Annotated in this window: 212 protein-coding genes, 3 tRNA genes and 1 pseudogene (1 of these 216 running past the window's edge); 107 read left to right on the forward strand and 109 right to left on the reverse strand. The window is 73.3% G+C overall.

Translation table 11 applies throughout. From position 1 onward, the window contains the following. Positions 1–159: 159 nt before the first annotated feature. Positions 160–1,101 (forward strand): methylmalonyl Co-A mutase-associated GTPase MeaB, encoded by a 942-nt coding sequence (meaB, locus tag WIS52_RS00005; RefSeq protein ID WP_349295937.1) that lies wholly within the window; start codon positions 160–162, stop codon positions 1,099–1,101. Between the two features lie 46 nt (positions 1,102–1,147). Here the strand turns inward: meaB and WIS52_RS00010 are convergent, their stop codons facing one another. Both WIS52_RS00010 and WIS52_RS00015 read right to left on the reverse strand, forming a co-directional pair. After that, positions 1,148–2,005 carry a helix-turn-helix domain-containing protein gene (locus tag WIS52_RS00010; protein ID WP_349295938.1) on the reverse strand — a complete coding sequence of 286 codons (858 nt, stop codon included), beginning with the start codon at positions 2,003–2,005 and terminating at the stop codon, positions 1,148–1,150. Between the two features lie 292 nt (positions 2,006–2,297). Further along, complete coding sequence (locus WIS52_RS00015) at positions 2,298–2,801, reverse strand: MarR family winged helix-turn-helix transcriptional regulator (protein ID WP_349295939.1); 504 nt, start codon at positions 2,799–2,801, stop codon at positions 2,298–2,300. A gap of 81 nt (positions 2,802–2,882) precedes the next feature. Between WIS52_RS00015 and WIS52_RS00020 the strand changes: the two genes are divergently transcribed. Then, positions 2,883–3,194: a thiamine-binding protein gene (locus tag WIS52_RS00020; protein ID WP_349295940.1), complete on the forward strand. Its 312-nt coding sequence runs from the start codon at positions 2,883–2,885 to the stop codon at positions 3,192–3,194. Positions 3,195–3,300: 106 nt separating this feature from the next. Here WIS52_RS00020 and WIS52_RS00025 read toward each other — a convergent pair whose 3' ends face one another. After that, entirely contained in the window at positions 3,301–3,546 is a 246-nt protein-coding gene (locus tag WIS52_RS00025; RefSeq protein ID WP_349295941.1) for a hypothetical protein, read from the reverse strand. Between the two features lie 359 nt (positions 3,547–3,905). Between WIS52_RS00025 and WIS52_RS00030 the strand changes: the two genes are divergently transcribed. The 3 genes from WIS52_RS00030 (at position 3,906) to WIS52_RS00040 (ending at position 7,705) form a co-directional block, all read left to right on the forward strand. After that, positions 3,906–4,871 carry a tetratricopeptide repeat protein gene (locus tag WIS52_RS00030; RefSeq protein WP_349295942.1) on the forward strand — a complete coding sequence of 322 codons (966 nt, stop codon included), beginning with the start codon at positions 3,906–3,908 and terminating at the stop codon, positions 4,869–4,871. A gap of 295 nt (positions 4,872–5,166) precedes the next feature. After that, entirely contained in the window at positions 5,167–6,372 is a 1,206-nt protein-coding gene (locus WIS52_RS00035; RefSeq protein ID WP_349295943.1) for a glycosyltransferase family 87 protein, read from the forward strand. Positions 6,373–6,415: 43 nt separating this feature from the next. Continuing rightward, entirely contained in the window at positions 6,416–7,705 is a 1,290-nt protein-coding gene (locus tag WIS52_RS00040; protein WP_349295944.1) for an MFS transporter, read from the forward strand. A gap of 820 nt (positions 7,706–8,525) precedes the next feature. On the opposite strand, the pseudogene glgB reads toward WIS52_RS00040, so the two are convergent. The 6 genes and pseudogenes from glgB to WIS52_RS00070 all read right to left on the reverse strand — a co-directional run. Further along, positions 8,526–10,751 (reverse strand): annotated as a pseudogene (glgB, locus tag WIS52_RS00045) (1,4-alpha-glucan branching protein GlgB); the annotation flags it as partial. Between the two features lie 104 nt (positions 10,752–10,855). Continuing rightward, a complete protein-coding gene (locus WIS52_RS00050) occupies positions 10,856–11,746 on the reverse strand; it encodes an alpha/beta fold hydrolase (protein ID WP_349295945.1) in 891 nt (296 codons plus the stop codon). Continuing rightward, positions 11,736–12,902 carry a glycosyltransferase gene (locus tag WIS52_RS00055; protein WP_349296764.1) on the reverse strand — a complete coding sequence of 389 codons (1,167 nt, stop codon included), beginning with the start codon at positions 12,900–12,902 and terminating at the stop codon, positions 11,736–11,738. The genes WIS52_RS00050 and WIS52_RS00055 overlap by 11 nt, the downstream gene beginning before the upstream one ends. Positions 12,903–12,904: 2 nt before the next feature. Continuing rightward, entirely contained in the window at positions 12,905–14,161 is a 1,257-nt protein-coding gene (locus WIS52_RS00060) for a glycosyltransferase (protein WP_349295946.1), read from the reverse strand. Continuing rightward, the gene (locus WIS52_RS00065) at positions 14,149–14,823 is read right to left on the reverse strand and encodes a DedA family protein (RefSeq protein ID WP_349295947.1); all 675 of its coding nucleotides are present in this window, start codon (positions 14,821–14,823) and stop codon (positions 14,149–14,151) included. Before WIS52_RS00065 ends, WIS52_RS00060 begins: the two co-directional genes overlap by 13 nt. 114 nt (positions 14,824–14,937) lie before the next feature. Continuing rightward, the gene (locus tag WIS52_RS00070) at positions 14,938–16,353 is read right to left on the reverse strand and encodes a maltokinase N-terminal cap-like domain-containing protein (protein ID WP_349295948.1); all 1,416 of its coding nucleotides are present in this window, start codon (positions 16,351–16,353) and stop codon (positions 14,938–14,940) included. 364 nt (positions 16,354–16,717) lie between these two features. Between WIS52_RS00070 and treS the strand changes: the two genes are divergently transcribed. Genes treS through WIS52_RS00085 form a run of 3 tightly spaced genes read left to right on the forward strand, consistent with a single transcriptional unit; the run spans position 16,718 to position 19,786 of the window. After that, positions 16,718–19,054, forward strand: coding sequence for a maltose alpha-D-glucosyltransferase (treS, locus tag WIS52_RS00075; protein WP_349295949.1), 2,337 nt, complete (start codon positions 16,718–16,720; stop codon positions 19,052–19,054). Positions 19,055–19,106: 52 nt separating this feature from the next. Then, positions 19,107–19,346, forward strand: a complete 240-nt coding sequence (locus WIS52_RS00080) for a hypothetical protein (protein WP_349295950.1) — start codon at positions 19,107–19,109, stop codon at positions 19,344–19,346. Beyond that, positions 19,343–19,786, forward strand: coding sequence for a TA system VapC family ribonuclease toxin (locus WIS52_RS00085; protein WP_349295951.1), 444 nt, complete (start codon positions 19,343–19,345; stop codon positions 19,784–19,786). Before WIS52_RS00080 ends, WIS52_RS00085 begins: the two co-directional genes overlap by 4 nt. Positions 19,787–19,833: 47 nt before the next feature. Here the strand turns inward: WIS52_RS00085 and WIS52_RS00090 are convergent, their stop codons facing one another. Then, entirely contained in the window at positions 19,834–20,301 is a 468-nt protein-coding gene (locus WIS52_RS00090; RefSeq protein ID WP_349295952.1) for an MFS transporter, read from the reverse strand. Between the two features lie 292 nt (positions 20,302–20,593). Then, entirely contained in the window at positions 20,594–22,585 is a 1,992-nt protein-coding gene (locus tag WIS52_RS00095; protein ID WP_349295953.1) for an alpha-1,4-glucan--maltose-1-phosphate maltosyltransferase, read from the reverse strand. Between the two features lie 276 nt (positions 22,586–22,861). Here WIS52_RS00095 and glgP point away from each other — a divergent pair, with 276 nt between their 5' ends. Next, positions 22,862–25,405 carry an alpha-glucan family phosphorylase gene (glgP, locus tag WIS52_RS00100; RefSeq protein WP_349295954.1) on the forward strand — a complete coding sequence of 848 codons (2,544 nt, stop codon included), beginning with the start codon at positions 22,862–22,864 and terminating at the stop codon, positions 25,403–25,405. 99 nt (positions 25,406–25,504) lie between these two features. Here the strand turns inward: glgP and WIS52_RS00105 are convergent, their stop codons facing one another. From WIS52_RS00105 to glgX, 3 genes are all read right to left on the reverse strand, one after another. Continuing rightward, positions 25,505–25,747, reverse strand: coding sequence for an FmdB family zinc ribbon protein (locus WIS52_RS00105; RefSeq protein WP_349295955.1), 243 nt, complete (start codon positions 25,745–25,747; stop codon positions 25,505–25,507). A 184-nt stretch (positions 25,748–25,931) separates the two neighbouring features. After that, the gene (locus WIS52_RS00110) at positions 25,932–26,621 is read right to left on the reverse strand and encodes a hypothetical protein (protein WP_349295956.1); all 690 of its coding nucleotides are present in this window, start codon (positions 26,619–26,621) and stop codon (positions 25,932–25,934) included. 127 nt (positions 26,622–26,748) lie between these two features. Continuing rightward, complete coding sequence (glgX, locus tag WIS52_RS00115) at positions 26,749–28,758, reverse strand: glycogen debranching protein GlgX (protein WP_349295957.1); 2,010 nt, start codon at positions 28,756–28,758, stop codon at positions 26,749–26,751. A 103-nt stretch (positions 28,759–28,861) separates the two neighbouring features. Between glgX and WIS52_RS00120 the strand changes: the two genes are divergently transcribed. Together WIS52_RS00120 and WIS52_RS00125 are read left to right on the forward strand one after the other, a co-directional pair. Continuing rightward, positions 28,862–29,629: an ABC transporter ATP-binding protein gene (locus tag WIS52_RS00120; RefSeq protein WP_349296765.1), complete on the forward strand. Its 768-nt coding sequence runs from the start codon at positions 28,862–28,864 to the stop codon at positions 29,627–29,629. Positions 29,630–29,863: 234 nt separating this feature from the next. Beyond that, positions 29,864–30,643: an enoyl-CoA hydratase/isomerase family protein gene (locus tag WIS52_RS00125; protein WP_349295958.1), complete on the forward strand. Its 780-nt coding sequence runs from the start codon at positions 29,864–29,866 to the stop codon at positions 30,641–30,643. A gap of 7 nt (positions 30,644–30,650) precedes the next feature. On the opposite strand, the gene WIS52_RS00130 is transcribed toward WIS52_RS00125, so the two are convergent. Continuing rightward, positions 30,651–31,232, reverse strand: coding sequence for a Uma2 family endonuclease (locus WIS52_RS00130; protein ID WP_349295959.1), 582 nt, complete (start codon positions 31,230–31,232; stop codon positions 30,651–30,653). A 62-nt stretch (positions 31,233–31,294) separates the two neighbouring features. Here WIS52_RS00130 and WIS52_RS00135 point away from each other — a divergent pair, with 62 nt between their 5' ends. The 5 genes from WIS52_RS00135 to WIS52_RS00155 all read left to right on the forward strand — a co-directional run bounded on the left by WIS52_RS00135 (position 31,295) and on the right by WIS52_RS00155 (position 35,572). Further along, the gene (locus WIS52_RS00135; RefSeq protein WP_349295960.1) at positions 31,295–32,251 is read left to right on the forward strand and encodes a class I SAM-dependent methyltransferase; all 957 of its coding nucleotides are present in this window, start codon (positions 31,295–31,297) and stop codon (positions 32,249–32,251) included. Continuing rightward, positions 32,248–33,432 carry a MacS family sensor histidine kinase gene (gene macS, locus WIS52_RS00140; RefSeq protein WP_349295961.1) on the forward strand — a complete coding sequence of 395 codons (1,185 nt, stop codon included), beginning with the start codon at positions 32,248–32,250 and terminating at the stop codon, positions 33,430–33,432. Before WIS52_RS00135 ends, macS begins: the two co-directional genes overlap by 4 nt. A gap of 44 nt (positions 33,433–33,476) precedes the next feature. Then, positions 33,477–34,118 (forward strand): response regulator transcription factor, encoded by a 642-nt coding sequence (locus tag WIS52_RS00145; RefSeq protein ID WP_349296766.1) that lies wholly within the window; start codon positions 33,477–33,479, stop codon positions 34,116–34,118. A 104-nt stretch (positions 34,119–34,222) separates the two neighbouring features. Beyond that, a complete protein-coding gene (locus WIS52_RS00150; protein ID WP_349295962.1) occupies positions 34,223–34,891 on the forward strand; it encodes a DedA family protein in 669 nt (222 codons plus the stop codon). A 57-nt stretch (positions 34,892–34,948) separates the two neighbouring features. Then, complete coding sequence (locus WIS52_RS00155) at positions 34,949–35,572, forward strand: response regulator transcription factor (protein ID WP_349295963.1); 624 nt, start codon at positions 34,949–34,951, stop codon at positions 35,570–35,572. A 3-nt stretch (positions 35,573–35,575) separates the two neighbouring features. Here WIS52_RS00155 and WIS52_RS00160 read toward each other — a convergent pair whose 3' ends face one another. Then, a complete protein-coding gene (locus tag WIS52_RS00160; protein WP_349295964.1) occupies positions 35,576–36,511 on the reverse strand; it encodes a nucleoside hydrolase in 936 nt (311 codons plus the stop codon). A gap of 11 nt (positions 36,512–36,522) precedes the next feature. After that, positions 36,523–36,726 carry a hypothetical protein gene (locus WIS52_RS00165; protein WP_349295965.1) on the reverse strand — a complete coding sequence of 68 codons (204 nt, stop codon included), beginning with the start codon at positions 36,724–36,726 and terminating at the stop codon, positions 36,523–36,525. 82 nt (positions 36,727–36,808) lie between these two features. Here WIS52_RS00165 and WIS52_RS00170 point away from each other — a divergent pair, with 82 nt between their 5' ends. Beyond that, positions 36,809–37,510, forward strand: coding sequence for an acyltransferase (locus WIS52_RS00170; RefSeq protein WP_349295966.1), 702 nt, complete (start codon positions 36,809–36,811; stop codon positions 37,508–37,510). Here the strand turns inward: WIS52_RS00170 and WIS52_RS00175 are convergent, their stop codons facing one another. The 4 genes from WIS52_RS00175 to WIS52_RS00190 form a co-directional block, all read right to left on the reverse strand. Continuing rightward, positions 37,511–38,764: a glycosyltransferase family 4 protein gene (locus tag WIS52_RS00175; RefSeq protein ID WP_349295967.1), complete on the reverse strand. Its 1,254-nt coding sequence runs from the start codon at positions 38,762–38,764 to the stop codon at positions 37,511–37,513. 83 nt (positions 38,765–38,847) lie between these two features. Next, positions 38,848–40,341, reverse strand: coding sequence for a 1,4-alpha-glucan branching protein domain-containing protein (locus WIS52_RS00180; RefSeq protein ID WP_349295968.1), 1,494 nt, complete (start codon positions 40,339–40,341; stop codon positions 38,848–38,850). Further along, a complete protein-coding gene (locus WIS52_RS00185) occupies positions 40,338–41,093 on the reverse strand; it encodes a class I SAM-dependent methyltransferase (RefSeq protein WP_349295969.1) in 756 nt (251 codons plus the stop codon). Before WIS52_RS00185 ends, WIS52_RS00180 begins: the two co-directional genes overlap by 4 nt. Before the next feature lie 41 nt (positions 41,094–41,134). Next, the gene (locus WIS52_RS00190; protein WP_349295970.1) at positions 41,135–41,419 is read right to left on the reverse strand and encodes a hypothetical protein; all 285 of its coding nucleotides are present in this window, start codon (positions 41,417–41,419) and stop codon (positions 41,135–41,137) included. A 380-nt stretch (positions 41,420–41,799) separates the two neighbouring features. On the opposite strand from WIS52_RS00190, the gene WIS52_RS00195 reads away from it, so the two are divergent. The 10 genes from WIS52_RS00195 (at position 41,800) to WIS52_RS00240 (ending at position 50,519) form a co-directional block, all read left to right on the forward strand. Then, on the forward strand, positions 41,800–42,582 hold the full coding sequence (locus tag WIS52_RS00195; protein WP_349295971.1) for an electron transfer flavoprotein subunit beta/FixA family protein: 783 nt from the start codon (positions 41,800–41,802) through the stop codon (positions 42,580–42,582). A 39-nt stretch (positions 42,583–42,621) separates the two neighbouring features. Continuing rightward, the gene (locus WIS52_RS00200; RefSeq protein WP_349295972.1) at positions 42,622–43,569 is read left to right on the forward strand and encodes an electron transfer flavoprotein subunit alpha/FixB family protein; all 948 of its coding nucleotides are present in this window, start codon (positions 42,622–42,624) and stop codon (positions 43,567–43,569) included. Between the two features lie 201 nt (positions 43,570–43,770). Beyond that, positions 43,771–44,568: a GNAT family N-acetyltransferase gene (locus WIS52_RS00205; RefSeq protein ID WP_349296767.1), complete on the forward strand. Its 798-nt coding sequence runs from the start codon at positions 43,771–43,773 to the stop codon at positions 44,566–44,568. A 170-nt stretch (positions 44,569–44,738) separates the two neighbouring features. Further along, on the forward strand, positions 44,739–45,572 hold the full coding sequence (locus tag WIS52_RS00210) for a lysophospholipid acyltransferase family protein (protein WP_349295973.1): 834 nt from the start codon (positions 44,739–44,741) through the stop codon (positions 45,570–45,572). Beyond that, positions 45,569–45,799 (forward strand): hypothetical protein, encoded by a 231-nt coding sequence (locus WIS52_RS00215; protein ID WP_349295974.1) that lies wholly within the window; start codon positions 45,569–45,571, stop codon positions 45,797–45,799. Before WIS52_RS00210 ends, WIS52_RS00215 begins: the two co-directional genes overlap by 4 nt. 56 nt (positions 45,800–45,855) lie before the next feature. After that, entirely contained in the window at positions 45,856–47,064 is a 1,209-nt protein-coding gene (locus WIS52_RS00220; RefSeq protein WP_349295975.1) for a cysteine desulfurase family protein, read from the forward strand. A gap of 3 nt (positions 47,065–47,067) precedes the next feature. Next, positions 47,068–48,147 carry a tRNA 2-thiouridine(34) synthase MnmA gene (gene mnmA / locus WIS52_RS00225; protein WP_349295976.1) on the forward strand — a complete coding sequence of 360 codons (1,080 nt, stop codon included), beginning with the start codon at positions 47,068–47,070 and terminating at the stop codon, positions 48,145–48,147. Positions 48,148–48,295: 148 nt separating this feature from the next. Continuing rightward, positions 48,296–48,763 (forward strand): nitroreductase family deazaflavin-dependent oxidoreductase, encoded by a 468-nt coding sequence (locus WIS52_RS00230; RefSeq protein WP_349295977.1) that lies wholly within the window; start codon positions 48,296–48,298, stop codon positions 48,761–48,763. 41 nt (positions 48,764–48,804) lie between these two features. Continuing rightward, on the forward strand, positions 48,805–49,263 hold the full coding sequence (locus WIS52_RS00235) for a nitroreductase/quinone reductase family protein (protein ID WP_349295978.1): 459 nt from the start codon (positions 48,805–48,807) through the stop codon (positions 49,261–49,263). Between the two features lie 215 nt (positions 49,264–49,478). Continuing rightward, positions 49,479–50,519, forward strand: a complete 1,041-nt coding sequence (locus WIS52_RS00240; RefSeq protein WP_349296768.1) for a uroporphyrinogen decarboxylase/cobalamine-independent methonine synthase family protein — start codon at positions 49,479–49,481, stop codon at positions 50,517–50,519. 68 nt (positions 50,520–50,587) lie between these two features. On the opposite strand, the gene WIS52_RS00245 is transcribed toward WIS52_RS00240, so the two are convergent. From WIS52_RS00245 to WIS52_RS00255, 3 genes are all read right to left on the reverse strand, one after another. Continuing rightward, positions 50,588–51,448: a 3-hydroxybutyryl-CoA dehydrogenase gene (locus WIS52_RS00245; protein ID WP_349295979.1), complete on the reverse strand. Its 861-nt coding sequence runs from the start codon at positions 51,446–51,448 to the stop codon at positions 50,588–50,590. Positions 51,449–51,559: 111 nt separating this feature from the next. Then, positions 51,560–52,867 (reverse strand): MFS transporter, encoded by a 1,308-nt coding sequence (locus tag WIS52_RS00250; RefSeq protein ID WP_349295980.1) that lies wholly within the window; start codon positions 52,865–52,867, stop codon positions 51,560–51,562. Positions 52,868–52,986: 119 nt separating this feature from the next. After that, positions 52,987–53,679 carry a GntR family transcriptional regulator gene (locus WIS52_RS00255; protein WP_349295981.1) on the reverse strand — a complete coding sequence of 231 codons (693 nt, stop codon included), beginning with the start codon at positions 53,677–53,679 and terminating at the stop codon, positions 52,987–52,989. Positions 53,680–53,795: 116 nt separating this feature from the next. Here WIS52_RS00255 and WIS52_RS00260 point away from each other — a divergent pair, with 116 nt between their 5' ends. From WIS52_RS00260 to WIS52_RS00280, 5 genes are read left to right on the forward strand one after another with little or no spacing between them, the layout of a single operon-like run. Beyond that, on the forward strand, positions 53,796–55,547 hold the full coding sequence (locus WIS52_RS00260; protein ID WP_349295982.1) for a thiamine pyrophosphate-binding protein: 1,752 nt from the start codon (positions 53,796–53,798) through the stop codon (positions 55,545–55,547). Further along, positions 55,544–56,938: a phenylacetate--CoA ligase family protein gene (locus tag WIS52_RS00265; protein WP_349295983.1), complete on the forward strand. Its 1,395-nt coding sequence runs from the start codon at positions 55,544–55,546 to the stop codon at positions 56,936–56,938. Before WIS52_RS00260 ends, WIS52_RS00265 begins: the two co-directional genes overlap by 4 nt. Before the next feature lie 44 nt (positions 56,939–56,982). Further along, the gene (locus tag WIS52_RS00270; protein ID WP_349295984.1) at positions 56,983–58,503 is read left to right on the forward strand and encodes an aldehyde dehydrogenase family protein; all 1,521 of its coding nucleotides are present in this window, start codon (positions 56,983–56,985) and stop codon (positions 58,501–58,503) included. Positions 58,504–58,534: 31 nt separating this feature from the next. Next, a complete protein-coding gene (locus WIS52_RS00275) occupies positions 58,535–59,191 on the forward strand; it encodes a gluconate 2-dehydrogenase subunit 3 family protein (protein ID WP_349295985.1) in 657 nt (218 codons plus the stop codon). 11 nt (positions 59,192–59,202) lie between these two features. Next, complete coding sequence (locus WIS52_RS00280) at positions 59,203–60,855, forward strand: GMC family oxidoreductase (RefSeq protein WP_349295986.1); 1,653 nt, start codon at positions 59,203–59,205, stop codon at positions 60,853–60,855. Positions 60,856–60,924: 69 nt separating this feature from the next. On the opposite strand, the gene WIS52_RS00285 is transcribed toward WIS52_RS00280, so the two are convergent. Further along, positions 60,925–61,704: an isocitrate lyase/PEP mutase family protein gene (locus WIS52_RS00285; RefSeq protein ID WP_349295987.1), complete on the reverse strand. Its 780-nt coding sequence runs from the start codon at positions 61,702–61,704 to the stop codon at positions 60,925–60,927. 250 nt (positions 61,705–61,954) lie between these two features. Between WIS52_RS00285 and WIS52_RS00290 the strand changes: the two genes are divergently transcribed. From WIS52_RS00290 to WIS52_RS00305, 4 genes are read left to right on the forward strand one after another with little or no spacing between them, the layout of a single operon-like run. Continuing rightward, on the forward strand, positions 61,955–62,374 hold the full coding sequence (locus WIS52_RS00290; protein WP_349295988.1) for a lysophospholipid acyltransferase family protein: 420 nt from the start codon (positions 61,955–61,957) through the stop codon (positions 62,372–62,374). A gap of 50 nt (positions 62,375–62,424) precedes the next feature. Next, entirely contained in the window at positions 62,425–63,126 is a 702-nt protein-coding gene (locus WIS52_RS00295; RefSeq protein ID WP_349295989.1) for an SDR family NAD(P)-dependent oxidoreductase, read from the forward strand. A gap of 41 nt (positions 63,127–63,167) precedes the next feature. Then, a complete protein-coding gene (locus WIS52_RS00300) occupies positions 63,168–64,223 on the forward strand; it encodes a catalase family protein (protein WP_349295990.1) in 1,056 nt (351 codons plus the stop codon). A gap of 27 nt (positions 64,224–64,250) precedes the next feature. Next, the gene (locus tag WIS52_RS00305) at positions 64,251–64,646 is read left to right on the forward strand and encodes a VOC family protein (RefSeq protein ID WP_349295991.1); all 396 of its coding nucleotides are present in this window, start codon (positions 64,251–64,253) and stop codon (positions 64,644–64,646) included. A gap of 22 nt (positions 64,647–64,668) precedes the next feature. Here WIS52_RS00305 and WIS52_RS00310 read toward each other — a convergent pair whose 3' ends face one another. The 3 genes from WIS52_RS00310 to WIS52_RS00320 form a co-directional block, all read right to left on the reverse strand. Next, the gene (locus tag WIS52_RS00310) at positions 64,669–66,285 is read right to left on the reverse strand and encodes a peptide chain release factor 3 (protein ID WP_349295992.1); all 1,617 of its coding nucleotides are present in this window, start codon (positions 66,283–66,285) and stop codon (positions 64,669–64,671) included. 48 nt (positions 66,286–66,333) lie between these two features. Continuing rightward, positions 66,334–66,714, reverse strand: a complete 381-nt coding sequence (locus WIS52_RS00315) for a VOC family protein (protein WP_349295993.1) — start codon at positions 66,712–66,714, stop codon at positions 66,334–66,336. A gap of 133 nt (positions 66,715–66,847) precedes the next feature. Beyond that, positions 66,848–67,234: an ankyrin repeat domain-containing protein gene (locus tag WIS52_RS00320; RefSeq protein WP_349295994.1), complete on the reverse strand. Its 387-nt coding sequence runs from the start codon at positions 67,232–67,234 to the stop codon at positions 66,848–66,850. 85 nt (positions 67,235–67,319) lie between these two features. Between WIS52_RS00320 and ligA the strand changes: the two genes are divergently transcribed. Both ligA and WIS52_RS00330 read left to right on the forward strand, forming a co-directional pair. Beyond that, positions 67,320–69,620 carry an NAD-dependent DNA ligase LigA gene (gene ligA / locus WIS52_RS00325; RefSeq protein WP_349295995.1) on the forward strand — a complete coding sequence of 767 codons (2,301 nt, stop codon included), beginning with the start codon at positions 67,320–67,322 and terminating at the stop codon, positions 69,618–69,620. A gap of 201 nt (positions 69,621–69,821) precedes the next feature. Then, positions 69,822–70,574 (forward strand): 3-keto-5-aminohexanoate cleavage protein, encoded by a 753-nt coding sequence (locus WIS52_RS00330; protein WP_349295996.1) that lies wholly within the window; start codon positions 69,822–69,824, stop codon positions 70,572–70,574. 76 nt (positions 70,575–70,650) lie between these two features. Here WIS52_RS00330 and WIS52_RS00335 read toward each other — a convergent pair whose 3' ends face one another. Beyond that, positions 70,651–71,307 (reverse strand): ACT domain-containing protein, encoded by a 657-nt coding sequence (locus WIS52_RS00335; RefSeq protein ID WP_349295997.1) that lies wholly within the window; start codon positions 71,305–71,307, stop codon positions 70,651–70,653. A 481-nt stretch (positions 71,308–71,788) separates the two neighbouring features. Between WIS52_RS00335 and gatC the strand changes: the two genes are divergently transcribed. From gatC to WIS52_RS00355, 4 genes are all read left to right on the forward strand, one after another. Continuing rightward, the gene (gene gatC / locus WIS52_RS00340) at positions 71,789–72,115 is read left to right on the forward strand and encodes an Asp-tRNA(Asn)/Glu-tRNA(Gln) amidotransferase subunit GatC (RefSeq protein WP_349295998.1); all 327 of its coding nucleotides are present in this window, start codon (positions 71,789–71,791) and stop codon (positions 72,113–72,115) included. Continuing rightward, positions 72,112–73,611, forward strand: a complete 1,500-nt coding sequence (gene gatA, locus WIS52_RS00345) for an Asp-tRNA(Asn)/Glu-tRNA(Gln) amidotransferase subunit GatA (protein ID WP_349295999.1) — start codon at positions 72,112–72,114, stop codon at positions 73,609–73,611. Before gatC ends, gatA begins: the two co-directional genes overlap by 4 nt. Next, complete coding sequence (gatB, locus tag WIS52_RS00350) at positions 73,608–75,113, forward strand: Asp-tRNA(Asn)/Glu-tRNA(Gln) amidotransferase subunit GatB (protein ID WP_349296000.1); 1,506 nt, start codon at positions 73,608–73,610, stop codon at positions 75,111–75,113. The genes gatA and gatB overlap by 4 nt, the downstream gene beginning before the upstream one ends. Before the next feature lie 68 nt (positions 75,114–75,181). After that, a complete protein-coding gene (locus WIS52_RS00355; protein ID WP_349296001.1) occupies positions 75,182–76,342 on the forward strand; it encodes an ROK family transcriptional regulator in 1,161 nt (386 codons plus the stop codon). Between the two features lie 62 nt (positions 76,343–76,404). Here WIS52_RS00355 and WIS52_RS00360 read toward each other — a convergent pair whose 3' ends face one another. The 5 genes from WIS52_RS00360 to WIS52_RS00380 form a co-directional block, all read right to left on the reverse strand. Further along, entirely contained in the window at positions 76,405–77,283 is an 879-nt protein-coding gene (locus WIS52_RS00360; RefSeq protein WP_349296002.1) for a carbohydrate ABC transporter permease, read from the reverse strand. After that, the gene (locus WIS52_RS00365) at positions 77,280–78,215 is read right to left on the reverse strand and encodes a carbohydrate ABC transporter permease (protein ID WP_349296003.1); all 936 of its coding nucleotides are present in this window, start codon (positions 78,213–78,215) and stop codon (positions 77,280–77,282) included. Before WIS52_RS00365 ends, WIS52_RS00360 begins: the two co-directional genes overlap by 4 nt. Further along, complete coding sequence (locus tag WIS52_RS00370) at positions 78,212–79,579, reverse strand: extracellular solute-binding protein (RefSeq protein WP_349296004.1); 1,368 nt, start codon at positions 79,577–79,579, stop codon at positions 78,212–78,214. Before WIS52_RS00370 ends, WIS52_RS00365 begins: the two co-directional genes overlap by 4 nt. Positions 79,580–79,661: 82 nt before the next feature. Further along, positions 79,662–82,661 (reverse strand): alpha-mannosidase, encoded by a 3,000-nt coding sequence (locus tag WIS52_RS00375; protein WP_349296005.1) that lies wholly within the window; start codon positions 82,659–82,661, stop codon positions 79,662–79,664. Between the two features lie 241 nt (positions 82,662–82,902). After that, the gene (locus WIS52_RS00380) at positions 82,903–84,018 is read right to left on the reverse strand and encodes a PQQ-dependent sugar dehydrogenase (protein ID WP_349296006.1); all 1,116 of its coding nucleotides are present in this window, start codon (positions 84,016–84,018) and stop codon (positions 82,903–82,905) included. A gap of 55 nt (positions 84,019–84,073) precedes the next feature. Between WIS52_RS00380 and WIS52_RS00385 the strand changes: the two genes are divergently transcribed. Genes WIS52_RS00385 through WIS52_RS00395 form a run of 3 tightly spaced genes read left to right on the forward strand, consistent with a single transcriptional unit; the run spans position 84,074 to position 86,572 of the window. Further along, the gene (locus WIS52_RS00385; protein ID WP_349296007.1) at positions 84,074–85,009 is read left to right on the forward strand and encodes a 2-hydroxyacid dehydrogenase; all 936 of its coding nucleotides are present in this window, start codon (positions 84,074–84,076) and stop codon (positions 85,007–85,009) included. A gap of 58 nt (positions 85,010–85,067) precedes the next feature. Further along, entirely contained in the window at positions 85,068–85,673 is a 606-nt protein-coding gene (locus tag WIS52_RS00390; RefSeq protein ID WP_349296008.1) for a DoxX family protein, read from the forward strand. Beyond that, positions 85,670–86,572, forward strand: a complete 903-nt coding sequence (locus tag WIS52_RS00395) for an aminoglycoside phosphotransferase family protein (RefSeq protein WP_349296009.1) — start codon at positions 85,670–85,672, stop codon at positions 86,570–86,572. The genes WIS52_RS00390 and WIS52_RS00395 overlap by 4 nt, the downstream gene beginning before the upstream one ends. 185 nt (positions 86,573–86,757) lie before the next feature. Here the strand turns inward: WIS52_RS00395 and WIS52_RS00400 are convergent, their stop codons facing one another. The 3 genes from WIS52_RS00400 to WIS52_RS00410 all read right to left on the reverse strand — a co-directional run bounded on the left by WIS52_RS00400 (position 86,758) and on the right by WIS52_RS00410 (position 90,576). Further along, complete coding sequence (locus tag WIS52_RS00400) at positions 86,758–87,747, reverse strand: aldo/keto reductase (RefSeq protein ID WP_349296010.1); 990 nt, start codon at positions 87,745–87,747, stop codon at positions 86,758–86,760. A 146-nt stretch (positions 87,748–87,893) separates the two neighbouring features. Next, complete coding sequence (gene ilvD / locus WIS52_RS00405; RefSeq protein WP_349296011.1) at positions 87,894–89,735, reverse strand: dihydroxy-acid dehydratase; 1,842 nt, start codon at positions 89,733–89,735, stop codon at positions 87,894–87,896. 331 nt (positions 89,736–90,066) lie between these two features. Next, on the reverse strand, positions 90,067–90,576 hold the full coding sequence (locus tag WIS52_RS00410) for a PH domain-containing protein (protein WP_349296012.1): 510 nt from the start codon (positions 90,574–90,576) through the stop codon (positions 90,067–90,069). Positions 90,577–90,854: 278 nt separating this feature from the next. On the opposite strand from WIS52_RS00410, the gene WIS52_RS00415 reads away from it, so the two are divergent. The 3 genes from WIS52_RS00415 to ilvC are packed head-to-tail and all read left to right on the forward strand — an operon-like array spanning position 90,855 to position 94,358. Further along, the gene (locus WIS52_RS00415) at positions 90,855–92,804 is read left to right on the forward strand and encodes an acetolactate synthase large subunit (protein ID WP_349296013.1); all 1,950 of its coding nucleotides are present in this window, start codon (positions 90,855–90,857) and stop codon (positions 92,802–92,804) included. Continuing rightward, a complete protein-coding gene (gene ilvN, locus WIS52_RS00420) occupies positions 92,801–93,310 on the forward strand; it encodes an acetolactate synthase small subunit (protein ID WP_349296014.1) in 510 nt (169 codons plus the stop codon). Before WIS52_RS00415 ends, ilvN begins: the two co-directional genes overlap by 4 nt. A 43-nt stretch (positions 93,311–93,353) precedes the next feature. After that, positions 93,354–94,358, forward strand: coding sequence for a ketol-acid reductoisomerase (gene ilvC / locus WIS52_RS00425; RefSeq protein WP_349296015.1), 1,005 nt, complete (start codon positions 93,354–93,356; stop codon positions 94,356–94,358). 170 nt (positions 94,359–94,528) lie between these two features. Here ilvC and WIS52_RS00430 read toward each other — a convergent pair whose 3' ends face one another. Further along, positions 94,529–95,293 carry an IclR family transcriptional regulator gene (locus tag WIS52_RS00430; protein WP_349296016.1) on the reverse strand — a complete coding sequence of 255 codons (765 nt, stop codon included), beginning with the start codon at positions 95,291–95,293 and terminating at the stop codon, positions 94,529–94,531. A 39-nt stretch (positions 95,294–95,332) separates the two neighbouring features. Here WIS52_RS00430 and WIS52_RS00435 point away from each other — a divergent pair, with 39 nt between their 5' ends. The 5 genes from WIS52_RS00435 to WIS52_RS00455 all read left to right on the forward strand — a co-directional run bounded on the left by WIS52_RS00435 (position 95,333) and on the right by WIS52_RS00455 (position 100,324). After that, positions 95,333–96,139 (forward strand): 2-keto-4-pentenoate hydratase, encoded by an 807-nt coding sequence (locus tag WIS52_RS00435; RefSeq protein WP_349296017.1) that lies wholly within the window; start codon positions 95,333–95,335, stop codon positions 96,137–96,139. Continuing rightward, positions 96,136–97,083, forward strand: a complete 948-nt coding sequence (locus WIS52_RS00440) for an acetaldehyde dehydrogenase (acetylating) (protein ID WP_349296018.1) — start codon at positions 96,136–96,138, stop codon at positions 97,081–97,083. Before WIS52_RS00435 ends, WIS52_RS00440 begins: the two co-directional genes overlap by 4 nt. After that, positions 97,080–98,096, forward strand: a complete 1,017-nt coding sequence (gene dmpG / locus WIS52_RS00445; protein ID WP_349296019.1) for a 4-hydroxy-2-oxovalerate aldolase — start codon at positions 97,080–97,082, stop codon at positions 98,094–98,096. Before WIS52_RS00440 ends, dmpG begins: the two co-directional genes overlap by 4 nt. A gap of 117 nt (positions 98,097–98,213) precedes the next feature. Further along, the gene (serA, locus tag WIS52_RS00450; protein ID WP_349296020.1) at positions 98,214–99,827 is read left to right on the forward strand and encodes a phosphoglycerate dehydrogenase; all 1,614 of its coding nucleotides are present in this window, start codon (positions 98,214–98,216) and stop codon (positions 99,825–99,827) included. Positions 99,828–100,039: 212 nt separating this feature from the next. Beyond that, the gene (locus WIS52_RS00455; RefSeq protein ID WP_349296021.1) at positions 100,040–100,324 is read left to right on the forward strand and encodes a hypothetical protein; all 285 of its coding nucleotides are present in this window, start codon (positions 100,040–100,042) and stop codon (positions 100,322–100,324) included. A gap of 24 nt (positions 100,325–100,348) precedes the next feature. Here WIS52_RS00455 and WIS52_RS00460 read toward each other — a convergent pair whose 3' ends face one another. Genes WIS52_RS00460 through WIS52_RS00470 form a run of 3 tightly spaced genes read right to left on the reverse strand, consistent with a single transcriptional unit; the run spans position 100,349 to position 103,204 of the window. Continuing rightward, entirely contained in the window at positions 100,349–101,359 is a 1,011-nt protein-coding gene (locus tag WIS52_RS00460) for an LLM class flavin-dependent oxidoreductase (protein WP_349296769.1), read from the reverse strand. Positions 101,360–101,375: 16 nt separating this feature from the next. Beyond that, on the reverse strand, positions 101,376–101,984 hold the full coding sequence (locus WIS52_RS00465; RefSeq protein WP_349296022.1) for a response regulator transcription factor: 609 nt from the start codon (positions 101,982–101,984) through the stop codon (positions 101,376–101,378). Further along, complete coding sequence (locus tag WIS52_RS00470) at positions 101,981–103,204, reverse strand: sensor histidine kinase (RefSeq protein ID WP_349296023.1); 1,224 nt, start codon at positions 103,202–103,204, stop codon at positions 101,981–101,983. The genes WIS52_RS00465 and WIS52_RS00470 overlap by 4 nt, the downstream gene beginning before the upstream one ends. A gap of 81 nt (positions 103,205–103,285) precedes the next feature. On the opposite strand from WIS52_RS00470, the gene WIS52_RS00475 reads away from it, so the two are divergent. The 3 genes from WIS52_RS00475 (at position 103,286) to WIS52_RS00485 (ending at position 106,240) form a co-directional block, all read left to right on the forward strand. Continuing rightward, positions 103,286–104,263: an ABC transporter ATP-binding protein gene (locus WIS52_RS00475; RefSeq protein ID WP_349296024.1), complete on the forward strand. Its 978-nt coding sequence runs from the start codon at positions 103,286–103,288 to the stop codon at positions 104,261–104,263. Beyond that, positions 104,260–105,027 carry an ABC transporter permease gene (locus tag WIS52_RS00480; protein WP_349296025.1) on the forward strand — a complete coding sequence of 256 codons (768 nt, stop codon included), beginning with the start codon at positions 104,260–104,262 and terminating at the stop codon, positions 105,025–105,027. Before WIS52_RS00475 ends, WIS52_RS00480 begins: the two co-directional genes overlap by 4 nt. Positions 105,028–105,199: 172 nt before the next feature. Then, positions 105,200–106,240, forward strand: coding sequence for a 3-isopropylmalate dehydrogenase (locus tag WIS52_RS00485; RefSeq protein ID WP_349296026.1), 1,041 nt, complete (start codon positions 105,200–105,202; stop codon positions 106,238–106,240). 108 nt (positions 106,241–106,348) lie between these two features. Here the strand turns inward: WIS52_RS00485 and WIS52_RS00490 are convergent, their stop codons facing one another. Further along, positions 106,349–106,657 (reverse strand): EthD family reductase, encoded by a 309-nt coding sequence (locus tag WIS52_RS00490; protein ID WP_349296027.1) that lies wholly within the window; start codon positions 106,655–106,657, stop codon positions 106,349–106,351. Positions 106,658–106,777: 120 nt separating this feature from the next. Here WIS52_RS00490 and gltX point away from each other — a divergent pair, with 120 nt between their 5' ends. The 4 genes from gltX (at position 106,778) to WIS52_RS00510 (ending at position 108,603) form a co-directional block, all read left to right on the forward strand. Beyond that, positions 106,778–108,262: a glutamate--tRNA ligase gene (gltX, locus tag WIS52_RS00495; RefSeq protein WP_349296028.1), complete on the forward strand. Its 1,485-nt coding sequence runs from the start codon at positions 106,778–106,780 to the stop codon at positions 108,260–108,262. Positions 108,263–108,299: 37 nt separating this feature from the next. Then, a tRNA-Gln gene (locus WIS52_RS00500) sits at positions 108,300–108,371 on the forward strand. A 42-nt stretch (positions 108,372–108,413) separates the two neighbouring features. Then, a tRNA-Glu gene (locus WIS52_RS00505) sits at positions 108,414–108,489 on the forward strand. A 41-nt stretch (positions 108,490–108,530) separates the two neighbouring features. Beyond that, positions 108,531–108,603 (forward strand) — tRNA-Glu (locus WIS52_RS00510). 185 nt (positions 108,604–108,788) lie between these two features. Here the strand turns inward: WIS52_RS00510 and WIS52_RS00515 are convergent. Both WIS52_RS00515 and WIS52_RS00520 read right to left on the reverse strand, forming a co-directional pair. After that, positions 108,789–110,657, reverse strand: coding sequence for an Hsp70 family protein (locus WIS52_RS00515; protein WP_349296029.1), 1,869 nt, complete (start codon positions 110,655–110,657; stop codon positions 108,789–108,791). 114 nt (positions 110,658–110,771) lie between these two features. Then, entirely contained in the window at positions 110,772–111,482 is a 711-nt protein-coding gene (locus tag WIS52_RS00520; RefSeq protein ID WP_349296030.1) for an IclR family transcriptional regulator, read from the reverse strand. 81 nt (positions 111,483–111,563) lie between these two features. Here WIS52_RS00520 and leuC point away from each other — a divergent pair, with 81 nt between their 5' ends. From leuC to WIS52_RS00535, 3 genes are all read left to right on the forward strand, one after another. Then, a complete protein-coding gene (gene leuC, locus WIS52_RS00525) occupies positions 111,564–112,991 on the forward strand; it encodes a 3-isopropylmalate dehydratase large subunit (protein ID WP_349296031.1) in 1,428 nt (475 codons plus the stop codon). Further along, positions 112,992–113,582 carry a 3-isopropylmalate dehydratase small subunit gene (gene leuD / locus WIS52_RS00530; RefSeq protein WP_349296032.1) on the forward strand — a complete coding sequence of 197 codons (591 nt, stop codon included), beginning with the start codon at positions 112,992–112,994 and terminating at the stop codon, positions 113,580–113,582. Positions 113,583–113,709: 127 nt separating this feature from the next. Continuing rightward, the gene (locus WIS52_RS00535) at positions 113,710–114,222 is read left to right on the forward strand and encodes an HU family DNA-binding protein (RefSeq protein WP_349296033.1); all 513 of its coding nucleotides are present in this window, start codon (positions 113,710–113,712) and stop codon (positions 114,220–114,222) included. Between the two features lie 414 nt (positions 114,223–114,636). On the opposite strand, the gene WIS52_RS00540 is transcribed toward WIS52_RS00535, so the two are convergent. The 5 genes from WIS52_RS00540 to WIS52_RS00560 all read right to left on the reverse strand — a co-directional run bounded on the left by WIS52_RS00540 (position 114,637) and on the right by WIS52_RS00560 (position 120,206). Next, positions 114,637–115,059 (reverse strand): hypothetical protein, encoded by a 423-nt coding sequence (locus WIS52_RS00540; protein ID WP_349296034.1) that lies wholly within the window; start codon positions 115,057–115,059, stop codon positions 114,637–114,639. Positions 115,060–115,061: 2 nt separating this feature from the next. After that, positions 115,062–115,610, reverse strand: a complete 549-nt coding sequence (locus tag WIS52_RS00545; RefSeq protein ID WP_349296035.1) for a hypothetical protein — start codon at positions 115,608–115,610, stop codon at positions 115,062–115,064. 381 nt (positions 115,611–115,991) lie between these two features. After that, positions 115,992–116,939: an NUDIX hydrolase gene (locus tag WIS52_RS00550; protein WP_349296036.1), complete on the reverse strand. Its 948-nt coding sequence runs from the start codon at positions 116,937–116,939 to the stop codon at positions 115,992–115,994. Beyond that, entirely contained in the window at positions 116,939–119,218 is a 2,280-nt protein-coding gene (locus WIS52_RS00555) for an RNA degradosome polyphosphate kinase (protein WP_379610953.1), read from the reverse strand. The genes WIS52_RS00550 and WIS52_RS00555 overlap by 1 nt, the downstream gene beginning before the upstream one ends. A gap of 190 nt (positions 119,219–119,408) precedes the next feature. Further along, entirely contained in the window at positions 119,409–120,206 is a 798-nt protein-coding gene (locus WIS52_RS00560; RefSeq protein ID WP_349296038.1) for a CofC family guanylyltransferase, read from the reverse strand. Between the two features lie 118 nt (positions 120,207–120,324). On the opposite strand from WIS52_RS00560, the gene WIS52_RS00565 reads away from it, so the two are divergent. Genes WIS52_RS00565 through WIS52_RS00580 form a run of 4 tightly spaced genes read left to right on the forward strand, consistent with a single transcriptional unit; the run spans position 120,325 to position 124,369 of the window. Continuing rightward, positions 120,325–121,050 carry a lysophospholipid acyltransferase family protein gene (locus tag WIS52_RS00565; protein ID WP_349296039.1) on the forward strand — a complete coding sequence of 242 codons (726 nt, stop codon included), beginning with the start codon at positions 120,325–120,327 and terminating at the stop codon, positions 121,048–121,050. Between the two features lie 53 nt (positions 121,051–121,103). Continuing rightward, positions 121,104–122,102, forward strand: a complete 999-nt coding sequence (locus tag WIS52_RS00570) for an NAD(P)H-dependent glycerol-3-phosphate dehydrogenase (protein ID WP_349296770.1) — start codon at positions 121,104–121,106, stop codon at positions 122,100–122,102. Between the two features lie 21 nt (positions 122,103–122,123). Next, positions 122,124–123,257, forward strand: a complete 1,134-nt coding sequence (locus WIS52_RS00575) for a cystathionine gamma-lyase (RefSeq protein WP_349296040.1) — start codon at positions 122,124–122,126, stop codon at positions 123,255–123,257. Between the two features lie 53 nt (positions 123,258–123,310). Further along, positions 123,311–124,369, forward strand: a complete 1,059-nt coding sequence (locus WIS52_RS00580) for a LacI family DNA-binding transcriptional regulator (RefSeq protein WP_349296041.1) — start codon at positions 123,311–123,313, stop codon at positions 124,367–124,369. Between the two features lie 12 nt (positions 124,370–124,381). On the opposite strand, the gene WIS52_RS00585 is transcribed toward WIS52_RS00580, so the two are convergent. From WIS52_RS00585 to WIS52_RS00635, 11 genes are all read right to left on the reverse strand, one after another. Next, complete coding sequence (locus WIS52_RS00585; protein WP_349296042.1) at positions 124,382–125,161, reverse strand: SDR family NAD(P)-dependent oxidoreductase; 780 nt, start codon at positions 125,159–125,161, stop codon at positions 124,382–124,384. A 37-nt stretch (positions 125,162–125,198) separates the two neighbouring features. Continuing rightward, the gene (locus WIS52_RS00590) at positions 125,199–125,930 is read right to left on the reverse strand and encodes an SDR family NAD(P)-dependent oxidoreductase (protein WP_349296043.1); all 732 of its coding nucleotides are present in this window, start codon (positions 125,928–125,930) and stop codon (positions 125,199–125,201) included. Next, positions 125,924–127,306: an MFS transporter gene (locus WIS52_RS00595; protein ID WP_349296044.1), complete on the reverse strand. Its 1,383-nt coding sequence runs from the start codon at positions 127,304–127,306 to the stop codon at positions 125,924–125,926. Before WIS52_RS00595 ends, WIS52_RS00590 begins: the two co-directional genes overlap by 7 nt. Before the next feature lie 90 nt (positions 127,307–127,396). Beyond that, a complete protein-coding gene (locus WIS52_RS00600; RefSeq protein ID WP_349296045.1) occupies positions 127,397–127,933 on the reverse strand; it encodes a 2,4'-dihydroxyacetophenone dioxygenase family protein in 537 nt (178 codons plus the stop codon). Between the two features lie 249 nt (positions 127,934–128,182). After that, on the reverse strand, positions 128,183–129,403 hold the full coding sequence (locus tag WIS52_RS00605) for a CaiB/BaiF CoA transferase family protein (RefSeq protein WP_349296046.1): 1,221 nt from the start codon (positions 129,401–129,403) through the stop codon (positions 128,183–128,185). Next, entirely contained in the window at positions 129,400–131,010 is a 1,611-nt protein-coding gene (locus tag WIS52_RS00610; RefSeq protein ID WP_349296047.1) for an amidohydrolase, read from the reverse strand. Before WIS52_RS00610 ends, WIS52_RS00605 begins: the two co-directional genes overlap by 4 nt. 52 nt (positions 131,011–131,062) lie before the next feature. Continuing rightward, positions 131,063–131,863: an ABC transporter ATP-binding protein gene (locus WIS52_RS00615; RefSeq protein ID WP_349296048.1), complete on the reverse strand. Its 801-nt coding sequence runs from the start codon at positions 131,861–131,863 to the stop codon at positions 131,063–131,065. Further along, positions 131,860–133,587 carry a dipeptide/oligopeptide/nickel ABC transporter permease/ATP-binding protein gene (locus WIS52_RS00620; protein ID WP_349296049.1) on the reverse strand — a complete coding sequence of 576 codons (1,728 nt, stop codon included), beginning with the start codon at positions 133,585–133,587 and terminating at the stop codon, positions 131,860–131,862. The genes WIS52_RS00615 and WIS52_RS00620 overlap by 4 nt, the downstream gene beginning before the upstream one ends. Then, positions 133,584–134,546, reverse strand: coding sequence for an ABC transporter permease (locus tag WIS52_RS00625; RefSeq protein WP_349296050.1), 963 nt, complete (start codon positions 134,544–134,546; stop codon positions 133,584–133,586). The genes WIS52_RS00620 and WIS52_RS00625 overlap by 4 nt, the downstream gene beginning before the upstream one ends. Before the next feature lie 4 nt (positions 134,547–134,550). Continuing rightward, positions 134,551–136,107: an ABC transporter substrate-binding protein gene (locus WIS52_RS00630; RefSeq protein WP_349296051.1), complete on the reverse strand. Its 1,557-nt coding sequence runs from the start codon at positions 136,105–136,107 to the stop codon at positions 134,551–134,553. A gap of 119 nt (positions 136,108–136,226) precedes the next feature. After that, on the reverse strand, positions 136,227–137,480 hold the full coding sequence (locus WIS52_RS00635) for a PucR family transcriptional regulator (protein WP_349296052.1): 1,254 nt from the start codon (positions 137,478–137,480) through the stop codon (positions 136,227–136,229). 146 nt (positions 137,481–137,626) lie between these two features. Here WIS52_RS00635 and WIS52_RS00640 point away from each other — a divergent pair, with 146 nt between their 5' ends. The 3 genes from WIS52_RS00640 to WIS52_RS00650 all read left to right on the forward strand — a co-directional run bounded on the left by WIS52_RS00640 (position 137,627) and on the right by WIS52_RS00650 (position 140,778). Continuing rightward, positions 137,627–138,601: a dipeptidase gene (locus WIS52_RS00640; protein ID WP_349296053.1), complete on the forward strand. Its 975-nt coding sequence runs from the start codon at positions 137,627–137,629 to the stop codon at positions 138,599–138,601. 154 nt (positions 138,602–138,755) lie between these two features. Beyond that, positions 138,756–139,994, forward strand: a complete 1,239-nt coding sequence (gene solA / locus WIS52_RS00645; protein WP_349296054.1) for an N-methyl-L-tryptophan oxidase — start codon at positions 138,756–138,758, stop codon at positions 139,992–139,994. After that, complete coding sequence (locus WIS52_RS00650; protein ID WP_349296055.1) at positions 139,981–140,778, forward strand: hypothetical protein; 798 nt, start codon at positions 139,981–139,983, stop codon at positions 140,776–140,778. Before solA ends, WIS52_RS00650 begins: the two co-directional genes overlap by 14 nt. A 63-nt stretch (positions 140,779–140,841) precedes the next feature. On the opposite strand, the gene WIS52_RS00655 is transcribed toward WIS52_RS00650, so the two are convergent. From WIS52_RS00655 to WIS52_RS00700, 10 genes are read right to left on the reverse strand one after another with little or no spacing between them, the layout of a single operon-like run. Beyond that, positions 140,842–141,729 (reverse strand): DUF6282 family protein, encoded by an 888-nt coding sequence (locus tag WIS52_RS00655; protein ID WP_349296056.1) that lies wholly within the window; start codon positions 141,727–141,729, stop codon positions 140,842–140,844. 49 nt (positions 141,730–141,778) lie between these two features. Beyond that, positions 141,779–142,405, reverse strand: coding sequence for a 3-oxoacid CoA-transferase subunit B (locus WIS52_RS00660; protein WP_349296057.1), 627 nt, complete (start codon positions 142,403–142,405; stop codon positions 141,779–141,781). Continuing rightward, positions 142,402–143,163: a CoA transferase subunit A gene (locus tag WIS52_RS00665; protein ID WP_349296058.1), complete on the reverse strand. Its 762-nt coding sequence runs from the start codon at positions 143,161–143,163 to the stop codon at positions 142,402–142,404. Before WIS52_RS00665 ends, WIS52_RS00660 begins: the two co-directional genes overlap by 4 nt. Beyond that, positions 143,160–144,149 carry an enoyl-CoA hydratase/isomerase family protein gene (locus WIS52_RS00670; RefSeq protein WP_349296059.1) on the reverse strand — a complete coding sequence of 330 codons (990 nt, stop codon included), beginning with the start codon at positions 144,147–144,149 and terminating at the stop codon, positions 143,160–143,162. Before WIS52_RS00670 ends, WIS52_RS00665 begins: the two co-directional genes overlap by 4 nt. Continuing rightward, entirely contained in the window at positions 144,146–145,636 is a 1,491-nt protein-coding gene (locus WIS52_RS00675) for a CoA-acylating methylmalonate-semialdehyde dehydrogenase (RefSeq protein WP_349296060.1), read from the reverse strand. Before WIS52_RS00675 ends, WIS52_RS00670 begins: the two co-directional genes overlap by 4 nt. Before the next feature lie 23 nt (positions 145,637–145,659). Continuing rightward, positions 145,660–146,835 carry an iron-containing alcohol dehydrogenase gene (locus tag WIS52_RS00680; RefSeq protein ID WP_349296061.1) on the reverse strand — a complete coding sequence of 392 codons (1,176 nt, stop codon included), beginning with the start codon at positions 146,833–146,835 and terminating at the stop codon, positions 145,660–145,662. Next, positions 146,832–147,788 (reverse strand): beta-keto acid cleavage family enzyme, encoded by a 957-nt coding sequence (locus WIS52_RS00685; protein ID WP_349296062.1) that lies wholly within the window; start codon positions 147,786–147,788, stop codon positions 146,832–146,834. Before WIS52_RS00685 ends, WIS52_RS00680 begins: the two co-directional genes overlap by 4 nt. Continuing rightward, positions 147,785–148,540: an HpcH/HpaI aldolase family protein gene (locus tag WIS52_RS00690; protein ID WP_349296063.1), complete on the reverse strand. Its 756-nt coding sequence runs from the start codon at positions 148,538–148,540 to the stop codon at positions 147,785–147,787. The genes WIS52_RS00685 and WIS52_RS00690 overlap by 4 nt, the downstream gene beginning before the upstream one ends. Next, positions 148,537–149,460, reverse strand: a complete 924-nt coding sequence (locus WIS52_RS00695; protein ID WP_349296064.1) for a cupin domain-containing protein — start codon at positions 149,458–149,460, stop codon at positions 148,537–148,539. Before WIS52_RS00695 ends, WIS52_RS00690 begins: the two co-directional genes overlap by 4 nt. A 23-nt stretch (positions 149,461–149,483) precedes the next feature. Further along, positions 149,484–150,377: a DUF6282 family protein gene (locus WIS52_RS00700; protein ID WP_349296065.1), complete on the reverse strand. Its 894-nt coding sequence runs from the start codon at positions 150,375–150,377 to the stop codon at positions 149,484–149,486. 282 nt (positions 150,378–150,659) lie between these two features. On the opposite strand from WIS52_RS00700, the gene WIS52_RS00705 reads away from it, so the two are divergent. From WIS52_RS00705 to WIS52_RS00735, 7 genes are all read left to right on the forward strand, one after another. Next, positions 150,660–151,433, forward strand: coding sequence for an IclR family transcriptional regulator (locus WIS52_RS00705; RefSeq protein WP_349296066.1), 774 nt, complete (start codon positions 150,660–150,662; stop codon positions 151,431–151,433). Positions 151,434–151,486: 53 nt separating this feature from the next. Further along, positions 151,487–152,533 carry an extracellular solute-binding protein gene (locus WIS52_RS00710; RefSeq protein WP_349296067.1) on the forward strand — a complete coding sequence of 349 codons (1,047 nt, stop codon included), beginning with the start codon at positions 151,487–151,489 and terminating at the stop codon, positions 152,531–152,533. A gap of 5 nt (positions 152,534–152,538) precedes the next feature. Continuing rightward, positions 152,539–153,438, forward strand: a complete 900-nt coding sequence (locus WIS52_RS00715; RefSeq protein WP_349296068.1) for an ABC transporter permease — start codon at positions 152,539–152,541, stop codon at positions 153,436–153,438. Then, positions 153,438–154,325, forward strand: a complete 888-nt coding sequence (locus WIS52_RS00720) for an ABC transporter permease (protein WP_349296069.1) — start codon at positions 153,438–153,440, stop codon at positions 154,323–154,325. Before WIS52_RS00715 ends, WIS52_RS00720 begins: the two co-directional genes overlap by 1 nt. Further along, positions 154,322–155,446, forward strand: coding sequence for an ABC transporter ATP-binding protein (locus tag WIS52_RS00725; protein WP_349296070.1), 1,125 nt, complete (start codon positions 154,322–154,324; stop codon positions 155,444–155,446). Before WIS52_RS00720 ends, WIS52_RS00725 begins: the two co-directional genes overlap by 4 nt. Beyond that, positions 155,443–156,495, forward strand: coding sequence for a hypothetical protein (locus WIS52_RS00730; protein ID WP_349296071.1), 1,053 nt, complete (start codon positions 155,443–155,445; stop codon positions 156,493–156,495). Before WIS52_RS00725 ends, WIS52_RS00730 begins: the two co-directional genes overlap by 4 nt. Positions 156,496–156,650: 155 nt before the next feature. Continuing rightward, positions 156,651–157,241, forward strand: a complete 591-nt coding sequence (locus WIS52_RS00735) for a response regulator transcription factor (RefSeq protein ID WP_349296072.1) — start codon at positions 156,651–156,653, stop codon at positions 157,239–157,241. 46 nt (positions 157,242–157,287) lie between these two features. Here the strand turns inward: WIS52_RS00735 and WIS52_RS00740 are convergent, their stop codons facing one another. Continuing rightward, complete coding sequence (locus tag WIS52_RS00740) at positions 157,288–157,500, reverse strand: hypothetical protein (RefSeq protein ID WP_349296073.1); 213 nt, start codon at positions 157,498–157,500, stop codon at positions 157,288–157,290. A 305-nt stretch (positions 157,501–157,805) separates the two neighbouring features. Between WIS52_RS00740 and WIS52_RS00745 the strand changes: the two genes are divergently transcribed. Beyond that, a complete protein-coding gene (locus tag WIS52_RS00745; RefSeq protein WP_379610909.1) occupies positions 157,806–158,417 on the forward strand; it encodes an HNH endonuclease in 612 nt (203 codons plus the stop codon). 8 nt (positions 158,418–158,425) lie between these two features. Here the strand turns inward: WIS52_RS00745 and WIS52_RS00750 are convergent, their stop codons facing one another. Then, entirely contained in the window at positions 158,426–158,695 is a 270-nt protein-coding gene (locus tag WIS52_RS00750; protein WP_349296074.1) for a hypothetical protein, read from the reverse strand. Between the two features lie 280 nt (positions 158,696–158,975). On the opposite strand from WIS52_RS00750, the gene WIS52_RS00755 reads away from it, so the two are divergent. The 4 genes from WIS52_RS00755 to WIS52_RS00770 all read left to right on the forward strand — a co-directional run bounded on the left by WIS52_RS00755 (position 158,976) and on the right by WIS52_RS00770 (position 163,187). After that, entirely contained in the window at positions 158,976–160,043 is a 1,068-nt protein-coding gene (locus tag WIS52_RS00755; RefSeq protein WP_349296075.1) for an LCP family protein, read from the forward strand. A gap of 94 nt (positions 160,044–160,137) precedes the next feature. After that, on the forward strand, positions 160,138–160,743 hold the full coding sequence (locus tag WIS52_RS00760; protein WP_349296076.1) for a dTDP-4-dehydrorhamnose 3,5-epimerase family protein: 606 nt from the start codon (positions 160,138–160,140) through the stop codon (positions 160,741–160,743). After that, positions 160,740–161,843, forward strand: coding sequence for a class I SAM-dependent methyltransferase (locus WIS52_RS00765; protein WP_349296077.1), 1,104 nt, complete (start codon positions 160,740–160,742; stop codon positions 161,841–161,843). Before WIS52_RS00760 ends, WIS52_RS00765 begins: the two co-directional genes overlap by 4 nt. A 72-nt stretch (positions 161,844–161,915) precedes the next feature. Continuing rightward, positions 161,916–163,187, forward strand: coding sequence for a class I SAM-dependent methyltransferase (locus WIS52_RS00770; protein ID WP_349296078.1), 1,272 nt, complete (start codon positions 161,916–161,918; stop codon positions 163,185–163,187). Positions 163,188–163,241: 54 nt separating this feature from the next. Here WIS52_RS00770 and WIS52_RS00775 read toward each other — a convergent pair whose 3' ends face one another. The 21 genes from WIS52_RS00775 to WIS52_RS00875 form a co-directional block, all read right to left on the reverse strand. Beyond that, positions 163,242–164,495, reverse strand: a complete 1,254-nt coding sequence (locus WIS52_RS00775; RefSeq protein ID WP_349296079.1) for a DUF418 domain-containing protein — start codon at positions 164,493–164,495, stop codon at positions 163,242–163,244. After that, positions 164,492–165,130 (reverse strand): TetR/AcrR family transcriptional regulator, encoded by a 639-nt coding sequence (locus WIS52_RS00780; protein WP_349296080.1) that lies wholly within the window; start codon positions 165,128–165,130, stop codon positions 164,492–164,494. The genes WIS52_RS00775 and WIS52_RS00780 overlap by 4 nt, the downstream gene beginning before the upstream one ends. A 137-nt stretch (positions 165,131–165,267) precedes the next feature. After that, on the reverse strand, positions 165,268–166,068 hold the full coding sequence (locus WIS52_RS00785) for a glucose-1-phosphate cytidylyltransferase (RefSeq protein WP_349296081.1): 801 nt from the start codon (positions 166,066–166,068) through the stop codon (positions 165,268–165,270). Positions 166,069–166,325: 257 nt separating this feature from the next. After that, complete coding sequence (locus WIS52_RS00790) at positions 166,326–167,090, reverse strand: sulfite exporter TauE/SafE family protein (protein ID WP_349296082.1); 765 nt, start codon at positions 167,088–167,090, stop codon at positions 166,326–166,328. 91 nt (positions 167,091–167,181) lie between these two features. Then, on the reverse strand, positions 167,182–168,678 hold the full coding sequence (locus WIS52_RS00795) for a gamma-glutamyltransferase (RefSeq protein ID WP_349296083.1): 1,497 nt from the start codon (positions 168,676–168,678) through the stop codon (positions 167,182–167,184). Beyond that, entirely contained in the window at positions 168,675–169,313 is a 639-nt protein-coding gene (locus WIS52_RS00800; protein WP_349296084.1) for a cyclase family protein, read from the reverse strand. The genes WIS52_RS00795 and WIS52_RS00800 overlap by 4 nt, the downstream gene beginning before the upstream one ends. 19 nt (positions 169,314–169,332) lie before the next feature. Beyond that, positions 169,333–170,145, reverse strand: a complete 813-nt coding sequence (locus tag WIS52_RS00805; protein ID WP_349296085.1) for a creatininase family protein — start codon at positions 170,143–170,145, stop codon at positions 169,333–169,335. A gap of 23 nt (positions 170,146–170,168) precedes the next feature. Continuing rightward, complete coding sequence (locus tag WIS52_RS00810) at positions 170,169–170,579, reverse strand: cytidine/deoxycytidylate deaminase family protein (protein WP_349296086.1); 411 nt, start codon at positions 170,577–170,579, stop codon at positions 170,169–170,171. Positions 170,580–170,626: 47 nt separating this feature from the next. Next, entirely contained in the window at positions 170,627–171,391 is a 765-nt protein-coding gene (locus WIS52_RS00815; RefSeq protein WP_349296087.1) for an amidohydrolase family protein, read from the reverse strand. Continuing rightward, the gene (locus WIS52_RS00820) at positions 171,388–172,392 is read right to left on the reverse strand and encodes an ABC transporter ATP-binding protein (protein ID WP_349296088.1); all 1,005 of its coding nucleotides are present in this window, start codon (positions 172,390–172,392) and stop codon (positions 171,388–171,390) included. The genes WIS52_RS00815 and WIS52_RS00820 overlap by 4 nt, the downstream gene beginning before the upstream one ends. Next, positions 172,389–173,396 carry an ABC transporter ATP-binding protein gene (locus tag WIS52_RS00825; RefSeq protein WP_349296089.1) on the reverse strand — a complete coding sequence of 336 codons (1,008 nt, stop codon included), beginning with the start codon at positions 173,394–173,396 and terminating at the stop codon, positions 172,389–172,391. Before WIS52_RS00825 ends, WIS52_RS00820 begins: the two co-directional genes overlap by 4 nt. Beyond that, entirely contained in the window at positions 173,393–174,091 is a 699-nt protein-coding gene (locus WIS52_RS00830; protein WP_349296090.1) for an alpha/beta hydrolase, read from the reverse strand. Before WIS52_RS00830 ends, WIS52_RS00825 begins: the two co-directional genes overlap by 4 nt. Before the next feature lie 7 nt (positions 174,092–174,098). After that, positions 174,099–175,187 (reverse strand): ABC transporter permease, encoded by a 1,089-nt coding sequence (locus tag WIS52_RS00835; protein WP_349296091.1) that lies wholly within the window; start codon positions 175,185–175,187, stop codon positions 174,099–174,101. Next, positions 175,184–176,047 carry an ABC transporter permease gene (locus WIS52_RS00840; RefSeq protein ID WP_349296092.1) on the reverse strand — a complete coding sequence of 288 codons (864 nt, stop codon included), beginning with the start codon at positions 176,045–176,047 and terminating at the stop codon, positions 175,184–175,186. The genes WIS52_RS00835 and WIS52_RS00840 overlap by 4 nt, the downstream gene beginning before the upstream one ends. Then, entirely contained in the window at positions 176,044–177,690 is a 1,647-nt protein-coding gene (locus WIS52_RS00845; RefSeq protein ID WP_349296093.1) for an ABC transporter substrate-binding protein, read from the reverse strand. The genes WIS52_RS00840 and WIS52_RS00845 overlap by 4 nt, the downstream gene beginning before the upstream one ends. A 258-nt stretch (positions 177,691–177,948) precedes the next feature. Further along, positions 177,949–179,541 carry an amidohydrolase gene (locus WIS52_RS00850; RefSeq protein ID WP_349296094.1) on the reverse strand — a complete coding sequence of 531 codons (1,593 nt, stop codon included), beginning with the start codon at positions 179,539–179,541 and terminating at the stop codon, positions 177,949–177,951. Continuing rightward, positions 179,523–180,407: an N-acyl homoserine lactonase family protein gene (locus tag WIS52_RS00855; protein ID WP_349296095.1), complete on the reverse strand. Its 885-nt coding sequence runs from the start codon at positions 180,405–180,407 to the stop codon at positions 179,523–179,525. Before WIS52_RS00855 ends, WIS52_RS00850 begins: the two co-directional genes overlap by 19 nt. Positions 180,408–180,433: 26 nt before the next feature. Then, positions 180,434–181,957, reverse strand: coding sequence for a glutamine synthetase family protein (locus WIS52_RS00860; protein WP_349296096.1), 1,524 nt, complete (start codon positions 181,955–181,957; stop codon positions 180,434–180,436). Further along, positions 181,950–183,329, reverse strand: a complete 1,380-nt coding sequence (locus tag WIS52_RS00865) for a Rieske 2Fe-2S domain-containing protein (RefSeq protein WP_349296097.1) — start codon at positions 183,327–183,329, stop codon at positions 181,950–181,952. Before WIS52_RS00865 ends, WIS52_RS00860 begins: the two co-directional genes overlap by 8 nt. A gap of 157 nt (positions 183,330–183,486) precedes the next feature. Then, the gene (locus WIS52_RS00870; protein WP_349296098.1) at positions 183,487–184,335 is read right to left on the reverse strand and encodes a PDR/VanB family oxidoreductase; all 849 of its coding nucleotides are present in this window, start codon (positions 184,333–184,335) and stop codon (positions 183,487–183,489) included. Continuing rightward, positions 184,335–186,332 carry a primary-amine oxidase gene (locus WIS52_RS00875; protein ID WP_349296099.1) on the reverse strand — a complete coding sequence of 666 codons (1,998 nt, stop codon included), beginning with the start codon at positions 186,330–186,332 and terminating at the stop codon, positions 184,335–184,337. The genes WIS52_RS00870 and WIS52_RS00875 overlap by 1 nt, the downstream gene beginning before the upstream one ends. 263 nt (positions 186,333–186,595) lie before the next feature. On the opposite strand from WIS52_RS00875, the gene WIS52_RS00880 reads away from it, so the two are divergent. After that, complete coding sequence (locus WIS52_RS00880) at positions 186,596–187,339, forward strand: GntR family transcriptional regulator (RefSeq protein ID WP_349296100.1); 744 nt, start codon at positions 186,596–186,598, stop codon at positions 187,337–187,339. Positions 187,340–187,404: 65 nt separating this feature from the next. Here WIS52_RS00880 and WIS52_RS00885 read toward each other — a convergent pair whose 3' ends face one another. From WIS52_RS00885 to WIS52_RS00900, 4 genes are all read right to left on the reverse strand, one after another. Beyond that, on the reverse strand, positions 187,405–188,535 hold the full coding sequence (locus tag WIS52_RS00885; protein ID WP_349296101.1) for an FAD-dependent oxidoreductase: 1,131 nt from the start codon (positions 188,533–188,535) through the stop codon (positions 187,405–187,407). Beyond that, on the reverse strand, positions 188,532–189,797 hold the full coding sequence (locus WIS52_RS00890; protein WP_349296102.1) for an aminotransferase class V-fold PLP-dependent enzyme: 1,266 nt from the start codon (positions 189,795–189,797) through the stop codon (positions 188,532–188,534). Before WIS52_RS00890 ends, WIS52_RS00885 begins: the two co-directional genes overlap by 4 nt. Beyond that, on the reverse strand, positions 189,794–191,248 hold the full coding sequence (locus WIS52_RS00895) for an aldehyde dehydrogenase family protein (protein WP_349296103.1): 1,455 nt from the start codon (positions 191,246–191,248) through the stop codon (positions 189,794–189,796). Before WIS52_RS00895 ends, WIS52_RS00890 begins: the two co-directional genes overlap by 4 nt. Positions 191,249–191,380: 132 nt before the next feature. Next, on the reverse strand, positions 191,381–192,508 hold the full coding sequence (locus WIS52_RS00900; RefSeq protein ID WP_349296104.1) for a M20/M25/M40 family metallo-hydrolase: 1,128 nt from the start codon (positions 192,506–192,508) through the stop codon (positions 191,381–191,383). Between the two features lie 103 nt (positions 192,509–192,611). Here WIS52_RS00900 and WIS52_RS00905 point away from each other — a divergent pair, with 103 nt between their 5' ends. The 16 genes from WIS52_RS00905 (at position 192,612) to WIS52_RS00980 (ending at position 209,309) form a co-directional block, all read left to right on the forward strand. After that, the gene (locus WIS52_RS00905; protein ID WP_349296105.1) at positions 192,612–193,373 is read left to right on the forward strand and encodes a GNAT family N-acetyltransferase; all 762 of its coding nucleotides are present in this window, start codon (positions 192,612–192,614) and stop codon (positions 193,371–193,373) included. After that, positions 193,370–194,074 carry a MurR/RpiR family transcriptional regulator gene (locus WIS52_RS00910; protein ID WP_349296106.1) on the forward strand — a complete coding sequence of 235 codons (705 nt, stop codon included), beginning with the start codon at positions 193,370–193,372 and terminating at the stop codon, positions 194,072–194,074. Before WIS52_RS00905 ends, WIS52_RS00910 begins: the two co-directional genes overlap by 4 nt. Continuing rightward, positions 194,071–195,240, forward strand: a complete 1,170-nt coding sequence (menC, locus tag WIS52_RS00915) for an o-succinylbenzoate synthase (RefSeq protein ID WP_349296107.1) — start codon at positions 194,071–194,073, stop codon at positions 195,238–195,240. Before WIS52_RS00910 ends, menC begins: the two co-directional genes overlap by 4 nt. A 12-nt stretch (positions 195,241–195,252) precedes the next feature. Continuing rightward, a complete protein-coding gene (locus WIS52_RS00920) occupies positions 195,253–196,716 on the forward strand; it encodes a Na+/H+ antiporter NhaC family protein (protein ID WP_349296108.1) in 1,464 nt (487 codons plus the stop codon). Positions 196,717–196,744: 28 nt separating this feature from the next. Then, positions 196,745–198,319, forward strand: a complete 1,575-nt coding sequence (locus WIS52_RS00925; protein WP_349296109.1) for an N-acyl-D-amino-acid deacylase family protein — start codon at positions 196,745–196,747, stop codon at positions 198,317–198,319. 145 nt (positions 198,320–198,464) lie between these two features. Beyond that, positions 198,465–199,457, forward strand: a complete 993-nt coding sequence (locus WIS52_RS00930) for a substrate-binding domain-containing protein (RefSeq protein ID WP_349296110.1) — start codon at positions 198,465–198,467, stop codon at positions 199,455–199,457. 56 nt (positions 199,458–199,513) lie between these two features. Further along, entirely contained in the window at positions 199,514–201,028 is a 1,515-nt protein-coding gene (locus WIS52_RS00935) for a sugar ABC transporter ATP-binding protein (protein ID WP_349296111.1), read from the forward strand. 17 nt (positions 201,029–201,045) lie between these two features. Continuing rightward, positions 201,046–202,050, forward strand: a complete 1,005-nt coding sequence (locus WIS52_RS00940) for an ABC transporter permease (RefSeq protein WP_349296112.1) — start codon at positions 201,046–201,048, stop codon at positions 202,048–202,050. Then, entirely contained in the window at positions 202,050–203,123 is a 1,074-nt protein-coding gene (locus tag WIS52_RS00945; protein ID WP_349296113.1) for a zinc-dependent alcohol dehydrogenase family protein, read from the forward strand. The genes WIS52_RS00940 and WIS52_RS00945 overlap by 1 nt, the downstream gene beginning before the upstream one ends. Then, a complete protein-coding gene (locus tag WIS52_RS00950; RefSeq protein WP_349296114.1) occupies positions 203,120–204,055 on the forward strand; it encodes a DUF4380 domain-containing protein in 936 nt (311 codons plus the stop codon). The genes WIS52_RS00945 and WIS52_RS00950 overlap by 4 nt, the downstream gene beginning before the upstream one ends. Further along, positions 204,052–204,798 (forward strand): SDR family NAD(P)-dependent oxidoreductase, encoded by a 747-nt coding sequence (locus WIS52_RS00955; protein WP_349296115.1) that lies wholly within the window; start codon positions 204,052–204,054, stop codon positions 204,796–204,798. The genes WIS52_RS00950 and WIS52_RS00955 overlap by 4 nt, the downstream gene beginning before the upstream one ends. A gap of 63 nt (positions 204,799–204,861) precedes the next feature. Next, positions 204,862–205,578, forward strand: coding sequence for a FadR/GntR family transcriptional regulator (locus WIS52_RS00960; RefSeq protein WP_349296116.1), 717 nt, complete (start codon positions 204,862–204,864; stop codon positions 205,576–205,578). Further along, on the forward strand, positions 205,575–206,720 hold the full coding sequence (gene dgoD, locus WIS52_RS00965; protein ID WP_349296117.1) for a galactonate dehydratase: 1,146 nt from the start codon (positions 205,575–205,577) through the stop codon (positions 206,718–206,720). The genes WIS52_RS00960 and dgoD overlap by 4 nt, the downstream gene beginning before the upstream one ends. A gap of 53 nt (positions 206,721–206,773) precedes the next feature. Further along, complete coding sequence (locus WIS52_RS00970; RefSeq protein ID WP_349296118.1) at positions 206,774–207,418, forward strand: bifunctional 4-hydroxy-2-oxoglutarate aldolase/2-dehydro-3-deoxy-phosphogluconate aldolase; 645 nt, start codon at positions 206,774–206,776, stop codon at positions 207,416–207,418. After that, positions 207,415–208,347 (forward strand): sugar kinase, encoded by a 933-nt coding sequence (locus WIS52_RS00975; RefSeq protein WP_349296119.1) that lies wholly within the window; start codon positions 207,415–207,417, stop codon positions 208,345–208,347. Before WIS52_RS00970 ends, WIS52_RS00975 begins: the two co-directional genes overlap by 4 nt. Next, entirely contained in the window at positions 208,344–209,309 is a 966-nt protein-coding gene (locus WIS52_RS00980) for an SMP-30/gluconolactonase/LRE family protein (RefSeq protein WP_349296120.1), read from the forward strand. The genes WIS52_RS00975 and WIS52_RS00980 overlap by 4 nt, the downstream gene beginning before the upstream one ends. Here the strand turns inward: WIS52_RS00980 and WIS52_RS00985 are convergent. The 12 genes from WIS52_RS00985 to WIS52_RS01040 form a co-directional block, all read right to left on the reverse strand. Next, on the reverse strand, positions 209,230–210,240 hold the full coding sequence (locus WIS52_RS00985) for a LacI family DNA-binding transcriptional regulator (RefSeq protein ID WP_349296121.1): 1,011 nt from the start codon (positions 210,238–210,240) through the stop codon (positions 209,230–209,232). The two genes, WIS52_RS00980 and WIS52_RS00985, sit on opposite strands and share 80 nt — an antisense overlap. An 84-nt stretch (positions 210,241–210,324) precedes the next feature. Then, entirely contained in the window at positions 210,325–211,104 is a 780-nt protein-coding gene (locus WIS52_RS00990; RefSeq protein ID WP_349296122.1) for an RraA family protein, read from the reverse strand. Between the two features lie 22 nt (positions 211,105–211,126). Then, entirely contained in the window at positions 211,127–212,233 is a 1,107-nt protein-coding gene (locus tag WIS52_RS00995) for an ABC transporter ATP-binding protein (RefSeq protein ID WP_349296123.1), read from the reverse strand. 76 nt (positions 212,234–212,309) lie between these two features. Continuing rightward, positions 212,310–213,092, reverse strand: a complete 783-nt coding sequence (locus WIS52_RS01000) for an RraA family protein (protein ID WP_349296124.1) — start codon at positions 213,090–213,092, stop codon at positions 212,310–212,312. Between the two features lie 56 nt (positions 213,093–213,148). After that, positions 213,149–213,637 (reverse strand): RpiB/LacA/LacB family sugar-phosphate isomerase, encoded by a 489-nt coding sequence (locus WIS52_RS01005; RefSeq protein WP_349296125.1) that lies wholly within the window; start codon positions 213,635–213,637, stop codon positions 213,149–213,151. A gap of 7 nt (positions 213,638–213,644) precedes the next feature. After that, positions 213,645–214,484 (reverse strand): carbohydrate ABC transporter permease, encoded by an 840-nt coding sequence (locus WIS52_RS01010; RefSeq protein ID WP_349296126.1) that lies wholly within the window; start codon positions 214,482–214,484, stop codon positions 213,645–213,647. Next, positions 214,484–215,389, reverse strand: a complete 906-nt coding sequence (locus WIS52_RS01015) for a carbohydrate ABC transporter permease (protein ID WP_349296127.1) — start codon at positions 215,387–215,389, stop codon at positions 214,484–214,486. Before WIS52_RS01015 ends, WIS52_RS01010 begins: the two co-directional genes overlap by 1 nt. 64 nt (positions 215,390–215,453) lie before the next feature. Further along, positions 215,454–216,761, reverse strand: coding sequence for an ABC transporter substrate-binding protein (locus WIS52_RS01020; protein WP_349296128.1), 1,308 nt, complete (start codon positions 216,759–216,761; stop codon positions 215,454–215,456). Further along, positions 216,761–217,717 (reverse strand): ribokinase, encoded by a 957-nt coding sequence (locus WIS52_RS01025; protein WP_349296129.1) that lies wholly within the window; start codon positions 217,715–217,717, stop codon positions 216,761–216,763. Before WIS52_RS01025 ends, WIS52_RS01020 begins: the two co-directional genes overlap by 1 nt. A gap of 69 nt (positions 217,718–217,786) precedes the next feature. Beyond that, a complete protein-coding gene (locus WIS52_RS01030; RefSeq protein WP_349296130.1) occupies positions 217,787–218,764 on the reverse strand; it encodes a LacI family DNA-binding transcriptional regulator in 978 nt (325 codons plus the stop codon). Between the two features lie 88 nt (positions 218,765–218,852). Then, positions 218,853–219,692 (reverse strand): amidohydrolase family protein, encoded by an 840-nt coding sequence (locus WIS52_RS01035; protein ID WP_349296131.1) that lies wholly within the window; start codon positions 219,690–219,692, stop codon positions 218,853–218,855. Between the two features lie 184 nt (positions 219,693–219,876). Beyond that, positions 219,877–220,536, reverse strand: coding sequence for a DsbA family protein (locus tag WIS52_RS01040; RefSeq protein WP_349296132.1), 660 nt, complete (start codon positions 220,534–220,536; stop codon positions 219,877–219,879). Between WIS52_RS01040 and WIS52_RS01045 the strand changes: the two genes are divergently transcribed. The 8 genes from WIS52_RS01045 to WIS52_RS01080 all read left to right on the forward strand — a co-directional run. Further along, a complete protein-coding gene (locus tag WIS52_RS01045; protein WP_349296133.1) occupies positions 220,460–220,921 on the forward strand; it encodes a hypothetical protein in 462 nt (153 codons plus the stop codon). The two genes, WIS52_RS01040 and WIS52_RS01045, sit on opposite strands and share 77 nt — an antisense overlap. A 175-nt stretch (positions 220,922–221,096) precedes the next feature. Then, complete coding sequence (locus WIS52_RS01050; protein ID WP_349296134.1) at positions 221,097–221,810, forward strand: arsenate reductase/protein-tyrosine-phosphatase family protein; 714 nt, start codon at positions 221,097–221,099, stop codon at positions 221,808–221,810. Between the two features lie 97 nt (positions 221,811–221,907). After that, complete coding sequence (locus WIS52_RS01055; RefSeq protein ID WP_349296135.1) at positions 221,908–223,407, forward strand: tyrosine-protein kinase domain-containing protein; 1,500 nt, start codon at positions 221,908–221,910, stop codon at positions 223,405–223,407. 62 nt (positions 223,408–223,469) lie between these two features. Continuing rightward, complete coding sequence (locus tag WIS52_RS01060; protein WP_349296772.1) at positions 223,470–224,591, forward strand: DUF1972 domain-containing protein; 1,122 nt, start codon at positions 223,470–223,472, stop codon at positions 224,589–224,591. A 4-nt stretch (positions 224,592–224,595) separates the two neighbouring features. Beyond that, a complete protein-coding gene (locus WIS52_RS01065) occupies positions 224,596–226,041 on the forward strand; it encodes an O-antigen ligase family protein (RefSeq protein ID WP_349296136.1) in 1,446 nt (481 codons plus the stop codon). After that, on the forward strand, positions 226,038–227,063 hold the full coding sequence (locus WIS52_RS01070; RefSeq protein ID WP_349296137.1) for a glycosyltransferase: 1,026 nt from the start codon (positions 226,038–226,040) through the stop codon (positions 227,061–227,063). The genes WIS52_RS01065 and WIS52_RS01070 overlap by 4 nt, the downstream gene beginning before the upstream one ends. A gap of 6 nt (positions 227,064–227,069) precedes the next feature. Further along, positions 227,070–228,335 carry a glycosyltransferase gene (locus WIS52_RS01075; protein WP_349296138.1) on the forward strand — a complete coding sequence of 422 codons (1,266 nt, stop codon included), beginning with the start codon at positions 227,070–227,072 and terminating at the stop codon, positions 228,333–228,335. A 31-nt stretch (positions 228,336–228,366) separates the two neighbouring features. Then, positions 228,367–229,574 carry the 5' portion of a lipopolysaccharide biosynthesis protein gene (locus WIS52_RS01080; protein ID WP_349296139.1) on the forward strand. 19 nt of this gene lie beyond the right edge of the window, so the window shows 1,208 of its 1,227 coding nt (coding positions 1–1,208); it begins with the start codon at positions 228,367–228,369; its stop codon lies beyond the right edge, outside the window.

Below are 229,574 nucleotides of genomic sequence, written 5' to 3' on the forward strand. Positions count from 1 at the left end.
ACAGAAGCAGCAGGTGGGCAAGTCGCTCGAAAGACACACAGGTCAGTCATGAGTCGGGCCACACCCGCCGCCTCTGTCACCAGCCCATCATCTTTGGACCGGCCCATCCACCCTCACAGTCATGAGTCGAGGCGGGGGGAGGGGAGAGAGCAGCGCAGCGTGACGGACGATCTGGTCGGGCGGGCTCTGGCGGGCGAGCAACTCGCCGTCGCCCGGCTGATCTCGATGGTGGAGAACGCGGGGCCGCGGCTGCGGGAGATCTCCGCCGCGCTCACCCCGCACACCGGGCGGGCGCACGTGGTGGGGCTGACCGGCGCACCCGGGGTCGGCAAGTCGACGTCCACCTCGGCCCTGGTCGGGGAGCTGCGTGCGCGCGGGCGGCGGGTCGGGGTGCTCGCCGTGGACCCGTCGTCGCCGTTCAGCGGGGGAGCGCTGCTGGGCGACCGGGTCCGGATGGGCGACCACGCGTCCGACGACGGCGTGTTCATCCGTTCCATGGCCACCCGCGGCCACCTGGGCGGGCTGTCCTGGGCGACCCCGCAGGCGCTGCGGGTGCTCGACGCGGCCGGCTGCGACGTGATTCTGGTCGAGACCGTCGGCGTCGGGCAGTCCGAGGTCGAGATCGTCGGGCTGGCCGACACGACCGTCGTGCTGCTCGCCCCCGGGATGGGGGACGGGGTGCAGGCGGCCAAGGCCGGGATCCTCGAGATCGGCGACGTGTTCGTGGTCAACAAGGCCGACCGGGACGGTGCCCGGCGGACCGTCCGGGAGCTGCGGAACATGCTGGCGTTGCGCGACGCCGGTCCGGGTGCCTGGGAACCGCCGGTGCTGTCCACGGTGGCCGCGCGGGCCGAGGGCATCGACGCGCTCGCCGACGCCCTCGACGAGCACCGGGTGTCGGCGACGGCGTCGGGTGAATGGGAGCGACGCCGCCGGGAGCGGGTCCGCCGGGAGATCGAGGCGATCGGGATGGAGCAGGTGCGCGCCCGGATGGAGCAGGTCCGCGGTGGGGACGCGCTCGACGAGCTCACCGGCCGGGTGCTCGCCGGTGAGCTCGATCCGTGGGCCGCGGCCGACGAGCTCCTCGACCGGACGGTCTGAGCCCACTGTTCCCGGGGCCCCGGCGGGCGGTCGGGTGGCCGGAGCGTCAGGGCACGCGCCCGTGCGCGCCGTGGCCGATCTCGACGTCCACCTCCGTCGGCGGACCCTGCCGGTCGACCCGCACCGGTGCGTCCCCGGCGCCGTGGGGCGCCCGCCCCTCCGCTCCGGGCGGCGTCGCGTGTGGATCGTCCGCGCCCGCGCCACGGCGGTGCGCGCCGGGGGAGTCCGATCCGTACTCGCGCAGCAGCCGGGCCCGCCGGTCTCGCACCGCCCCCGTCACGTCGTCGCGCCCGGACCGGCGCGCCGCGTCGTCCGCGACGCCGTAGCTCAGCCAGGCCCGGTCCGGCGCGCCCGACTCCCGCTCGCGGTCGCCGGCTCGCAGGGCCGCCCCGGCGAGGAGCCCGGCCAGCTCACGAGCCCGGGCCGGGTGCACACAGTGGACGAGCAGGTCCCGCAGCTGTGCGACCTGGGCGGCCAGCACGTCGTCGGCCGCCGCCGGGCCGAGCCGCTCGCCCAGATCCGCGGTGACCCGCAGCTGCTCGGTCAGCAGTGCCGTCTCCCCGGGCCCGACGGCGGCGGCGCGGGCCAGCGCGGCCCGCAGCCGGGCGCCTCCGTCCCGGTCCGCGGCCGGGCCGGCCGGTTCCAGGCCCAGACCGGCGGGGGTGCTTCCGTACAGCTCGGCGAGCAGCGCGCGGTGCTCGGGGCTGGGGGTCGCGTGCTCGTTCTCCCACCGGGACAGCTGGGTCTTGAGGCTTCCCGCGCGCGGGTCGCGCGCACCCCGCCGTGCGGCGAGGCCGGCCAGCTCCCGCGCCGCGTCCGCCTGGGACCAGCCGCGCGCGAGCCGCGCGGCGCGCAGACCACGAGCACCCGGACCCGCCGTTTCCGTCCCGCCGTCCCGGTCCACGACGGGCGATTCTGTCGGTCCCGAGCTCTATCGTCAACGCCGTTGCCGCAACCCGCGTCAACACCCGCGTCATCTCCCGGAGCCGCCGCGATGGAACTGATCGACTACGTCTGGTGTGTACTGCTCGCCGGAGCCTCCGGCGCGGTGGCCGGATGGGTGACCGTGCGTCGCATGCTGCGGATGCCGGTGCCGCCGCGCGGCTCGGTCATGCGGCACTGGCGCGGGCCGGGGCACGGTCCGCCGCCGCGCGGCCGGAGCGGTCGGAGGCGGCCGCGGTGAGCAGGTGCCGTGCTCAGTCGAAGTCGCCCGCCGCGCGACGCACCTCGCGCAGCAGCGAGGTCAGGCGCTCCTTCTCGTCGACGTCCAGGCCGCCGAGACCGAAGTCGATCCCGGTCACCGCGGCGGTCGCCTTCTCGAGCCGGGCCCGGCCCTCGGCGGTGAGCTCCACGAGCGTGGCCCGCCGATCCGTCGGGTGCGGGTTCCGGCGGACCAGACCGTCGCCCTGCAACCGGTCGACGATGTTGGTGACGCTGGTCGGGTGCAGTTGCAGCCGCTCGCCCATCACCCGCATCGGCAGGCTGCCGCGCCGCGCGAAGTCCAGCAGCACCAGGGCCTCGTACCGGGCGAAGGTCAGGCCGAGCGGCTTCAGCGCACCGTCCACCTCGGACAGCAGGATCTGCTGGACCCGCATGACGCTGGTGACGGCGGCCATCGTGCGCGACGGGCCGATCCGCGCCTCCCAGAGATCGGCCGCGCGCTGGATCGGGTCGAACGGCAGCGACCCGCGGTGCGTCATGGCCACGACGCTAGCAAGTCGATCGCCGTCCGCTCCCGCGCGCGACCCGACCGGCGCGCGCGGGCGTGGGAAGGTGGCCGCATGCTCTTCGCGTTCAGCATCGCGCCCTCGGGGTCGGACTCCGGGGACGGCAGCGTCGGTGCCGCCGTGGCCGAGGCGGTCCGGGTGGTCCGCGAGTCCGGCCTGCCGAACGAGACCACCGCCATGTTCACCACCATCGAGTCCGAGACATGGGACGAGGGGATGGCCGTGGTCAAGCGGGCGGTCGAGGCGGTGTCCGCGGTGTCGCCCCGGGTCAGCCTGGTGCTCAAGGCCGACATCCGGCCCGGCCACACCGGGCAGCTGCGGGCCAAGGTCGAGCGGGTGGAGGAGCACCTGCGCGAGGGATCCTGAGCGCCGGGCTCCGGAACGCCGACGGCCGGCGACGGGAGAGTCCGCCGCCGGCCGTCGCGAGCTCGGCCCGGGCGCGTGCCGCGCCCCGGTCCCGCCGGGGGTGTCGTCAGGCGATGATGCTGGTGAAGGTGAAGACCCCGACCAGCACGGCCAGGAAGCCGACGGTCATGCCGATCTGGCCGAGCTTCGTGGTCGCCGGCTGCCGGTACGCCATGAAGCCGGTGGCCAGGGCGGCCAGGCCCAGGATCCAGGCGATCAGCGGAACCAGGAACCCGGCGATCACGCCCAGGGCGCCCAGCGCCAGCGACACGTAGGCGAGGGTCGGCTTGGCTGCGGTCTGCACGTTGCTCATCTGGGGAAGTCCTCCGTCGCGGCCGGCGTCGTCCGGCGTCGCTCGTCGTCTCTCGGTCTCGCACCGGCCCGGAGTGCGGTGTCCGCGGTCCCGTTCCGGTCACGCAGGGTCATCGGGACGACCCTGCACGGTGTTCAACGAGTGGTCGGCCGTGGTGATGCTCCGCCGGTTCGGTGATCGTGGACGCAGCGTGCGTGCCGTCGGGCCCGGGCCACCCCGTGCCGGTGACGCGCAGCGCACGCGACACGGTCCCGCCCGCGGCCCGGCAGGCCCGGGGCGCGTCACACGTGGCACGCGCGCGTGCCAGGATGGGCGGCGTGTCTCGCCCAGATCCTCGTCAGGCGGCCCAGCGTGCGGCCATGTCCTCGGCCATGGCCGGAGCAGTCGATCTCTCCGGCCTGAAGGCCAGGGCGGAGGCGGCCGGGCGGCAGAGCACCGCCGGCGGCCAGGGCGGTGCCCCCGCCACGGCTCCCGGCGCCGACGGCGGCTCGGCCGGCGACTGGGTCGTCGACGCCACCGAGCAGGGCTTCCAGACCGAGGTCCTGGAGCCCTCGCTGCAAGTACCGGTCGTCGTCGAGCTGTGGGCCAGCCGCTACCCGCGCGAGGAGCAGCTCTCCGCCGAGCTGGAGCGGCTCGCCTCGACCGGTGGGGGCGCGTGGCGCCTGGCCCGGGTCGACATCGACACCCAGCCCCGGGTCGCCCAGGCGTTCGGGGTCCAGCAGGTGCCGATGCTGGTCGTGCTGGTCGGCGGTCAGCCGGTGGACGCGGTCAACGGGGCGGTCCCCGACGACCGGGCCGCCGAGTGGGTCCGGTCCCTGCTCGACGCGTTGCGCGACCGGATGCCGGCCATCGCCGAGGGCGAGCAGCGTGCCGCCGCGGCCGGGCCGGCCGACGACGAGCCCGTCGAGGAGCCCGAGGACCCGCGCTTCACCGCCGCGGAGGAGGCCCTCGAGCAGGGCGACTACGCCGCCGCCGAGGCCGCGTACCAGTCCGTGCTGGACGTCGAGCCGGCCAACGAGCAGGCGAAGGCCGCACTCGCGCAGGTCCGCTTCCTGGCCCGCGCCGAGCAGGCGGACCCGTCGGCGATCGAGCGTGCCGACGCCGCACCGGACGATGTCGACGCCCAGCTCGCCGCCGCCGACGCCGAGATGGCGCAGGACCGGGTGGAGGCCGCCTTCGCCCGGCTGGTGGACACCGTGGCCCGCACCTCGGACGACGAACGGGACCGGGCCCGCGGTCACCTGGTCGGGCTGTTCGAACTCTTCCCGCCGGACGACGGCCGGGTGAGCACGGCCCGCCGGGCGCTGGCCCGAGCCCTGTTCTGATCTCCGGCTCGGCGGCGCAGGCCCTCGACGTGACCGAGCAGGTCCGGCCCGCGCCGCCGAGGTGCCGGCTCCGGAGCCGCGCATCGTCCCCGGCCGTCTCCGGCCGCCGCCGCGGCGCCCGGAGTCCCGGATGAGCGCGCAGCGCCCTCGCCCCGAGTCCCGGATGAGCGCGCCGCGCCCGAGCGGTGTCCCGGGTTCGTCGCCCGCGGCGACGACGGACCCGCCACCGCCGGATCCCGGAGACCGGCCGGCCCGCGCGGCCCGGTGGCGCATCACGGCCCGGGGCGTGCGGCGCGTGTCGCCGGTCGTGACCGCCGCGGCCCTGATCACCGCGGTCCTGCTGCTGCTCCTCGGTCAGCCCCCGCTCCTGCGCTGGATCGGCGCGCCCGACGTGGAGCGCATGCACGTCGACTTCGACACCTTCTGGCGCTCGGCGCACGCCCTGGTCGTCGGCGGGTGGGGCAGCGGCACGATCTACGACACCGGCGCGGAGCTCAACAATCTCAACCCTCCCCTGATGTCGGTGCTGCTCGCACCGTTCGGGCTTCTCGACGCGCTGACCGCCTACCGGCTGTTCACCGTGCTGTCGGTCGTGCTGACGGGCGCCTCGGTCGCCCTGGTCTGCCGCGAACTCGAACTCGGCCGCGCGTGGACGGTACTGGGTGTCGGCGCGGTGCTGGCGTCGTCGCCGCTGCACGGCACGCTGCTGCTCGGCCAGATCTACCCGTTGCTCCTCGCCGGCCTGATGGCCGGGTGGCTGGCCGAGCGTCGCGGCCGTCCGGTCCTCGCCGCGGTCTGCTGGGGGATCACGGTCGCGGTCAAGCCGTCGCTGGCGCCGCTGCTGGTGCTGCCCGTGGTTCAGGGCCGCCTGCGCCCGTTCGCTGCCGGGCTGGCCGCGGCCGCGGTGGCGACCGTGGCCGGTGTCGTGGTGGCGGGCCCGTCCACCGCACTGCAGTGGCTCGCGATGGCACTGTCCGAACCTGTCGGCCCGACCATGGACAACGCGTCGCTGCCCGGCCAGGCCCTGCGGTGGGGGCTGCCGCCGGTCCTCGGCACGGTGGCGGGCGGGCTCCTGGTGATCGGCACCCTCGTGCTCGCCGCCCGCCGCACCCGCCGCTACGGGACGACCGCCGCGGCCGGGACCGACCCGGCCGGGACGCTCCCGTTCGCCGTCCTCGCGGCCGGGCTGCTCGCCGCGCCGATCTCCTGGCACAACTACCTGCTGCTGCTCTGGCCCGGCCTGCTGGTCCTGGTCGCGTCGGGCCGTCCCGGCGACACCCGGCGCCGGGTGGTCGCGGCGCTGTTCGCGCTCGCGACGATCCCGGTGAGCTGGGCCGATCTCTGGATCGACGGCGCGCCGCTCACCCCGCTCGGCCGGGCCCTCTACACCGCGATCCTGCTCGCCTGCTGGTGGACGTTGCTGCGGCCCGCAGTGGGCCCCGTACCGGGCGTTCCGGCCGGCTTCCGTTCTGCAGAAGGCGTGTTCCGACCGGCGCGCTGATCTCGGCACACTCCCGGCCACCGACGAGCGAGGAGGCCGACGGATGTCTGAGGTATCCCGGGGCGACGTAGCCCCCGGACCGGGGACCGGATCGCCGAAGCGGGGCGCCTGGGTGGCGACCCTGTGCTGGATCGCGGTGGCGCTGGAGGGTTTCGACCTGGTGGTGCTGGGCGTGGTGCTGCCCGCCCTGCTCGACGAGCCGACCTGGGGGCTGGACCCCGCGACCGGCTCACTGATCTCCACGGCCGGCCTGCTCGGCGTGATGGTGGGGGCGCTGGGCGCCGGACCGCTCGCCGACCGGCTCGGCCGGCGCCGGGCGATGCTGTGGACGGTCATCTCGTTCTCGGTGCTCAGCCTGCTCTGCGCGTTCGCCACCGGTCCGTGGACGTTCGGTGCGCTGCGGTTCCTCGCCGGTCTCGGGCTCGGCGGCGTACTGCCGGTCGCGATCGCGATGGTCAACGAGTACAGCACCCCCGGCCGCGGTGGCAGCTCGACGACGACGCTCATGACCGGTTACCACGTGGGTGCGGTCGCGACCGCGCTGCTCGGGATCTGGGTGATCCCGGCGTTCGGCTGGCAGTGGATGTTCATCCTCGGCACGATCCCGTCGGCGCTGTTCATCCCGCTGCTGTGGCGCTACTTGCCCGAGGACCCGCCGCCCGCCGCGACGTCCGCGTCCGGGCCCCGGGCACCCCGCAACCCGGTGGCCCAGCTGGTCAAGGACGGGTACCTGCCGTCGTCGATCGCGTTCTGGACCGCGTCGTTCATGGGTCTGCTGCTCGTGTACGGGCTGAACACCTGGCTCCCACAGATCATGCGGGCGGCCGGCTACGGCCTCGACGCTGCGCTGGCCCAGCTGCTGGTCCTCAACGTCGGCGCGGTGCTGGGGCTGCTGGTCGCCGGCCGCGTCGCGGACCGGATCGGCGTGCGTCCCGCCGTGCTCGTCTGGTTCAGCGGAGCGACGCTCTTCCTCGCCCTGCTGGCCGTGCGGATGCCCGGCGTCGGGGTCTACGCCGGCATCCTGCTGGCCGGCGTCTTCGTGTTCAGCTCGCAGGTGCTCGTCTACGCCTATGTCAGCCGGCACTACCCGGCGCATGCCCGCGCGTCGGCGATCGGCGCGGCCAGCGGCGTCGGACGGCTGGGCGCGATCTCGGGTCCGCTGGTCGGCGGGGCGTTGCTGCAGGCCGGGATCGCCTACCCGTGGGGCTTCTTCGCCTTCGCCGCGGTCGCCGCGCTGGGGGCCCTCGCGGTGCTGGCCGTCCGCCGCGCCGACGCCGGCGACGAGGCACCCGCGACCGGCGCACCGGCCGACCCCACCCCCGGCCCCCGCTGAGGGGTACGTGAGGGCCCTCTGGTTCGTTGATCGAACTACCCCCACGTACCCCTGGCGACGGTCGGCGGGGAACGGCGCATCGGGGGCGGGCTGCGCCCCGGGGATCCGGGTGCGGGTGTCAGTCCCGCGTGGGCGTTCCGGAGTCGGAGGCCCCGGTGCCCGAGGTTCCGGTGACGAACGAGCCGGTGCGGACGGCGCGGACACCGACCGTCCCGTCGGCCGGTGCGACGGTGCTCGAGACCGGGCCGTCGGCGGGGGCGTCGTCGGCGAGGTCGGGGTGGTCCGGGCCGGACGGTTCCAGGTCCGACGCCCCGGTCCCGGACGCGTCGTCGACGTCCGGGGCCGGCGTATCGGTCGGAGCGGACCCTACGGGGTCGGCGGCGGGTTCGCCGGCGGCCTGCGGAGCGTCCGGAGCGGACCCGGCCGGAACAACCGGCTCGGGGACCGACACCTCCGGTGCCGTCGTCGCGACCGCGCCGGCCACCTCACCGGCCGGCGGCGCCGGGGTGGAAGGACCAGGCAACGCATCGACCGGGTCCACCGGGGCCGGGTCGCCGTCGACCGCCCCGGGCAGGTCCGGTGACGCGCCGATCGGGTCCGGCAGGTCCGGGTCCTCGTCGTACGCGTGCGACGGCGACGGCACCGACGGCACCGGGGCCGGGCCGACGGGACCGAGGGCGCGGTAGCCGTCGTCCGGGGTCACCGGGGCGTCGACGTCGGTGTCCTCGGGCTCGGCGGGCACCGCCTCGAACGGCAGCCGCGCGGGCACCGACCCGGCCGGCACCTCGGCCGCGGCCGCGGAGTGCACGGGACCACCGGTCTCCTCCGGCACCAGCCACAGCACGCCCGACGGCGGCAGCCGGAGCACCGCCGAGGCGGGCTGGCCGTGCCAGAACACCTGCTCCGCCCGGACCCGGCCCATGTTCCCCACGCCGGACCCGCCGTAGCTGGTCGCGTCGGTGTTGACCACCTCGGTCCAGTTGCCCGCGAACGGCAGGCCGACCCGGTAGTCGTCGCGGGGCTGGCCGGAGAAGTTCGCGACGCAGGCCAGCACGGTGGGGCGGCCGGCGGCGTCGACCCCCTGGCGCAGGAACGAGAAGACGTTGCCGGTGGCGTCGTTGGCGTCGATCCAGGCGAAACCGTCCGGGGTGGTGTCCCGCGACCACAGCGCGGACTGCGCGCGGTAGGTCCGGTTCAGGTCGCCGACCAGCGTGGTGATCCCGCCGTGCAGCGGCTCCTCGGCCTGCAGGTGCCAGTCGAGCGAGCGCTGCTCGGACCACTCCCGGGGCTGGCCGAACTCGCCGCCCATGAACAGCAGCTGCTTGCCCGGGTGTGCCCACATGTAGGCGAGCAGCGCGCGGACCCCGGCGGCCTTGTTCCAGTCGTCGCCGGGCATCCGGGTCCACAGTGAACCCTTGCCGTGCACGACCTCGTCGTGGCTGATCGGCAGTACGTAGTTCTCGCTGAAGGCGTACATCAGCGAGAACGTCATCTGGTTGTGGTGGTAGCTGCGGTGGATGGGGTCGCGCCCGGTGTAGTCGAGCGTGTCGTGCATCCAGCCCATGTTCCACTTGAACCCGAAGCCGAGCCCGCCCATGTAGGTGGGCCGGGTGACGCCGGGCCACGCGGTGGACTCCTCGGCGATCGTGACGACGCCCGGGTGCTCCCGGTAGACGGTCGCGTTCATCTCCTGCAGGAACGCCACCGCGTCCAGGTTCTCCCGTCCACCGTGGACGTTCGGCAGCCACTGGCCGTCGGCGCGGGAGTAGTCGAGGTAGAGCATCGAGGCGACGGCGTCGACCCGCAGGCCGTCGATGTGGAACGACTCCAGCCAGTACAGCGCGTTCGCGACGAGGAAGTTGCGCACCTCGTTGCGGCCGAAGTCGAACACCAGCGTGCCCCAGTCGGGCTGCTCGCCGCGGCGCGGGTCGGCGTGCTCGTAGCAGGCCGTGCCGTCGAACCGGGCCAGCGCCCACTCGTCGCGCGGGAAGTGCGCGGGCACCCAGTCGACGATCACGCCGTAGCCGGCCCGGTGCAGCCGGTCCACGAAGTACCGGAAGTCGTCCGGGGTGCCGAACCGCGCCGTCGGCGCGTAGTACGAGGTGACCTGGTAGCCCCACGACCCGCCGAACGGGTGCTCGGCCACCGGGAGCAGCTCGACGTGGGTGAACCCGGTGCCGTCCAGATAGGACACCAGGCGCTCGGCGATCTCCCGGTAGTCCAGGCCGGGGACCCAGGAGCCGAGATGCATCTCGTAGACGCTCATCGGCTCCTCGTGCGGGCGCCGCTCGGCGCGCGCGGCCATCCACTCCTGGTCCTGCCACTCGTGGACCGGTGCGGTCACCACCGACGCCGTCTGCGGCGGGATCTCGGTCGCGAAGGCCATCGGGTCGGCCTTGTCCCGCCAGCGGCCGTCCGGCCCGAGGATCCGGTACTTGTAGCGGGACCCGACGCCGACGCCGGGCAGGAAGATCTCCCAGACCCCGGAGTCGCCCAGCGAGCGCATCGGCAGCCACCAGCCGGCCCAGCCGTCGAAGTCGCCGGTGACCCGGATGCCACGGGCGTTCGGCGCCCACACCGCGAAGCTGGTGCCCGACACCGGGCCCGAGGCGGTCTCGTAGTCGCGCACCCGCGCGCCGAGGACGTCCCAGAGCCGCTCGTGCCGGCCCTCGCCGATCAGGTGCAGGTCGAGGGTGCCCAGCGTCGGGAGCCAGCGGTACGGGTCGTCGACGACCTCGTCGGTCGTCCCGCCCGCGCCGTCGTCGAAGCGCACCAGCAGCCGGTAGTCACCACCCGAGCCGGGGACCACGCCGGAGAACAGCCCGGCGTCGTGCACCTTGGTCAGCTCGTGGGCCAGCTCCCGCTCACCGTTCGGGAGCACCGCCACCGAGACGGCGTGCGGGCGCAGGACGCGGACCACGGTCCCGTCGGCGTGCGGGTGCGCGCCGAGGACGCCGTGCGGGTCGTGGTGCGCACCGCCCAGGAGCCGGTCGATCGTCGCCTGATCCGGCGCGTGCGCGGTCTCGGCGTCAGCGGTCGCTCGCAGCTCCTCGGAGGTCACCTGCGGAACCGTACTGGCAGCGGCGCCTGCTCGCCGACCGCGGTGGGGGCGTGTCCCGCACCCGGGTGGTGCAGTGCGGTCCCGGCAGGTCAGAGCGGTGCCGAGGCCCCCGCCGGCCACCATCCGGCGACAGTGTCGGCGGCTTCCGTGACCGCCTCGTAATGAACCAGATGCCCGACGCCGCCGAGGATGCGCAGCGTGGCCCGCGGCAGCCGCGCGACCAGCCGCCGCTGCGAGTCGGCCGGTGCGAGGTCGTCGCGCTCCGCACCGACGACGAGCGTCGGCGCGGTGAGCGCGTGCGCGTGGTCGAGCACGGTGTCGCGCACCGACGATCCGAACGTCTGCAGGACGACGTCACGGTCGGCGAACGAGTCGGCCTGCCGCAGGTGTTCCTGCCGGACGAACCGGCGCATCCGCGGGTCCCTGCTGACCGTCATCAGCTCGCTCATCGCGATCGCGACCAGCCGGGCGCCGATCAGCGCGCGGGCGGGGCGGGCGGGCAGCACGCGGGCCAGTCCGTAGTAGCCGCGGGTGACGGCGACGGCGGCGCGCCGGGAGGCGTCCAGCGGCAGCGCCGAGATCGGGTTGAGCAGGACGACGCCGCGGTGGACGGCTCCGCGGGCGACCGCGGCGGCCACCACGACCGAGCCGAACGAGTGCCCGAGCAGGATCTCCGGCGCGAAGGGTTCCCCGAGCTCCCGGCACAGCGCGACCAGCCAGGCCGCGTACCCGTCGGCGTCGTGCGTCCCGGGCAGCGGCGTCGAGACCCCGCAGCCGGGCAGGTCGGGGACGAGCACGCGGTAGCCGCGCCCGGCCAGCTCGCGGGCGATCGGTTCGAGTCCGAAGTGGGTGCCGCGGAAGCCGTGCACGGCGAGGATCGTGGGCGCACCGGTGTCGCCGTAGGTGAAGACGGCCGTGCGCGACCCGGCGACGTCGAGGAGTCGCGGCGCCGATGCGACCCGGCTCGGATCAGGCGACACGGTGCTCCTTCGAGGCCGTCCGGTAGACGTCCAGCATCTGCTCGGTCAGCCGGCTCTGGACGAACAGCCCCGACGGCCGGTCGGGCGGCCCCGGCGCGGCGAGAGCGGCGACCAGCGAGCGGACCGCGGCGGTGAGTGCGGGCACGCCGTCGTCGGCCACGGTGTGCCGCCACCGCTCCGGGATGTCCCGGGCGATCCCCTTGTCGCGCACCAGCACCGGCGTGCCCAGCGCGACGGCCTCGTAGAGCGTCAGGCCCTGGGTCTCGTAGCCCAGCGAGCTCTGGACGACCGCGTCGGCGTGCCGCATCGCCCGGAGCACGGCGTCGTGGGAGACGGCGCCGTGGAACCGCACCCGCTCGGCGACCCCGAGCCGGCCGGCCAGGGTGCGGCACCGTCCGAGGTCGCTGCCCGAGCCGTAGACGTGCAGCTCGGCGTCGACGCGGGCGTCCGCGAAGGCCCGGACCAGCTCGTCGAGCCGCTTCTCCCGGCTGACCCGGCCCGGCCACACGAGCACCGGGCGGTCGTGCCGCTGCGCGGGCTCCTCGCGCAGGGCGTCGGCCACGCGGTCGTCGACCCCGGTGGGGATCACGTGCACCGGGCGGGTGACGCCGTAGCCGGCCAGGTGGTCGGCGAAGTGCGAGCTGGGCGCGACCAGGGCGTCGGCGGCGTCGGCGAAGGCGCGGACGTACCCGGCGACGTCGGTGACCGGCTCGCAGCGCAGGTGCCGGCGGTGCTCGGCGTACATCAGCCGCAGCACCGGGCCCGGGAACGGCACGACCGCCGGCAGCCCGACCTCGACGTTGGTGTGCACCGTGTGCACGACGGGCAGGTCGTGCCGCCGGGCGAAGCGGTACCCGGTCCAGGCGCCCCAGAAGTCCGCCTGGACGTGCACGACGTCCATCGGCGGCCGGGCGGCGAACCCGCGGTCGACGGCCCGGTCGGCCCGGGTCCCGGCGACCGTCATGCCGTACCCGCCGCCGAGCGGTACCGCGGGCAGCGCCACGACGGCGTCGTCACGGGCGGAGCGGGGCGACCGGGGCGCGACGACGGTCACCGTGTGACCGGCGCGCTGCAGGAACTCCCGCTGCAGCCGCACCGAGACCTGCTGGCCGCCCAGCGTCGCCGGATGCTGGTCGCTGAAGATCGCGACGTGCATCGTCACCGGTTCCCGTCGCTGCGCGCCATCCGGGAGCGGGCCGGCGTGGTGGACCGGAGCACCCGGACGGCCGGCCCGGGCCGGGACGGAAGCCGGGTCCGGTAGAGCTCCTCGAACGCGTCGAGGGTGGCGGGCATCGTGTGGTCGGCCACGATCCGCAGGCTCGCCTCGCTCATCGCGGCCGCCGCGCCGGCGTCGGACAGCACCCGGACCAGCGCCGCGGCGAGCGCGTCGACGTCGCCGTGCGGGTAGCGGAAGCCGTTCTCGCCGTGGTGGACCAGGTGCGGCAGCGCGCCGGCGTCGACCGCGACGACCGGCTTCCCGGTCGCCATCGCCTCCAGCGTGACCAGGCTCTGCAGCTCGGCGGTCCCGGCGTTGACGAACACGTCGAGCGCGGCGTAGACGTCCGGGAGCTCGTCGTCGGACAGCCGCCCGGTGAAGGTGACCGCGTCCGCCACCCCGGCCACGCGCACCGCGGCGTCGAGCCGGGGGCGCTGCTCGCCGTCGCCGACGACCAGCAGCCGGGCGTCCGGGACCTGCCGGCGCACGACGGCGAGGGCGCGCACGATCTCGTCGACGTGCTTCTCGTGGTCCAGCCGTCCGACGAACCCGGCCAGCGGCCCGTCCGGGATGCCGTGCCGGGCCCGGAACGCCGGCCCGCGGCCGGTGCTGTCGGGGTGGAACCGGGCGGTGTCGAGGCCGTTGGAGACCGGCAGGATCGGGCCGGGGACGCCGTGCCGTTCGGCCAGCTCGGCGGCGTGCGGGGTCGGTGCGGTGATCACCCGGGCCCGGCGCAGCACCCGCGCGGCGTCCCACCAGAACAGCCGGCGGAGCTTCTCCGGCGGCAGGTGCAGGAAGCTGATCGCGGGCAGGATGTTGTCCGCGATCATGTGCGTGGTCGCCACCGTCGGGATGCCCAGGTCGGCCGCGGCCGAGAGCAGCATCCGGCCGAGGATCATGTGGCTCTGCACGTGCACGACGTCCGGCCGCACGCGCAGCAGCAGGTTCTGCGCGGTCCGGTACAGGCCGAACGGCGGGCAGATCCGGAACTCTGCCGGCCGGGGGACCGGCATCGACCGGATCCGGTGCTCGACCACCGGACCGACCTGCCGCGCCGGCCGGCTGCGGAACCCGCGGGCGGGGGCCGCGACGTGCACCTCGTGCCCGCGCTCGGCCAGCCCGGCGGCGAGCCGGCGGGCGGCGTAGCAGGCCCCGTTGACGTCGGGGGCCCAGGTGTCGGCGCCGATCAGGACGCGCACACGTTCTCCTTCCGCGGGGCCCTGGCACGCACGTACAGCGCGCGCCCGGCGACCAGCACGAGTCCGGCGGCGAGCCCGGCCGCCACGATGATCCACGGTCGGTCGGCGAGCTCCGCGGCGAACCGGCCTCCGACCAGCCAGCCGAACCCGACCAGCACCGCTCCCCGCACGGCGGAGACCGGCACCACCCAGGCCAGGAAACGGCGGTACTGCACACCGGCCAGGCCGATGGTCAGGAACGCGGGGATCGCCCCGATGTCGACCAGCTTCGCCCCGAGCACCACCCGGGGCAGGTTGTCCTGCACCGCCACGCTGACCTTCTCCCGGCGCCGGTCGGTGAGCCCGAGCCGGACCAGCAGCGGTGCCACCCGGGAGTCCCGGCCGCTGCGGCCGAGGAGGTAGAACACGGTGTCGGACACCACGTCGGCGATCACGGCGACCAGCCAGACCGCCCACCAGCTCAGCAGCCCGGCCCCGGCCAGCGACCCGGCGACGACGGTGACCACGGGGCCCTCGAGGACCACGCCGACCGCGAGCAGGGCAAGTGCCCACCCGACCGCGCTGGGCGCGGGGGCGATCACCAGCCCGAGCACGTCGTCCACCAGCGACGGAACGCCTCCGGCGACGGCGGCCGTGACCGGGCTCATCGGAATGCCCGGCATCGTCGTGTCATCGAGATCCTCCTGTTCGGAGGATTCCACGATCCCGCGGACCCGTGCCGGGTGGGTCGGGCGTTCACCCGGCGAAGTGAAACGGAAGCTCCGGTGGAGACCCGGTTACGTGACCGGCCCAGAAGTGCTACGCGCAATGGCGCTCAACGGGATCGGCAGCCAGGACGGACGGCTCCGGGTCTCGTAGAGCACCTGGTAGACGGCCTTGTCGAGCTCGTAGGCGCGCAGCAGTGCGGCCTGGCCGCGGGGATCGGCGCCGCCGCGCGCGGCGTATCCGGCGCAGAAGGCGTCGCGATTCCCTCTCGCCCAGTCGTGTGCCGCCCGCGACGCGGGGGTGTCCGAATCGAGACCTGCGCCGGGCGTGTCGTTCCCACCCGAATGGGTCAGGAGGTGGTGGAACGCGGCGTAGTCGAAGGAGAACAGCATCCCGACGACGTCGCGGACCGCCGCGTCGGGTGCCCGCCGCTCCTGCGGGGTGGCGGCCGGCTCACCCTCGAAGTCGATCAGGAGCCAGTGCCCGTCGGGGGCCCGCAGCGCCTGGCCGAGGTGCAGGTCGCCGTGCACCCGCTGGACGGTGACCGGCTCGCCCAGCGCGCCGACCTCGTCGTAGACGGCGCGGATCGCGGGGACGTGCGGGGCGAGCACCGGCACCTGGGCGGCGACGGTCTCCAGCCGGGAGGTCCAGTAGGCGGCCATCGCGCGCGGGTCGGCCTCGGAGGTACCCAGCTCGTCCCGGAGCGCGACGTGCACGTCGGCCAGGGCCTCGCCGAGCGCGCGGGCGTCGGGAGTGAAGTCGGCTCCGTCCCGGACCGCCACCACGGCCCGCTCCCAGCCGTCCTCGGACCCGGCGGCGAACTCCTGGAGCAGGCCGAACGTGGCCGCCTCGCCGTTCAGCGACCCCTCGATCCCGCCCTGCAGCGCCGCGACCGACCGTGAGCCGGCGGCGCGCAGCGCCCGGTGCAGCTCCAGGTCCGGGTTCGGGCCGGGGGACAGGCGCCGGTAGACCTTGAGGATGGACTCCTCGCCCCAGCGGACCGAGGTGTTCGACTGCTCGGCGTCGACCACCCGGCCGGGCTCGTCGAGGGGCAGTTCCACGCCGGGCTCCGGGACGAACTCGAGGCCGCCGACGCTCTCGTGCCGGGCGATCGCGCCGAGCAGCCGGCCGGTGACGGCCGGGTCGTGCAGACCGTCGTAGAGGACGGCTCCACCCACCTCACCGATCACCGGGCCGAGGCTCGTTCCGCCGGCGCCCCTCTCGGCGGTACCGAGCTCCGGGCCCGCCTCGGGCCGCCGGGCGAGGTGCAGTTGGTAGTGCCGGTCGGGGCCGTCGGTGAACCCGACGGCGAGCACCACGAGATCCAGGGAGAGCAGGCCGTCGGGGGTGGGCAGCCCGATCCGCTCGGCGACCCGGAGGGAGGCGAGCGGCCGGCCCTTCTCCGCGAACCAGCGGCGCCCCGGCAGCCAGCCGCGCAGCAGCTCGGGCAGCGCCGTGATGTGGTCGGGTCCTCCGGTCGGGCCCACGCGTCGTCCTCCTCCTGCCGGGCGTCGTCGGTGCCGGCGATGATCTCGCCGGGGACGCCGCCCGTGCCACCGGTGCGCGCTGTACACGCTGGGGCGAACCCTAACCGGCGCCCGCGATCCGGGCCGGGTGCGCGCCCGTCCCACTGGTACTGTCCGTGGCGGAATGATCACCTGATGGTCACGGGCGGTCACCAACCCGCGGAGTCCCTGCCGCAGCTCTTCCTGCCCGGGCGTTCCGGCGCCCGGAAACCCATACTGATCCCCGGTGCCCCGTGCACCCGCGACGGCGCCGCACGCCCGTGCGCGCCCGTGAGCGGAGCGGCGGGCCCACCGAGCCCCGACAGCGATCCGGAGGACCGGCGGCGTGACCGAGCGAGAGCCGATGGCCGAGACCCCCGCGACGGACCTCCCCGACGCGGCGCCCCCCGTCCCGGGAACCACCGGCAGCACGATCCCGGACGCACCGGGGGAGCCCGAGGCGGACGAGGGGTCCCCGCAACCCGACCGGCCTGAGATCAACTACGCCGAGTACTACCACCCGGCGCGGCCGCGGACGCTGCGCCACCGGGCGCGCGTGCGGTCGGCCGTGCGACGCCGGTCGGTCGCCCAGGACGGCCCGGCGTCCGGTGAGAACCCGGTGCACGTCTCCTGGCTGCTGGCCCAGTCGATGCTCGGCCACGCCGACGAGCTGGCTCGCCAGTTCTCCGGCCAGGGCTCGATGTGGCAGAACCCGTTCGCCAGCCCCGGCCCGCGGCACGCGGTCGAGACGGCGTCGGTGTGGTTCACCGCGTACCCGATCTCGCTGATCACCCGCGAGGGCCAGTCGTTCCTGAGCGCGCTCGGCGACGAGGAGCTGTGGCAGGCGTTCGAGACGATCGGCATCGAGGGCGTCCACACCGGACCGGTGAAGCGGGCCGGTGGGCTGGACGGCTGGCAGCCGACCCCGAGCGTCGACGGGCACTTCGACCGGATCTCCAACGAGATCGACCCGGTGTTCGGCACCGAGGACGAGTTCCGCGCGATGTGCGCAACCGCGACCTGGCACGGCGGGACGGTGATCGACGACGTCGTGCCCGGCCACACCGGCAAGGGCGCCGACTTCCGGCTCGCCGAGCTGGCCTACGGCGACTACCCCGGCATCTACCACATGGTCGAGGTCGAGCCGTCCGACTGGGGGATGCTGCCCGAGGTGGCGCCGGGCCGGGACTCGGTGAACCTCGACGCGGCCACCGAGGAGACCCTGGAGAAGGCCGGCTACATCGTCGGCCGGCTGCAGCGGGTGATCTTCTACCGGGAGGGTGTGAAGGAGACCAACTGGTCGGCCACCCGCGAGGTCACCGGGGTCGACGGCGTCGTCCGGCGGTGGGTCTACCTGCACTACTTCAAGGACGGCCAGCCCTCGGTCAACTGGCTGGACCCGACCTTCGCCGGGATGCGGATGGTGATCGGCGACGCGCTGCACTCGCTGGCCGACCTCGGCTCGGGTGCGCTGCGGCTGGACGCCAACGGCTTCCTCGGCGTCGAGAAGGCCGGCGGCGGGATGCCGGGCTGGTCCGAGGGGCACCCGCTGTCCGAGGCGGCGAACCACCTGATCGCGTCCATGGTGCGCAAGGTCGGCGGGTTCACCTTCCAGGAGCTGAACCTGACCGTCGACGACATCAAGGTCACCTCCGAGGCCGGCGCGGACCTGTCCTACGACTTCATCAACCGCCCCGCCTACCACCACGCGCTGGCCACCGCGGACACCGAGTTCCTGCGGCTGACCCTGCGCACCGCTCTGGACCTGGGCGTCGACCCGGCGTCGCTGGTGCACGCCCTGCAGAACCACGACGAGCTCACCTACGAGCTGGTGCACTGGACCGCCGGGCACGCGGGAGAGCTGTTCTCCTTCCGTGGCGAGGAGATCACCGGCGGGGACCTGGCCGACACGATCCGCCGGGACCTGTGCGACAAGCTGACCGGCCCGGACGCCCCGTACAATCTGATCTTCACGACGAATGGGATCGCCTGCACCACGGCGACCGTGATCGCCGCCGCGCTGGGGATCTCCGCGCTCGACGACATCGGCGACGACGACGTCGAGCGGATCCGCCGGGTGCACCTGCTGCTGGTCATGTTCAACGCCTTCCAGCCGGGGGTGTTCGCGCTGTCCGGCTGGGACCTCTGCGGGATGCTGACGCTGCCGCACGAGCAGGTCAGCGACCTGCTGGCCTCCGGCGACACCCGCTGGGTCTCGCGCCCGGCGCACGACCTGATGGGGGACCGCCCGGACGCCGACCGCTCGTCGTCGGGGATGCCGCGCGGGCGCAGCCTCTACGGCCCGCTGCCGGCGCAGCTGGAGGACGAGACCAGCTTCGTCCGCCAGATGCAGGCGATCCTGGCGGTGCGCAAGCACTGCGGGGTGGCGACGGCGAAGCAGGTCGACGTCCCGGACGTCTCGCACCGCGGGCTGCTGGTGATGGTGCACGAGCTCGACGACGGCCGGACCCAGGCCACCGTGCTCAACTTCGCCGACGAGGACGTCGACGCGGCGGTGCGGTCCGAGCGCTTCACCGCCGGGTCCTCGGTGGTGGACCTGTTCTCCGGGGAGGCCCTGGGCACGGTCGACGACCTGCAGGGGTTCCGGATCGAGATGTCGCCGTTCCGGGCGACGGCGGTGGTGCTGGAGGCCCCGGCCCCGGCGGAGGACACCGACGCGTAGCACGCCGGTCGGGCGATCGACGCATCTGATGCGATTTGCGTACGCTCATGATGTGCGTACCACGGTGGACATCGACGCCTCGGTGCTCGCGCAGCTCAGGAAGCTGCAGCAGCGTCGGGGTACGACGCTCGGTGCGCTGGTCTCCGAGCTCCTCGCCACGGCGCTGGCGGACGAGGAACGGGCCGACGGTGCGGGTGTCCGCCCCCTGACGTGGTCGTCCGCGTCGCTGGGTTCGCGTGTCGACCTCGACGACCGGGACTCCGTCCTCGACCTGCTCGACGCCGACCGGTGAGTGTCACCGTCGATGCGAACGTCCTGGTCTATGCCTCGGACGCGGACGCGCCGAAGCACGAGGCGAACCGGGCGCTGCTCGAACGCCTGGCGGCGGGCCCGGACCTCGTGCACGTGTTCTGGCCCGTGGCCATGGCCTACCTGCGCATCGTGACCCATCCGAGGATCTTCGAGCGGCCCCTCGATCCGGCTGTCGCGCGGGCGAACCTGGACGCGTTGGTCTCGCGGCCCCACGTGCGGACCCCGGGGGAGGGGGACGGGTTCTGGGGCGCCTTCCGGGACACGACCGCCGGCGACGTCATCCGCGGGAACCTCGTGCCGGACGCGCACATCGCCGCGCTCATGCGGGAGCACGGCGTGGCGACGATCTGGACGTCGGACCGCGACTTCCGTCGGTTCCCCGGGATCACCGTCCGGGACCCGTCGGCAGCCGGTTCCTGACCGACGATCGGTGCCGCGCTCGGTGCGCGATCACATCGGCCTGCGGCTCACCCGGGTGCGCCCACCGGGCCGGTGGCCCGGCGCAGCGCCGGATGCACGGCGACCAGGAGTGCGCCGGCCGCGGCGGCCGCGCCGGCCACGAGCGCGGGTGCGGCGGGGGCGACGGCGTAGAGCGCCGTCCCGGCGAGTGGTCCGACGACGAACGTCCCGCCGTTGACGAAGGTGACCAGACCGGCCACCCCGCCCTGCTGCGCGGCCGGGACGACCTGCGTCGCGGCGGTGGTCCAGCCCGGGATCGCGAGCCCGAGCCCGAACGCCAGGGTCACCATCGCGAGCCCCATCGACACGGCACCCGGTGCGACGGCCAGCAGGCCGAACCCGGCCGTCCCGATCGGGAGCCCGATGCGCAGCAGCCGCACCGGGGTCCAGGCCAGACGCGGCACGAGCACGCCTTGCGCGACCACCAGCGCCACCCCGGACGCGAACGGCGTTCGCCGGCCCCGGTCTCCGCTCACTCGATGCCATCCACCTGGCCACCGCGGCTCTCCTGGCGGAGCGCGGCCCGGTCACGATGGTCAGCTACGACCACAGACTCCTCGCCGCCGCAGAGGCCGTGTCGCTGTCCGCGGTCGCCCCCGGACCAGCCGGCCCCGGCTGATCACTGATCGGGCGCGGAGCCGGTCGTCGACGGCCGTTTCCGCGCCCGGTCCGTGATCAGTGCTCGGGCCGGCACCCGCCGTCGCGGTCCGGCGCAGCGCCGCGTGGGTGACGGCGGCGAGCCCGGGGCCGCGACGGTGCGGGCCGGCGTCAGACGAGGGGCACCTGCGCCGGCAGGGTCAGGATGTGCGCGACCTGATCGCCCGGGGTGAGCCGGACGAAGTTGTACTCGCCCCAGGAGAAGGTCTGCCCGGAGATCTCGTCGTGCACATCGATCCGGTCCGCCCAGGCGAGCCCGAGGGCCGGCATGTCCAGCTTGATCGTGCCCTGCTGGGACGCCGTCGAGTCCAGTGTGCACACCACGAGCACCTGGTCGCCGGTCGCCGGGTCCAGCCGGGAGTAGGCGATGATGTCGTCGTTGTCCACCTCGTGGAAGTGCACCTCGCGCAGCTGCTGCAGCGACGGGTGCGCCCGGCGGATCTCGTTGAGCCGGGTCAGGTAGGGCTCCAGCGAGCGGCCCTGGTTCAGCGCCGACTCGAAGTCGCGCGGGCGCAGCTCGTACTTCTCCGAGTCGAGGTACTCCTCGCTGCCCGGCTTCACCGGGGTGCCCTCGAACAGCTCGAATCCGGAGTAGACACCCCAGGTGGGCGCCATCGTCGCGGCCAGGGTGGCCCGGATCGCGAACATCGACGGCCCGCCGGTCTGCAGGGACTCGTGCAGGATGTCCGGGGTGTTGGTGAACAGGTTCGGCCGGCACTCGTCGGCGTGCTCGGCGTGCATCGTCGCGAACTCGGCCAGCTCCTCCTTCTCCGTGCGCCAGGTGAAGTAGGTGTAGGACTGGGTGAAGCCCAGCCGGGCCAGCCCGAACATCCGCGCCGGGCGGGTGAAGGCCTCGGCGAGGAACAGCACGTCCGGGTCGCGGCGCTTGACCTCCCAGATCAGCCAGTGCCAGAAGTTCGGCGGCTTGGTGTGCGGGTTGTCCACCCGGAAGATCTTCACGCCGTGCTCGACCCACTTCAGCACCACGCGCAGGCACTCGGCGTAGAGCCCGGCCGGGTCGCGGTCGAAGTTCAGCGGGTAGATGTCCTGGTAGCGCTTCGGCGGGTTCTCCGCGTAGGCGATCGTCCCGTCCGGACGGACGGTGAACCACTCCGGGTGCTCGGCGACCCAGGGGTGGTCCGGCGCGCACTGCAGCGCCAGGTCCAGTGCGACCTCGAGGCCGAGCTCGCCGGCCTTGGCGACGAACGCGTCGAAGTCGTCCCAGTCGCCCAGCTCGGGGTCGATCGCGTCGTGCCCGCCCGCGGCCGAGCCGATCGCCCACGGCGAGCCGACGTCGCCCGGCTCGGCGTGCACGGAGTTGTTGCGGCCCTTGCGGTGCACCGTGCCGACCGGGTGGATCGGGGGCAGGTAGACGACGTCGAACCCCATTCGCGCGACGCGGTCCAGCTCCTTGGACGACGTGGCGAAGGTGCCGTGCACCGGCCGCCCGGTCTCGTCCCGGCCGCCGGTCGAGCGGGGGAAGAACTCGTACCAGGAGCCGAACAGCGCCCGCGTGCGGTCGACGTGGATCTCCCGCTCCGGGCCGCGGGTGATCAGCTCGCGGACCGGCCGCTCGGTCATGATCGCCACGACGCCGTCGAACAGCGCGGGGGCGACCCGGGCGCGCAGCGGCAGCGCGGTGTCCCGCAGCGTGTTCGCCGCGCCGAGCAGCAGGTCGCGGTGCTCCTTCTCGGACGGACGCCGGCCGACCCGGCGCAGCAGCCGCGCGCCGACCTCGAGGTCGTTGGCGAGCTCGTCGGCGGACTGCCCGGCGGCGATCTTCTTCTCGACGCCCGAGCGCCAGGTCGCCCACGGGTCGCTCCAGGCGTCGACCCGGAACGTCCAGCGGCCCTCGGAGTCCGGCGCCACGTAGGCGACGAACCGGTCGGTGCCGACGCCCTCGGGCTGCATCCGGACGTAGCGCGACTCGCCGGGCGTGCCGTCGTCGTCGACCGGGGTGAACACGACGTTCGCGGCGACGGCGTCGTGGCCCTCGCGCCACACCGTCGCGCGGATCGGGACCACCTCGCCGACCACGGCCTTCGCCGGGTCGCCGGTCTCCACGAACGGGGTCACGTCATCGATTCCGAGCCGACCGGTCATCGGCTGCACCCCCCGGGGCCATCGTCACCGCCGGTCGTCGCCGTCGGTGGTCGGTTGTCGTCTGTCGTCTCCGACGTCGTCCCACGGCAGTCTGGCGAAGAGACGTCACAGGCCGCCACACCCGCGCCGTCCTCGGCGAGGACGACGGGTGAACGGAACCGATCCGACGTGCACGGACCCGGCTCGTGCTGCAGCGCGCCAACCCTAGCCGTTCATGGGCGCGGAGGCGGGACGGGCGACGTACGCGTGTCGGTGTCCCCCGTTACCCTCGCGGCCGTGAGAGCCCTCCGCCGTTTCACCGTCCGTGCCCAGCTCCCCGGTCCGCTCGCGCCGCTGCAGACGCTGGCCACGAACCTGCGGTGGACGTGGCACGCCCCCACCCGGGACCTGTTCGCCTCGCTGGACCCCGACGCCTGGGACGCGTCCGGCCAGGACCCGGTCCGGCTGCTCGGGGAGATCGGGAGCGGCCGGCTGGCCGAGCTCGCCGCCGACGACGCGGTCGCCGCCACCGTCGCGGAGCGGGCCGCCGAGCTGCAGAGCTATCTCGACGAGCCGCGCTGGTACCAGCGCTCCCGCGACGACGACCCGTCGCTGCCCGCCGCCGTCGCCTACTTCTCGATGGAGTTCGGCGTCTCGGAGGTGCTGCCGAACTACTCGGGCGGGCTCGGTGTGCTGGCCGGTGACCACCTCAAGGCGGCCTCCGACCTCGGGGTTCCGCTGATCGGTGTCGGGCTGCTCTACCGGTCGGGCTACTTCCGGCAGTCGCTGTCGCTGGACGGCTGGCAGCTCGAGCACTACCCGGCCGTCGACCCGCAGGGCCTGCCGCTGCAGCTGCTGTCCGATTCGGACGGTGCGCCGGTGCTGGTCGAGGTGGCGGTCCCCGGTGACCGCACGCTGACCGCGCGGATCTGGCTGGCGCGCGTCGGGCGGGTGCCGCTGCTGCTGCTCGACACCGACATAGAAGAGAACTCCGCGGAGAACACGGGGGGCACGGACGACCTGCGCGGGGTCACCGACCGGCTCTACGGCGGCGACCAGAACCACCGCATCCAGCAGGAGGTCCTGATCGGGATCGGCGGGGTCCGCGCGGTGCGCGCATTCTGCGCGACGACCGGGCACCCCGCGCCCGAGGTGTTCCACACCAACGAGGGGCACGCCGGGTTCCTGGGCTGCGAGCGGATCCGGGAGCTGTGCACGGCGGCGCCGTCCGGGGCCGGTCTGGACTTCGACGAGGCGCTCGCCGCCGTCCGGGCCGGGACGGTGTTCACCACGCACACCCCGGTGCCCGCCGGCATCGACCGGTTCGGGCTGGACCTGGTGCGGCACTACCTGACCGGCCGCCTGCTGCCCGGGCTCCCGGTCGACCGGCTGCTGGCACTCGGCGCCGAGGACGATCCGGAGACCTTCAACATGGCGCACATGGGCCTGCGGCTGGCCCAGCGCGCGAACGGCGTCTCGCGGCTGCACGGCCGCGTCTCGCGGGAGATGTTCGGCGGGCTCTGGCAGGGCTTCGACCGCGACGAGGTGCCGATCGGGTCGGTCACCAACGGGGTGCACGGCCCCACCTGGGAGTCCCGCGAGGTCGGCGAGCTGATCGGCGACCCGGGTGCGGACGCCCAGCCGTCCGACGCCGAGCTGTGGGCGCTGCGGAACACGCTGCGGTCCCGGCTGGTCGACGAGGTCCGGCGCCGGGTGCGGGCGGCCTGGCTGGAGCGCGGCGCGTCGGAGCCCGAGCTGGGCTGGACCGACCACGTCTTCGACCGCGACGTCCTCACCGTCGGCTTCGCCCGCCGGGTGCCGACCTACAAGCGGCTCACCCTGATGCTGCGCGACCCGGAGCGGCTGCGTGGCCTGCTGCTCGACCCGCACCGCCCGGTCCAGCTGATCGTCGCGGGCAAGTCGCACCCCGCCGACGACGGCGGCAAGGCGCTCATCCAGCAGATCGTCCGGTTCGCCGACGACGCCGGCGTCCGGCACCGGATCGTGTTCCTGCCCGACTACGACATGTCGATGGCCCGTTACCTGTACTGGGGCTGCGACGTCTGGCTGAACAACCCGCTGCGCCCGCTGGAGGCGTGCGGGACCTCGGGCATGAAGTCGGCGCTCAACGGCGGGCTCAACCTGTCGATCCGCGACGGCTGGTGGGACGAGCTCTACGACGGCCGCAACGGCTGGGCCATCCCGACCGCGGACGGGCTCGAGGACCCGACCCGCCGCGACGACCTGGAGGCGAACGCCCTCTACGAGCTGATCGCCACCCAGGTCGGGCCGGCGTTCTACGACCGGGTCGACGGCGTCCCGCACCGGTGGGTGGAGATGGTGCGGCACACCCTGTCCACCCTGCGCCCCACGGTGCAGGCGACCCGGATGGTCGGCGAGTACGTGCACGACTGGTACGCCCCGGCGGCCCGCGCGGCCGCCGACGCCGTCGCGGACGACTTCGCCGCGGCCCGCGACATCGCCCAGTACCGGGCCCGGCTGAACAAGTCGTGGAACCACGTGTGGATCACCGGTGTGGACGTGACCGGGCTGCCCGACACCCCGGTCGTCGGGTCGCCGATGACCGTGCGGGCCGGTGTCGACCTGGCCGGGCTGAACCCGTCGGACGTCGTCGTCGAGGCCGTCGTGGGCCGGGTGGACGACACCGACGAGCTGGCCGACCCGGTCACCGTCGCGATGGAGCACCGCGGCGAGGACAGCTGGGAGGTCGCGGTGCCGCTGCCGCACGCCGGGCTGACCGGCTACACGGTCCGGGTGCTGCCGCACCACCCGCACCTGGCGTCCTCGGTGGAGCTGGGCCGGATCGTCCTGGCCGGCTGACCCCGGCCGCGCCGGCAAGGGTGGCTTCGCACCCCCTTGCCCCGCTTCGCACCTGCAGCGACGGGTGCGAAGCGACGGCGAGGGGTGCGAAGTGCGGGCTCAGCCGCCGCAGCAACCTCCGCCGCAGCAGCCGCCGCCCCCGGCGGGGGCCATCGCTGGGGCGGGCGCCGAGCCGCCGGCGCGGCCGCCCAGGGCCACGGTGGACAGCAGCTTGACCGTGTCCGCGTGCCCGGACGGGCAGGTCGCCGGGTCCGAGGCCGCCGCCATCGGCCGGTCCACCTCGAAGGTCGGGGTCGCCCCGACGGCGATGCACTCCCGGCAGCGGAACTCGTAGCGCGGCATGGGAGCAGGGTAGTCCCGAGCCCCGGCCGGGTCGACGCTCCGAGCGGCCCGCGGTTGCACCCGGCCCGAGCGCGCCGCCGACCCGGTGCCGGATGTGCCCGCGCCACCGCCGAGATACGCCTCAGCGGGCGCCAGAGATCGACAACTCCCGCTGAGACGTATCTCGGCGGTGAACCGACCCCGGTCAGCCGACGGTGGCGGTCGTGTGTGCCTCGTAGGCGTCGCCGCGGGGCGAGACCGTGGTCAGGGTCAGGTCGTGGGTGCCGGGCTCGAGGCCGTCGGCTTCGATCGTCCGGTCCTGGTGCCCGCCGCAGTACCCGGTCCACACGGCCCGGCCGTCGGCGGTCAGCTCGCACGGGCCCGAGACGTAGGGATCCGCCGGCGGCTCCCGGTGCGCGGTGACGGTCAGCGTCCCCGCCTCGCCCGGCTCCGCGGTGATCGACATGTTGATCTCGCAGAGGTTCTCGGTGCCGTACTCCGCGGTCGTCGTCGGCCCGTCGACCGGCCGGCCGTCCGGGCCCTCGGTGACCGCGTGCACCGAGAGCACCAGCGGCGCCCGGCAGTAGTCGGCCCGGATCGGGTCGGTCGAGGTGTCCCCGGTGGTGTCCGAGAGCAGCTCCGAGCCGAGCGCGTCGCGGGCCTCGACGACGTACCGGGTGCCGTCGCCGCTCCCGGCGGGCGGCGTCCAGGTCGCCTCGAACGAGATGCCCCGGGCACCGGCGCCGGACGCCGCGGTCAGCTCCAGGTCGCGAACCGGACCGGGTGGCGTGGCGTCCTCCGCGGCCCACCCGGTGGCGGCGCCTGCGACCAGGACGGCGGCGGTCGCGGCGACCACGGCCACCGCGCGGATCGGCCGGACGAGAGCTCCGGACATGGAGAATCCCCCCACTCCACGGTGATGCAGGTGCACTCCGTGTATCGACAGAGTCGATCATTGCGTCACACAGCAGAGTGTGTCGCACCCGATCGGCCCAGCCGTCTCCGGGGGTGTGACACGCCGGTCAACGGCTCCGCAGCAGCCGAACCGACCGGGGCGGGAGCACGATCGTCGCGCCCGCCTCGACCGGCCCGGGGTCCGCGGGTCCGCCGTCGGCGGTGGTCGAGTCGAGCACCGGGTCGAAGCCGTGGTCGGTCGGCAGCACGCAGTCGACCGGCGTGTCGCCGGCGTGCAGGGTCAGCAGCCAGTAGTCCGCGAGCAGCACGACGAGCGTGCGCCGGCCGCCGTCGTGCCAGTCGTGCGGCTCCATCGGGCGACCGGACGGGTCCCACCAGAGCACCTCGCCGTCCACGTAGAACTGGTCGCGGTGCAGCACCGGGGACTCCCGGCGCAGCGCGGCCACCCGGGCCGTGAAGGCCTCCATCGCGGCGGTCTCGGCGGTGGCCGTCCAGTCCACCCAGGACGTCTCGTCGTCGCGGCAGTAGGCGTTGTTGTTGCCGCCCTGGGTGCGCCACCGCTCGTCCCCACCGGTGATCATCGGGGTGCCGATGGACAGCAGCAGCGTGGCCATGATCGACCGGGCGGTGGACAGCCGGGCCGCGCGGATCCCGGCGTCGTCGGTCTCGCCCTCGGCGCCGTGGTTCTGCGAGCGGTTGTCGTCGGTGCCGTCCCGGTTGTTCTCGCCGTTGCCCTCGTTGTGCTTGCGCTCGTAGGATACCAGGTCGCGCAGGGTGAAGCCGTCGTGCGCGGTCACGAAGTTGACCGACGCCCACGGCCGGCGCCCGGACCCGGCGTAGATGTCGGAGCTCCCGGTGATCCGCGACGCCAGCTCGGCGACCCCGCCGTGCCCGCGCCAGAAGTCGCGCACCGCGTCCCGGTAGCGGCCGTTCCACTCCGACCACGCGACGCCGAACCCACCCACCCGGTAGCCCTCGCCGGTCGCGTCCCACGGCTCGGCGATCAGCTTGCAGGTCGACAGCGTCGGGTCCTGGGCGATCGCGGTGAGCAGCGCGGAGTCCGGCGAGAACGGGCCGGACCGGGGCCGGCCGAGCACCGAGGCGAGGTCGATCCGGAAGCCGTCGACGCCGTAGGTGTGCACCCAGTGCCGCAGCGCGTCGCAGACCAGCCGGATCACCGTCGGGGATCCGGCGTCGAGGGTGTTGCCGGTGCCGGTGATGTCGGCGTCGTGCCCGGACCCGCCCAGCGAGTAGTACGCCGGCGCGTCCAGCCCGCGGTAGGACAGCGTCGTCCCGCCGACGCCGCCCTCGCAGGTGTGGTTGGGGACGATGTCGAGGACGACCTCGATCCCGGCCGCGTGCAGCGTGTCGACCAGGTAGCGGAACTCGGTGGTCTCGTTGCCGGGCACCGCCGCGTACCCGGGGTGCGGGGCGAGGAACCCGAGCGTCGCGTAGCCCCAGTAGTTGCGCGCGCCGCGCTCCAGCAGCGACGGCTCGGGGGCGCTCGCCTGGATCGGCAGCAGCTCGACGGCGGTGACGCCGGTCCGCTGCAGGTGCGCGACGACGGCGGGGTGCGCGAGCCCCAGGTAGGTGCCGCGGTGCGGCTCGGGCACCTCGGGGTGGCCGTGCGTCCAGCCCTTGACGTGGATCTCCGAGATCACCGTCTCCGACCACGGCACGTCCGGGCGCGGCGGGCGCGCCGTCGTCGGGTCGGGGGTGACGACCGACAGCGGGACGCTGCCGAGCGAGTCCACGGTGCTGCGGCCGCCGGCCATCGGGTCGCCGTGCCAGCCCCGGGCGGCGACGACGTCGGTCACCTCGCCGGTGATCTGCCGGGCGTACGGGTCGACGAGGATCTTGTCCGGGTTGGCGCGCAGGCCGTCGAACGGGCGGTAGGGGCCGTGCACCCGGAAGCCGTAGCGCTGGCCGGCCCGTACCCCGGGCACGTGCCCGTGCCAGACGCCGAAGGTCTGTTCCCGCAGCTCGACCCGGCGCTCGGTGAGCGCCCCGGGTTCGCCGTCGACCAGGCAGACCTCGACCACCTCGGCGCTGGTCGAGGCGACCGCGAAGCGGGTCCCGTGGTCGTCGGGGTGGGCACCGAGCGGGAAGACAGGCACGGTCGGCCAGGATAGAGATGTGAGCACCCCCGGGACCGCGCCCACGTCCGGCGTCACAGATATCGACAAAACCGACATCGAGTCCGAGGACCTGGTGATCGGGATGGACGGCGCCACCGTCCGTCGCGGCACCAACACCCTGCTCGACGCCGTCGACTGGCGCGTCGAGCTCGACGAGCGCTGGGTCGTGCTCGGCCCGAACGGCGCCGGCAAGACGACGCTGCTGCGCCTGGCCGGCGCCGAGCTGCACCCGACCGCCGGACGGGTGCAGATCCTCGGCGAGCGGATGGGCAGGGTCAACGTCTTCGAGCTGCGCACCCGGATCGGCCTGACCTCGGCGAACCTCGGCATCCGGATCCCGGGCGACGAGATCGTGTCCGACGTCGTCGTCTCCGCCGGGTACGCGGTGCTCGGCCGCTGGCGGGAGGACTACGAGTCGTTCGACACCGCCCGCGCCCGGGAACTGCTCGAGCAGCTCGGGATGGGCGCGCTCGCCGGGCGCGCCTACGGGACGCTGTCCGAGGGCGAGCGCAAGCGCACCCTGATCGCCCGCGCGCTGATGACCGACCCGGAGCTGCTGCTGTTCGACGAGCCCGCCGCCGGACTCGACCTCGGTGGCCGTGAGGACCTGGTGTCGCGGCTCTCGGACCTGGCCGCCGACCCGGACGCCCCGGCCTCGGTGCTGGTCACCCACCACGTCGAGGAGATCCCGCCCGGGTACACGCACGGGCTGCTGCTGCGCGGTGGGAAGGTGGTCACCGCCGGTCTGCTCGACGACGTCATGACCGACGACGCGCTGTCCGAGACCTTCGGCCTCCCGCTGGCCGTCGAGCGCCGCGGCGACCGCTTCGCGGCCTACCGCCGCACCTGAGGCACCCGCCGTCGCGGATCGACGCGGTGGTGCCCGGGCGGCCGGCGCACCCCGCGGCCGTTCTCGCACCCTGAAGAGTGTCGGCGCACCGGCTGCGGTCGGTGCGGGAACCGCGCCGGGGCGCGACACGAGGTGCAGTGCGAGCGCGAACCCGGGAACGGCCGACCTCCGGTGGGGGCGGCCGGTGATCCGATCCGTCGCCCGCCGCGGCCGGAACGCATTAGGGTCCGGCCCGTGACCGAATTCGTGAGCCTGTCCGTGGACGCCGGTGTCGGGACGATCCGGATCGACCGCCCCCCGATGAACGCTCTGAACCGCCAGATCCAGGGCGAGCTGCTGGAGGCCGCCCGCGAGGCGTCGGCCCGGGCCGACGTGCGCGCGGTCGTCGTGTACGGCGGGGAGAAGAACTTCGCCGCGGGTGCGGACGTCAAGGAGATGGCGTCGATGTCCTACTCGGACATGGCGCCGGTGTCGCGCGACCTGTCCGCCGGGCTGGGTGCGATCTCGACGATCCTGAAGCCGACGGTCGCGGCGGTCACCGGCTACGCGCTCGGCGGCGGTCTCGAGGTCGCGCTCGGCGCGGACCGGCGGATCGCCGGCGACAACGCCAAGCTCGGCTTCCCGGAGATCCTGCTCGGGATCTTCCCGGGCGGCGGCGGCACCCAGCGCGCCGCGCGGCTGATCGGCCCGTCGCGCACCAAGGACCTGGTCTACACCGGACGGATGGTCGACGCGCAGGAGGCGCTGGCGATCGGTCTGGTGGACGAGGTCGTGCCGGCCGACGAGGTCTACGACCGGGCCGTCGCGTACGCGTCGCGGTTCACCAGCGGTCCCGCGCTCGCCTACGCCGCGGCGAAGAAGGCGATCGACGGCGGTCTGGACACCGACCTGCGGACCGGTCTGGACATCGAGTCGGACCTGTTCGCCGGGGTCTTCGCCTCCGACGACGCGAAGGCCGGGATGGCGTCGTTCGTGGAGAACGGCCCGGGCAAGGCGACCTTCACCGGTCGCTGAGAGCGGCTCAGCGGGCCCAGGCCGGCAGGAGATCGTTCAGCGCGACGTCGACCGGGAACGGCTCGTCCGCGACGAGCCGTTCCACGGGGCAGTCCAGCTCCCGGTAGCCGCCGGTGGCCGGGTCGAGGCCGTAGCGGCGCACCCGGACCGGTCCGAGCTCGATCCGCCAGAACGACCCGACGCCGTGCTCGGCGTAGATCGCGGGCTTGGTGATCCGGTCCTCGACGTGCGACCCGGGCGACTCGATCTCGACGGCGAGCCGGACCTCGGCCGGGGAGAACCAGTGCCGCCCCGGAGACTCGGACCGGACCACGAGCAGGTCCGGGATGCGGGTCAGCTGCGGGCCGAACCGGACCTCGACGGCCTGCGCGACAGCGAGATCGGCCGGACATCTGCCGACCAGGTGGGCGAACAGCAGGCCGGAGAGGCTCTGGTGCAGGTTGGAGGGGGAGGGGGACACGGTGAGCGCTCCGTCCGTGAGCTCGTAGCGCACCTGCGTCTCCGGCCAGCGGTCGAGATCCTCGACCGTCCAGCCGCCGGTAGGCCGCTCGAGCTTCGGCTCGCTCACCTGGTCCGTCACGGTGCTCATGCTCGCACTATGAGCCCCACCACCGACAATTTCCGTCGGTGGCCTCTGCAAGACTCCCGCCCATGAGTTCGGACCCGGCGCCCAACCCCCACGCCACCGCGGAGCAGGTCGAGGCGGCCCGGAGCGACCCGAAACTCGCGAACGTCCTCTACCACGACTGGGAGGCCGGGACCTACGACGAGAAGTGGTCGATCAGCTACGACGAGCGCTGCATCGACTACGCGCTCGGCCGCTTCCGCGCCGCCGCTCCCTGGGACGGCCGCCCCTACCTCCGTGCCCTGGAGCTGGGCAGCGGTACCGGGTTCTTCCTGCTCAACCTCATGCAGGCCGGCGTCGCCGAGCGCGGCGTGGTCACCGACCTCTCGCCGGGCATGGTCGACGCCGCCACCCGCAACGCACAGGGCCTCGGGCTGGACGTGGAGGGGAAGGTCGTCGACGGCGAGCACATCCCGTTCCCGGACGACAGCTTCGACCTCGTCGTCGGGCACGCGGTGCTGCACCACATCCCGGACGTCGCCGCGGCGCTGCGCGAGGTGCACCGGGTGCTCGAGCCGGGCGGCCGGTTCGTCTTCGCCGGCGAGCCGACCACCGTCGGCGACGCCTACGCCCGCCGGCTCGGGCAATGGACCTGGAACGCCACCACCACGCTCACGAAGCTGCCCGCGCTGCAGGGCTGGCGGCGCCCGCAGCAGGAACTCGACGAGTCCTCCCGCGCCGCCGCCCTGGAGGCATGCGTGGACATCCACACCTTCGACCCCGCCGACCTGGAGCGCACCGCGCGCGCCGCCGGGTTCGACGGCGTGCGGGCGAGCACCGAGGAGTTCTCCGCGGCCATGCTCGGCTGGCCGGTGCGGACCTTCGAGGCGGCCGTCCCGCCCGGGCGGCTGGGCTGGAACTGGGCGATGTTCGCCTACCACGGCTGGCAGAGACTGTCCTGGGTGGACGAGCACCTGCTGTCGAAGGTGGTCCCGCGCAGCTGGTTCTACAACGCGCTGCTCACCGGCACCACACCGCGATGACCGGCCTGCCGGAACGGGCCCGCTCGCGGGCGCGGGACGCCACACTCGTCGACGTGGAGCACCCGCTGGAGCCGTTCTGGCGCGGCGTGATCGCCTACCGGCTGCTGACGCTGGTCACCGTCGCGGCCATCACGCTCTACCACCTGCGCACCGCCTACGAGCGTCCCGCGGCCGCCGTCGCGGTGCTGCTGGTGATGACGGTGTGGACGGCCGTGACGTCCTGGGGCTACCTCGGTGGGCTGCCCGGCACCCCGGACGTCCGCGGCCGCCTCGCGCTGGCCGACCTCGCCGTCTGCGTCGCGGTCATGGCCACCACCCCGTGGATCGTCCGCGAGGCGCACCTCGACGACGGCGGCCCCGGGATGGGCTCGATCTGGACCTCCGGAGCCGTGCTGGCCTGCGCGGTGGCGTTCCGGATCCGCGGCGGGCTGGGCGCCGCGGTGGTGATCTCGGCGGCGCTGGTGCTGTCCAAGGAACGGTTCGGGACGCTCGAGCTCGGCGACATCCAGCTGCTGGTGCTGGCCGGGTTGACCGTCGGGTTCGCCTCGCACGTGCTGGAGCGCACCGCGGCCCGGCTGCGCCGGCTCACCGCCGAGCGGGCCGCGGCCGCCGAACGCGAGCGACTCACCCGGGCGGTGCACGACGGCGTCCTGCAGGTCCTCGCGCACGTCCAGCGGCGCGGCGCGGAGATCGGCGGCGGCGCGACCGAGCTCGGCGTCCTGGCCGGCGAGCAGGAGACGGCGCTGCGCGCGCTGCTCACCGGACCGGGCACCACCGACGCGTCCGGGCACCGCGACCTCGCCGCGGCGCTGCGGATCCTGGCCTCGGACCGGGTGACGGTGTCGGCGCCGGGACGCCCGGTGGAGCTCGGCGCCGCCGTCGTCGACGAGGTGGAGGGCGCGGTGCGGGCGGCGCTGGCGAACGTCGCCGTGCACGCCGGCCCGGACGCGCGCGCCTGGGTGCTGCTCGAGGAGCTGCCCGGCGCGCTGGAGGTCAGCGTCCGCGACGACGGCCCCGGCATCCCGCAGGGGCGGCTCGCCGAGGCGGAGACGGAGGGCCGGCTGGGGGTGTCGCGCTCGATCCGGGGCCGCGTCGAGGACCTCGGCGGCACGCTGACCCTGGACACCGGACCGGACATCGGTACTGAATGGGTCATCAGGCTCGAACGGGGGACGACGTGACCGACAACGGGGTGACCGGCGGCGAGGAGACCGCGATCCGGGTGATGGTCGTCGACGACCACCCGATCTGGCGGGAGGGCGTCGCGCGCGACCTGACCGAGCGGGGGCTCGATGTCGTCGCCACCGCCCCGGACGCGCCCGCCGCGGTGCGGATCGCCACCGCCGTCCGCCCGGACGTGATCCTGATGGACCTGCACCTGGGCGCGACCTCCGGTGTGGACGCGATCGCCGAGATCGCCGGGAAGAGACCGGACAGCCGGGTGCTGGTGCTGTCGGCCTCCGGCGAGCACGCCGACGTCCTGGAGGCGGTGAAGGCCGGGGCGCTCGGCTACCTGGTCAAGTCCGCCGGGGTCGACGAGCTGCTGGAGGCGATCCGGCGCACCGCCCGCGGGGTCGCGGTGTTCACCCCCGGGCTGGCCGGCCTGGTACTGGGGGAGTACCGGCGGCTCGCCGAGGCCCCGAAGCCGGCCGGCGACGGCGCCCCCGCGGTGCCCGCGCTCACCGAGCGCGAGACCGAGGTCCTGCGGCTGGTCGCCAAGGGCATGACGGCCAAGCAGATCGCCGCGAAGCTCGTCGTCTCGCACCGGACGGTGGAGAGCCACGTGCAGAACACCCTGCGCAAGCTGCAGCTGCACAACCGCAGCCAGCTGGTGCGGTACGCGATCGAGCAGGGCCTGGCCGACTAGGGATCACGCCCGGGGGGAGACAAGCGTCACCCGTGTCACGATCGGGTCACGGCGCGGGGCAGACTCGGGGCCGCCCCGCCCCCTCTGCACCGGAGTAGATGCCCGTGCCCGATCCGTCCGCGTTGATCGGGCACGCGCTGGACAGTCCGTGGCTGCTCCCGTTCCTCGCCCTCGCCGTGATCGTCGACGGGCCGATGCCGTTCCTGCCCAGCGAGCCGGTGCTGTTCAGCGCGACGGCCACGGCGTTCGCGGGTGGCGACACGGGGCGGCTCGCGGGGCTGTTCACCGCCGTGCTGATCGGGTCGGTGCTCGGCGACGGGCTGCTCTACGGGGCGGGGAGGTCGTCACACGCGATCGTGCGCCGCGCCCGCCGCGACGACGGCGTCGGCGCCTGGGTGCGCCGGCACCTGCACCGGCGGCCGATCGTCGCGCTGGTGGCCGGCCGGATGGTGCCGGGTGGGCGGCTGGCCAGCGTGACCGCCGCCGGGCGGGTCGGGCTGCCGCTGCGCGCCTTCCTGCCCGCCACCCTGATCAGCTCGCTGGTCTGGACCTGCTGGATGACCGGTGTCGGGGTGCTCGTCGGCCCCTTCACCCACGGCGACCCGCTCCGATCGGTGATCGTCGGGTTCCTGCTGGCGGTGCTGGTCGGCGGCCTCGCGGCCCTCGCGCGGCGGCTGCTGCGCCGCCGGCGTCGTACCGGGCCCGGCGCGGGCGCCCCCGATCGTGCCGCCGGGGCCGGACCGGGTGACGACATGGTGACTGCGAGTCGCTAACGCCTGCGCGACATGGCAGGATGAACCGTCCGGAGTGGACGACGGGAGCGGGCGCACGTGCACGATGACGGGACCGATCCGCTCGGGCGCGGCATCGTCGTCGCCGGACCGACACCCCAGCCGGACGGCCTGCGGGTGGTCGCCCGCCTTCCGGCCACGCCGGCCGATGCGGTCGCCTCGACCGTGGCCCGGCTACGGCCGTCGCTGGTGCTGGTCGACGCCACCGGACCCCGGGACGTCGCCCTCGCCGTGATCGCCGCGCTGACCAGCCGGACCCCCGACACACCCGCGCTCGTCGTCGCGGCTCCGGGTGCCGACCACCGGCTGGTGCTCGACGCCGTCCGGGCGGGCGCGACCGGCGTCGCGACGACCACCGATCTCGCCGAGGTCGCCCGGCTCGCCCGCTCCGCGGCGTCCGGTCGGCCCGCCTTCTCGCCCGGCCTGGCCGCGGTCGTCCTGGAGTCCGTAGCGGCGCCCGCCCAGCCCGTGCCCGACCTCAGCCCCCGTGAGTCCGAGGTGCTCCTGCTGGTGGTCGAGGGGCTGACCGCGCGGCAGATCGCGGCCCGGCTGGTGCTGTCCCCGCGGACCGTCGAGAACCACGTGCAACGCCTGCTGCGCAAGTTCGGCGTGCCGGGCCGTGGCGCGCTGGTCCGCCTGGCGATCGAGTACGGGCTGGCGTAGCGGTCAGCACCCGGTGAGCCGGGCCCGTACCGCGTCGAGCACCGCGACGGGGTCCGGGGCGGAGAGCACGTCCACCGGCGGCGTCGCGGCGCCGGTGCCGTGGTGCGGCACGGTCGCCCCGCGGGCCGGGCCGGATCCACAGTCGACGGCCAGCGGCACCGGCGTCGCGGTCAGCGAGCCGGGTGCGACGCACTCGAGCAGCGCGGTCGCGTCGTGCACGGCGACGGCGTCGCGGCCGTAGCGCTCCCGGTAGAACGCCCGGTACGGCGCGATCATCGCGGCCATCTCGGCGCACACCGGGTCGGCGGCGGCCAGCGCGTCCACCCACTCCGGGCCGGCCGCGCAGCCCAGCGTGGTCTCCAGCGGCACCAGGGCGACCGGAACCCGGTCCTGGGTGAGGACGCGCTGCGCGGCCTCCGGGTCGGCGTGCACGTTGAACTCGGCCGCACCGGTCACGTTGCCGCCGCCCAGCGCGCCGCCCATGACCACGATCCGCTCGATCCGCCCGGCCAGTTCCGGGTGGGCGGCCAGCAGGATCGCGGCGTCGGTGAGCGGCCCGATCACGGCCAGGGTGACCGGTTCGGACGCCTCGGCGAGCACCCGGGCCATCAGCGCCACCCCGGAGCCCGGCCTCGGCGCGACCGGCGCGGGCAGGCGCGCGGCGCGACCGCCGAGGCCGTCGGTCCCGTGCACGTGCCCGGCCCGCCCGGCGGCCGGGTGCACGAGAGGCCGGTCCGCGCCCTTCCCGAGCGGGACGTCGGTCCGCCCGGTGAGCGCCAGCAGCCGTCCGGCGTTGTCCAGTGTCCGGTCCGGACCGACGTTGCCGAACTGCGCGACGACGGCCCGGACGTCGACCTCCGGGCTGCGCAGGGCGAGGACGAGGGCGACGGCGTCGTCCACACCCGGGTCGGTACTGACGATCAGCGGGCGCGGGCTCACGGAGCCCGGAGCTACTCGCTGCGGGTGGGCTCGTCGTCGTGCTCGGCGTCGACCTCCGCGGCGGCCGCGTCGGTCATGCCGCCGTCGTCGGTACCCGGACCGGAGCGCGGCCGGCCGGCGTGGTCGAGCTCGTCCCGGACGGTGCCGGCCCCGCCGCTCGTCAGCTCGTCGGTACCGACCTCGGTGCCGTCGTCGGGCTCGCGTCGTCCGGTCACGTGATCACTCCTGGGGATTCGGGGAACGGGAGTGTCCGGGTACCCGGGGCGCCGGTGCGGCACACGCCTAGGGTGCGAGGGCGTGAGAGACGACCCGGAGCAGGTGCGGCTGTGCACGCTCACCTCGCTGCGCTGGATCCTGCGGCACCGGGCCTTCACCCCCTGGTACCTGCTGCGCTACTGGCGGCTGCTGGTGCTGCGGGTGCGGCACCCGCACGTCGTCCTGCGCGGGATGGTGTTCCTCGGCAAGGGCGTCACGGTGCAGGCCCGCCCGGGCTTCGGCCGGCTCGAGATCGGCCGCTGGGTGCACATCGGCGACGGCACCGCGCTGCGCTGCCACGAGGGGTCGATGCGGATCGGGGACAAGGTCGTGTTCGGCCGGAACAACACCCTGAACTGCTATCTCGACGTCGAGGTCGGCGCGGCGACGCTGGTCGCGGACTGGGTGTACGTCACCGACTTCGACCACCGCACCGACGACGTGCACCGGCCGATCAAGGACCAGGGCATCGTGAAGGCGCCCGTCCGGATCGGCGAGGGGTGCTGGCTCGGGGTCAAGACGACGGTGCTGCGCGGCACCCGGATCGGCTCCGGCTCGGTGCTGGGCGCGCACGCCGTCGCGCGGGGGGACATCCCGGCCGACTCGATCGCCGTCGGCACCCCGGCGCGGGTGGTGCGTGACCGGCGCGCCGACCACGCGGCCGCCGCGGCCGAGCGGGCCGCCGTCGCCGACATGGCGCGCAAGGCGGACCGGGCGCTGCGGGCGCGGCTCGACCGCGCCTGATCAGGACTGGCGGTCGAACAGGTTCCCGGTCGGGATCTTCGGGCGGGGCAGCTCGCGCGGCCCGGCCGCCCGGGCGCCGGCGTAGATCGCGGCGGTGCGGGCGGCGATGACCGGCCAGGCGAACTCGGTCCGCAGCCGGGCGCGGGCGGCCCGGGCCCGGCGCCGCGCGGCGCGCGGGTCGGCCAGCGCGCGTCCGACGGCGTCGGCGAGGCCGGCGACGTCCCCGGGCGCGAACCCGAGGCCGGTCTCGCCGTCCCGGACGAGCTCGCCGAGCCCCCCGGCGGTGGAGGCGACCAGCGTCGCCCCGGCCGCGGCGGCCTCGAGGGCGACGATCCCGAACGGCTCGTAGCGGCTGGGCAGCACGACGGCGTCGGCGGCGCGCAGCAGGGCGGTGAGCTCGGCGTCCGGGAGGTGGCCGAGGAAGTCGACCGAGCGGCGCACCCGGTGCGTGGCGACGCGCTCGTCGAGCATCGCCCGCTGGGTCCCGGTGCCCGCGATCAGCAGCCGGGTGCCCGGGTGCCGACGCCGGATCCGGGGCAGGGCCGCGACGAGGTCCTGGACGCCCTTCTCGTACTCGAGCCGTCCGAAGTAGACCAGCCGCGGGCCGGGCTGGGTCGCCGTCGCGGGACCGGGAGCGGACCCGCGGGACCGCCAGCGGCGCACGTCGATGCCGTTGTGCACCACGTGCACCCCGGCCGGGTCGAGGTCGTGCAGGGCGGCCACCTCGTCGTGCATCGCCACCGAGCAGGTGATCACCTCGTCGGCTCGCCGGGCGAGCCACCACTCGGTGGAGTGCACCTGCCGGTTCATCGGGCCGGGCAGCCAGCCGGAGTGCCGGCCGGCCTCGGTGGCGTGCAGCGTCGCGACCAGCGGGACGCCGAGGACGTCGGCCAGCGCGATCGCCGGGTGCGCGACGAGCCAGTCGTGGGCGTGCACGACGTCGGGCCGCCAGCCCGGCAGCAGTGCGGTCAGCGCGTGCCGGAGCAGGCCGTGGCCCATGCCGAGCGTCCACGCCACCAGGTCGGCGCCGAACTCCAGGTGCGGCGGGTCCTCGGCGACCCGCAGCACCCGGACGCCGTCGACGGTCTGCACGACGGTGGGGTGGGTGGCCGAATCCGACCCGGTGGGTGCCCGGGAGAGCACGACGACCTCGTGCCCGGCCACGACGAGCTCGCGCGCCAGCGCGTGCACGTGCCGGCCCAGCCCACCCACGACGACCGGCGGGAACTCCCAGCTGATCATCAGCACCCGCATCGGAGGATCCTGGCAAAGCGCCCGGTCCGCGGCGTCCCCGGGGGGATCGGACCGCCGCACCCGCGAGCGGCGGGACGCTGCGCTCAGGGCGACCCGGCGAGGTCGCGGGCGTCCAGGTGGCCGAAGGTGGGGACGGCGTCGGCCCAGTGCGCGGTCCGGCGCTGCGCGGCGCGGCGGCGTCCGGCACGCAGCAGGCCGGCGAGCTCGGCGACCCGACCGGCGTGCAGCGCGGCGCGGGAGCGCGCGTAGTCCGCGGCCGAGTCCTTGGTGACCATGAACGCCCAGTCGCTGGACAGCGCGTGCAGCGCCTGGTCGGCGAGCAGGTCGGCCAGCGGGTCCCGGACGTCGGTGCGCAGCAGACCGGAGAGCGACAGCAGGTCGCGCTGCACGTCGTCGTTCGCCGCGACGAACGAGGCCACCTGCGGGCCGGCCCACACCCGCCAGTCCTTGCCCGAGCCCCAGGAGCACTCGGGCAGCGCGACCGGGTCGCCGACCAGGCCGTCGTCGATCGCGCCCCCGAGGGTCCGCACCGACACCCCCGCCGACGGCAGCATCCGCAGCACCGCCGCGAGCCAGGCCGGGCCCTCGTGCCACCAGTGCCCGAACAGCTCGGTGTCGAAGGCGGCCACGGTCAGCGCCGGGCGGCCGTGGGTGGCACGCAGCGCCCGCAGCCGGGCGACGACGGTGTCGACGAAGTCCCGGGCGTCGCGCTGTACCGCGTCCGCGGCGAGCGCCGGGGAGTAGGGCCGCTTGCGCTCGGACGGGACGCGGCGACCGGTCACCCGGGCCGGTTTGAGCCCCGAGGGGTGGTCCCAGGTGTGGAAGTCCCGGTACTCGGCCGAGCCCGGGTAGCCCTTGCGCGGCGACCACACCCGGTAGGTGACCGCCAGGTCGCGCCCCACACAGAGCACGTCCGAGTCGCCGACCGGGCGGGCGAGCGCCGTGTCGCCGCGCAGCGCCGGGCCGTCGACCAGGAACCGGGACACCCCGGCGGCGGCGTAGTCGTGCTCCAGCCCCGGCGCGTAGCCGCACTCGGGCGCCCAGATGCCGGCCGGACGCCCGCCGAGCCGCAGCGCGTGGTCGGCCAGCCCGGTCCGCAGCGAGAACGCCCGGACCCGCGGGTCGAGCAGCGGCTGGAACGGGTGCGCCGCCGGGCCGCCGAGCAGCTCGACCGCGCCGGTGTCGCGCAGCGCCCGCAGCGCCGGGGACCCGCCGTGTCGCCAGTGCGCCTCGAACTCGGCGGTCGCGGCGGTGGAGACCCGGTGCTCGTGCGCGGCCAGATCCGGCAGCCGGGACGCCGCCGAGTGCGCCCGCAGCGTCCAGCCGCCCAGCCAGTCGTGCACCCCGCGCAGGGAGTACGGGTCGTCGAGCTGGGCGGCGAGCACCGGCGTCACACCGAGGGTGGCGAGCTGCCCGCGTCCCTCGGCGGCGAGCTCGCGCAGGGTCGCCACCACCGGCAGGTACGAGTGCGCCCAGGACTGGTAGAGCCACTCCTCGCCGACCGGCCAGCGCCCGTGCCGGGCCAGCAGCGGCAGGTGCGAGTGCAGGACCAGGCAGAACGTGCCGACCGTGCTCACGGCCGCGTCGCCGTCACCAGCAGGTCCAGGGACGCGTCGGGGTCGCGGTCGTGCAGCACGAAGTCGTCGGAGCGCACGGCGGCGACGTCGGCGGCCAGCGCGGAAGGCCAGGGCGCGCCGGACAGCGCCAGCGCGGTCTGCGCCTCGATCAGCCCACCGTGCCGGTCGTCCATCGCACGCAGCCGCGGCCCGTGGTGCAGGCCCCGCACCGCCACGTCGTCGAACCCGGCGTCGCGTACCAGCCCGGCCAGCTCGCCGGCGTCGAGCTCGCGGGTGTGGAACGGGTTGAGCGGGGTGTCCCGGCCGGGGGAGAAGGTGATCCGGTTCGGGGTCGAGACCAGCAGCCGTCCGCCGGGGCGCAGCACCCGCCGGCACTCGCGCAGGAACCGCTCCTGCTCCCAGAGGTGTTCGATGACCTGCAACGACACCACGACGTCGACGGCGGCGTCGGGCACCGGCAGCGCGACCAGGTTCGCCCGGGCCACCGCCACCCGTGGGTAGCGGGCGGCGACGTGCGCGACGGTCGGGGCGTCGTAGTCCAGGGCCAGCACCCGTCGCGCCGACGTGGCGAGCAGGTCCGCGCCGTAGCCCTCGCCGCAGCCGGCCTCCAGCACGACCGCGCCGGCGCACTCGCCGGCCAGCGCGGTGTAGACGACCTCGTGGCGGCGGAACCAGTAGTTCTCGTGCGCGAGGCCCGGGACGGTCCGCTCTCCGGTGAGGGGCAGGCTGCTGGTCACGGTCACCGACCCCATCACGCCGGCGGGGCGGTACCCGACACCGGGGCGCGGAGGGCTCAGACCGGCTCGCCGGCGACGGCGACCACGCCGCCGACGTCGTTGCGCAACCACGCCAGGAGGGTGCCGTCCTCCAGCGTCAGCGGGACCTCCGGCCCGCCCCATTCGAGGACGATGGTCGGACGGTTCGCCAGCGCGTCCTCGAGCAGGGCCGCCAGGCCGTCGGTGGCGCGCACGGTCACCCCGCCGTGCGCCACGGTCCGGCTGCCCGGCACCTCTTCGTCGGCGTGCGCACCCGTGCTGAGGACGTATCCCGTCCCCAGACGGTCGTCGAACCCGGTCACCTGCACTGCGGCTCCCTCCTGCCCGTGCGTGGGGGTGCCGACGGTAGCGAAAGCGGCGCGCCCGCCCCGTCGTGCAGGGTGTGACATCGTGCGCGCCCTGCGTGACGTGACACGCTCGTGAGGACGGTCACCCGTCCTGGCGTTTGCCAGGACGCTACTGGCTGGTAACAATCAATGTCACACTGGCACGGCGTGCCATAAGACGCCGCTGCTGGCAGAGTCGTCGCACATCAGACGGACGCGACGCCGCGGTCCACCCCCGGCCGCCGGCGCAGCATCGTCTCGGTGGTGCGAGACGGACCGAAGCCGGTCCGCACGTCAGGACGACGCGGTGTGCGCACGAGCGCAGGCCGCCGCGGCAGGGAGGTCGAAGAGGTCCTATGAAGATCGTGACCCTGGTGAAGCAGGTTGCGGACACCTACTCGGAGCGGACGCTGGCCGCGGACCACACGCTCGACCGTGAGGCCGCGGAGGCGGTGATCGACGAGATCAACGAGCGTGCGGTCGAGGCGGCTCTGCAGATCAAGGAGGCGAACGACGGCTCCGAGGTCGTCGTCGTCTGCATGGGGCCGGACCGGGCCACCGACGCCATCCGCAAGGCCCTGTCGATGGGTGCGGACGCGGCGGTGCACCTGTCCGACGACGCACTCCACGGCTCGTGCGCGGTGCAGACCGCGAAGGCGCTGACCGCGCTGATCGGCACCGTGGAGGGCTGGGACCTGGTCATCGCGGGCAACTCGGCCTCGGACGGCCAGACCGGCGCGGTGCCGGCGATGATCGCCGACCTGCTCGGGGTGCCGGCGCTGACCCACGCCAACGAGCTGAGCGTCGAGGGCAGCACGGTCACCGCGAAGCGGGAGACCGACGAGGGCATCGCCCATCTGACCGCGGAGCTGCCGGCCGTGGTGTCGGTCGGGGAGAAGTCCAACGAGCCGCGCTACCCCTCGTTCAAGGGGATCATGGCGGCGAAGAAGAAGCCGGTGACGACCCTCGACCTGGCCGGTGCCGGGATCGACCCGTCGACGGTGGGGCTGGCGAACGCGCTGTCGCAGGTGAGCAGCGCGGCGCCGAAGCCGCCGAAGACCGCGGGCGAGAAGGTCACCGACGAGGGCGACGGCGGCGCGAAGATCGCCGAGTTCCTGGTCGGCCAGAAGCTCATCTGATCCCCTTTCTTCTTCGTCCGGTATTGGAGAGACAGAGACATGGCTGAGGTCCTGGTTCTCGTCGACCACGTCGACGGTGAGATCAAGAAGACCACCTACGAGCTGCTGACCGCCGCCCGCGCGCTGGGCGAGCCGTCGGCGGTGGTCGTCGGTGCCGCGGGCACCGCCGACAAGCTGGCCGCCGGGCTGGCCGAGCACGGCGCCGAGAAGATCTACGCCGCGGAGACCGACTCCACCGACTTCCTCTCCCCGGAGACCTCGGTGCTCGAGTCGCTGGTCGGGTCGGCGAGCCCGGCGGCGGTGCTGGTCGCCGCGACCGGAAACGGCAAGGAGGTCGCCGGCCGGCTGGCCGTGCGGACGAACTCCGGGCTGCTGTCCGACGTCGTCGGCGTGACCGCGGACGGCGCGCAGCACTCGATCTTCGGTGGGGCCTACACCGCCGAGTCGAAGGCCACCACGGCGCTGTCGGTCATCACCGTGCGCCCGGGTGCGATCGACGTCGAGGCGACCGCGGGCGCGGGTGCCCGGGAGAGCGTCGAGGTCCCGGCCTCGACCGGCCGCGCGGCCACGGTCACCGGCCGCGAGCCGATCACCGGCGGGGAGCGCCCGGAGCTGACCGAGGCGACCGTGATCGTCTCCGGTGGGCGTGGTGTCGGGTCGGCCGACGACTTCACCGTCGTCGAGGGCCTGGCCGACTCGCTCGGCGCGGCCGTGGGCGCCTCGCGCGCCGCGGTGGACTCCGGCTACTACCCGCCGCAGTTCCAGGTCGGGCAGACCGGCAAGTCCGTCTCGCCGCAGCTCTACATCGCGCTCGGGATCTCGGGTGCGATCCAGCACCGGGCCGGGATGCAGACCTCGAAGACGATCGTCGCGGTGAACAAGGACGAGGAGGCGCCGATCTTCGAGATCGCCGACTACGGCATCGTCGGCGACCTGTTCAAGGTTGCCCCGCAGCTGCAGGAGGAGGTCGCCAAGCGCAAGGGCTGAGCCCTTCCGCTCCGGTTCCCCCGACGACGCCCGGGTGCACCCGCACCCGGGCGTCGTCGTGTGTCACGGGGCCGTTCACCCGCTCTCACCTGCAGCGACACCTGAGGGGAGCCGTTCACGTGCCCGCCACCGCCGGGATGGCGCGGCGCGGGCGCGGCGTCGGATGCGGCCGGTAGCAAGACCGCCGTGACCCAGACGGCCGTGACCCAGACCCAGGTGATCGTCTCGACCCCCGATACCGCCGCGACGCGGTACTCGCTGCTGCTCACCACCGACGCCGACGACGTCGCCGCCGCCCGGGCCCTGCGGTACCGGGTGTTCGCCGGCGAGCTCGGCGCCCGCCTCGACACACCGGTGCCCGGCCTGGACGTCGACCGTTTCGACGCGTTCTGCGACCACCTCGTGGTCCGCGAGGACGGAAGCGGCGAGATCGTCGGCACCTACCGGATGCTGCCGCCGGACCGGGCCCGCGAGGCTGGCGGCCTCTACTCCGACGGCGAGTTCGACCTCTCCCGTCTCGACCCGCTGCGCCGCTCGCTGGTGGAGACCGGCCGCTCCTGCGTGCACCCCGACCACCGGGCCGGCGCCGTCGTCGCGCTGGTGTGGGCCGGGATCGCCCGCTACATGCTGCTCACCGGGAACCGCTGGCTCGTCGGCTGCGCCAGCGTCCCGCTCGCCGACGGCGGGGTGACCGCCGCGGCGGTCTGGGACCGCGTCGCCGCCGGGCACCTCGCGCCGGAGGAGTACCGGACCGTGCCGCACCGGCTGTGGGACCCGGCGGCCGCGCCGCGGCACCGGACGTCGCCGATGCCGCCGCTGCTGCGCGGTTACCTGCGCCTCGGCGCGTGGGTGTGCGGGCTGCCCGCGCACGACCCGGACTTCGGCGTCGCCGACTTCCCGGTGCTGCTGGGGATGGACCACATGGATCCCCGCTACTCGAGGTTCTTCCTCGGGGACTCCGCCGACGTGGGGCGGGCGGGCACCGGGCGGTCGGTGTGACGCTCGCGGCCGGGCCGGAGCGGGAGGCCGGACCGGCGGCGCGTCCGGCGCCCTCTGCTCTGCGCACCCCGACGCGCCACCCCGGCCGACCGGCTCGCATCCCGCCCGCTCCGGCGGGTCCTCCTGGCGAGGTCCGGCGCGGGGGGATCGGGCACCCGACGCACCCGACGGTGCTCCCGGCGTCGCACCGCCCCGGCGGACCCTGGGCCGCCTGGTCGCCGTGCACACCCGACGAGTGCCTGCCCCCGCCGGTCCCCGGCGGCACCTGGCGGCTGGTCCGGCGCACGGCCGCGCTGCTCGCCGTCCTGGCCGTCGCGATCCTGACGATCCCGGTCGGAACACTCGCCGGTCCCCGGGTGAGCGGCCCGCTGCTGCGCGCCCTGCACCGCGCGGTGCTGCGTGCCGCGGGTGTGCGCCTGGTGGTGCGCGGCGGCGGGCTCGCCCCCGGCGACGGCCGCGGCGCGCTCGTCGTCGCCGACCACACGTCCTGGATCGACATCCCCGCCCTCGGCGCGGTCGGCCCGGTCACGATGCTCGCCAAGCGCGAGGTCCGGGACTGGCCGCTGATCGGGCCGCTCGCCGGGCGCGTCGGGACGCTGTTCGTGCACCGCGAAGGGCTGTCCCGGCTGCCCGGCACGGTCGCGGCGACCGCGCAGGCGTTGCGACGCGGCGCGCTCGTCGGCGTCTTCCCGGAGGCCACCACCTGGTGCGGGGCCGTGGGCGGGGACTACCGGCGCGCGCCGTTCCAGGCCGCGATCGACGCCGGCGCCCCGGTCCGGCCGGTGACCGTCACGCTCACCACCCCGGACGGACGCCCGACGACCGCCGCCGCGTTCGTCGGTGCCCAGACGCTGGCCGACACCGTCGGACGGGTCGCGCGGCTGCCCGGGCTGGTGTGCGAGGTGCGGGTCGGTGGGCTGATCGAGCCCGGCGACGACGACCGGCGCACCCTGGCCCGCCGCGCCCGCCACCGGGTACGGCGGGGCGATACCGTACATACGTGACGAACTGGCTCAGGACGATCGTCGGCAACCGGGCGTCCCGGATCGCGGTCATGCTGGTCGCCCTGGCGTTCCTCGGCGCGTTCGCGCTCCTGGAGTCCGCCGAGCTGGTGACCCGCGGTCCGGCAGTCGCGACCGTCGGCGTCGTGCTGTTCGTGCTCGTCGCACTGCCGGTGGGCCTCGCGGTGGGACGGCGGGCGGACCGGGCGCTCGGACGGGATCACCGGTAGCCGGCCGGACGGGCACGCGTCCCGGTACCCCGGCCGGGGGATTACCCTGGAGCACGATGACGTACCTGGACCACGCGGCGACCACACCGATGCTGCCTGCCGCCGTCGCCGCCATGAGCGACGCGCTCGGCCGCACCGGTAACGCGTCGTCGCTGCACTCGTCGGGCCGCCGGGCCCGCCGCGAGGTCGAGGAGAGCCGCGAGCGGATCGCCGAGTCGGTCGGCGCGCGCCCGTCCGAGGTCGTGTTCACCACCGGCGGCACCGAGAGCGACAACCTCGCCGTCAAGGGCCTGTACTGGGCCCGCCGGGCCGCCGACCCGCGTCGCACCCGGGTCCTGGTGTCCGCCGTCGAACACCACGCCGTGATCGACGCCGCCGATTGGACGGCCGAGCACGAGGGCGCCCGCGTCCGGCTCCTCGAGGTGGACGGGGCCGGCCGGGTCTCCCCGGAGGCGCTGCGCGCCGCGCTCGCCGAGGACCCGGACGCCAACGCCGTCGTCTCGGTGATGTGGGCGAACAACGAGGTCGGCACGGTCAACCCGGTGCGCGAGCTCGCGGAGGTCTCGCACGAGTTCGGCGTGCCGTTCCACACCGACGCCGTGCAGGCCGTCGGGATCCTCGACGTCGACTTCGCCGCCTCCGGCGCCGACGCCCTGACCCTGACCGGGCACAAGCTCGGCGGACCCTACGGCGCGGGCGTGCTGCTGCTGGGCCGCGACGTCGAGTGCACCCCGCTGCTGCACGGCGGCGGCCAGGAGCGCGACGTCCGCTCCGGCACCCTCGACGTCCCGTCGCTGGTCGGGCTCGCCGCCGCCGTCGCCGAGTCGGTCGCGGCCGCGCCCCGCCGCCGCGTGGCGCTGGCCGGGCTGCGCGACGAGCTGGTCCGCGCCGTCCTGACCGAGGTGCCCGACGCCGTCGTCAACGGGGACGCGCTCGACGCACAGGTGGACGGCGGCCCCGGCCGGCTCCCCGGCAACGCGCACCTGTCGTTCCCCGGTTGCGAGGGCGACAGCCTGCTGATGCTGCTCGACGCGCAGGGCATCGACTGCTCCACCGGCTCGGCCTGCACGGCCGGCGTCGCGCAGCCCAGCCACGTGCTGCTCGCGATGGGCGCCGACGAGTCCACCGCCCGCGGCTCGCTGCGGTTCTCGCTGGGGCACACCAGTACCCGCGACGACGTGCGCGCCTTGACCGAGGCGATCGGCTCGGTCGTCGAGCGGGCGCGTCGCGCCGGGCGCCGCGCCCCGGCCGCCGTGACGGGCTGAGCCGTGCGGGTCCTCGCAGCGATGAGCGGAGGGGTGGACTCCGCGGTCGCCGCCGCCCGGGCCGTCGCGGCCGGGCACGACGTCGTCGGCGTGCACCTGGCGCTGTCCCGGACCCGGGACGCGATGCGCTCCGGTTCCCGCGGCTGCTGCTCCAAGGAGGACGCCGGCGACGCGGCCCGCGCCGCCGATGTGCTCGGCATCCCCTACTACGTCTGGGACCTCTCCGAGGAGTTCGCCCGGGACGTCGTCGACGACTTCGTGGACGCCTACGCCGCCGGCGAGACGCCGAACCCCTGCCTGCGGTGCAACGAGAAGATCAAGTTCGCGGCGGTGCTGGACCGCGCGCTCGCGCTGGGCTTCGACGCCGTCTGCACCGGCCACTACGCCCGGCTGGACGCCTCGGTCCCGGCGTTGCGGCGCGCCGTCGACGACGGCAAGGACCAGTCCTACGTGCTCGCCGTGCTGCGCGCCGACCAGCTCCGGCACGCGATGTTCCCGGTCGGTGACACGCCGAAGCCGGAGATCCGCGCCGAGGCCGAGCGGCTCGGGCTCCGCGTCGCCGGCAAGCCGGACAGCCATGACATCTGCTTCATCCCGACCGGCGACACCCAGGGGTTCCTGGCCGAGCGTCTCGGGTCGCGGCCCGGGTCCATGGTCGACTCCTCGGGCGAGGTGCTCGGGACGCACGACGGCGTGCACGGGTTCACCGTCGGCCAGCGCAAGGGCCTCGGCATCGACCGCCCCGCCGCCGACGGCCGTCCCCGCTACGTGCTGGGGATCGAGCCGGTGAGCGGCACCGTCCGGGTCGGGCCGGAGGCCTCGCTGGACGTGTCCGCGATCTCCGCCCGGAGTCCGGTGTGGACGTCCGGGGTGGCGCCGTCCGAGGCGTTCGCCTGCGTCGTGCAGGTGCGGGCGCACGGCGGGACCGCGCCGGCGTCGGTGACCCCGTCCGGCGACGGCGTCGAGGTGGCGCTGGCGGAGCCGCTGCGGGGGGTCGCGCCGGGTCAGGCCGTCGCGTTCTACCGGCCCGACGACGACGGCGACCGGGTCCTCGGGTCGGCGACGATCACCGCCACCGCCTGACCGCCACCGCCTGACCGTCACCGCCCGACCTCGCCGAGATCTCGCGACGTGCGGCCTCGGCGATGGACCACCCGCCCCGGGCGCCTTCCTCCGCAGAAAAGAGAGCACTGCTCTTGCCATTCGTCCGCATTGAGTGAACACTGCTCTCATGACGAATCAGCGCTCTGACAAGCACTACCTCGCACCCGGACGACTCACCCGGTACCTGATGAACCCGCTGGTCGCGGGCCTGACCCGGCTCGGGGTCCCGCTGGCCGGATCCGCGGTCCTCGGCGTCCGCGGCCGTCGTTCCGGCGAGATCCGGACCACCCCGGTCAACCCGCTCCGGCACGACGGCGCCCGCTACCTCGTCGCCGCGCGGGGCAACACCCAGTGGGTGCGCAACCTGCGCGCCGCCGGCGAGGCCGAGCTGACGGTCGGCCGCCGCACCGAGACCGTCACCGCGACCGAGCTGACCGACGACGCCCGGGTCGTCCCGGTCCTGCGGGCCTACCTGCGGAAGTGGGCGTGGGAGGTCGGCGCCTTCTTCGAGGGGGTCGACGCGAGCTCGTCCGACGCCGAGCTGGCCGCCGAGGCGCGCCGGCACCCGGTGTTCCTGCTGTCGCCGGAAGCGTGACCGGACTGTCGCGTTCGAGTTCGCGATGGAAAGGTGTCGGTGTGGATCACCGGCACTACCGCGCTCCCGGCCGGCTCTCCCGGATGCTGAACCCGCTGGTCGTCGCGCTCGTGCAACGGGGACGGCTGCCCGGTGCGACAGCGGTGCTCGCCGTCCCCGGCCGGGTCAGCGGACGTGAGCGCACCGTCCCGCTCACCCCGGTCACGGTCGGGGGCCGCCGCTACCTCATCTCCCCACGCGGGGAGACCGACTGGGTCCTGAACCTGCGCGCCGCGGGTGGGCGCGCCGAGCTCCGCGCGGGGGCGGTGACCGATCCGGTGCTCGCGATGGAGCAGTCCCCGGTCACCGCCGTCCCGGTGCTGCGCGCCTACCTGGACGGCCTCGGCCGGAGCGCCGGACTGCTGTTCGACGACATCGGCCCCGGATCGTCCGACGCCGAGATCACGGCGGCCGCGCACCGGCACCCGGTGTTCGAGCTGTGCGCGCCCCGGGCTGGCTGAACCGCCGATCGAGGCCGGACATCGGGGCGCCGCGGCGTCGCCGAGGCGGCGCGGGGAGACTGGGCCGCGTGAGTTCCGACCACGACGCCGACCCGCTGGCCGCCGCCCTCGCCGCCGCCGGGCTGGGCGACGTCCGCCCCGGCGAGAGCCGGCCGCCCGAGCCCCGCATCGAGGTCGTGGACACCGCCCCCGACCCGGACCCCGGCCCGCGCGAGCTGTGGCCCGAGGGGATCGGCACCGGCGCCGGATCGCTGCCGGGGGCCGACCCCCGGGAAGCCGCCGCGCTGGTGACGGGGGAGACCCCCGAGTTCCCGGCGCTGCCCGAGCTGCCGCACCGCAGCGTCGGCGCCGACATGATCGGCCGCACGGCCGGGCTGCTGGTGGACCTGGCGGTGGAGGTCGTCCCGACCGGCTGGCGGGTCACCCCGCGGACCGGCCGGGACCTGCGGCGCGCCCGCGACCTGATGTCGGCGGACCTCGACGCGTTCGACGACGCCTGCGACCGCACCCGCCCGGGCTGGGTCAAGATCGCTGTCGCCGGGCCGTGGACGCTCGCCGCGTCCGTCGAGCTGGCGTCCGGGCACCGGGTGCTCACCGACCACGGGGCCGTCCGCGAGTTCGCGGCCAGCCTGGCCGAAGGGCTCCGCGAGCACGTCGCGGAGGTCGCCGAGCGGACCGGCGCGCGGGTCGTCGTGCAGCTCGACGAGCCCGGGCTGCCCGCGGTGATCGCCGGGTCGCTGCCGACGGCGTCGGGCTACGGGACGGTGCGCGCGGTCCGCGCCCCGGACGCGCAGGACACCCTGCGGGAGCTGATCGCCGGGATCGACGCGCCGGTCGTCGTGCACTGCTGTGCGGACGTCCCCCCGATCCGGCTGCTGGCCGGGGCGGGCGCCGCGGCCGTCGGGATCGACGCGACCCGGCCCGCCTTCACCGGCGCCACCGCGCGGGTCGAGGCGCTCGACGCGATCGGCGAGACCTGGGACAGCGGCGTCCCGCTGCTGCTCGGCCTGCTCCCGGGCACCGCGCCGCGCCGGGAGCCGGCGATCGCCGACCTCGCCCGCACCGGCTACGACCTCGCCGACCGGCTCGGCTTCGATCGTCGCCGGCTCGCCCGGCTCGCCGTGCCCACGCCGGCCTGCGGCCTGGCCGGCGCCACCCCCGACTGGGCCCGCCGCGCGCTGGCCCTGAGCCGGGAGCTCGGCAAGGCGTTCGCCGACCCGGACGAGGTGCCCGCCGGGGGTGCCGGTCCGGCCTGAACCGGCTCCCCCGGCCGTCAGCGGCTGCGGTCGATCAGCGGCTGCGGGCGATCAGCGGCTGCGGTCGATCAGCGGCTGTGGTCGTGGAACCCCCGCCCGGCCTTCCGGCCGGTCAGGCCCGCCTCGACCATCCTGGTGAGCAGCGGCGGGGACGCGTAGAGCGGCTCCTTGAACTCGGCGTAGAGCGAGTCGGCGACGGCCTTGACGGTGTCCAGACCGATCAGGTCGGCCAGCGCGAGCGGCCCCTGCGGGTGCGCACAGCCCTGCACGAGCCCGGCGTCGATGTCCGCCGCGGTGGCGAACCCGGACTCGAGCATCCGGATCGCCGACAGGATGAAGGGGACGAGCAGCGCGTTCACCACGAAGCCGGCCCGGTCCTGACAGGTGATCGGGTGCTTGCCCAGGCCGGTCTCGACGAACTCCCGCGACCGGTCGAGCGTCTCGTCCGAGGTGGTCAGGCTGGGGACCAGCTCGACCAGCGTCAGCACGGGTACCGGGTTGAAGAAGTGGATCCCGACGACCTGCTCGGGACGCGTGGTCGCGGCGCCGAGCTTCATGATCGGGATCGAGGACGTGTTGGACGCGAGCACGGCGCGCGGGTCGGTGACGATCTCGTCGAGCCGGGCGAACAGTGCGGTCTTGGCCGCCTCGTCCTCGGCGATGGCCTCGACGACCAGGTCGCGGTCGGCCAGCTCGCCGAGGTCGGTGCGGAGGGTGATGCGCTCGAGGACGACGCGCGCGTCGTCCACGTCACCGCGGCGCTCGGCCCGGGCGAGCGACTTCTCGAGCCGCCCGCGTCCGGCCGCCACGGCATCCTCGGTGGACTCGACGACCACCACGTCGCGTCCGCTCCGGGCGACGACCTCGGCGATGCCCGCGCCCATCAGGCCGCAGCCGACGACCCCGACGCGTTCCATGGTTTCCGTCATCCGATCACTCCTGTGCGCGAGCCTTCGTCGGTCGGCGGACAGCAGCCTCGCCGTTCGGTCGGTCCGATCTTGAAGGAACCGCGGTGCGGAGGGAATCGGGGGTCGGGCAGGTCACTTCCGCGTGCCGGCGCCGTTCACCTGCTCCTTCTTCAGCGTCAGCACCAGCGCCCCGCCCAGGACCAGGACGACGCCGAACACGTACAGGCTGGTCGCGGTGCTGCCGGTGGCGTCCGAGATGACCCCGACCAGCGACGTGCTCACCGCCCCGGCGATGTTGCCGATCGAGTTGACCAGCGCGATCCCGGCCGCCGCGCCGACACCGGAGAGCAGCGCCGCGGGCAGGCTCCAGAACGCGGCCTGCGCGCTGGAGATCGCCGCCGCGGCGACGGTCAGCGCGATCAGCGCCAGGACCGTCGACGACTGGGTCATCCCGACGGCGATCAGCCCGACCCCGCCGAGCGCGCACGGCACCGCGGTGTGCCAGCGACGCTCTCCGGTGCGGTCGCCGTTCGCCGCGACCGCGACCATCGCGACCACGGCGACCAGGTAGGGCACCGCGGACAGGAACCCGACGGCCACGGTGGACTCCACGCCGCTGCGCGAGAGGATCGTCGGGAGCCAGAAGCTGATCGTGTAGATCCCCAGCGCGACGGCGAAGTAGATCCCGCCGAGCAGCCAGATGACGGGCGAGCGCATCGTGTCCCGGACGCTCGCGTGCGCGGCGGGCTTGGCATCGTCGTCCGCCGCGACCTCCCGCGCGACGACGGCGCGCTCGTCGTCGGTCAGCCAGGTCGCGTCGGCGACCCGGTCGTCGAGCATCCGGAGCACGACCAGGCCGAGCAGGACGGCCGGCACCGCCTCGACGATGAACATCCACTGCCAGCCGCGCAGCCCGCCGACGTCGTCGAAGGCCTGCATCAGCCAGCCCGACAGCGGACCGCCGAAGATCGTCGCGACCGGGATCGCGGTGAGGAACAGTGCGGTGATCCGGCCGCGCCGGTGCGCCGGGAACCAGTAGGTCAGGTACAGCAGGATGCCCGGGATGAAGCCGGCCTCGGCGACGCCGAGCAGGAAGCGCAGCAGGTAGAAGGTGAACGGCGAGTTCGCCAGCGCCATCATTCCGGAGACGACGCCCCAGCTGATCATGATCCGGGCGATCCACCGCCGGGCGCCGACCTTGTGCAGGACGATGTTGCTCGGCACCTCGAACACGATGTAGCCGACGAAGAACACCCCGGCCCCGATGCCGTAGACGACGTCGGAGAACCAGAGCTCGTCGTCCATCTGCAGCCGCGCGAAGCTGACGTTGACGCGGTCGAGGTAGGCGATGACGTAGCAGACGAACAGCAACGGGACGAGCCGGAAGGCGACCTTCCGGTAGACACGATCCGTGACGGCGCGATCGGACTCGATCGACATCGGGCGGCTCCTCGACGGTGAGGGCTGCGGGCCGGATGGCCCCGGTCGCGCCACCATCAAGCATTCTGAATTCAGAAGTCAAGCAACGGTCAAGCGGGACGGCCGCCGCGTGCCGGTTCTCAGGAGGCGGTGCCGGCCGCCCGGCCGCCGGACTCGCCGGTCTCGGCGAGTGCGTCGAGGATGAGCTGCTCGCCGTGCTCGGCGTGCTGGCGGGCGAGCCGCTCCGCGCGGTCGCCGTCCCCGGCCGCGATCGCCGCGAAGATCGCCGCGTGGTCCTCCCAGACCCACTTCGGGGAGCCGCCGCGGAACAGCAGTTCGCCCATCACCCGCTGCACGTTCCGCCAGATCACCGTCGCGCTCTCGACCAGCAGCGGGTTGCCGGACTGCTCGGTGACGAACCGGTGGAACGCGATGTCGGCGGCGACCATGCGGGCGTAGTTGTGCTCGCGGTCGGCCTGCTGCCCCTCCGCGACCAGGGCGAATCCCCGGGACGCAGCCTCGGCGGACAGGCCGTGGGCGGCACAGCGGGCGGCGTAGCCGTCCAGTACGGCGCGCAGCCCGTAGAGGTGCCGGACGAAGTCGGTGTCCACCGGCGCGACCTCGAGGCCGCGCCGGCCGAAGTCGCGCAGCATGCCCTGGTTGCGCAGCAGGAGCAGGGCCTGCTGGACCGGCTGGCGGGACACCGAGAAGCGTTCGGCCAGCTGTTCCTGGCGCAACGGCGTGCCGGGCGTGAGCCGGCCGGTGCAGATGTCGTCGACGATCGCGTCGTACACCTGCTGCACACGCGAGGGCGGGGCGGGGAGCGCCGTCATGTCGACGAATCGTCCTTCCGCATCGTCGGTTCCCGCTGTCTGCCAGGGGATTTCAGGATACCGGGGCTCCATGGCGCGACTCCCTCCGGTTGACTTCTGAATTCAGTATGCCCACAGTGAGTGGCACACGTCACCCCGTCGTCGCCGCCGAGGAGGCCCGCTCGATGTCCGAGCACTCGTCACGATCCGTAGCTGAACTCGTGGCCCGGTTCCTGCACGAGCGCGGGGTCCGCCGCGTGTTCGGCCTGCAGGGCGGGCACATCCAGCCGATCTGGGACCAGCTGGCGCGGCTCGGTGTCGCGATCGTCGACGTCCGCGACGAGAGCGCCGCGGTGCACATGGCGCACGCGCACGCCGAGCTGACCGGGGAGACCGGGATCGCGCTCGCCACCGCCGGCCCGGGGGTCACCAACACCGTCACCGCGGTCGCGAACGCGTCGGTGTCCCGGATCCCGGTGCTGCTGCTCGGCGGCTGCCCGCCCCGGCCGCAGGCCAACAAGCACCCGCTGCAGGACATCCCGCACACCGAGATCCTCCGGCCGGTGACCCGGCAGAGCCGCACCCTGCGGGTCGCCGACGAGGTGTTGCGCGAGCTCGACGAGGGCTGGTCCCGGGCGAACGGCGACGCCGCGGAGCCGGGGCCGGTGTACCTCGAGATCCCCACCGACGTCCTGCGGGAGACGGTGCCGCCGGCCGTCGTGCTCGACGAGTTCCTGCGCCCGCCGCGCCCGCGCCGCTCGCTGCCGCACCCCGACGACGTCGCGGCCGTCGCCGCGCTGCTGCGCACCGCGCGGAAGCCGGTCGTGATCACCGGCCGCGGCGCCCGCCGGGACCCCGAGGCGCTGGTGCGGCTGCTCGACGCCACCGGAGCGGCCTACCTCGACACCCAGGAGGGCCGCGGGCTCGTCCCGCCCGAGCACCCGGCCGTCGTCGGGGCACTGCGGTCGCGGGTGATGCGCGAGGCCGACCTCGTGCTGACCGTCGGCCGCCAGCTCGACTACCAGCTCGGGTTCGGCTCCCCGGCGGCGTTCCCGGCCGCGCGCTGGGTGCGGATCTCCGACTCGGCCGGCGAGCTCTACGACAACCGGCGCGGTGAGGTCGAGATCCTCGCCGACGTCGGCTCCACACTGGACGCGGTCGCATCAGTTTCCACACCGGACACCACGTGGCGGGACGAGCTGCGGACCGCGCACCTGGAGCGGTTCGACGGCTACCGGGAGAAGCTCGCCGCCACCCCGCCCGGGGACGACGGCCGGATGCACCCGAACCACATCTTCGCCGCGCTGGCGGACCTGGACCTGACCGGCGCGACCGTCGTCGCCGACGGAGGAGACCTGCTCAGCTTCGCCCGGCTCGGCGTCCCGTCGACCGCCCGCTACCTCGATGCCGGGGCGTTCGGCTGTCTCGGCGTCGGCGTCCCGTTCGCGATCGCCGCGGCGCTGGCCCGGCCGGACCGGCCGGCGATCGCGGTCACCGGCGACGGCGCGTTCGGGATCAACGCGATGGAGGTCAACACCGCGGTCCGGCACGGCGCCCCGATCGTCGTGATCGTCTCGAACAACGCCGCCTGGAACATCGAGCGCTACGACCAGCTCGAGAACTACGGCCTCGTCGTCGGCACCGACCTCGAGCACAACGACTACGCCGCGCTCGGCGAGGCGCTCGGTGCGCACGGCGAGCGGGTGACCGAGCCGGGGCAGATGGCCGACGCGCTCAAGCGGGCCCTGGCCAACGCCCCGGCCGTGATCGACGTGGTGACCAGCCGGGACGCCCCCTCGCCGGACGCCGGCAAGGGCCTGGGCTGGGTCCCGGACTACCAGGCGCTCACGCCCTGGAACGACGCCGAGGTGAAGCGGAGGCAGCAGTGAGCCAGCAGATGGAGGAGTGGCACTTCCCGGCCGGGTACGACCAGAGCTACCTGCCCGACCCGGACAGCCCGTACTGGTTCCCGCACCGGGAGACGATGGACCCGGCTGAGCGGGACGTCGCGGTGCTCGTGCGGCTGCAGGAGGTGCTGCGGCACGCCTACGACAACTCGCCGTTCTACCGCCGCAAGTACGACGAGGCCGGCCTCGACATCGGTGACGTCACCACCTGGGAGGCCTTCGAGCAGGTCCCGGTGGTCACCAAGGCCGAGCTCCGGGCGTCGCAGGAGAACGCGCCGCCGTTCGGCGACTACCTCTGTGTCGACGACGCCGAGCTGCACCACATCCACGGCACGTCCGGCACCACCGGCACGCCGACCGCGTTCGCGATGGGCCGCCGGGACTGGGAGGTCATCGCCGACAACCACGCCCGGATCCTGTGGGGTATGGGCATCCGCCCCGGCGACACCGTGTTCGTCTCCGCGCTGTTCAGCCTCTACCTCGGCTCCTGGGGCGCGATGTCCGGAGCGGAGCGGCTGCGCTGCAAGGTCTTCCCCTACGGCGCGGGGGCGTCCGGGATGACCTCGCGCGCGATCGGTTGGCTGACCCGCACCCGTCCGCGGGCGTTCTACTCGACGCCGTCCTACGCGCTGCGGCTGGCCGAGGTCGCCGAGCAGGAGAAGGTCGACCCGCGCGAGTTCGGCATCGACGTCATGTTCTTCTCCGGCGAGCCCGGTGCCTCGGTGCCGAAGGTCCGGGAGGCGATCGAGAAGGCGTTCGACACCAGGGTGATCGACTGCGGGACGATGGCCGAGATGACGCCGTTCATGTCGGCGTCGGCGACCGAGGGCTCGCCCGAGGGGATGCTGCTCTGGCAGGACATCGTCTGGCACGAGGTGTGCGACCCGGACTCGTTCCGCACGGTGCCCTACGGCGACGAGGGCACGCCCGTCTACACCCACCTGGAGCGGACCTCGCAGCCGATGATCCGGCTGGCGTCGAACGACCTGACCCGCTGGGAGATGGGCACCAACGGCTGCGGGCGCACCTACCCGCGGCTGCCGTCGGGGGTCTACGGCCGGATCGACGACATGATCCACATCCGGGGCGAGAACGTGTACCCGACCGAGATCGACAACGTGCTGCGCGAGATGCCCGGGTACGGCGGGGAGCACCGCGTCGTCGTCACCCGGACCGGGTCGATGGACGAGATCCTGGTCCGCGCCGAGTGCGCCGCCGACCGGGCCGAGGAGTTCGAGCGCCTCGCCGCCGGCGGGCTGCACCGGGTCGTCGGGCTTCGGGTCGGGATCGAGATCGTCGAGCCGGACACCTTCGAGCGCAGCGAGCACAAGGCCCGTCGGGTGATCGACGAGCGCGAACACACGAAGCGCTAGATCCTGCACCCACGGGTGCGCAGCACATTCGACGAGGAGGTCGCATGTCCGTAACGCAGTCCCTCACCCTCGACCCGGACGCCCGCACCGCCGAGAACGCGATGATATTCGTCGACGGCGCGTTCGTCGCGGCCGCGAGCGGTGGCACGTTCCCGACCGTCGACCCGAACACCGGCAAGACGATCGCGCAGGTCCCGCGGGCCGACGGCACCGACGTCGACCGGGCCGTCGCCGCCGCGAAGCGGGTCGCCGTCGAGTGGCAGTTCACCGACGCCATCGCCCGCGCCGGACTGCTGCGCGCACTGGCGGCCAAGGTCACCGAGCACGCCGACGAGCTCGCCCGCCTGGAGGCGCTCGACTCCGGCCACTACCTGGCCAAGGCGCAGGAGCTGGTCGGGGCGATCCCGCTGTGGCTCGACTACTGGGCGAGCCTGGCCGACAAGGTCGGCGGCCGGACCATCGAGGTGCCGGGTAACAAGCTGTCGTTCACCGTGCTCGAGCCGCTCGGGGTGACCGCGCACATCGTGCCGTGGAACTACCCGCTGCTGATCCTGGTCCGGTCCTGCGCGCCGGCGCTGGCGCTCGGCAACACCTGTGTGGTCAAGCCCGCCGAGGACACCTCGCTGTCGGCGCTGAAGTTCGCCGAGCTGGTCTCCGAGGCGGGCTTCCCGGACGGGGTGTTCAACGTCGTCACCGGCTACGGCACCGAGGCGGGCGCGTCGCTGGCCGCGCACCCGGACGTCGCGGGCATCACCTTCACCGGATCCACCGAGACCGGCAAGGCCGTCACCAAGCTCGCCGCCGACCACATCGCGCAGGTCAACCTGGAGCTCGGCGGCAAGAGCCCGACGATCGTGTTCCCGGACGCCGACCTGGACGACGCCGTCGAGGCCGCGGTGCAGGGCTTCTGCTCGCACACCGGGCAGGTCTGCGTCGCCGGCACCCGGCTGTTCGTGCACGCCGACATCCGCGACGAGTTCCTGGGCAAGCTCACCGCTCGGCTGGACTCGACCCAGGTCGGCGACGGGTTCGCCGACGGCACCCAGATGGGCCCGCTCGTCTCGCAGAAGCAGTACGACCGGGTGCGCTCCTACATCGAGACCGGCAAGACCGAGGGCACGCTGCACTACGGCGGCGGGCGCCCGGCCGGCGCGCCCGATGGCGGGTACTTCATCGAGCCGACGGTGTTCGTCGACGTCGGCCACGATGCGCGGATCGCCCGCGAGGAGATCTTCGGTCCGGTGGCGTCGGTGCACTCGTGGAGCACCGAGGACGAGCTGGTCGAGGCCGTCAACGACTCGATCTACGGGCTCTTCGCGGTGCTGCTGGGCCGCGACATCACCCGGCTGCTCTCGACGGCCCGACGGCTGCAGGTCGGCGGCGTGATGATCAACGACTGGTTCGGCGAGCTGCCGATGACCCCGCACGGCGGGCACAAGCAGTCCGGCACCGGACGCGAGGAGGGCCTGGAGGCCGTCCACGGATACACGCAGGTCAAGCACGTGACCGTCAACCTCGACGGCTCGCTGCGCGCGGGCACCGACTGGGCGGGCGCGCCCCTCTAGAGACCGGTCGACTTCACCGAGGAGGTCGGAAGTGAACGACGCAGCAGCGAATGAGGCGCTGGGCGAGAAGCCCGCTCCGTTCGGAGCACCCGAGACGGCGGCGACGCCGGGAGAGGCCGGCGGGTTCTTCGAGACCGGACGGCCGCGACTCGGCGGCCTGCAGGACCCCGTCCGGTTCGACGAGACTCAGACCGCCGTCATCGACGCGGTCGCGGACACCATGATCCCGCCGGACCCGGCGTGGCCGACGGCGAGCGAGCTCGACCTCGCGACCTTCGTCGGCCGCTACGTCACGCCGAGCGGGTACCGGAACAAGCACTTCCCGTTCGCCGAGGAGGACGACGTCAAGGCCGGCCTCGACCGGCTGGGCCAGTCCTTCGTGGACGGTGACACGGCGGCCCGGACCGCGGCGATCGCCGCCCTGGAGGAGGCCGAGGACCCGCTGTTCGAGCAGCTGCGCGCGCTCGTCTACTACGGCTACTACTCCCGCCCGGTCGTGACGCTGGCGATCAACAAGAACCTGCCGGCCGGGCGGGACTACCACGGTCCGCCGCTGCCCTACGGCTACCTGCAGACCACCGAGCCGTGGGACGAGGAGCTGCTCACCGAGGCGCAGGAGAACGGCTCGTACCTGGAGACCGACGACGTCGTCCGCGTCGATCTGTCCCAGCTGTCCTGGGCGAAGTAGGGAGGCACGTCATGGCTGCATACGAGGAGACCGACGTCCTGATCATCGGGGCGGGGCCGGGCGGCGCCGGGATCGCGCTGAAGCTGGCCAAGGCGGGTGTGAAGGTCGTCTGCCTGGAACAGGGGCCGTGGGTCAAGCCCAGCGAGCACCCGCACTACCACGACGAGTGGGAGCTGGAGAAGCAGCGCGGCTGGGCGTACGACCCCAACGTGCGCCAGCTGCCGGAGGACTATCCGGTCACCGGCACCACGACGCCGTACATGATGAACAACGTCGGCGGTTCGACGGTCCACTACGCCGGGCACTGGCCGCGCTACAAGCCGGTCGACTTCCGCAAGGGCACCGAGCACGGCCTCGAGGGCACGATCGACTGGCCGATCAGCTACGAGGACCTCGCCCCGTTCTACGACGAGAACGACGAGATCTACGGCATCTCCGGCCGGATCGGCGATCCGTCCTATCCGGACCGCAAGCAGGCGGTCCGCGACCCGGAGGTGCTGCCGGGCAAGCTCGGGCTGAAGTACGCGAAGGCCTCGCGCGACCTGGGCTGGCACTGGTGGCCGTCGGACAACGCGATCATCACGGTGCCCCGGGAGAACCGCGACGCCGACGTGGCGATGGGCAACGAGCTCTCCGGCAGCCCCACCGGATCGCTGTCCACCCCGGCCAATGCGCACTGGCCCTACGCCATCCGCAACGGCGCGGACCTGCGCACGATGGCCCGGGTCGAGACGATCAACGCCTCCGGCGGTCGTGCCACCGGCGCGACCTACATCGACCGCGACACCGGGCAGCGGCACGAGGTCCGGGCGAAGATCGTCGTCCTGGCGGCGAACGGGATCGGGTCGCCACGGCTGCTGCTGCAGAGCGCGCAGAAGGGGCACCCGGACGGGCTGGCGAACTCCAACGGGATCGTCGGCAAGTACCTGATGCACCACGTGTTCGCGTTCTGCGACTCGTGGTTCGACGAGCCCGTCGAGGGCTTCAAGGGCTCGTTCGGGGCGCCGCTGTACAGCCACGAGTTCTATCACACCGACGTGAGCAGGGGATTCGTCAACGGTTTCGGCATGCAGGTGGCGCGCAGCTTCGGGCCCGCGTACGCGGCGATGGGCACGCACACCGGCTACACCGCGCCGTGGGGCTCGACGCACCGCGAGTTCTTCGACAACCACTTCGCCAACCACCTGATGGTCTTCATGTTCGGTGAGGACCTGCCGGTGGAGTCGAACACGGTGACGTTGAACCACGACGTGACGGACTCGTCGGGGCTTCCGGCGGCGCACGTGAACTACGAGCTGCACGAGAACGACGTCGCACTCGCGAAGTATGGGATCGAGAAGATCTTCGAGGCCACCCGCGCGGTGGGGGCGGTGGAGACCAACGACACCGGGGTGCTCTACCCGCCGCCGGCCTGGCACCTGATGGGGACCTGCCGGATGGGCAACGACCCCGGTGACTCGGTGCTCAACAAGTGGTGCCAGACCTGGGACGTGCCGAACCTGTTCGTCTGCGACGGCAGCACGCTCACCACCGGTGCCGCGGTCAACCCGACGTCGACGATCGGCGCGCTGTCCCAGCGCACGGGGGAGTACATCCTGCGCAACTGGGACGCGCTCGTCGCCCAGACGGTCACGCCGTCCAATGCGGATGCGCCTTCGATGTAGGCGGCTGCGCCACCTGTGAGTACTTTTCGTGGTCAGGACCACGAAAAGTACTCACGGGCGCGGAGCGCCTCAGTTGAGCTTGCGGGTGCCGGCGGGCAGGCTGCCGCCGGCGTAGACGTCCTCGGCCAGCCCGGCCAGCGCGGTGAGGGCGACGTTCTGACTCCACGGGCCGTAGCTGACCCGGGCCACGCCCAGCCGCTGCGCGGTCGCGAGCGGGATCGAGCCGGGGATGCCGATCAGGTTGACCTTCCGCTCCCCCAGCGCCTCGACGAGCCGTCCGACCTGGGTCTCGTCGAGCTTGCCGGGCACGAAGAAGTTCGACGCGCCGGCGTCGAGGTAGGCCCGGCCGCGCTCGATCGCCTCGTCCAGCACGGCCGACGGGTCCTTGTCACCGGCCTTCAGGAACGCGTCGGTGCGTGCGTTGAGCACGAAGTCCACGCCGGCGGACTCCGCGGCGGCGACCGCGGCCTCGACGGCCTTCACCGACTCGGTGAGCGGCTTCATCTGGTCCTCGAGGTTCGCGCCGACGATGCCGACGTCGATCGCCCGGGCGATCGTGCCGCCCGGGTCGCCGTAGCCCGCCTCGAGATCCGCGGTGACCGGCAGGTCCCCGGCGACCTGCGCGATCAGCCCGACCTCGGCGATCATCTCGTCGCGCGGGATGTTCTCGCCGTCCTCGTAGCCCCGCGACGCCGCGATGCCGTGGCTGGCGGTCGCCAGCGCGGTCGTCCCGGCCGTCTCGGCGACGACCTTCGCCGTGATCGCGTCCCACACGTTGACGACGAGGAGCAGTTCGGGCGCGGAGTGCAGGGCCTGCAGCCGGGCTGCCTTGTCAGGGGTGGAGGTCATGCGGGCCACCGTAGGCCTCCGGTGGGCCGGGCACCGGACTCCGCAGAATTGACGATCTTCGTCGGTGGTCGCAACGACCGGATCACCGTGCGCCGACTCAGTGCTCGTGACCACCACGCAGCAGCCCGCACCGCGGCCCGGAGTGGAGCCGACACGCGTCGTGGCAGGTCTTGGGGCGCCCCTCCCCAGAACTGATGATCTCCGCCGGTCCCACCTGCACCGCAGGGCACGTGACCCCGATGCTGTGCCGATGAACCGCGCCGACGCCCGTGCCGCACCGCGGCAGCGCGGTCCCGGCACGGCCTCGGTCGCCTGTGGTGCGCTCGGCCTGCTGTCGGTCGTCGCCGCCGTCGTGCTGGCCGTGCGGTCGGCCCCGGATATGGTCGGGCTGGCGCTGGTGTCGGTGGGGCTGGTCCTGGCGCTGGCCGGGCTCGTGGTGGGGACCATCGGTGCCGTGCACGAGCGCCCCCGCGGCGGCCGGCTGGCCGTCTCCGGTGCCGGCCTGTCGGTCGTCGGCCTGGCCGGCGGCCTGGTGTGGACGGCGGTGTTCGTGCTGACCGCGGTCGCCGGCCCGGCCCCGGCCGGGCTCGGACCGTCGGTGCACCTCGTGCCGCCCGCGGTGTCGGCGCTCCCCACCTGCCCCGGCTCGACCTGTTCCGGCGACTTCTGACGCCGGTCCTTCCGGATGCGGACCCGCCTGGCGAACGGGACGATCGGGTCGTGAGTGGACGACTCGAGGGAAAGCGGGTGCTCGTCACCCACGCCGACCGCTACATCGGCCCGCCGGTGGTCGACCTGTTCCGCGCGGAGGGAGCGGACGTCGTCGCGGACACCACCGACTACGCCGCCGCCCCGGGCGCGGCCGCCGAGGTCGTCGCGGCGGCCGGGGAGATCGACGTGCTCGTCGCGAACTTCGCCGGCCCGCACCGGCGGATGCCGGTCACCAGCATGATCGGCGACGTCACCGAGTTCGCCGACGAGGAGTTCCAGGACTACCTCGACGAGCTGGTCTGGCCGCTGATGAGGGTGATCCGGGCCGCGCTGCCGGCGATGACCGCCCGCGGCTCGGGCAAGATCGTCGCCGCGACCAGCGCGACCCCGGTGCGCGCGATCCCGGGGCTGGCGGTCTACTCCGCGGCGCGCGGGGCGCAGAACGCGTTCGTCCAGGTCGTCGGGGCCGAGGCGGCACCGCACAACGTGCAGGTCAACGCCCTGGGCCCGGCACACATCAAGAACAACATGTACTACACCGACGAGATGCTGGCCGACGACGCGGTGCGCGAGTCGTTCGAGTCGCAGATCCCGGCCGGGCGGCTCGGCGAGGGCCGCGAGGCCGCCGAGCTGGCGCTGGCGCTCGCGTCCGGGGCCAGCGACTTCATGGCCGGGCAGGTCGTACCGGTCTCCGGCGGCTGGGCGACCTGACCGGGGCGCATGTCCCGGCCCCGCCCGGGTAGTCGGGTCGTGTGCCACCGATCCCGTACACCGACGACGTCGAGCGGATCCAGCCGGACGAGTCCGAGCACGTCCGGCGCTGCATCGACGCCATGCTGCGCACCAACGCCATGACCGCCGACCTGCACCGGCACGGGGTGTCCGCGACGCACGCCAAGAGCCACGGCGTGCTGCGCGGCACCCTGACCGTGCACGACGACCTGGCGCCCGAGTTGGCCCAGGGCCTGTTCGTCCGCCCGGCGACCTACGACGTCGTCGCACGGATCGCGACCGAGACCGGCCAGCTCGACGACGACCGCACGCCCAATGCGCGCGGGTTCGCGCTGAAGGTCTTCGGCGTCGACGGCGAGACCATGCACCCCACCGACCCCGACCACCGGGTCCACGACCTGCTGTTCAACACGTTGCCGATCCTGCCGCTCGGCACCGCGCGGACGTTCATGGAGCTGGCCGAGATCCGGGAACGGAACTTCTCCCGGCCCGAGGGGATCGACGAGGAGGTCGCGCGGCGGCCCGACGCCGAGACCCTCACCGCGTTCGGCCGGCTGGCCAACATCCACCCGCTGGGGCACGCGTACTACACCCAGGGCGTGTTCCGGTACGGCGACTACGTCGCCAAGATCGGCCTGCACCCGGGCACCGACGGGCAGCGGGCGCTGGCGCGGCGCGAGGTCACCGACGACGACCCGCGCAGCGTGCTGCGCGACCTGCTCGTCGACTGGACCTCGACCCGGGAGACGGTGTTCGAGCTCGGGGTCCAACTGCGGACCGACGCCGACGCGATGCCGGTCGAGGACGCCTCGGTCGACTGGCCACAGGAGCTCAGCCCCTACCGCGCCGTCGCCACGGTCCGGTTCCCGCCGCAGGACGCCTACTCGGCGGCCCGCCGGGTGTTCGCCGACGACCGGCTCGCCTTCCGGCCGTGGAACGGCCTGGCCGCGCACCGTCCGCTCGGCTCGGTGAACCGGCTCCGGAAGCAGGCCTACGAGGAGCTCGGGGCCCAGCGCGGTGCGCTGAACGCGACCGCGCTCACCGAGATGCGCAGCGCCGCCGAACTACCGGCCTGATCCCGCACACAGAACAGGAGACCGCTCGTGCCCACCTTCCCCGCGATCCACCACCTCGCCCTGTCGGTGACCGACCTGGACGTCAGCGAGCCCTGGTACACCCGGCTGATCGGCGACGAGCCGGCGATGACCATGACCGACGGCCCGTTCCGGCGCCGGGTGTTCGCGCTGCCGTCCGGCCAGCTGCTCGGGCTGACCCGGCACGACGCCGTCGATGCCGGAGCGGCGTTCGACGCGTCGGCGCCGGGCATGGATCATGTCGGGTTCGGTGTGTCCGATCGCGCCGAACTGGAGCAGTGGCGTGACCACCTCGACGGCATCGGGGTCGCGCACAGCGGGATCGTCGAAGCCGACTACGGGGACGCGCTGTCGTTCCAGGACCCCGACGGCAACGCGCTGGAGTTCTTCGTCCTCGCGAGCTGAGCCCGCAGCCGGGGCCGGGCCGCTACGAGACCGTGGAACCCGCCGGCATCGCCTCGAATCGCAGGTCCGGGAACTTCTTCCGGATGATGTCCATCCGCCACTTGTTCGAGAACAGCGCCAGGTACTCGCCGTCGGAGTCGCGGCGCAGCACCTCGCACTCGGACTGGGCGGACAGCGTCACCTCGGCCTCGGCGTCGGTCAGCCGGGCCACCTGGTAGGGGAGCCGGTCGAGCGTCACGGGCGCGTTGAACTCGGTCTCCAGCCGGGTGGTGACGACGTCGAACTGCAGCGGACCGACCGCGGCCAGCACCGGCGCCTGGTCACCGCGCAGGTCCGAGCGGAGGATCTGGATGACCGCCTCGTTGCCGAGCTGCTCGATCCCCTTACGGAACTGCTTGTACTTCCCGGCGTCCTTGGCGCGGATCACCGCGAAGTACTCCGGCGCGAACGCCGGGATGGTCGGGAACTCGACCGGGTCGGCGGCGTAGAGGGTGTCCCCGGGGCGCAGCGCGGTGGCGTTGACCAGGCCGACGATGTCGCCGGGGAACGCCTCCTCCACCGTCGTGCGCTCGGAACCGAACACCGACTGGGCGTACTTGGTGGCGAACGGTTTCCCGGTCGTGGCGTGCGTAAGGATCATCCCGCGCTCGAAGCGGCCGGAGCAGATCCGCAGGAACGCCATCCGGTCCCGGTGCGCCTTGTCCATCCCCGCCTGGACCTTGAACACCAGGCCGGAGGTGGGTGCGGAGAGCGGGCGGTCGTTGCCCTCGGAGTCCGGCCGGGCCGCGGGCGCGGGCGCCAGCTCGACGAGGGTGTCCAGCAGCCGGGCGACGCCGATGTTGGACAGCGCCGACCCGAACAGCACCGGCGTCGCGGAGCCGGAGAGGAAGTCCTTCTCGTCCCAGCTCGCGCCGATCTCGTCGAGCAGGCCCAGCTCGTCCTGCGCGTCGGACCAGTACTGCGGTTCCTGCGCGGCGGCGGTCTCGGCGTCGACGACGGTCGCGGTCGCCTTGGTCGCCCCGCCGGCGGCCCGGGTGAAGGCGGTGTACTCGCCGGTCTCGCGCTCGATCAGGCCCTTGAACTGACCCGCGATGCCCAGCGGCCAGGTCAGCGGCATCGGCCGCAGGCCGATCGTCTGCTCGACCTCGTCGAGCAGTTCCAGGGCCTCCCGGCCGGGCCGGTCCCACTTGTTGACGAAGGTGATGACCGGGACGCCGCGGGAGCGGCAGACGTCGAACAGCTTGAGGGTCTGCGGCTCGAGGCCCTTCGCGGCGTCGAGCAGCATCACCGCGGCGTCGACCGCCGCGAGCACCCGGTAGGTGTCCTCGGAGAAGTCGCCGTGGCCGGGCGTGTCCAGCAGGTTGATCACGTTGTCGCGGTAGACGAACTGCAGCACCGCCGACGACACCGAGATGCCGCGGGCGCGCTCCATCTCCATCCAGTCGCTGGTGACGCCCTTGCGGCCGGACTTGCCGTGCACCGCACCCGCGGAGTCGATCACCTCGGCGTGCAGCGCGAGGGCCTCGGTGAGCGTGGACTTGCCCGCGTCGGGGTGGGAGATGACGGCGAAGGTGCGCCGGCGCGCGGTCTCGCCGACGACTCGCTTGTCGATGGAGGCGGCGTCCTGCGGGTCGGTCACGTGCTCCAGGATAGGTGTGACCCCCGACAGGATCGGTCCCGGTGGGGCTCAGCCGCCCGACGGGGCCCGGCTGAGGTCGATCACGCAGAACACGTTGCCGTCCGGGTCGGCCAGCACCACGAAGTCGGGCTCGGCCGGGTAGTCCTCCCAGCCCGGATCGGTCGCGCCGAGCGCCAGCAGCCGCTCGACCTCCGCGCGCTGCTCGTCGGTGGTGTCGACGAGCAGATCGAGGTGGATCCGCGGGCGCGGCTCGGGCGGGGAGACGCTGCGCATCAACCCGAGGACACGGCCGCCGTCCGGGCCGGCGAGGGTGCGCCAGCCGTCGCTCGCCCACTCGCCGGAGACGGTCAGGTGCAGGGCGGCCGACCAGAACGCGGCCGCACGGTCGAGGTCGGTGACGCCGATGACGGGGAATCCGAGACGCAGCACGGGGTTCACAGTGCCCGAACGGGTCCGAACGGGAACGGCCCGGTCGCACGCGCTGTGCGACCGGGCCGTCCGTCCCGAACTGACGCGCCGCTCCCACCACGAAGCGACACCGCAGACATTAGGCAAGGCTTACCTAGCTGTCAAGCGTCTTCTCCAGGACCGCGCGCATGTCCGGCAGGTCGAAGTGTTCGACGGTCGCCCAGGCCGACGGACTGCCGTGGTGCGGGTCGGCGCCGGCGTCGAGCAGGGCCGTCACCGCCTCGGCCGACCGGGCGAACAGCGCCGCGGCGATCGCGGTCTGGCCCCGGTCGTTGGTGCGGTCCGGGTCCGCGCCCCGCTCCAGCAGCGCGGACACCACCCCGGGATGACCGTGGTAGGACGCCAGGATCAGCAGCGTGTCGCCCTTCGGGTCGGTGATCTCGACCGGGACCCCCGCGTCGAGGTAGCTGATCAGCTGCCCGTCACCGGAACGGGCCAGGTCGAACATCCGGTGCGCGAGCTCGACGGCCTGGTCGTCCATCCGGGTCACGCTACGTCCGCCCGCCGCCGCCCACGACCGGGCGGACGGCAGGTGACTGTCGGGGTGCAGGACTAACCTCCCGCTCGTGAGTTCCCAGTCCGACCAGCAGGCCCGCGACCGGCACGCGACGGTGGCCGCCGAGGTGGCCGACCACCAGTTCCGGTACTACGTGCTGGACTCCCCGGTCGTCTCCGACGGCCAGTTCGACGAGCTGTGGCACGAGCTCCTCGCGCTCGAGGCGGACCACCCCGAGCTGGCGACGCCCGACTCGCCCACCCAGAAGGTCGGCGGCACCTTCTCCACCGAGTTCACCGCGCACGACCACCTCGAGCGGATGCTGTCGCTGGACAACGCCTTCTCCGGCGACGACCTGCGCACCTGGCAGGAACGCGTCACCCGCGAGGTCGGGGAGAACCTGCACTACCTCTGCGAGCTCAAGATCGACGGGCTGGCGGTCAACCTGCTCTACGAGGACGGCACGCTCACCCGCGCGCTGACCCGCGGGGACGGGCGCACCGGCGAGGACATCACGCTCAACATGCGCACCCTCGACGAGGTGCCGGTCACCCTCACCGGGACCGACGAGTTCCCCGTCCCGACGCTCGTCGAGGTCCGCGGCGAGGTCTACTTCCGGCTGGAGGACTTCGACCGGCTCAACGCCTCGCTCGTCGAGGCGGGCAAGGAGCCGTTCGCGAACCCGCGCAACACCGCCGCGGGGTCGCTGCGTCAGAAGGACCCGCGGGTCACCGCGTCGCGCAACCTCAAGCTGATCTGTCACGGCCTGGGCAAGCGGGAGGGCTTCACCCCGACGACGCAGTCCCAGGCCTACGACGCCCTGGTCGCCTGGGGTCTGCCGATCTCGCCGCGGACGAAGGTCCTGCGGGGGATCGAGAAGGTCGTCGAGTTCGTCGGGTACTGGGGCGAGCACCGGCACGACGTCGAGCACGAGATCGACGGTGTGGTGGTCAAGGTCGACGAGGTCGCACTGCAGCGCCGGCTCGGGGCCACCTCGCGCTTCCCGCGCTGGGCGATCGCCTACAAGTACCCGCCCGAGCAGGCGACCACGAAGTTGATCGACATCCAGGTCAACGTCGGCCGCACCGGCCGGGTCACCCCGTTCGCGCAGATGGAGCCGGTCAAGGTCGCCGGGTCCACGGTGTCGCTGGCGACCCTGCACAACGCCGACGAGGTCCGCCGCAAGGGCGTGCTGATCGGCGACACGGTGGTCATCCGCAAGGCCGGGGACGTCATCCCCGAGGTGCTCGGCCCGGTCACCGACCTGCGCGACGGCTCCGAGCGCGCGTTCGTGATGCCCACGCACTGTCCCGAGTGCGGCACGGCGCTGGTGCAGCAGAAGGCCGGCGACGTCGACCGGCGCTGCCCGAACGCCCGCTCCTGTCCGGCGCAGCTGCGCGAGCGGCTGTTCCACGTGGCCGGGCGCGGCGCGTTCGACATCGAGGGCCTCGGTTACGAGGCGGCCGTCGCGCTGCTCACCTCGGGCGTGCTGTCCGACGAGGGCGACGTCTTCTCGCTCACCTCCGACGACCTGCTGCGGACCGACCTGTTCCGCACCAAGGCGGGCGCGCTGTCGGCCAACGGCGGCAAGCTGCTCGCCAACCTGGAGGCGGTGAAGGACCGCCCGCTGTGGCGGGCGCTGGTCGGGCTGTCGATCCGGCACGTCGGGCCGACCGCGGCGCAGGCGCTGGCCCGCGAGTTCGGGTCGATGGACGCGCTGGAGGAGGCGGCCGCCCGGGCGAAGGAAGGCACCGAGGCGGCCGGTGTGGAGATCGTCTCGGACGGGACGGCGGGCGAGGAGGACGGCCCGGGGCCCGCCGCGGAGGCGCGCGGGGACGCCGACGCGGCCGAGGCCGAGGCGGCCGAGGTCGACGCGGCCGAGGCCGCCGTCGCGGAGGCGGAGAAGCAGGAGAAGGCCGGGGCGCGGGCCCGGGCGAAGGCTGTCGCCGAGGCGCTGGCCCCGATCGCCGGCGTCGACGGCGTCGGCCCCACGATCGCCGCGGCCGTGCGGGACTGGTTCTCGGTCGACTGGCACCGCGAGGTCGTCGCGAAGTGGCGTGCGGCCGGGGTCCGGATGGAGGACGAGGTCGACGCGTCCGTGCCCCGGTTCCTCGAAGGCCTGTCGATCGTCATCACCGGCTCGATGGAGACCTGGTCCCGGGACGAGGCGAAGGAGGCGATCATGGCCCGCGGCGGCCGGGCCGCCGGCTCGGTGTCGAAGAAGACCGCGTTCGTGGTCGCGGGCGAGGCCCCGGGCTCGAAGTACGAGAAGGCCGTCCAGCTGGGTGTTCCGGTCCTCGACGAGGCCGGCTTCGACGTGCTGCTCGACCGCGGGCCCGACGCCGCCCGGGAACAGGCCGCCGGCGAGTGAGCGACGCCACGCACGGCGTCGTCGACCGGGCCGGTTCGTCCGGATTGGCACGCCGTGCGTGACCGCCCGTTCACCGGGCGTGTCTCCGTCCGGCGCCGGTGACCCGCCGGACGGCGACGACACCATCGAGTGGGCGCGTCCGCCCGCGACCGTCTGCGCGGCACCGCCTAGTCTCGGCGGAACGATCCCGGAGATCACCGGGTGGCGAGCGGGACGTGCGAGCGGAGGACGACGGTGCTGCAGGCGGCGCTCAACGGGTCACGACCGGCGGACGCGCACCCCGCGCTCCCGGTCCTGGCCCGGCACCTGGCCCGCGACGCCCGCTCCGTCGCCCGCCTCGGCGTCACCTCCGTGCACGTCCACCCGCGCGACGAGCGCGGTCAGGAGACGATCGACCCCTCGGTCGTCGGCGACGTCGTCGCGCTGATCCGGCAGGAGGCGCCGGGCGTCGAGATCGGCGTCCCGACCGGGCGCTGGATCCAGCCCGACCCGAAGGACCGGGTCGAGACCGTCCTGGCCTGGGGCCGGCTCGGCTCCGGCAAGCCGGACGTGTGCGGGGTCAACGTGCACGAGGCCGGCTGGACCGACGTCTGCCAGGCCGCCTGGTCGGTCGGCATCGCCGTCGAGCTCGGGGTCTGGACCAGCGGTGACGCGGTCACCCTCCGCCAGAACGGGCTCCCGCCCGGCACCCGGCGGGTGATCGCGGAGTCCACCGTGATCGACCCGGAGACCGCCGTCGCCGAGGGCATCCGCATCCTGCGCGCGCTCGGCCAGCCGCCCGTCCCCGTGCTGCTGCACGGCGAGGAGGAGGGCGCCTGGCCGGTGCTGGAGTACGCGACCCGGGTCAACATCGACACCCGGATCGGGTTCGAGGACGTCCTGGTCCGGCCGGACGGCTGGCTGGCCACCGGCAACGACGACCTCGTCCGCACCGCCCTCTCCATCCGCGTCTGAGGCTGCTCCGTCCACCGCCGGCGGAGCGATGGGCCGGACGCCGTTCGTGGGAGGCGGCGCCCGGCGGGGAGGCCGCTCAGGCCTTCAGGACCGTCGCGACGATCCCGGACAGGTGCGCCAGTCTCGCCAGCTCCGACGGCCGGAAGACCGGACCACCCGGGCGTCCCACCACCAGGGTCTTGGGCGGGCTCCCGGTCCCGAACGGCGCCGCGGCCAGCTCGGTGTCCATCGCCCGCCACGGATCGGGCACCCAGTGGCCGTCCTCCAGCGCGATCGCCCGGTCCAGCGGCAGCCACGGCAGGTCCCCGGTGCGGGTCTCCGGCGCCGCGGAGCTCTCCGCGATCCGGTAGGAGCGGCCGTGCTCGCTCACCGCGACCAGCGCCCAGCCGGCGCGGAACAGCCGGGGCACCTCGGCGGCGAGCAGGTCCAGTCCGTGCCCCGGGTCGCCGGCGATCTCGTCGACCAGCTCCAGCTCGCGGTGGGTGTCCAGGTGCCCGGTGTGCGGGCGCACCGACTCCACGGTGACCCCCGGGACGGACTCCGCGGCGGTGATCAGCACGTCCGGCGGTCGGCCGGACGGCAGCTCCACCGCGAGATCGTCGACGGCCTGGCCGTCGCCGCGCTCCACGACGTCCACGCTGAGGATGTCCGCGCCGGCCCCGCCGAGCGCGGACGCCACGGCACCGAGGTTGCCGGGCTTGTCCGGGAGGATGACCCGGAGCAGGAACGACACGGGCGTTTCCCTCCTCTGCTCGGACACGCGCCGGTCCACGGCACGCCGCTGACGCCGCCACGGACGATCCCGGCACCGTGGGACACGGCGCCGCGGCATCCACCGGGCGGGCCCCGTGATCCTGCCACCCGGCACGGCTCGTGGTCATCACGTCCCCGGTCACTCACCGCGGTGGCACGGACGACCACCGTGAGCGCCGTTGCCCCGGCTCCTGCCTGCCGGGGGGCGGTCGGCCCCCGGACCGGCGGGAATAGACTGGCCGGACACCGGCGCACACCTCCTCGAGGAGGGCGTGTCGGGCGGTGTTCCGAGCACCCGCACCTCGTCGCCCGGACGTCGCGGGCAGCCGCGGCTCCGGGTCCGCGGCGCCGCCGGGACGATCACCGCCGCCGGGCCCGGAGCCCCGGGACCGGAGCCGCCCGCGAGCAGCGCAAGAACCGAGCAGCGCACGAACCGAGAAGCGCTGGAACCGAGGAGGGGCATGACCGCCGATTCCGCCGCGTCCCCGGGCGGGGTGATCACCCGTGACGAGGTCGCGCACCTCGCCCGGCTGGCCCGCCTGGCCGTCACCGACGAGGAGCTGGACGTCTTCGCCGGCCAGCTCGACGTGATCATCGGGTCGGTGGCCCGGGTCGGGGAGGTCGCCGCCGACGACATCCCGCCGACGTCGCACGCCGTCCCGCTGGAGAACGTCTTCCGGCCGGACGAGCCGCGCCCCGGTCTGGACCAGGAGCAGGCGCTCGCCGGCGCGCCGGCCGCCGAGCAGGGCCGGTTCCGGGTCCCGCGGATCCTCGGGGAGGAGCAGTGAGCGACCTGACCCGCCTCACGGCGGCCGAGCTGGCATCGAAGATCCACTCCCGGGAGGTCTCGGCGGTCGAGGCCGCGCAGGCGCATCTGGACCGGATCGACGCCGTCGACGGCACTGTGCACGCGTTCCTGCACGTCGGTGCGGAGTCCGCGCTGGCGAGCGCGGCGCTGGTCGACGAGCGGATCGCCGCCGGCGAGGCCCCGGAGTCCCCGCTGGCGGGCGTCCCGCTGGCGCTCAAGGACGTCTTCACGACGACCGACATGCCCACCACCTGCGGCTCGAAGATCCTCGAGGGCTGGCAGCCGCCGTACGACGCGACCGTCACCGAGCGGCTGCGCGCGGCCGGGATCACGATCCTGGGCAAGACCAACATGGACGAGTTCGCGATGGGCTCCTCCACCGAGCACTCCGCGTACGGCGTCACCCGCAACCCGTGGGACACCACCCGGGTGCCGGGCGGCTCCGGCGGCGGGTCGGCCGCGTCGCTGGCCGCGTTCGAGGCGCCGCTGGCGATCGGCACCGACACCGGCGGCTCGATCCGGCAGCCGGCCGCCTTCACCGGCACCGTCGGCGTCAAGCCCACCTACGGCGGCGTCTCCCGCTACGGGCTGGTGGCGTGTGCGTCGTCGCTGGACCAGGCCGGGCCGTGCGCGCGGACCGTGCTGGACGCGGCGCTGCTGCACGAGGTCATCGGCGGGCACGACCCGCGCGACTCGACCTCCATCGACCGGCCGGTGCCCGACGTCGTCGCGGCCGCGAAGGAGGGCGCGGACGGCGACCTGTCCGGGCTGAAGGTCGGGGTCGTGCGGGAGCTGGGCGGCGAGGGCTACCAGCCCGGCGTCCGGGCGTCGTACGACGCGGCGCTGCGCCGGCTGGAGAAGCTCGGCGCCGAGCTCGTGGAGGTGTCCTGCCCGCACTTCGAGTACGGCATGGCCGCCTATTACCTGATCCTGCCCAGCGAGGTGTCGTCGAACCTCGCCCGGTTCGACGCCATGCGCTACGGCCTGCGCGCCGCGGAAGGGAAGTCCGCGGAGGAGGTCATGGCCAACACCCGCGAGCAGGGCTTCGGCCCCGAGGTCAAGCGCCGGATCATGCTCGGGACCTACGCGCTGTCGTCGGGCTACTACGACGCTTACTACGGCCAGGCGCAGAAGGTCCGCACGCTGATCAGCCGGGACTTCGCGTCCGCGTTCGCCCAGGCCGACGTGCTGGTCTCGCCGACCACGCCGACGTCGGCGTTCCCCATCGGGGACAAGATCGACGACCCGCTGGCGATGTACCTCAACGACCTGGCCACCATCCCGACCAACCTGGCGGGCGTGGCCGGGATGTCGGTGCCCTCGGGCCTGTCCGACGGGCTGCCGACCGGCCTGCAGGTGATGGCACCGGCGCTCGGCGAGGCCGTCATGTACCGCGTCGGGGCCGCCTTCGAGGCCGCCCGCGACGCCGACGAGGGCGGTCCGCTGATCGCGCGCGTTCCGGAGGTGACCGCATGACCGCGTCTCTCGATCTCGTCGACTTCGACGACGTCGTCGCCCGCTTCGACCCGGTGCTCGGCATCGAGGTGCACGTGGAGCTCTCCACCCGCACCAAGATGTTCTGCGGCTGCCCGACCGGGTTCGGTGCCGAGCCGAACACCCAGGTCTGCCCGGTCTGCCTGGGCCTGCCCGGCGCGCTCCCGGTCGTCAACCGGGCCGCGGTGGAGGCCGCGATGCGGATCGGCCTGGCGCTGAACTGCTCGATCGCCCCGTGGGGCCGGTTCGCCCGGAAGAACTACTTCTACCCGGACATGCCGAAGAACTTCCAGACCTCGCAGTACGACGAGCCGATCGCCGTCGACGGGTTCCTGGACCTCACCCTTGACGACGGCGAGGTCGTCCGGATCGGCATCGAGCGCGCGCACATGGAGGAGGACACCGGCAAGTCGCTGCACGTCGGCGGCGCCGACGGCCGCATCCACGGTGCGGACCACTCGCTGCTCGACTACAACCGGGCCGGCGTCCCGCTGATCGAGATCGTCACGAAGATGATCCCGGACACCGGCGCCCGCGCGCCGGAGGTGGCCCGCGCCTACGTCACCGCGCTGCGCGACCTGATCAAGTCCCTGGACGTGTCGGACGTCCGGATGGACCAGGGGTCCATGCGGGCCGACGTCAACCTGTCGCTGTCGCCGTCGGGCAGCGGCGTGCTCGGCACCCGCACCGAGACGAAGAACGTCAACTCGCTGCGGTCGGTGGAGCGCGCGGTCCGGCACGAGATGAGCCGGCAGGCCGGCGTGCTCGACGCGGGCGGCGAGATCGTCCAGGAGACCCGGCACTTCGACGAGTCCACCGGGCACACCCGGGCCGGGCGGCGCAAGGAGACCTCGGAGGACTACCGGTACTTCCCGGAGCCCGACCTGGTCCCGATCGCGCCGTCGGCCGAGTGGGTCGAGGAGCTGCGCGGCACCCTGCCGGAGCTGCCGTGGGAGCGGCGCCGCCGGATCCAGGACGACTGGGGGATCTCCGACGAGGAGATCCGCGACCTGGTCAACGCCGGTGCGCTGGAGCTGGTCGAGGCCACCGTCGCCGCGGGGGCGCCCTCGGGCGAGGCCCGCTCCTGGTGGGTCTCCTACCTCGCTCAGCAGGCCAACACCCGCTCCGTGGAGCTCGCCGACCTGGCGATCACCCCGGCGCAGGTGGCGCGGGTGATCGCGTTGATCGCGGAGGGGGAGCTGACCAACAAGCTCGCCCGCCAGGTCGTCGACGGGGTGCTGGACGGCGAGGGTGAGCCGGACGAGGTCGTCGCCTCCCGCGGTCTCAAGGTCGTCTCCGACGAGGGTGCGCTGGTCGCCGCCGTCGACGCGGCCCTGGCCGAGCAGCCCGACGTCGCGGAGAAGATCCGCGGCGGCAAGGTCCAGGCCGCCGGTGCGATCGTCGGTGCGGTCATGAAGGCGACGAAGGGTCAGGCCGACGCCAAGCGCGTCCGGGAGCTGATCATCGAGCGCGTCGGGGCCTGATCCTGACCGGGGCACGGGCCCGCCGGGGCGCGAACCTGCCCCGGCTCGGCGACTTCAACCAGGCGGTCGTGCTGGACGCGCTGCGGCGCGCCCGGCACGGCCTGTCCCGGGTGGAGCTGTCCGAGCGCACCGGGCTCTCCGCGCAGTCGATCAGCAACATCGTGCGGCGGCTGGCCGAGCGGGGGCTGGTCGGTGAGGCGCCACCGCCGCCCGGCCCGTACGGCCGGGGCCGCCCGCCGGCGCCGCTGCGGCTCGAGCCCGGTGGCCGGTTCGCCGTCGGGGTGCACATCGACCCGACGGTGACCTCGGTGGCGCTGGTCGATCTGACCGCCTCGGTGGTCGCGTCCCGGCGCACCGTCGCCGCCTCCGCGACGTCACCGGCCGAGCTGGCCGACGCGATCGCGGCCGCGGTCGCCGAGGTCACCGGCTCCGTCGACCCGCAGCGGGTGCTCGGAGCGGGGATCGCGACGCCCGGCCCGGTCGACACCGCGGCCGGCGCGGTCCTCGGGGCGCCGCTGCTGCCCGGCTGGGACCGGGTGGAGCTGCGTGAACTGGTCCGGGAGGCGACCGGACTGCCGGTCGTCATGCACAAGGACACCGCGGCCGCCGCCCTCGGTGAGCTGTGGCAGGACCCCGACCCGGCAGACTTCGTGTTCCTCTACCTGGGCACCGGGATCGGCGCCGGGTTCGTGGTCGACGGCGAGCTGCTGCCCGGGAGCACCGGCAACGCCGGGGAGATCGGGCACCTCACGGTCCCCGGCGGCGGATCCTGCCACTGCGGGCAGCCCGGCTGCGTCGGCCCGGCCACCGCACCCCGGACGATGGTCGCCGAGGGCGCGACCGCCGGTGTGCTGGAGCCGCTACCGCCCGGCGCCTCCGACCGGGAGGTCGACGCCGCGCTCACCCGGCTCTGCGCCGCCGCGGCGACCGATCCGGCCGCGCGTGCGGTGCTCGAGCGCAGCGCGACCAGCCTCGCCCGGGCCGCGGTGACCCTGTGCAACGCGCTCGACGTCGGCGCGGTCGTCGCGGGCGGCCCGGTGTGGTCGCGCACGGCGCCGGTCGTCCTGCCGATCCTGCGCGACGTCGTCGCCGCGACGACCGAGGCGCGACGGGTGCACGAGGTGACCGTGCGGGGCAGCGTGCTGGGCGACGACGCGGCCGTCGTGGGGGCGGGGTGCCTGATGCTCGAGCACGCGTTCTCGGCGCGGCCTTCGACGCTGCTGATATAGGCGGCTGCGCCACCCGTGAGTGGTTCTCGGGGCCAGAGCCACGGAAACCACTCACAGGGCCGTCAGGCCTTCAACCCGCCCGCCGCCGCGAACCCGGTCCCCAGCCGTCGTCCCATCAGCAGGTAGAGGATCACCACCGGCGCCGAGTAGAGGATCGAGAACGCCGCGAGCTGACCGTAGGCCACCTGCCCGTACTGCGAGGAGAAGGTGAACAGGCTGACCGCGGCGGGCAGCTTCTCCGGCGAGAGCAGCAGCATGAACGGGACGAAGAAGTTCCCCCACGTCTGCACCAGCGTGAAGATCGCGACGACGGCGACGCCCGGGCGCATCAGCGGCAGCACGATCTCCCACAGCGTGCGCAGCATCGTCGCGCCGTCGGTCCAGGCGCTCTCCTCGATCTCCAGCGGCACGCCGTCCATGAACCCCTTGGTCAGGAAGATCGCGTACGGCAGCGCCGACGTCGCCAGGAACAGCACCGCCGCCGGCATCGAGTCGACCAGGTTGACCTGCACGAACAGCGCGTAGACCGGGATCATGATCGCGGTGATCGGCAGGCCGGTGGCGAACACGATCGTCAGCAGGAACGGGCGGGACGCCCGGCTCCTGTACCGGGACAGCGGGTAGGCCGCGAGCACCGCGCAGACCACGGTGATCACCGTGGCGCCGCCGCAGAGCACGATCGAGTTCCACATCGGACGGAATGTGGTCTCGGTGTTCAGCACCGCGGCGTAGTTGTCCAGGGTCGCGTCGGCCGGCCAGGCGACCGAGAGCGAGGCCTCGCCGTCGAACGAGGCCAGCACCACCCAGGCCAGCGGGATGCAGAAGAACGCACCGATCGCGATCAGGACCGCGTCGGCGGCGTTCGGCTTCCGGCGCTTCGGGGCCGGTGACAGCGGGGGCGGGTCGTCCAGGGCGGTGGGGGCGGGCGCGGTGACGGTCACGAGTCCTCCTTGGCCAGCAGCCGCAGGTAGCCGAGCGAGGCGACGCCGCCGATCAGCAGCAGGAGCAGGGCCACCGCGGTGCCGTAGCCGAGCTGGCCGTAGCTGAATGCCTGCTCGTACATGAACAGCGGCAGCGTCTGGCTCGACGTGCCGGGCCCGCCGGCGGTCATCACGTAGATCAGCCCGAACACCGACAGCGTCTGCAGGGTGATCAGCATCAGGTTGGTCGCGACCGCGCGCCGGATCAGCGGCAGGGTCAGCTCGAAGAACCGCTGGACCGGGCCGGCGCCGTCGATCGTCGCCGCCTCCTCGATGTCCGGGGAGATCTCGGCGAGCGCGGCGGTGTAGACGAGCATGGTGAACGCCGTGCCGCGCCAGATGTTGGCGAACGAGACCGCGATGATCGGCAATGCCGTCAGCAGCTCCTGGTCGGGCAGGCCGAACAGCCCGAGCAGGGCGTTCAGCGAGCCGTCGCCGGCGAGGAAGGTGTACCAGAGGTAGCCGACGACGACCTCGGGCAGGATCCACGCCCCGACCACGATCGCGCCGGTGATCGTGCCGACCGGCTTGGACGCGCGGCGGATCAGCATCGCCAGCATCAGCCCGAGCAGGTTCTGCCCGATGATCGCCGAGACGACGGTGAAGACCAGGGTGAGCCCGGCCGAGTTCCAGAAGTCCGGCGAGGTCAGTGCGTCGGTGAAGTTGCCGAGCCCGACGAACGAGGTCTCGTCGGCGCCGTCGCCGCGCAGCGCCTCGTTGGTGAAGGCCAGGTAGACGCTGTAGACGACCGGGCCGGCGAGGAACAGCACCAGCAGCACGACGGCGGGGACGAGCGGTCCGCCGCGGAGCAGCGTGCGACGCAGCGGCGTCGGCTGCCGCGGTGGGGTGTGCGGTGGAGGTGTGTGCGGCGGTGGAGGGACGGTCGCGGTCACGCGCGCACCTCCGGAGCCGTCTGCTCGACCCCGACGATGTCGATCAGCGCGGCGTCGTAGGCGTCCGCGGCGGCCTCCGGGCTCAGCGCGCCGAGCATGACGTCCTCGGTCGCCGCCTGCATCGCCGAGGAGATCTGCGGGTAGGCCGCCGTCGCGGGCCGGTAGTCGGCGTGCGGCACGAGGTCGGTGAAGAACCCGGCCGCGGGGGAGTAGTCCTGGTAGTCCGGGTGCTCGATGACGTCGCGCCGGTTGGCCAGTTTGGACTCGGCGATCGTCCACCGCAGCGCGTTCTCGGTGGACAGCAGCGTCTCGATCAGTTCCCAGGAGCTGTCCGGGTCGGGGGCGAGCCGGGGGATCGACCAGGCCCAGCCGCCGGAGAGCGTCACGAACCCCTCGCCCTGGCCGAGCCGGGTGGGCATCCGGGTCAGGCCGAGCTTCTCGGACCACTCGGGCCACTCGCCGGCCGCACCCGGGTCCCAGCGCTGGGCGATCCAGTTGCCGTCGACGACGAAACCGACCGTCCCCTCGGGCATCCAGGTCTGGTAGACGGTCTCGGTGAGGTTCGGGTCGAGTGCGAGCTGCAGCGGGGGTCCGAGTCCCTCGCCGTAGAGGGTGTGCAGGAAGCCCAGGGCCTGGCGCATCCCGGCGGCACCGGTCGTCCAGCGCAGCGAGTCCTCGTCGTAGAGCACCGAGTCGGTGCCGACGGTGAGCATCTGCAGGCCCTGCATGCTGGCCTTCTCGCCCTGCGCCTTGCCCGCGTAGACCACCGCGGGGACGGCGTCGGGCACCCGGTCCCGGATGGCCCGCGCGGCGTCGAGCAGGTCGTCCCAGGTGCGGGGCTCCCACGGCAGCTCGATCCCGGCGGCGGCCAGGACGTCGCGGTGGTACCAGATCGCCCGGGTGTCGGTCGGCCCGAGGATCCCGTAGACCTTCCCGTCCTCGCCGCGGACCGCGTCCTGCGCGATGTCGACGTACTCGCTCCACTGTGGCCAGTTCTCGACATACTCGTCGAGCGGGCGCAGGTAGCCGGCTCCGATGTCGGCCCGGAGGATGAAGGTGTCCTCGAACGCGACGTCCGGCGTGGTGCGCGCCGAGGCCATCATCAGCTCGTTCTTGGTGAAGAAGTCGTTCTCCGCGGCCACGATCGGCACGACCTCGACCGACGTCCCGGGCCGGGCCGCCATGAACTCCGCCGCGGCACCCTCGATGTAGTCACCGACCGCCCGGGCCGACCCCCACTGCTGGTAGGACACCCGCAGCTGCCCCGGGGCCCGGGCGTCGGTGCCGCACGCGCCGAGCGCCGGGGCGGCGAGCAGGGCTCCGCCCGCCGCGAGCAGGGAGCGCCGGGAGAATCTCGGTGCCATCGGGGACCGTCCTTTCGCATCGTTGCGAGGGAGGCGCTCCGCGCCTGTGAGTGGTATTCGTGGTCCTGACCACGAAAACCACTCACAGGCGGCGAAGCCGCACTGTGGCGATCTGGAACGGACGCAAGGTCAGCCGGAGCTCGTCGCCCAGCGCGCGCGGGGTGTCGAGGGTGCGCTCGAGCAGGTCCGTCTCGACCGCGCCGGTGCAGTCGAAGCCGGGGTCGAGACGGGCCGAGGCCCGGTCACCGTGCGCCTCGTAGAGCCGGACGACCACGTCGCCGCTGCCGTCGTCGGCGAGCTTCACCGCTTCGACGACCACCCCGTCGCCCTCGACGGCGACCAGCGGTTCGACGGGGCCGGCGCCGGTGAGCTCCCGGACGCCGAGGTTGATCCGATAGCCCTCGCGCACCGCGTCCGGGATCGTCGCGGCGGGGGTGACCGTGGCGTGCAGGGTGTGCTCGCCCGAGTCGGCCTGCGGGTCCGGGAACTGCGGGGCGCGCAGCAGCGACATCCGCAGCAGCGTCGTCGTGCCGCCCCCGGCGCGCGTGTGCCGGGTGACGTCGTGGCCGTAGGTCGCGTCGTTGGCGACCGCCACCCCGTAGCCGGGCTCGCCGACGTGCACGAACCGGTGCGCGCAGGTCTCGAACCGGGCCGCGTCCCACGACGTGTTGGCGTGCAGCGGCCGGTGCAGGTGCCCGAACTGGATCTCCGAGGTGGCCCGCTCGGCGTGCACGTCGAGCGGGAACGCCAGCTTGAGCAGCTTCTGACGCTCCTGCCAGTCGGCGTGCACGGTGATCTCGAGCCGGCCGTGGGCGACGGTGTACTCCAGGGCGATCGTGCTCTCGCCGTGCACGACGGTCGCCCGCACCCCGCCCGGGATCTCCTCCACCGCCGTGGCCGGCGGCAGCTCGATCTCGACCCGGCGGTAGTGCCGGTCGACGTCCCAGGCGTCCCACTCGTTCGGGATGTCCTGGAACAGCTGCAGCCCCGCGGTCTCGCCGGGGGCCAGCACCGACCGGCCCGCGACGAGGTCGTCGACGGCGTGGATGCGGCCGTCGTCGCCGACGGTCACCGCGAGCCGGCCGTCGTCGATGCGCCGGCTGCCGCCGTCGGACCGGGTGACGGTCGCGGGCCGGTCCGGGATCGCGGCCGGACCGACGCCGAGTGCGGCGACGCCGTCGTGCGGGTGCGGGGCGGCGTTGGCGCGCAACGGGACGTCGCCGTCCCCGGCCAGCTGCGCCAGCGCTGCCGCGATGATCGTCTCCAGTTCGGCGGAGACGGCGGCGTGATTGCGCTCCGCGTCGCGGTGCACCCAGGCGATCGAGCTGCCGGGCAGGATGTCGTGGAACTGCTGGAGCAGCACCAGCTGCCACAGCCGGCGCAGGTCGTCGGCCGGATAGGGCGCGCCGGTGCGCACGGTCGCGGTCGACGCCCACAGCTCGGCCTCGCGCAGCAGGTGCTCGTTGCGCCGGTTGCCCTGCTTGGTGCGGGCCTGCGAGGTGTAGGTGCCGCGGTGGTACTCGAGGTAGAGCTCGCCGGACCAGACCGGCGGGTCGGGGTACTCGGCCTCGGCCTCGGTGAAGAACTCTTCCGACGTCCCGACCCGGACCTTCGGCGCGCCCTCCAGGTCGGCCTGCCGGCGCGCGGCGCCGAGCATCTCCCGGGTGGGCCCGCCGCCGCCGTCGCCCCAGCCGAAGGGCACCAGCGAGGTGGCGGCCCGGCCCTTCTCCCGGTACTGCCGCTGCGCACGGTCCAGTTCGGACGCCGAGATCTCCGAGTTGTAGGTGTCGACGGGCGGGAAGTGGGTGAACACCCGGGTTCCGTCCAGGCCCTCCCAGTCGAAGGTGTGGTGCGGCATCCGGTTGGTGTCGTTCCAGGAGATCTTCTGGGTGAGGAACCACCGGGACCCGGCGGCCTTGACCAGCTGCGGCAGCGCGGCGGTGTAGCCGAACGAGTCGGGCAGCCACACCTCCCGCGGCTCGACGCCGAACTCGTCGAGGAAGAACCGCTTGCCCTCGACGAGCTGGCGGGCCAGCGCCTCGCCGCCGGGCATGTTGGTGTCCGACTCGACCCACATCCCGCCGACCGGGACGAACGTGCCGGCGGCGATCGCCGCCTTCAGCCGCTCGTACAGCTCCGGGTAGGTGTCCCGGATCCACTGGTACTGCTGGGCCGACGAGCAGGAGAACCGCAGGTCGGGGTGCTCCTCGGCGAGGGCGAGCACGTTGGAGAACGTCCGCGCGCACTTGCGCACGGTCTCGCGGACCGGCCACAGCCAGGCCGAGTCGATGTGTGCGTGCCCGGTGGCGACGACCCGGTGCGCGCTGGCGTGCGCGGGTGCGGCCAGCGCGGGGGCGAGCCGTTCCCGGGCCGGGCCCGCGGTGCGGGTGAGGTCGCGCGGGTCGATGGCGTCGAGCGCGTCCTCGACGGCCGAGACGATGTTGGCGAACCGGGCCGACTCCGGGTCGAGCCGGTCCAGCCAGCCGTCGAGCACCCAGAGGTCGCGTTCCAGCTCCCAGACCGTCTCGTCGAGCAGCGCGACGTCGACCTTCGCGAGCTGGTAGAGCGGGTCGTCCCCGGCCGTCTCCGGGTCGCCGAGGTCGGTGGGGACGAACCACCCGTGCTCGGAGATGTGCGGGTTGGCCGCGGCCTCCAGGTAGAGGTCGACGTCCCCGCCGGTGACCGGCACGTGGGTGTTGCGCGGCTCGATGCCCTTGAGGATCCGGCCGTCGGCGCTCCACGCGGTCGCCTCGGCCTGGAAGCCGGGGTTGCCGCTGTTGAACCCCAGGTCGACGACGACCTCGACGCGCGTCCCGGGGACGTCCCGCCAGTCGGCCGGGACCTCACCGGTGGCGTGGAACCAGACCGTGCCCCACGGGCGTCCCCACGCCGAGGCGTGCCCGCGCCCGACCGGGAACGGCGCGAAGGTCTGTCCGGTGGCCTCGTCGAATCCGATCGGCTCGCCCGGCGCGGTCCACGCCTGCACCGTCAGCGGGCGCGAGTCCCGGTACAGCGCGCGGCCCAGATGTTCCAGGCGGAAGCGGCGCAGGCGGTCGCGGACGAAGCGGGTGCGGTCGTGCAACGGGGCTCCCGGGGAGACGGCGGCAGTGCCGGGAATATCTAAAAATGATGGAGAAAACCTGTCAAGGGGTGTCCGCGTGACTCCGGCCGGGCGGCCGGCCGCAACCGCGCCCGATGTGCCCGGCAGCCGCGGTCCACCCGGTGAGGGGTACAGGGGAGTTGTTCGATCTTGCGCCGGCAACGCTGGTGTGCCCCTCGGCGTCGCTCTGCTCTGCTCACCTCGGCGCGGCCGGGCGCACGGGTCAGATCGCGGACTCGCCGCCGCCGGTGGGGGGCTGGATCCGGATCACGCGGTCGTCGTTGGGGCCGGGGTCGGGAGCGTCCTGGTTGACCGTGCCCAGCCACAGCAGGCCGTCCGGCGCGACGGTGACCTCCCCGATGGCGCCGTAGGTGCCCTGCAGCACCGCGGTGGGCGCGCCGGTGAAGGTGCCCCCGCGCCCCGGGGTGAGCAGGAACAAGGCCTCGCCCGCCTGCTGACCGACGACGACCGTGCCGGGCAGCACCGTGCACCCGCTGACGCCCGGCCGCTCCGGCCAGGTCCACGCCGGCGCCCCGAGGGTGCCCGGGACGACCCGGTGGAGCAGGTCCCGGCCGGGCGCGCGGTCGGTCACCCAGACCGTGCGCGCCGCGTGGTCGACGCAGACCCCGCCGGGATCGGTCAGGCCGCGGGCCAGCACCGGGGATCCGGGGTCGGGGTTGCCCGGAGCCGGGCGGCCGAGGGTGTCGATCCGCAGCACCGCGCCCGCGAGCGGGCCCTCGCCGGCACCGGTCGCGACGAGCAGCGACGACCCGTCGGCGTCGATCGCGAGCCCGCCGCCAGGGGTGTTCGGCAGGCCGGTGAGTACCGGTTTCGGTGTCTCGCCCGGCGCGATCCGCAGGACCTGGCCGCCCCCGGGGGTGCCGGCGAACACGTAGACCAGGCGGTCCTCGGCGTAGCCGGGGGAGAGCACCAGCCCGTGCACACCGGTCTGCGGATCGACCGGCACGGTCGCGATCTCCCGCGGGTCCTCGCCGCGCCGGACCTGCAGGACCCGCCCCGTCCGGCGTTCCGCGACGAGCGCCGCGTCGGCGGTCGGCAGCACCGCCACCGCGCCGACCGGCCCCAGGCACGCGGCGACGACCTGCGGATCCGGGTCCTCGCAGGGCCCGGCCGGACGCTGCGGTGCGGACTGCCCGGGCGGGCCCGGCGGGGGTGGCGACGGCGTCGGCTCCTCGCTCGGCGCGATCGCCGGCGGGCCGCCCAGCTCGCCCTCGCCCTCGGGCTGCGGTCGCCACTCCCGGGCCCCCGCGTCCGGGAACGTCGCACAGCCGCTGACGAGCAGCAGCGCCACGACGATCAGCAGCAGCCGGGCCCTCACGATCCGCCAGGCTAGGCGGGGCGAGGTGAGCGCCCGGTGAGTACGGTCCGCAGGCGTGAGCACCGAACGATCCGACGCACCCGTCACCGTCCTGGTCCCGCTCGAGGTGGGGGTCGAGATCCTGTCCGAGGTGGACGGTCTGCACCCCGTCCTCTACGACCCGTCCGGGCCGCTGCCGGACGAGGCCGCCACCGCCCGCGTGATGATCCCCGGGTTCCTGGCCGCGTCGGAGCAGGTCGCGCTGACCGAGAAGATGCCGCAGCTGGAGCTCGTCCAGCTGCTCACCGCCGGGGCCGAGGCGTGGATCGGGCAGCTGCGCGAGGGCGTCGCGCTCTCCGACGGCCGCGGTGCGCACGGCGGCGCCACCGCGGAGTGGGTGGTGTCGGTGCTGCTGGCCGTCTACCGGCACCTGGACCGGTTCGTCCGCGCCCAGGACCGCGGTGTCTGGGACTACCACCAGACCGAGGAGCTGGCGGGCAAGAAGATCCTCATCGTCGGGGCCGGCGACGTCGGCGAGAAGACCGCCGCCCGGCTGGCGCCCTTCGAGGTGGAGACGACGATGGTCGGCCGGACCGCGCGCGAGGGTGTGCACGGCTGGGAGGAGCTGCCGTCGCTGCTGCCCGAGCACGACGCGACCGTGCTGATCGTCCCGCTCACCGACGAGACCCGGGGCATGGTCGACGCCGAGTTCCTGGCCGCGATGCCCGACGGTGCCCTGCTGGTGAACGGCGCCCGCGGCCCGGTCTGCGACACCGACGCGCTGCTCGCCGAGCTGCGCTCCGGCCGGATCCGGGCCGCGGTCGACGTGACCGACCCCGAGCCGCTCCCCGAGGGGCACCCGCTGTTCGCCGCGCCGGGCCTGCTGCTGACCCCGCACGTCGGCGGCAGCGTGCCGCTGGCGATGCGCCGGGCGTTCGGTGTCGCCGCCGAGCAGCTCGCGGTGTTCGCCCGCGGGGAGCAGCCCCCGAACCTGGTGACCGGGGCCTACTAGGGACGCGCCGGGGGAAACCCGCAGGTGGACGGGCGCGTCGCCGGTAGGGTCCGTGCTCATGAGCGGGCCGACACAGCAGTACGACTGGGGCAGCATCTCCGGCGATGAACCGGCGGAGCGGACCCGACCGGAGCGGATGCCGGTTCCGGCGCACGTCTCGTCGGACATCGGCCTGCTGATCCTCCGGATCGTCGTCGGCGGGGTCTTCGCCGCGCACGGCGCGCAGAAGGTGTTCGGCCTGCTCGGCGGGCCCGGGATCGACGCGACCGCCGACGCGCTGGCCGGCGCCGGATTCGAGGCGTTCGCCCTGCCGCTGGCCTGGGTGCTGGGCGTCGGCCAGCTGGTGCTCGGCGTGGCCCTCGTGATCGGTGTGCTGACGCCGTTCGTCGCGGCCGGCCTGCTCGCCACGAAGATCGCCGCGATCGTGCTGGCCATCGGCCCGGCCGGACCGACGGTGCCGCTGTTCGCCGCCGACGGCCCGAACTCCCTCGAGCTCGACCTGCTGCTCGGCGGCGGCGCGGCGGCACTGGTGTTCGCCGGGGCCGGCCGGATCGCGCTGGACGCCGGCCGGACCTACCAGCGCCGGCCGCTGCCGTGGGCGGTGCTGGCGCTGGTCCTCGGGGTGGGTGTGGCGCTGCTGGTGCTGTTCGTGCTGCGCCGATGACGGTTCCCGACGAGCTCTGGCTGGGTCCGCTCGGGAAGCGGCTGCGCCGCGAGGTACGGATCTCCGGCCGGGAGACGCTGGCCGGTGGCTACGCCTCCCCGGGCGTCGAGCGGATCGACCTGGACGACGGCAGCTCGGTCGTGCTGAAGGAGTCCGGGCCGGAGGAGGCCGCGGCGCTGCGGGCGGTCGGGGTCGTCAACGGCCCGGTGCGGGTGCCCCGGATGCTCGCCTCGGGCGAGGGCTGGGTCGTGCTCGCCCACGAGCCGGGTAGCCCGCTGCGAGCCGGGGAGCCGGTCCCGGACGAGGTCTGGCGGACCCTGGCGCTGGTGCACGCGCACTGGCGGAAGAACCGGCCGCGCGGGCTGCCGGTCGTCGACCTCGGCTGGTGGGCCGGGCTGTGCGGGTTCGCCTCGCTGGCGCTGGAGGGCGCCGGGATGGGCGCCGCCGGCGAGGTCGTCGGCTCGTGGGCGGAGGACGGGCGGGCCGCCATCGCGCTGGCGGCGCTGCCCCGGACCCTGTGCCACGCCGACGCGCACCGCGGGAACGTGCACGTCGGACCGGAGGGTGCGGTGCTGCTGGACTGGGGCAACGCCCGCGTCGCCCCGGGGTCGCTGGACGGGGCCGTGCTTGCCGCCCCGTCACCGGACGGTCCCGCCGACGCGCCGGCCGATCCCGTCCCGGACGTCTACCGCGAGACCCTGCACGCCGCGCTCGGAGCGCCGGACCCACCCTTGATGATCGCCATGGAGACGGCGTGGGCCAGGGCGCAGGCGCACGTGCAGTACCTGTCGTTCGCCGCGGACCACCAGAGTCCCGAGCGCGTCGCGTCGATGGTCGCGGTCGCGTCGGCGGCTTTGGACGAGCTGGGCGAGGCGATCGTCTCCGCCCGCCGCGACTGAGGGTCACGCCGAGCCCCGGTCCGCCCCGCGCCGAGATGCAGACCACGGTCGCCCCGAGATCGACGACTCGCCCTGAGCGACATGTCGGTGCGGACGGCGAGCGGCGGGTCGTCGAGGGGGACGCCGCCGCCGTGGCGGGCGCCCGGAACCGCGCTGCCGTGTCCTTCGGCGCGTGAGCCCGAGGGTCAGCGGCCCACGTTGCGTTGCAGATGGGCCGGGTAGCGATCACCCGCGACCGCGCCCGCCGGCGCGGCGGCCTCGATCTCGGCGAGCTCTGCATCGGACAGCGCCAGCTCCGCGGCGGCCACGTTCTGCTCCAGGTAGCTGCGCCGCTTCGTCCCCGGGATCGGGACGACGTGCTCCCCGCGGCCCTGCACCCAGGCCAGCGCGAGCTGCCCGGGCGTGACGCCGTCGCCGCGCCGCTCGGCGATCGCGCGCAGAGCGTCGACGATGGCGAGGTTCGCGGCCAGGTTGTCGTCGGAGAACCGGGGCAGCCCGCGGCGCATGTCGCCCTCGCCGAACTGGCCGGTCGAGGTGATCGCACCGGTCAGGAAGCCGCGGCCGAGCGGGGAGAACGGCACGACGCCGACCCCGAGCTCGGCGCAGGTCGGCGCCACCGAGTCCTCGATGCCGCGGGTCCACAGCGACCACTCCGACTGCACCGCGGCCGGCGGGTGCACGGCGTGCGCGCGCCGCACCGTCTCGGCTCCGCACTCGGAGAGCCCGTAGTACCGGATCTTCCCCGAGTCGATCAGCTCGACGAGCGCACCGACGGTCTCCTCGATCGGCGTGTCCGGGTCGACCCGGTGCTGGTAGTAGAGGTCGATGTGCTCGACGCCGAGCCGGCGCAGCGACTCCTCGACACACGTCCGTACATAGGTGGGGTCGCCCTGCGCGGACTGGTTGCCGTCGGCGTCGCGGACGATCCCGAACTTCGTCGCGAGCACCACCCGGTCGCGGCGGTCGGCGATCGCCCGGCCGACGAGCTCCTCGTTGGCACCCGCGCCGTAGACGTTCGCCGTGTCCAGCAGCGTGACGCCGAGGTCGAGTGCCCGGTGGATCGTCGCGATCGATTCGGCCTCGTCGCCGGAGCCGTAGCTCTGGGACATGCCCATGCACCCGAGCCCCTGCGCGGAGACGGTGAGATCCCCCAGCTGCCGCATCCCGATAGCCATATGCCCCACGCTATCCCCGCCGCGGCCCCTCCGGGGCTCCTCCGCGGCCCCTCCGGGCCCGACTCATGACGCTTTAGTTCGGCATGGCCGAACTAAAGCGTCATGAGTGGGAGGGTGGAAGGAAGGGGGTGGGGCGAGGGAGCAGATCAGGGAATGCGGCGGACGGCGCCGGTGTCGGCGCTCGTCGCGAGGTGCGCGTAGGCGCGCAGGGCCTTCGACACGGTGCGCTGCCGGTCGACCGGCTGCCAGGGCCGCTCGCTGGCCTCCATCTTGGCGCGGCGCTCGGCGAGCACCTCGGCGTCGACCAGCAGCTCCAGCGAGCGGGCCCGGACGTCGAGCCGCACCCGGTCACCGGTCTCCACCAGCCCGATCACGCCGCCCGCGGCGGCCTCGGGGGAGATGTGCCCGACCGAGATGCCCGAGGACCCGCCGGAGAACCGGCCGTCGGTGATCAGCGCGCAGGTCTTGCCGAGCCCGGCGCCCTTGAGGAACGCGGTCGGGTGCAGCATCTCCTGCATCCCCGGTCCGCCGGAGGGGCCCTCGTAGCGGATGACCAGGACGTCGCCGGGCTTGATCTCCTTCTTGAGGATCGCGGAGACCGCGTCCTCCTGGCTCTCCAGGACGACGGCCGGGCCCTCGAACTCCCAGATGTCCTCCGGGATGCCCGCGGTCTTGATCACTGCGCCGTCGAGGGCGAGGTTGCCGCGCAGCACGGCCAGGCCACCGTCGGCGGAGTAGGCGTGCTCGAGGTCGCGGATGCAGCCACCGGCGGCGTCGGTGTCCAGCGACGACCAGCGGTTCTCGGTGGAGAACGCCTGCGTGGTCCGGACCCCGCCGGGCGCGGCGTGGTAGAGCTCGACCGCGGTCTCCGAGGGCGACCCGGAGCGGATGTCCCACTCGGTCAGCCACTGCGCCAGCGTCGGCGAGTGCGCGGTGTGCACGCGCTCGTTCAGCAGCCCGGCCCGCCAGAGCTCGCCCAGCAGCGCGGGGATTCCGCCGGCCCGGTGGACGTCCTCCATGTGGTAGTCCGAGTTCGGCGCCACCTTGGACAGGCACGGCACCCGGCGCGAGATCGCGTCGATGTCGGCGAGGGTGAAGTCGACCTCGCCCTCCTGCGCGGCGGCGAGGATGTGCAGCACGGTGTTGGTCGAGCCGCCCATGGCGACGTCGAGGGCCATCGCGTTCTCGAACGCCTCGCGGGTCGCGATGTTGCGCGGCAGGGCCGACGCGTCGTCGTCGCGGTACCAGCGGGTGGCCAGGTCCATGACGGTGCGCCCGGCGTTCAGGAACAGCTCGCGGCGCGCGGCGTGCGTCGCCAGCGTGGAGCCGTTGCCCGGCAGCGAGAGCCCGAGCGCCTCGGTCAGGCAGTTCATCGAGTTCGCGGTGAACATGCCCGAGCAGGACCCGCAGGTCGGGCAGGCCGAACGCTCCACCTCGGACAGACCCTCGTCGTCCACCTCGGACGACGCGGACGCGGCGATCGCGGTGATCAGGTCGGTGGGCGCCTGCGCGACCCCGCCGACGACGACCGCCTTGCCGGCCTCCATCGGCCCGCCGGAGACGAAGACGGTCGGGATGTTCAGCCGCATCGCGGCGTTCAGCATGCCGGGCGTGATCTTGTCGCAGTTGGAGATGCAGACCAGCGCGTCGGCGGCGTGCCCGTTGACCATGTACTCGACGGCGTCGGCGATGATCTCGCGCGAGGGCAGCGAGTAGAGCATCCCGCCGTGGCCCATGGCGATGCCGTCGTCGACGGCGATCGTGTTGAACTCCCGCGCGATCCCGCCGGACTCCTTCACCGCACCCGCGACGAGGTCGCCCATGTCCTTGAGGTGCACGTGCCCGGGCACGAACTGGGTGTAGGAGTTGGCGATCGCGACGATCGGCTTGCCGAAGTCGTCGTCGCCCATGCCGGTGGCGCGCCAGAGCGAGCGCGCTCCGGCGGCGTTGCGGCCGTGGGTGGTGACGCGGGAACGCAGGGCGGGCATGGTGCGGCTCTCCAACCGGGTCGAGTCCTCGGACAGGCGTGCGGCCGGGCGGGGCGTCGCGGAGGTGGTGGGCGCGCGCGCCGGGCGGGTTCGGCACACCGACGACGGCGGGGTGGGTCGCGCCCCGCGCACGCGCGTGCTGATCGACACCAACCGTACGCGCTCCACCGCCGTTCCCCGTGCACGGCCCGACGCCGCGCACGCCTCCGTGCCGCACAGGTTCCGGCCGCGCCGCACAGGTCACGGCGTGTGCGGCGCGACGACAGCCTGTGCGGCGGCGCCCGGACGCGGAACACCGGGGCCGACGGCGCACGAGGCGCCGGGCCGGAGGTCAGCCGGCGTCGGCGACGGGGTCGGCGAAGCGGCCGCCGCTCGCGGCGGCGAGTGCGGGGAGGTCCCGGACGTGCACGGCGGGCAGCGCCACCTCGCTGTCGTCGGCCAGCACCGCGCTCACCGAGGACCGCTTGCCCAGCTTGAGCCCCTGGACGTCGTTCCACGCCAGGCTCCGTGACCCGGTCGCGGACCGGACGGCCACGGTGTCCGGGTCCACCGTCGTCCGGACCCGCAGGACGAACGCGATGACCGCGACCGGCACGACGAGGATCAGCCAGAACCACGGCAGACTGAAGATCAGCGGTGTCGCGCCGACGGTCGCGACGAGCGCGGCGAAGATGGTCAGCCGGGAGTGCTTGAACACCAGGCGGCGGTTCCCGTCGCGGACCTTGCGGCCCTCGTCCCGCACCACCGGCGTCGAGCCGAGATCCGGCACGGGGGTGGGCACGGGGGACTCCGAGGGGTCGGGTGCCGGAGCGGCGGTCTCGCGGTCGTCGGTGCTGCTCACGTGCTCCAGTGTGACACCGGGCGGGGAGTGTGCCCGCCACGGACGGGGAGGGTCGATTGACGTCGTACGCGCCGACCGTGCTAGCGTCGCTGCCATGTTCGCCGTTCGAATTCTCGTACTTCCCGGGCGCGTCGTCGCCTGAGTCGAACGCACTCGAACGACGACGCGCTCACCCTCGCAGCGCCCGGAGCACCGGGCGGCGAGGGCTTTTTTGTGTTTCGACACAGCCAGCACGGTTCCGCATCTGATCGACCGATCTCCAGCGAGGCAGAGCCCAGATGACCACCGCCCCCTCCCGTTCCGGGTCGACCGGCCCCAAGCCGGGTCCGCCCCCCGGTCGCTCCGCGTCGGTTCCGACGAGCCGCGCGGACTCCCCGGCAGCCACCCGCACCGACGCAGGAGTCCCCGGTCCGCGGATCGTCGACGAGCCCGCGACCGGCGCCCAGTCCCTCGTGCGCTCGCTCGAGGAGATCGGCTGCGAGGTCGTCTTCGGGCTCCCCGGCGGCACGATCCTGCCGGCCTACGACCCGCTGCTGGACTCGACGCGGGTCCGGCACATCCTCGTCCGGCACGAGCAGGGTGCCGGACACGCCGCGACCGGCTACGCGCAGGCCACCGGCAAGGTCGGGGTCTGCATGGCGACGTCCGGGCCGGGCGCGACCAACCTGGTCACCCCGATCGCCGACGCGCACATGGACTCGGTCCCGCTGGTGGCCATCACGGGTCAGCAGACCCGGCCGCTGATCGGCACCGACGCCTTCCAGGAAGCCGACATCACCGGCATCACCCTGCCGGTGACCAAGCACAACATGCTGGTGACCGACCCGGCGGAGATCCCGCGGGCGATCGCCGAGGCCTTCCACCTGGCGTCCACCGGCCGGCCCGGCCCGGTCCTGGTGGACATCCCGAAGGACGTGCTGCAGGAGCAGACCACGTTCTCCTGGCCCCCGGAGCTGCAGCTGCCCGGCTACCGGCCGACGACCCGGCCGCACGGCAAGCAGATCCGCGAGGCAGCCCGGCTGATCCGCGAGTCCCGCAAGCCGGTGCTCTACGTCGGGGGCGGTGTGCTCAAGGCCGAGGCGGCCGCGGAGCTCAAGGAGCTGGCCGAGCTGACCGGCGCGCCGGTGGTCACCACCCTGATGGCGCGCGGTGTCTTCCCGGACAGCCACCCGCAGCACCTCGGGATGCCCGGCATGCACGGCACCGTCGCCGCGGTCGCGGCGATGCAGCGGTCCGACCTGCTCGTCGCTCTCGGATCCCGGTTCGACGACCGGGTCACCGGCAAGCTGGACAGCTTCGCGCCCGGCGCGAAGGTCGTGCACGCCGACATCGACCCGGCGGAGATCTCGAAGAACCGCCGGGCCGACGTCCCGATCGTCGGGGACTGCCGCGAGGTGCTCACCGAGCTGATCGAGACGGTCCGGGCCGACCGCGCCGAGCACGGCGAACCCGACCTGTCGGGCTGGTGGCGCCAGGTCGGCGGGCTGCGCGACCGGTACCCGCTGGGCTGGACCGAGCCGGCCGACGGCTCGCTGTCGCCGGAGTACGTGATCTCCCGGATCGGCGCGATCGCCGGACCGGACGCGATCTACGCCGCCGGCGTCGGGCAGCACCAGATGTGGGCGGCGCAGTTCGTCAGGTACGAGAAGCCGCGGACCTGGCTGAACTCCGGCGGCCTGGGCACGATGGGCTACGCGGTGCCGGCCGCGATGGGCGCCAAGGTCGGCGAGCCGGACACGGTCGTCTGGTGCATCGACGGCGACGGCTGCTTCCAGATGACCAACCAGGAGCTCGCCACCTGCGCCATCGAGGGCATCCCGATCAAGGTCGCCGTGATCAACAACGGCAACCTGGGCATGGTCCGCCAGTGGCAGAACCTGTTCTACGGCGAGCGGTACTCCAACACCGACCTCAACACCCACAAGCTGCGCATCCCGGACTTCCCGATGCTGGCCGAGGCGATGGGGTGCGTCGGGATCCGCTGCGAGTCCGCCGAGGACGTCGACCGGGTCATCCACCAGGCGATGGAGATCGACGACCGGCCGGTCGTCGTCGAGTTCGTGGTCGGTGCCGACGCCCAGGTCTGGCCGATGGTGGCCGCCGGGATGGGCAACGACGAGATCAAGGTGGCCCGCGACATCCGGCCCGAGTTCGACAACGACGAGCTGGCTGCGTCGGTGGACGACGTCGGCGAGATGACCGAGAAGGCCCTGGAGTCCGACCAGTGAGCGAGCTGCACACGCTGTCCGTCCTCGTCGAGGACAAGCCCGGCGTCCTGGCCCGGGTGTCCGGGCTGTTCTCCCGCCGTGGGTTCAACATCAACTCGCTGGCGGTCGGGCCGACCGAGCACCCGGACGTGTCCCGGATGACGATCGTCGTCGAGGTCGACGAGCTCCCGATGGAGCAGGTCACCAAGCAGCTGAACAAGCTGATCCACGTCATCAAGATCGTGGAGCTGGAGCCGGAGTCCTCGGTGCAGCGGGAACTGCTGCTGGTCAAGGTCCGGGCCGACGCCACCGTGCGCAGCCAGGTCCTGGAGACCGTGCAGCTGTTCCGGGCCAAGGTCGTGGACGTCTCCCCGGAGGCCGTCACGGTCGAGGCCACCGGCACCGACGACAAGCTCAACGCGCTGTTGCGGATGCTGGAGCCCTACGGGATCCGCGAGATGGTCAAGTCGGGGATGGTCGCGGTCGGGCGCGGCCCCCGCTCCATCACCGCGGCCGCAGTCCGCTAGACAGACCCCGCACGTCGAACCCGAGAGGAACTTCCGCGAAGCCATGAGTGTCAACATCTACTACGACGCCGACGCCGACCTGTCGATCATCCAGGGCCGCAAGGTCGCGGTGATCGGCTACGGCTCCCAGGGGCACGCGCACTCGCTGTCCCTGCGCGACTCCGGGGTCGAGGTGAAGATCGGTCTGCCGGAGGGCTCGAAGTCCCGGCAGAAGGCCGCCGACGAGGGCCTCGAGGTCGGCACGCCGGCCGAGGTCTCCGCCTGGGCCGACCTGATCATGGTCCTGGCGCCGGACACCAAGCAGCGCTTCATCTACGCCGAGGACATCGCGCCGAACCTCAAGTCCGGTGACGCGCTGTTCTTCGGGCACGGCTTCAACATCCGGTACGACCTGATCAAGCCCCCGGCCGACGTCGACGTGGCGATGGTCGCGCCGAAGGGGCCGGGCCACCTGGTGCGCCGCCAGTTCGTCGACGGCAAGGGCGTGCCGGCCCTGATCGCGGTCGAGCAGGACGCCTCGGGCAACGCCAAGGAGCTCGCGCTCTCCTACGCGGCCGGGATCGGCGGCGCCCGCGCGGGCGTCATCGAGACCACCTTCAAGGAGGAGACCGAGACCGACCTGTTCGGTGAGCAGGCCGTCCTCTGCGGCGGTGCCGCGGCGCTGGTGCAGACCGGTTTCGAGGTGCTCACCGAGGCCGGCTACGCCCCCGAGGTCGCGTACTTCGAGTGCCTGCACGAGCTCAAGCTGATCGTCGACCTCATGTACGAGGGCGGCATCGCCAACGAGCGCTTCTCCATCTCCGACACCGCCGAGTACGGCGACCTCACCCGCGGCCCGCGGGTGATCACCCCGGAGACCAAGGAGAACATGAAGCAGATCCTGGCCGAGATCCAGGACGGGCGCTTCGCGCAGGAGTGGGTGACCGAGGACGAGCAGGGTCGTCCGAACTTCACCAAGCTCCAGCAGCAGGGCCAGGAGCACCCGATCGAGGTCGTCGGCGAGAAGCTGCGCGGCCTGATGAGCTGGGTCGGCGAGAAGGCCAAGTGATCGTCTGCCGGAGCGCTCCGGCACAATGAGATCGTCGCGGACCCGCGTGGTCCGCGTGCCTGACCGCCGGGCGCACCCACTCGGGGCAGGCATCGTGGAACCCCCGCTCGACACCAACGGGCGGGGGTTCCGCGCGTTCAGGGGGTGCCCGCCGGGAGGCCGATCGTCGCTCAGCCTGCGGGGCCCGTGTGCCCGATCGTCCGCGACAGCCCGAGCGCCGCGGTCCGGACGGCGGGCACGACCCGGGCAGCCACCAGCCGGTTCGACCATCCCGTGATCGAGATCGCGGCCACCGCGACGCCGTCCGGTCCGAGCACCGGCGCCGCGACACACGCGATCCCCGGTCCGGACTCCTCGTGCTCGTGCGCCCATCCGGCCCCGCGGATCTCCGCGAGCCGGGCGCGCAGGATCCCCGGGCCGGAGATCGTCCGCGGCGCCCGGCGGGTGAGCCCACGCTCGAGCACCGCCTCCAGCAGCTCCGGCGGCCCGAACGCCAGCAGCACCTTGCCGACGCCGGTGGCGTGCGCCGGCATCCGTCCACCGAGCAGCGACGGGATCTTCGGACCTCCCGCGACGGCCAGTTTCTGCAGGTAGACGACGTCCGCGCCGTCCGCGACGGCCAGGTGGACGGTCTCGCCGGTCGCCTCGTGCAGGTCGGCGAGGAACGGCGTCGCGGACTCCTGCAGGTCCCGCTGCCGGGGCACGGTCTGGCCGAGCTCGAACAGCCGCAGGCCCAGCCGGTACCCGCGCTCCGTCCGCTCGACCATCGACCACTGCGCGAGTTCGGCGAGCAGCCGCAGCGCGGTCGGCTTGGCGACGCCGCTGCGCCGGGACAGCTCGGCCAGCGACACCTCGGGCTCACCGGCCCGGAACGCCGAGAGCAGCCCCAGCGACCGGCCCAGCATCGACGGGCCGTTTCGTACAGTGGAACGCACGGTGCCATGGTCGCGCACCGGATGGGGCACGGTCGACCCATGACCACTTCCACCACCGATGCGGTGCGGACGGCGGCGGAGCAGCTGCTCGACGCCGCCCGAACCGGAGTTCCGTGCGCACCGGTGCGCACCGGGCTGTCCGATGTCTCGGTCGCGACCGGCTACGCCGTGCAGTCGGTGATCACCCGCGCGCACCTCGACGCCGGGCGAACGACCAGCGGCCGCAAGATCGGCCTCACCTCACCGGCCGTGCAGGCCCAACTGGGTGTGGACCAGCCCGACTTCGGGGTGCTCTACGCCGACATGGCCTGCGGGCAGGACACCCCGATCGACATCGGACGCCTGCTCCAGCCGCGGATCGAGGCCGAGATCGCGTTCGTCCTCGGCACGGACCTGGATACCGGCGACATCGGCTCCGGAACCGCCCGCGCGGCCGTCGCGCAGGTGATCCCGGCCTTCGAGATCGTCGACAGCCGCGTCGCCGGGTGGGACATCACGATCGTCGACACCGTCGCCGACAACGCCTCGAGCGGCCTCTACGTGCTCGGCGACGACCGCCGCGAGCTCTCCGGCACCGACCTGCGGACCGTCGAGATGACCCTGACCGGCGCCGGGGGAGAGGTCCTGAGCAGTGGGAACGGCGCCGCCTGCCTCGGCGACCCGATCTCCGCGCTGGTCTGGCTCGCCCGCACGGCGCGCGAGTTCGGTGCCCCGCTGCGCGCCGGTGAGGTGATCCTCTCCGGGGCCCTGGGCCCGATGGTCCCGGTCGCGCCCGGCGACTCCTTCACCGCCACGCTGACCGGCCTCGGCGAGGTCCGCGCGCGCTTCACCGGAGGTGCCGCGTGAGCACCCCGGTCGCGATCATCGGCTCCGGCAACATCGGCTCGGACCTGATGATCAAAGTCATCCGGCTCTCGGAGACCCTCACGATGGGCGCGATGGTCGGCATCGACCCGGAGTCCGACGGGCTCGCCCGCGCGCGGCGCCTCGGCGTCCCGGCGACCGCCGACGGCGTCGACGGCCTGATCGCGCTGGAGAACTTCGACGAGATCGGGGTCGTGTTCGACGCGACGTCGGCGCGGGCGCACGTCGCGAACGCGGAGAAGCTGGCCCCGTACGGCAAGATCCTGGTGGACCTCACCCCGGCCGCGATCGGCCCGTTCGTCGTCCCGGCGGTGAACCTCGACGACCACGCCGGCGCCCGGAACGTCAACATGGTGACCTGCGGCGGCCAGGCGACGATCCCGATCGTCGCCGCGGTCGCGAAGGTCGCGCCGGTCCGCTACGGCGAGATCGTCGCCTCGATCTCGTCGCGGTCGGCCGGTCCCGGCACCCGGGCCAACATCGACGAGTTCACCGAGACCACCTCGGCCGCGATCGAGCAGGTCGGCGGCGCCGAGCGGGGCAAGGCGATCATCGTGCTGAACCCGGCCGAGCCGCCGATGATCATGCGGGACACGGTGCTGTGCCTGGCCGGTGACGCCGATCCCGGCGCGATCCGCGCCTCGGTCGAGGAGATGGTCGACGCGGTCGCGCGGTACGTGCCCGGCTACCGGCTCAAGCAGCAGGTACAGATCACCCCGGTGCCGCCCGACGAACCCCTGGACACCCTCGTCCGTGCCGGAACCCCGCGTCCGATGTGGAAGGTGCAGGTGTTCCTCGAGGTCGAGGGCGCGGCGCACTACCTGCCCGCCTACGCCGGGAACCTCGACATCATGACCTCGGCCGCCCTGCGCACCGCCGAGCAGCTCGCCGCCCGCACCACCGAGCCCGCGGAGGCCGCGCGATGACGCAGCTCTACATCCAGGACGTGACCCTGCGGGACGGCATGCACGCCGTCCGGCACCGGATGGACCCCGCCGACGTCGGCCGGATCGCCGCCGCGCTCGACGCCGCCGGCGTCGACGCCATCGAGGTCTCGCACGGCGACGGTCTGGCCGGCGCGAGCCTCACCTACGGGCCCGGCAGCAACACCGACCGGGAGTGGATCACCGCCGCGGCCGAGGCCGTCGACCGGGCGGTCCTGACCACCCTGCTGCTGCCCGGCATCGGCACGCTGCACGATCTCCGCACGGCCTACGACCTGGGCGTCCGCTCGGTCCGGGTGGCCACCCACGCCACCGAGGCCGACATCGCGATCCAGCACATCGGCACGGCCCGCGAGCTCGGGATGGACGTCTCCGGGTTCCTGATGATGTCGCACATGGCGCCCGCGGCCGATCTCGCGACCCAGGCGAAGATCATGGAGGAGGCCGGGGCGCACTGCGTCTACGTCACCGACTCCGGCGGCCGGCTGACGATGTCGGGCGTCCGCGACCGGATCCGCGCCTACCGCGACGTCCTCGACCCGGCGACCCAGCTCGGCATCCACGCGCACGAGAACCTCTCGCTGTCGGTGGCCAACTCCGTGATCGCCGTCGAGGAGGGCGTCACCCGGGTGGACGCGTCGCTGGCCGGACACGGCGCCGGTGCCGGGAACTGCCCGATCGAGGCGTTCGTCGCCGTGGCCGACCTGCACGGCTGGACGCACGGCTGCGACCTGTTCGCCCTGCAGGACGCCGCCGACGATCTCGTCCGGCCGCTGCAGGACAGGGCCGTCCGGGTGGACCGGGAAACCCTGACCCTGGGCTACGCGGGCGTCTACTCCAGCTTCCTGCGGCACGCCGAGCGGGCCGCGGCCGAGTACGGGCTCGACACGCGCGACGTCCTCGTCGAGGTCGGCCGGCGCGGGCTGGTCGGCGGCCAGGAGGACATGATCGTCGACATCGCGCTCGACCTCTCGCGGGACCGCGTTCCCGCGTGACGCGGTCCCGGTGGAGGGAGCGGCCCGGTCGCGTCGCAGCGCCCGAGGGGCCGTTCCCGCCTTAGGATGGGTCCCGGCCGCCGACCGCACGACCCGACCGGGGAGCACCTTCAGACCGTGAGCACCGCCGCCACTCGACACACCCGTCCCGTCGTCCTTCTCGCCGAGAAGCTCGCGCCCTCGGCCGTGGAGCTGCTCGGTTCCGGCGTCGAGATCCGCCACGTCGACGGCACCGACCGCCCGGCCCTGCTGAAGGCGATCCCGGACGCCGACGCCCTGCTCGTCCGTTCCGCCACCCAGGTCGACGCCGAGGCGCTCGGCGTCGCCGGCCGGCTCAAGGTCGTCGCGCGGGCCGGTGTCGGCCTGGACAACGTCGACGTCCCGGCGGCCACCGCCCGCGGCGTCATGGTCGTCAACGCGCCGACGTCGAACATCGTCTCCGCGGCCGAGCACGCGGTCGCGCTGCTGCTGGCCGTCGCCCGGCACGTCCCCGCCGCCGACGCCTCGCTGCGCGCGGGGCAGTGGAAGCGCTCGTCCTACGGCGGGGTGGAGCTCAACGGCAAGACCGTCGGCATCGTCGGGCTGGGCAAGATCGGCCAGCTGGTGGCCCAGCGGCTCGCCGCGTTCGGCGTGAAGCTGGTCGCCTACGACCCGTACATCGCGCCGTCGCGGGCCGCGCAGCTGGGCATCGAGCTGCTGGAGCTCGACGACCTGCTCCGCGTCGCGGACATGATCTCGATCCACCTGCCGAAGACGCCGGAGACCCTCGGGCTGATCGGCAAGGACCAGCTGGCGATCACCAAGCCGGGCGTGCTGATCGTGAACGCCGCCCGCGGCGGGCTGATCGACGAGGACGCGCTGGCCGAGGCGGTCCGCTCGGGCCACGTCGGCGGGGCCGGCGTCGACGTCTACATCACCGAGCCGACCACCTCCAGCCCGCTGTTCGAGCTGGAGAACATCGTCGTCACCCCGCACCTGGGGGCCTCCACGGCCGAGGCGCAGGACCGGGCGGGCACCGACGTCGCGCGCTCGGTGCAGCTCGCGCTGGCCGGCGAGTTCGTGCCGGACGCGGTGAACGTGCAGATCCACGGCGCGGTCGGCGAGGAGGTCCGGCCGTGGCTGCCGCTGGTGCAGAAGCTCGGCACCACGCTGCACGCCGTCGCCGGGCGGACGCCGAGCACGATCACCGTCGACGTCGCCGGTGAGCTCGCCGGCGAGGACGTCTCGGTGCTGTCGCTGGCCGCGCTGCGCGGGGTGTTCACGCACGTCGTCGAGGACCAGGTGACGTTCGTGAACGTGCCGCAGCTCGCCGAGGAGCGCGGAGTGTCGGTCGAGCTCACGACCGCGCCGGAGAGCGCCAACCACCGCAGCGTCGTGCAGCTGCGCGGCGCGATGCCCGACGGCGAGTCGGTCACCGTGTCGGGCACCCTCACCGGCCGGGCCGAGGTGCCGAAGCTCGTGGAGATCAACGGGCGGCACTTCGACCTGCGGGCCGAGGGCGAGGTCGTCGTGCTGGAGTACACCGACCGGCCGGGTGTGATGGGCCGCGTCGGGTCGCTGCTCGGCGAAGCCGCGGTGAACATCGAGGCCGCGCAGATCTCGCAGACCACCGACGGCGCCGACGCGATCATGCTGCTGCGGGTGGACCGGCACATCGACCCGGCGGTGCTGGAGCCGATCGGCGCCTCGGTCGGCGCCCGGACCATCCGCCTGATCTCGTTCGACGACTGATCCGGCCCTCGTCGCCGCACCCCGTGCCCGGCGTCGCACCCCGAGCGGTCGTGTCGCACCGACCGCGGTCGGTGCGGGAACCGCGCCGGGGTGCGGGAACGGCCGGTACGGGACGGTCCGGACGACCGTTGCGGATCGGTATTCCGGGTGATGCGGCGGTGTCGCCGGTGTGGGATCGTGTCGGCTCGCCCAGGCGATCGGGGGGATACGCGATGGGGCTGGTACGGACGGTGGCGTTGTCCGCCACGGGTGTCGCGGTCGCGCTCATGGTCATGTTCGGCATCGCGTTCGTCACCGGCATCTCGATGACCCTGCCCGGCGTGGTGTCCGTGGAGTCGACCGTGACCGGGCCGCCGTCGGCCGGGATGACGGTCGGGCCGGGCATCGTCGTCGTCGTGCTCGTGCTCGCGGCCCTGATCGAGATCCCGGGCCGGCTCCGTGCCCGGCGCGCGCTGGACCGGCCCGGCCGCGCGGCCTGTGGATCCGCGGTCCGGTAGCGGGCCACGCGGCCGGGACAGGGCTCAACCGCGCGGCGTCCAGCCCAGCGCGGGCCCCAGCGTGGTCGCGATGTCGGTGAGGATCTGCAGGTAGTCCTCCTCCGGGAAGCCGAACGGCAGCGCGAACACCGCCTCGCCGACCTCCCGGAACGCCGCGTGCGCGTAGAGCCCCTCGGCGATCTCGTCGGAGGTCCCGACCAGGTCCTTCGCGTACAGCACCCCGGCCGGCCCCTGCGGGACACCGACCCGGACGTCGCGCTCGCGGGCGTAGGCGGCGTAGCGCTCGCGCTGCGCGCTGCTCGCCGAGTCGGTGGGGACGACGACGAGCCCCTGCGACACCCGCCCCGCCGGGTGCGCGTCCTTGTACGCGCGGATCTGCCGTTGCTGGACGGCCGCGAAGTCGGTCTCGCCGCCGCCGCGCACCACGTTGCTGGTCAGCAGGTTCAGCCCGTGCTCGGCCGCCCACACCGCGGAGCCCTCGCTGCCGGCGCCGAGCCACATCCGGTCGATCAGCCCGGGGGAGTGCGGCTGCACCCGGTCGGAGAACATCTCGAGCCCGACCTTCCCGGAGAACGTGCTGGCGGGCTCCCCGCGGACGAGCCGCAGCAGGCGGGAGACCCGCTCGCGGCCGAAGTCCTCGACGTCGGCGGTGTCCGGGTACAGCGCGTCGCGCACGTGCTCCCACTGCATCGGCGGACCGATCGACAGACCGGGGTTCAGCCGGCCGCCGGAGAGCACGTCGACCGTCGCCAGGTCCTCGGCGAGGCGCAGCGGGTTCTCCCAGCCCAGCGGGATCACCGCGGTGCCGAGCTCGATCCGTGACGTCCGCTGGGTCGCCGCGGCCAGCACCGCGACCGGCGAGGAGATCCCGAACTGCAGGTGCCGGTGCCGGACGTACGCGCTGTCGAACCCGAGCCGCTCGCCGAGCTCGATCACACCGAGCGTCGTCTCGTGGCCGGGTCCGGGGTCGGCGCCGTCGAACGAGCCGATGGTCAGGAAGCCGAGCCGTTCGAGCGGCTGCGAGGGTGTGGGCACGCTCACGTCAACGTGGTCAGATCCAGCCTTCTTCCCAGGCCCTCCGCGCCGCCTCGTGCCGGGTCCGGGCGTCCAACGTGGTCATCGCCGACGACAGGTAGTTGCGCACGGTGCCCTGCGCCAGGTGCAGCTCGCCCGCGATGTCGGCGACGGTGCCGCCGGACCGGGCGGCGCGCAGGACGTCCAGCTCGCGGGCCGTCAGCGGGCAGTCCGCCTCGGTCAGCGCCATCGCGGCGATGTCCGGGTCGACGAACCGCTTGCCCGCGTGCACCCGGCGCACGACGTCGGCGACCTCCTGGGCCGGCGTCGACTTCGGCAGGAACCCGGCGGCGCCCGCGGCCAGCGCGCGGCGCAGCACCCCGGGGCGGGCGTGCCGGGTCACGACGATCGTCCGGGTCGGCGAGCCGGCGAGTTTCTCGCAGACCTCGACGCCGTCGAGCAGCGGCATCTCCAGGTCGAGCAGCGCGACGTCCGGCCGTTCCCGCAGCGCGGCGTCGACGGCGCTGCCACCGTCCGCGCACTCGGCGACGACCGTGATGTCGTCCTCCAGCCCGAGCAGCGCGACGAGCGCGGTGCGGGTCATCTCCTCGTCGTCGGCGACCAGCAGCCGGATCGGGGCGGTCACGCGCGTACCTCCGTGGCATCGGGGGCGAGCTCGTCGGCACCGCTCAGCAGGACGACCCGCAGCCGGAATCCGCCGGTCCCGTCCGGACCGGCTTCGACCCTGCCGCCGCGCTTGCCGACCCGGTCCCGCACACCGGTGAGCCCGGTCCCGCTGTGCGGATCGGAGGCCGCGGCGTCGTCCCCGACGCCGTCGTTGTACACCTCGAGCTCGGTGCGGTCCCCGGCCCGCCGGACGGTGAACCGCACCCGGGCGGGATCGCTGTGCCGCAACACGTTCGTCGCGGCCTCGCGCACGATCGGCCCGAGCAGCACCGCGTGCACCGCGGGCACCGCCGACGGGTCCCCGGTCACCTCGGCGTCGGCCCCCGCGGCGCGCAGCAGGCCGGCGGCGTTGCGCAGCTCGCCGGACAGGTCGGCGTCGCGGTAGCCGCGGACCAGCGCGCGGGTCTCGGCGAGCGCGTCCGCGGCCAGGGTCCGCACGGTCCGCGCGTGCGTCGCCGCGGTCTGCGGGTCGGTGCCGACCAGGCGCTCGGTCAGCTCGGCGTGCAACGCGATGGCGTGCAGCGAGTGGCCCTGGACGTCGTGCAGCTCGGCCGCGATCCGCACCCGCTCCCGGGTGGTCGCGAGCTCGTCGGCGTCGCGGCGGGCCTGCTCGAGCCGGTCCATCACGCGGATCATGCCGACCGACGCGAGGTCGGCGGCGGCCGGCCCGGCCAGCAGCAGGAGCAGCAGCAGCGGCTGCATCCAGGTGACCACCGGGAACGGGACCCCGCCGGCCACGGAAGCGACGATCAGCGCCACCACCAGCACCGACGCGCCGGCCACCTCGCGGCGCCGCCAGCCGCGCGCGGCGAGCAGCACCGACAGCGCCTGGCCGACCAGCAGCAGCCAGATCACCGACGCGGCCGCCGCCGTGACCGTCCGGAGCGTCAGCACGAACGCGGCGACCGAGAGCACGAGCAGGCCGGCCGCCACCCCCTGCCCTGACCGGCCCGCCGCCGTCCCCGCCGGGCGGACCAGCACGGTGTGCCCGGCGAACACCGCCACCGCGACACCGGACAGCAGCAGCGACAGCGGGTGCACCACCGGGTGCGGCCACCGGCCGTCGAGCAGCATCAGGGTCGGCATCCCGCAGAACACCAGCGCGGTGAACACCAGCCCCGAGCGCAGGTAGCCGCGGACGAGGCCGAACCCGCCCACCGGACCCGTGACAGACGTCATCCCGCGCTCCCGCCGAAACCATGCCGTTGCGTGCGGTTCCGACCCTACTGACCGGGTCCGACAGCAACGAGGCTCGGCGGCATGGGAGAGCGTGCGGAACGAGCCGACCGGCGGCGCGGGGGTGTCCCGGTGCGGGGGCGGGACACCCCCGCGTCGCCGGTCGTCGAGATCCGGGACCTGCGTTTCCGCTACGGCGGGCACGCGGCGGTGGACGGCGTCGACCTGACCGTGCACCCGGGGGAGGTGTTCGGCCTGCTGGGCACCAACGGCGCCGGGAAGACCACGACGCTGGAGCTGCTGCAGGGCTTCCGGCGACCGGCGTCGGGCACCGTCCGGATGTTCGGGGTCGACCCGGTGACCGCCGGGCCCGCGGTCCGCCGTCGGACCGGGGCGGTGCTCCAGCAGGCCGGGTTCCTCGACGAGCTCACCGTGGCCGAGACCGTCCGGTTGACGGCGTCGCTGTCCTCGCGCACCGACGACGTCCGGGACTGCCTCGCCCGGGTCGGCCTCGCGCACCGCCGGGACGTGGCCGTCAGCGGGCTCTCCGGCGGGGAACGGCGACGCCTGGACATCGCCTGCGCGACCTGGGGCGGGCCGGACCTGGTGATCATGGACGAGCCGACGACCGGGCTCGACCCGGAGTCTCGGGCGGTGCTCTGGGGGATCGTGCGCGGCCTGCGCGACGCCGGCACGGCCGTCGTGCTCACCACCCACCACCTGGAGGAGGCCGAGGCGCTGGCCGACCGGCTGGCGATCATGCACGGCGGCCGGGTCGCCGTCGGCGGGACGCTGGCCGAGGTGCTCGCCACCCGGCCGGCGGCGGTCACCGCGGAGCTCGACCCCGGCGTCGTCCCGCCCGACCTGCCCGGGCTGGCGTCCGCGCCGGCCGCGCAGGGCCGCACCGCGCTCCGGCTGGAGGCCGCGGACCTGACCCGCGCGACGCACGCGCTCACCGGCTGGGCGATCGACGCCGGGGCCCGGCTGCACCGCCTGCGGGCTACCGAGGCGGGGCTCGACGAGGTGTTCCACGCGGTGGCCGGGGCGGGGGAGGTCCGATGAGGACGGTGCAGTCGACGGGCGGCCGCTGGCGGCGGCTGGCCCCGGTCGAGGCCCGCCTGCTGCTGCGCCGGCGCACGACGCTGTTCGGGTTGCTGTCGGGCCCGCTGATGATGGTGTTCTTCGCGCTCGTCGCGGGCCCGGACACGGCCGAGGGCTGGGGCCGGCTGGCCGGGCTCGCGGGCCTGGTCGGGATGCTGATCTCGGTCTACACGACGTCGGCGACGGTGTTCACCCTGCGCCGCGAGTCGGGCGCGCTGTCCCGGCTGCGGACCACCGAGCTGACCGGGCCGGGGATCGTCGCCGGGGCGGGCGCGCCGCTGCTGGTCGCCGGCGTCGCGCAGGCGTTGCTGGTGTGCGGGGTCTACCTGGCGCTCGGGGCGCCGCTCCCGGTGAACCCGGCGCTGCTGGTGGCGGCCCTCGCGCTCTGCGGGGTGTTCTGCGTGGCCGCCGGGGCGCTGACGGCGACGGTCAGCCGGAACGTCGAGGGCGTCCAGTTCACCATCGCGCCGCTGCTGCTGGCCGCCGCCGTCGCCGCGAACGTCCTCGTGGCCGGTGGCGCGCCGGACGCGCTGCGCGGGGCGATGATGCTGGTGCCCGGCGTGCCGGTCGCCGACCTCGCCTTCCGCGCGTGGGCCGGGAGCGGGCCGGCCCCGGACGTCGCCGGGGTCCCCGCGGTGCTGGTCGGGCTGGTGCTGCTGCTCGGCTGGACGGCCGTCGCGGCGTTCGGTGCGGCCGCCCGGTGGCGCTGGACCCCGCGCGGCTGACGCTGGACCTTCCGGGGACGGGCCGTCCACGAACCGGTGGCCCGGAGGCGCTCCGCGGGCGCGCCGGGCACACGATTCACTCTCCCGTACACACCCGACCGGGTGGCCAGACGATGACCCTGCGTCGGCAGGCGGTAGCGTGCGGCCAGCAATACGACGAGAGGACGAGGTCATGCGCCTTGCGGTCATCCCCGGTGACGGCATCGGCCCGGAAGTGATCGCCGAGGCCCTGAAGGTCCTCAACGAGGTCGCCCGGGACGTCGAGCCGACGGAGTACGACCTCGGCGCCGCCCGCTGGCACTCCACCGGTGAGCTGCTTCCCGAGACGGTGCTGACCGAGATCAAGCAGCACGACGCCATCCTGCTGGGTGCCGTCGGCGACCCCTCGGTGCCCAGCGGCATCCTGGAGCGCGGCCTGCTGCTGCGTCTGAGGTTCGAGCTCGACCACCACATCAACCTGCGTCCGGCCCGGCTGTACCCGGGTGTGCGCGGGCCGCTGTCCGGTAACCCGGAGATCGACATGGTGGTCGTGCGGGAGGGCACCGAGGGGCCGTACGTCGGCACCGGTGGCCTGCTCCGCAAGGACACCCCGCACGAGATCGCGACCGAGGTCAGCCAGAACACCGCGTTCGGCATCGAGCGGGTCGTGCGGGACGCGTTCGCGCGCGCCCAGCGCCGCCCGCGCAAGCACCTGACGCTGGTGCACAAGACCAACGTGCTGACCTACGCGGGCGCGCTGTGGTCGCGGATCGTGGAGGAGGTGTCGCTGGAGTACCCCGAGGTGTCGGTGGCCTACCAGCACGTCGACTCCACCACGATCCACATGGTCACCGACCCGGGCCGGTACGACGTGATCGTCACCGACAACCTGTTCGGCGACATCCTCACCGACCTCGCCGCCGCGGTGACCGGCGGGATCGGCCTCGCGGCCAGCGCAGCCCTGGACGCGAGCCGCACCAACCCGTCGATGTTCGAGCCGGTGCACGGCTCCGCGCCGGACATCGCCGGCCAGGGCGTCGCCGACCCGACGGCCGCCGTGCTGTCGGTCGCGCTGCTGCTGGACCACCTCGGTCACGTCGACTCGGCCCGCCGGGTCGAGGCCGCCGTCGCGTTCGACCTGGCGACCCGGGACCACTCGGCGACGGGCAACACCTCCGCGATCGGCGACCGCCTGGCCGCCCTGGTCTCCTCCCGCGAGGTGGTCACCCCCTGACGCGGGCGCTCGCCGCACCCCGCCCCATCTCCGACTCATGACGCTTTAGCCCGGTATTGCCGGACTGAAGCGTCATGAGTGCGACGTGGGTGGGGCGCGTCCGAGTACTCAGGGGTTCTGCGACGGGCCGGCCAGCATGATGATGCCGCCGGTCGCGAAGTTCTCGACGTCGGCGACGGCGGCCTTGCCCTCCTCGCTGGCCAGCGCGGCGCCGAGGGCCGCCTCGTCGGCGAACTCCAGCGTCGCGACCAGGTGATACTGCGGCGCGGCGCCGTCCGGCCCGGGCTGCGGCCGGCTGATCGTGAGCCGCTGCAGGCCGGGCATCTTCTTCGCCAGCGGTGTGTGCGTCTCGTCGTAGTACGCGTCGAACGCGGCGGCGTCGGTGGGCTGGGGGTACAGGACGGTGACCTGGTGCACGGTGCATGACCTCCTCGTCACGGCCGGTGCCTCGATGCGCGCGGCCTGCGACCACCCTGACGGATCGGGAGCCGGTCGCGCACCGTCCGGTCGGGCGGCCTCGATACGCTGACGGGCACCATGAGTACTCCAGCCCAGGTCCGGGTGCGGTTCTCCCCGTCCCCGACCGGTACCCCGCACGTCGGTCTCATCCGCACCGCCCTGTTCAACTGGGCGCACGCCCGCCATCACGGCGGCCAACTGGTGTTCCGGATCGAGGACACCGACGCGAGCCGGGACTCCGCCGAGTCCTACGACGCCCTCCTCGACGCCCTGGGCTGGCTCGGGCTCGACTGGGACGAGGGCGTCGAGTCCGGCGGCCCGCACGGCCCGTACCGGCAGAGCGAGCGCGGCGAGATCTACGCCGACGCCCTGCGACGCCTGGTCGAGGCCGGTGAGGTCTACGAGTCCTTCTCCTCCGGCGAGGAGATCGAGGCCCGGCACCGCGCCGCGGGCCGCGACCCCAAGCTCGGCTACGACAACGCCGACCGCGATCTCACCGACGAGGCGAAGGCCGCGTTCCGCGCCGAGGGCCGCGCGCCGGTCTACCGGCTGAGGATGCCCGACCGCGACATCACCTTCACCGACCTGGTCCGCGGCGAGGTCACCTTCCGCGCCGGGCAGGTGCCGGACTTCGTCCTGGCCCGCGGCGACGGCACCCCGCTCTACCCGCTGACCAACCCGGTCGACGACGCCCTGATGGAGATCACGCACGTGCTGCGCGGCGAGGACCTGCTGTCCTCCACGCCGCGGCAGATCGCGCTGCTCGAGGCGTTGCAGCGGGTCGGCATCGGCAACGGGCCCTTCGTCTACGCGCACCTGCCGTTGGTCACCGGCGAGGGCAACCGCAAGCTGTCCAAGCGGGACCCGCAGTCGAACCTGTTCCACTACCGCGAGCGCGGCTTCGTCCCCGAGGGCCTGCTCAACTACCTGGCCCTGCTCGGCTGGTCGATCGCCGAGGACCGCGACGTGTTCACCCTCGCCGAGATGGTCGAGGCCTTCGACGTCTCCCGGGTCTCCGGCAACGCCGCCCGGTTCGACATCAAGAAGGCCGAGGCGATCAACGCCGCGCACCTGCGGCTGCTGGAGCCGGCCGACTTCGCCGCGCGGGTGGTGCCCTACCTCGAGGCCGAGGGGATCACCATCGGGCCGGACGACGAGAAGCTGCTCGCCGAGGCCGCCCCACTGGTCCAGGAACGCAGCCAGGTGCTCTCCGACGCGGCCCGGATGCTCGCGTTCCTGTTCCGCGACGAGGAGTCCTTCACCCCGGACGACGACGCCGCGGCCAAGAACCTCGGTCCCGAGGCGAAGCCGGTGCTCGAGGCCGCGATCGCCGGCCTGACCGACCTGCCGGAGTGGACGACGGCCGCCATCGAGGAGTCGCTGAAGGCCTCCCTCGTCGACGGTCTGGGGCTCAAGCCGCGCAAGGCGTTCGCCCCCGTCCGGGTGGCGATCAGCGGTCGCACGGTGTCCCCGCCGCTCTACGAGAGCATGGAGCTCCTGGGCCGCGAGCGGTCGCTCGCACGGCTGGGGGCCGGTGTCGGCCGGGCCGGAGCCATGGGTTAGAGTAGATACATCACGGAGATCGGGCCCCGATTTTCGATGGGGTATGGTGTAATTGGCAGCACGACTGATTCTGGTTCAGTTAGTCTAGGTTCGAGTCCTGGTACCCCAGCGGGAACCATCCGGTTCCTGTACATCGGAATCATCTCGTCTCGGCCCCGTCGTCTAGCGGCCTAGGACGCCGCCCTCTCAAGGCGGTAGCGCGGGTTCGAATCCCGTCGGGGCTACCACGCGACACACACCTCGCGTTCGAGATCGATCCGATGTTCCTGGCCCCGTCGTCTAGCGGCCCAGGACGCCGCCCTCTCAAGGCGGTAGCGGGGGTTCGAATCCCCTCGGGGCTACATCAGATGAAGGCCTCCGTTCCGTGGAACGGGGGCCTTCACTCATTTCCGGCCGACCGCACTCGTGTCGCGCCAGGGTGGGTGGGCTACGCGTCCGGTGATCATCGCCCGGGTTCCGGTCGATGCCATCCGTGGCACCGGGCGGAACCCGGACGGTGATCACAGCCGTCGGCCTCGCTGTGGGGTCAGCGGTTGGGCTGTGCCGGCGGGTTGGTCGTCGTCGGCGGGTCCGGATCCGGGTCGGGGTCCGGCGGGTCGCTCGACTGGGTCGGGGCCGGCGGATCACTCGACTCCGATGGCGGATCCACCGGGTCCGTCGTCGGCGCCGGCGGATCGACCGGCGGTGGCACAACCTCCCGGGTCGTCGTCACCACCGGCGCCTGCGGGCGCGTGGTCTCCTGGGTCTGTTCCTGCGTCGGCGGCGGCGGCGGCTCCTCGCTCTCCGGCGGCGGCGCCTCCTCCGACGTCGTCGGCATCGCGGGCAGCTCCGGCGTCGCGTTGCTGACGCTGCGGTCCTGCGGCCAGAAGAACACCGCCCCCAGCACGGCCAGCGCCGCGACCACCCCGCCCGCACCGATCAGCATCGCGGGGGAGCGGCGGCCGGGCTCGGCACCGGCGTCGTCGCCGGGGGTGAGGGTCGTCCGGTCGTCCTCGGCGGCGTAGCCGTACATGGCCGTGCCCGCCTCGGCGCCGCCGTAGGCGACCGGCACGGCCGGGATCCGCTCGGTGGGCGGGTCGGCGTGCGCGCCGCCCAGGAACGACGTCCCGGTCATCCCGGGGTCGTTGGCCGGCATCCGGTCGGTGACCGGCTCGGCGTCGGACTCCCACGGCAACGGGCCCGGGTCGGCGGCCAGCGACGATCCACTGCCGCCCACGCCGGCGCTCGCGGCGAACGCGGTCGCGCCGAGCCCGCCGGCCAGCCCGTAGCCCGCGGGTGCCGCGGTGACCGGGTCGACCGGTCCGAGCGCGAGCACCGCGCCCTTGGCGATGGCGTTCTTCGGGTCGGCGTCGACCTGCACCGGCCGCCCGAGCTCGGACGACACCAGCTGCGCGACCAGCGGCACCCGCGACGACCCGCCGACCAGCAGCACCACCGACGGGCCGGTCGCGGCGAGCCCGGCCGATCCGATCGCGCGCTGCAGCGCCTCGACGGACTCGTCGAGCCGGGGCCGGATCCGCTCCTCGAAGTCGCTGCGGTGCAGGCGGATCGTGGTGCGGACGTCGCCCAGCCAGACCGGGATCGACACCTCGGTGTCGGAGGACAGCGCCTCCTTGGCCTCGCGGCAGTCGCGCCGCAGCCGGGCCACCGCCGTCCAGGTGTCCGGGTCGTTCTCGGCGAGCGTGGCGAAGGCCTGCGGGACGGCGTCGTGCACGTGGTCGACGACGGCCTGGTCGAAGTCCGCGCCGCCCAGCTGCTCGACGCCGTCCGGTCGCCCGAGCAGGGTGAACAGGCTCCCGCCGATCACGGCGCCGCCCGGGTCGGCGATGCCGCTGGCGTCCTTGCGCACGACGGCGGCGTCGAACGTCCCGCCGCCCAGGTCGTAGACGGCGACGGTCGCGCCCGCCTCGACCCGCTCGTTGGTCGCGTAGTGCAGGGCCGCGGCCTGCGGCTCGGTCAGGAAGGTGACGGCGAGCCCGCGGTCGGCCAGCGCGGAGGCGACCAGCTCGCGCTTGTGCCCGCCCCACGACGCCGGATGGGTCACCGCGATCCGGTCCGCCGGGCCGCCCTCGACCCGGGTCACGATCTCGATGACGTGCTCGGCCAGCAGCGCCGACAGCTGCTCGGCGGTGAAGGCCCGGTCGCCCAGCGGGATCGGGGTCGGATCGCCGATCCGGCGCTTGAACTCGCGGGCGACCCGGTCCGGCTCGGTCAGCGCGCGCCGCTCGGCCGCCTCGCCGAACAGCAGCGTGCCGTCGACGGCGGCGTAGACGACGGACGGGATGTCGACGGAATGATCACCGAGAGTGACCATCTCCGGGCCGGGGCTGCCGGAGCGGATGACCGCGGCCGCCGTCCTCGTCGTGCCGACGTCGATGCCCAGCAGGTAGCCCATCGTCTCCCCGGAATGCACTCCACGCGCTGACGGATCCGGCCCGGTGCCGGACCTCTACACGGTAGAGGGCTTCGCCCCGTGAGTACTTTTCGGGGCTCTGGGCCCGAAAAGTACTCACGGGTGGCGGAGCCGCCCCTGCAGCGCCTCGGCCGCCGCGAGCAGGTCCGCGGCCCACCGGACCCCGGGCCGCCGGCCGATCCGGTCGACCGGCCCGGAGACCGACACCGCGGCGACGACCTGGCCGGCGCCGTCGCGCACCGGTGCGGACACCGACGCCACTCCGGCCTCGCGTTCGGCGACGCTCTGTGCCCAGCCGCGGCGGCGGACGTCGATCAGCACCCGCTCGGAGAAGGTGGCGTCGGCGAGGATCACCCGCTGGGTCGCCACGTCGCACCAGGCGGCGAGCACCTTCGCGCCCGACCCGGCCGTCATCGGCAGCCGCGTGCCGACCGGGACGGTGTCCCGCAGTCCGGACGGCGGCTCGGCGTGCGCGATGCAGACCCGGGACATGCCGTCGCGCCGGTAGAGCTGCACGCTCTCCCCGGTGATGTCGCGCAGCCGGGGCAGCACCTGGGAGGCGGCGTCGAGCAGCGGGTCCGGACGCCCGCCGGCCAGCTGCCCGAGCGTCGGCCCGGGGTGCCAGCGGCCGTCGGGGGTGCGCAGCAGCATCCCGTGCACCTCGAGGCCGACGGCGAGCCGGTGCGCGGTGGCCCGGGGCAGCCCGGTGCGCTCGCAGAGCTCGGCAAGACCACAGGGTCCCTCCGCCGTCGCGCGGAGAACCCCCACCGCCTTGTCGAGCACGCCGATCCCGCTAGACTGTCCCACGTTCCGATACTAGCTTCCCAGATTCTGGGAAGGCCAGTGAGAACCCCACCACACGTTGCGAATACCGACGAAGGAGGCGGCGTGACGGACGCACAGAGGCCTCGCACGCTGGCCGAGAAGGTCTGGGACCGGCACCTGGTCCGCAAGGGCGAGGGCGACGAACCGGACCTGCTCTACATCGACCTGCACCTGGTGCACGAGGTCACCAGCCCGCAGGCGTTCGACGGGCTCCGGCTCGCCGGCCGCCCGGTCCGCCGGACCGATCTGACCATCGCCACCGAGGACCACAACGTCCCCACCCTCGACGTCCTCGCCCCGATCGCGGACGAGGTCTCCCGTACCCAGGTCGAGACCCTGCGCCGCAACTGCGAGGAGTTCGGCGTCCGGCTCTACCCGATGAACGACCCCGAGCAGGGCATCGTGCACGTCGTCGGGCCGCAGCTGGGGCTGACCCAGCCGGGCACGACGGTCGTCTGCGGGGACTCGCACACCTCCACGCACGGCGCGTTCGGCGCGATGGCGTTCGGCATCGGCACCTCCGAGGTCGAGCACGTGCTCGCCACCCAGACGCTGCCGCTGAAGCCGTTCCGGACGATGGCGATCAACGTGACGTCGTCCGACGGCACGCTCCGCCCCGGCGTCACCAGCAAGGACGTCATCCTCGCGGTGATCGCGAAGATCGGCACCGGCGGCGGTCAGGGCCACGTGCTCGAGTACCGCGGCAACGTCATCGAGAACCTCTCGATGGAGGCCCGGATGACGGTGTGCAACATGTCGATCGAGGCCGGCGCCCGGGCCGGCATGATCGCCCCGGACCAGGTCACGTTCGACTACCTGTCCGGCCGTGACGCCGCCCCGAGCGGCGACGACTGGGACGCTGCGGTCGCCGACTGGAAGACCCTGCGGACCGACGACGGCGCGGAGTTCGACCGGGTCGTCGACATCGACGCCGACGAGCTCACCCCGTTCGTCACCTGGGGCACCAACCCCGGCCAGGGCCTGCCGCTGGGCGCGTCCATCCCGGACCCGGCCACGATCACCGACGACGGCGAGCGGTCCGCGGTGCAGAAGTCGCTCGACTACATGGGACTCACCGGCGGCACCCCGCTGCGCGACGTCGCGGTGGACGCGGTGTTCGTCGGCTCCTGCACCAACGGCCGGATCGAGGACCTGCGCTCGGTCGCCGGTGTCCTGGACGGGCGGAAGATCGCCGACGGGATCCGGATGCTCGTCGTCCCCGGCTCGATGCGGGTGCGCCTGCAGGCCGAGGAGGAGGGCCTGGACGCGATCTTCACCGCCGCCGGTGCGGAGTGGCGCTCGGCCGGCTGCTCGATGTGCCTGGGCATGAACCCGGACCAGCTCGCGCCCGGCGAGCGCTGCGCGTCGACCTCGAACCGCAACTTCGAGGGCCGCCAGGGCAAGGGCGGCCGTACTCACCTGGTGTCCCCGCTGGTGGCCGCGGCCACCGCGATCCGCGGCACCCTGTCGAGCCCCGAGGACGTGGAGTAGATGGACAAGTTCGACACCCACACCGGGATCGGCGTGCCGCTGCGCTGGTCCAACGTGGACACCGACCAGATCATCCCGGCCGTCTACCTCAAGCGGGTCACCCGCACCGGGTTCGACGACGGCCTGTTCGCCGCCTGGCGCGACGACCCGTCGTTCGTGCTCAACACCGAGCCGTTCGAGCGCGGGTCGGTGCTCGTCGCCGGGCCGGACTTCGGCACCGGGTCCTCGCGCGAGCACGCGGTCTGGGCGCTGATGGACTACGGCTTCCGGGTCGTGATCTCGTCGCGCTTCGGGGACATCTTCCGCGGCAACTCGGCCAAGGCCGGTCTGGTCGCCGCCCAGGTGGCGCAGCCCGACGTCGAGCTGCTGTGGAAGAAGCTGGAGAACGAGCCGGGCACCGAGATCACGGTCGACCTGACCGGGAAGACGGCCCGGGCCGGTGACCTGACGGTGGCGTTCGAGATCGACGACTACGCTCGGTGGCGACTGCTGGAGGGGCTCGACGACATCGGGCTCACCCTGCGCCACGAGGACGCGATCACCGCATTCGAGGCGGAACGCCCGGCGCGGATGCCGAGAACGACCGTCTGAGACCGGTTACGTGGTCGTCGTCCCCCTGACGACCACTCGGACGGCCCTGCCGATTCGACCAGTATGCGACCTGGACTCGCCGGCGGATCTGGTGCGGGGCAGCAACGCCGTCCTACGGTTCGCGACCATGAACAAGGCTCAGCTCGTCGATGCGCTGGCAGCCCGCCTGGGTGACCGCCGTGCCGCCACGGCGGCCGTCGACGCGATGGTCGAGGTCATCGTGGACACGGTCGGTGCGGGTGGTTCGGTCACGCTGACCGGATTCGGGGTGTTCGAGCCACGACGACGAGCGCCGCGCACCGCACGCAATCCCCGCACCGGGGAGACCGTGCCGGTGGGGGAGACCGTCGTGCCGTCGTTCCGGCCGGGGACGGCCTTCCGGGAGCGGGTCGCGGGCAGTCCCGCCGCCGCGGCCGGGGCGACGAGTGCGCCCCGCCGCGCGCCCCGCGACCGCACCGCCGGACCCGGGACCGACGCCGCCCCGGACGAGGGCACGCCGGTGCCGCGGGCCCGGACCCCCCGCAACGGGTCGAGCGCGGCAGGGCGCACCACCGCGACCCGCAAGCAGATCCCGCCGGACTCCGGCGCGGCCCAGGAGAAGCCCAAGCCCACCCGCCGCCGCACGAGCGCGAAGAAGTAGCCCGAGCCTCCGCTCGCCACCGACCGCCCGCTGCCCCCGGCGTGAGGGGCACAGGGGAGTAGTGCGATCAAGCGCGGGCGACGCTCCTGTACCCCTCGGCAGCCGGGCGGTGCCGGGCCGTGCGCCTGCGGCCACGTTCGTCACGAACGCCCGGCCGTCCAGCCACGCCGCGGGGCCGCTCCGTCCCGGTCCGCGCGTGAGGAGTACAGGAGGGTAGTTCGATCAAGCGCCGGGGACGCTCATGTACCCCTCGGTGATCGTTCGCGTCGGGCCGCGCCCGTGCGCCCGGATGGATGAGATGTCGGTGGCCGTCGCCCGCGCGCCCGTTGGCGGCCGGTGATCTTCGCGGCGCCACCGGTCGGTCTCCCCGTGGCACTCCGACTCGGCGGCCCACGTGTCAGGGGAGCAGCTCGATCACGCGCCCGGTGCGCTGGTGTACCCCTCGGCGCGGAGCATGTGCTCGCGGCGGGCCCGGAGGTCGCGGATCAGGGCGACCGTGGCCTGCGGGGTCCGCACCAGGTCCTTGTGCAGCAGGCGCAGGGTGTGCCAGCCCAGGCCGGACGCGCGCAGGTCGCGGGCCCGGTCGAGGGCGTCGTCGTGCTCCTCGCCGTCGTACTCGATCGCCAGCAGCGCCTCGGGGTAGGCCAGGTCGAACCGGGCCCATTCCCGGCCCCACCGCTCCAGCAGCCGGTACTGCACGTGCGGTGCGGGTAGCCCGTCGAGGACGAGCAACAGCCGCAGCCGGGTCTCCTGCGGCGACTCGGCCCGCGGATCGGCGAGCGCGACGACCCGGCAGAGGGTCTGCGCCCCGCGCGCTCCGGGCCGTGCGTCCCGCAACGTCAGCAGCTCGGCCGGATCGAACCCCGGGCTGGGGGGGACCGTAGGCGCGACAACGCGAGCGTGTCCGGATCCGGAGACCGGCCCGGCGGGTACGGGACGAACACGGGCCGCTCCGCCCGGCGGCGTCCGAGTGCGTCCACTGCGACGACGGCTTCCTCGAGGTCCAGCCGCCGGGCGAGGTCCCACGCGGTGCCCAGCGGCGAGGTGACCCGCACGCCGTCGGCGAACCCGGATCCGGTCAGATCACCGCGCCGCACGAGGAGACCGGGATGGCTCCGGACCCGGCCGGTCACGAGGACCTCGGCCGGCTCGCGCCACGACCCGCACGAGGCGCCCTGCACCTCGGCCGCCGAGAAGCCGCCCGCCGCGCCCCCGCACCGGTCGACGAACAGCGCCGCCGCCCGCGCCCGCACCACGGGGGTGATCCGGACGGACGCGTGCACGTAGATGTCCGGGAACAGCTTCCGGAAGTGCGGCCCGCGCAGCTTTCCCTTGCTGAGCAGGCCACCGGCGACGGCCACCGACCCGCGGAACGGCTCCAGGAACATGCGCGGCAGCCTGCGCCCCGCGGCTCGCCGCCGCGGCTCGTCCCGACTCCCCGTTCGCGACCGCACACGCACGCTCCGGACCACCCGGCGGAGCGCCGGTCCCGGCGCAGCGCCGGCCGCCCGGTGGAGGTTCCCCCGGAGCCACGCCACGGAGGCAGGCGCCCGGAGGCGGCGCGGAGGCCCGCGTCGGGCACGGTGAGGGATACCTGAGCGCTGTGGCCGGTTGATCGAACTACCCTCCTGTGCCCCTCGGGGTCGAGCGACCGGCGCCGCCGCAGGTGCTGGGCCCCCGGATGCGACCGGCGTGCCGAGGGGTACGTGAGCGTCGTGGGCCGAAGATCGAACTGCCCTCCTGTGCCCCTCACGACGGGGCGGCGCGGGTCAGGAGGGCGGGCGGCGGTAGTAGTCGGCGAACTGGAGGGCGCCGGTCGCGCCGAAGCCCAGGACCCAGGTGCCGGCCTTGTGCGACGGCACCTCCCCCGGGGACTGCCCGGCCCGGCGCAGCAGGTCCTCCACGACGTCCGGGATGACCCCGCCCTGCGAGCAGATCAGCGTCACCCCGGGCGACGCGGCCAGCTCCGCGAACCGGGCGCGGCCGTCGGCGGGGGACACCCAGTACCCGTGCTCCCCGAGCAGCGGCTCCGAGGACGGGGTACCCAGCCCGGTCTTCTCGGCGAACGGCGCGATGGTCTGCCCGCAGCGCAGCGGCGGTGCGGAGGCGAGCCGGTCGGGCCCGAACCGGGGCAGGAACTGCGCGAGCCGGTCGGCCTGGGTGTGCCCGGTGCCGGACAGCGGGCGCAGGTCGTCGTCGCCCTCCCAGGCGGTGCGCGACCCGGCCTTGGCGTGCCGCACCAGCACCACGGTCGACGCCGGCACGCCCACCGCGGCGAGGCGGCGGACCAGCGCGGCGTCGTGCGCATGGGTGAGCAGGGCAGCGGCGCCCGAAGGAGACTCCCAGCGCAGCGAGTCGGTCTCGTCGGTGGGGGTGAACCCGCCGTCGCCCATGACCTCGGCCGCCCAGTAGTGCACGACCTTGGGCCCCTTGCCGGGCACGGTGTAGCTGGTGTGCCCGAGCCGCCCGCCGAGCCGGCAGTCGAGGTGCGCCTCCTCGGCGGTCTCGCGCAGCGCGGTGCGGGTCAGCGCCTCGCCCGGGTCCTGGTGGCCCTTGGGCAGTGACCAGTCGTCGTAGCGGGGGCGGTGCACCAGCGCGACCTCGATCGCGCCGCCGGGCAGCCGGCGGTAGGGCACCGTCCCGGCGGCGACGATGTCGCTGAGCCCCGCCGGGTCGGCCTCGTCGCCCTCCATCCGAGGCGCGGACAGCAGCCCCATCAGTCCTCGGCCGTCCCGCGCCGGGAGTTCATCATCTCGACCTGGTGGTCGCGCACGCGCACGTTCTCCGAGCCGGGGGCGGGCGACGGCGTCCAGGTGCCGTCCGGGCCGAGCGTCCAGCACCGGGTGGCCGGGTCGAGGCAGGAGTCGAACATCCCGCCGAGCTGCTCGGCCAGGTTCGGGTCGGCCACCCGCAGCATCACCTCGACGCGGCGGTCGAGGTTGCGGTGCATCATGTCGGCGCTGCCGATCCAGTACTCGTCGGCGGCCCCGAAGTGCAGCACCCGGGAGTGCTCCAGGAACGGGCCCAGGATCGACCGGACGACGATGTTCTCCGACAGCCCCGGCCGGCCCGGCAGCAGCGCGCAGATCCCGCGGACGACGATGTCGACCGGCACCCCCGCCTGCGACGCCCGGTAGCAGGCGTCGATCACGGCCTCGTCCACCAGCGAGTTGACCTTGATTCGGATCCGGGCGCCGGACTCGCCGGAGCGGTGCGCCTCGATCTCGTCGTCGATCCGTCGCACGATCCCGCGCCGCACCCCGTACGGCGCGACGAGCAGGCTCCGGTACGACGTCTGCCGCGAGTAGCCGGTCAGCGAGTTGAACAGGTCGGTGAGGTCGGCGCCGATCGTCGGGTCGGCGGTGAGCACGCCGATGTCCTCGTAGAGCCGGGCGGTCTTCGGGTTGTAGTTGCCGGTGCCGATGTGGCAGTACCGGCGGATCTCCGAACCCTCCTGGCGCACGACGAGCGCGGTCTTGCAGTGCGTCTTGAGGCCCACCAGCCCGTAGACGACGTGCACGCCGGCCTTCTCCAGCTCGCGCGCCCAGCGGATGTTGGCCTGCTCGTCGAACCGGGCCTTGATCTCCACCAGCGCGACGACCTGCTTGCCGGCCTCGGCGGCGTCGATCAGCGCGTTGACGATCGGCGAGTCGCCGGAGGTCCGGTAGAGCGTCTGCTTGATCGCCAGCACGTTCGGGTCGGCGGCGGCCTGCTCGATGAACCGCTGCACCGAGGTGGAGAACGAGTCGTAGGGGTGGTGCACCAGCACGTCGCCCTCGCGCAGGGTGGCGAACACGCTGCGCGGGGTCTCCCGCTCGGCGAAGGCCGGGTGGGTGGCCGGGCGGAACGGCTCGTCCTTCAGGTCCGGGCGGTTCACCCCGTGCACCTGCCACAGCCCGGTCAGGTCGAGCAGCCCGGGCACGGTGACGACGTCGGCCGGGTCCACGTCGAGCTCGCGCAGCAGCAGCTCCAGCACGTGCTCGGACATCGTGTCCAGCACCTCGAGCCGCACCGGCGGGCCGAACCGGCGCCGGGCCAGCTCGCGCTCGAGGGCCTGGAGCAGGTCCTCGTCGCGGTCCTCCTCGACCTCGAGGTCGGCGTTGCGGGTGACCCGGAACGGGTGCACCTCGGTGACCTCCATGCCGGTGAACAGGTCGCCGAGGTGCGCGGCGATCAGGTCCTCGATCGGCAGGAAGGTGACGGTCCGGTTGCCGGCGCGGGTGTCGGTGTCCGGCGGGTCGACCGTGACCAGCCGCGGCACGTTGTTCGGCACCTTGACCCGGGCGAACCGCTCGGTGCGGCCCTCCGGGTCGCGCACGGTCACGGCCAGGTTCAGCGAGAGCCCGGAGATGTAGGGGAACGGGTGCGCCGGGTCCACCGCGAGCGGGGTGAGTACCGGGAACACCTGCTGGGAGAAGTAGTCCGACAGGCGCAGCCGCTCGGCGTCGGTGAGCTCGTCCCAGCCGCGGATGTGCACGCCGGCCGCGTCGAGCTCGGGACGCAGCTCGTCCATGAAGACCTCGGCGTGCGCCCGGGACAGCGCGCGGGACCGATCGGCGATCCGGGCGATCTGCTGGCGCGGGGTGAGCCCGTCGGCGCTGCGCACCGACAGACCGGTCTCGTCGCGGCGCTTCAGCCCGGCCACCCGGACCATGTAGAACTCGTCGAGGTTCGAGGCGAAGATGGCCAGGAACTTGGCCCGCTCCAGCAGCGGCTGGCTGGCGTCCTCCGCCAGCGCGAGCACCCGGGCGTTGAAGTCCAACCAGGACAGTTCGCGGTTGAGGTAGCGGTCCTCGGGCAGCACGTCGGGCATCGACGACGCCGGCGTGGTCGCCCCCGCGGGCGGCGCGATCGGTGCCGCCCCGCTCCCGTTCGACGAGGTCGGGGCGGGTGGCGGCCCACCGGCGGCCTGCTGGACCGGCCCCTGGTCGTCCGCGTGCACCTCGGCCTGCGACCCGGCGTCCGGTTCGGCGACGGCGCGGTGCGCGGTGTGCACCCGTCGCGACGCGGGTCGCGGCGCGCGACGACCTCCCGGTCGGGCGGGCGGGATCCGCTCCGCGCCGTGCCGTCCGGTGCCGGTTGCCGGGTCGTCACTCACCCGGCGATTGTTTCGCACCACCGACGCCGCGTCCAAGCGGACACCGGGACCGGGAGATGAAATCCGGGTGTGCGGGAGCGGATCTCGGTCACACCTTCGGGCAGGGCGTCGATCCACTTGGGGGACAGGGCGTCACGCCGGGTTCCGGGACGCCGGCGGGGCGGCCGTCGAGCACGGCCCGGGTCCACTCCCCGACGCCGAGCCGCACGGCGTCGTCGAGATCGGCGGCGGTGTCGACGTCGCGGCGCAGGCCGGGACGGTCCCCGTCGAGCGCGACGGCGCCGGACGCGGTGTGCGCGGCCGCCGAGGCGCCGCCGAAGTGCGGCGCGAGGTCGTGTCCGGGGGCGGCGAGCAGCAGCGTCGTGCCGGTGCCGGGCGCATCGGGGACGAACACCCGGGTCGCGCCGGTGGCGAACCGGTGCGCGGCGTCGGCGACGGCGTCGTCCAGCAGTTCCGTACGCAGCGCGGGCAGGTCGGCCTGCAGCGCCCCGATCGCGATGCCGGCGCCGCGGGGCCCCGGCGCGGCCCCACCGGGAGCGCCGTGCCCGCCGGACGAGCCGGGGGCGCCGCCGGAGCGGGCCCGCAGCAGCGCCGCTCCGTGCCGTAGCGCGCCGTTGAGCCCCCGCCCGGGGTCGGTGACGACCTCGACGCCCAGCGCCCCGACCTCCATCGCGACCGCCGGGTCCGACGAGATCACCAGCACGGAACGGACCGACCCCGCGGCGACGGCGGCGGCCACGGTGTCCCGGGCCAGTGCGAGCGCCAGCCGCTGGTGCGCGCCGAGGTCGCCCACCCCGCCGTCGGCGGCGCCCCGCAACCGGGTCTTGGCCCGGGGCAGCGGTTTGACCGGCACCACCAGGTCCACCCACGGCGTCACGCGCCCCATCCTTCCACTCCCGGACGTGATCGGGGCCGGGTTTACCCCGGACCCCGGTGACGGGGAGACTCGACCCGGACGATCCGGATCAACGACCCGCCGGCGAGCGGGTGGGAGGAGGCCACCGGTGGCCCGCGAGAAGGGCGGATTCTGGGTCGGTTTCGCCGTCCCCTTCTTCTACTCGATCGGCCTGCTGACCGGCCGGCGCCGCTACCAGGGCCGCGACCACCTCCCGGCGACCGGGGGCGTGCTGCTGGTCGGCAACCACGTCTCGCACCTGGACCCGATCCACACCGGGGTGTTCGTGCACACGTCGCGGCGGGTGCCGCGGTTCCTCGCCAAGCACAGCCTGTGGAAGGTGCCGGTGCTGGGCCGGGTGCTGGTCGGCGCCGGGCAGATCCCGGTCTTCCGGGACACCGCCGACGCCCAGCAGAGCCTGGCCGCGGGCACCCAGGCGCTCGCGGACGGCAAGGTCGTGATCATCTACCCGGAGGGCACGATCACCCGCGACCCGGACGGCTGGCCGATGCGCTCGCGCACCGGCGTCGCACGGATGGCGCTGGTCTCCGACGCCCCGGTGATCCCGATGGTGCACTGGGGCACCCGCGAGGTCTACAACCACTACGACAAGAAGTTCCGGCCGTTCCCGCGCCGCGACATCGTCGTGCGCGCCGGCGAGCCGGTGGACCTGACCGCCTACCGGGGACGCCCGGTGGACTCCGCGCTGCTCCGCGAGGTCACCGACCTGATCATGGGCCGGGTCCGGGACCTGCTGGCCGAGGTGCGCGGCGAGACCGCGCCGGCCGAGTTCCACCGTGGCCCCGGCGGGCCGGGCCGGGAGTCCGGCCGGTGAGCGGGGCGACGCAGACCCCCTGGGAGCGGCCGGTCAACGAACCGGTGCACGACATCGCGCGGGTCGCGGTGCTCGGCGCGGGCAGCTGGGGGACCTCGTTCGCCAAGGTGCTCGCCGACGCCGGCCGCGAGGTGCGGCTGTGGGCGCGCCGGACCGAGGTGGCCGAGGCGATCAACACCGGCCACCACAACCCCGGGTACCTGCCCGGGGTCGAGCTGCCGCCCGGGCTGCGGGCCACCCACGACGCCGCCGAGGCCCTCGACGGGGCGGACGCGGTCGTGCTGGCCGTCCCGTCCCAGTCGCTGCGGGCGAACCTGGCGGGCTGGCGCGACCTCGTCCCGGACGGTGTGACGCTGGTCAGCCTGGCCAAGGGCGTCGAGCTGGGCACGCTGAACCGGATGACCGAGGTGATCGCCGACGTCACCGGCGTCGGGGACGAGCGGCTGGCCGTCGTCTCCGGGCCGAACCTGGCCGCGGAGATCGCGCACGAGCAGCCGACCGCGACCGTGATCGCCTGCACCGACCACGACCGCGCGGTGGCGTTGCAGACCGCGTGCGCGACCGGCTACTTCCGCGCCTACACCAACACCGACGTCGTCGGGGCCGAGCTGGGCGGGGCCGGCAAGAACGTGATCGCGCTGGCCGTCGGCGTCGCCGCCGGGATGGGGCTGGGGGACAACAGCCGGGCGTCGCTGATCACCCGGGGGCTGGCCGAGATGTCCCGGCTCGGGGTGGCGCTCGGGGCGTCCCCGATGACGTTCGCCGGGCTGGCCGGGCTGGGCGACCTGGTGGCGACGTGCAGCTCGCCGCTGTCGCGCAACCGGACCTTCGGCGAGCACCTGGGCCGCGGCGCGGGTCTGGCCGAGGCCGAGCAGGCCAACCACGGCCAGGTCGCCGAGGGCGTGAAGTCCTGCCTGTCGATCTGCGAGCTGGCCGACCGGCACGGCGTCGAGCTGCCGATCGCCGACGCGGTGCGCCGGATGTGCCACGAGGGCATGTCGGCCCCGGCGCTGGCCAAGGAGTTGATCTCCCGCGCGCCGCGGCCGGAGTGAGTGCGACGTAGCATTCCCCCGGTGAGCGGCGGGGACGGCACGCAGTGCGTGCACGGCGGTGAGCACGGCACGCACGACGTCGGGGCGCCGATCCACCAGGGCCCGGTGCTGACCAGCACCTATCACCTCGGGCGCCCCGAGGAGGCCGTGCCCGGCGCGGACTTCTACGCCCGCGCCGACAACCCGACGTGGCGGGAGTTCGAGTGCCGGGTCGGCGAGCTCGACGGCGGGCCGTGCACGGTGTTCCCGTCCGGGATGGCCGCGATCGCGGCGGTGCTGCGCGGCTTCACCGGGCCCGGGCGGGGCGTGCTGCTGCCCAGCGACGGCTACTACGTGGCCCGCGCGCTCGCCGAGGAGGAGCTGGCCCCGCTCGGGATCGACGTCCGGCTGTGCGCGACGGCCGGTGACTGGGCCGCCGCGCTGGCCGCCGGGGAGCCGCCCGGTCTGGTGATGCTGGAGACGCCGTCCAACCCTGGCCTGGAGGTGTGCGACGTCCACGCGATCGCCGAGATGGCGCACGCGGCCGGCGCGGTGCTGGCCGTCGACAACACCACCTGCACCCCGCTCGGGCAGCGGCCGCTCGACCTGGGCGCGGACCTGGTGGTGGCCAGCGACACCAAGGCGCTGTCCGGGCATGGCGACGTGCTCATGGGGCACGTCAGCGCCGCCGACCCGGTGCACGCGGAGAAGGTGCGGGCGATGCGCACCCGCGGCGGCGCGATCCCCGGGCCGATGGAGACCTGGCTGGCGCTGCGCGGGCTCGGGACCCTGGACCTGCGGCTGGCCCGGCAGGCGGAGAACGCCGGAGCGCTGGCGATCGCGCTGCGCGACCTGGAGCTCGCCGGCGGCGTGGTGCGCGACGTCCGCTGGCCCGGCCTGGTCGACGACCCGTCGCACGAGCTGGCGCGCAAGCAGATGCGGCGCTGGAACGGCGTGCTGCGGTTCACCCTGCCCGACACCCGCGCGGTCTCGGAGTTCCTGTCGCGCACGTCGCTCGTGGACTCGGCGACCAGCTTCGGCGGGCTGCGGACCGCCGCCGACCGGCGGGCGCGGTGGGGCGACGCGGTGCCCGACGGGCTGGTGCGGCTGTCCTGCGGGATCGAGGACACCGACGACCTGCTCGACGACGCCGTGGGCGCGCTCGAGGGCCTGTAGCGCGGCCCCGGACGACGATGGTGCCCTCCGGCGTCCCGCGTAGTGTTGCGCGCGTGGCCGAGGGGAAGCGGCGCGTGACGCTCGCCGATATCGCGACCCGCGCGGGAGTGTCGAAGGCCGCCGTCTCCTACGCCCTGAACGGCGCTCCCGGGGTGAGCCCGGCGATGCGCCAGCGCATCCTGGACATCGCGGCCGACCTGCAGTTCCGCCCGAACCGGGTCGCGCAGGACCTGCGCGCCGGGACCGCCAAGGTGATCGGGATCCTGCTCGACAACATCGAGAACCCGGTCTACACCGAGATCGCCGGAGCCGCCGTCTCGGCCGCCGCGGCGCGCGGCTACGAGGTGTTCGTGTCCCACCTCGGGACCTCCACCGACCGCAAGACCGAGATCGCGCTGTCGCACGTGGACCGGAACGTCAGCGGCCTCGTCCTGACCTCGGCGACGGTCGAGGACGTGCCGCTGCTCGGGTCGCTGCACGAACGCGGCGTCCCGTGCGTGCTGGCCTACCGGGGACTTCCCGAGGCGCCGAACGACTGGGTCGGCATCGACGACCGGGCCGCGGCGCGCGAGCTGGCCTCGCAGGTGCTCCGCTCCGGCCGGCGGTCGGTCGCGATCATCAGTGGTGTCCGCGCCTCGACGGTGGCGCACAACCGGCTCGCCGGGTTCCGGGAGGCATTGCGGGAGCACGGCATCGAGCCCGTCGACTCGGACCAGACGTGGGGTGCGCTGACCAGGGAGGCCGGGTTCACCCGTGCCCGCAGCATCCTGGAGAACCACCGCGGGGTCGACCTGCTGCTGTGTGCCAGCGACGTGCTCGCGGTCGGGGCGTGGGACTACGCCCGGCACGCGGGGCTCTCGGTCCCCGGCGACCTGGCGATCACCGGGTTCGACGGGACCGGTCTCGCCAGCGCGGGCCCGCTGCAGCTGAGCACGGTCAACGCGCCGCGACGGGTGATGGGCGAGTGCGCGGTCACGATGCTCATCGACCGGATCGAGGGCGCCGACGGGCCGCCGGTCCGCCGGATGCTGCCCTACGAGATCGTCCTGCGTGCGTCGACCGAACCGGACCGGAGCGGATCCCCGGTCCGGTCCGGCGACGTGGCCGGCTGAGTCGCTGTCTCGTCACCGCTGCAGCTCGCTCGGGGCGAGCCGCAGGTCACCTGCGGTGATCCCGCCGTCCACCGGGATGACCTGGCCGGTGACGAACCGGGAGTCGTCACCGAGCAGGAACCGGATCACCGGGGCGACGTCCTCGACCGCCCCGATGCGTCCCATCGGGGTGCGTGCCCGGACCTCGTCGGCGAACCGGCCGGACACCAGCAGCGACGCCGCCAGCGGGGTCGTGATGTAGCCGGGGCTCACGGCGTTGACGCGGATGCCGTGCGGCGCCCACTCCACGGCGAGTGTCCGGGTCAGCGCGAGCACGCCCCCCTTCGACGCCGCGTAGGAGGCGAAGCCCGGTGCCCCGTAGTGCGACAGCATCGAGGTGATGTTCACGATCCGGCCGGCCCGCCCCGAGGCGATCAGCCGGTCCGCGAACGCCCGGCAGACCTGGAACGTGCCGTGCAGGTTGACGTCGACGACGGTCGACCAGCTCTCGTCGAGGACGTCCTGCGCCAGCTCCCGCCGGTTCAGGCCGGCACAGTTGACCAGCATCTCGGCCTCGATGCCCGCCTCGTCGAGGCGGGTGAACAGCGCCCGGACCGAGGCCGCGTCGCGGACGTCGACGTGCGCCGGCCGCACCCGGCCCGGGAGGCCGTTCTCCGCCGTCTTCGACGCCAGCTCGGCGGCGGCCGGCTCGTCGATGCCGGCGCAGACGACGTCGGTGCCGCCGGTCGCGAGCAGCTCCACGGTGGCCGCGCCGATCCCGGTCGCGCCCCCCGTCACCAGGGCCCATGCCATGCGATCTCCTCCTAGCTCGACGTGCCGCACGGCCACGTCAGTTCATGTAGATGCCGCCGTTGACGTCGAGTGTGTGGCCGGTGATCCAGGCGGCGGCGTCGGAGACCAGGAAGACGACGGCGGCGGCGAGCTCCTCGGGCGTCCCCATCCGCGGGACGGGATAGGCCTCCGGTGCGTAGTCACGACCGTGCGTCATGGGTGAGTCGACCGGCCCGGGCGCGATCATGTTCACGGTGACGCCGGCGGGTCCGTACCGGCGGGCCAGCCATTTGCCGAGCGCACCGACCCCGCCCTTGGAGGCGACGTAGGCGGCGCCGGAGTTCACGCCGCCGACCCGGGCCGCGATCGAGGAGAACAGCACGAGCCGGCCGGCGCCGGCCGCGGACAGGTGCGGGAGCACCGCCCGCGAGACCGCGTACGACCCGGTCAGGTTGACGTCGAGCTGCAGGTCCCACTCCGGGCGTTCCAGGTCCTCGATCGCGGTCTCCGACACCACGCCGGCGCAGTGCACGGCGATGTCCAGACCGCCGAACTCCTCGACGGCGCGGGACACCGCCGCGGTGACCGACGCGGCGTCGGTGACGTCGCCGTGCACGCCGACGACGGTCCCGTCCCCGGCGGCGGCGCAGACCTCGTCGACCGGCTGCCGGTCGACGGCGAGGACCCGCACGCCGTCCCGGGCGAGGGCCAGCACGGTCGCCCGGCCGATGCCGGAGGCGGCCCCGGTCACCAGCGCGGCCCGGCCCGCGATCCCGGTCGCGCTCAGCACGAGCTGCTCTTCTCGGAGCCGGCGGCGGTGCGTGCCCGGTCGTCACCGACGGTCGCGAGGTCGATGCCCCGGGTCTCCTTCAGGAACACCGCGGCCACGAGGGAGAGCAGTGCCGTCGCGGCGTAGAACCACGAGGGCGAGAGCGGGTTCGCCGTGGTCGCGACCAGGAACGTCGCGATGAAGGGAGCGGTGCCGCCCATCGTCGAGTTCGCGATGTTGGTGACCAGCGAGACACCCGTGTAGCGCACCCGGGTCGGCATCTTCTCCGAGAACGTCACGAACAGCGCGCTGTTGAAGATCGAGACACAGATGAAGCAGACGGACTGGGCGAGCATCGCCAGGCCGACCGATCCCAGCTGCATGAGCTGGAACATCGGGATCGCGAGCAGCAGGCCCGCGCCCGAGCCGGTCAGCAGCACCGGGCGGCGGCCGAACCGGTCGGAGAGGTACCCGCCGATCGGCAGGGTGAGGATGCCGAGGACCAGGGCGAGGCTCGTGCTGAGGAACGCCACGGTCGGGGAGAACCCGGCCGTCGTCCGCAGGTAGGTGGCGGTGTAGACGGACGCGGTGTAGAAGCCGCCGGCGGAGAGCCCGTAGAGGGCGACCAGGTGCAGGATCGTGCGCCACGACGTCCGGACCAGGGTCTTGATCGGCAGGCTGGCGACCGCCGACTCCTCCTTGAGGGCGGTGAACTCGGGGGAGTCGTGCAGGCTGTTGCGGATGTAGAAGCCGATCACGCCGATGACGGCGCTGAGCAGGAACGGCAGCCGCCACGCCCAGTCGAGGGCCTGCTGCTCGGTGAACAGGCTGCTGATCCCGAGGGCGACCAACGACGCGGCCAGCGAACCCAGGTACATGCCGCCCATGACCAGCGAGGTCTGGAAGCCGCGCCAGCGCGCCGGGGCGTGCTCGGACACGAAGACGTTCGCGCCGCCGACCTCGCCACCGGCGGAGAGCCCCTGCAGGCAGCGGCAGAGGATGAGCAACATGGTCGCCCAGATGCCGAGCGTGGCGTAGGTCGGCAGGAGGCCGATCAGCAGCGTGGCGCCCGCCATGAGCAGCAACGTCCAGGTCAGCGCGGTGCGCCGGCCATACTTGTCGCCGACGTGGCCGAAGAAGATCCCGCCGGGAATGCGGAGGAAGAAGGCCACCGCGAACGCGGCGAAGGTCTCGAGCAGTGCGGTGGTGGGGTCGTCGGAGGCGAAGAACTGCACGCTCAGCAGCGCGGCCATGTAGCCGTAGATGCCGAAGTCGTAGTACTCGACGATGGTGCCGAGCACCGCGCCCTTGATCACCTTGGTGGTGGACTGGCGCGGCCGGGTCCCGGAGGCGGCCGGGGAGGACCCGGGCGGGGTGGCGGAGTGGTCAGTGGACACGACTGTGTATCCCGTCTCGAGGTTCGGTGACGCGGACCGGCGACGTCGCCGGGGGAGGGGCGCGCTGGACGGAGCGCGCCCCGGGGAGCGCTAGCGGATCAGGTCGTCGACCAGGGCGAGGTCGAGACCGACCGCCTCGTAGTGCGCGCGGGTCTTCTCGATCTTGCTGAAGACGTCCTCGATGCCACGGGTCACGAAGTCGGCGTCCACGTACATGTAGGCGCCGGTGGTGATGAACAGGGTGATCATCTCGTTGCAGTCGGCCGGCACCTCGAGGGTGTGGATGTCGCCGGGCGGCTCGAACGCGAAGCTGCCCTCCTCAGCCCACCAGTCGTACTCGAGGTAGTGCCAGCGGCCGCGCAGGGTGAAGGCCTGCACCGCGCCCGCGTGCCGGTGCCGGGAGACGATCCCCTGCCGGCGCACCCGCAGGAGGTTGACGAACTTGCCCTCGCCCGGCTGGAACATCAGCGGGCGGAACTCGACGCCGGGGGAGTGCTCGCCCTGCGGGACCCACAGCCGTTCGTCGCAGTCCAGGTCGAGCGCCCCCGGCGTGATCATGTCGTCGACCATCCCGTACAGCCTCGGCCCGCTGTAGGGCTCGACCTTCTCGTCGGCCGGTGTCGTCACGGTGGCTCCTCTCGGTGTGCGCGTGTCGGGATGCGGGATGCTTAAACGGTTAACTTAACCGTTTAATGGGACGGTAGCAGCAGCACCGCGATGCCGACAAGGTCGTGAGCGACAGTGCGGACCGGAGCTGGTGCCGAGGGCGGGTGCGGGCCGGGAACGCTGCCGCTTCCCGTCGGTGGATCAGTCCCGGCCCGGGGCCGCTCGACGAGCGGTGTCCTCACCAGGGGCGGTGTCGGCGAACCGGATGTCTCAGACGACCTGTTCGGCGTCGGCCGCCGTGGCCACTATGCGGTCGATCATCGCCGGGGGGAGGCCGAGGTCCTCGAGGACCGATCGGGTGTCCGCACCGGCCCGAGGGGCGTGCCGGCGCAGACGTGGAGGCGACGCGGAGAACCGCGGCGCCGGTGTGACGTACCGGTACGGGCCCTCCGACGGGTGGTCGGCGTCCACCACGAGCCCGCGCTCCCGGACGTAGGGGTCGTCGGCCACGTCGTCGATCCGCAGCACCCGCTCGGCGGCGATCCCGTGTCTCGCGCAGTGCTCGATCCAGTGACCGGTCGGCTCGGTCACCAGGATCGACGACACCTCGCTCATGAGTGCGGCGAGGTTCGCGGCCCGGGCGGCGGGGGTGGCGAACCGGGGGTCGTCCAGGAGCGTCCTCCGTCCCGTCGTGCTCAGGAACCGCTCCCAGTCCCGGTGGGTGTAGGGCAGGATGCTGATCCACCCGTCCGCGGTCCGGTGCGGCCCGCGGCCTGCGGTGAGCACCCGTGACCAGCCGACCTCGCCCGCGGGAGGACGGAACGTCCCGCCGTCGAGGTGCTCGACGAGGTTGAAACCGATCATGGTGTCGACCATGGGCACGTCGACCCACTGTCCCCGGCCCGTGCGCTCGCGGTGCAGCAGTGCGGCCAGCAGCGAGTAGGCGATCGTGAGACCGCAGACCTTGTCCGCCAGGATCGTCGGCACGAGCTGCGGGTCGCCGCCGGCCAGCCGGAAGAGGTCCGCGGTGCCCGAGGCGGCCTGCACCGTGTCGTCGTAGCCGGGACGTTCGGCGCGGCTGCTGTCCGAACCGAACGCCTGGGCGGTGCAGACGACGAGCCGGGGGTGGGCGGCCCGGAGCGAGGCGGGATCCAGCCCCATCCGCGTCCGCGACGCCGGCCGCAGGTTCATCACGACCGAGTCCGCGTCCCGCAGCAGGGCGTCCAGTGCGGTCCGGCCGTCGGTCCCGGCCAGATCGAGCACCACGCTGCGCTTGTCCTTGTGCAGGCCCAGTGCGAGCCCGCTCATCCCGTCCGAACGCGCCGTACCCCGGTGGCGGCCGACGTCGCCGCCGGGCGGCTCCACCTTCACCACGTCCGCGCCGAGGTCGGCGAGGATCGAGGTCGCCAGTGGGCCCATCACGACGCTGGACAGATCGACGACGCGCACTCCGTCCAGGGGCCCGCCGGACTCGTCGTCCGCACCGGTCACCGCCGGTACACCCGCCGCCCGGCCAGCCAGGTCTCGTCGACCCGCACCCGGGAGATCTCCTCGGAGGGCACGGTCAGGACGTCCCGGTCGAGGACGACGAAGCTCGCCTCGCGGCCGGGAGCGATCGTGCCGAGCCGCGAGGGTCCCGCGAGACCGGTGAGCCGTGTCAGCCCGGCGGCCCGCGAGGTGTAGAGCAGCAGTGCCTGCGCCACGGTGACGGCTGCGTCCTGACCGATGTCCTCGCCGTTGTGGGCGCGCCGGCGCACGGCGGCCTCGACCGAGACGAACACGTCGTCGGCCTCGCTCCACGCGGTGGCCGGGCAGTCCGACGACAGCGCGAGCGCGTCGACCGCGCCGTACAGGGTCCGGACCGGATAGGCGTCCGGCAGCTGCTCGGGACGCAGGTTGCGTGCGTAGGCCGCGTACTCGGCGAAGAGGAACACGGTGTGCGTGGCGATGCCGAAGCTCATCCGGGTCGTGCGGAGCCGGTCCACCAGCTCCGGGCTCATCAGGGTGGCGTGCTCGATGCGCACCGACGGCTGGTCGGTCAGCCACGGCTCGTCGTCGCCGAGCAGGTCGACGACGTGCGCGATGGCCCGATCGCCCATCGCGTGCACGGCGAGCTGGACCTCGTTGCGCCTCGCCCAGTCGCGCGCCGCACACAGGTCGTCGTCGGTGACGGCGCGCAACCCGTGGTCGTCCGACTCGGGGTACGGGTGGCAGACCCACGCCGTGCGTCCGGAGTAGGTGCCGTCCATGAGGACCTTCACGCCGCCGACGCGTACCGGGCCGGTGCGCTCGTCCTCGGTCAGATCGGGCAGGGGAGCGGCCGGGTCCCAGCCGAGGAACAGGGCGCTACGGGGGAACGGCCGGCGCCCGGCGGCGCTGCGGTAGGTGGCCAGCGGATCCGGCAGGGCCGTGGCCATCAGGTCGCACACCCCGACGATGCCCCGGGCCAGCAGGCGCTCACCCACCGCACCGAGCAGGTCCGCGAACTCGGCCGCGGTGCGTTCCGGGACGTGCCGGGCGACCGCGTGCGCGGCGTCGCGCTCGGTGAGGATCCCGTCCGGGCGGCCCGTCTCGTCGCGACCGAACCGGGATCCCGGCGGGTCGGGCGTCGCCGCCGTGATGCCGGCGATCTCCAGCGCGCGGGTGTTGCAGACCGCCGAGTGCCGGTCCGCGCGCCACACCAGCACCGGCTGGGTGGTCGACACGCGGTCGAGGTCGCGCGCCGTGGGATGGCGGTGTTCCGGGTAGACGGCCTCGTCGTAACCGGTGCCGACGATCCAGACGTCCGGCCCGGCGCCGAGCGCGGGGTGGCACCGGAGCGTCGCGACGAGCTCGTCGACCGACCGCACCCGCGGGGGCAGGCACTCCACGGCGTCGGCGAGGGATGCCATGACCGCCGGATGGAGGTGCATGTCGAGCAGTCCGGGAAGGACGGTGCGCCCCTCGAGGTCGATCGCGCTCCGCCGCTCCGCCGGGTCGAGCTCGTGCACGTCACCGGTCCACTCGACGAGCCCGTCGTTCACCCGGAATGCGGTCACGACACGCGACTCGTCCTCCCCGGTGAACACCTTTCCGGCGACGAAGGCCTGTCTGCTCATCGTTCTGGTCTCCTTCGGGGCTGCGCCGGCGACGGCAGGGTGTCGGTCGGTGTCAGGCGCGGATTCGGAATCCGGGCCCGCCGGGAACGGAGTCGAGGAGCCGGCGGGTGTAGTCGTCGCGGGGCGCGGTGTAGACCTGCCGGACCCCACCGAACTCGCGGAGCTCCCCGGCACACAGGACGGCGACCTCGTCGCTGACGTGCCGGACGACGGCGAGGTCGTGCGAGATGAACAGCATGGTCAGCTCCAGCTCGACGCGGAGCTGGGCCAGGAGCTCGAGCACCTCGACCTGGACCGACACGTCGAGCGCGGAGGTCACCTCGTCGGCCACGACGACCCGGGGCCGTACGCACAGCGCGCGTGCGATGGCGATGCGCTGACGCTGCCCCCCGGAGAACTCGTGGGGGTACTTGTCGGCGGACCCGGCGGGCAGTTCCACCCTCGCCAGCCACTCCTCGATGTCGGTCCGGTGGGCTCGCACGTCCGCGCGCCGGGGATCCATCGCCTCGGCCAGCGCCTGGCCCGCCGTACGCCGGGGGCTCAGCGACGAGTAGGGATCCTGCGGGACGAGCTGGAGCAACCCCGGGTCGCGACGCCGCCGGCTGGTTCCGGGAGTGAACTCCTCGTCACCGATCCGGACCCGGCCCGAGCCGATCGGCACCAGCCCGGCGAGCACCCGGGCCAGGGTGGACTTCCCGGAGCCGGACTCCCCGACCAGGCCGACGGAGCAACCGGGCGCGATGGTGAAGGACACCCCGCGCAGTGCCTCCGTGCGGTGCGCGCCCGACCCGAGGACCACCCCGAGCCCGTCGATCTCCACGGCAGGACGCCGGACCGCGGCGGCGGTGCTCATGGGTGCGTCTCCTCGGTCGGTTCGAGGTACCGGGTCGCCGCGAGCAGCGACCGGGTGTAGGGATGTGTGACCTCGCGGCGGGCCAGCTGGTCGCGGGTGAGCTCCTCGACCACCTGCCCGCCCCGCATGACGAGGGTCCGGTCGCACAGCGCCTCGACGACGGCGAGGTCGTGCGAGATGAACAGCATGCCGGCGCCGAGGGTGTCCTTCGCCGCCACGAACCGGCGCAGCACCTCGGCCTGCACCGTCACGTCGAGGGCGGTGGTGGGCTCGTCGGCGATGATCAGCTTGGCCTCGGTCAGCAGCGCCGCCGCGATCATCGCCCGCTGGAGCATGCCTCCGGACAGCTCGTGCGGATGCTGTCGCCCGCGCGTGTCCGGTGAGCTGATCCGCAGCTCGCGGAACGATTCGGCCAGCGCCTCCCGGGCCCGGCGCCGGTGCACACCGAGATGCACCCGCGGGACCTCGGTCAGCTGGCTCTCCAGCGTGAGCGCGGGGTTGAACGTCGAGATCGGGTCCTGGTAGACGAGCGCCACGTCGCGGGCCAGGTCGCCCGGGGAGACCGGGCCGAGGAGGTCGTGTCCGGCCGCGGTGACCCGTCCCGCCGTCGCCGCCACCCCGTCCGGGACCAGGCCGGCAGCGGACATCGCGGTGAGGGACTTGCCCGACCCGGACTCGCCGACCAGCCCGACGATCTCGCCGGGACCGACGTCGAACGAGACGCCGGCGACCAGCTCACGGCCGGCGGCGGTCGTCACCCGCAGGTCGCGGACCGACAGCGCGCTGTCCGCCGGATCGCGGTCGGGCTCGTGTGTCGCGGCGGACCGCGCCGGACGCAGTACACCGGTCCGGCGGCCGCGGACCAGGGACCGCAGCCGTGGATCGCTGCGCGCCGCCAGACCGTCGCCGATGAACATCGCCGCGGCACCGGCCAGCACCAGCATCACGCTCGGTCCGACGATCTGCGCGGGCTGGACGTAGACGTGCGGCAGCCCGTCGGCCAGCAGCCGGCCGAAGTCGTACTCCGGGTTCTGCACTCCGAGCCCGATGAACGACAGACCGGACAGCTCGGTCAGGGTGACGGCGAAGCTGTTCGCACTCAGCACCAGCAGGGGCCCGCCCAGGTTCGGGAGGACGTGCCGGCCCAGGACGATCGGCCGCGGGACCCCGAGCAGCCGGGCGGTGGACACGTAGTCCCGCACCATGATCGGCGCGGCCATGTTGGCGGTCAGGCGCACGAACGACGGGATGCCGGCGATCCCGACGGCGACGGTCGCCGACATCGCCCCCGGCCCGAGGACGGCCGCCACCACCAGCGCGAGCACCAGCCCCGGGAACGCGACCGCGACCGCGTTCGCCGTCAGCACGAGGTCGCGGATCCGCTGCGGCATCAACCAGACCAGCAGCCCGAGGACGACACCGGCGACGACCGAGATGGCGGTGGCCGCGACGGTCAGCAGCAACGTCGTCCGGGTGGCGACCAGCGCCCGCGCGAACAGGTCACGGCCGAGCTCGTCGGTTCCGAGCGGGTGGTCGGCCGTGGGTCCCAGGAGCCGGCGGTCGCTCAGTGTCCTGGCCTCGTCCCCCAGCAGGGCCGGCGCGAGGACGGCGACGAGGACCAGTAGCGCCAGGAGGATCAGGCCGGTGATCAGCATGGGACCGGCCCGGCGGACCCGGCCGGTCCGCTCCGGGGCGGCGGACGAGGGAGTGAGAACGGTGCTCATACCAGCGCCCTCCCGGCACGAAGGGTCCGCGGGTCCACCGCGGCGAGCACGATGTCGATCACGATGTTCAGGGTGACCGCGGCGACGCCGATCACCAGGATGATCCCCCTGGTCAGCGCGTAGTCCCGCTCGATGATCGACTCGACGACGGCCCGGCCGAGTCCCGGCCAGGCGAAGACGGTCTCGACGACGATCGCGCCGCCGATCATGCCGGCCAGGATGAGGCCGGACAGGGTCAGCGTCGAGGCCAGCAGGTTCGGCACGGCGTGCCGGGCGTACTCCCGGACGCGGCCGAGCCGCCGGCCGCGGGCGGTCCGCATGAAATCCTGTTCGAGCACGACGGCGGCCTCCCGGCGGACCAGGCGCGACATGGAGGCGATGGGCCCCGACGCGATGGCCAGGGTCGGCAGGATGTAGGCGGCCGCGGACGAGGCTCCACCGGCCGGCAGCACACGCCAGGTCACCGCGAAAAGGACGATGAGGATCGCCCCCACGACGTAGACCGGCAACGCCAGCACGATCGCGGTGACCCAGCCGAACGCGGAGTCCAGCCACGGGTTGCGGTTGCCGCGGGTCAGCCCGGCGACCGCCAGCCCCAGCGCGAGCGAGACCACCAGGGTGACGGCGATGCCCACCAGCGCGATCGACAGTGTGAAGGGGAGCCGGGTGGCGATGACGTCGGTGACCGGCTGCCCGGTGCGGTAGGACTCGCCCAGATCCCCGCGGAGCAGCCCCGAGACGTGGTCGAGGAACTGGGTGCCCAGCGGCAGGTCCAGGCCGAGCTGGGTGCGGACGGCGTCGACCTGTTCGGACGACGCGTCGACACCGGCGATCACCCGCGCCGGGTCACCGGGGATCAGGTGGACGATCGCGAACGTGAGCACGACCAGCGCCGCCACGGCGAGCACGAACTCCCTCGCCTTGCGGGCCAGGAACACCGGCCACGGTCGGGCACGCATCGGCTCAGTCCGCGATTCGCAGCGTGGTCAGGTCCTCGCGGCCGCCGGGCGTCGCGAGCGAGAACCCCTCGCGGCTGACGTAGGAGTGCGTCGACGTCGAGATCGGGACGAAGTCCACGGCCTCCAGCGCGATCCGCTGCGCACGGTCCCACTCGGCGCAGCGCTCCTCGTCGGTGTCGGCGGCGAGGGCCGCCTCCAACGCCTCGGTGGCCTCCGGGTTGCGCAGCAGGCTGGTGTTCCGGCCGCCCTCGCTGTACGGCTGACCGATCACGGTGCCGAGTCCCCAGGCGATGGTGCCCATGTTGTTCACCGTCGCGAACAGGGTGACGTCCCAGCTCTCGGGCTGGTCGTAGATCTCGCTGATCCAGGTCCCGACGTCGACATTGCGCAGCTCGACCTGCGCCCCGGCCGCGAGGAGCCGCTCCTGCAGGTAGACGACGGCGGCTCCGTTCGTGCCGATCGCATTGGCCCCGAGGACGTTCACCCGCACGCCGTCCAGCACCGGGGTGGCGGCGTCGGGGTCGGGGGTCTGCAGCAGAGAGGTGTCGGTGCTGGCGCACTGCATGTTCTCGTCACCGAGGGTCGCGATCGCTGTGCCTTCCGGACCGACGATCTGACGCAGCGCCTCCCGGTCGATCATCTGTGCCAGGGCGCGCCGGGCGTCGACGTCGGCGAACGGGCTGCCGTTGCGCCCGTTGAACATGACGTAGTACTCGCCGGTGGTCGCCGTCGTCAGCGTGAACGAGTCGTCGCCGTCGAACCGGGCGATCTCGTCGCCGCCCACCGGGGCGACGTCGAGCTCCCCGGTGAGCAGCTGGTTCGCCACGGCGTCGCCGGCGCCGACGACGAAGGAGAGCCGCTCGGCGGGCCGCCCGGCGAGCGGCTCGGAGTAGTCGACCCACCCGTCGTAGTCGTCGCGTAGCGCGAACTCGTGACGGACCCCGGGGCTCGACGACGTCAGGACGTAGGGGCCGCTGAACGCGCCCTCGACGGAGCCGGCTCCCAGACCCGCCGGGTCGGCGGTACCGGCCGGACAGACGATGCCGGCCTGTGGCGTGGCCAGACCCGCCAGCAGGTCGGAGTGGGGTTCGCTCAGCGCGACCGTGACGCTGCCCGCGGCCTCGTCGGCGGTCACGGTCGCGTCGCCACGGCCGAAGATCCCGATCCGGTGCACCGAGCCGGTCTCCGGATCTGCGAGACGGGCCAGCGAGTCCGCGACGACCTCCGGGGTGATAGCGGTGCCGTCGGCGCAGGTGCGCCCGTCGGCGACGCCGAGGGTGACCCGGTCCGCCGCCTGTTCCCAGGAGGACGCCAGGCCGCCGACGAGCTCGCCTCCGCTGTCGCGGCGGACGACCGTGTCGTAGGTCAGGCGCACCGCGCGGAAGTCGTCGGTCGCCGTGGCCAGCGCCGGGTCGAAGGTCGTCGGATCGGTGATCCAGGCCCCGCGGATCGTGTCCGTTCCCCCTGCCGTCTCCCCGCCGGTGGTGCACCCGGTGAGCACGAGCAGACCCGCGCAGAGCGCGGCCGAGACCGTGCGCCCGCCCCGCAACCGCTTCGGCATGATGTGGTCCTCTCGTCGGTCGTCCGCGACCGGGTCGGTGGAGGAGAGCGCGCCTCGCTCCGGTGTGGGGCCATCAAACGGCAACGGTGAGGTGATTCACCGCTCACCTGTCGAAACGTTCAGCGGGGCCTTTCAACACTTGTCGGAACGCCTCCGACGTGGTCTCCGTCGGCCGTCACCGCCCCGATCCGATCGCGGATCCGGAACCACAGATGCAGCAGGAACCGGTCGCCCCCGTCGTCGAGCACGAGCCCGGTGCCCTTCTCGAAGTTCCGCAACCGGTAGTAGACGGTCGTGCGGTGCAGGTGCAGCCGCTCGGCGGTTCGCGCGACGCCGCCGGCCTCGTCGAGGAAGCATCGGACTGTCCGCAGGTTCTCCGCCGACTGGGCGTCGACGGTTCCGGTCAGCAGTTCGGGCACGGCCGTGGCATCGACCCCCGGCACCAGTACGGCGTCCAGCAGCGCCTCCGTGGGGTGGTCGCCCCAGCGCACGACGGTCCGCCCGGTCGACCGTGCGATCCGGCTCCCCGCGACGGCGTGGTCGTAGGAGCGCGACGCCGAGTCCAGCCCGACCGCCGACCCCACACCGACCCGGACCCGGCCGGTCATCGACGGGTCCAGCCGGCCCACCTCGTCGATCACCCGCTCCGCGATGCGATCGACCTGGGCGCGGGCGGTGGCGTCCCGGCTGCCGACGAGCAGGAAACCCTGATCCCCGTGCACCGCCGAGGCGGCCGATCGTGCCCGGTCGGCGGGGACGGCCAGGCGCATCGCCCGGAGCAGCAGCGCCGGCCACTCGTCGGCCACGGGGGTCGCCGTGTCGGTGTCCACGACCAGCGCCGTGACCGCGGCACAGCCCACGAACAGGCCCAGATCGAGAAGGTCACGCTCGGCCGTGCTGCGATCCCGCTGCTCCGCGCTGAGCAGGGTGAACAACAGCGTCCCGATCTCCCGCGCCGATTCCGACTCCTCGTGCTGCGACCGGATCAGCACGCGCTCCATCGCCTGCGCCGTGGCCTGGCAGCGCTGCATCTCCTCGGGTGTCAGATCGTGCTCGTCGGGCATCATCACCCACATCACCCCGAGCAGCCCACGGCGGGAGCGGAGCGGGAACGCCATCCGGTCGTGCTCGTGCCCCTCGAAACCCAGTGCGTGCCGACGCCGGGGTTCCCGCCAGCTCAGGAAGCCCGCCGCGAAGGTGGCATCCCGCACGGGGCCCTCGATGCGCCGGTTCGCCAGCGACAGGAGCCGCAGCGGGTCGGCGTCGCCGAAGTGGGTGCTGTAACCCAGCAGGCAGAGGTCCGTGTCGTCGACCGCGACGCTGCGCTGGATGCTCTGCGCGAGTTCCTCCGCGAGATCGGAGATGGCGTCCATGACGTGACTCTAGGTGGTGGTCGCGGGCTATCGTCGGCGCCGGACGACGATCACCTCGAGATCGCCCACCGGCATCCCACGGCTCACGCCGCAGGGGCGATGCCGTTCACCGCTGCCGATCAGTCCCGAGCGACAGGAGCCGATCCGTGCCCGAGCAGTGTCTGACGATCGACGGATGCAATCCCAGCAACTGGGACTCACCGGACGTCTTCGAGAACATGATCCGTGGTGGTGTGTCGGCGGCGAACGCCACGATCGCCATCTGGGAGGAGTTCGAGGAGACCGTCGACGAGACCGCCCGGTGGCACCGGCGTTTCCGCGAGCGGGCGGACGAGGTCCTGCACGTGCGTGGCGCGGACGACGTCGTGCGGGCGCACCGGGAGAAGAAGGCGGGAATCGTCCTGGGGTGGCAGAACATCTCGCCGATGGGCAACGATCTCGACCGGCTCGAGGCGTTCCACGTCCTCGGCATCCGGATCGTGCAGCTGGCCTACAACATCAGGAACCTGGTCGCGAACGGCTGCTTGGAGCCGAACGACGACGGCTTGAGCCTGTTCGGGGTCCGGACGGTCCAGAAGCTCAACGAGCTGGGCATCCTGGTGGACCTCTCGCACGTGGGCGACCGGAGCAGCCTGCACGCGATCGAGGTGTCGGAACAGCCGGTGGCCTTCACACACACGAATCTGCGCGAGTTCTTCGACAGCCCACGGAACAAGCCGGCCGAGCTGGTGCGCGCTCTCGTCGCGAAGGGCGGAGTGGTCGGGGCGAACGCGTTCCCGCAGTTCCTGCCCAGCGGTTTCGACGCCGACATCACCGAGTACGTGGACGGTCTGGAGCGACTCGTCGAGGTGGCGGGGATCGACCACGTCGGCATCGCATCGGACTTCTGTGAAGGACGGGACCAGGGCTTCTGGCCGTACCTGGGGCGTCTGCACGGGACCCTGCCGCACTTCGACATCCGGGTCCCCGATCCCAATCCGGTCATCGCCGGGCTGACCGGCAGCACCGACATGCCGAACGTGGCCGCGGTACTGCGGGAGCGTGGCTACACCGAGACCGACGTCGCCAAGGTCATGGGGGAGAACTGGCTGCGGCTGTACCGCGCCGTCTGGCGCGACTGACCGAGTCCGGTGGTCACCGGTCCGGGTTTCGTCATCTGTCGGAGGACGCCCGGTCAATCTTCGATTCCTGGAGGTCGAGTTCCGCCGGTCCACCGCCGGAGCATGTGCGGGGGCCGTCGACCGGACCGGGCCCGCACCGACACCTGGAGGGGTCATGTCGCGGGGCTACTCGCACATCGTCATCGGAGCCGGGACCGTCGGCTCCGCGGTGGCGTACTGGCTGGCGCGACGGGGAGCCGAACGCGTGGTGGTGCTGGAGCGATTCGAGCTGCTCCATCCCTACGGGGCCTTCGGTGACCACTCCCGGATCATCCGCAGGGTGTACCCGTCGGCCGACTACGTGCGCCTGACCGATGCCATGTTCGAGGCCTGGGAGCAGCTCGAGCACGACAGCGGACTTCCGTTGGTGGCCAGGACCGGTGGATTGGATCTCGCCGAGAGGGGAACGCGCGGCGACGACTATCTCGACCGGGCGCGGCGTGCTCTCGACGAGACCGGGGTCCCGCACGAGTCGCTGTCGGCCGAGGACATCCGCACCCGGTTCCCGCAGTGGAGGGTCTCCGACGACACGGTCGGCATCTTCCAGGCCGACGCCGGGGTCCTCGACATCCGCCGCACGGTGAGCGCACACCTCTCGCTCGCCCGGGCCGCCGGTGTCGAGTTCCGGAGCGGTGCCCGTGCGGACCGCATCGACGTCGGCGAGTCCGGGGTCGCCGTCCGTGTCGTCACGGCCGACGGTGACGTCGAGACCGTCCACGGTGCCGCGCTGGTGGTCGCCGCGGGCTCGTGGCTGGGCGAGCTCATGCCCGACCTCGGTCTGGACTTCACCCTGACCCTGTCCCAGGAACAGGTCAGCTACTTCAGCAGTACCGACCTGGCCGCGTTCACCCCGGACCGGCACCCCGTGTGGATCCACCACGGCGCGCAGGACACCTTCTACGGCTTCCCGGTCTACGGCGAGGCGGCGACGAAGGTCGCGCGGGACATGCGTGGCCGGTTCATCGACAGCGGCGACCGGGTCTTCACCGGCGACGACGCCGAGGGCGAGGTGCTCGCCGGGTTCCTCCGCGAACACCTGCCGGCCAGCGCGGGGCCGGTGCTCGCGCACCGCACCTGCGTCTACGACATGACGCCCGACCGTGGCTTCCTGCTCGACACGCTGCCGGGCCATCCGCACGTCGCCGTGTTCAGCGGTGCCGGGCACGCCGGCAAGTTCGCGGGCCTGGTGGGGCAGATCCTGGCCGACCTCCAGACCGGCGGGTCCACCCCGCACCCGATCGACGCCTTCTCCCTCCGACGGCCGGCGACCTCCGACCCCGACCATCCGATCACCTTCGCACTCGACACCGATCCGGCGTCCGGTGTCGGGGAGGAGGCTCGTGCACACCGCTGACATCCTGCGGGCGAGGGACTTCCCGGTCCGGCGCGACGGTGCGGAGGCGGGTCTCGGCGACGTGTTCCCCGGCTTCACCGCCGCGGACCGGCTCGGGATCGTCGCGGCCGGCCCGGGGGACACGCTGCTCGCCGCGCCGTTGCTGCTCGCCGCGGTCGGCGCCTTCTACGACGACCTGCACGCCGCCGGGACGGACTTCTACCGCTACCCCGACTTCTTCGTACTGCACGTCGGCCGCCGGCACGGCTACCACAACCGGCTCGACATCTGGCCGCAGAGCAAGGAGGTCGTGGTCGCCGAGGATCCGCAGGAGATCCTCGCGGCGATCAACGACCGGGGGATCACCCGGCTGATCCTGCCCGACGTGGCGCCGGCCGGGGGAGTCGTGATGCGGCATGCCGCGGAGCTGGCCGGGGAGCGCCTGCGCAGCATCGTGGTGGCGACCGCCGAACCGGCCCCCGGCGCCTGGACGGTGGAGCCCTCCGTCGCGGCGGTCCCGCTGATCGCCGGCTGCGCCGAGATCTCCGCCGATCGGCTCGGCGCCGACCGGGCCCGGAGCCTGGCCGCGGCGGCCGGGTCCGGACGCCACTACCGGCCGGTCGACACCGACACCGCACTCTCGGTGCTCTGCGGGCTCGGGGCGACCGACGAGTTCTTCGGGTTCGACGCCGAGTACCGGGCCGCGACCGGTATCGGTGAGCCGGTCCTCGCACGAGACCGGTACCTCCTCGTGCCCCCGGTCGATGGGCGGGACACGGCGACGGGTCGAGCCGCCCGGCCCTGACCCGGCGACGACGCCGTTCCCCACCGGTGCGACCGGGCGTGGGCGGGCCGCGCCGCGCGCTGTTCAGCCGTCCAGGCCGAGCAGCTCGCGCGGGTTGTCGTGGACGATCCGGCGGAGATCCTTCTCAGGGAGGCCGAGATCGAGCAGTGCCTCGGCGACGCGACGGAAGGCGTCGACCGGCCGGGGGAAACCCGCCTGGCCGAGGTCGGATCCGATCAAGGTGTTCTCCGGACCCAGCGCACTGATCCACTGCATCAGCTGTTCGACGGGCCACCGCATCTTCGCACCGGGGTCGTACATGTGGAGCTCGTGTTCGATCAGGGCGCCCTGCTCGATGTAGCTGGAGCACTGCGCAGGATCAGCGCCGATGACGAAGTCCGGATGGGACACCACGAACCGGCGCACGCCCCGCTCCCGCGCGGCGGCGAAGCAGGCCGAGATGTCCTCGGGATGGAGATGGCCGCCGTTGAGGACGGCGTCGTGCTCGGCGATGAGATCGAAGATCGGCCCGAGCTCGGGTACGACCTCCCCGTCACGGACCACCTCGATGCGCTCGGCCGTCAGCGTCACGGTCGGGGTGGGGAACCCGAGGTTCTCGGCGTGACAGTCGATGTGTCGTCCGGAGGACACGGTCGGCAGGTAGACGACCTTGCCTCCGAGGCCCAGACACAGCTGCACCTGGGCGAGGTTCAGCCCGCCGACCGTCGAGTTGAGCGCCACGGCGCCGATGACCTCGGTCGGGATGTCCTCGAGCTGCGAGCGCTGGGCGAGCACGTCCATCTGGGTGTTGTGGTGGTGGCACTTGGCGACCATCGCCCGCATGCGCAGTCGATCCCAGCCGTCCCGGGCGCCGCCGGCGTGGTCGAACTCGCGCGGCATGGGGGACGGGCCGGAGTGGCAGTGCATGTCGACCAGTCCGTCGAGGACCCGGTCGATCACGTCCGTCGTCATGGGTGCATCCGTTCTGTCGGTGGGTGATGTTCGCGATCGGCGCGCCGGCTCAGACGAGCGCCCCGCCGGTCGCCGCGCGGATCGCGTCGGCGGTGACCCCCGGGGCGGTCTCCCGGAGCCGGAATCCCTGGTCGGTGACGTCGAGTACCCCCAGGTCGGTCACGACGCGGTCGACGACCGCCCGGCCGGTGAGCGGGAGCGAGCACGACCCGACCAGCTTGGGCCGCCCGTCCCGGCTGACGTGCTCCATGACGACGATCACCCGGCGGGCGCCGTGCACGAGGTCCATGGCACCGCCCATGCCCTTGATCATCTTTCCGGGCACGGACCAGTTCGCGAGGTCACCGCCTTCGGAGACCTCCATCCCGCCCAGAACGGCGACGTCGAGGTGGCGGCCGCGGATCATGCCGAAGGACAGTGCGGAGTCGAACAGGGCGGCGCCGTCCCGGAGGGTGACCGTCTCCTTGCCCGCGTTGACGAGGTCGGGGTCGACGGCGTGGTCGGCCGGGTAGGGGCCGGTGCCGAGGATCCCGTTCTCGCTGTGCAGGACGACGTCGACACCGGGCGGGAGGTGGTCGGGGATCAGGGTGGGCAGTCCGATGCCGAGGTTGACGTACTGGCCGGTGCGCAGCTCGGCGGCGGCGCGGGCGGCCATCTCGGCGCGGCTCCAGCTCACGGGCGGACCTCCCGGGCGACGGTGCGCTTCTCGATGCGCTTCTCGGGGTTCGGCACGTGGACGACGTGCTGCACGAACACGCCCGGCAGGTGGACGTCCTCGGGACGCAGCACACCCGGGTCGACCAGTTCGGCCACCTCGGCCACGGTCACCCGGCCCGCCATGGCCGCCGGCGGGTTGAAGTTGGCGGTGGCGCGGTCGAAGACGAGGTTGCCGTGCCGGTCGCCCCTGCTCGCCGCGACCAGCGCGTAGTCGGCGGTGATGGCCTCCTCCAGCACGTACTCCCGGTCCCCGAACATCCGTGTCTCCTTCGCGGGGGAGGCCACGGCGACGCCTCCGTGGGCGTCGTAGCGCCAGGGGACGCCCCCCTCGGCGATCTGGGTGCCGACGCCGGCCGGGGTGTAGAAGGCGGGGATGCCACTGCCCCCGGCCCGCAGCCGTTCGGCCAGGGTGCCCTGCGGGCAGAACTCGACCTCGAGCTCACCGGCCAGGTACTGGCGGGCGAACTCCTTGTTCTCCCCGACGTAGGACCCGATCACGCGGCTGACCCGGTGGTCGCCGAGCAGCACGCCGAGTCCCCAGTCGTCGACGCCGCAGTTGTTGGACACCACGTGCAGGTCGCGCACACCGAGGTCGCCGACCGCACGGATCAGGGTCATCGGCACACCGCACAGACCGAACCCGCCCACCGCGAGACTGGCGCCGTCGGTGAGCCCGGCCAGTGCGTGCCCGGCGGAGGTGACCTTGTCGATCGTCATCTGTGGTCTCCCGAGAGCGGACGGGCCGGATTCCAGGTGGGGGTCTCGCCGCGGTCGACGAGCGCACACCGCACGCCCTCGTCGAAGTCCGGTCTCCCGATGACCTCGCCGACGACCTCGAGCTCGCGGGCCAGGCAGGCCGCGAGCTCGGATCCCGCACCGTGCCGGAGCAGCTCGTCGGTGGCGGACACGCTCGACGGGCTCACGGCGCGCAGGGCGGCCAGCGCCCGGGCGGCGTGCGGTCCGGGCAGCGCCTCCAGGGCCTCCTCCAGCCGGGGCAGGTCGGTCCCGGCGAAGACCCGCAGGACGGCGGGATCCGGTCCGTCGTCGGGCCCGGGCGGCAGCGGCCGGGAGGCGTCTGCGAGCGCCGCCACGCCGTCCCGGGCCAGCGCATCGGTCAGCTCCTCGAGACCGGCGCGGGGTACGAAGTGGGTCGCCAGGCCGCTGTGCAGCGTCCCGGTGGCGCCGGTCCGCAGCCCCGTCAGACCGAGGTAGCGCCCCCAGCCGGGAGCCAGCCGGGGCAGGAAGTGGCTCGCGCCGACGTCGGGCACGAATCCGATCATGGTTTCCGGCATGGCGAGCACCGAGTGCTCGGTCACCACCCGGTGGGCGCCGTGCACCGACAGCCCGAGACCGCCGCCCATGGCGACGCCGTCGAGCAGGGCCACGTACGGCTTGGGGTACTCGGCGATGATCGCGTCGAGGGCGTACTCCTCGCGGAAGAAGGTCATCGCGTCCGCGGTCCGGCCTCCGAGGACCTGTTCCCGCACGAGCCGGATGTCCCCACCGGCGCAGAAGGCGCGTGAGGTCGCGCCCCGGACGACGACCGTGTGCACGGAGTCGTCGCCGGCCCACTCCCGCAACGTCTCCGTGATCGCCCAGACCATGGGCGGGTCCAGGGCGTTCAGTGCATCGCTGCGGTCCAGCACGAGATCACCGAGCCCGGACCGCACCTCGGCGCGGATCCGGCCCGTCGCGACCGTCACGAGAACGACGGGAAGGTCAGCTGGGCGCCCTGCGAGGAGTGGGGCCACCGCATGGTCGCCGTCTTCAGCCGGGTGAAGAACCGCACCCCCTCGGGTCCGTGCACGTGGTGGTCGCCGAACAGCGAGCGCTTCCAGCCGCCGAAGGAGTGGAACGCCATCGGGACCGGGATCGGCACGTTCACCCCGACCATCCCGGCCCGCACCGCGGTCACGAACCGCTGGGCGGCCCCGCCGTCGCGGGTGAACACCGCGGTCCCGTTGCCGAACTCGTGGGTGTCGACCAGCCGCAGCGCCTCCTCGGCGGTGTCGACCCGCACGACGGCCAGCACCGGGCCGAAGATCTCCTCCCGGTACACCCGCATCTCCGGGGTGACCCGGTCCAGCAGACACGGCCCCAGGAAGAAGCCGTCACCGGCCGGGGCCGAGTCGCGCCCGTCGACGACGAGCTCGGCGCCCTCGGCGACGCCGGTGTCGAGGTAGCCGCGGACCTTGTCGAGGTGCGCGGCGCTGATCAGGGGGCCGAGGTCGACCTCACCGTCGCCGGGGCCGATCCGCAGGTCGTCGATGCGCGTTCGCAGCTCGGAGACGAGCCGGTCGGCGTTCTCCTCGCCGACCGCGACCAGGACCGAGATCGCCATGCAGCGCTCGCCGGCGGAGCCGTAGGCGGCGCCGATCGCGGCGTCGGCGACCACCGCGGGGTCGGCGTCGGGCAGCGCGACCAGGTGGTTCTTGGCACCACCGAGGGCCTGCACGCGCTTGCCCGCCTCGGACGCCGTCCGGTGCACGTGCTCGGCGACCGGGGTGGAGCCGACGAAGCTGACCGCCTCGACGTCGGGGTGGACGAGCAGCCGGTTCACCGCCTCGGCGTCACCGTTGACGACGTTGAGCACGCCCTGGGGCAGACCGGCCTCGACGAGCAGGTCGGCGAGCTCGAGTGCGAGCGACGGGTCCTTCTCCGACGGCTTGAGCACCACCGTGTTCCCGCAGGCCAGTGCGACCGGGAAGGTCCACATGGGAACCATGGCCGGGAAGTTGAAGGGGGAGATCGCGGCGACGACGCCGAGCGGCTGGCGGAACGACACGGCGTCGACCCCGCGGCCGACCTGCCCGGTGTACTCGCCCTTGAGCAGGGACGGCGCGCCGCAGGCGAACTCGACCACCTCGAGGCCGCGGACGACCTCGCCGCGGGCGTCGTCGAGGACCTTGCCGTGCTCGGCGGTGATGACGGCCGCGAGCCGGTCGAGATCCCGCTCGACCAGGTCACGGAACCGGAACAGCACCCGGGCGCGCACGTGCGGCGGGGTGGCGGCCCAGGCCGGCCAGGCCCCGTGGGCGGCGGCGACCGCACGGTCGACGGTCGCGGCGTCCGCGAGCGCGACCCGGCCGGTGACGACCCCGCGGGCGGGGTCGTGGACCTCGGCCGTGCGGGCATCGTCGTCGACCCGCTTGCCGCCGATGTGGTGTCCGATGTGGATGGGCGTGGACATCGTTCTCCTCCGGTGGGGAGGGGTCAGGGCACCAGCGAGCGGTAGAGCTGCTCGATGGCGTCCTGCCCGGGGACGAGGGGGTTGTTGGCGGGGGAGCCGGACGCGAGGGCCTGCCGGGCCATGGTGGGCACCATCTGCTCCCACCGGACCAGGTCGAGACCGTGCTCGGCGGGGCCGGGGACGGCGAGATCGGCGTTCAGCGTGTGCAGCTCGCGGACGAGCGCGGCGGCCGCCGCCTCGTCGGAACCGCCGTCGCCGACCAGCCGCATCGCGCGGGCGCAGTCGGCGTAGCGGGCGGTCGCCGCGGGTACCGACCACTCGGTCACCGCCGGCATGAGCATCGCGTTCGACAATCCGTGCGCCACGTGGAAGTGCGCGCCGATCGGTCGGCTCATGCCGTGCACGAGGGCGACGCTGGCGTTGGAGAACGCCATGCCGGCCTGGGTGGAGGCGAGCATCATCGTGCTCCGCGCCTCGTGGTCGCCGGGGTGCGAGTAGGCGGTGCGCAGGCTGCGCGCGATCCCCTCCATCGCGGTCAGGGCGAGCCCGTCGGTGAACGGGCTCGCCTTGCGGCTGACGTAGGCCTCGACGGCGTGGGTGAGCGCGTCGACGCCGGTGTCGGCGGTGAGCCGGGCGGGCATGCCCATCGTGAGCAACGGGTCCACGAGTGCCGCGGTCGGCAGGAACGCCAGCCCGGCGCACAGCATCTTCTCGTCGGTGTCGCCGGAGTCGTCGGTGATGATCGTGAAGCGGGTGCACTCCGAACCGCTTCCCGCGGTCGTCGGGATCGCGATCAGCGGCAGTGCGGGGGTGTCGGTGACGGTCGGGGCGGCGTACTCGCGCATCGGCCGGCCGGTGGTCCCGAGCAGGGCCACCGCCTTGGCGGTGTCCATCGGGCTGCCGCCGCCGAGCCCGACGACGCAGTCGAAGTCGCCCGCGGTCAGGGTGTCGACCGCAGCGGCGATCGACGACGTGGTGGGGTCCGGGCGGGTCCGGTCGAACACCGTGGCGGTGATGCCCCTCGCGGTCAGCCCGGCGACCACGCGCTCGGCCGTGCCGTTGCCCGACAGGAACGCGTCGGTCACGACGAGCGGTCGTGCGAGGTCCAATGAGGACAGCACGTCGCCGAGCTCGTCCGCGGCGCCCGGGCCGACCCGCAGGAGCCGGGGCAGGGCGATCGTGGCGACCGGCGCACTCATCGGGTCACCCCCGCCGTGCCGGGCAGCTCGGTGCGGTCCGGCCCCTTCAGGTCGAGCAGCTCCCGGGCCTGCGCCGGGGTGGCCGGTGTGCGGCCCACCTCCCCGACGATCCGGACGATCTTCTCGACCTGCTCGGCGTTGCTCCGCGCCATCCGGCCCCGGCCGAGGTAGAGCCCGTCCTCCAGGCCGACGCGGACGTGCCCGCCCAGCTGCGCGGCGTGGGTGGCGACGGTGAACTGGTGACGGCCGGCGGCGAAGGCGGAGAACACGTAGTCGTCGCCGAAGAGCCGGTCCGCGGTGCGCACCATGTGCCCGACGTGGTCGAGCTCGGGTCCGATCCCGCCGAGGATGCCGAACACCCCCTGGACGAGGAACGGCGCCCGGACCAGACCGCGCTCGACGAAGTGGGCGAGCGTGTACAGGTGCCCGATGTCGTAGCACTCGAACTCGAACCGGGTCCCGCGCGCGCCGAGGTCGGTGAGGATCGACTCGATCTGGGTGAAGGTGTTGGAGAAGATCCGGTCGGCCGAGCCGAGCAGGTAGTCGCGCTCCCAGTCGAACCGCCACTCGCGGTCGCGGGCGGCCGCGGCGGCGAAGTTGAAGTTCATCGAGCCCATGTTCAGCGAGGCGAGCTCGGGGGAGAACGCGCGCGCGGCGGCCAGCCGGTCGTCGAGGGTCATCACGATCGACCCGCCGGTGGTGATGTTGACGACGGCGTCGGTCCCCGCGGCGACCGGGCCGAGGAACTGTTCGAACACGGCCGGGTCCCCGCTCGGGCGCCCGTCGCGCGGGTCGCGGGCGTGCAGGTGCAGCACCGCGGCACCGGCGTGTGCCGCGTCGACCGCCTGGCCGGCGATCTCCTGCGGGGTGACCGGCAGGGCGTCGGACAGGCTCGGGGTGTGGATCGCGCCCGTCACGGCGCAGCTGACGACGACGTGGTCGCTCTGCTTCACGGGGTCCCTCCGTTCCGGACACCGGCGACGGTGGCCACGGCCGCCTCGGCGAGCATCGAGGTGTCGTTGCCGACCACGACGAAGTCGAAGCCGTCGGCGAGCAGTGCCCGCGCGCCCGTGGCACTCGCGGTGGCGGCGCCGCACGGCTTGCCCGCCTCGTGTGCGGCGGTGCGGGCCCTCGCACACAGGTCGGTCACCTCGGTCGCGGACGGTGGTGTCCCGACGTCGAGACCGATGTCGGCGGCCCCGACGAACAGGGCGTCGACACCGTCGAGGGCGGCGATGGCCCCGGCGTTGCCGGCGGCCTCACGGCTCTCGATCTGCGGGATGCACAGGCTGTGCGCACCCGAGGCCAGGTACTCCTCGCGGGAGCGCAGTCCCCAGCGGCCGGCGCGGCTGGTACCACCGGCGCCGCGCCGGCCGACAGGGGGGAAGCGGACGGCACTGACGGCGTCGCGGGCCTGGTCGACGGTGTCGACGTGCGGGACGAGAACCCCTGCGGCCCCGGCGTCGAGCAGCCGCTGGACGCCGGACGGGCGGCCGTCGGCCACCCGGACCAGTGGGAGCACTCCGAGCGCGTCGGCGACCGTGACGAGCTCGTAGGCCGTGCGGACGTCCAGTGGCGCGTGTTCCTGGTCGATCACGACGAACCCGAACCCGGCGTGCGCGGCGATCTGGACGGACTCGATCGCCGGCAGCTTGATCCAGGTGCCGATCACGCCCCCGGCGAGTGGGTGCGGTGCGGCGCTCACGAGGTCACCTGCACGGCGGCGGGGTAGTCGGCGGCGTTGAGCACCCAGCCCTTCGCGGAGAAGTCCTCCCGCGGCGGGCTGAAGATGTCGATCAGCTGGTTGCGGCCCTCGCCGCAGGCCCGGGTGGTGTGCACGGTCGGCGGCGGGATCACCGCGACCGACGGGCTGCCGACGACCGTGTGCTCGTCGGGGCGCCACTGGTCCATGTCGGTCGTCCAGGGGGTACGGATGTGGTGCTCGAAGCGGCCGGTCACGGCCAGCGAGCACTGCTGGAAGTCGTCGTGGTGGTGCGGGGAGAGCTTGTTGCGCGGCCGCGGCCCGTCGAACGGGTCCAGAAAGTTGATCATGAAAGCGCGGGTGCGGAAGATGCGCCCGAAGCGGCCGGGCTCGTCGGGGACCTCGCCGGGCCGGTAGACCCGGAGCCGGTCGCCGCCGGCCGGCTCCGGCCACGGCTCGAGCGGGGCGACCCGGGCGTGCGGCTCGGCGTAGTCGGCCGCGTTCATCGCGAGCGCGGCGACGTCGGCGGTGCGGTGGTCGAACAGGCGCACCACCTCGGTGTCGGCCGTGGCCCGCACGGTGGACGGTCCCGGCGGGACGACGACCAGTGCCACGCCGGCCACCGAGGCGCTCTCCGCGCCCGCGGTCACCTCCACCCGGGCGTCGTCGGAGGTCAGCAGGACCACGTACTCGTGTTCCTGGTCGGTGCGCTCGAGGGTCTGGCCCGCGGTCAGCCGGGAACGGGTGAGCAGGAAGTTCTGGCCGCGCACCACCCAGGTGCTTCCGTGGCGCTCGTCGTCGGTCTGCGGCGGGCCGTCGAACTCGGTGTAGGTGGGGGCGGCGATGGGCGCGTCCGCGGGGACGGCGCGCGCCGGAGCGGACGTCGAGGCCAGCGTCGACCGCGGGTCGGTGGGGTCGTACACGAGGGATCCTCCGAGGATGTGGGTCAGTCGAGACCGGCGAGGTAGGTGGGGTTGTCGACGACCATCCGCCGGAGGTCGGACTCCGCGATGCCGTGGTCGAGCAGGGCCGTGACGACCTCGATGAAGCCGTCGACCGGGCGGGTGCGCCCGAGCTGGCCGAGGTCCGAGGCGAGCAGGGTCCGCTCGACACCGACCGCCTCGATCCACTCCAGCAGGACCTCGAGCCCGAAGTGCGGGTGGTCGTCGGGCAGGTACATGCCGACCTCGTGCTCCATGAACACGCCCTGGTCGGCGAGCGCCACGCCCTGGGCGACGGTGAGGTCGCTGATGAAGTTGGGGTGGCTGGCGACCATCCGCTCGACGCCGCGTTCGCGGCCGAGGGCGAACAGCTCGGCCATGTCGTCGGGGTGCAGGTGGCCGCCGTTGAGGATGGTCCCGGTCTCGGCGACGACGTCGGCGACCTGCGCCACCTCCGGCCGGAGCCGGCCCTCGTCGTCGTGGATCAGCACCGGGACGGTGGTCAGCTCGACGCTGCTGCGCGGGAAGCCGCCGGCGAGTGCCTCCTCCTGGAACTGGATGTGGCGCCGCGAGGAGAAGGTCGGGAACCACACCACCTTCCCGCCCATCCGCAGGCACATCTCGACCGCGTACGGGTTGATCCCGCCGACCTGGTTGTTGAGGACGATCCCGCCGAACACCTGCGTCGGGATGCCCTCGAAGGACCGGTGCGCGGCCTTGAGGTCCATGACGGTGTTGTGGTGGTGGGACTTGGCGACGAACGCCCGCATGTTGATCCGCGCGCCGTCACGGGCGCCCTCGACGTGGTCGAACTCGCGGGGGAAGGGACCCGGCCCGGAGTGGCAGTGCAGGTCGACCATCCCGTCCAGGATCCGGGCGACGGTGGGGCTGGGTTCCATCAGGCGTTCTCCAGACGTCGGTGTCGACGACTAGACTGATGTTCGTTCTGTGAACTGTCAACACACGATATGAACTTGATGGTTGCGCAGTGAGGCTCCAAACGGACCTTTCGGTCAGATCTTGCTGGGCAAACAGGGTGCAGAGCGCGAGATCTCGGTCCAGTGTCGTTCACATGAAGGTTGCAGTGTTCACATGGCGCAGGTACGGTCCCGGTGCTGCCGATCACATCGCGCAGAATGCGAGGCGTGAACAGCAGGTCTTCCTCACGAACGGAGCGACGGATGAGCGACGGCGACGAGGACGTGCGCTCCGGCGGCTCGGACATCCGGGCGGTCGACCGGGCCGCCCAGATCCTGGCGCTGTTCGGGCCGCACACCCCGGAGCTGACGGCGGCCGAGGCCGCCGACCGTCTCGATCTCAACCGGACGACGGCCTACCGCTACTGCACGTCGCTGGTCGCGGCGGGCCTGCTCGAGCGCGGACAGACCCAGGGGAGCTTCGTCCCCGGTGCGCTGCTGCTGCAGCTCGGCACGTTCGCACTGGGCCGCCAGACCGTGCTGGAACTGGCCCCCGCCCACATGCGGGAGCTGTGCGCGGTCACCCGGCTGACGACCGTGCTGAGTCTGTGGGGGTCGGCCGGCCCGATCGTCTCGCGGGTGGAGGAGGACTCGACCCGGACCGTGCTCGTGACCGTGCGGGTCGGCACCCAGCTGACCCTCACCTCCGCCCAGGCCAAGATCTTCCTGGCGCACACGCCCGACCAGTTGCGGGTCGACCGGTTGGTCGGCGGAGTGCCCGACGACCGTCGAGCGGACCTGGTCGCCGAGATCCGCGGGCTCGCCGGGACCGACCGCGTCGCGATGAGCCCGGACGGGTTCGGGGTCCACGCGATCGCCGCCCCGGTGTTCGCCGAGCACGGGATCTGCGCCGCGATCGCCCTGATCGCGACCGACGACCTGCTCCCGCTCGACGACAGCTCGACCGCAGCCACCCATCTGAGGGAGACCGCCCGCGCGCTCAGCAAGGCGATGGGCGCACCGCCCCGCCCGACCTGACGAGGCGTTCGGGGACCTCCCCACCTCGACCTGTGTGACACGAAGGAGTGCTCATGCTCAGGAGACGTCGTGCCGTCGTGCCGATCGTCGCCGCCGTCCTGGCCGTCTCGTCGTGCGGTGTCGGCGTCGAGCCGGACCCGGACACGCTGACGTACGCCTCGTTCGGCGGAACCTTCACCGCGGGCCAGCAGGCCGCCTGGCAGGAACCGTGGACCGAGGCGACCGGCATGAGGTTCGCGAACACCTCACCGTCGGACCCCGTGCTGATCCGCGCCCAGGTCGGTACCGGGTCGGTGCTCTGGGACCTCGCCGACGTGACGCCCTACTTCGCCCGCCAGTACTGCGGCGAGCTGGTCGAGCCGCTGGACCTGCCCGACGTCGACCGGAGCCAGTACGACCCGTCCCTGATCGGGGACTGCTACTTCGGTGCCTACCGCTTCGGACTCCTCATCAGCTACGACACCGAGCGCTGGCCGGATCCCGAGACCGCCCCGAGGACCGTCGCCGACTTCTTCGACCCCGTGAAGTTCCCCGGTCGCCGCGGCGTGGTGTCCGACGTCGCCAACGGGATGCTCGAGTACGGGGCGCTCGCCGACGGGGTCGCACCCGAGGACCTCTACCCGCTCGACGTCGACCGGGCCTTCACCTCCTGGGACCGGATCAAGGACGACACGACCTTCGCCGCGAACAACGGCGCGCTGCTGCAGCAGGCCACCGGCGGGCAGGTCGACATGATGATGCTCGTCTCGGCCCGCACGGCCGCGGTCATGGACGAGGGCGCGCCCTTCACCCCCGTGTGGGACACCACCATGATCAGCTTCAACACCCTCGTCGTCCCGAAGGGTGCGCCGAACCGGGACAAGGCGATGGACTTCCTCGAGTTCGTGCTGCGGCCCGAGCAGTCGGCCAAGTTCGCCGAGCTCACCGGGACCTCCCCCACGAACGACGCGGCCCGGCCGCACCTCAAGGGCAACGAGGGCCGGGTCGACGCCATGAACCCGTCGGTCAACACCGGCCGCAGCATCACCACCGACCCCGAGTGGTGGGGCGAGCACTACACCGAGGTGGCCGAGCGCTACCTGGGCTGGCTGAACGGATGAGCGCCATGACCACGACCACGCGGACCTCGCCGCCCGGCGCCGCGCCCCGGCGGCCGCGGGGCGGCCGTGGGCGCGGGGCCGGCGCGCTGGTCGTGCCCGCCCTGGCCCTGATGGGGGCCGCCGTCCTGCTCCCGCTGTTCCTCAGCTTCCTGCGCAGCGTCACCGAGCCGTCGCCGGGACTGTCGAACTACGCCGCGCTGCTGACCGACGGCGTCACACTCACGATCTTCAGCCGCACCGTGCTGGTGGCCGCCGCTGTCACGCTGGCCACGCTGGTCATCGGCTACCCGTACGCCTACCTGATGACCCGGGTCGGTGGCACCGCGCGGCTGCTCATGGTGGCCGCCGTCCTGGTGCCCTTCTGGACCTCGATGACCGCCCGCAACTTCGCCTGGCTGATCCTCGAGCAGCGCGAGGGCCCGATCGACCGGGCGCTGCAGACGATCGGCATCGACGGTGCCGTGCTGCTCGGCTCCGCATGGGGGGTCGGGCTCGCGATGACCCAGGTGATGCTGCCGTTCATGGTGCTACCGCTCTACAGCGCGATGTCCGGCATCGACCGGAAGCTGCTCCTGGCGGCGCAGGGACTCGGGTCCCGGCCGCTGACCGCGTTCCGCCGGGTCTTCCTGCCGCTCTCCCGCGGCGGGATGATCTCCGGCGGGATCCTGGTCTTCGCGCTCAGCTCCGGGTTCTACGTCACCCCCGCCATCCTGGGCTCTCCACAGCAGTCGATGGTCGCCCAGCTGCTCGCCCAGCGGACGAACCAGTTGCTCGACTTCGCCGCCGCCGGGGCGCTCGGCACCGTCGTGCTGGTGTTCACGCTGCTGCTCGTGTCACTCGCCGGACGCTTCGGCGGCTCGGCCACGGCCCTCGGTGGCGCCGTGCAGGCCAAGGGAGGTCGCTGATGAGCGCGCCACCACAGGACCGGACCCGTCCGGCGGCGACGACCCGCACCGGGCATTCCGCGCCACGACGGTCCCGCCGGCCGGTGGACTCCGTGCCCGTCTGGCTGAAGGCCGTCGGCGTCGTGGTCGCGGCGTTGTTCGTACTCCCCACGCTCGTCGTCGTCCCGATGAGCTTCACCGCGGGCGGCACGTTCCGGTTCCCGCCCGCGGAGCTCTCGACGCAGTGGTACGAGAGCTTCTTCACCGACCCGCGCTGGACCGCGGCGGTCGGCAACACCGTCCAGGTCGCGCTGACGGTCATGGTGCTCGCGACCGTCCTGGGCACCGCGGCCGCCGTCGGGCTGAGCCGGATGCGCTCCCGCTGGGCCGGCCTGTTGCGCGCGACGCTCATGCTGCCGCTGGTGTCCCCGGGCATCGTGATCGCGGTCGCCGTCTACGTCTCCTACCTGCAGTGGCGGCTCGTCGGCACCTTCGGCGGCTACGTGCTCGTGCACACCGCCATGGCGATCCCGTTCGTCCTGGTCTCGGTCGGGGCCAGCCTCGGCGGATTCGACAACCGGCTGCTGCTCGCGGCCCAGTCCCTCGGCGCGACGCCCTGGCGGGCGTTCCGGACCGTGCAGCTGCGGCTGATCGCGCCGGGCGTCGTGTCCGGTGCCGTGTTCGCGTTCGTCACCTCGCTCGACGAGGTCGTGGTGGCGTTGTTCCTACGGGCCCCGCAGTTCGAGACGCTCCCGGTCCGGATGTTCAACAGCGTGACCGTGGAGATCGACCCGACGGTCGCCGCGGCGTCGTCGATGCTCGTCGTGCTGGTCACCGCACTGATCCTCTTCCCCCAGGTGTTCCGCCTGCTGCGCCGCCGGCGGTCGAACGGAAAGGCCATGTCATGACGAGCACGACCGCCACCCGGGCCGAGGCGGGGTCCCGGACGCCCGGCATCCACATCTCGCTGGCCGGGGCGACCAAGGACTACGGCCTGGCGCGGCCCGCCGTCGCCGACGTCGACCTGGAGATCGCGTCGGGCGAGTTCGTGTCGCTGCTCGGACCGTCCGGCTCGGGGAAGACCACCACCCTGAACCTCATCTCCGGTCTGGAGACCCTCACCCGGGGGACGGTCAGCTTCGACGGCACCGACGTCAGCGATGTGCCGGCCCACCGGCGCAACCTCGGGATGCTCTTCCAGAGCTACGCCCTGTTCCCGCACATGACGGTCGCGCAGAACATCGCCTACCCGCTGCGCGAACGGAAGGTGGGCAGGGCGGAGATCCGTCGCAAGGTCGCCGAGGTCCTCGGGCTGGTCCAGCTCGAGGGACGCGACGACAACCTGCCGAAGCAGCTCTCCGGTGGCCAGCAGCAACGGGTCGCGCTGGCCCGGGCGATCGTCTTCGGCCCGGGTGCCCTGCTGCTCGACGAGCCGCTCGGCGCGCTGGACAAGAACCTGCGCGGCGCGCTGCAGACCGAGCTGCGCCGGATCCACCGTGAGGTGGGCTCGACCTTCGTGTTCGTCACCCACGACCAGGAGGAGGCGATGACGATGTCCGACCGCATCGTGCTCTTCCACGAGGGGGGCGTCGAGCAGGTCGGTTCCCCGCGCGATCTCTACGAGGCACCCGACACCCTGTTCGCGGCACGGTTCCTCGGCGAGGCCAACACACTGGAGGTCGAGGGGGATCCGGCCTCCGGCACGGTCACCCACCGCGGCGTGTCCTGGGCGGTCCCGGCCGGTGTGGTGTCGCCCGAGGTGGCACGCCGCCCCGTGTCGACGCTGCACGTGGTCGTGCGCCCGGAGGCCGTGCAGGTGGGCACCGGGGAGGTCCCGGCCGGGCGGGCGGGTGTCGAGCTGCGGGTCCGCGACGTCGAGTACGTCGGGCACTTCGTCCGCGTGCTCGGCAACGGCCCGGGGGGCGAGCCGCTGACCGCGAAGCTCCCCGCGGGCGCGTCCCCGGTCGCTGCCGGGGACCGGGTCACGTTCAGCTGGGACGGGGCGGACCAGCGGCTGGTGCCCGCGTGACGGCCGATCCGCGGCTCGCCACCGACATCGGCGGCGTACGGTTCGCCAACCCGGTCTGGGTCGGCGCCTCGGAGCTGACGATGACCGTCGAGGGCATGGTCCGGTGCGCGGCGGCGGGTGCCGGTGCGGTCGTCGCGAAGTCGGTGAACGAGAGCGAGGCGGCCCGGCGTCAGCTCGCCGTCGCCGACTACGCGTTCGTCGACGACGCGCGACGGCACGTCGACACCCCCCGCGCCGCCCCGGACTCCGCGCTGCTGAACCGGTCCGGGCTGGGGCGGCACGATCCCGACGCCTGGGTGGAGATGCTGTCCGTGGCCCGTCCACGGATGGAGCAGCACGGCAGCGTGCTCGTCGGCAGCGTCGTCGTCGGTGACCTCGACGCCGCACCGGGCGTGGTCCGGTCGATCGGTGCGGTGACCGACCACGTCGAGCTCAACGTCGGAGCGCCGCACGGCCGGGAGGTGCGGACCGGCGCCGTGCGCCAGATCGGATCCGCCGAGCAGGTCGAGCAGGTCGTGCGCGCGTCGCGGGCGGTCTGCCCCGGCCTGCTGCTGGTCAAGCTCGGCGACATCGGGCCGGCGTTGCCCGGAGCGGTCGCCGCGGCCCGCCGGGCCGGTGCCGACGCGGTGGTGCTCGTCGGCCGGTCCAACGGGTTCCTGCCCGATGTGGACACCCTGCGGCCGGTGCTCGGCTCCTGGGGTGCCTGGTCGGCGCCGTCGAGCCTGCCGTCATCGCTGTACGCGGTGAGCAAGGCGTACCGGGCGGCCCCCGGTGCTCCGGTCGTCGGTACCAACGGGGCCCGAGGTGGGGACGACGTGTTCCGTTTCCTGCTCAGTGGCGCGGTCGCCTGTGAACTGGTGACGTCGGTCTGGCTCGAGGGGCCGGGCGCGATCGGCCGGACGATCGGCGAGCTGTCCGCCCGGCTCGACCGGACCGGGGTGGCCGCCGTGCCCGATGCGGTCGGTGTCGCGGTCTCCCACGCCCGGGAGTACGACGAGATCGACCCCGTTCCCGGCGCCCCCGAGGCCTGGGAACGCTGGACACGGTGAAGGGCGATCGGGGATCGCCCCCGGACGTGACGACGGCGGCCGTTCCGGATGACCGCTTCGGCGTGCGGAGCTCCCGGCGTCCCGCCGGCGAGCTCCGCGGGATGCGTGCGGGCACCCGGGATCGGACGGCACCGGCTCCGGCGTCGGTGCTCATCATGTCGGCACAGCCGCTGGTCCGGATCGGGATACGCAGCCTGTTCGACGGGGTCGGCGGGACCCGGGTCGTCGCCGACTGCGCGACGGTGCCCGACGCGGTGGTGGAGGCGGAGCGTCTGCGTCCCGATCTGGTCGTACTCGACGTGCCGGACGCCGCGGCGGCACAGCTGCAGCCCGACCAGGTCCGGCAGGTGCGCGGCCTGGGGTGTCCGGTGATCGTTCTGGTCGGGACGATGGCCGACCGGGCCCGGGTCGGTGCGTTCCTGCGTGCGGGGGCGACGACGATCCTGGGTCGGAACACCGATCCGGGCCGGCTCCGCTCCACCGCGATGACGGCCGTGCGCCGGTGCGCGGAGGCCGGCCCGACATCGCCGGGTGGACCCGCCTCCCCGCGTGACCCCGGTCTGACGCCCCGCGAGGTGGACGTGCTGACGCTGGTAGCGAAGGGCGAGTCCAACGCCGCGATGGCCGTCGGGCTGAACATCGCGGCCTCGACGGTGAAGTGGCACATGGCCAGGGCCGCGCGCAAGCTCGGCGCACGGAACCGCACCGATCTCGCGATGCTCGCGGTACGGCTCGGCGTCGTGTGAGCGGCCGGCCCCGGGGCCGCCGGCCGTCGCCGCGGTACGGCCGGGGTCAGTCCGGGACGATGTCGGAGAGCCAGCCCTGCAGCTCCGCGGGCCGACGGTCGCAGTGCGGGCAGACGGCGACGGCCGCCGGCCTGCCGGCCGCGTTCACCAGATGGATCAGCTGCCGGACGTCCCGGCGCCCGCAGCAGCTGCAGGTCGACGCCCGGGTCGCCCGGAAGCCGCCGACCGGGCGCGCGTGGTGCTCGGTGTTCTCGTCCATGTGCCGTGTATAGCTGGGTGCAACGCTGCCCCACACCGTCCTGTGGCCGACCTTACGTCCGTTGTCACACAGGCGTTTCCGCTGGTTACGCAGGGGTGACCGGAGGTCGCTCGGTGGATCACCGACGGTGCGCGCACCGGGAGGTCACCGCGTGTCGGCCGCACTATCACACTCGCGTAACCCGGCTTCCGTATGGTCGACTGCATCCCACGGACCTCGTGCGTTCCGGAGGTGGTCGCGTGCCCTACCGACAACCCGTCCCCAGCGGTGCCGAGATTGTCGTCGCCCCCGTGGACCCCAGACCTGTGGACCTGACTTCGGTCCGGTCCGACCGGGTCCCCATCCCCGACGAACTCGATCCGGCACCCGATGTCGCGTCCGGCACCCGCGGCGCGATGTCCGGGGTCCCCACGGGTTCGCGCGTGCTGCTCCTCAACGCCAGCTTCGAACCGCTGGCCGTCGTCACCTCGAAGCGCGCGGTCTGCCTGCTGCTCTCCGGCAAGGCCGAGTGCATCCAGGAAGCGCTCGAAGGCAGTGCCTTCCGTTCCGAGAGCCTCTCGCTCCCCGCCCCGTCCGTGCTGCGTCTCTGTCGCTACGTCCGGGTCCCCTACCGGCGTGCGGTGCCGATGACCCGGGCCGGCGTGCTGCGCCGGGACGGCCGGCGGTGCGCCTACTGCGCGCGGCGCGCCGACACCATCGACCACGTGATCCCGCGTAGCCGCGGCGGCGCGCACAGCTGGGAGAACTGCGTCGCGGCCTGCCGGGCCTGCAACTCCCGCAAGGCCGACCGGCTGATCGAGGAGCTCGGCTGGACGCTGCGAACCACCCCGGGACCGCCGTCGCGGAACGGCGCGGGGGTCCTGGTACTGGCGGTGGAACCGCTGCCGGCCTGGGAACCCTGGCTGTCCGCGGCCTGAGGAGAGGGTCAGCGGCGCCGGTCGAACAGGCGCGGCCGGCGCCGGGCCTTCGGCGCGGCCGACGACCGGAACGCGCGGCAGTCGGCCCCGCACGCGCCGCAGTCGGAGCCGGCACGGTAGTGCTCGTGGGCGTCCCGGTCGTGCCCGCAGGTGCAGACGTCCGCGCCCACCCGGGCCGGGCCGGCCGGCGGCGGGGCCGCGGGGAGCACGCCGTCCTCGGCGGGGGTACGCGGGGTCGGGATCGAGACGGAGGTGCGGGTCTCCGGGCTGATGCTCATGACGGGTCCTCCTGCGCTCCGCTACGACCGGTCGGTCGCTCTTGCCCGATGTCTCGCCTGCTCCGGTCGGAGTATTAGCGGGACCGCCGTCCGATCCTCACAACTGATGACGGCGGCGACGCTGCGTAGGAGCAGAGCGCTGACCTGCGACTTTGTGTCACCGTCCGGTGGTGCCCCGATCACCCGGGGAACCACCCGGTAACGCCGAACGTCCTCCGTCGAAGAGACATCCGAACCCCGGTGAGTCACCCGAGCCGGGTACGTCCCGCGAAGGAAACCCATGCGTAACGCCGTTCCGCCGACCCGCGGCGACGACCTCGTTCCCGGCATGCGCGGCGAGCGCCCCCGCCGCCGTGGCCGGCGGGTGTTCGTCACGCTGCTCGCGGTGGTGCTCGTGCTGCTCCTGCTGGTCGCCGGGGTGATCGCGTACTTCGTGTCGAGCATCGGCAACGACATCAACCGCATCCCGGACGCCTTCCGCGGCCTCGACACCTCGGCCCGCCCTGCGGACTCCGGCGGTACGACGTTCCTGCTGGTCGGCACCGACTCCCGCTCGACCGAGCCGACCACCGGCGCCGACGCCGACCCGGAGGCCCGAGCAGGCTCGCAGCGCAGCGACGTGATCATGCTCGGCACCCTCGCCGCGGACGGATCGACCGCCTCGGTCGTCTCGATCCCGCGCGACTCCTGGGTGGACATCCCCGGCCGCGGCATGAACAAGATCAACGCCGCGTACGCCTACGGTGGCGAGCCGCTGCTGATCGAGACCGTCGAGCAGCTCACCGGCGTGCGCGTCGACCACTTCGGCGTCATCGACTTCGCCGGGTTCACCTCGCTGGTCGACTCGGTCGGCGGGATCGACGTGAACGTCGCCCGCCCGACGAGCAACGCCGGCGTCGACTTCGTGGAGGGCGAGAACCACCTCGACGGCGAGCAGGCCCTGGCCTACGTGCGCCAGCGTTACGACCTGCCCGGCGGCGACATCGACCGGGTGGCCCGCCAGCAGAACGCGATCAAGGCGCTGCTGCAGACGGTGCAGCAGAAGGCGACCACCGACCCGGCCGCGGTCTACGCGTTCGCGACGAGCGTCGGCGACGCGGTGAGCGTGGACGACTCGCTGTCCAACACCGGGCTGATCCAGCTGGCGTTCGAGGCGCGCGGCCTGCGGTCGTCGGACGTGGCCTACGTGACGGCGCCGGTGGCCGGGCTGGGCCGGGAGGGCGCGCAGTCGGTCGTCTACCTCGATCAGGCCCGTGGACAGGAGCTCTGGAACGCGGTGCGTGACGGCTCCGTGGCCCGGTTCGCCGAGCAGAACCCCCAGCTGGCGTTGAGTGCCACGCCGTCCTGAACGCCCCGCGTAACGGGGATCGCGACTCGCGCGAGATCAGGGTCATCCGGGCGATCCGCCCGAATGCGTCCGGGTGTGGCGAAGGGAGCCGGTGGTGGAGGTCGAGAGCACGGCGCTCGAGGGGGTGCTGCTGTTCCGGCCCCGTCCGTTCCGTGACGGGCGCGGCTTCTTCAGCCGGACCTGGGACTCCGCGGTCGGCGAGGAGTGGGGCGTCCGGCGCGGCGACCACGTCCAGGACAGCCAGTCCCGCTCGGCGCACGGGGTGCTGCGCGGCCTGCACGGCCGCGGCGCCGGCGGCGAGGCCAAGATCATCCGGGTGGCGCACGGCGCGGCGCAGTTCGTCGTCGTCGACGGCCGGCTGGAGTCGCCGACGCTGGGCCGGCACGTCACGGTCCGGCTCGACGACGTCGACCTGGTCTCGATCCGCGTCCCGCGCCGGATGCTCACCGGGTTCTACGTCGTCGGCGAGGTCGCCGACGTCTGCTACGCGATGGACCGGGTGCACGACGGCGACCACGCGGTCGCGGTGCACCATGCGGACCCGGACCTGGCGATCGACTGGCCGGGTGAGCCGGGGACGCTGAGCGAGCGGGACCGCGTCGCCGGGACCTGGCAGGACTACCTCCGCTCCACCGCGGGCGCGCCGGACACCGAGCCGGTGGGTGCATCGGACAGTGTCCTGAACGGGCGTGCCCGGTGAGCGCCCTGGCGTGCCGGTTCTGCGGCGGCGGCGGCGAGGTCGTGCTCGACCTCGGCGTCCAGCCCGGCTGCAAGACCTTTCCCGAGCAGGCCGACCCGGGCCCGGACCCGGTGCACGACCTGCGGATGTGGCTGTGCGACGGCTGCGGCCTGGCCCAGCTGGCCTCCGACCCGGGCGGGCGCGAGGAGGTCGTCGGTCTGGAGCCGGCGGCACTGGTCGAGCAGGGCCGCCTCGCGGTGGCCGAGCTCGCCGCCGCCGGGATCGTCGGGCCGGGGCGCACCTTCGTCGAGTACGGCAGCCCGCACGGCGGCAGCTGGGTCGGCGGACTCGCGTCGACCGGCGCGACCCAGGCCGGGCCGGGTGAGGCGGCGGACGTCGTCGTCGACAACCTCGGGATGATGCACGACGCCGACCAGGCCGCGGCGCTGCGCGAGCGGATCGCCCGGGTCCGTCCCGGTGGCTCGCTGGTGTTCGGGTTCCACTCGCTGGCGGCCATCGTGGACGGCCGGCAGTGGAACGACCTGCGGCACGGCCACTTCGCCTACTACTCGACGCCCGCGCTCACCGGCATGCTGGAGTCGCTCGGCTTCACCGCGACGACGGCGTGGTGGTTCCCGCTCTACGGCGGCACGGTGCTGCTCGTGGCCCGCGCCGACGGCGTCCCCGATGACACGGTGCGCGAGCTCGTCGAGGCCGAGGACAAGGCCGGCGTGCGCGACCCGGAAGCCGTCCGGGTGCTCCAGCGGGCCGCCGACGAGGTGACCTCCGGGGTGCGCGGCTTCCTGGAGACCGAGCGGGCCGCCGGACGCACGGTGTGGGGCTACAGCGCCGCGTCCCGGGCCGTCGCGCTGCTGTCGCGCGCCGGGATCGGGCCGGAGCTGCTGCCGGCGATCGCCGACGGCTCGCCGGCGAAGCAGGGCCGCCGCACCCCGGGCACCGCGATCCCGATCGCGGCCCCGGCCGGTCTCGTCGCGGCGGCGCCGGAGTCGGTGCTGTTGTTCGTCGACGACCTCCTGCCGGAGGTACGTCGTGCGCTGCCGGAGGTCGAGGCCGCCGGCGGTACCTGGCGTCTGCCCGACTCCGTCGCGGCACGCGCCTGATGCAACACCATCACGATCGAGTACCTCGAAGCACGTTCTGCCTGGTCACGAGAATGCGGGGGAATCATGACTATGACGACCGACACCGAGCTGCGGTTGCTGCCCTCGGCGGTCCCGGTCACCAACTGCCGATCATGCGGTGATCACCGGCTGCAGGAGTTCCTGTCGCTGGGCTCGACGCCGATCGCGAACGCGCTGCTGGCGCCGGCGGACTCGATCGAGCCCGACCCGTCGTACCCGCTCGTGGTCGGGGTGTGCGAGACGTGCGCCCTGGTCCAGGTCATGCACGAGCTCCCCGCCGAGGTGATCTTCGGTGCGGAGTACCCGTACTTCTCCTCGTTCTCCGACCAGCTCGTGCGGCACTCCCGCGCGCACGTCGAGGAGCTGGTCGCCACCCGCAGGCTGGGGCCGGACTCGCTGGTCGTCGAGATCGCCAGCAACGACGGTTACCTGCTGCGCGAGTTCGCCCCGCACGGTGTCCCGGTGCTCGGCGTGGAGCCGACCCCGGGGCCGGCCGCGGCCGCGCGGGAGTCCGGTGTGGACACCATCGAGGAGTTCTTCGGGATCGGCCTCGGCAGGCGGCTGCGCGCCGAGCGCGGCGCCGCGGACGTGGTGCTGGCCAAGAACGTGATGGCGCACGTGCCCGACCTGAACGGGTTCGTGGCCGGGATGGCGGCGCTGGTCGCCGAGGACGGCATCGTCCAGGTCGAGAACCCCGGGCTCCCGGCGCTGCTGGACCACGCCGAGTTCGACACGGTCTACCACGAGCACTTCTGCTACTTCTCGACGATCGCGGTGCAGCGGCTGTTCGCCCGGCACGGCCTGGTGCTGCTCGACGTCGAGCAGTTCCCCGGTCTGCACGGGGGCACCCTGCGCTGGACCGCGGGGACGCGGGGTATGCCGTCGAAGCGCGCCCGTGCGCAGCTCGACGCCGAGCGGGCCGCCGGGCTGGACGGCACCGCCGTCTACACCGGCTTCGGCCTGCGGGTCATCCAGCTGCAGCACGAGCTGCGGTCGCTGCTGCGCCGGCTGCGCGCCGAGGGGGCGACGATCGCCGCGTACGGCGCGGCCGCGAAGGGCGCCACCCTGCTGAACTCGAGCGGGATCGGCGCGAACCTGATCGACTTCGTGGTCGACCGGAACCCGCACAAGCAGGGGCGGCTGATGCCCGGCGCCCGGCTGCCGATCCTGGACCCGTCGGCGCTCCTCGAGCGCCGGCCGGACTACGTCGTGCTGCTGGCCTGGAACGTGGCCGAGGAGGTCGTGGCGCAGCAGCGGGCCTACACCGACGCCGGCGGCCGGTTCATCGTGCCGGTGCCGAAGCCTCGGATCCTCGGCTCGTGAGTGGTTGTCGCGGTCCCGGCCGCGACAACCACTCACGAGTGCCGCAGGAGCCGGTCAGGCCGTCGCGACGGGGGTCGGACGGCCCTCGGTGAACCGGCGCAGCAGCGTCTCGGCCGGACCGGGGACACCGCGCCGTTCGAGGACGACGGCGTAGCCGACGGTGAGCAGCCAGACCCCGACCGCGAACGCGGCCATCCCGGCACTGCCCAGGTGCGCCCCCCACCCCAGACCCCAGGCGGCCAGCAGGGGAGCGCACAGCACGGACTGGGCGAGGTAGCAGGTCATGGACCGCTTCCCGACGGCGACGACCGAGGACCCGACCGGGCCGAGGGTGCGCCCGGAGAGCCGGCCGCCGACGAGCCCGAAGACGGCGACGTAGCCGAGACCGCAGGCGAGCCCGGTGAGCATGTGCGGGACGGCGAACGACGCCAGCACCGGCTCCAGCCCGCCGAGCAGGCCGACGTGGGTCAGCGTGTGCGGCAGTGCGCCGAGCCAGCCGATCGCGATCCCGCCCACCGCGGTCGTCCACAGCAGCCGCCGGTGCTCCCACGGCCGCTCCAGGATCCGGCGCCGGGCGGCCCAGATCCCGAGCAGGATCGAGATCGGCACGACCATCCCGACCAGGCCCTGGACCACCAGCGACTGGATCGGCCACATCGTCATCCGGGCCGCGGCGGCGCCCAGCACGCTGTCGGTGGCCACGCTCGCGGTCGCCAGCGCGAAGAGCTGCGACCCCACGTCGCTCGGGGTCTGCTCACCGGCCAGGACCGCGAGCGCCTCCAGGGCGGTCAGGGCCGCCAGGGCGGTGAGCAGGCCGGTTCCGATGCCCGCCCACACCAGCAGGGTCCGGTCGGACCGGCGCAGGAACAGCCAGACGAGCAGCAGCCCGGTCAGGCCGTAGGCGCCCAGGACGTCGCCGCCCCACAGCAGGAGCGCGTGCACCGCGCCGAAGCCGAGCAGCAGCAGGTTGCGCCGCTGCACCTGGCGTCGGGCGGCGGGTTCGTCGAGCCCGCGGCCCTGGCGGCTGCGGTAGATCAGCACGAGCCCGTAGCCGAACAGGAACGCGAACATCGGGTAGACCCGCAGGTCCACCGTGGTCAGCAGCAGTGCCTGCACGATCCGGTCGGCGAGCGACCCGTCGAGCGGCTGGGCGCCGGCCGGGGAGCTCGGGCGGCCGTAGAGGTAGAACGTGCTGTTGGCCAGCACGATCAGCAGCAGCATGATTCCCCGTGCCAGGTCCGGACCGGGGATCCGGGTGGATGCCCCTCCCGGGCCGGACGGCGACGGGCTCTTCTCGTGCACGGTCATGCCTCCCCCTCGGCTCGGCGTGCGATGGCGCGCTCGAACAGCTCGGCCAGCTGCTCGGCGTGCGCGGTGATGTCGTGGTCGGGGTGCGTGTCGGCGTAGGCGACCATCGCGTCGATCGCGGCCTGGACGGTCACCGCCATCACCCGCGCGTCGAAGTCGCGGAGCTCCCCGGACTCCTGGCCGGCGCGGAAGGTCTCCTCGAGGCGCTGGTAGTACGGCTCGTTGAACGAGTCGCCGTAGCGCGGCGTGCCGTCGGCGTCGCGCAGGTTGGTCAGCACCTCGGTCAGGGCGACCATCTCCGCGCGGTGCGCGCGCAGGTACTCCGCGATCGAGCAGAAGCGGGCCCGCAGCCGGCCCACCACGGTGGTCTGCGCGTCCAGGTGCGGGACGACGAACTCGGTGATCCGCCCGTAGATCTGGGAGACCAGCAGGTCGAACAGCTCTTCCTTGCCGGTGAAGTGATACGAGATCACGCCCTTGCTGATGCCGGCGCGTTCGGCGATGCGGGCCAGTGAGGCCTGGGCCCAGCCGAGCTCGGCGACGACCTCCACCGCGCAGTCGACGATCTGGGTCCGCCGGGCCTGCTCGATCACCGACGGCAGCTTCTGGCCACTCGTACTGTTTTTCGTACGCACGGCCAGAAATTAGCACGATCGGCCAAGGCTGCCCAGTCGCGCCGGTCCGAGGACGCGGACGGCCCCGGTGCAACAGAAAGCGGGCCCGTCCACCCGGTGAAGGTGGACGGGCCCGCCGGCGTCAGCTGGGGTGGGCGTCAGGCCCAGGTCTTCCAGGGCGCCTTGTCCTTGGCCCACAGACCGTTGAGGTACTCGTAGTCCTTGAAGGTGTCCATCGCGCTCCAGAAGCCCTCGTGCCGGTGCACGTTGAGCTCGCCGTCGCGGGCCAGCTTCTGCAGCGGCTCGTGCTCGAGCCAGACGTCGGCGTCGCCGTCGGCGCCCAGGTAGGAGTCGAGGAACTCCTTCTTGAAGGCGAAGAAGCCGCCGGAGACGAAGCCGGTGACCTGGGTCGGCTTCTCGTTGAACTCGACGACCCGGTTGCCCTCGACCTGCATCTCACCGAACTTCGAGGTCGGGTGCACACCGGTGACGGTGCCGACCTTGCCCGAGGCCTCGTGCTCGGCGGCGAGCTTGTTGATGTCGACGGTGCCGACGCCGTCGCCGTAGGTCAGGAAGAAGTTCTCGGTGTCGACGTACTGCTTGATCATCCGGACGCGGGAGCCGGTCGCGGTCTCCAGCCCGGTCTCGGCGAAGGTGATCTCGAAGTCCTCGCCGACCGAGGTGTCGTGGAAGTCGATGCGGTGCTTCTCGGCCATCGACAGGGTGAAGTCCGCGGAGCGGGCCCGGTAGTCGAGGAAGTACTCCTTGATGGCCCAGCTCTTGTAGCCGAGGCACAGGATGAAGCGGCGGTAGCCGGCCTCGCGGTAGCTCTTCATGATGTGCCAGGCGATCGGCCGCCCGCCGATCTCCACCATGGCCTTCGGCAGGCTCTCGCTCGCCTCCCGGATGCGGGTGCCCTTGCCTCCGCAGAGGATGACGACGGGGGTGTCGGGGTTCACGGGAGTCCTCTCGCGCGCTCGGGGAGCGTCTGTTCGGGGTCTGGCGGGTCTCTCTGTTCTGACGTATGAGTCCACATCGCGTTGCGTTTTGTTAGCGCATCGGGGATGGCCCGTGGATCACATCGACGAGAATTTACCCACAATCGGTCCGCGGCAGGTCACGCGAAGTGATCATCTTCGGCGTGAGCTGCGAGGATCCCGACGGCGTTCGTCGTGGGACGTCGACCACAGTTCCCGTGCGGGATCGCCGCTACCCGTCAGGACACGAACAGGGCGAGGCCCACGGCGAGACCGAGCAGGACGACCGCCCACCGCAGAGCCGCCGCCGGCATCCGGCGGGCGACCCGGGCCCCGAGGTATCCGCCGAGGAGCGTGCTGGGAGCCAGCAGCGCGACCGCGGCCCAGTCGACCGGTGCCCCGATCGCGAACACGATCACGGTGATGGTCGCGACCACGAGGGACAGGACCCCCTTGAGCGCGTTCAGCCGGTACAGCTCGTCGTGCGCGAACAGGCTCAGCGTGGAGATCAGGACGACGCCCAGTGCGCCGCCGAAGTAGCCGCCGTACACCGCGGCGAGGAACACCGCGATCAACAGCGGCCCGCGGCGGTCGCTCGCGGCGGTCGCCGGGTCCCCGATCCGGCGCTTGAGCCACGGCCCGGCGGCCATCGTCAGGCTGGCCAGGATGACCAGTGCCGGCACGATCGTGTCGAAGACCTCGCCCGGCGCCACCAGGAGGAGCAGGCATCCGAGCAGGGCCCCGACCACGGCCACGGCCGATGTGCGCAGGATGCGGCGCCCCTGACCGCTGAGGTCCCGCCGGGCGCCGAGGACGAGACCGACGTATCCCGGCCACTGCGCGACCGAGTTGGTGACGTTCGCGGCCAGCGGCGGGAGACCCACCGCGAGCAGGGCGGGGAAGACCAGGAGCGAGCCCCCACCGGCGACGGCGTTCACCGCACCGGCGAGCAGGCCCGCCACCACGAGGAACACCAGTGTGGACGGCTGGGCGGGGTCGAACACCCGGGACTCCTCTGTCTGTGGGCGGGGCTCTGTCTGTCGGCGGAGCGCCGGTCTGCGGCATCGTCGGATCGGGCCCGCCGGGCGGGCGGGTTCAGCCCGCGCCGAGCACCCGGCCCACCCCGTCGGCCCGCACGTCGCTCGCCGCATCGAGCGTCGTGCCCCGCAGGCGCGCGACCTGTACGTGCCCGGCGTCGTCGTGTGGGCCGTCCACGCCGGTGACCTCCAGTGACAGCCCGGCGGCCGTGGCCGCCAGGGCCCCGGCGCCGGGCACCCCCGGCTCCAGGACGAGAGTCGGTCCGGTCCGGCCGAGATCCCTCGACCCGATCACCCAGCGGGGCCGGGCCAGGACGACGGCCGGGTCGGGCGAGTCCAGGACGTCGGCGGCGGTCTGGGCCAGGATCCAGGCCTGGGCCCGCCCGCCCTGACACCCCAGCGCGACGACGTCGTCGCCGCGCTCGGCCAGCGCCGGACACAAGGTGTGCGGCGGCCGGGCACCCGGTCGCGCCGCGCCCGGGTGCGCCGGGTCGAGCGAGAACGCCGACCCGCGGTTGTGCAGGACGACGCCGGTGTCCGGCTCGAGCAGGCCCGCGCCGAAGCTCTGGAAGACACTCTGGATCAGCGAGACCGCCGTGCCCTCGTCGTCGACCGCCGTCACCGCGACCGTGTCGCCTGCCGGTTTCGGTCCGGCGGCGGCCGGGACGCCGGCCGGCTCCCGATCCAGGAGCAGCCCGGCGAGGTCGACCGGTCCACCGCGCGGGTCCCCGAGCAGGGTGTCGCGGGCGATCTCGGCGCGGCGGGCGGCGGTGAGCAGGTCGGTCCCGGCACTCAGCACGGCGAGCAGGGCGGCTCCCTGGCTCGGCGGCGGTGCCACCGACCAGGTCGCGCCGAGCGCGTCGCGCCGCAGCGGCTCGGTCTCCTCGGCGGTGTGCGCGGCGAGGTCGGCCCCGGTGACCGGCGAGCCGAGCGCGCGCAGGCCCGCGACCAGCCGGTCGCCGACCGGTCCGGTGTAGAAGCTGCGCCAGTCGGCGCCGATCGCGGTGAGGGTGTCGGCGAGTGCGGGCTGGCGCAGCAGCACACCGGCCTCGTGCGGGCGGCCGTCCGGGCCGAGCAGCAGCGCCGCGAGTCCCGGATCCGCGGCGACGACTTCGGCCCGGCGGACGGTCGCCCGGGCCAGTCCCTCGCTCACCGCGACCCCGGCCGAGGCCAGCTCGACCGCCGGCGCGACCAGCTCGGCGAGACCGAGGCGGGCTCCGAGCCGGTGCAACGCGGCCCAGCCCGCGACGACGCCGGGCACGGTCACCGCCAGCGGGCCGCCGGGCGGCATCCGCGGCCCGGCGGCGCGCAGGGCGTCGACGTCGAGCGCGGCGGGTGCCGCGCCGACCGAGAGCACCGCGCGCGGGGCCCCGCCGGCCGGGCGGACGACGGCGACGAGGTCACCGCCGACCGAGCACTGGTGCGGGTAGGCCACCGTCAGCGCCGCCGCGGCCGCGAGGGCCGCGTCGAGCGCGCCGCCGCCGCGGGCCACGACCGCCCGGGCGGCCTCGACCCCGGCGGCGTGCGGTGCGGCGATCGCGACCCGTGTGGTCACTCGCCGTCCCGGTCGATCAGGATGGCGCGGGTGAAGGAGCCGTCCGCGCCGGCCAGCTTGGCGGGCAGGCAGACCAGCTCGTAGCGGCCGGGGGCGACGGCGTCGAGGTCGGCGTTCTCCAGGATGAGCACGTCGTTGCCGAGCAGCACGTGGTGGGAGTCCCAGCTCTCGGTGCGGGAGTGGCTCTCGATCGTGAGGTAGTCGATGCCGATCAGCTCCACGCCGTTCGCGACGATCCACTTCGCGGCGTCGGGGGCGAGTCCGATCCAGCTCGGGGCGCGCTCGGTCTCCTTCAGCGGGCCGGCCGAGTTGGTGGTCTTGAGCAGGATCCGCTTCTCGCCCGCGACGCCCGCGGCGTCCAGGTCGGCCGCGGTCACGTCGCCGGTCAGCCCGGTCATGTCGACGACGACGGCCGGCCCGACCATCGAGTCCAGCGACACCTCGTCGATCGGGGTGGCGCCGTCGACGAAGTGCGCCGGGGCGTCGACGTGGGTGCCGGTGTGCGCGCCGATCCGCCAGCGGGTCACGTTCGAGGCGTCGCCGTTCGCCAGCGACTCCACGATCTCGACCTCGGGCTTGCGGCCCCAGTGCAGCATCTCGGGGTGGATCGGCAGGGTGATGTCGTAGATCTTCACGTCGGTCTCCAGGAGGGGATCAGGGCCGGTGCTTCGGGTCCGGCCAGGGTTCGCCGACCGCTGCGGAGACCGCGCGGGCGGTGGTGAGCACGCAGCGGTCGAACTCCGCGCTGCCGTGCACGGCGTTCGCCTCTGCCACGTCGCGGCCCCAGACGCCGGTGTCGCTGACCTGGTCCATCCGGTAGTCCCAGAACGAGTCGACGTCGCGGTGCGACACCGCGCGGTCCATCCGCACGAGGTCGGGCCGCAGGTGCAGCATCACCGAGGTCTCGAAGAAGTTGGCGTGCATCAGACCCCGGCCGTGGGTGACGTGCCCGTCGACCTCCGGGCCGGGGTACATCGTGACGTAGCCCAGTGCGCGGACCCGGGCGTCGCCGTGCCGGACCCGCAGTTTCTCGGCCGACACGTCGAGCGATCCGTTGTTCCAGATGTGCCCGTTGAGCAGCACGAACTGGCGGACCCCGGCCCGGTGCAGCGAGTCGACCAGGTCCTCGACCAGTGCGATCATGGTCTCCGGGCGGACCGAGACGGTGCCGCCGAAGTCGCCGTGCGAGCCGGACACCCCGTAGGTCAGGGTCGGCACCACCGGGACACCGGTCAGCGCGGACACCCCGTGCGCGACGGCCTCGCAGATCATCGAGTCCACGGCGAGCGGGAGGTGCGGTCCGTGCTGCTCGGTCGCGCCGATCGGGATGATCACGGCATCGGTCCCGGTGACCGTCCGGTCGGCCTCCGGCCACGTCAGGTGCTCCCACAGGACCGGCGAACCGGTCCCGCCGAGCTCGGCGGCCAGACCGGCGACATCCGGTCCCAGCGGTGCGGCGGTGGTCACGGTGGTCCTCTCCTCGGCGGCGCTCACCAGCGCCGGACCGTCTTCTCGGGCAACAGATCCAGCGCCCGGTACACGACGACGGCGTCGTCGGCGGGGCGGGTCAGCCAGACCCGGGCGTCCGGGGCGTAGTCGCTGATCAGCTCACGGCAGACACCGCAGGGCGCGATGATCCGGAACCGGTCGACCGGCTTGACCTGCACCGACACCACGGCCTGGACCTCGGCGAGGTCGTGTCCCGCGGCGCGGGCGGTACCGAGTGCCACCCCCTCGGCGCAGATCGAGCTGCGCCGGCAGGAACCCTCGACGTGGACCCCGGTGTACAGGGTGCCGTCGGTCGTGCGCAGTGCGGCCGCCACGTCGTGCCGGCCGGGGAGCCTGACCCGGGCGAGCAGGTCCTGGGCCTCGGCGAGCAGACTGGCATCGGCGGTCGTCATCCCGGCAGGGGGACTGATCCGGGCCACGGTGAGGGGCGGTCCCGACGTCATCCGGCGATCCCGAGCAGCCGGGCGTAGTTGCCGCCCTCGACCAGCGCGCGGTCGGCCTCGTCCGGGATCGCCTTGGCGATCTTCATCCGCTCCAGGTCGAAGTCCGAGCCCGGCCACTCGCTGCCCAGCAGGATCTTCTCCGGGCCGAGCCGGGCGTAGGCCCGCTTCACATCGGCCATCAGGGTCGCAGAGGTCTCCAGGTACACGTGCTCGCGCCGCTCCGCGACGATGATCGCCTCCGGGACGTTCCAGACCGCACCCATGTGGGCGATGATCGTCGGCACCTGCGGGTGGTCCTTGGCGATCTCCTCGATCGCCAGCGGCGCGCAGAACGCGTCGTCCAGGGCGTTGATCAGGATCGGTAGTCCGAGCCGGGCACACAGGTCGAACACCGGGTCCAGCAGACCGTGGTCGGCCACGTGATACCCGTGCATGCTCGGGTGCAGCTTGAGCCCGCGCAGCCCGGCGGCGGCACAGCGCTCGATCTCGGTCAGCGCGTCGTCGTCCTGCGGGCGGACCTGGCCGAACCCGATCAGCCGGTCCGGGAACTTCCCGACCAGCTCGATCAGGAAGTCGTTCTCGATCCGCTGCGCCAGCGAGCAGACCATCGCCATGTCGACGCCGGCGGCGTCCATCCGGTCCAGGATGCGCTGGGGATCGAACGGGGTGTGGGGCGGCGGTGCCTGGCCCGGACGGGCTCCGGTCAGGTAGTCGGAGCGGCCCCGCACGTCCTGGGTGGTGTTGTACGCGTCGATGATCACGGGTGGACGGACCTCCTGGCGGTGGTGGCCGGCGTCGGTGCCGGCGCGGTGATGTCGATCAGGGGGAGGTGGCAGCGGACCGAGCGGCCGTCGCCGACCGGGCGCAGCGCGGGTTCCTCGGTCGCGCAGCGCTCGACGGCGTGCCGGCAGCGGGTCCGGAACCGGCAGCCCGACGGCGGGTCGGCCGGGTCGGGCAGCTCGCCGGAGAGCACGATGCGCTCCCGGGTCCGCTCCAGCACCGGCACCGCGGAGAGCAGCGCCTCGCCGTAGGGATGCGCCGGACGGGAGAAGAACGCGTCCCGCGGGGCCACCTCGATGATCTGGCCGAGATACATCAGCGCGATCCGGTCCGCGATGTGGCGCACAACACCCAGGTCGTGCGAGATGAACAGCAGGGTCAGGCCCTCGTCACGGATCAGCCCGGTCAGGAGGTTGATCACCTGGGCCTGGATCGAGACGTCCAGCGCCGACACCGGTTCGTCGGCCACGACGAAGCGCGGCGAGGGCGCGAGCGCCCGCGCGATCCCGATCCGCTGCCGCTGGCCGCCGGAGAACTCGTGCGGGCGGCGGCTCCCGGCGGCGCGGCCCAGGCCGACCCGCTCCAGCAGCTCACCGACCTGCTCGTCGGCCTCGGCCCGGGACATCCCGCGGGCCCGGCGCAGCGGCTCGGCGATGATGTCGGCGACGGTGCGGCGCGGGTTGAGCGAGCCGAAGGGGTCCTGGAACACCATCTGCATGTCCCCGCGCAGTGGCCGCATCCGGCTGCTGTTGAGGGCCGTGATGTCCCGGCCGCGGTAGTGGATGCGTCCGCCGGACGGGTCGACGGCGCGCAGCAGCGCCCGGCCGAGCGTCGACTTGCCGCAGCCGGACTCGCCGACCAGACCGAGCGTCTCGCCCTCGATGATGTCGAGGTCCACGCCGGCGACGGCCCGGACCGGGCGCCCGCCGCCGTCGCGGTAGGAGACCTGCAGGTCCTCGGCACGGACGAGTGGTTCGCTCACCGGAGGACCCCGTTCCCGGCGACGACCGGCTCGCGCACGCAGGCGTCGAGGTGATCGGAGCCGTGCTCGCGGGCCCGCAGCGGCGGCCGGGCCCCGCACTCCTCGACGGCGTCCGGGCAGCGTGGGCGGAACGCGCACCCGCCCGGCCGGTCGACACCGGTCAGCGGGGCGCCGGGGATCGCGAACAGCGAGTCGGCCTGCGGGCCGTCGATCCGCGGTACGGACCGGAGCAGCCCGACGGTGTAGGGGTGGCGGGGGCGCTGCAGCACGTCGTCGCGGCTCCCCTGCTCGACGACCCGGCCCGCGTACATCACCGCGACCCGGTCGGCGACCTCGGCGACCACGCCGAGGTCGTGGGTGATCAGCACGATGGACGAGTCGTGCTCGGCGCGCAGCCGGCGCAGCAGCTCGAGCACCTGCGCCTGGATGGTGACGTCGAGCGCGGTGGTGGGCTCGTCGGCGATCAGCACGGCCGGCTCGTTGGCGAGCCCGGTCGCGATCATCACGCGCTGCCGCATCCCGCCGGAGAGCTGGTGCGGGTAGGCCCGCGCGGTCCGGGACGGGTTGGCGATGCCGACGTCGTCGAGCAGCTGCTCGGCGCGCTCCCAGGCCGCGGCCCGGCCGAGCGGCTGGTGCAGCCGCACCATCTCGGCGACCTGCGCACCGGCCCGGTGCAGCGGGTTGAGCGCGGCCAGCGAGTCCTGGAAGACGACGGCGACGTCGCGGCCGCGGACCTCGCGCAGCTCGGCCTCACTCGCCCCGATCAGGTTGCGGCCGCCGAACTCGACCTCCCCGCGCACGTGGGTGCGCGGGCCGCGGTTGAGCCCGACCAGGCTCATGGTCAGCGCGGACTTGCCGGACCCGGACTCACCGACCAGGGCGAGGATCTCGCCGCGGCGCAGGTCCAGGTCGACGCCGTCGACCGCGGGCAGCCGGCCCGCGGGGGTGTCGAAGCCGACGTGCAGGTCCCGGATCCGCATGACGGTCTCCGGCGCGCCGGTCATGCGCCGCTCCCGGCGGTGCTCAGCTCGGCGACCGCCGCGTCGATGACCGCGCACCCCTGGGCGGCGTACACCAGCGGGGAGAAGTGGCTGCCCGGCACCGAGCTGGTGGTGGCGCCGGCCCGAGCCGCCATGTCCCGCTGGATCTGCGGGAGCAGCGTCGCGTCCCGGTCGGCGACCTGGTACCAGCTCGGGAGCGTGCGCCAGGCGGGCTCGCCGGTGGGCTGCTCGAAGATCTTCTTGTCGGCGACCCGGTTCTCCGCGATCCGGCCGGCGCGCTGCTCGTCGGTGAGGTCCCAGCCGATCTCCGCCCAGTAGGCGTCGCCGCGCTCGGAGCGCCACTCGCCGTCCGGCCCGCGGCGCATGTGCTTCGAGACCGGCGCGGGCTCGTAGCGCTCGACGATCTGCTGCACGGTCTCCCCGGCGTCCGGTGCGAACGCGGCGAGGTAGACCAGCCCGGCCACCCGGGGGTCGCGTCCGACGTTCGTGATCACCGCACCGCCGTAGGAGTGCCCGACGAGCAGCACCGGCGCCTCGAGCGCGTCGAGTGCGGCGGTGGTGTGCGCGATGTCGTCCTCCAGGGAGGTCATCGGGTTGGTGACGGTGGCGATCTCGTAACCGCGGCTGCGCAGCAGCGGCAGCACGGCGTCCCAGGTGGCCGGCGTGCCGCCGGCGCCGTGCACGAGCAGGATCCGCACGGGTGACTCATCCCTTCCGCAGGCGGGGGTCGAGAACCAGGTAGAAGAGGTCGACGGCGAGGTTGACCAGCGTGTAGAGCAGCGCGATCGCCAGTGCGGCGCCCTGCACCACGGGGTAGTCGCGTTGCAGCACCCCGGAGATGACCATCCCGCCGACGCCGGGGTAGGCGAAGACCGTCTCGGTGATGACCGCGCCGCCGAGCAGCGAGCCGAACTGCAGCCCGAGCACGGTGATGATCGGCAGTGCCGAGTTGCGCAGCACGTGCCGGAGCAGGATCGCGTTCTCGGCCATGCCCTTCATGCGCGCGGTCCGCACGAAGTCCTCGCCGCGCACTTCCAGGACCGACGCCCGCACGATCCGGGTGATGTAACCGGCCATCGACAGGGCGAGCGTCGTCGCGGGCAGGATCAGGTGCGAGATCCAGGGCAGGACCAGGTCGGGCCGGTTCTGCAGGATCGCGTCGAGCAGCACGATGTTGGTGGTGGGCTCGTAGCCCAGCGAGTTCGGCAGCCGGCCCAGCACCGGCAGCCAGCCGAGCCACACCCCGAACACCACGATGGACAGCACCCCGAGCGCGAACCAGGGCAGCGAGAAGCTGACCGTGCCGACCGCGCGGATCGTGGTGTCGATCCAGGTACCCCGGTACACCGCGGCGATCAGCCCGGTGACGCCGCCGATCAGCACGGCGATGGTCATCGCGGCGACGGTGAGCTCCAGGGTGGCCGGCAGCGCCGAGCCGAGCAGCCGGAGCACGTCGTTGCCGCCGAAGAACGACTGTCCGAGATCGAACCGGAGCAGGTCCCCGAGGTAGGTCAGGTACTGGGACAGTAGCGGCCGGTCCAGCCCGAGCGCCTCGGAGATCTGCTGCTGGTTCTGTGCGACCTGCTCGGAGGAGAGCCCGTCGCCCCCGCCCGCCAGTGCCGTGGCGGCCGATCCCGGGATGAGCCGCATCGCGAGGAACACCAGCGTGGCCAGGATCCAGAGCACCACCGGCACGGCGAGCAGCCGGCGCACGATCAGCCGGCTCAGCCCGGAGCCGCCGCGCCGGGCGGCCGGGCGAGCCCGGCGGGTCGTCAGCGAGGTCGGGACGCTCACGGTGTCCCCTTCCGGTCGAGCGCGTCGCGGACGTCGTCGCCGACGAAGTTGCAGGCGACGACGAACACCAGGGTGGCCAGTGCCGGCAGCACGACCAGCGACGGCGCGGTGTAGAGGAACTCCTGCCCGGCCTGCACCATGTAGCCCCAGTCCGGGGTGGGTGGCTGGATGCCGAGGCCGAGGTAGGACATGCCCGCCGCGAATCCGGCGGCGATGGACAGCGTGGTCAGCACCTGGACGAGGAGCGGGCCGACGGTTCCCGGCAGCACCTGGGTCAGCGCGATCCGCAGGCCTCCCGCCCCGGCCATCCGGGACGCGAGTACATGGTCGCGGGCCGACTCCCGGGCCGCGAGCGCCCGTACCAGGCGGGCGATCCCGGGAGCCAGCGCGACACCGACCCCGACCACCAGGCTGGACGTGCCCGCGCCGGCTGCCGCGACCAGCAGGATGATCAGTAGCACCGACGGGAACGCCAGCGCGACGTCGGTGAGCCGCATGAGCAGTTGCTCGGCCCGGCCGCCGAGGTAGCCCGCGGCCAGCCCGATCGCGACGCCGATCGCCGTCGCCAGCGCGGTCGCGGCCAGCGCGACCATGAGCAGCGGCCGGGCGCCGTACACCAGCCGGACGAGTTGGTCCCGGCCCAGGTCGTCGGTGCCGAGCAGGTGCCCGGGCGACCCCATCGGGAGCAGCGCCGCCGGGGACTGACGCAGCGGGTCCCCGGTCACCAGCAGCGGGCCGAGGAGGGCGAGCAGCAGGTAGGCCGCGACCACCACCCAGGACACGATCGCGACCGGCGTCCGGGCGATGCGGCGTGTCCCGCGGCGGGTCGTCCCGCGGCTGCCCATGGCTGTCGCGGTCATGCGCCGCCCACACTCGCGTCCTCGAGGAAGCAGCGGTGCGTGCTGAGCGCGTTGACGTTGACACCGGTGACGTTCGCGCCCGTGACCACGAGGTTCGTGGAGTGCACCAGCATCGACAGCACCATGAACTCCTCGGCCCAGCGACGCTGGATCTCCGAGTAGGCGGCGGTCCGCTCCGGCCCGATCGGCAGGTTCCGGGCGGCCACGGTGTCGTCGGCGAAGCGCTCGCTTCCGGGAAGGGTGTCGAAACCGGTGGCGGACGAGCCGTACACCCCTCGCGGGACGGCCATGTTCCCGACCATGTTGTCCGGGTCGGGAACGTAGGAGTTCCGCTCCCACACCATGATCTCGTGGTACGGGTCCTCGGTGTCCATGACCCGGCTGAAGAACGCGGCCGGGTCGACGGAGTCCGAGACCACGGTGAGGCCGATGTCGGTGAGGTTCTGGGCGATCACCTGCGCGGCTCGTGGGTGCCAGGTGTCGCTCGCCGCCATCAGGCGCACCTCGCGGCCGACGGCGCCCGCCGCCTCGACGAGCCGCCGGGCCTCGGCGACGTCGGTCCGGCTGAGGTCGGCCAGCGACGGGTCGTGACCGGGCATCGCCGGCGGGACGACGTAGCCCTCCGGCAGGGTGCCCACCCCGAAGAACGCCTGGTCCAGGATCGCCTGCCGGTCGATCGCAAGGTTGATCGCCTGACGGACCTCGAGCTCGGCCAGGGCCGGCCGGCGGACGTCCATCAGGAGCATGGCGTCGTAGCAGTAGGGGGTGTCGTGCACGGTCACCGCGTCGTTCGCGCGCAGCTGCTCGGCCGCGGAGTACGGGGTGAACTGGGTGGCCGAGACCGCGCCGCTGATCAGCGAACTGATCATCGTCGAGGAGTCCTGGACCTGCTGCAGGACCACCCGGTCCACCGGCGGGCGGCCACCGACGAAGTCGTCGAAGGCCTCCAGGGTCACCGACTGGCCGGCCGTCGCCGCGGCCAGCCGGAACGGGCCGGTACCGACCAGGTGCTTGCCGATCTCGGCCCCGTACTGGTCCAGCGCCGCCTTCGAGACGACCCGGGCACCGATGTCGGACAGCCGGGCGAGCAGGGTGCCGTCGGGGCCCTGCAGGACGATCCGCACGGTCCGCTCGTCGGGGGCGTCCAGGGAGGTCAGGTTGCGGCCGAGGCTCTGGAACGGGCGCGACGCCCCGTCGGGCAGGGACGGGTCGTCCTCGTCGAGCTGGCGGTTCAGGCTGGCCAGCACGTCGGCCGAGGTGAGGGCGTTGCCGTCGTGGAAGGTGACGCCCTCGCGGAGCGTGAACTCGTAGGTCAGCCCGTCGTCGGAGACGGTCCAGCTCTCGGCGAGGTCGGGCTTCGGATCGGGGTCGGTGAAGTCGCAGAAGGTCAGGCCCCGGCAGACCGAGTCGACGACCATCCAGTCCCCGAGCGTGGTGTAGAACGCCGGGTCGAACACGCCGCTGGTCGCGTCGGTGCCCACGGTGAGGGTGCCGCCCGACGCGCCGCCGCCGCCCCCGTCGGAGGCCGCCACGCCGCAGGCGGACAGCACGCTCGTCAGCCCGACGCCGAGACCGAACGCGCCCACTCCGCGGAAGAGGGCCCGGCGCGACAGGTGCCGGTCGGTGGGCGTGGTGGGGGGCATGGCGATCTCCTCGGGGTGTGGATCCAAAATGCTGTTGCTGGTATCCAGACGGAGTCTAGGGCGGGGCGTATTTCCGGTCCGTTACGTCGTCGTGAAGCAGTGCGACCGGTCCTGCTGGGCCGCAGCATGTCCGGTGGTGGCGCGAGGTGGGTCACGGCGACGTGATTGGATCCTAGCCGCGTTTTCGTGGATCCATAAGGGTTGCTTCGGTGTGCAGTGGCTCGAGTACCCGGAGTGATCGAGGGCAGGGCACGGCGATCACGGCGTGTGCAGCTCTCCCGCGACCACCGTCGCGAGGACCCGCCCGTCACGGAGCGGGCCCGCGGGGCCGAGCGGGTCGACGTCGGTCACTGCGACGTCGGCAGGCCCGCCGACCCGCAGACGCCCGGGGCCGTCCAGCCCGGCGACGGCCGCGGCGCGGGTGGTGAACAGGGCGAGCGCCTCCTCGGCGGTGACCGCCTCGTCCGGTCCGACCGGCCCGGTCAGCCCGCGAACCTCCCGGGTGCGCGACTGCCACATACCGTGCAGTGCGGCCAGTGGCGGGCCGGGGCCGTCCGAGCCGCCGCCGACCAGCACACCCGCGTCGATCCAGGAGCGCAACGGGTTCGACCGCGCCGCCACGTCCGGTCCGAGGCGCTCCGCGATGGTGGCGCCGGCGCTCCACCAGAGGGCCGGATGGGCCGAGACCGCCACCCCGAGCCGCCGCGTGCGGCGCATCGCCCGGGCGCCGGGCTCCAGGTAGGCGTGGATGAGGTGGAAGCCGAGTCCGGCCACCGGGGTCCTGCGGTCGATCTCCTCCAGCACGTCGAGCACGAGGTCGACGGCGGCGTCGCCGACCGCGTGGACCCCCACCCCGCGCCCGGCCGCCGCGGCGGCGGCGCAGTGCGCCCGCAGCGCCTCGACGCTGAGCGTCCGGTTGCCGGTGTACCCGTCGGTGCACGGCCAGGGGGTCGAGCGCCACGCGGTCCCGAGTGAGCCTCCGCCGTCGAGGAAGAGCTTGGTGGGGCCGACCCGGAGTCGGTCGGGCGCCGCGTCCGCGACCCCGGCGCCGCGTACGGCCTCCTGCAGCGTCGCGTCGTCGAGGTGGTCGTCGCCCAACGGCATCACCACGGTCCGGGTGGCCAGGCGCCCGGACCGGGCCGCGTCGGCGTAGGCGACGAGGTCCGCGGGCCCCACGGCGGGGTCCATCGCGCTGGTGAAGCCGTGCCCGCGCAGGCGACGGGTGCCCGCGGAGATCCAGCCGACCCGCCGCGCCCGGTCCGGCTCGGGGATCACCGACCGGGCGAGGTCGGCGGCGGGATGCTCGACCAGCAGACCGGTCGGCCGTCCGTCCGGGGCGCGGTCGATGCGGCCCCCGGGCGGGTCCGGGGTGGAGGCGTCGACACGGGCGGCCCGGAGCCCGGCAGTGTTGACGATCGCGTCGTGGCCCTTGCGGTCCAGGATCACCGGCCGGTCTCCCACGGCGGCGTCGAGATCGGCGGCCGTCGGCATCCGGCCGTCGGTCAGGTCACCGGGGTCGAATCCGGCCTCGGCCTCGATCCAGCCGTCGCCGGGGTTCCGGGCGGCGTGCGCGGCGAGGCGGCGCCCGATCTCGGCGATGCTCGTCGCGTCGTCGAGCCCGACGCGTTCCTCGGCACGCCCGGCCCACAGCACGTGGACGTGGCTGTCGACGAACCCGGGCAGCACCCACCCGCCGGGGTCGTGCTCGACGACCCGTCCGCGGAGCTCGCGGCGGACCTCGGCGACCGAGCCGAGGGCGACGATCCGGTCACCCCGGATCCCCACCGCCCGCACCCGCGGGCGTGCCGGGTCCATCGTGATCACGTCGCCGGTCAGCAGCAGGCTCTGCATGATCCGTCCCCTTCGGTGCGGGCTCGATCCGTCTGGTGGGTGGGGCCGGCCGGGACCGGCGTGCCGAGCCGGCGCAGGAGCTCGGGCCAGACCGCCGGGTCGTGACCCGGGACGAGCTCGAGGCCACGCTCGGCGGCGATCTGCTTGAGCCGCCGGATCGGGCCGAGGCTCTGCTCGGGCGTGCACCCGATGCAGACCCCGATCGGCCGCTCCTCGCGGATGTTCTCGGTCAGGTCGGCGGCGTCGAACGCGAACACGAAGCCCCCACCGCCGGCGAGCTCGACCACGAAGCTCTGGTGGCCGGGGGTGTGCCCGGCGGTCAGGACCGCGGTCACACCGGGTGCGAGCACGGTGTCACCGTCACAGCGGCGCCAGTCGATACGCGGGTCGTCGAAGTCCACCCGGTAGATCGTGTTGCGCTCCACCTCGGGGGACCCGGACAGGCCGAAGCCGAGCTCGGCCCGCTGGACGTGCACCGGCACCCTGCCCGCGAAATGCTTCAGCCCGCCGGCGTGGTCGGCGTGCAGATGGCTGATCGCGACCGCCCCGATGTCCTCCAGGCGCACCCCGACAGACGCGAGCGCGTCGAGCAGCGGGTCGCCGGGCCCGGGCAGCGCGGGCTGGTAGGCCGGGGACCCGTAGAACCGCCGGTGCAGCGCGGGGTCGCGGATCAGCGCGGTGTTGAACCCGGTGTCGAGCAGCAACCAGCCGTCGTCGGTCTCCAGCAGCACGGCCGGGACCGGCTCGACGATGCGCTGCTCGCGCGGCGCACCGTGCAGCGACACCCACAGCGGCAGCCGCTCCCAGCCCAGCAGAAGGGGGACCACCCGCCGCACGCCGGTCCGGGCCGGCTGCTCCTGGCCCACGGGGTCCACCTGGTTGACCGCCGGCCTCACAGCAGGTCGAAGTACTCGCGCTGCTCCCAGGACGACACGTCGGCCAGGTAGCGCTCGAACTCGGCCCGCTTGAGGTGGGTGTACCAGTCCACCACGACGTCGCCGAGCTCTCGGCGGAACAGCGTGCTCGCGTCGAGCGCGTCGACCGCCGCACCGAGGGTCGGGGGCAGCCGCGGGGCGTCGTCGAGGTAGGGCGAGTCCGACGGCGCGCCGGGGGAGAGCCCCCGGTCGAGCCCGTCGAGCCCGCACACCAGCTGGGACAGGATGTAGAGGTAGGGGTTCGCGCCGGGCTCGCCGGAACGGTTCTCGAGGCGGGCCGACGGGTCGCCGGGCGAGCCGACCACGCGCACCATCGCGCCCTTGTTGTCCACCCCCCACAGCACCCGGTCCGGGGCCAGCGAGTGCGGCTGGTAGCGCTTGTAGCCGTTGACCGTGGGTGTGCTGAACGCCGCGGCCGGGGCTGCGTGTTCGAGCAGGCCGGCGAGCCAGGCCGTGCCGACCGGGGACAGGACCGAGCCGGGACCGGTCCCGGGGAACACCGGGGCGCCGGTGTCGAGGTCGCACAGCGACTGGTGCAGGTGCCAGCCGGTGGAGGCGGTCTCGGCGCCCTGCGGCCGGGACATGAATGTGGCGTGCAGGCCCATCCGGCTGCACAGCTGCTTGATCGCCGTCCGGGCGAGCACCACCTGGTCGGCGACCACGCTCGCCTCGCCGGCCTCCAGCGTGATCTCGAACTGGCTGGGGCCGAACTCCAGTTCGATCGAGCGCAGTGGCAGGTCGAGCCGGGTCAGCACCCGGTGGATCTCGGTGACGAGGGTGTCCGAGCGGTCCAGGGCGCCGATGTCGAGCAGCTGGGCGCCGGGGGTCAGCGGACGGACCGCCGGGGCGGCCCCGGGCGCGCCGGGGCGGCCGACCTGAGCGGGGTCCATCGCCGGGTCGGCCCGGGCGAACACGTGGAACTCCAGCTCCGGCCCGACGGTCAGGCTCATGCCGCGCCCGGCGAGGGAGTCCAGGTGCCGGCGGAGCAGGCCCCGGGTGCAGAACGGGACCGCGCCGCCGCCCGGGTAGTGCAGGTCGGCGAGCAGGAGCCCGGTCCTGTTGTCCCACGGCAGCACCCGGAACGTCGTCGGGTCGGCGACGAGCACCACGTCGCCGGCGCCGGAGAAGCCGCGGTAGCCGTCCAGGCGCAGCCCCTCGAACACCGCGAACGAGGAGCGCCCGGAAGGGTCCTTCAGCAGCAGCGAGGACGGCGCGGTCAGCCCGGAGCGCAGGATGCCGGGCAGCGCGGCGCTGGTGATCGACTTCCCGCGCAGCACCCCGTGCTGGTCGACGAAGCAGACCCGGACCAGCTCGATACCGAGCTCGTCGATCACCCGGCGGAGCTGGGCCGCGGCGGCGTACTTCTGCTCGGACCACAGCTCGTGGCGCTCCACGAAGCCGCCGCGATCGGAGTCGAGCATCGGGCGGGCGGTGTGCCCGCCGCCGCCCTCGGCCACCGGCCGCTCGTCGACGTTACGCATCGGCGGTCGCCCCCGAGTCGGCTCCCGAGCCGGCGCCCGGGTCCTGGCCGGCCGTGCCGGTGGGCGGGGCCGCCCACGGGGACGCGGCGCGGCGGGTCGCGTCGTGCGCGGCCCAGCGGTCCTGCCACCCCTCGGTAGGGCTGATCATGTCGACGGCGATCGGACCGACCAGCCGGGCGGCCTCGGCGTCGTCGAGGGGGTGGGCCGGCAGCGGGGAGCCGGCCTCGAAGGCATCCAGGGACTTGAGCAGCAGCCGCCGGTTGGCGGTCACCGCGCGGTCGGAGACCCCGAGCCGCTCGACGGTCCGGTCCTGGATCGCGCCCATGCTCTCGACCGCCCACTGGTCGTGGACGTTGATGTCGAGGCCCATGCCGGTGTAGGTCAGCTCCTGCTGCTCGGTCGCGTCGAAGCCCCACCGGTTGTCCCGGTTCCGGATCGGCCGGTAGTCCGGCAGCGTGACCTCGGAGAGCCGCTGGGCGAGCAGGGTGTCCTTGTCCGTCTTCTCCGAGAAGTCGTAGAGGACCATGTACCAGTAGTGGCTGTGGTCGTCGATCGGCACGTGCCACTGCGCGAAGACCTTGTCGTTGCCGAAGGGCACGACGAACGCGTTCGGGAACATCAGGTTGGTGATCCGCACGTGTGTGACGTCCTCGGCGAGCTCGCGGATCGCGAACACCCGCAGCCCGTGCTCGGCCGACTCGACCTCGATGTCGGGACGGAAATGGTCGCCGACCAGCTTGGACAGCTTCTGGCCGGTGCCCTCGACCTCCTCGCTGAACTGCTGGCCGTAGACCTCGCGCGGGTCCTCGCCGACGAAGCGGTGCAGGAACGAGACGTGGCTGGGGTCGATCCCGCCCTCGACGCCCTGGAGCCAGTTGCAGTCCCAGAGTCCCTTGAAGGCGAAGGTGTAGGCGTCCGGCGCGGTGAAGCAGTCGAACGCCGGGAACGGCGGCGGGTCGCCCGCGCCGAGGTAGGCGAAGACGATGCCGTTGCGCTCCTCGCAGGGGTAGCTGCGGATCCGGATCTTGTCGGCGAAGGTGCTCGACGGTGGCTCGGCCGGCTGCTCGAGGCAGCGGCCGTCGGAGCCGTAGAGCCAGCCGTGGTAGAGGCAGCGCAGACCGCCGTCCTCGAGCCGGCCGTAGGACAGATCGACCCCGCGGTGCGCACAGAACCGGCTGACCAGTCCCCAGCCGCCGTCCTCGCGCTGGAACAGCACGAGGTCCTCGCTCATCAGCCGGACGGCCTTCACCGGCCGGTCCACCGGCATCTCGGAGACCAGCGCGGCCGGCTGCCAGTAGGAGCGCATCAACCGGCCGAGCGGCGCGTCCGGGCCGGTGCGGGTCAGCTTCTCGTTGTCCTCGCGCTTCAGCACGACGGGCCTCTCTCGACTCGGGAACGGTGGTGGGAGCTGTGGAGGGCGGTCACAGATCGAGCTCCAGCCGCGGGCCGAGCGAGCGCGAGACGCACACCATCATGCAGGTGTTCTCCCCCCGCTCCTGCGGCGTCAGGACGTGGTCGCGGTGGTCGGGTTAGCCCGCGAGGACCTTCGTCTCGCAGCTTCCGCAGATCCCTTCCCGGCAGTCGCTGAGCACGTCCACGCCGGCGTCGAGCAGGCTGTCCAGCAGCGAGCCCCCGGCCGGGACGGTGACCTCCCTGCCGGAGCGGGCCAGCCGGACCAGGAAGGAACCGGACTCGGCGTCGGGGTCCGCCTCGGGCGCGCGGAAGAGCTCGTAGCGCAGCCGGTCCGGGTGCCCGGCCAGCAGCTCCCGGGCCTCGTCGATCATCGCGGCGGGCCCGCAGACGTAGACGACGGCGCCGTCGGGCAGGTCGGCGAGCAGCCCGGCGAGGGCGGGCCGGCCGGTCTCGGCCGTCAGGTGCACCCGGGCGCCGGGCTCGCGCAGCACGGCCCGGTCCAGGAACGGCGTGGACTCCCGGGTGCGGCCGACGTAGTGCAGCCGCCAGCGGCCACCGTCCGCGGCGACCCGGGCGACCATCGGCAGCAGCGGGGTGATGCCGATGCCGCCGGCGACGAACACGTGCTCCGGCGCGTCGGCCAGGGCGAAGGCGCTGCGCGGGTCACCGACCCGCAGCACCGACCCGGGACGGACGACGGTGTGCACGTGCGCGGAGCCACCGCGGCCCGCCTCGTCGTGCCGGACCGCGATCTCCCAGTACGGCGCCGCGGGGTCGCCGCACAGCGAGTACTGCCGGGTCGAGCCGTCGGGCAGCTCGAGGTCGACGTGCGCCCCGGGCTCCCACGACGGCAGCGTGGCCGCCGGGTCGAGCGGAGTGAGACGCAGCGAGAGCACCCCGTCCGCCTCGTGGGTCATGGCCCGGACCCGCAGCTCGCGCCGGGCCGCCTGGGCGGGAGCGGCCATCAGTGGCAGCACCCGTCGTCGTGCGCGGGCTCGGGGGCCGGCAGGTCGAGCGAGGGGTTGCGGTCGAAGAAGCCGTCCGGCTCGAGCTTCATCCCGATGCGGTGCACGGCCATGATCGGCCACTCCTCGGGCCGCGGGTCGTGGTGCACGCCGACGACCGGCCAGAGCACCAGCTCGGCCCCGTCCAGCGAGCGGTCGGCCTGCTGCCACACGTGCACGCCGTCGTCACCCAGCGGGCCCTGGTTCGGGTACTCGCCGGCGATGAAGCGCTCGTCGGCGGCGTAGGAGGTGGCCCACAGCTGGCGGGAGACGAACGGCGCCTTGCGCTCCACGACGCTGCCGGGGGCGGCGAACAGCCGGGTGGTGTTCGGCAGGACCAGCCGGTAACCGGTCGGGTCGCCGAAGCGGTTGGTCCCCTCGGTGCTCTCGACCAGCCAGTGCACCGCACGCGAGGCGTCGGAGCTGCGGGCGCCCTCGGCCTCGGACCGGACCGGGGTGGCGACCATCCGGCAGGCGTTGCCGTAGGGATTGAGCTCGGGGTCCGGGTCGACCTCGGCGTGGATCTCGCTGAGCCGGTTGCGGGGCCCGTCCACCGCGGTGTCCAGGCGCAGCCCGAAGTAGTGCTGGTGGTTCGAGGCCTGCACGTCGGCCCCGACCCGGCGGCCGTGCCGCGCGGTCCGCCCCGGCTCGATCCCGGTGACCGACATGATGCCGGTCAGCTTGATCTCCAGGTCGATCGTGCCGTCCTGGTGGAAGGACCAGTAGAAGCCGTAGTCGTAGTTGGCGACGGTCGCGAAGAAGGAGACGACCATCTTCCGGCTGCGGCGGACGTCGGCCTCGCCGGTGCGGGTGTTGACGTGCTTCCAGAGGATCGAGGCGTCCTCCTCGTGCAGACAGACCGCGTTGCGCACGGTGCGCGGCTCGCCGTGCCCGTTCAGCACGGCCGCGTCGAGGTAGCGGATCTCGCCGAGGCAGTCACAGCCCAGGGCCAGCGACGCGGTCAGCGGCCCGGCGCCGTACTCACCCCAGTCGAAGAAGTTCTTGCGGTACGCGGTCGGGTCCGGGTCGAGGTAGGGCACGTACATCTCGTTGATCGAGGCGCGGCGCAGCACGGTGCGCTCGCGGTCGCCGTCGAGGTAGCGCACGTCGTGCAGCACCATGCCCTCGCGGTGGGTGAAGCCGACCCGGAAGGACCAGTTCTGCCAGCGCACCAGGTGCCCGTCGACGGTGAAGCCGGGCCCGTCGGGCTGGATGATCTCCAGCGGGGCGATGTCGCGGTCCGGGCCCCAGGTGCCGGAGCGGTAGTTCCCGGCCTCGGTGGTCGGGGTCCGGGCGCCGTGGTCCTCGATCCGCAGGACCTCGAAGGTCTCCATGTCGACGATCGGGACCAGCCCGGCGACCGGGCGCGCGTAGCCGTTGTCGTCCTCGGTCTCGCGGTGCCAGACCGCGCCCCAGGACAGCCGGCGTCCGGCGAACTCGGGCGGCTCGAAGCCGGTGATCGACTCCGGGTCGACCCACACCAGCGACGGGTCGGTGATGCCGCGCCGGGCCAGAGCCTCGCGCATCCCCGGGTGCTGCCGGCAGGCCTGCGCCATCATCCGGGCCTCCTCGCTGGAGATGCCGGGCCGGCGGGCGTCCACCGGGGTCCAGGTCTCCAGTGACGCGGGCCGGTCGGCGCCGGAGGTCCAGCCGGTGACCTCCCAGGCCTCGTGCGCGTCAGGGTTCATGACGACCGCGCGCACCGGCCGGCCGTATCCGGCGGCCAGGTCGCGGGCGCGGTCCTCGTCGACCGACACGCCCCAGAACCGGGGCCGGGCCCCGATCCGGTCGTCGGCCCTGAGCAGCGCGACCACCTCGGAGATCTCGGACTCGGCCAGTGGTTCGGTCCAGTGCCGTTCCGTCGGGGACGGCGGGGTCTGCCGGCCGTACCGCGGGGCGGCGGACCCCGGAACGGCGGGCTCCGGGCCGGTCGCTGCCGCGTCCTCGATCACGCTCATCGGGTCGGTCCTCCTCTGCGGCGGGTCGCGGGACGGGTTCCCGCGACCAGGGGCCAGGTTTCGTATCCATCATGGCCTAGAATGGATCCGAAACGGAAGGCCGGTGGACGAAGTCGAGGTCACAGGGCATGCCGGATGTCCAGATCCACGTCGCAGTGGGTCGGATCCACTTCGGCTCATGTCGCACTCGTGAGCTATCGTTTCGGGTCCATCGGCGCGGTGCCGCCGACCTGTGACGGCACTGTCGACGAAGGGGACGGGGCATGAGCCGGCGTACACCGGAGACGAACACGACCGCAGCGGCGCCGGGGGATGCCGGGCCGCCCGGGTCGGGCTCGACGCTGGTCGACGACCTGGCCGCCCGGATCCGGGACATGATCATGGGCGGGGAGATCCCGATCGGGGGGCAGCTGCGCCAGGCCGAGCTCGCGACCACCTTCGGGGTGAGCCGGACCCCGATCCGTGAGGCGATCCGGCAACTGCAGAACGGCGGCCTGATCGCGGTCCATCCGCACCGCGGCGCCGTCGTCCGGGTGCCGGCGCCGTGGGAGGTCCGGGAGGCCTACGAGGTCCGGGCCGAGCTCGAGGCGCTCGCCGCCCGCCGCGCGGTCGCCCGCATCACCCGCGAGCAGCTCGACGCGCTCGAGCACGACAACCGGGAGATGTACGAGCAGTCCGCCGCGCAGGGCGAGGGCCGGACCCCGGTGCACCGCGCTGCCAACGACGCGTTCCACACGCTGATCGCCGGGGTCTCGGGCAACGCCCGGCTGACCCGCTCCATCGAGGAGATCAACGGCGCGTTCCCGCGCAACGTCTCCTCCCAGCTGATCGTCGACGACAGCCGGCACCGGGACGAGAACTTCGCCGAGCACGAGCGCATCGTCGCCGCGCTGCGCACCGGCGACGCCGACGCCGCGGCCGCCGAGATGCGCTCGCACGTGATCGCCGCCGGGGACGCGCTGGCACGCTGGTACGAGCAGCGCTCCTCGACCGTCTTCGTCGGCTGAGTCGCGATCGGCCGGGTCCTGGTCGGCCGAACGGCGTCCTCCGGCAGGCCCGGGAACTCCCCGGGTCATGGTGCGGGCAGGCGGCGGGTCACGCCGATGAACTCCAGGTCCGGGCGCTCGACCCCGGTGCACAGGTCGGCGGCGGCCTCGCCGACGGCGGGCCCGAACTTGAACCCGTGCCCCGAGCACGCCGCCGCGACGACCACCTGCGGGGAGGCCGGCAGCGCCCCGATGACGAACCGGCGGTCCGCGGTCATCGTGTAGAGGCAGGCGGTGGCGTCGGCGACGTCGTGGGACGGGTCGGCCGCGGCCCCGGGCACGTGCCGGGCCATCAGCGCGCACATCCGGGCGAGCTCGTCCGGGCCGACCGGGTCGACCGGGCGCTCGGGATCCCAGGGTTGCTCGGTGTCGGTGCCGGCCTTGTACCCGCTGCCGGCCACATCGGGCAGGCCGAACATCAGGCCGTCGGGGCGGTGCACCGAGAAGGCGGGCAGCGACGGGGGTGCGGCGACCGGTGGGCCCGGGCGCAACGTGACGGTGAGGATCCGCCAGGTCGTGAACACCCCGGCGAGCTCGGGTGCCAGCTCGGGGACCCAGCCCGCGGTGGCGACGACCAGCCGGCGGGCCCGCACGGTCCGCTTCCCGGTGACGACCACGACGCCCGCATCCGGCCCGGAGCCCGTCGCCGCCCAGCGCAGCACGGGCTCGTCGAAGGCCAGCTCGGCGCCGTCCGCCCGGGCGCCCGCCCGCGCGGTCTCCAGCGCGGTCGCCGCCTCCAGCACTCCGGCGTGCGGGTCGGACACGGCGTGCCACCCCTCGGGCAGCGACAGGCCCGGGGCGAGCTCACGCATCCGGTCCGGGTCCGAGACGGTCTCGCAGCCGGGTCCCTGCAGCTGCCCGGGTTCGGGGTGGGCGTAGAGCCCGCCGGTGCGGTGCAGCAGCGTCGCGCCGCTGCGCTTCTCCCAGCGCTCCCAGCCGGCGTAGGCCCGCTCGACGAGCGGGTTCCACACCGGGTTCGGGTAGGCGCGGCGGATCATCCGGGTCCGGCCGTGCGAGGAGCCGCGCAGGTGACCCTCGCCGAAGCGGTCGAACCCGATCACCCGCTGCCCGCGCGCGGCCAGCTCGTGGGCGGTGGCGGTGCCGTGCACCCCCAGCCCGGCGACGACGACGTCGGCGTCCAGGTCGGGCCGGCTCACCGGGCCTCCCGGGTGATCGCGTCGACGACCGTCAGCAGCGCGTCGACGTCGGCGGCGTCGTTGTAGACGTGCACCGAGGCGCGCACGACCGCCGGGACCCCGCGTGCGCCCAAGTCCCATCGGCCGTGGCTCGCGGGCACGGTCACCACCCGGACCCGGGCCGCGGCCAGGCGTATCTTCACCTCGGCGGGATCCACCCCGTCGACGGTGAAGGTCACCATGCCGGACGCGCTGGAGGCGGGGTCGCGCACGGTCACCCCGGCGCGCTCGCGCAACTGCTCGCGCAGGCTCGCGCCGAGTGAGACCAGGTGCGCCGCGGTGGCGTCGATGCCGCGCTCGGTCGTCTCGCGGACCGCGACGCCCAGACCGAGCCGGCAGGCCACGGAGTGCTCCCAGGTCTCGAAGCGACGTGCGGTGGCGGCGAGCGTCCACTCCCGGTCCGCGGTCCACGCCGCCCCGCGGACGTCCGGCGCGGTCGGCTCCAGTACGGGCAGCACGTCGGGGTGCACCCAGGCGAAGGCGGTGCCGCGCGGAGCCCGGAGGAACTTGCGTCCGGTCGTCACCAGCACGTCGCAGCCGATCGCGCCGACGTCGACGGCCAGGTGCCCGACCGACTGGGTGGCGTCCACGACGAACCGGGCGCCGTGCCGGCGGGCCAGCGCGCCGATCTCGGTGACCGGCTCGACCAGGCCCGAGGAGGTCGGCAGGTGGGCGACGAACACGATCGCCGGCCCGCCGGCGCGCAGCGTCGTCTCCAGCGCCCCGAGGTCGACCGCGCCGGTCGCAGGATCGAGCGGGAGGATCTCGAGCTCGGCGCCGGTACGCCGGGCGTGGGTCATCAGGTGCAGTGCGTGGCTGACGTAGGCCGAGCGGCTCACGAGCAGCCGCACCGAACCGCCGCTCACCAGCGCGTCGACCAGCACCCGCAGGCCGGTCGTGGCGGTGTCGAACAGCGCGATCTCGGAGGCGCGGCCGCCGACGAGGTCGGCGATGCCGTCGTAGACGGCGTCGACCCGGTCGGCGACGGCGGCGGCGGCCTCGTAGCCGCCGTCGCGCTCCTCGAGGCGCAGGTGCCCGACGACGGCGTCGACGACGGCGGCCGTCGGCAGGGCCGCGCCGGCCGCGTTCAGGTGGTGCGACTCGGTCGCGCCGGGGGTGCGGGCCCGCTCGGCGGCGACGTCGAGGGTCTGCGCCGGCATCGCCTCCTGGGCCGGGTCGGTGGCCGGGTCGGAGACCCGGTCGGCGACCGACTCGGTGCTCACAGGGACACCACGACGGCCTGCGACTCGACGAAGCCGAGAAGCGCCTCGTCGCCGAGGTCGCGGCCCAGGCCGCTGTCCTTCACCCCGCCGAACGACAGGGCCGGGTCGAACACGTTGTAGGTGTTCACCCAGACCGTCCCGACGTCGAGACGCGCGGCGGTGCGGTGGGCGCGGCCGAGGTCGCGGGTCCAGATCCCGGCGGCGAGCCCGTAGGTGGAGTCGTTGGCGATCGCGACCGCGTCGTCGGAGTCGTCGAACGACAGCACGCCGAGCACCGGGCCGAAGATCTCCGCCTGGGCGATCACCATGTCGTTGGTGACCCCGGTGAACAGGGTGGGCTCGACGTAGAAGCCCGGCCCGTCCGGCGACCCGCCGCCGACGACGAGCTCGGCGCCCTCGGCCCTGCCCTTGTCGATGTAGCCGAGCACCTGGGTGCGCTGCTCCTCGGAGACCAGCGGGCCGACCGAGATCCCGCCGGCGAGCCCGTCGCCCATCGGGACCCTCGCCACGGCCGCCTCCAGCCGGTCGGTGAGCTCACCGGCGATCGAGCGCTGGACGAGCAGCCGGCTTCCCGCCGTGCACATCTGCCCGGAGTGTCCGAACGAGGCCCGCATCGCGGTCGTGACGACGGCGTCGAGGTCGGCGTCGTCGAAGACGATGTTGGCGCTCTTGCCGCCCAGTTCCAGGGTGGAGTGCGCGAGCCGGCCGGCGGCGGCGATCCCGACCTCGCGGCCGACCGCCGTGCTGCCGGTGAAGGAGACCTTGGCGACGCCCGGGTGCGCGGTCAGCGCGGCACCGACCCGCCCGTCGCCGGTCAGGACGTTCACGACGCCGGCCGGCACACCCGCCTCGGCCAGCAGGTCGGCCAGACGAAGCGCGGTGAGGGGGGTCTGCTCGGCGGGCTTGACCACGACCGGGCACCCCGCCGCGAGCGCCGGCGCGAGCTTGAAGGCGGCGGTCATGATCGGGAAGTTCCAGGGCAGGATCAGCGCCGCGACCCCGACCGGACGCAGCGTGGTGTAGACGTGGTGCGCCCCGCCGTCGATCGGGACCGTGCTGCCGGTCAGCCGGCTCGGGGCGCCCGCGAAGTGCCGGAACGTGCGCGCCGCCTGCCCGGTGTCGGCGCGCGAGCGCTCGATCGGCTTGCCGTTGTCCCGGGTCTCGAGGACCGCGAGATCCTCCAGATCCCGCTCGATCAGGTCGGCGACCCGGTGGAGGATCGCGGCCCGCTCCAGCGGCGCGAGACCGGACCACCGGCGGTCGGCCAGTGCGGCGCCCGCGGCGGCGACGGCCTCCTCGACGTCGGCCACGGTGGCCTGGGTCGCGTGGGTGAGGACCTCCTCGGTCGCCGGGTCGAGGACAGGGAACGTCTCCCTGTCGCCGGCCGGGATCCACGCCCCGTCGACGTAGAGACCGGTCGACGACGCGAGCGGGGACAACGAAGTACGCACGGACACTCCCAGACCAGACGGCGATTGGATCCAAGATAACCCACGAGTGGATCCGAAAGACAGGAGATGTCACACATCCAGTCCGGCGCGCGCGGACGGTGCCGCGCGCTCCGGGGCCCGGGCGGCTCGAGGTCAGATCCGGGCGAGGAGCTCTGCGGTCAGGGTGGCGCGCTCCGGCAGTGAGGCCAGCACGATCTGCTCGTCCGGCGCGTGCGCGCCGCGCCCCACCGGTCCGAGCCCGTCGAGCACCGGCACGTCGAGCCCGCCGACCAGGTTGGTGTCGGCCGCGCCGCGCGCGGGCCGGCCCTCGACGGTCTGCCCGCAGGCCCGGCCGGCGAGGACCGCCTGCGCGAGCAGGTCCCGGGTGCCCGCCCCGGTGGCCCACGGCGGGCGGCTGCCGAGGATCTCGGCGCGGACCACGGCGCCCGGCCGGATCGGCCGCAGCCCCTCGGTCCAGGCGAGCACGGCGGCCTCGGCGGCCGGGGTCTCGCAGCGCAGCCCCAGGTCGCACCAGGCGTCGCCGGCGACGACGTTGGTGCGCCCGCCGCCGGAGATCGTGCCCGCGTTGCACAGCACGCCGTCGACGTCGGCGACGGCCGTGCGCAGGGCGGTCAGCTGGTCGACGAGCTCGTCGACCGCGGAGACGCCGTCGTCGGGGGCCAGGGCCGCGTGCGACTCCCTTCCGGTGCACCGCAGCCGGAGCCGGGTGCTGCCCCACCGGGCGGTCTTGAGGGCGCCGTCGGGGTGCGGGGGCTCGAACCCGAGCACGGCCGCGCTGCCCTGCGCGTGCGCGCGCACGAGATCGCGCGCGGTCGGTGAGCCGACCTCCTCGTCGGCCACCACGAGAACGCGGACCGGCCGGTGTCCGCGGCCCGAGGACCGCAGGGCCCGCACCGCGGTCTCGGCGACGACGAGGCCGCCCTTCATGTCGTAGACGCCGGGGCCGTGCAGGATCCCGCCCTCGGCCCGGAGCGGGACGGCGCCGTCGAGGGTGCCGACCGGCCACACCGTGTCGTGGTGGCCGAGCAGCAGAACCGGATCCTCGGCGGTGCGGCCGGGGGAGCCGTCGACCTCGACGAGCAGGTGCGCGCCCGAGCTCGCCGGGACGGCGCGGGTCCGGCCGCCGATCTCCTCCCAGGTCGCGGCCACCATCGCGAGCACGTCGTCCAGCCGGCCCGCGTCGCCCGAGGGCGACTCCAGCCGCGCGTACCGCTCGACGTCGGCCTGCATCCGGGCCGCGTCCACACCGAGAGCTGTCATGGATACGTAACGTATCAGCACGGATCTTCGGTCGAGAATGCTTGACGAACAGGGCAGAAGTGATCGAGAGTCTCTTCATGCGTTACACAAGACAGGGCCGGGTATGAGCGTGGCAGCGCTGGACGCGGGCCTGGTCGTCCGGGACCTGGACGACGTCGAGCTGCAGCAGCAGGCCGTGACCCTCTACCGCCGGGTGTTCGGCCGCCAGCCCGACACCGGCCTCGAGCTCAACACCCGGCTGCTGAGCGCGGTGCTGCGCAACGGTGGCACCGCGCTGGGGGTGGTGGAGGACGGGGCCCTGCTCGGCTTCGCGGTCGGCTTCTGCGGGATGAGCGACGGCTGCGTCTACCACTACTCGCAGACCGCGGCGGTCGCACCGGGACAGCGCGGCCGCGGCCTCGGCCGGATGATCAAGTACGCGCAGGCCGACGCCGCGCGCGCCGCGGGAGCCCGCCGGATGCGCTGGTCGTTCGACCCGGCCGTCGCCCGCAACGGGCACTTCAACCTCGACGTCCTCGGCGCCGTCGGGCGCTGGTACGTGCCGGACTTCTACCACCGGCCCGGCACCGACCGGGTCGTCGTCGACTGGGACCTGGAGACGCCGGACCCGGAGACGCCGGAGGCGCCCCGGGGCGGGCGGCCTCCGGCCCCCACACCGGAGCCCGGCCGGGCCGTCGGCCACTGGACGGTCGAGGACGGGGTGGGCCGGCTGGTCGTGCCGGCCGGGGACACCGTCCCGGACGGGACCCACCCGCGGCTGCGCGAGGGCTTCCGGGCCCTGCTGGACCGCGGACTCGTCGCGCGGTCCTGCGTGCGCGTCTCGGACGAGCACGCGGTCTACACCTTCACCGGGGACGCCACGTGAGCGCCACGGACCCGGACGCCGACGCCACCGAGACCACCGGGACCGACACGGGCGTCGACCGGGACCTGGTCAGCCCCAGCCAGCGCTTCGACGCCCGCGTCCAGCGACGCTCGGGCGCGGTCCTGCGCAAGCGGCTGATCTCCCAGGAGCTGGAGTCGCTGGCGAGCGCGCTGCGCACGTTCGCCGAGGACGGCAGCATCGAGGAGGCGGCCGCGTGCGTGGTCAAGGCCCGCCGCCGGTTCATCCTCGGCACCGGCAAGTCGTTCGCGTTCGCCCGGCTGCTGGCCAGCGACCTCGGGGCGTCGCTGTCCCAGGTCGTCCAGATCGACGGGACGCTCACCCCCGCGATCGACATTCTCACCGAGGTGCGCGACACCGACGTGCTCGTGGTGTTCTCGTTCCGCCGCTACCGGCGCGAGACCGCCGACATCGGCCGGGCGTTCGTCCGGGCCGGCGGATCGCTGGTGCTGATCACCGACTCGCCGGACGGCCCGCTGGCCGACGTCGCCGAGGTCACCGTCGTCGTACCGACCCAGAGCGCGTCCTATGCGGACTCGCCGACGGCCGTCGCGTCGGCCACCCACCTGCTCGCCGCACTCACCACCGCCAGCGCGAAGGGGGCCCGGCGCCGCCTGCAGGAGCGCGACCGGGTGGCCTCGGAGCTCGGGCTGTACACCGACCCGGACCAGGAGTCCCGATGAAGATCGATCACGCCCGGCTGCACCTGGTGCGGCTCCCGCTGGTGCACTCGTTCGAGACCAGCTCGCACCGCAAGGCGCACCTGGACCACATCCTCGTCGAGCTCGTCGACGACGAGGGCAACACCGGCTGGGGCGAGATCGCCTCGCCGAGCGACCCGTACTACACCGCCGACACGGTGCAGACCAGCTGGTCGATCGCCACCCGCTACCTGCTCCCGGCCGTCGTCGGGGCCGAGGTCGACAAGCCCGGCGAGCTGGCGGGGCGGTACGGCAAGGTGCGCGGGAACCGGTTCGCCGCGGCCGGTGTGGACGCGGCCGGCTGGGCACTGTGGGCGACCCGCGAGGGCATCCCGCTCGCCTCCGCGCTCGGCGGCACCCGGTCCTCGGTGGTCGCCGGGGTCTCACTCGGCATCGAGAAGACCGTGGACGACCTGCTCGCCCAGGTCGGTACGCACGTCGACGCCGGCTACCGCCGGGTGAAGCTCAAGATCGCGCCCGGGTGGGACGTCGAGCCGGTGCGGGCCGTGCGGGCCGCGTACCCGGAGCTGATGCTGCAGGTCGACGCGAACGGCGCCTACCGCGACGACCCGGACCACCTGGCCGCGCTCGCCCGGCTCGACGACGCCGGCCTGCTGATGATCGAGCAGCCGTTCGCCCCGCGGGACCTGCTGACCTCCGCGGCGCTGCAGGCCCGGTCGTCGACCCCGGTCTGCCTGGACGAGTCGATCGAGACGGTCGACGACCTGCGCACCGCGGACGCGCTGGGCGCCGGCCGGATCCTGAACATCAAGGCGTCCCGGATGGGCGGGCTGACCGCGGCGGTCCGCGCGCACGACGCGGCGGCCGAGCTCGGCTGGCCGGTCTGGTGCGGCGGGATGCACGAGTTCGGGATCGGGCGCGCGGCCAACGTCGCGCTGTCCAGCCTGCCCGGGTTCACCCTGCCCTCGGACGTCTCGGCGTCCGAGAAGTACTACGCCCGCGACGTCACGGAGCCGATCACGGCCCGCGACGGCGTCGTGGACGTGCCCGCCCGCGCCGGGCTCGGTGTCGAGGTCGACACGGAGTTCCTGGTGCGGTCCCGGCTCGACACCTTCGCGCTCGGCGACGGGGCCGAGCACGACCCGGCGGCCGGGCTCGCCGTCGCCGTCGCTCCCCGACAGAGCTGAGGAGATCCGAAGATGAGTGCTCCGCACGATCCGGCCGCCGGTCCCACGGCGCCCGGTGATCCGGATCCGGACGCGACCGGGAAGGCGCCGGGCCGCGGGTACCTCGCGAAGGACCGGCTGCTGTCCGGCAGCGCCCTGGTGGGCCTGGTCGTCGCGGTGGTCGCCGGCATCACGACGCAGCCCCCGACGCTGTGGGGGCTGCTGCCGATCGTGCTGTACGCGGCGCTGGCGCTGCTCGGCATGGACATCACGGTCGCCACCGCCGTCGCGGTAATCTCGGCGGTGCTGCTCCTGCTGCCGACCCCGGTCGAGGCCGGCGAGATGTTCGGGGCCTCGCTGGGCGAGATGGTCACGATGATCGGTCTGATCATCATGCTCGGCGCCGGCGTCGGCGAGGTCCTGCGGGTGACCGGGGTGGCCGACGCGATCGTGCAGAGCGTGCTGCGCGTGGTGGGCAGCACCAGCCGCATCCGGACCGTCCTCGGCGTGATGCTGGCGTGCCTGGCGCTGGTCGCCTCGCTCGGGACGCTGGCCGGTGCGCTGGCCATCGCCGCGCCGATCCTGCTCCCGGTCGTCGCGCGGCTCGGGTTCACCCGGTCCGCGACGGCCGCGATGATGTTCATCGGCGGATGTGCGGGCCTGGCGATCGCGCCGTTCGCAGGGTCCAACGTGGCGATCATGTCGGCGGCCGAGGTCGGCTACCTGCAGTACCTGCTCTACGGCGCCGGTCCGCTGGCGGTGCTGTCGATCGTCGTCGGGCTGGTCGTCGTCCCGTGGGTGCAGCGCCGGACCGAGAACACCGGCGACGACTACGACGAGGCCGACGTCGTCGCGCCGGAACGCACCGACGAGGGCGCCCGCCGCGGGCTCGCGACGGCGGCGTTCGCCGTCACCCTGCTGGCCTGCATCGGGTACGCGATCGTGACCGCGGCGGGGACGTCGTTCCCGCTGATCGCGCTGCCGCTGCTCGCGATCGTCACCGGGCTCGCGGGCGGGCTGCGCACGATGACCATCGCCGAGCTCGTCATCCGCGGCTGCGCCACCCAGATCAAGATGTTCCTGTTGTTCTGGCTGCTGGCGATCTTCTTCCTGGTGGTCGACGAGCTCAAGCCGTTCGACGTCATCCTGGCCACCTTCGGCGACGACCTGAGCGGGATGTCGCCGCTGCTGTTCGTCGGCGTGATCGCCCTGATCGGCTGGGTCGGCGTGCCGGGGGCGACGGCGGCGCAGGTGGTGCTGATCGACGAGGTGTTCGGCGGGCTGGCCGCGAGCATCGGGATCGGGGTGAACGCCTGGGTGATCGTCCTGCTGTTCGCCTCCAAGATCGACACCTACGGCCCGTTCCCGAACGGCAACATGGTCGGGGCGATGGGACTCGCCCGGTCGACGAACCTGCGCAACCTGCTGGTGGTCGGCTGGCTGCTGCTGATACCCGCCTCGGTGATGTACGCCGTGATCCTGTTCTTCGAGGTCTGAGGTGAGTGCTGTGTCAGAAGGAAGCGCCGTGACCGAGCACGAGATCGTCGTCCGCGGGGGACTGGTCGTCGACGGGACGGGGGAGCCGGGGCGCGTCGCGGACGTCGGCGTCACCGGGGACCGGATCAGCGGGATCGGGACCGGCCTGCGGGGCGGCACCGTGGTGGACGCCGACGGCCTGGCCGTCACCCCCGGGTTCGTCGACCTGCACTCGCACGCGGACTTCACCCTGCAGGGCTCCCCGCACGCGACGACGCAGCTGTACCAGGGCGTCACGACGCTGCTGACCGGCAACTGCGGCTTCTCCCCGTTCCCGGTCGCCGACCGCAGCGCGCCGCACCGGCTGCCGATGCCCGAGGACCGGCTGAGCTGGACCTGGGACGACGCCGCCGGGTTCCGCCGCGCGGTCGAGGCGGCGACCCCGGCGGTGAACGTCGGCCTGCAGGTCGGGCACGGCACGATCCGGCACGCCGTGCTCGGGGGAGAGGACCGCCCGCCGTCGCCCGCGGAACTCGACCGCATGCGCGCGTGGGTCGCCGAGGCGGCCCGTGCGGGCGCGCTCGGGCTCTCGTCGGGGCTCATCTACGCCCCGGGCCTGTTCGGCTCGCCCGACGAGCTGACCGAGCTGGTCGCCGAGGCCGCCCGGCACGGGCTGCTCTACTCCACGCACATGCGCAACGAGACCGACCGGCTCGCCGAGGCCGTCGCCGAGGCGATCGGCACCGCCGAGCGGGCGGGGGCGCGGCTGGAGATCTCGCACCTGAAGGCGATGGGCCGGCCGAACCACGGCGCGGTCCGCACCGCGCTGAGCCTGATCGACGACGCCCGCGCCCGCGGCGTCGACGTGACCGCGGACGTCTACCCGTACGCGGCCTCGAGCACCGGGCTCACCTCCCGGCTCGCGCCGTGGGCGATCGACGGCGGCCCGGAGGCGCTGCTGACCCGGCTGGCCGACCCGCAGACCCGGGCCCGGATCGCCGAGGCGCTGCGGGCCCGGTTCGTCGAGGAGATCGATCCCGGCGGCATCGTGCTCGCCGACCTGGGGGAGGGCGACCGCTACGCCGGCGACATCGGCCGCTCGCTCGCCGAGCTGGCCGCCCGGGACGGCGGTGACCCGGCCGACGTCGCGATGGAGGTGCTCGCCGGGCACCGGGCGCAGGTCGGCATCGTCAACCACGCGATGGCCGAGGACGACGTCGAGACCGTCCTGCGCCATCCGGTCGTCTCCGTCGCCAGCGACGGGTGGGTCCTGGACGCCGCCGGCGACGGCGTGCCGCACCCGCGCAGCTTCGGCACCTTCGCCCGGGTGCTGGGCCGGTACGTGCGCGAGCGCGGCGTGCTGACGCTGGAGGAGGCCGTGCGGAAGATGACGTCGCTGCCGGCGAGCCGGATCGGGCTCGACGACCGCGGCACGCTCCGAGTGGGGGCCGCCGCGGACGTCGTCGTGCTCGACCCGTCCGGCGTCACCGACCGGTCGACCTACACCGAGCCGTGGCAGCTCGCGGAGGGGGTGCAGGCCGTGCTGGTCAACGGGGTGCCGGCCGTGCTGGACGGAGCCACCACGGGCCGGACCGGCGGGCGGGTGCTGAGCGGGTCGCGCTGACCCCCCACGTCCGGTGCCGGGTGCCGAACGAGCGCTCGACGGCATTAATTACTAAATAATATTGACAGCATCCAAGCCCGTGATCACACTCGTCGGCGAGCCGGGCACACCGCCGACGGCTCCCGTGAACCGACAGGGGAGTGACATGGGCGCAAGGATGCGTCGCAGCCACCTCGCACGCGCCGTGATCGTCGTCGCCGTGCTGGGGTTGCTCGCCGGCTGCGCCGGCCGGATCGGGGAGGACGGGCGCTACGGCGTCGTCTACCTCGACGCGCAGGGCTTCTACGCCGGCGTGCGGGCCGGCATGCAGCAGGAGACGGAGTCCCGGGGGGCCAGCCCGCAGCTGCTGGAGCTGAACGCCCAGGGTGACGCGTCGAAGGAGAGCACCTTCGTCGACCAGGTCAGCGCCGCGCAGATGGACGCGCTGATCCTCTCGCCGGCGTCGGAGACGGCGTCGGTCCCGGCGATCGAGCTCGCGCACGAGAGCGGGATCCCGGTCGTCTGTTACAACACCTGCATCGAGGAGGCCGCGGCCGAGCGGTTCGTGTCGGCCTACGTGCTCGGCGATCCGCAGGAGTTCGGCGCGATGCTCGGGGCACAGGTCGCCCGGCACTTCCGCAGCGAGGGGAACCTCGAGCCCTCGATCGGGGTCGTGAACTGCGAGTTCGTCGAGGTCTGCATCCACCGCCGGGAGGGCTTCGAGCGCGCGCTCGAGGCTGACCTGCCCGGCGCCCGGATCGTGGCGAACCAGCAGGGCGCCACCATCGACGAGGCGGTCGACGTCGCCGACCGGATCCTGACCGCGCACCCCGACCTGGACGCCTTCTTCGCCCAGGCCGGTGGCGCCACGATGGGGGCCGTCCGGGCGGTGCAGGCCCGGGGCCGGGTCGGGCAGACCGTCGTGTTCGGCGGCGACATGTCCACCGAGGCCGCGAACGAGCTCGTCGCGGGCGACGTCCTCAAGGGCGTCGTCGACATCTCCGGCATCACCGTCGGCCGCCTCGCCGCCGAGGCCGCCGAGCAGGTGCGCTCCGGCCGGAACGACGGCTACACGATCGTCCCCGCGCCGATCGAGCTGTTCGACGGCCCGGAGCGCGGTCAGGAATGGCTCGAGACCCACCCGGACGGCCTGCCGTGAGCGGGGACGGTCCGGTCGGATCCATGGCAGGAAGCCCCACAGGAAGGGAGCCACTCGTGGCAGGCGACGCCGCCGGCAGCGAGTCCGCCGTCGTGGTCGACGGCGTCACCAAGCACTACGGCGCGGTGCAGGCACTGACCGACGCGCACCTGCGGGTCGCCCCGGGCGAGGTCCGGGCGCTGCTCGGACGCAACGGCGCCGGGAAGTCCACGCTGATCCGGGTCCTGTCCGGTGTGGAGCGTGCCGACGCCGGCACGGTCACGGTCGCCGGACGCGAGCTGGGGTCCGGCGGTGTGCGCGCGGCCGGCGAGCTCGGGGTCAGCACCGTCCACCAGGAGCTCAGCCTGGTCACCGGGTTCAGCGTGGCCGAGAACCTCTACCTCGGGAACTGGCCGCGCCGGGGCGCCGCGATCGACCACGCGGCGATGCGTCGCGGTGCGGCCGAGGTGCTCGACCGGCTCGGCCTCGACATCGACCCGGACCGCCCGGTCGGCGACCTGTCACTGGCCCTGCGCCAGCTCGTCGAGATCTCCCGCGCCGTGCGGGAGAACCCGACGCTGCTCATCCTCGACGAGCCGACGTCGGCACTCGCCGCGGCCGAGGTCGACGTGGTGCTCTCCGCGGTCGGCCGGATCGCCCGGGCCGGCGTGGCCGTGCTCTACGTCAGCCACCGGCTCGAGGAGATCCGCCGGATCGCCGACACCGCCACCGTGATGCGGGACGGACGGATCGTCGAGACGGTCGACGTCGACAAGGCCGACACCTCGGCCGTCGTCGCGCTGATGACCGGCGAGCGCACCGGGCCGTCGGTGCAGCGTCCGGCCGCCCGTGCCGTCGACCGGACCGGGACGCCGCTGCTGTCCGTGCGCGGCCTGGCGGTCCCGCCCAAGGTCGTCGACGTCTCGTTCGACGTGCACCCCGGGGAGATCCTCGGGCTGGGCGGGCTGATGGGGTCGGGACGCACCGAGCTGCTGCGCGCGATCGCCGGGTTCGACCCGGCGCGCGGGGGCACCGTCACGATCGACGGGACGCCGGTCGCCGCCCCCACCCCGGCGGCCATGAAGCAGCTGGGCGTCGGCATGACCCCGGAGGACCGCAAGCACGAGGGCCTGGTCCCGCTGATGGGCGTCGACGAGAACATCGTGCTGTCCGCCTACGGCGCGGTGCGCTCCGGTCCGACGATCCGGCCCGGGCTGGTCCGCCGGGCCGCGACCGCGCTGATCAGCCGGCTCTCCATCGCCACCGCATCCCCGGACACCCCGATCGTCAACCTGAGCGGCGGCAACCAGCAGAAGGCGGTCATCGCCCGCTGGCTGCACGCCGGGAGCCGCATCCTGCTGCTCGACGAGCCGACCCGCGGCGTCGACGTCGCGGCCAAGGCCGAGATCTACCGGGTCGTGCGCGAGCTCGCCGACGAAGGCAACGCGATCGTCTTCGTCTCCGGCGAGCTCGAGGAGCTCCCGCTGGTCTGCGACCGGGTCGTCGTGCTGCGCGACGGGCGCGCCGCGGACGAGCTGTCCGGGCCCGACCTCACGACCGAATCCCTGCTCTCCGCCGCGATGGCGGCCTGAGAACCCGAGGACGACAGATGACCGTCACCGATTCCGCGCCGCGCTCGCGCGCGGACGCCGTGCGCCACCGCCTCGGTGGGCGCTCGCTCAACGAGATCGGCCTGCTCGCCGCGATCGTGCTCCTCTACGTCGTGCTGGGCTCGTCCGCGGCCGGGTTCCTGAGCCTGGACAACCAGCTCGGCATGCTGCGCGACGCCGCCACGATCGGCATCGCCGCCTGGGGCGTCACCCTGGTGATCATCGCCGGGGAGATCGACATCAGCGTCGGCCCGGCCGTCGCGTTCGCCTCCGTGCTGGTGGCCAAGGGCGCCGCCGAGTGGGGCCTCGGCGTGGCACCGGCGATCCTGATGACGCTGCTCGCCGGACTGGGCTGGGGCGCGCTGGCCGGCTGGCTGCGCGCACGCTTCGACGTCCCGTCCTTCATCGCCACCCTGGGGGTCTGGAGCGCGCTGGGCGGGCTGGGCCTCTACCTCACCGACGCGCTACCGGTCGTGCTCCCCGAAAGCGGGCTCATGACCGTGCTCGGCGGGACGATCCTGGGCATCCCGACCCCGGCGATCGTGATGATCGTGCTGTTCGCGGTCTTCGCCTACGTCGCCCGGTACACCGCCTACGGGCGTTCGGTCTACGCGGTCGGCGGCAACCCGGCCGCGGCCCGGATGGCCGGTATCGACCTGGCCCGGATCCGGGTCCTGCTGTTCGCCACCACCGGCCTGCTCGCCGCCCTGACCGGCATCCTGCTGGCCGCGCGGCTGGGGTCCGGCAACGGCGGCGCCGCCGCCGGCCTCGAGTTCGACGTCATCGCCGCCGTGGTGATCGGCGGCACCGCGCTCGCCGGTGGCCGGGGCACGATGCTCGGCACCCTGCTCGGCGTCGCGGTGATCACCGTGATCGGCAACGGGCTGGTGCTGCTCGGGGTGGACTCGTTCCTGCAGAACGTCATCCGCGGCGTGATCATCGTCGTCGCGGTCCTGGTCAACGTGATCATCACCCGGCGCGCCCGGGCCACGAGGGAGAGTTGATGGGCACCGGCACGATGGCGGGCGTGTACCTGCCCGGCGACTCGACGGCCGTGCTGCGCGAGCTGCCGATCCCCGAGCCCGGTCCGGGCCAGGTGCTGGTCGAGGTGGGGGCGTCGGGCATCTGCGGCTCCGACATCGGCTACATCTACCACGAGCACAAGGGCCACCGCGGGGTCGACGGGCCCGCCTACCGGGGTGTGGTGGCCGGGCACGAGCCGTCCGGGCGGATCGTCGCGACCGGCCCCGGCTGCCGCCGCTTCGGCGACGGCGACCGGGTGATCGTCTACCACATCGCCGGGTGCGAGCGCTGCGACAACTGCCGCCGCGGGTACCCGATCAGCTGCTCCGCACCGGAGCGGGAGGCCTACGGCTGGCAGCGCGACGGCGGGCACGCCGGGCACGTGCTCGTCGACGAGGCGAGCTGCGTCCCGCTGCCGGACTCGCTGTCCTACGTGGACGGCGCGCTGATCGCCTGCGGGTTCGGCACCGCCTACGAGGGCCTGCGCCGGATCGGCGTGAACGGCGACGGCGACCTGCTCGTGGTCGGCCTCGGCCCGGTCGGGCTGGCCGCCGGGATGATCGGCCGCGGGATGGGGGCGCGCCGGATCGTCGGCGTCGAGACCTCTCCCGTGCGCCGGGAGTGGGCCGACGGGCTGGGCGTGTTCGACGCGACCACCGCCCCGGCCGCCTCGGCCGAACAGACGGCGGCCGCGGTCTCCGAGCTGCTCGGTGCCCCCGGCGCCGCGACGACGATCGACTGCTCCGGATCGCGTGCCGGCCGCTCGACCGCCATCGCCGGCGCCGCCGAGTGGGGCCGGGTGTCGCTGGTCGGTGAGGGCGGCACGCTGGAGACCGAGGTCTCGGACGCGCTGCTGCACAAGCAGCTGACCCTGTACGCGTCCTGGGTCACCTCGCTGACGGCGATGACCGAGCTCGCGGTGCACCTCGACCGCTGGGGCCTGCGCCCGGAGCGGGTGGTGTCCGACCGGTTCGGACTGGAGCAGGCGGACGAGGCCTACCGGCTGGCCGCCGGGCAGAGCCGCGGCAAGGTCGTCCTGGTGCCGGGCTCGTGAGTACCGCCCGGGTGGAGGCCGCGGCCGGTGGCCGGGTGCTGTGGCTGGACAACGGCATCGTGCGGCTCGGGCTGGTCCCCGAGCTCGGCGGCCGGCTGCTCTCGCTGTCCCGGACCGGCGGCCCGGAGCTGCTGTGGCGCGACGACCGGCTGGTCGGCGAGGACCTGCTGCCCCGGGTGCCGCACCGTCCCCACTCGGGCCGGCTCGGCGACTGGGTCAACTACGGCGGGGACAAGACCTGGCCCGCCCCGCAGGGCTGGGACCACGACGGCCAGTGGGCCGGCCCGCCCGACCCGGTGCTGGACTCCGGCCCGTACCGGGCGGAGGTCCGCGACGGCGACGGCACCGCCACGGTCACCCTGACCAGCGGCGACGACCCCCGCACCGGGCTAGGCCTGACCCGGTGCGTCGAGCTCGACGACGACGCGGACGGCTACCGGCTGCGGCTCACCGCCCGCAACACCTCCGACCGCCCGGTGCGCTGGGCGCTCTGGAACGTGACCCAGCTCGACGGCGAGGGCCCCGGGCACACCGAGGTCGCCGGACCCGCCGAGGTCGTCGACCTGCTGGCGGGCACCGGTTTCCCCCGCTGGTCCGACGGCGGCGGGCTGGTCCGGGTGCCGCACCAGGACGTCGTCGGGAAGCTCGGTTTTCCCGCCGCGACGGGACGGCTGAGCCACACCGGGCGGGACGCGGTGGTCACCGTGGACTTCCCGGTGGACCCGGACGCGGACTACCCGGACCGGGGCTCCCGGGCCGAGATCTGGATCGAGTGCCCGCAGCCCGCGCCATTGGCCGCGCTGGGAGACCTCGACCCGCCGGCCCGGATCGTCGAGTGCGAGGTGCTCGGTCCCCTGACCGAGCTGGGACCGGGCGAGCAGACCACGCTGGACATCGTCTGCACGGTCGAAGCGGGGGAGGGGTCCACATGAGCGACCGGGTCGCGGTCGTCACCGGGGGTGGACGCGGGATCGGTGCGGCCACCGTCGCGCGGCTGGCCGCCGAGGGGACCGCGGTCGCCGTCCTCGACGTCGACGGCGCCGCCGCCCGTGAGGTGGCGGCCGGGGTCGTGGCCGGGGGCGGGTCCGCGATCGGGATCGGGTGCGACGTGTCCGACGAGCAGGGCTGGGCCGACGCGCTGACCCGCTGCCGGGCCGAGCTCGGACCGGTGGACGTGCTCGTCGGCAACGCCTACACGGTGGACGTCCGGCCCGCCCACGAGACCGATCTGGACTCCTGGCAGCGGCAGCTGTCGGTCAACCTGACCGGCACCTTCCTCGGGTTCCGGGCCTGCCTGCCGGACCTGTCCCGGAACGGGACGGGTGCGGTGGTGCTCACCTCGTCGGTGCACGCGATGATCGGGTTGCCGGGCCGGCCGGCGTACGCGACCACCAAGGCCGGGCTGACCGGGCTGACCCGCCAGCTCGCCGTCGAGTACGGCGAGGTGCTGCGGGTGAACGCGGTGCTGCCGGGGCCGGTGCTCACGGCCGCGTGGGACGGGATCGGCGAACAGGACCGCCGGCGCAGCGCCGAGGCGACCGCGGTGAAGCGGCTCGGACGCCCGGAGGAGGTCGCGGAGGCGATCGCCTTCCTCGCGAGCGAGCGCGCCTCGTTCGTCACCGGCGCCTCGCTGGTGGTCGACGGCGGCTGGAGCGTCGCGAAGCAGTCGGCGTGAGCAGGCGCGGGACATGAGCAGGCGCGGTACGGGCAATGACGGGAACCGGGGGCGGGCGCAGGGATGAGCGGGTACAGCGGCCGGGGCGTGCACGGGCAGACCGTGGACGTGCTCGGCGCGCGGATCGTCGCGGGCGGGTTCGGTGAGGGGGTCGTGTTCGACCTCGCCGCGCTGGGCCGGGACCTGGACGTGAGCATGACCGCGTTGCGCGAGGCGCTGAAGGTGCTCGCGGCGAAGGGGCTGGTCGAGGCGCGCCAGAAGCGCGGCACCTACGTACGCGCCCGCGAGCACTGGAACCTGCTCGACGCCGACGTGATCCGGTGGCGGGCGGAGGCCGGGGACGCTCCGGCCGTGCTGCGTGACCTGGCCGAGGTCCGCGCCGTCCTGGAGCCCTCGACCGCCTCGATCGCCGCCGGCCGGCGCGACGCGGCCGACCTGGCCGAGCTGGAGGCCGCGCTGGTGGCCATGCGGGACGCGGTGGGCCCGGCGGCGGCGGTCGACGCTGACCTGCGCTGGCACCGCGCCCTGCTGCGGGCCACCCACAACCCGATGCTCGCCAGCATGGACGTGTTCATCGAGCCCGCGCTGCGGCTGCGCGACTCGCTGGTGCACACCGGGACCGACGACGACCCGGTGCCCGCCCACCGGGTCGTCGTCGACGCCGTCCGGGCAGGTGACGCGACCGCGGCCGCCGCCGCGATGTCGGCGCTGCTGGACAAGGCGTCGCACGACGTCGCCGAGGTCATCGGTGCAGGAGACGAGGAGGACACACCCGCGTGAAGATCGTCGCCGTCGAGACGTTCCTGGTGCCACCACGGTGGCTGTTCTGCAGGATCGAGACCGACCAGGGACTCGTCGGCTGGGGCGAGCCCGTCGTCGAGGGGCGCGCGGAGACCGTGCGCGCGGCCGTCGACGAGCTCTCCGACCTGCTGATCGGGCGCGATCCGCGCCGGGTCGAGGACCTCTGGCAGCTGATGACGAAGGCCGCGTTCTACCGCGGCGGCCCGGTGCTCTCCAGCGCCGTGGCGGGCATCGACCAGGCGCTGTGGGACATCCTCGGCCGCTCGCTCGGGGTCCCGGTGCACCAGCTGCTCGGCGGCGCGGTCCGCGACGAGGTCCGGGTGTACGGCTGGGTCGGTGGCGACGAGCCCGCCGAGGTCGCCGACGCCGCGGCGGCCCAGACGGCCGCCGGCCTGACCGCGGTGAAGATGAACGCCGCCGGCCGGATGGACCGGATGCCGGACCGGGCCACGGTGCGGTCCGTCGTGGACCGTCTCGCGGCGGTGCGCGAGGCGATCGGTGACGACCGGGACGTGGCGGTGGACTTCCACGGGCGGTTCGGCGTCGCGGCCGCCCGGCGGGTGATCCCGGAGCTCGCACCGCTGCACCCGATGTTCGTCGAGGAGCCGGTGCTGCCGGAGTACACCCACCGGCTCGGCGACCTCGTCACGTCGACGACGGTGCCGATCGCGTGTGGCGAGCGCCTGTTCTCGCGGACCGACTTCCTGCCGGCGCTGCAGGCCGGGATCGCGGTGGCCCAGCCGGACCTGTCCCACGCCGGCGGCATCTCGGAGGTGCGGCGGATCGCCTCGCTCGCCGAGACGTTCGACGCGCTGCTCGCGCCGCACTGCCCGCTCGGCCCGCTGACGCTGGCGGCCAGCCTGCAGGTCGCGTTCGCGACGCCGAACTTCCTGATCCAGGAGCAGAGCATCGGCATCCACTACCACGATGGCGCCGAGCTGCTCGACTACGTGCTCGACCGATCCGTGCTGGCCTTCGGGCAGGGCGCGATCCGCCGCTGGGACGCGCCCGGCCTCGGCGTCGAGATCGACGAGGCGGCGGTGCGCGAGGCGGACCGCAAGGGACATCGCTGGCGGCCGCCCGTGTGGCGGCACGACGACGGCTCGTTCGCCGAGTGGTGATCGAGCCCGTGCAGGAACGGCCCGCACAGGAACCACCGACCGGGAGGAGCGGCGTGGACCCCGCCGAACTGATGGACGAGCTCGCACGGCACCGGCTGGTGGCGATCATCCGTGGCCGTGACGCCGACGCGGCGGTCGCGACCGCGGAGACCCTGGCCGAGTGCGGCGTCGCGGTGCTGGAGGTCTCCCTGACCACGGTGGACGCGCTCGGGGTGATCCGCAGGCTGGCGCGCACCCTCGGCCCCGGCGTCCGGCTGGGTGCCGGGACGGTGCTGAGCGCCGACGACGCCCGGGCCGCCCACGACGCCGGCGCGACCTTCGCCGTCACCCCGGCGCTCGGCGACGGGGTCGCCGCCGCCGTGGAGCTCGGGATGCCGGTGCTCGCCGGGGCGATGACCCCGACCGAGGTGCACGGCGCCGTGCGGGCCGGCGCGACCGCGGTGAAGGTCTTCCCGGCCGACGGCCTGGGCCCCCGGCACGTCCGGGCGCTGCGGGACCCGTTCCCCGGCGTCGGGTTCGTCCCGGTGGGCGGGGTGACCCTGGCCGACGTGCCGGCGTTCCTGGACGCCGGAGCGGTGGCGGTCGGGGTCGGCAGCCCGCTGTGCGGGGACGCCCCGCACGGTGGTGACCTCGGCGCGCTGCGCGGCCGCGCGGCCGCGTTCGTGGACGTGGTGGCCCGGGACGCGGTGGCGCGATGAGCGGCGACGGGACCGGACGGGTCGTCACGATCGGCGAGACCATGGTCGCGTTGCGCGGCGCCGGGCTGATGCGCCTCGGCAGCGGGTTCCACACCTCGATCGCCGGCGCCGAGTCGAACGTCGCGATCGGCCTGGCCCGGCTCGGTCACCCGGTCACCTGGGCGGGACGGGTCGGTGACGACGAGGGCGGCGAACTCATCCTGCGGGTGCTGCGCGCCGAGGGCGTCGAGACGACGGTCGCGACCCGCGGGCCGGGACCGACCGGCCTCGTCCTGTTCGAGCAGCGGCTGCCCGGCGTGGCCCGGGTCCAGTACTACCGCCGCGAGTCGGCGGGCTCGGCGCTGTGCCCGGCCGACGTCGTCGAGGCGGTGACGCCGGGGACCCGGCTGCTGCACGTCACCGGCATCACGCCCGCGCTCGGGGCGCAGCCGCGGGCCGCGGTCGAGGCCGCGGTGGCGCGGGCACGTGAGCTCGCCGTGCCGGTGTCGCTGGACGTCAACCACCGGTCCCGGCTCTGGTCGGCGGAGCGGGCGTCCGAGGTGCTGACCCCGCTCGCGGGCGCCGCCGACGTGGTCATCGGTTCGGACGACGAGCTCGACCTCGTCGGCGGGGCCGGGCGCCTGCTCGAGGCCGGGGTCGCCGAGGTCGTGACCAAGCTCGGCGCGGACGGAGCCTCGCTGCGGACGGCGGACGGACGGTGGACGGCGCCGGGGAACCGGGTCGCGGTCGTCGACGCCGTCGGCGCCGGGGACGCCTTCACCGCCGGATACCTCTCGGCCCGCCTCGACGGCCTCGCCCCCGCCGACCGGCTGGCGCGGGGCAACGCCTGCGGGGCGTTCGCCGTCGCGACCGCGGGGGACTGGGAGGGCCTGCCCACCCGGCCGGACCTGCCGCTGGTGGCCCGCGAGGACGGGGCGGTGCTGCGATGACGGCGGAGACGACGGTGGAGACGACGGGCTGGGAGGTGTGGTCCGACGAGCGCTTCGAGCTCGGCGAGGGCCTCCGGCTGGTCGGCGACCGGCTGGTGATGACCGACATCCTCAGTGGACGGCTGCTGGAGTTGCCCGCCGACGGGTCCGCCCCGCCCCGGGTCCTGACCGAGCTGGACCGGCCGCTCGGGGCGGTGGCACCGCACGCCGACGGCGGCTGGGTCGCCGCGGCGGGCACCGGCGTGACCCGCCTGCCGGAGGACGGCACGACGATCGGTCTCGCCGGGCCGGAGTGCCGGATGAACGACGCGGTCGCCGACCCGGCCGGCCGGTTCTGGGCGGGCTCGATGGCCTGGGACGCCACCGAGGGTGCGGGTGCCCTGCACCGGGTGGACCCGGACGGCGGCGTGACCACCGCGCTGAGCGGTCTCACCGTCCCGAACGGCCCGGCCTTCGACGCATCCGGGTCCGTCATGTACCTCGCGGACAGCGCCCGCGGCCTGATCCTGCGCGTCGACGTCGATCCCGGGACCGGGGAGCTGGGTCCGGCGAGCACCTTCGCCGAGGTCACGACCGGCAGCCCGGACGGCATGACGGTCGACGACCGGGGCCGGCTGTGGTCGGCGGTGTGGGGCGGCGGCGTCGTGCTGGTGTTCACCCCGGACGGCCGGGTCGAGCAGGAGATCGCCGTCCCGGCGCGCCAGCCGACCAGCGTGTGCCTGACCGGCACGCACCTCGTCGTCACCACCGCGTGGCACGGGCTCGACGGACCGGGCCGGGCGGACGGAGCGCTGTTCGCGCGACCGTGCGCGGTGGCCGCGCCACCGGTGCGGGTGGCCCGGACCGCTGTCCGAGGCCGGCACCGGCAGCCGACCGAGCGCTTCACGGACATCCGCAGGACGAGCGCACCACCAGGTCGGTGGTCGATGTCTCCGAGCGGGGAGGAACGTCCGGGCTCCTGAGCAGCTCGATGGTGCGCCGTGCGATGTCGGTGAAGCGGGGGGCGACGGTCGTCAGCGGTGGGACCGAGAAGCGCGAGCTGTCGGTCCCGTCGAAGCTGACGACGGCGAGCGACCCGGGAACGGCGACACCGAGTTCGGCCGCGGCACAGAGCAGCCCGAGGGCCTGGTCCTCGCTCGCGACGAACATCCCGTCGGGGGGCGATGCCAGCCGGAGCATGCGCAGACCTGCCCGGTAACCACCCTCCTTGCTGAACGGTGCCCACTCGACCAGCCGGGGATCTACCCGCCCCCCGGCGTCGTGCACGGCCTGCTGCCAGCCGGCGTGGCGTGCGCGGGCCGTCGGTACCGTCTCGGGCCCGAGCAGGCAGCCCAGCGCGCGTCGGCCGTGCTCGATCAGGTGCCGGGTAGCGACGGCGGCGCCCTGCACGTTGTCGATGACCACGGACGCGGCGCGGTCGTCGTCGGCGACGCGGTCGAGCACGACGACCGGCGTTCCGGCCGAGGTCGCGATCTCGATCGCGTCGTGCGCCCCGACCCCGACGTAGATCAGCCCGTCGACCCGGCGGTCGACGAAGGTCTCCACGAGTGTGCTCTCCCGATCGACGCTCTGACCGGAGTCGCCCAGCACCAGGACGAGCCCGTGGCGCGAGGCCTCGGTCTCCAGGGCGTGGGCCAGGGTCGCGAAGAACTGGTTGGCGAGCTCGGGCACGACCAGACCCAGCGTTCTCGTCGCTCCCGAGACGAGCGCGCGCGCGACGCCGTTCGGCCGGTAGCCGGTCTCGGCCATCGCACGCAGCACCCTCTCCCGGGTCGCCGCGGCGATCGGGCGGGGGCCCTCGTTGATCACGTAGCTGACGACGGCCGTCGAGACGCCGGCAGCCCGGGCGACGTCCGCCTGCGTGACCCGGACCGGTCTGCCCGGACGGGTCACGGCACACCGCCCGCGGCAGGGGACCCGGCGGGGCGGAGCCCCGCGGTGCGGGACCGGTACGGCGCCGGCCCCGCACCGCGGACCTCACCGTCGCCGGTCGAGGATCGCGTGGATGTCATCGGCGGACTTGGCGTAGGGATGGGGTGGGACGTCGAAGGCGGGTGTGGTGGTCTCGTCGCGGGGGATCCCGAGCCGGTCGAACAGGACCGCCCGCGCGGACTTGTCCTTCTCGGACTCCTGGATGGCGTAGGTGAGGACGTCGTCGATGTGCTCGGCGGGGACGACGAGTGCGCCGTCGCCGTCGGCGACGACCAGGTCGTCCGGCCGGACCGGTTGCCCGCCGATCTCGACGGTCATCGAGTGCCCACCCCACTCGACGCGGCCCTGGTACATCGGCTGCACCACCCAGCGGGACCAGACGGGTAGATGCTTGCTGGCCAGCGTCTCGTCGGTGTCGCGGGCACCTCCGTTGGTCAGGCATCCGCGCGCACCCAGGGCGGCGTAGATCATCGAATCCGCCGATCCGACCGCGGGTGTCGGCGTGTTGCACGTGTCGACGACCAGGAAGGTGTGCTCGTCGATCTGCTCGTGCAGGTCCTTCTCGAAGACCTGGCCGTACCAGTACTCGTAGGCCCACGTGGTGTAGTCCTGCGGGGACATGGTGGGGACGGTCTGCTGGGTCGGGACGTGCCGGCAGGTGGTGGCGAAGCCGGCGGCCTTGGTGCGCCACAGCGGGCGGACCTCGGGTGACACCGAACCGGTGTGGTGCAGCCCGACCCAGTCCATCCCGTCGCGGACGTCGGTCACGCGAAGCTTGCCGACGGTGTCGAGGATCTCCTTCTTGCGTTCACTGCTCAACGACACGACTGGTCCTCTCGATCGGGGTTCATGTGGTGGTGATGCGCCGACCGGAGGTCGGGTCGAACAGATGGATCCGGTCGGGACGTGTGGGAACGACCCGGACGGTGTCGCCGAGCCGGAGGGCGTCGCCCCCGGCGGTCCGGACCACCAGGCGACGACCCGTCTGGTGCCCGTCGACGAGCTCGCCGTAGACGAACGAGTCGGATCCGAGCTCCTCGCAGAGCGTGACCGTCATCGTCATCCCGTCGTCGGACGGCGCCGCGATCCGCAGGGCCTCGGGGCGGACGCCGACGAGCACCTCGGACCCCGCGCACGACCGCGCGGCGCCGACCAGTTCCCGGTCGACGGGAATGGTGCAGCCGCCGATCCCGACGCCGTCGGGTCCGATGTGGCCGGTGTGGAGGTTCATGGCCGGAGAGCCGATGAATCCGGCGACGAAGGCGTTTGCGGGACGGTCGTAGAGCTCGCGGGGCGAGGCGCACTGCTGCAGCTCACCGTCTTTGAGGACCGCGACCCTGCTGCCCATCGTCATGGCCTCGACCTGGTCGTGGGTCACGTAGACGGTGGTGGTCCCGAGCCTCTGCTGCAGCGCGGAGATGTGGGCGCGCGTCTCGACCCGCAGTTTGGCGTCGAGGTTGGACAGGGGCTCGTCCATGAGGAAGACCGCGGGCTCACGGACGATCGCCCGCCCCATGGCCACCCGTTGGCGTTGCCCGCCGGACAGCGCCTTGGGTCGCCGGCCGAGGTAGGGCGTCAGGTCGAGCATGGCCGCCGCGGACTCGACCCGGCGACGGATCTCGTCCTTCGGCAGGCGGGAGATGCGCAACGCGAATCCCAGGTTCTGCGCGACGGTCATGTGCGGGTAGAGCGCGTAGTTCTGGAACACCATGGCGATGTCACGCTGCTTCGGCTCGAGGCCGGTGACGTCGTGGGACCCGATCCGGATGAGGCCCTCGTCGACCTCCTCCAGCCCGGCGAGCATCCGCAGCGCGGTGGATTTGCCCGATCCCGACGGTCCGACCAGGACCAGGAACTCCCCGTCGGGGATGGTCAGGTCGAGCCGGTCGACCGCGCGCACGGGCGGGGCGCCGGGGTAGATCCGGGAGGCGGACGAGTAGGTGACCTCGGCCATCGCTGGCTCCTTCGTCGGCGAGGTGGGACGTGGCCGGCGGCGGGGCCGGCCGCGGGTCGCGGCCGGCCCCGGGCGGTCACCTCCGGTGTCGGTCGAGGAGGGCGTTGATGTCGGCGGCGGACTTGGCGTAGGGATGGGGTGGGACGTCGAAGGCGGGCACGGTCGTCTCGTCGCGTGCGATCCCCAGCCGGTCGAACAACGCGGCGCGCGCCTCCTTGTCGTTCTCGGACTCCTGGACGGCGTAGGTGAGGACGTCGTCGATGTGCTCGGCGGGGACGACGAGTGCGCCGTCGCCGTCGGCGACGACGAGGTCGTCGGGGCGGACGGGTTGACCGCCGATCTCGACGGTGACGCTGTGGCCGCCCCATTCGACGCGACCCTGGTACATGGGCTGGACGATCCAGCGGGACCAGACGGGCAGGTGCTTGCTGGCGAGGGTCTCGTCGGTGTCGCGGGCGCCGCCGTTGGTCAGGCAGCCCCGCGCCCCCAGCGCGGCCCACATCATCGAGTCCATCGAGCCCACCGCCGGCGTGGGGGTGTTGCAGGTGTCGACGACGAGGAAGGTGTGCTCGTCGATCTGGTCGGCGAGATCGTTCTTGAAGACCTGGCCGTACCAGTACTCGTAGGCCCACTTGGTGTAGTCCTGCGGGGACATGGTGGGGACGGTCTGCTGGGTCGGCACGTGGCGGCAGGTGGTGGCGAAGCCGGCGGCCTTGGTGCGCCACAACGGCCGGATCTCGGGGGAGACGGTGCCGGTGTGGTGCAGTCCGACCCAGTCCATCCCGTCGCGGACGTCGGTCACGCGCAGCTTGCTGACGGTGTCGAGGATTTCCTTCTTGCGTTCACTGCTGAGCGGCAATGTTCTTTCCGTTCGTGGTCGGTGTGCGGATTCGCGATGCGGGCGGGGACCGGCGCTCACCTGCCTGTCGTGGCACCTCCTGCGGGCTCGGGGGACGGGACCGCGGAGCCGTCCATCTCCGCGAGCTGTGCGACCCGGCGGCGGAAGTCCGGGTCGGTGCTGAAGCGGGCGCCGAGATAGGTCGTGACCGTGTCCGTCGCGACGCGGGGACCGACGATCCAGGCACCGACACAGGCGACGTTGACGTCGTCGTGTTCCACGCACTGACGGGCGGAGAAGCTGTCGTGGATCACGGCGGCACGGATGCCGGACACCTTGTTCGCGGCGATCGCGGCGCCGACCCCGGTGCCGCAGACCAGCAGTCCCCGGTCGGCGTCCCCGGACCGGACCAGATCGGTGACCCGGCGGGAGATCACCGGGAAGTCGACGGGCGTGTCGTCGGGGGTCCCCACGTCCAGCAGGTCGTGGCCCAGGTCGGTCACCACGGAGGCGACGTGGGCGCGCAGCGGGAATCCGGCGTGGTCGTTGGCGATGGCGATACGCATGGTGGTCTCAACCTCGGAGTCCGGTGGTGGCGATGCCGTTGACGAGCAGGCGCTGGAAGGCGATGAAGATCCCGAGCACGGGCAGGAGCGAGAGCACGGACATGGCGAACAGCGCGCCGAATGCGGATTCCGCGTTGGCGTCGATGAAACCGCGCAGTGCCAGGGGGACCGTGTACATCTCGGTGTCGGTCAGATAGATGAGCGGGGTGAAGAAGTCGTTCCAGCTGTAGATGAAGGTGAAGATGGCGGTCGTGGCGAGAGCCGGTGTGGCGAGCGGGAGGAGGATGCGCCAGAAGATCTGGAAGTGTCCGCACCCGTCGATACGGGCGGCCTCGTCGAGCTCCCGGGGGAGGACCCGGAAGAACTGCACGAGCAGGAAGATGAAGAACGCGTCCGTCGCGAGCAGCTTCGGGACGATGAACGGCAGGTAGGTGTTGACCCACCCGAACTCCCGGAACATCAGGTACTGCGGGATCAGGATCACGTGGTGCGGCAGCAGCAGCGTGCCGATCATGACCGCGAACAGCACCTTGCGGCCGCGGAACTCGATGCGGGCGAACGCGTAGGCGGTGACCGAGCAGGCCACGACGTTCGCCACGACGCAGGCGATCGAGACGAGCAGCGAGTTCAGGATGAACTGACCGAACCCGACGCCGCCGAGTCCGGCCCAGCCCTCGGCGTAACCGTCCCACGTGAAGTCGGCGCCGGGGAACAGGCCGGAGTCGTTGATCCGGCTGTCGTCCCGGAACGACGCGCCGATCATCCAGGCCAGCGGGTAGAACATGACGGACGCCATCGCGATCAGCAGCAGATGACGCAGGAACTCGGGGCGGCGCAGAGTCGTCATCAGCGGTCTCCGTAGAACACGAACCTGCGGGAGGCGAGGAACAGCAGCGCGGTGACCCCGGCGGCGACGAGCAGGAGCGCCCAGCCGAGCGCGGAGGCGTAACCCATCTCGAAGTTGGTGAATCCGCGCTGGTACAGGTAGAGGGTGAAGAACAGCGTCGAGTTCGCCGGCCCGCCCGTGCCGTTGCTGACGATGTAGGCGGTGTTGAACGCCTGGAAGGCGTTCACGGTGCTCATCAGGACGTTGAAGAAGATGATCGGACTGAGGATCGGCAGGGTCACCGACAGGAAGCGGCGTACCGCCCCTGCGCCGTCTATCCGAGCGGCTTCCTGCAGTTCGGGCGGGACCTGCCGGAGACCGGCGAGAAAGATCAGCATCGGTGCGCCGAACTGCCACACGTTGAGCACGATCAGGGTGCCGAGAGCCGAGTCGGGGGTGCCGATCCAGGAGAAGTCGGTGTCGATCCCGACCAGTCCGAGCCCGGCGTTGAACAACCCGTCCCCGCCGAAGACCGACCTCCACAGGATGGCGATCGCGACGCTCCCGCCGATCAGCGAGGGAAGGTAGAAGACCGCCCGGTAGAGCGGCAGACCACGCACGCCGCGGTCCAGCACGAGGGCGAGGAGCAGGGCGAACACCACGACGAGCGGGACCGAGACGAACAGGTACGTCAGGGTGACCCCGAGCGAGGTCCAGAACCGGGGATCGTCGGTGAGCATCCGCACGTAGTTGTCGAGTCCGGACAGGCGGGGGACGCCGAGGATCGAGTAGTCGGTGAAGGACAGGTACAACGAGGCGAGGACGGGACCGCCGACGATCAGCACGATCCCGAGCAGCCAGGGTGTGAGGAACAGGTAGCCGGCGACGTCGTCGCGGCGTCGCCCGGAGCGGCGGCGGCCCGGCATGTCGGTAGGGGCGGAGGGTGCGGGGCGATGCGACGTCGTCGTCGATGCCATGGGGGTCCTCGGTTCAGCTCAGCGCCTGTCGGGCTTCGGCGTAGAAGCTCTCGACTGCGGTGTCGATGTCGGTGCGGCCGAATGCGATGTCCTCGAACAGCCGGCGGAGCTCGCCGGTGAGGATCTGGATCCCCTGCGGATACGTCATCGAGGCGATGTCGGAGTCCTCGCTCAGCTCGCGCAGTACACGCACGCTGCGCTGGACGCCCTCAGGGGTGTCTGCGTCGTCGAGCAGGACCTGCTGGCTGCGGCTGCCCGGAACCACGCCGTTGTCCGACTGGTAGGCGGAGATGGCGGCGGGGTCGTTGGCGAAGTAGTCGATGAACGCGGCCGACGTGGCGACGTTGTCGCAGTCGGCGGAGATCGCCAGGCCGTTCGAGCCGATCACGTTGCCCGATGCGCCGGGCACCGCGACCGGGTTGGTTGCCCACGCGACCTCGTCGCCCAGGCCGGAGCTCTGCAGCACCCGCTCGTGGATGGTGAGGTGCGGGATGTCCTTCGTTCCCGCGACGGCGACGCCGCGCGCCATCGGCGTGGACTCCATGTTGTTGGTCTGGTCCGGGATCATCGAGGCCGGGACCGACACCCCGTCGCGGGTCAGCCCCTCCCACATGGCGAACCACTCGCGCAGCAGCTCGGGCGGGAAGCCCAGCCCGTCGTCGTCGAAGAACTCCTGGTCGTGACTGGCGACGAAGGAGAACAGCGACATCAGGTTCGATCCCTCGATCTCGGTGGCGTACACCCCCTCGGGGAGGCGTGCGTCGATCGCCCGGAGCCACTGCTCGTAGCCGGCCCAGTCCCAGCCCGGCGGCGGCGGTCCGACCCCGGTGGAGGCCAGGAGGTCGGCGTTGTAGGCGACCGGGCGGACGTAGGAGCCGGTGGGGATCATGAACTGCCGCCCCTCGGCCATCCCCGACTCGAGAACGTCCTCGGGGATGTCGCTGACGTCGATGCTGCCGTCGGCGATCAGGTCGTCGAGCGGGAGCAGTGCCCCCTGGGTGGCGTAGGGCGCGAAGAAGGTGCTCTGCATGCTGGTGACACAGGGGAGGTCCCGGCCGGCGGCGCGGACGGTCAGCCGCTCGATGTAGGACTGGTAGGCGCCCACCTGGCTGCTGACCCGGGTGCCCGGATGGACCGACCGGAAGCCCTCGACGACGGCGGCGACCCGCTCGGCCCGGCTGGGGTTTCCCCAGTACCCGTAGTCGACGGAGCCGCCGATCTCGCCCGGCGCGGTCTGTTGCTCCACGGCGCTCCCGCATCCGGTGAGCAGCGTCGTCAGGGCGATCACGGCGATCCAGGTCCGGGGTGCCCGCGTGCCCATCAGGTCGTCCCCACGGGTTCGGCGCCCGCGACGCCGTTCGCTCGCTCGGCGGCGTCCACCTGCGACCGATCGACGAACGAGGACTGGGTCCCCGCGGTCGTCACACTGAGTCCCGCCGCGGTGCACGCCCGCCGTGCGGCCTCCGCCGGGGTGCGGCCGCCGGCGAGCTCCGCGGCGAAGACGCCGACGAAGGCATCGCCCGCGCCGGTCGTGTCCACCGGTGCGGCGACGGTCAGCGCGGGGATCTGCTGCACGGCCCCGCCGGGTGTCGCGAGCAGGGCTCCGTCCGGCCCGAGCGTCACCACGACCGAGCAGCCGAAGGCCTCCGCGAGGGGCGCGGCACCGTGAGCTACCCCCGTGTCGGCCGCCAGCGAGGCCGCCTCGTGCAGGTTGAGCACCAGGAACCCGTCTGCGGGGACGAGGTCCCGTTCGGTCGGCCGGAACGGTGCGAGGTTCAGGACGAACCGCGCTCCCGCGGTCGCAGCGGCCCCGGCGACCTCCGCGACGGCGTGCCGGGGGACCTCGGCCTGGGCGACGACCACGTCACCCGGCGCGAGCGTGCGGAGGGCCGGTCGCACCACGTCGCCGGAGACGGTGGCATTGGCACCGGAGGCCACGACGATCGCGTTCTCGCCGTCGTCGGAGACCAGCACGGTGGCACGTCCGGTCGGGGCCAGGGTATCGGCGCCGACGAACCGGGTGTCGACCCCCGCGGCCCGCAGTGCCGACAGCATCCGGGCGCCGGACTCGTCGTCGCCGACCCTCCCGGCGAGGGTGACGTCCGCGCCGGCGCGGACCGCCGCCACGGCCTGGTTGGCCCCCTTGCCGCCCGGGGTGCGATGTCGGGAGGAGGAGAGCACGGTCTCCCCCGGTCGGGGGAGGGAGGCCACCCGGAGGGTGACGTCCTCGTTGATGGAGCCGACGACCAGAACACGTACGTTGCGAGATGGCGACATTGCCACGCTCCAGAGCTACTCGTGTAGACCGGATGACGACTGGAGTATCTACACGTATAGATCCCGACGTCAAGGGCCGATGAGCGGAATGCAGCCGCACGATTCCCGGCCGCACAGGTCGAACCGGTCGTCCGACACGAGGGTGACACCGGGCGCCGTCGAGTCCTCCACCTGCGTGAACGCCATGGCGGCGACCACGTCGATCGGTTGGGTGATGGAGCTCAGGCTCGGTGTGGAGAACTCGGCGAGTTCCGTGCCCTCGGTGGTGATCACCGCCAGCTCGTGCGGCACACGTACACCGGCCTCGTAGGCGGCCCGGAGTACCCCGACCGCCTGGACGTCGGACCCCACGACGACCGCGCTGGGCGGATGCGCCTGCCCGAGCAGGCTGCGTGCCGCGTCCCGCCCGTCCCGGCGGGTGATCGTCGAGTGCAGGCGCCAGTCCGGGTCGGGGACCGAGCCGTGTCGCCGCACGGCTTCCTCCCATGCGGAGACCCGGCGGAGCGACAGACGGTGCGTCCGCGGGCCGCAGAGCAGGCCGATGCGGTCGTGACCGTGACCGACCAGGTGATCGACGGCGGCGTGCGTGCCGAGGGTCGTCACGACCGGCCGATCGACGACGACGACGGGCACGCCGAGCCCGTCGAGCTCGGTGAGGTCCTGGAGGGGATCGGCACTGAGCAGGACGATGCCGTCGACCCGGCGTTCGGCGAGCCCGACGACCATGGCGCGTTCCCGCGGCACGCTCCAATCCGATGCACCGAGCAGGATCTGTCGCCCGGTGCGTTCGCCGGCGGAATTGATGTGTTTGGTGAACTCCGCGAAGTAGGGCAGCGACAGGTCGGGAACGACGAGTCCCAGCGACTGGGTGCGGCCCGTCCGGAGCGAACGCGCCACGGTGTCCCGGCGATATCCGAGATCGCGGATCGCCTCGAGCACGCGTTCCCGCGTGGCGGGGGCGACGTTACGCGGGCCGTCGTTCACGACATAGGAGACGACCGCGGTGGACACGCCGGCGGCCTTGGCGACATCGTTGCGGGTGACCACGGGATCCACGCTACTCAGGACGGGGGTCGGGGTGTCGACCACCCGATTCCGATCTGTCAGAGAGGTGAACCGCGGCCCGGATCGCGTATCAGAAACGGTAGATGCGGGCGGCCGTCCCCCGAACCACCTGATCGATGTCGGACGACGTCGCGGTCCGGAGCAGGCGGCGCAGTTCCTGCCACATCCCGGCGTATCCGTACCGCAGGCGACACACCGGCCAGTTCGATGCCGCCATCACGCGCAGCGGTCCGAACAGTTCGAGGACGGCCGCCGCTGCCCGGTCGTGACTCCTCCCGGAGAGGAGTTCGCGTTGTCCGACGGAGAACTTCACGGCGACGTTGGGCAGCTGGGCCAGGGCGGCGACCGCAGCATTCCACTCGACCGGTTCCCGGTCCGCCAGGGTCGGGGTGGCCATGTGGTCGACCACGATCCGGAGCCCGGGCAACTCGGCGGCGAGTCGCGCCGCGTCGCGCAGGTGCCGGATGTCGGTGCCGAGCACGTCGAGCACGACCTCGCGCTCGGCGAGCAACGCGCCGACCTCCAGCGCCGCGGGTTCCCGCAGCCACGGGTCGTCCGGACTCCCGGGCAGGTGCCGGACTCCGCGCAGCAGCCCGCGCTCGACCAGCTGTGCGAGTTCGGTGTCGGCCCGCTCCGGATCGGTCGGTGTGATCCAGCCGACGACGACCGCGGTGAGCGCGCTGCGTCCGGCGTCGTCCCGGAGGCGTGCAGCGTCCGCGATGCTGTTCGCCGACTGGACCAGCACGATCCGGTCGATCCCGCGCGCGGTGGCGGCGTCGGCGACCAGCTCGGACTCGCCGAGGTCGTGGTCGAGGACCGATCTCGTGGACGGGTCGACGGCATGGGCGGTGCCGCCGCGCCGGAAGAAGTGCACGTGGGCGTCGACGACACCGCGGGCCGCGGTGGGCACCGTGATCGTGGATCGCCTCCCCCCGCGTCCGGGACGCCCGAGCGGACCCTCGTCGCGTACCTGCCCGTCGATCTTGAGCGGTGACGCCTCCAACCGTCAACGGCGGCACCCCCGGCAGCGGGCCCGGGCGCGAAGGCGGCCGCCCGTCGCCGGAGGAGCGTCATCGGCCGTGCGAGACGGCGCGTCAGCTCCCGGCGAGCGCGGCGTCGAGTGCCCCGGTCAGGTCCTCGTAGGTCCGGGGCTCGACGAGCTCCCCGTCGACGAAGAACGTCGGGGTGCCCCGGGCACCGAGGGCCAGGCCGTCGGCCCGGTCGTCCTGGATCCGCTGCGCGACGGCCGGGTCGGCGTAGTCGGCGTCGTAGCGGGCCATGTCGAGGCCGAGTTGCTCGGCGTAGCCGCGGAACCGGTCGTCCATCGGGGTCCGCTGCTCGCCCCACTCGGCCTGCGTCTCGAACATCAGCGAGTACATCTCCTCCTCCAGCCGGTCCTGCCGCGCCGCGGCCTCGACCGCGCGGGACGCGGGCTCGGCGTTGTTGTGCCCGGCCCCCGGGAAGTGGCGGATCACGAAGTTCACGCGGTCGCCGTAGTCGCCGCGCAGCTGCTCGATCGCCGGGTAGACGGCCCCGCAGGCCTCGCACTCGAAGTCGAGGAACTCGACGAACGTGACGGTGGAGCCGGGCGCGGTGGGCAGGGTGAGGCTGTCCGGACGGGCGGCGACGGCGGCCGCCTCGTCGGCACCGGACGGCGCGGGGTCGGCGGAGAGCCGGGTGACGGCGAACACAACGCCGACCACGACGACGAAGACGCCGGCGACGATCAGGGACAGGCGGGTGTTGCAGGTCATCTCGGGTGTGCTCCTGGGGTCCGGCCGGAGCCGGGGCGATGGGGAAGGGAACGGGAGTGTCCGGTCGCGCGCGGCGCCGCCGATGGTCTCCGTCGCGAGGGACGGCTGGGTGCTGGAACTGACCGGCGACGGCGTCCCGCACCCACGCAGCTTCGGGACGTTCGCCAGGGTGCTGGGGCGGTACGTACGGAAGCGCGGGGTGCTAACGCCGGAGGAGACGGTGCGGAAGATGACGTCGCTGCCGGCGAGCCGCCTCGGGCTCGACGACCGCGGGGTGCTGCAGGTGGGGCCGCGGCCGACGTGGTGGTGCTCGACCCGTCGACGGTCGCCGACCGGTCGAGCTACACCGAGCCCTGGCATCTGGCCGAAGGAGTGCAGGCCGTGATCGTCAACGGGGCGCCCAGGGCGCTTGGCGGAGAAGTCCCAGCTCAGGGCCACGGACGAGTGATCGTGCCTAGTCCATTCTGATGATCCGATCTCTCAGATTCTGTATCGATTGAAATGCCGGGGCTGCCCGGAACGACTGATCGGGTGAATGATCTGTCGGGGAGGCAGCCGAGATGACGTCGTTGGCGGACCGCCCGGTCGCGCACACCCCGGTGAGACCGTCGCGTCTGAGGTTCGAGGCGCACGCGGTGCATCTCCCGCCGGAGCCCGCGCGTCGTGGACCGGACGACCGCTTCCGGATGCTCATCGTGTGCACGGGCAACATCTGCCGCTCTCCCGCCGCCGAGCTGTTGATGCGCCATCTCCTGATCGGGCGCCTCGGCGGACGTGAAGCCGCGCGGATCGAGATCTCGAGTGCGGGTGTTGTCGCGGTGGTCGGGGCCGGGATGCACCCGTTGACCCGCGCGCAGCTCGCGCCCTGGGGGCTGGCGCCACGAAGCAACGGGTTCCGAGCCCGGCAGCTCGATGATGACGTCGTCCGCGGAGTCGATCTCATCCTCGGGGCGAATGTGCGACACCGATCGGCTGTCCTGGAGCGGTTCCCGCATGTGGTCGACCGGACCTTTGCTCTCCGAGAGTTCGCTCGGCTGGCTGGGGCGGTCGACCCCGGGGTGCTTCCATCAGGCCTGGTGGAGCGCTCGCGTGCACTGGTCGGAGCGGCCCGGTCGCGGCGCGGAACGATCCCACAAGCCGACGACACTGTGCCCGACCCGATGGGGCTTCCAGAAGCGGCGCACCGGGACGCGGTGTCCCTCGTGTTCGAGGCCGCCTGCGGCATCGCCGATGCTGTCGCACCCCGCACTCGCGAGAGCCGGCGACACGCCTAAGAGGCCACCCGCTGTGACGGAGCGGTCGGACGGGTGCACTAGTCTGGGTGACCCATAGCGACCGTGATCGTCACTGAACGCATGATCGGGATGGCGTATGACTTTGCGTGAGCACCTTCGTGTGCTGGGCGAGCGTTGGATCGTCATCGTCGTCTGCATCGGACTGGGCGTACTCAGCGCGGCCGCTGTCTCGTTGGGACGTCCGCCGGCGTACACCGCACAGACCTCGTTGTTCGTGACGACCCAGGTCGTGAACAACCCGCAGGACGCCTACCAGGGGGCGCAGCTCTCCCAGGACCGAATCACCTCCTACGTCGAGCTGGCGACGGGTGACCGGGTGCTCGAGGAGACGAGCCGGCGCCTCGGTCTCGGGGCATCGGCCGATCTCGCCTCCCGGGTGGGGACCAGCAGTTCCCCGAACTCGGTCATCTTCGGGGTGACGGCGACCGATCCGTCGCCCGAGCAGGCCACCGAGATCGCGAACACGGTCGCCGCGGTGACCAGCGAGGTCATCGGAGAGCTGGAACGTCCCCTGAATGATGGCGACCTGACCTATGTCGGTGCCCGGGTAATCCAACCGGCTGCGGTTCCATCGACTCCGTCCTCCCCGGGGTTGACCGTCCTGCTCGCACTCGGGCTGACGGTCGGGCTGGTGATCGGTGTGGTCGGTGCCTACGTCCACAATACGCTCGACAACACCGTCACCACCGCCGACGGGGCCACCGCGATCGTGAAGGCGCCGGCGCTCGGGTCGGTCGTCCTCGACCCCAAGGTCCCGGCCACGCCCCTGGCCGTCCACGAGGCACCGAGCACGCCGATCGCCGAGAACTTCCGGCGGATCCGAACCAACCTGCAGTTCGTCGACGTAGACAGTCCCCGGAAGACCGTTGTGATCACCAGTGGCGTCGCGGGAGAAGGCAAGTCGACCACGGCTGCCAACCTGGCCGCCGCCGTGGCGTCCACCGGCCGGCGGGTTCTGCTGATCGAGGGTGACCTGCGACGCCCGGGCGTCTCTGCCTTGTTCGGTGTCGACCGGTCCGTCGGACTCACGACGGTTCTCTCCGGAGGCCTGCCGCTTGGGCGCGCCGTACACAACTGGGGCGGCGGAGCGCTCGACCTGCTTCCGAGCGGGGTGCTACCGCCCAATCCGAGTGAGCTGCTGGGTAGCAACCAGATGCGCAGCCTGCTCCAAGAAGCACGGTCCACGTACGACCTCGTTCTGGTCGACACGCCGCCAGTACTGCCCGTCGCCGACGCTGCGGCATTGCTCCCGGCCACCGACGGAGCGCTCCTGGTGTGCGGGTACGGCCGAACCACGACGCAGCAGCTGTCGGCCGCCGCTCACGCCTTGCGAGCCGTGTCGGGGAGCGTACTGGGTGTGATCCTCACCCTCGTGCCCGCAAGGCGTATCGGTCGGGACTCCGGTTACGAGGGCACCTACGAAAGCGTCCGCGAAGCCCGGGGTGCCGGGACGCATCGGAACGGTTCGTCGAGTACCTCACCGCCGCGTGTCTCGACGGGTAGGCCACGTTCGGCGGGTTCATCGGCTCCGCGAGACAGTGAGCGAACCACGTGGATGCAACGTCCCGGTCGCTAATCCAGCCGTCCGAGTCCTGCCTGTGTGAGTGCAGGGGAGATGAGAACCACGTGCACATCAGCATGATCGGTACGCGCGGGGTTCCCGCACGTTACGGCGGTTTCGAGACCGCTGTGGAGGAGATCGGGCGTCGCTTGGCGGACAAGGGACATCGGGTCACCGTCTACTGCCGGGGCCGCGACGAAGCGTCGACGGACCACCTCGGCATGCGGCGGGTTGTGCTGCCGAGTCTGCGTGGCCGTTCGGTCGAGACGCTCTCGCACACGTTCCTGTCCGTCCTGCACGCCATCCGACCCCGCTATCGGCCGGACGTCGCCTTCGTGTTCAACGCGGCCAACGCCCCACTGATCATCCTGCTCAGAATTTTCCGGATCCCGGTCGCCGTCCACGTGGACGGGCTCGAGTGGCGCCGGGCGAAGTGGGGGCGTGTCGGCCGGACCTACTACCTGCTCTGCGAGCGGTTCGCTGCCCGAACGGCCGACGCTCTCATCGCCGACGCCCGTGGGATCGAGAATTACTTCCGCAAGAAGTACGGGGCGGACAGCGATTTCATCGCGTACGGCGCCCCCGAGGTCGAGCCGGACCGTCCCGGGCTGCTGGAGCCGGTGAACGTCGAACCGCGCGGCTACCACCTGGTCGTCGCGCGTATGGAGCCGGAGAACCACGTCGACGTGATCGTGGAGGGTTACACGCAGAGCACCGCGCGACTACCGCTCGTCGTCGTCGGATCCGTGCCCTACGAGACCGAGTACATCCGCCGCGTGGCCGACCTCGCAGCCGACGACGTGCGTGTCCGGCTGGTCGGGTCGGTCTGGAACCAGGACCTGCTCGACCAGCTCTACGCGAACTGTGCCAGCTACCTGCACGGCCACTCCGTGGGAGGGACCAACCCGTCGCTGCTGCGCGCCATGGGTGCCGGTGCGTTCGTGGTCGCCTGGGACGTCGACTTCAATCGCGAGATCGTCCGGGACGATGGGGCGTACTTCGGTGATCCTGCTGAGCTGAGCGCCCGGATCGAGGAGGTCGAGGCCGAGCCGGACACGGCCGGGGAGCGTGGGCGGGCGGGGAAGAAGCACGTCCTGGCGACCTACGCCTGGGACACCGTGACGGCGGACTACGAGGCACTCGCCCAGCGTCTGGAGCCGCAGCGCCGTGCCGGCGCGACCGGACGCCTGAAAGGATAGGCCATTGAGGACGATCGCCCGGGTGCTCGGCGGCGGGCCGGCCGACCTCCTCGGCCTGGGGCTCGTGGCGGCGATCGTCTTCTGCGTCGTACCCATCGGCTACGTCGTCGCAGCGCTGACCTACCGCAACGGGAGCGTGGTCGGGGTCGTGCTCGTGCTGGTCATGGTCGCGTTGATCGCCGCGGCGACGGCACCGGTGCACGTCCTGCCGTCGGCAGCGTTGGTCCTCTACGCGGTGTTGCCCCAGCAACTGATCGGCTACGGGTACTTCGGTCTCACACCGGCCCTGCTGGTGATCCTCGTCTGGTCGGTGCGGCGATGGGTGGCCATGCCCGTCGTCCGCCCCGAGCCGATCGACCGGTGGTGGCTCGGAGCGCGATTCGCAGCGGTGCTGCTCGTCCTGTGGACCGTGTACCTGATGCGGACCCGGCCTCCGATCGTGAGCGGTGGCGGCCCGTCAGCCCGGGAATGGGTGATCAGCCTCGCCGTCGGCGGGCTGCTCGTGCTGTACGTACGGGTGTCTGCTCGTGAAGCCGACCTCCTGGTGCGGACGCTGGCGGTGGCGACCATCGCTGCGGCCGTGTTCGCCGTGGTCGAGGTCGTGATCCAGCAGAACCCGATCTACCTTCCGCTCTATGACGCCGTCGGCCGCGGCCTGCATCTCGACGGGGGCCTGCACCGGGCGAGCGTCGGATTCGGGCACCCGCTCTACGCCGGAACGTTCTTCGCGGTGTCCTTCGCCGTCTTCTTCGTCCGGTGGATCGACGACGTCCCGCGAAGCCTGATCCCGTTGATCGCCGCGGTCGCAGGTGCGGCGTCGACCGTGTCCCGCAGCGCGCTCGCGGTCGCGGCGGTCATCGCGGCGGTCGTCACGGTCGTTCGCCTTCCACAGCTCCGTCGCACTCGATCCCCGAAGCTCATGCGGCTCCTGGCGCTGGCTCCCCTGGCCGTCGTGGCAGTGGCGATGTCCGGCCTCATCGACGCGCGTACGAGCACCGGTGAAGCCGCGCGATCGAGCGAGGTGCGCGGAGACAACGTGACCGAGGCGATCGTGCTGGCACGCTCATCGGGCTGGGTCGGCAGCGGGCCGACGACGGCAGACCCGCTCACCATCGCCTCCTCGGGGGGCGCCTACCCGATGGAGAACTCGCTGCTGCAGCTCCTCGTCAGCCTGGGCGTACCCGGGCTGGTGCTGTTCCTGACCACGCTGGCCCTGGTGGTCGTCTCGGCGGTGCGCTCGGGTGCGCATGCCGGGGCGGCCGCGGCGGTGGCCTTTATCGCGGTGACGGCCGGCTACAACGGCCTGGAGACGCTTCTTCCGCTGCACAGCCTTCTCGGCCTGGTGGTCCTGCTCTGCCTCGCCGGCGCGAGCCAGTCGGCCACGACAGACGTTCCCTCCACACCCGCTCCGGCCCTCACGGCCCCGAGAACATCGAACGGACCGTCGTGAATCACACTCTCTCCGCCCTGGTCGTCGTGATCACCTACCGGTCCGGCGACGTCGCGGCCGACCTCGCCGCGACCGTCAGTCGCTGGCTCGCCGGCGGACCCGACCGCGCAGCGGTCTTCCTCGACAACAGCGACGATCACGAGTGCGTGGCGACGGCCCGCGCCGCGGTCGATCCGTCCGTGATCGACCGGTTCGTGGCCGAGGTCGCGCCGAACAACCTCGGGTTCTCCTTCGGGGTGAACCATGCCGTCGAGCTCGGCCGTAGGCGGTGGGGGGAGCCGCGGGTCGTGCTCCTGCACAACCCGGATGTCGCCACGTCCGCGCAGGTCTTGGAGCGGGTCGTCATGCTCGCCGTTGAGCCCGGCATCGGTATCGCGGCTCCTACCCTCCGTGCGCCCGACGGGGCGGTCGATCGTGGTTCGGCCCGCCGGGTCTGGAACAAGCGCCGGCTGTTCGCGACGCTCGTCGGTCTGCCTGCGCTGCCCCCGTTGCTGGGGACACCCCGGCGTTCGATCCCGGTCGAGGGCCCCGGTGTGCACGACGTCGCCTTCACCTCGGGTGCCTACATGGCGATCCGCCGGGAAGTGTTCGGCACGGGCCTGGACACCCGGCTCCCGATGTATCTCGAGGACCAGGAGATCTGTCATCGGGCGCACGATCTCGGATACCGGGTCGTGGTGTCCGGGGACCTGTCCGCCGAGCACGTCGGCGGGGTCAGCCGGAAGTCGAACACGGCGCAGCGCCGCGCGCTCCGGCTCATGGAGCTCGTTGTCGCCCCCTGCCTCTCGCTGATGGACACCTCCGGGATCGGCGAGAGGCCCCTGAAGATGCTGGTCGGCGCCGCAGGGCTGACGCGGGGTGCGCTCGCGCTCCCGGCTTCGCTCGGACAGCGGGGTGAGCGTGCCGCGTGGTTGCGCGACCAGTTGACGCTCGCAGCGTGGTTCGTCAGTTGGGCCATGACACCCGGCCGGATCGGGGACGTCGAGTGGAACCGTGCGACGCGGCCGGCGGAAGCGGGCTGATCGACGATGCGTGTGCTCCTGGCCAGCAAGTTCCTGCACCGGGTCGGCGGTGTCGAGACCTATCTGGACTGGCTCGCAAGCGAGCTGACCGTCCGTGGCCACGATGTCGCCCTGTTCGGGATGGAGGCCCCCGCCGGATCGTCGCCCGTAGCGCCCGGGGCACCCCGATTCGAGACGCCCGCCCGCAGCTACACCTCCGGAAGCATTCGGGAGCGGCTCGACGACGCGGCCCGCAGCGTCTACTCCGTGGCGAACGGGCGGCGGATGGCTGCTGCTCTGGCGGAGTTCACACCGGACGTCGTGCACTACCACGGCACCTGCTATCAGCTGACGAGCGCAGTCGTCCGGGCTGCGGGCGGGATCGGGATCGGACGGGTCGTGACGGCACACGAGTACAAACTCGTGTGCGCGAACCAGCGGCTGTGGGCCGACTCGACGTCGGACCTGTGCCAGGTGTGCGTCGGTGCCTCACCCGTGAGCCGCGCGATCAACCCGGTCCGACGGCGATGCATCAAGGGCAGCCTCGGGGCGTCCGCGCTGGGGGGGCTGGAGACGGTCTTCAGCGACCGGGTCATGCGCGGCGCCGACGACATGATCGTGCACTGTCCGTCGCGGTTCATGGAGCGGACGCTGCACGCGGACGGCTGGTCGCCGGACCGCACAGAGGTCCTCGACCTGCCCTGGCGGGGAACGCCTCACCGCCGAGACGACGATGCGACGGGCCTTCTCTACATGGGCCGCCTCGCGCCGGAGAAGGACGTGCTGACCGTCCTGCACGCCTGGAAGTCGTTGGGCACGCGTACTGGCGACCGGGTACTGACGATCGCCGGCACGGGAGCCGATGAAGCGCAGCTGCATCGGTACGTGACGGAGCATGCGGTGGACCGGGTCCGCTTCGTCGGACACCTCAGCGCCGACGAACTCGGCGCGGCCCTGCGGACCACCGCCGCGACACTCCATCCGGCGATCTGGTTCGAGAACAGCCCGTTCAGCGTGCGGGAGAGCCTCATGGCTCGCGTGCCGGCCCTGGTTGCCGACCGCGGTGGCATGCCCGAGCTGGTCACCGAGGGGGTGACGGGTCTGGTGTCCGAACACTCGGTCGCAGGATGGAGCGCGACGATCCAGCGGTTCCTCGACGGCGCGGTCGGTTCACCGGAGGCGTTCGAGAAGGAGCTGGTGACGCGGGCGACGAGCGGGGATCAGCACTTCCAGTCGCTCACGAAGCTCTACGAGCGGGCACAGGCCACCGCCGCGACCCGAGCCGCTCGATGACGGAGCTCTACTCCGCGGACGGTCGCCGCTTATGAAGAAGACGTTCCTCTCCGCCTCGATCGCCCGAGTGCTCGGCGCCGTCGCACAAGCCGTGATGGGCATCGCCCTCGCGCGCTCCGTAGCGCCCGCCGAGTACGGCGCCGTGACCGCGCTGATCGGTGTCTTCCTGGTCTGGTTCATCGTGGTCGACGTCGGCATGTCCAGCTTCGCCGGCCGCTCGTACGCGCTCGGACGGCTCGACGAGGTCCGTACGATCCTCTGGTTCAGCGGACGAGCAGCGCTGGGCGGCGTCGTCGTCGCGATCGCCGCCTTGGCGCTCTTCGTTCCCGGAGCCTCCGGAACCTTTCTTGCCGCGCTTTCGCTGTTGGTCGTTGCACAGGGACTGGAGAAGTACTGCGAGACCCGGCTCGCCGTAGTCATCGCAGCCGACCTGGCTGCCGCGGTCGCTACGTCGGTCCTTCTTCGCCGGCTCGTGAGCTGCTCAGTGTTCCTGCTGCTGCTCGTCGCTCACGCAGGCCCGGCCACGTTGCTGTACTCGATCGGGATGGCAGCGGGCGCGGCCCTTGGGGCCGTGCACATCAGACGGCTGTTGCTTCGACGCGATGTCCCGGCTCAGCGGTCGATGGCGGTCGGCGACGTCCTGCGCAGATCTGTGCCCTTCGCGGTGAACGACCTATCGATCCAGAGTCGAGCGCTCGATGTGTTCCTCGTGGCAGCGCTGACGTCGCCGGCCGGGGCCGGCTTCTACGCGGCCGCGTCGAAGCTTACCTCGCCGTTCCAGCTGCTGTCGTCCACCTTGGCCGCAGTGGTACTCCCGGCGACTGCGCGGGCGGACGACAGGGACCGGCGTCGATTGCTGCGGGCCATCGTGGGACTCACCGCTGCACTGACCGTGCTGGCGCTACCCGTCGGGTGGTTCGGCACTGACCTGAGTGTCTTTCTGCTCGGCGACGCCTACGCCCCGGCAGGACCGCTCGTGGCCGTGTTCGTCGTGACCTTTCCCGTGGTTGCGCTGTCCACCCCGCTCGCTGCACTCCTGCAGGGGATGGGGCGTGAACGCTTCGTCGGTGCGCAGAGCTTCGTCAGCTCGGTCCTTCTCCTCGCCGCGGTTGCCGCCGGTGCCTGGTGGGGCGACGAAATGGGGGCGGCGGTCGGGTTCGCCGTCGTCGCGGTAGGGAAATACCTGAGCCTCGCGCTGGCGGCCTTCGTCGGAACGCGGGCAGGGGAGCCATCCGTCAC

It is taken from the genome of Pseudonocardia nematodicida, assembly GCF_040105385.1.
Classification (GTDB): domain Bacteria; phylum Actinomycetota; class Actinomycetes; order Mycobacteriales; family Pseudonocardiaceae; genus Pseudonocardia; species Pseudonocardia nematodicida.

What these genes read in the sequence shown, in the direction of transcription:
- WIS52_RS00960 (WP_349296116.1), top strand. Translation starts at nt 204,862, where the DNA reads ATGAGCGGGTACAGCGGCCGGGGCGTGCACGGGCAGACCGTGGACGTG.
- solA (WP_349296054.1), top strand. Translation starts at nt 138,756, where the DNA reads ATGTCGCGGGGCTACTCGCACATCGTCATCGGAGCCGGGACCGTCGGC.
- WIS52_RS00720 (WP_349296069.1), top strand. Translation starts at nt 153,438, where the DNA reads ATGAGCGCGCCACCACAGGACCGGACCCGTCCGGCGGCGACGACCCGC.
- WIS52_RS00775 (WP_349296079.1), bottom strand. Translation starts at nt 164,495, where the DNA reads ATGACCGTGCACGAGAAGAGCCCGTCGCCGTCCGGCCCGGGAGGGGCA.
- WIS52_RS00095 (WP_349295953.1), bottom strand. Translation starts at nt 22,585, where the DNA reads ATGACCGGTCGGCTCGGAATCGATGACGTGACCCCGTTCGTGGAGACC.
- WIS52_RS01010 (WP_349296126.1), bottom strand. Translation starts at nt 214,484, where the DNA reads ATGACGACTCTGCGCCGCCCCGAGTTCCTGCGTCATCTGCTGCTGATC.
- WIS52_RS00715 (WP_349296068.1), top strand. Translation starts at nt 152,539, where the DNA reads ATGACCACGACCACGCGGACCTCGCCGCCCGGCGCCGCGCCCCGGCGG.
- WIS52_RS00995 (WP_349296123.1), bottom strand. Translation starts at nt 212,233, where the DNA reads ATGGCCGAGGTCACCTACTCGTCCGCCTCCCGGATCTACCCCGGCGCC.
- WIS52_RS00900 (WP_349296104.1), bottom strand. Translation starts at nt 192,508, where the DNA reads ATGACAGCTCTCGGTGTGGACGCGGCCCGGATGCAGGCCGACGTCGAG.
- menC (WP_349296107.1), top strand. Translation starts at nt 194,071, where the DNA reads ATGAAGATCGATCACGCCCGGCTGCACCTGGTGCGGCTCCCGCTGGTG.
- WIS52_RS00135 (WP_349295960.1), top strand. Translation starts at nt 31,295, where the DNA reads ATGAGTTCGGACCCGGCGCCCAACCCCCACGCCACCGCGGAGCAGGTC.
- WIS52_RS00485 (WP_349296026.1), top strand. Translation starts at nt 105,200, where the DNA reads ATGCGCCTTGCGGTCATCCCCGGTGACGGCATCGGCCCGGAAGTGATC.
- WIS52_RS00285 (WP_349295987.1), bottom strand. Translation starts at nt 61,704, where the DNA reads ATGACCTCCACCCCTGACAAGGCAGCCCGGCTGCAGGCCCTGCACTCC.
- WIS52_RS00395 (WP_349296009.1), top strand. Translation starts at nt 85,670, where the DNA reads ATGACGGTTCCCGACGAGCTCTGGCTGGGTCCGCTCGGGAAGCGGCTG.
- WIS52_RS00320 (WP_349295994.1), bottom strand. Translation starts at nt 67,234, where the DNA reads ATGGACGACCAGGCCGTCGAGCTCGCGCACCGGATGTTCGACCTGGCC.
- WIS52_RS00015 (WP_349295939.1), bottom strand. Translation starts at nt 2,801, where the DNA reads ATGACGCACCGCGGGTCGCTGCCGTTCGACCCGATCCAGCGCGCGGCC.
- WIS52_RS00220 (WP_349295975.1), top strand. Translation starts at nt 45,856, where the DNA reads ATGACGTACCTGGACCACGCGGCGACCACACCGATGCTGCCTGCCGCC.
- WIS52_RS00725 (WP_349296070.1), top strand. Translation starts at nt 154,322, where the DNA reads ATGACGAGCACGACCGCCACCCGGGCCGAGGCGGGGTCCCGGACGCCC.
- WIS52_RS00870 (WP_349296098.1), bottom strand. Translation starts at nt 184,335, where the DNA reads ATGGCCGCTCCCGCCCAGGCGGCCCGGCGCGAGCTGCGGGTCCGGGCC.
- WIS52_RS00810 (WP_349296086.1), bottom strand. Translation starts at nt 170,579, where the DNA reads ATGACGACCGCCGATGCCAGTCTGCTCGCCGAGGCCCAGGACCTGCTC.
- WIS52_RS00750 (WP_349296074.1), bottom strand. Translation starts at nt 158,695, where the DNA reads ATGAGCATCAGCCCGGAGACCCGCACCTCCGTCTCGATCCCGACCCCG.
- WIS52_RS00545 (WP_349296035.1), bottom strand. Translation starts at nt 115,610, where the DNA reads ATGTTCCTGGAGCCGTTCCGCGGGTCGGTGGCCGTCGCCGGTGGCCTG.
- WIS52_RS00270 (WP_349295984.1), top strand. Translation starts at nt 56,983, where the DNA reads ATGTCCGTAACGCAGTCCCTCACCCTCGACCCGGACGCCCGCACCGCC.
- WIS52_RS00415 (WP_349296013.1), top strand. Translation starts at nt 90,855, where the DNA reads ATGACCACCGCCCCCTCCCGTTCCGGGTCGACCGGCCCCAAGCCGGGT.
- WIS52_RS00535 (WP_349296033.1), top strand. Translation starts at nt 113,710, where the DNA reads ATGAACAAGGCTCAGCTCGTCGATGCGCTGGCAGCCCGCCTGGGTGAC.
- WIS52_RS00705 (WP_349296066.1), top strand. Translation starts at nt 150,660, where the DNA reads ATGAGCGACGGCGACGAGGACGTGCGCTCCGGCGGCTCGGACATCCGG.
- WIS52_RS00700 (WP_349296065.1), bottom strand. Translation starts at nt 150,377, where the DNA reads ATGGAACCCAGCCCCACCGTCGCCCGGATCCTGGACGGGATGGTCGAC.
- WIS52_RS00280 (WP_349295986.1), top strand. Translation starts at nt 59,203, where the DNA reads ATGGCTGCATACGAGGAGACCGACGTCCTGATCATCGGGGCGGGGCCG.
- WIS52_RS00250 (WP_349295980.1), bottom strand. Translation starts at nt 52,867, where the DNA reads ATGTCGATCGAGTCCGATCGCGCCGTCACGGATCGTGTCTACCGGAAG.
- WIS52_RS00920 (WP_349296108.1), top strand. Translation starts at nt 195,253, where the DNA reads ATGAGTGCTCCGCACGATCCGGCCGCCGGTCCCACGGCGCCCGGTGAT.
- WIS52_RS00630 (WP_349296051.1), bottom strand. Translation starts at nt 136,107, where the DNA reads ATGCCGAAGCGGTTGCGGGGCGGGCGCACGGTCTCGGCCGCGCTCTGC.
- WIS52_RS00860 (WP_349296096.1), bottom strand. Translation starts at nt 181,957, where the DNA reads ATGCGTAACGTCGACGAGCGGCCGGTGGCCGAGGGCGGCGGCGGGCAC.
- WIS52_RS00735 (WP_349296072.1), top strand. Translation starts at nt 156,651, where the DNA reads ATGTCGGCACAGCCGCTGGTCCGGATCGGGATACGCAGCCTGTTCGAC.
- WIS52_RS00585 (WP_349296042.1), bottom strand. Translation starts at nt 125,161, where the DNA reads ATGGCATGGGCCCTGGTGACGGGGGGCGCGACCGGGATCGGCGCGGCC.
- WIS52_RS00185 (WP_349295969.1), bottom strand. Translation starts at nt 41,093, where the DNA reads ATGGGGTCGGTGACCGTGACCAGCAGCCTGCCCCTCACCGGAGAGCGG.
- WIS52_RS01055 (WP_349296135.1), top strand. Translation starts at nt 221,908, where the DNA reads ATGACTTTGCGTGAGCACCTTCGTGTGCTGGGCGAGCGTTGGATCGTC.
- WIS52_RS00615 (WP_349296048.1), bottom strand. Translation starts at nt 131,863, where the DNA reads ATGAGCACCGCCGCCGCGGTCCGGCGTCCTGCCGTGGAGATCGACGGG.
- WIS52_RS00025 (WP_349295941.1), bottom strand. Translation starts at nt 3,546, where the DNA reads ATGAGCAACGTGCAGACCGCAGCCAAGCCGACCCTCGCCTACGTGTCG.
- WIS52_RS00560 (WP_349296038.1), bottom strand. Translation starts at nt 120,206, where the DNA reads ATGGGGCGCGTGACGCCGTGGGTGGACCTGGTGGTGCCGGTCAAACCG.
- WIS52_RS00255 (WP_349295981.1), bottom strand. Translation starts at nt 53,679, where the DNA reads ATGACGGCGCTCCCCGCCCCGCCCTCGCGTGTGCAGCAGGTGTACGAC.
- WIS52_RS00230 (WP_349295977.1), top strand. Translation starts at nt 48,296, where the DNA reads ATGACGAATCAGCGCTCTGACAAGCACTACCTCGCACCCGGACGACTC.
- WIS52_RS00955 (WP_349296115.1), top strand. Translation starts at nt 204,052, where the DNA reads ATGAGCGACCGGGTCGCGGTCGTCACCGGGGGTGGACGCGGGATCGGT.
- gatB (WP_349296000.1), top strand. Translation starts at nt 73,608, where the DNA reads ATGACCGCGTCTCTCGATCTCGTCGACTTCGACGACGTCGTCGCCCGC.
- WIS52_RS01040 (WP_349296132.1), bottom strand. Translation starts at nt 220,536, where the DNA reads ATGACCTGCAACACCCGCCTGTCCCTGATCGTCGCCGGCGTCTTCGTC.
- WIS52_RS00400 (WP_349296010.1), bottom strand. Translation starts at nt 87,747, where the DNA reads ATGGCTATCGGGATGCGGCAGCTGGGGGATCTCACCGTCTCCGCGCAG.
- WIS52_RS00110 (WP_349295956.1), bottom strand. Translation starts at nt 26,621, where the DNA reads ATGTCCGGAGCTCTCGTCCGGCCGATCCGCGCGGTGGCCGTGGTCGCC.
- WIS52_RS00680 (WP_349296061.1), bottom strand. Translation starts at nt 146,835, where the DNA reads ATGAGTGCGCCGGTCGCCACGATCGCCCTGCCCCGGCTCCTGCGGGTC.
- WIS52_RS00940 (WP_349296112.1), top strand. Translation starts at nt 201,046, where the DNA reads ATGACCGTCACCGATTCCGCGCCGCGCTCGCGCGCGGACGCCGTGCGC.
- WIS52_RS00200 (WP_349295972.1), top strand. Translation starts at nt 42,622, where the DNA reads ATGGCTGAGGTCCTGGTTCTCGTCGACCACGTCGACGGTGAGATCAAG.
- WIS52_RS00625 (WP_349296050.1), bottom strand. Translation starts at nt 134,546, where the DNA reads ATGCGTGCCCGACCGTGGCCGGTGTTCCTGGCCCGCAAGGCGAGGGAG.
- gatC (WP_349295998.1), top strand. Translation starts at nt 71,789, where the DNA reads ATGACCGCCGATTCCGCCGCGTCCCCGGGCGGGGTGATCACCCGTGAC.
- WIS52_RS00550 (WP_349296036.1), bottom strand. Translation starts at nt 116,939, where the DNA reads ATGGGGCTGCTGTCCGCGCCTCGGATGGAGGGCGACGAGGCCGACCCG.
- WIS52_RS00040 (WP_349295944.1), top strand. Translation starts at nt 6,416, where the DNA reads ATGTCTGAGGTATCCCGGGGCGACGTAGCCCCCGGACCGGGGACCGGA.
- WIS52_RS00475 (WP_349296024.1), top strand. Translation starts at nt 103,286, where the DNA reads ATGGGAGAGCGTGCGGAACGAGCCGACCGGCGGCGCGGGGGTGTCCCG.
- WIS52_RS00195 (WP_349295971.1), top strand. Translation starts at nt 41,800, where the DNA reads ATGAAGATCGTGACCCTGGTGAAGCAGGTTGCGGACACCTACTCGGAG.
- WIS52_RS00930 (WP_349296110.1), top strand. Translation starts at nt 198,465, where the DNA reads ATGGGCGCAAGGATGCGTCGCAGCCACCTCGCACGCGCCGTGATCGTC.
- WIS52_RS00755 (WP_349296075.1), top strand. Translation starts at nt 158,976, where the DNA reads ATGCGTAACGCCGTTCCGCCGACCCGCGGCGACGACCTCGTTCCCGGC.
- WIS52_RS00945 (WP_349296113.1), top strand. Translation starts at nt 202,050, where the DNA reads ATGGGCACCGGCACGATGGCGGGCGTGTACCTGCCCGGCGACTCGACG.
- WIS52_RS00470 (WP_349296023.1), bottom strand. Translation starts at nt 103,204, where the DNA reads ATGACGTCTGTCACGGGTCCGGTGGGCGGGTTCGGCCTCGTCCGCGGC.
- WIS52_RS00905 (WP_349296105.1), top strand. Translation starts at nt 192,612, where the DNA reads ATGAGCGTGGCAGCGCTGGACGCGGGCCTGGTCGTCCGGGACCTGGAC.
- ilvC (WP_349296015.1), top strand. Translation starts at nt 93,354, where the DNA reads ATGAGTGTCAACATCTACTACGACGCCGACGCCGACCTGTCGATCATC.
- WIS52_RS00145 (WP_349296766.1), top strand. Translation starts at nt 33,477, where the DNA reads ATGGTCGTCGACGACCACCCGATCTGGCGGGAGGGCGTCGCGCGCGAC.
- WIS52_RS00770 (WP_349296078.1), top strand. Translation starts at nt 161,916, where the DNA reads ATGACGACCGACACCGAGCTGCGGTTGCTGCCCTCGGCGGTCCCGGTC.
- WIS52_RS01020 (WP_349296128.1), bottom strand. Translation starts at nt 216,761, where the DNA reads ATGGGCACGCGGGCACCCCGGACCTGGATCGCCGTGATCGCCCTGACG.
- WIS52_RS00665 (WP_349296058.1), bottom strand. Translation starts at nt 143,163, where the DNA reads ATGACGATCGACAAGGTCACCTCCGCCGGGCACGCACTGGCCGGGCTC.
- WIS52_RS00120 (WP_349296765.1), top strand. Translation starts at nt 28,862, where the DNA reads ATGGACGGCGCCACCGTCCGTCGCGGCACCAACACCCTGCTCGACGCC.
- WIS52_RS00845 (WP_349296093.1), bottom strand. Translation starts at nt 177,690, where the DNA reads ATGCCCCCCACCACGCCCACCGACCGGCACCTGTCGCGCCGGGCCCTC.
- WIS52_RS00435 (WP_349296017.1), top strand. Translation starts at nt 95,333, where the DNA reads ATGACCACTTCCACCACCGATGCGGTGCGGACGGCGGCGGAGCAGCTG.
- WIS52_RS01060 (WP_349296772.1), top strand. Translation starts at nt 223,470, where the DNA reads ATGATCGGTACGCGCGGGGTTCCCGCACGTTACGGCGGTTTCGAGACC.
- WIS52_RS01025 (WP_349296129.1), bottom strand. Translation starts at nt 217,717, where the DNA reads ATGTCGCCATCTCGCAACGTACGTGTTCTGGTCGTCGGCTCCATCAAC.
- WIS52_RS00515 (WP_349296029.1), bottom strand. Translation starts at nt 110,657, where the DNA reads ATGGGCTACCTGCTGGGCATCGACGTCGGCACGACGAGGACGGCGGCC.
- WIS52_RS00370 (WP_349296004.1), bottom strand. Translation starts at nt 79,579, where the DNA reads ATGGCACCGAGATTCTCCCGGCGCTCCCTGCTCGCGGCGGGCGGAGCC.
- WIS52_RS00065 (WP_349295947.1), bottom strand. Translation starts at nt 14,823, where the DNA reads ATGCCGGGCATTCCGATGAGCCCGGTCACGGCCGCCGTCGCCGGAGGC.
- WIS52_RS00055 (WP_349296764.1), bottom strand. Translation starts at nt 12,902, where the DNA reads ATGCACGTCGCGATCTTCAGCGACCAGCATCCGGCGACGCTGGGCGGC.
- WIS52_RS01015 (WP_349296127.1), bottom strand. Translation starts at nt 215,389, where the DNA reads ATGCCGGGCCGCCGCCGCTCCGGGCGACGCCGCGACGACGTCGCCGGC.
- WIS52_RS00390 (WP_349296008.1), top strand. Translation starts at nt 85,068, where the DNA reads ATGAGCGGGCCGACACAGCAGTACGACTGGGGCAGCATCTCCGGCGAT.
- WIS52_RS00105 (WP_349295955.1), bottom strand. Translation starts at nt 25,747, where the DNA reads ATGCCGCGCTACGAGTTCCGCTGCCGGGAGTGCATCGCCGTCGGGGCG.
- WIS52_RS00880 (WP_349296100.1), top strand. Translation starts at nt 186,596, where the DNA reads ATGAGCCGGCGTACACCGGAGACGAACACGACCGCAGCGGCGCCGGGG.
- WIS52_RS00710 (WP_349296067.1), top strand. Translation starts at nt 151,487, where the DNA reads ATGCTCAGGAGACGTCGTGCCGTCGTGCCGATCGTCGCCGCCGTCCTG.
- WIS52_RS00610 (WP_349296047.1), bottom strand. Translation starts at nt 131,010, where the DNA reads ATGAGCAGACAGGCCTTCGTCGCCGGAAAGGTGTTCACCGGGGAGGAC.
- WIS52_RS00975 (WP_349296119.1), top strand. Translation starts at nt 207,415, where the DNA reads ATGAGCGGCGACGGGACCGGACGGGTCGTCACGATCGGCGAGACCATG.
- WIS52_RS01075 (WP_349296138.1), top strand. Translation starts at nt 227,070, where the DNA reads ATGCGTGTGCTCCTGGCCAGCAAGTTCCTGCACCGGGTCGGCGGTGTC.
- WIS52_RS00245 (WP_349295979.1), bottom strand. Translation starts at nt 51,448, where the DNA reads ATGACGGAAACCATGGAACGCGTCGGGGTCGTCGGCTGCGGCCTGATG.
- WIS52_RS00290 (WP_349295988.1), top strand. Translation starts at nt 61,955, where the DNA reads ATGAACCGCGCCGACGCCCGTGCCGCACCGCGGCAGCGCGGTCCCGGC.
- WIS52_RS00030 (WP_349295942.1), top strand. Translation starts at nt 3,906, where the DNA reads ATGTCCTCGGCCATGGCCGGAGCAGTCGATCTCTCCGGCCTGAAGGCC.
- gltX (WP_349296028.1), top strand. Translation starts at nt 106,778, where the DNA reads ATGAGTACTCCAGCCCAGGTCCGGGTGCGGTTCTCCCCGTCCCCGACC.
- WIS52_RS00675 (WP_349296060.1), bottom strand. Translation starts at nt 145,636, where the DNA reads ATGTCCACGCCCATCCACATCGGACACCACATCGGCGGCAAGCGGGTC.
- WIS52_RS00620 (WP_349296049.1), bottom strand. Translation starts at nt 133,587, where the DNA reads ATGAGCACCGTTCTCACTCCCTCGTCCGCCGCCCCGGAGCGGACCGGC.
- ilvD (WP_349296011.1), bottom strand. Translation starts at nt 89,735, where the DNA reads ATGCCCGCCCTGCGTTCCCGCGTCACCACCCACGGCCGCAACGCCGCC.
- WIS52_RS00020 (WP_349295940.1), top strand. Translation starts at nt 2,883, where the DNA reads ATGCTCTTCGCGTTCAGCATCGCGCCCTCGGGGTCGGACTCCGGGGAC.
- dmpG (WP_349296019.1), top strand. Translation starts at nt 97,080, where the DNA reads ATGACGCAGCTCTACATCCAGGACGTGACCCTGCGGGACGGCATGCAC.
- WIS52_RS00635 (WP_349296052.1), bottom strand. Translation starts at nt 137,480, where the DNA reads ATGGACGCCATCTCCGATCTCGCGGAGGAACTCGCGCAGAGCATCCAG.
- macS (WP_349295961.1), top strand. Translation starts at nt 32,248, where the DNA reads ATGACCGGCCTGCCGGAACGGGCCCGCTCGCGGGCGCGGGACGCCACA.
- leuD (WP_349296032.1), top strand. Translation starts at nt 112,992, where the DNA reads ATGGACAAGTTCGACACCCACACCGGGATCGGCGTGCCGCTGCGCTGG.
- WIS52_RS01050 (WP_349296134.1), top strand. Translation starts at nt 221,097, where the DNA reads ATGACGTCGTTGGCGGACCGCCCGGTCGCGCACACCCCGGTGAGACCG.
- WIS52_RS00480 (WP_349296025.1), top strand. Translation starts at nt 104,260, where the DNA reads ATGAGGACGGTGCAGTCGACGGGCGGCCGCTGGCGGCGGCTGGCCCCG.
- WIS52_RS00740 (WP_349296073.1), bottom strand. Translation starts at nt 157,500, where the DNA reads ATGGACGAGAACACCGAGCACCACGCGCGCCCGGTCGGCGGCTTCCGG.
- WIS52_RS00850 (WP_349296094.1), bottom strand. Translation starts at nt 179,541, where the DNA reads ATGCAGAGCCTGCTGCTGACCGGCGACGTGATCACGATGGACCCGGCA.
- WIS52_RS00455 (WP_349296021.1), top strand. Translation starts at nt 100,040, where the DNA reads ATGGGGCTGGTACGGACGGTGGCGTTGTCCGCCACGGGTGTCGCGGTC.
- WIS52_RS00840 (WP_349296092.1), bottom strand. Translation starts at nt 176,047, where the DNA reads ATGACCGCGACAGCCATGGGCAGCCGCGGGACGACCCGCCGCGGGACA.
- WIS52_RS00130 (WP_349295959.1), bottom strand. Translation starts at nt 31,232, where the DNA reads ATGAGCACCGTGACGGACCAGGTGAGCGAGCCGAAGCTCGAGCGGCCT.
- WIS52_RS00825 (WP_349296089.1), bottom strand. Translation starts at nt 173,396, where the DNA reads ATGACCGGCGCGCCGGAGACCGTCATGCGGATCCGGGACCTGCACGTC.
- WIS52_RS00175 (WP_349295967.1), bottom strand. Translation starts at nt 38,764, where the DNA reads ATGCGGGTGCTGATGATCAGCTGGGAGTTCCCGCCGGTCGTCGTGGGT.
- WIS52_RS00875 (WP_349296099.1), bottom strand. Translation starts at nt 186,332, where the DNA reads ATGAGCGTGATCGAGGACGCGGCAGCGACCGGCCCGGAGCCCGCCGTT.
- WIS52_RS00980 (WP_349296120.1), top strand. Translation starts at nt 208,344, where the DNA reads ATGACGGCGGAGACGACGGTGGAGACGACGGGCTGGGAGGTGTGGTCC.
- WIS52_RS00655 (WP_349296056.1), bottom strand. Translation starts at nt 141,729, where the DNA reads ATGACGACGGACGTGATCGACCGGGTCCTCGACGGACTGGTCGACATG.
- WIS52_RS01005 (WP_349296125.1), bottom strand. Translation starts at nt 213,637, where the DNA reads ATGCGTATCGCCATCGCCAACGACCACGCCGGATTCCCGCTGCGCGCC.